The organism is Oryzisolibacter propanilivorax (assembly GCF_900103645.1).
In the GTDB taxonomy this organism is placed as follows: Bacteria; Pseudomonadota; Gammaproteobacteria; order Burkholderiales; family Burkholderiaceae_C; genus Melaminivora; species Melaminivora propanilivorax.
In genome coordinates this window covers 1-227,221 of sequence record NZ_FNHP01000004.1, presented here as the reverse complement: position 1 = coordinate 227,221, position 227,221 = coordinate 1, and the positions used below count along the sequence as shown (strand labels likewise).

Below are 227,221 nucleotides of genomic sequence, written 5' to 3'. Positions count from 1 at the left end.
CGGTCTCCAAGCGCTACGGCAGCGGCGCCGGCGCGCCCTGGGCGGTGCAGGACATCAGCTTCGAGGTGCCGCGCGGCACGCTGACCACCATCCTCGGCCCCTCGGGCTGCGGCAAGACGACCACGCTGCGCCTGATCGCCGGCCTGGAGTCGCCCAGCGCCGGGCGCATCTGGATCGACGGGCAGGACGTGACCACCCTCGGCCCAGCGCAGCGCAACGTCAGCATGATGTTCCAGAGCTACGCGCTGTTTCCGCACCTGACGGTGCTGGAGAACGTGCGCTACGGCCTGCGCATGTCGGGCGTGCCGCGCGCGGCGGGCGTGGAGCGTGCCCGCCAGGCGCTGCACGGCGTGGGCCTGCAGGGTTTTGACGCGCGTCTGCCCAGCGAGCTGTCGGGCGGGCAGCAGCAGCGCGTGGCGCTGGCGCGCGCGCTGGTGCTGGAGCCGGCGGTGCTGCTGTTCGACGAGCCGCTGTCCAACCTGGACGCACGCCTGCGCCGCGAGATGCGCGAGGAGATCCGCGCGCTGCAGCAGCGCCTGGCGCTCACCGTGGCCTACGTGACGCACGACCAGGGCGAGGCGCTGGCGGTGAGCGACCAGATCATCGTCATGGACGTGGGCCACATCGCGCAAAGCGGCACGCCGCAGCAGCTGTACGAGGCGCCGTGCAGCGCCTTCGTCGCCGGCTTCATGGGCGAGGCAATGCTGTTCGCGGCGACGGCGGACGCGCAGGGCCAAGTAGCGCTGGGCCCGCTGGCCATCACACCACGCCAGCCGGTGGCGGAGGGCAGCGTTCAGGTGGCCGTGCGGCCCGAAGCCTGGCAGATCGGCCCGCCCGGCCAGGGCCTGGCGGCCATGGTGGCCAAGCGCACCTACCTGGGCAGTGGCTACGAATACACCTTCGACACCGCGCTGGGCGCCATCTTCGTGGTCTCGGCCGACCCGGCGCACGCGCTGCCGGTGGGCGCGCAGGCCGGGCTGCGGCTGGGCGCGCACGGCGTGTCGGTGGTCGCCGCCGGCTGAGGGACGGCAGGCGAGCGTCTCCCGTGCACGCGAGGCCAGGTGGCCTCGCGCCTGGTGAAGGCGGCCATCGATGCGTTCAAGGCCGGTGGGCAGCGGTACTCACAGCAGCACCAGCCCCGGCGGCAGGCTGTCGCCCAGGCTGCGCTGCCGGTCCTCGGCCTCCAGCTGCACCACTTCGCGCACCTGCTCCTGCCAGCGCGCGGGCGCGCCGCTGGCCTGCAGCCTGTTTAGCACCTGCGTGCGCATGGCGTCGGGCACATCCAGCGTGCGCTCGCCCGTGCGGCGCGCGATCTGCACGGCGGCGAACATGGCGTGCTCGTTCTTGCGCCAGTCCTGCGCCAGCGTGGCGTCCAGAAACTCCTGCGCCGCCGCCGGCGGCATGACGCGGTGGGCGTTGGCCGCCAGCGCCGTGCGCGCGGCCAGGCGGCCGATGGCCCACCAGGTGTGCTGCGGCTCGTCCGGGCGCTTCAGGCGCTGCAGCATCCACTGGCCCATCTCGCGCCGGTATTCCCACGGCACGGCTTCCATGGCGGCGAACAGGCGGAGCATGTCGTCGTAGCTGCCCCAGCGCGCGCGGGCGCTGCGCTCCACCGTTCTCTGCATGCAGCCGGCGACCTGTTCCAGCACCTCCATCTGCTGCGCTTCATGAAGCCCGGCGGCGACGCGGCGCCACAGCACCCACCATTCGGTCCAGTTGGCGGGGTCTTGTGGGTGCGCCAGGCCCTGCGGCCACAGCTGCCACAGCTGGCCGACGCGCCAGCCGTCCAGCTCGGCACCGACGCCGGGGCGCAGGCACCAGCCGGTCAGGTTCAACCAGGCGCGCTCGTGCTCCGGGGTGCGCCGGCGCCGGCGGGCGCGCGCCAGCAGGGCGTCGGCCAGCGCGCGCAGCAGGGGCAGGCTCCACTGCTCGCGCGGGCCCAGCAGCTTTTGCAGCGACTGGCGCAGCTGGCGCACGTCGCGCGGCGCCACCTCCTGCGCCTGGGTGCCGAAGATGCGCTCCAGCAAGCCTTCCGCCTCGAGCAGGCGGGCGGTGGCGGAATCGGGGTCGTTTTCGGCTCCAGCGCTGGTTCCGTCAGCACCGGAAGCTATGGTTTTTGATGAGTCTGCAGCGTCCTGGACCACGCCGCGCACGGTAAACGGCAGGCGCCAGGACTGCGCCGGGTCGTCCACGGACACGCAACGCACCTCCAGCGTTCCGACCTCGGTCATGGTGGTCTGCAGCTGCACCTCGATGCGCGCGCTGGCGCGGCCTTGCGGAGCGGGCAGCACGGTGGAGGCCGGTGGCAGCTCCACCCAGCCTTCGCCCGCCAGGGGCACGATCTGCCCGGCCTGTGCCTGGCCCTGGCTGCGCGCCACCAGGGCAAAGCGCACTGGCTGGCCCAGGCGCAGCGCGAAGCGCCGCCCGGACAGCACCAGCCGCGTGCCTTCCTCGGTGCCGCGCGGCAGCAGGCACAAAGCCTGCGGCGCGCCTGAAGTACCGCTCTTGCCCGGCAGCACCAGCCAGTAGCTGCGCGCCGAGCCGCCGCCGATGCGCGGCACTATCTGTTTGATAGCATTAGACCCTTGTTCCGCGAGGACATCGGGCCGATTTGACTGGTATTGCGTGAGCGCATGCGCCGCCGCGCCGCGTGCCACCGCCCAGTCTGGATGTGGGTTGTGCAGCACCTGCACGGGCGCGCCGCGCCAGCCGGTCAGCAGCTGCGCCAGCCGCTCGGCCAGGGCATGCGCGTGGAACACGCCGCCGTTCAGCAGCAGGGTGTCGGGCAGCGCGCCGTGCAGGCGGTTGAGCGTGGCGCCGGCGCCTGCGTCCGTACGCCGATCGGTTGCAGCATTCGCGCTGCCATCCGCTGCTCCGTTCACCGCCCCATTCGCGGCCCCGCCTGCCGGCCTGCCTACGGCATCGGCATCGGCGCCGCCGCCTTCCTGCGCAGCGTGCAACGCCAGAAACTGCACCAGATGGCGCGAGATCGCCGCGTCCTGCGGATACGGCAGCCCCAGCCCGCGCAGCGCCCCCTGGCGGCGCGTGGGCACATCGTGCAGCGCGGCGGGCGGCAAAAAGCCCTCGACCACCCACTGGCGCACGTCGCCTTGCGCCAGCTGCACCGAGCGCGTTTGCGCCAGCAGCTTCGAGCCGGTGCCCAGCAGCGTGATCGGCAGCGCAGCGGGGGCATTATTGGCCAGCAGCCGCTCCTTGGCGGCGCGGCAGCGCTGCACCAGTTCGGCAAAGCGCGCGGGCGCCAGGCGCTGGCCTTCGCCGCCGGCGAAGTGCGGCTCCAGCCGGTGGGCAAGCGCCAGGTCCATGTTGTCGCCGCCCAGCATCAGGTGCTCGCCGACGGCGGTGCGGGTCAGCACTGGCAGGCCGCCGTCCTGGGACGGCTCGATACGCACCAGCGTCAGGTCGGTGGTGCCGCCGCCCACGTCCACCACCAGCACCAGGCGGCTGCCTGCCAGGCGATCGGCCAGCTGCTCGCCCTGCAGCACCAGCCAGTCATGGAAGGCGGCCTTGGGCTCCTCCAGCAGCTGCAGCGACGCCGGCAAGCCGGCCAGCCCGGCCGCCTGCAGGGTCAGCGCGCGCGCGCCCTCGTCGAACGACGCCGGCACGGTGAGGGCGACGACCTGATCTGCCAGCGGCGCGTCGGGGTGTGCCGCGTCCCACGCCGCGCGCACGTGCGCCAGCGTGCCGGCCGAGGCCTCCAGCGGCGAGATCTTCGCCACGTCCTCGCCCGCGCCCCAGGGCAGGATGGGCGCGGTGCGGTCCACGCCGGGGTGCGACAGCCAGCTCTTGGCGCTCGCCACCAGCCGCTGCGGCGTGGCCGCGCCCAGTTCGCGCGCCCAGCGGCCGATCACTGCCGGCGCCGCGTCGCTGGCGCCGCGAGGCGGCCAGGGCGTGCGCCAGGCGTCGCCCAGCTCGCCCGGCGCCCCCTGGTAGCGCGCCGAGGGCAGCAGCGCATCGGCCTGCACCTCGGCCGGCGAGACGCGCTGGGGCAGGGGCAGCAGGCGGATGTCCTGCGCGCTGCCGGTCAGCTCTGCATAGGCCAGTGCGGTGTGGCTGGTGCCCAGGTCGATGCCGACGGCGTAGCGGGCGGTGGTGGCCATGCGGGCGCGCTCGTCAGGCCAGGGCGGCCATGTCCCGCACCAGGGCGGGCTGCGCCTCCAGCACCACCAGCGGCACGGCGATCCAGTTCTCCGCATGGTCCTTGGCGGGCAGCAGGCGCAGGTAGGCGCAGACCGGCAGGGCGAACTTGTTCAGCAGCGTCATCTGCAGCGGCAGCAGCGCCTGGAAGCCGGGGGCGAAGGCGTCGGGCGTGGTGACCAGGTTGACGTGCCGGCCCAGGCTCTCGCCGTGCAGCTGGAAGTGGCTGGACTGGGCCGTGGCTGCCGTGTCCTGCCCATCGCGCGAACTCCTCAGCCGGACCTGGAACGTGGTGAGCGTAGCCTGCACCCAGCCGTATTCGGTGAGCGAGCGTTCTGCGTACTCCCGCGGGTTGAGGGCCGGCTGCCCGGCCAGGTGCGGCCAGGTGCGGCCCAGCATCTGCAGGGTGGACAGGGGGTGGCTGCGCGCCTCCTGCGCGCCGACCTCGGCGGAGAACGGCAGCAGGCCGCCGCCCGGCTGCGGGCTGCGCGTCCGCACCAGAGTGGCCGCCGCCGGCTCACCGGAAGCGACTTCGTATTGGTCCGCGATGAAGTCCCGGTCCAGGTACACCAGGGCGCGCTGCAGCGTGGCGAGAGATGCAGGCATGGCGGCTTACGCTCCGGCGGCCTGGGGCGACGGCGCCGTGCCGGCGCGCACGTCGAACTCGACCTTCCAGCGCTCCTCGCCGCCCACCGGCACGGCGTTCAGCTCCAGCGTGCCGATGTCGGTCACATGCGCGTGCAGGGTGACCGGCACCACCTCGCCGGCGGCGCGGCCCTCCGCCGGCAGCAGCAGCTCGATCTCCTGCAATTCCGTCAATTCCTCCGGCCCCCAGAACTCCAGCATCGTGCCCACCGCGTCCTGGCGGCGCACGCTGGAGCCGAAAAAGCGCAGCCGCACCGGCTCGCCCACCACCAGGCCGAACGGCTGGGTGTCGAGTTGCACTTCCGTGCCTTCCTCCATGCCGAACGGTGCCAGGCACAGCGCGGAAATGGGCGGCTCCATGCCGGGGATGGCCGGCATGTTGCCCTCCACGCCGACGTAGTAGCTCTGCGCCGTGCCGCCGCGGATGCGCACGCCGCGCCCGGCGCTGGCGATGTGGCCGTAGTAGGCGGCGCCGCGCGCCACCGCCAGGTCCAGCTGTGCGCCCTCGAGCAGCCGCACGGGCGGCGCGCCTTCCGCGGCCAGCCAGGCGTTGAGCACCTGCAGGATGCGCGCCTCGATCTGCGGCGCCTTGAGCACGCCGCCGTTGAACAGCACGGCCGTGGGGTGCAGGAAAGTGGCGCCCTCGGGCGGCGGGGCCAGGCCGTCGATCTGCGCGGTCGCGCCCGTCTGGCGCGCCAGGAAGGCCGCCAGGTGGCGCGTCACCGCCGCGTCCTGCGCGTAGGGCAGGCCCAGTTGCGTGAGCGCGCCGCGCGCCCGCACCTGCGGGCGGTCGCTGGCGGCGGCCTGCGGGAAGAAGCCTTCGACCAGCGTTTGCAGTACCTCGTCCCGCGTGACTTCGGTGCGGATGCTGCCGCCGATGAGTTTCGAGCCCCGGCTGGGTACGACCACTGGCACGCTCGGCAGGGTCTCGTCGGCCAGCAGCTGCTCCTTGGCCGCGCGGCAGCCGTGCGAAAGCGCCCGCGTCTGCCAGGCGTCGAGCTGGCGGCCCTCGGCCGCGAGCTTGCGCGCCACGCCGTAGGCCAGCGCCAGGTCCATGTTGTCGCCGCCGAGCAGGATGTGCTCGCCCACGGCGACGCGCTGCAGCTGCAGATTGCCATCCTGCTCGAGCACGGCGATCAGCGACAGGTCGGTCGTGCCGCCGCCCACGTCCACCACTAGGATCACGTCGCCGTGCGCCACCTGCTTGCGCCAGGCGCCGCCGCTGGCCTGGATCCAGCTGTAGAGGGCCGCCTGGGGCTCTTCCAGCAGCGTCAGGTGCTGGAAACCGGCGGCGCGGCAGGCCTCGGCCGTGAGCTCGCGCGCGGCCGGGTCAAAGGACGCGGGGATGGTCACCGTGACCTGCTGCTCGGCCAGCGGCGCATCCGGGTGCGCCTGCTCCCAGGCCCGGCGCAGGTGCTGCAGGTAAGCGGTGCTGGCCTGCAGGGGCGACAGGTGCGGCACTTCGTCGGGCGCCTCGGGTGGCAGGATGGGCGCGCGCCGGTCCACGCCGGGGTGACACAGCCAGCTCTTGGCGCTGGAGACGAGCCGGATCGGCGTGGCCGCGCCGCGCGCGCGGGCGAACTCGCCGACGATGAAGTCCTGCGGCGCGTCCTGGCCGGGCAGGGCGCGGTCGGCGGGCGAGAGCTCACTTTCGTGCGGCAGGTACAGGAACGACGGCAGCAGCGGCTGCGCCTGCACGCTGGCCGGGCCGACGAGCTGAGGCACCTGCAGCACGCCCTGCGCCACCTGCTCGCCGTCGCTGGCGGCTGCGTCTACCCAGGACAGGGCGCAGTGCGTCGTGCCCAGGTCGATGCCGATGCGGTACTGGGGGTGTTTTTGGCCTCCTGCCCTTTGCTCTTCCAGGCTTCCAGCTATGGAATCAATAGCGCTCACAGCTCCACCTCCGCCTGAGCCAGGATGCGCGCGGCCTGGGGGTCGGTCAGCTGCGGCAGGCGCGCGTCGGTGGCCTGCCAGCCGCGGTGCGCCAGGGTGCCGGTGAACGGCGGCTGGCCGACCACGTTGCCGCTGACGCGCACGGCAGCCGCGTCGAAACCCGCGGGCAGCGTCACGCGGCTGCCTTCGACTTCAGCGCGCACCGGCTCGATCTGGAAGTGCTCGGCCAGCACCTTGCGGCAGCCCTCGTGCACCACGCGCGCGGCGGCGCCGATGTCGGCGTCGCTGTAGCCGGCGGTGTCTTCCTGCACGAAGTCGATGAAGCGCGCCTGGCGCTGCAGCAGGCCCAGCAGCTGCAGGGCCGACGCAGGGCTGTGCGACTCGACCGTCTTCTCCACGATTTTGTCGACCGGCACCTCGACGCGGGTCTCGACGATTTTCTCGACGGGCACCTCGACGCGCACTTCCTTCGGCGGCACGTCGGCGGCCAGCGGCTCGCCGGCGCGCAGGCGGGCCACGTTTTGCGCGAGGCGCGGGTTGCCCAGGATGGCGAAGAAACTGCCGATCGCCAGGGCGATGCGGCTGAGGAACGATGGGGGTTGGGAGTCAGGAGTGCTCATGGGCAGACAAAAGGGCGGGCCGCCCGCGCCGGGCCAGCGATCCGCCAGAAAAAGGCGCGCACGAAGCGCGAAAAGGGGCAACGATGTTACCCAAAGGCCCCCAGGCGACTTGCGCGCAGGCCCTTGGCGCACAATATTCCACTGTATGAGCATACAGACGGACGACTTCGCACCCACCCCCGCGCCGGCCGCGGGGGCCCGCGCCGCGCGCGTGATTTCCGCCGCGCCCGTGTCGCCGCAGGAAGAAGCGCTGGAACGCGCCCTGCGCCCGAAGCTGCTCGACGAGTATGTCGGCCAGGCCAAGGCGCGCGAGCAGCTGGAGATCTTCATCGGCGCGGCCCGCAAGCGCGGCGAGGCGCTGGACCACGTGCTGCTGTTCGGCCCGCCGGGCCTGGGCAAGACGACGCTGTCGCACATCATCGCCACCGAGCTGGGCGTGCAGCTGCGCCAGACCAGCGGCCCGGTGCTGGAAAAACCCAAGGACCTGGCGGCGCTGCTGACCAACCTGGAAGCCAACGACGTCCTGTTCATCGACGAGATCCACCGCCTGTCGCCGGTGGTCGAGGAGATCCTCTACCCGGCGCTGGAGGACTACCAGATCGACATCATGATCGGCGAGGGCCCAGCGGCGCGCTCCATCAAGCTGGACCTGCAGCCCTTCACCCTGGTGGGCGCGACCACGCGCGCTGGCATGCTGACCAACCCGCTGCGCGACCGCTTCGGCATCGTCGCGCGGCTGGAGTTCTACACGCCCGAGGAACTGGCGCGCATCGTGCGCCGCTCGGCGGGCCTTTTGAACGCCCCCATCGACGACGACGGCGCCTTCGAGATCGCCCGGCGCTCGCGCGGCACGCCGCGCATCGCCAACCGCCTGCTGCGCCGCGTGCGCGACTACGCCGACGTCAAGGGCGACGGGCGCATCACGCTCGATATCGCCCAGCGCGCGCTGACCATGCTGGACGTGGACCCGCAGGGCTTCGACGTGATGGACCGCAAGCTGCTGGAGGCGGTGGTACACCGCTTCGACGGCGGCCCCGTGGGGCTGGACAACATCGCCGCCAGCATCGGCGAGGAAAGCGGCACCATCGAGGACGTGATCGAGCCCTACCTGATCCAGCAGGGTTTCTTGCAGCGCACGCCGCGCGGGCGCATCGCCACGCTGGCCGCCTACCGGCACCTGGGCGTGGCCCCCCCGCGCGCGGCGGGCGGGCTGTTCGGCGAATAGTCCTGCGGCTGGGTGGCGGTCAGTTCGCCGGCGCGGTGCCGGCGCTCCAGTAGGCCTGCAGCACGCCGGGCAACTGCTCGATGCGCTGCACCGCAGCCTCCAGCTCCGGCCCGTCAACCGAGGTAGCGTACAGCACCGCCTCGATCTCGGCATCGCGCTGGCCCACGGGGTGTTTGTTCACCGTGCGCACCGGGTAGTGCGCGGCGTCCAGCAGCTGCACCATGCGCTCGCGCACCTCGGCCTGCTCGCCGCGCCGGCACAGGGCGTAGACGTGGTAGGTGGCCTCGGATGCGGCGCTGCTCAAGGGGCTGCGGTTGATGTGGTTCACCACGGGCCGCAGCAGCGTGTTGCTGGCCAGCACGAACAGCGTGGCCAGCGCCGCCTCGACCATGAAGCCGGCGCCCGCGCAGGCACCCACCGCCGCCGAGCCCCACAGCGTCGCCGCGGTGTTCAGTCCGGTGACGTTGGCGCCCTCCTTCATGATCGCCCCGGCGCCCAGGAAGCCCACACCGGTGATGACGTTGGAGACCACGCGCGCCGAACCCTCCACGCCGTTCATGCGCATCGACAGGTCGACGAACACCGCCGCGCCCACGGCGACCAGCGCGTTGGTGCGCAGGCCGGCCGTGCGCTGGCGCACCTGACGCTCGAGGCCGATGAGGCTGCCGAAGACGAAGGCGAACAGCAGGCTGACCAGGGTGTTCAGCGTGGCGGCGGGGTCGAAGTTGTGCAGGGCCTGCATGGGCGGAAGGGGAACGGAAAGGAAAAAGGAGTGAAAGTAGCGCAGCCGCGCGGGGAAGCTTCGGGCGTGAGGACGAAACAAGTCCAAGCGCGCTGTGGCAAGCCGCTGCGGTGCGGCAGCCCATCAGGCCAGGGCTTGAGCCCGACCGTGGCCGATCCGATGGTGGCGAGCAGCGCAGCAGAGGCTTCGGTCGACCAGGCCAAGGTTCGAGGCCCGGGCATGGCCGCGACGACCGGTGCAATTCCAGTTGCCGCTGTGGGCAGGGCAGATCAGGCAGGCGCAGTGCCGGCCCCGGGGCGGGCGCCCCAGCGCCAGTCCCGCACGGCGGCCAGCAGTCCGCCATCACCGTCCGCCACCGCCTTCCTCGGCATGGCCACCGGGCGCAAGGGTGCCCCGAGGGTGGTCGGCGCCGCCATCGCCTGCCAGCGCCGGCGCGCCAGGGCCGGCAGCGCCTGCACCACCGCGCGGCGCTGCGCCGCGGGCAGCAGCGACAGCGCATCGGCCAGCTGCAGCGGGCTCCAGGCGGCCACCGCCCGGACAAAGGCCGGGGCGCCGGCTTCCTCCAGCAGGTGCTGCAGCAGCTGCGGCCGACGCAGGCGCAGGGCGGCCAGCAGCGCGCGTGCCAGCGCATCGCTGCCCGGCGGGGGCGCGATGGCGTGGGCGGACACATCGAACGAGGGACGGCGGCGGGTGCGCGGCGGACGGGAAGAGGACGGCATGGGAGACGGGGACGGGAACTGAAGGGGCAATGGAATAGAAAAAGGAAAAATGTCCGGGCCACCGCGCGTGGGCTGCGCGCCGCACCAATGGCAGCGCGCCGGCGCAGCGGCGTCCGGTACAGGGGGCGACAGAAAAATGCACGCAGGGCCCACTGCCCGCCCTGCCGCGCCCAATGCGCGGAAAACGGACGGTGCGGCGCCTGCGGCGCGGAAACGTCGTGTGGGCGGCCAGCACGGCCGCCCCAGCGGAAATGCCAGGCCATGGGCCCGGCCCGGAGCGCCTCAGCGCTCGCTGCGGCCCTGCTGCGCCGCCTGCATGCTCAGAAAGCTGCGGATGCGGTGCGTGGGCCAGTCGGTGCGCGCGTCCAGGTCGAGCGTTGCCGGGCAGGCACGCACGGGTGCCTGCAGGCCATCAGGCTCCGGCTGCGCCCGGCCAGGCAGGGCGCGGCGCAGGAGGAGGGTGTTCCAGAAAGCGGGCATGGCGATCTCCTGTGCGGACACGGGAGCCGCCACGTGGCAGCCAGGGTTCAACCAAGGGGCGCGCTGGAGCGCGGGGCACAGCGAAACGCCGGCGCGGGCCCTGCACCGCCGCCCGGTCATGGCGGGCCGCAAGGCAGGTGCAAGGGGGAGGGAAGGCGGGCAAGCCACCTCCTGGGGCAACGGGTGGCCGACCGGCCACCCCGCTGCAGGCAGGGAGTCGGTCAGTCGGCCAGCGGCGCTGCCGGTGCGGCGCGCGAAGATTCGCTGGTTGAACTGGCACTGTCCACGTGGGGACTCCAAAACGACGAAGCGCGCATTGTTGCAAAAATACGTCAATCTGTCAAGGCCTGGGACCGGGCGCGCCAGCCGCGCAGCATGCCGTGCACGATCAGTGCCTGCGCCGCGAAATAGCTGCCCAGTACCCACACCTGTGCCCAGGGAAGGGGCTGGACGAAACGGTGGGTCGCCAGCAGCGTGTCGCTCAGCACGAACAGCACGGCGCTCAGCGCCACCGCGCCGCTGCCCTCCGGCGCCCGTGGCTGGCGCCAGCGCGCCAGCGCCCGCGCCGCCATCAGCGCGATGGCCAGCACATAGGCCGCCACCGGCAGGCGCAGCGCCGCCGGCAGCCCGCCCAGCAGCAGGAGGGCATACACCGCCAGCGCCACGCAGCCCACCGCCGCCAGCGCGCCGCGCGCCGTGCGCCAGGGCAGGCCGCTGCCAAACAGGCGCAGATAGCACAGGTGCGCCAGCAGGAACGCCGCAAGCCCCGGCAGGAACAGGTCCGGCAGCATCAGCAGCACGTCGCCGGCCAGCGAGGCCGCCAGTGCGGCCAGCAGCAGGTGTCGGGCTGGAGTTTTCAGGTCAGATCGGCATGCAGCCCTTGTTCCATATGGGCTTGCAGCTACTGTAACGATAGCAAAGACCAAGGCCGCCGGCTTGAACAGCCAGTGCCAGTGCGCCAGCCCCAGCGCGCCGGTGGCGGTGGCCAGGGCGCCGGCCTGCAGCATCAGCGCCAGGCCCATGGCGATGCGCCGCTGCAGCGCCGCCGCCAGCGCCCACTGGCCCACCAGCAGGGTGGCGAACCACAGCGCCGCCGGCCCCGCGGGCAGGCGGTCGGCCTGCCACAGGAACAGCGCCACGCCGCCCAGCAGCAGCGCGAACTGCACGCCGGCGAAGACGCGCAGCGCTGGCGTCAGCGGCGGGGCGAACAGCACCCGGTGCGCGTGCAGGTCGAACGCCGGGCGCGGGTCGTTGCGCGCCACATCCGCCGGGCGCCAGCCGGGGGCTTTCAGCCACACGCGCAGCTTGTCGCCCCAGGCACGTGCGCGCCAGCTGTCGCGCGCCAGCGAGGCATAGACGCCGGCGTTGGCCCACAGCGGGTCCCAGCTGTTGAACAGCCCGCGCGTGCCATAGACGCAGGGCTGGCGCGGGTCTTCCTCGCGGAAGGTGCCGAACAGCCGGTCCCAGACGATCAGGATGCCGCCGTAGTTCCGGTCCAGGTAGTCGTCGTTCACGGCATGGTGCACGCGGTGGTTGCTCGGGCTGCAGAACCAGCGGTCGAACCAGCCCAGGCGGCCGACCTGCTCGGTATGCACCCAGAACTGATACAGCAGGTCCACCAGCCCGACCACCACGAAGACCAGCGGCGGCACCCCGGCCAACGCCATCGGCAGGTAGAACAGCCAGCCCAGCAGCGCGCCCGAGCTGGTCTGGCGCAGCGCGGTGGAGAGGTTGTAGCGCTGGCTCTGGTGGTGCACGGCGTGCGCGGCCCACAGCACGGCCACCTCGTGGCCCATGCGGTGCAACCAGTAGTAGCAGAAGTCGTACAGCAGCAGCGCCAGCAGCCAGCCGTACCAGGTGGTCCAGAAGGCATCATGGCGCCACAGTGCCAGGTGCTGCCAGGCGAGGGTGTACAGACCAACGCGCAGCAGTGCGGTAAAGACCGCGCTGGTCTGGCTGAGCATGCCCAGGTTCAGGCTGTCGATGGCGTCGCCCAGCGCGATGGAGTGGCGCCCGCGCGCGCGGTCCACGGCCCATTCCAGCGCCATCAGCGCCAGAAAGACGGGAGTGACGAGAACGATGGCCTGGCCGGGTGACATGGCGCCGATTGTGTGACGTGGTATCGGCCGGCGGCAGCCGGGCAATCCAGCATCCAGGCCCAAGAAAGTGCCGCTGGGAAGGCGGACGCACGCCTCAAAGCCGCCAGCCTGCAGGGCTGACCAAAGGCGGTCAGCCCTGCAGGCTGGCGGCAGGCAACAGGTGAGCGGTCTGACGGTTGTCGGTGCCAGGCACCGAAGGCAAGACGCCCCCGCGTACGGCTTGCTTACTTGCCGTCGCGATCCGAGTCGCCAGGCACGGCGCGCTCGACGTTGTCGCTCAGGCGATCCCAGGCGTCGCGGGTGGCGTACTTGGCGCGCTCCCACTCCAGGCTGGAGCGGCCGCGGGCATTGTTCCAGTCGCGTGCCAGATCGGTTTCGACGTCATCGAAACGGCGGCCGGGGTACTTGGTGTAGGAGTTCACGCCATAGGTGTAGGCAGGACCGTAGTCGTCATAGGTGCCACCACTGATGTAAGGACGGCTGGCGTAGTTGTCGCGCCAGTACTTGTCCTCGACCACCGGGTCGACCTTGGTGCTCTCGCCGGCGATGGCGCCGATCACGGCGCCGGCTGCGGCGCCGACCACGGCACCCACGGGGCCGGTCATGCCGCCCACGGCGGCACCGGCTGCTGCACCGCCGGCCAGGCCACCGGCCACGCCGCCCAGGGTTGCGCCTACTCCGGTCGCTGTAGATTTTTCACTCATGTTGAACTCCTGCAAGTTGGGGTTGAAGGGAGGCTCGATCCTAGGAATGCCCCCCGCCCGCGGTTGCAGGACACAGCCGGGCAGTTGCGTCGTCGACGCGCCTGGCACAGGTCGGGAAAAAGCACCTGGCTCCTGCAGGAACGTGCGCCAGCCAGGGCGTGGTGGCTCAGGCGTTCACGAGTGCGGCTCGTCGCGCGCTGCGCCTTCTTCCAGATGGCTGGTATCCGCCCAGCCCACCAGCGTCAGGCCCTGCGGCGTCCACAGCAGGCGGTTGATGGCGGCGTTCGTCAGCTGCCAGGTACGCGGCGCCTGTACCTCCAGCCGCGTGGCCAGGCGGTAGAGCGCGTCCATCACGCCGCCATGCGCCACCAGCACGATCTGCTGACCGGGATGGCGGCTGGCCAGGCGCTGCACGGTAGCCTGCACGCGCGTGCGCAGCGCGGTGAGCGATTCACCGCCGCCCTCCGGGGCGAAGTGCGGGTCGCGCTGGCGCCACAGCCGGGCGTGCTCGGGGGATTCCTGCTCGATCTGCGCGAAGGTGCGGCCCTCGAAGCTGCCGAAGCCGCGCTCGCGCAGGCCGGGCTCGGCGTGCAGCGGCGCGCCGGTCGCCTCGGCCACAGCGCGGGCGGTGGCGAAGGCGCGCTGCAGATCGCTGCTGTAGATGGCATCGATGGCCTCGCCAGCCAGGGCCTGGGCGACGCGCTGCGCCTGCCACAGGCCGGTGTCGTTCAGGCCGATGTCCAGGTGGCCCTGGATGCGCGTGTCCACGTTCCACGCGGTCTCGCCGTGGCGGATGGCGATCAGGCGTGTGGCGTGCTGCTGGTCGTGTGGCATCGGTGCATTGTGGCCGAGCCGGCGCCAGCCGCGCCGGGCCGTCAGCGCGGCTGCGGCACCACTTCGCTGCGCACGCGCCGCTCGGTCGAAGGCGGCTGCGGAAAGCCCGACAGCGCCTGGTCGAACAGCACGCCGTAGATCAGCGGGTCCTGCGTCCAAACGTCCTCGTACACCGCCGAGGTCTCATACACCACCTGCTGGCTGGCGGCGTCGCGCAGCACCAGGCTGACCCTGCGGTGGTAGAGCGTCGGCGGGCCGTCGAACAGGCCGTCGGCGCCAAAGCCTAGGCCCCAGCCACGCCCACCCCAGCCCAGGCCCCAGCCAAAACGGCCGTAGAACGGGTCGCTCGACCAGTACGGCCAGTCGCGCGGCACGGCGTAGCCGCCTTCGGCGCCGATCTGCGCCACCAGCCGGGGTTGGGCCTCGTCGCGCCGCAGGCCGACGCGCGCCAGCGCGCGCTCGGCCTCGGCCTCGATGGCGCCGAAGGCCTCGGGGCGCGCCTGCTGCGACGGCAGGCGCTCGATGCGGTAGGTCGGCGGGCTGGGCAGCGTGGCCAGCGTGGAGTAGCTGCGCACGTCGCTCTCCACCAGGCGCGGGCCGGCGCAGCCCGCCAGCAGCGCGGCGCCGGCCAGCAGTGCGGTGCCCGCCAGGCGGCGGGGCAGGTGCCAGGCGGCCCGGCAGGGGATGGAAAGCGTAGGTGAGGGCAGGGCGAAAGTCATGGCAGCGGCTCCTTCGCCGCCATGCTAATCAGCAGTGCGCCACGCCGGCGCCAGACGACAGGCCAGGCGCCTGTGCGCCGGCGCTGCCGGCGGCGGATATCAGCCCAGCTGCACTACCTGCATCCCGGCCGGCAGGCCCGGCGCCACGGGGAATTCCTCGTGGTCGAAGGCCATGTCGCCCGCCGGGTCGGCCACGCCGGTGGCGCGGGCGTTCTTGAAGTCGTGCAGCTTTGGGTCCAGCAGGTGCGTGGTCACCACGTGGCCCATGGCGCGCAACATGCTCTCGACGCGCCCCGGGTACTTTTTGTCCCACTCGCGCAGCATCTCGTTCACGGCGGCGCGCTGCAGCCCGTCCTGGCTGCCGCACAGGTTGCACGGGATGATGGGAAATTCCTGGTACTGCGCCCAGCGCGCCGTGTCCTTTTCCGGCACGTAGCACAGCGGGCGAATGACGACGTGCTTGCCGTCGTCGCTGACCAGCTTGGGCGGCATGCCCTTCATGCGCCCGCCGTAGAACAGGTTCAGCAGCAGCGTGGCGACGATGTCGTCGCGGTGGTGGCCCAGGGCTATTTTGGTGGCGCCCAGCTCGTCGGCCACGCGGTACAGGATGGCGCGGCGCAGGCGCGAGCACAGGCTGCAGGTGGTCTTGCCCTCGGGCACCACGCGCTTGACGACGCTGTAGGTGTCCTGGTTTTCGATGTGGAAGTCCACGCCGATGCTCTTGAAATAGTCCGGCAGCACGTGCTCGGGAAAGCCGGGCTGCTTCTGGTCCAGGTTCACGGCGATGAGGCTGAAGTTCACCGGCGCGCGCTTTTGCAGCTTGCGCAGGATGTCCAGCAGAGTGTAGCTGTCCTTGCCGCCAGACATGCAGACCATGACCCGGTCGCCTTCCTCGATCATGTTGAAGTCGAGGATGGCGCGGCCGACCTCGCGGCACAGGCGCTTTTCCAGCTTGTGCGCCTCGCGCTCGATCTTCGGGCGGGCAGCGGCGGCAGGCGAAGCGGCGGGGGACTCGTCGGCGGTCCAGGGGGATTCGGTCACGGCGTTCATGGCAGGGCAGGGCGCCGCTGGGTGGGCGGCGGGCAGGCAGGTGGTCAAGGAAAGGCGCGATTTTCCCCGCTAACGCCGCGGCCCGTGCGCGCCGTGGGGTTTTGTCGATCGCTCAGGGCTGCGTGCGGTGGCTCACCACTGCCCGGTTTCCACGCGGATCGCCACTTCGCAGTCGTCGAAGATCTCCAGCTTGGCGATCTTCACGCGCACGCCCAGCACGCCGGGCAACTGCATCAGCCGCGCGGCCAGCTTGCCGATCAGGCTCTCCAGCAGGTTCATGTGCTCGGCGGTGCACTCGTCGATGATGATCTGGCGCACCTTGCGGTAGTCCAGCACATGCAGGATGTCGTCGTCGCGCGGGTGCAGCGGCTGGGTGCCCAGGTTCAGCTCGGCGTCCACCTGGATGGGCTGCGGCGCGGTCTTCTCGTGCGCCAGCAGCCCCAGGCTGGCGTCGAAGCGCAGCCCGGTGAGGGTCAGGATCTGGGTGCCGGCGGCGTTGAACATGGTCGGGCAGGGAAAGATGGGAGAAAGGAAGGGAGCGCGCGGGCCGCGTCACTCACATCAGCGAGAAATCGCGCTCGAAGCGCATCAGGTGCTGGCCGCCGTCGACCAGCAGCGTGGTGCCGGTCAGCGCGCGGTTGTCCAGCGCGAAGCGCACCGCGCTGGCGATGTCCTCGGGCGTGGACGAGCGGCCCAATGGGCTCAGGGCGTGCAGCTGGGCGAAGCGTTCCTGGCTCAGCAGGTGGCTGGTCAGCGTCAGGCCCGGAGCCACGCCGACCACCCGGCAGCGCGGCGCCAGCGCCAGGGCCAGCATGGTGCCGGCCGCCTCCAGCGCGGCCTTGGACAGGGTGTAGCTCAGGAAGTCGGGGTTCTGGTTCCAGAGTTTCTGGTCCAGCAGGTTGACCACCACGCCCTGCGCCTCGGCCTCGCCGGCCTCGGCGCGCGCCAGCAGGTGCGCGTGCAGCGCCTGCGCCAGCACGATGGGCGCGCCGGTGTTGCTGGCCAGGTGCCGCGCCAGCGCCGGGTAGCTGAAAGTGTGCACGTCGTCGTGCTCGAACAGCGAGGCGCTGTTGACCACCGCGTCCACGGCGCCGAAGTGCTCCAGCACGCGCGGCAGCAGCGCGCGCGCCGCCGCCTCGTCCTCGAAATCGGCAGCGAAATGTGCGCTGGCCGGCCCCAGGGCTGCGCAGGCAGCTACCGTATCGAGAGCGTCCTGCTGCGAACTGCGGTAGTGCACCGCCACCTGCCAGCCCGCGCCCGCCAGGTGCAGCGCGATGGCGCGCCCCAGGCGCCGGGCGGCGCCGGTCACCAGCACGGTGCGGGGGCGAGGGGCGGGGGCAGCAGGCATTGCAGGGACAATCGGGCGCGATGATGAATGACCACCCAGGCGGCCCGGCAGGGGCCGCGTCCTCGGGCGAGCCCGAAAGTGTAGCGGCCGCCCTCCGCGGCCAGATCGTGCAGGCCATCGCCGACGCCGGCGGCTGGCTGCCGTTCGACCGTTTCATGCAGCTGGCGCTGTATGCGCCGGGGCTGGGCTACTACGCCAACGCCTCGCCCAAGTTCGGCCTGCTGGCGGCCAGCGGCAGCGACTTCGTCACCGCGCCCGAGCTGTCGCCCACGTTTGGCGCGCTGCTGGCTCGCCAGGTGCGCCAGGCGCTGGACGCCACGGGCACGCACGAGGTCTGGGAGTTCGGCGCCGGCAGCGGCGCATTGGCCGCGCAGCTGCTCGCCGCGCTGGGCGACCGGGTGCGGCGCTATGTGATCGTCGACGTCTCGGGCAGCCTGCGCGCGCGCCAGCACGAGCGCCTGGCGCCCTGGGCCGACCGGGTCGAGTGGCTGGACCGCCTGCCCGCGCGCATCGAGGGCGTGGTGGTCGGCAACGAGGTGCTGGACGCCATGCCGGTGCAGCTGCTGCAGCGCACCGGCGGCGTGTGGCACGAGCGCGGCGTGGCGCTGGATGCGCAGGGCCAGTTCGCCTGGGCCGATCGCCCCACCGACCTGCGCCCGCCGGTGCCGATCGACGGCACGCACGACTACCTGACCGAGATCCACCCGCAGGCCGAGGGCTTCCTGCGTACCCTGGCGGCGCACCTGGCGCGCGGCGTGGCGCTGCTGATCGACTACGGCTTTCCCGAGGGCGAGTACTACCACCCGCAGCGGCACATGGGCACGCTGGTGTGCCACCGGGCGCACCAGGTCGACTCCGACCCGCTGGCGGATGTGGGGCTAAAGGACCTGACGGCGCATGTGAACTTCACGGGCGTGGCGCTGGCGGCGCAGGACGCGGGGCTGGAGGTGCTGGGCTATACCAGCCAGGGGCATTTTTTGATCAATTGCGGGTTGCAGTCGGAGTTGGACGCATTGCCGCAGGCGCAGCGGGCGCAGGCGGCGAAGCTGGTGATGGAGCATGAGATGGGGGAGTTGTTCAAGGTGCTGGCGGTGGGGACGGCGGGGGTCGAGGGGGAGTTGATGGGGTTCTCGTCGGGGGATCGGACGCATCGGTTGTGATTTTTTGATAGCTGATCGCCGTTTGTTTTTCTGGGCTTGAGGCTGTTTTTATTGTTGGTTGTTGAGTTGACTGCGGGGGCCGGGACTCGCCCCGGCGGGCGACCTCCTTTCCTTGCTCGCACAAGAAAAGTGAGCAAAAGAAGTGCGCCCCCGCAGGCTGCGTCCCCCACGCGCTGTCGCGCGTGGGGGCAACCTGTCTCGGGACGCTGGCGGGGTGCGCTGCGGAACTCACTTCGCGCCTTCAAGCGCTTCGTTCAAACAACTGCGGCCAGTCAGATGACGAAGCATGGGCGCTGCGACGCCCATGCCACCCCGCCAGCGCCCCGAGACAGGCGCGGCCTTTGAAGGGGGTGGTGGGGAGAAGGAACAGCCAAACAGCCGGGACAGCCGCACCGCGTGGTCTTCACTCCCTCTCCCGCAGGGCGGGAGAGGGCTGGGGTGAGGGTGGGAGGGCTGGTACAGGCGCTGCGCCCGAACCGTCGCCCCCTCACCCCTGCCCTCTCCCCCTGACGGGGGCAAGGGAGCAAGAGGGCCGCCGTCTGTCATCAGGCCGCGCGCAGCGCCGGCCCCTTCGCGCCAGCGAAGGGGCCGCAGCCGTGGGGCCGTGTTCTTTGCTTCCTTTCTTGCATGAGCAAGAAAGGAAGTCGCCCGCCGGGGCGAGTCCCGGCCCCCGCACTCGACTCAACAACCAATAATAAAAACAGCCTCAAGCCCAGAAAAACAAACGGCCACCAGCTATCAAAACCAACACCCCACCAGCAAACCCTAAACTCACCTCCATGCTCCGCTGGCTGCTCGTCGTCTTCCTCGCCCTGGTCCTCATCGAAGGCCTGGCCCCCTGGCTGCGCCGCTTCGGCCTGGGCCGGCTGCCCGGAGACTTCCATTTCCGCCTGGGCGGGCGCGAATGGTCTATACCACTGGCCAGCACGGTGCTGCTGAGCACGCTGCTGACGCTGCTGGTGAAATGGCTCTGAGCTGCAAAAAATCTGGTGTTTCATGCCTCTAGCCCTTGAATCAAAAAGGGCCTCCAGCTACAAACAAGATAGCAAGCTGCCTCCCTGGCCGCGTCAATCGTCCTTGCCTTACACGCCGCGCGCACGGCTGGCAGGAAGATGCGTGCCATGCCCGATAACCGCTCCTCGCCTCCCGCACCCCGCCTGCACGCCGGCATCGACATCGGCGGTACCAAGGTCGCCGTGTGCCTGGCGCGCGCCGGCACTCCGGGCGACGAGGCAGTGGAAAACGCCCCTCCCGCCATCTTCCACCGCATCGCCGAGCCCACGGTCAAGACCGGCGCCGCCGACGCCCTGGCGCAGCAGGTGCTGCAACTGCTGCAGCGCGCCTGCGCCGAGCAGGGGGTGAGCGTCGACGCGCTGGCCGGTGTCGGCGTGTCCTCGTGCGGGCCGTTCGTGCGGCGCGCCGGCTGCATCGAGGTGGCCAACCCCAACATCTGTGGCGCCCTGTCCGGCGCGGATGGCGTGGCGGCGCCCAACGACTGGACGCAGGTGCCGCTGCAGGCCCCCTTGCGCGACGCGCTGGGCGCGGCGCGGCTGCGCATCGCCAACGACGCGGTGGCGGCGCTGGCGGCCGAGCGGCGCTGGGGCGCGCTGCAGGGCGTGACCGACTGCGCCTACGTCACCTGGAGCACCGGCGTGGGCGTGGGCCTGTGCGTCGATGGCCGGGTGCTGGGCGGCAAGAACGGCAACGCCGGTCACGCCGGGCACAGCTTCGTCGGCGACGTGGCGGGTGTGGCGCCGGCGTGTGGCTGCGGCAACCGGGGCGACGTGGAGTCGCTGGCCGGGGGCGGCTCGCTGCGCGACTGGCTGGGCGTGGACGCGCCGACGCTGCTGGCGGCGGCGCAGCGCGGCGAGCCGCAGGCGCTGCGCCAGGCGCAGCTGCTGTGTCGGCTGATGGGGCGGCTGCTCTACAACCTGGTGGCCACGCTGGACCTGGCGCGCATCAGCCTGGGCGGCTCGGTGTTCCTGCACCACCAGGCGCTGCTGCTGCCGCTGCTGCGACGCGAGCTGGCGCAGCATTTCGCGGCGCTGACCCAGGGCGTGGAGGTGGTGCCCGCGGGCCTGGGCGCGCAGGTCGGCGACTACGCGGCGCTGGCGCTGCTGGACGCCGCGGCCTGATCCGCCTGGGCCGGCAGCGGCTCCAGCGGCGGGTTCAGGATGGCCGGGGCGGGCGCCGCCAGGGCCTCCAGGAAACTGCGCCGCCACCAGTGCACGTCGTGCTCGCGGATGCGCTCCATCAGCCGGGCGTGGCGCTGCTGGCGCTCGTGCAGCGGCATGCGCAGCGCCGTCTGGATAGCATCGGCCATGCCTTCGGTGTCGTAGGGGTTGACCAGCAGCGCCTCCTGGAGCTGCTCGGCCGCGCCGGCGAAGCGCGACAGCACCAGCACGCCGGGGTCTTCCGGGTCCTGCGCCACCACGTATTCCTTGGCCACTAGGTTCATGCCATCGCGCAGCGGCGTCACCAGGCCCACGCGCGAGGCGCGGCACAGGCCGGGCACGCGCCGGCGCGCGACCACGCGGTGGATGTAGCGCAGAGGCATCCAGTCCAGGTCGCCATAGTCGCCATTGATGGCGCCGCACAGGCCTTCCAGCTCCTGGCGCAGGTCGGCGTAGGCGTTCACATCGTCGCGCGAGGGCGAGGCGATCATGATCAGGGTCGCGCTGTGCCGGTTCTCGGGATACTTTTCCAGCAGCTGCTGGAAGGCGCGCACACGCTGCGGGATGCCTTTGGAGTAATCCAGCCGGTCGATGCCCAGCAGCAACTGGCGGCGCGAGTATTCCTGATGCAGCGCGGTGCGGGTCTGTACCGCCTCGGGGGCGGCGCCCAGGCGCTCGAACTCCTGCACGTCGATGCCGATGGGAAAGGCCTGCAGGCGCAGTTCGCGCCCGTGCGCGGCGAAGCGCCCATCGCCCAGCTCCTCGGCCTGCATTTCGCTGAGCAGGTAGCGGCGCAGATGCGACACGTCGGCCTGCGACTGCAGGCCCACCAGGTCGTAGGCCAGCAACGAGCGCATCAGCCACGGGTGATGAGGCAGCGCCGCCAGAATCAGCGGCGGCGGCACGGGAATGTGCAGGAAGAACCCGATGCGCTGGCGGCAGCCCAGGGCGCGCAGCTCGGACGCCAGCGGGATCAGGTGGTAGTCGTGGATCCAGATGGTGTCGTCATCGCGCAAGAGCGGCAGCAGCTTCTGCGCGAACATGCGGTTCACGCGGCGATAACCGTCCACGTAGGCCGAGTGGAAGTCAGCCAGGTCCAGCCGGTAGTGGAACACTGGCCACAGCACGCTGTTGGCGTAGCCCTGGTAGTAGGTGGCGAAGTCCTCCTGGTTCAGGTCCACGGTGGCCAGGGTGACGCTGCCGGCCTTGCGCATGTGCACCTGGCCCTCGCCCGGCCCGGCAGCATCGTCCACCGTGCCACTCCAGCCGAACCACAGCCCCCCGGTACGTGCCAGGCTCTCGCCCAGCGCCACGGCCAGACCGCCGGCCGCGGGCTTGCGCGGATCGGCCAGGCGGTTGGAAACGACGACAAGTCGGCTCATGTGCATTCTCCGTTGCATGGTTGAATTGCCCTGTCGCAGGGCAGGGGTCTGTGGCCCCTGGGTCTGTACATTGCCTTGAAACCTCTCTGGCTTGCCGCGCCGGGCCTGTGCCCTCGGCGCCTGCGCACCCCGGGCACCAATCGGCATGCACAACCCATGACCCTGGCGCCCGCGCCACCCCATGCGCGGACCGCCGTGCGAGGGCCGCCCCGCAGCACCGGCGGGGTCCCCCTTCCCAGGCGCACAGCGCCGCCAGAGAAGGGGGAAGCGGCGCAGCTGCTCAGGGGATTGCCTCTAAATGACGCTGTCCCACGGCGCCGACAACCGCATGGCGGCATTGATCACCCCGACCATGGAGTAGGTCTGCGGGAAGTTGCCCCACATCTCGCCCGTGTCCGGGTGCGTGTCCTCGGACAGCAGGCCCAGCGGGTTGCGCACCGCCAGCATGGCCTCGAAGATCTCGCGCGCCTGCTCCTTGCGGCCCACGCGCGCCAGCGCGTCGATGCGCCAGAAGGTGCAGATGTTGAACGAAGTCTCGGGCTTGCCGAAGTCGTCGGCCGCCTCGTAGCGGCGCATGAAGGGGCCGTCGCACAGCACCTGTTCCATCACGTCCAGCGTGCGCACGAAGCGCTCGTCGCGCGCGTCGATCAGACCAACCTCGGCCAGCAGCAGCACGCTGGCGTCCAGCTCGCGCCCGCCGAAGCTCTCGGCGAACACGCCGCGCTCGGCGTTCCACGAGCGCTCCAGGATTTCCTCGCCCATGCGCTTGGCATGTTGGCCCCAGTAATCGGCGCGCTCGGGCAGCTGCAGCGCGTGCGCGATCTTGGCCAGCCGGTCGCACGCCGCCCAGCTCATCAGCGCCGACGATGTGTGGATGCGCGCGCGCGTGCGCAGCTCCCACATGCCGGCGTCCGGCGTGCCGTAGACCTGCACCGCCAGTTCGCCGATGCGCTCCAGCCGCGCGAACTCGGCGGCGCCCGCCGGATGCAGCAGGCGTTTGTCGTGAAAGGCCTGCGCCGCGCCCAGAACGATGTTGCCGTACACGTCGTGCTGGAAGTGCTCGGCCGCCTGGTTGCCCACGCGTACCGGCCCCATCCCGCGGTAGCCGGCCATGCCGGGCACGAAGGATTCGGGCAGCTCGTGCTCCAGCCCGATGCCGTACAGCGGCTGGATGTGCCCCTCGCCGGCCTTGACGACGATGTTGCCCAGCCAGCGCAGGTAGTCCTCCATGGTGCCCACTTCCGACAGGCTGTTGAGCGCGCGCACCACGAAGAACGCGTCGCGCAGCCAGCAGTAGCGGTAGTCCCAGTTGCGTCCGCTGTCCGCGGATTCGGGGATGCTCGTCGTCATGGCCGCGACGATGGCGCCGGTGTCCTCGAACAACGACATCTTCAGCGTGATGGCCGCGCGGATCACCGCCTCCTGCCACTGCAGCGGCACATGCAGGCGCATGGTCCAGTGCTTCCAGTAGCTGACGGTCTCCTGCTCCCAGTAGCGTGCGGTGTCGGCAATGCCCTCGGTCAGCGTCTCGTCGGCACCCAGGATGAAGTTGTGCTCGCGCGCCAGGATGAAGGGCTCGCCCGACAGCACATACGGCACGGGCGCGTCGGTGCTCAGGCGCAGCGTCAGCGCGCCGCCCACGTAGCGGATGTGGTGGCTGCCGCGGGTGATGTGCGGCACCGTCTCGCCCCAGTCGTAGCGCACATTCAGCAGCACGCGGATGCGCGGCGTGCCCTGCACCACGCGCAGGCGCCGCACGATGCTCACGGGTCGGAAAAAACGTGCCCGCGAGTGGAAGCGGGGGCAGAAGTCGGTCACCTCCAGGCAACTGCCCGAGGTGTCTGTCAGGCGCGTGCGCAGCACGGCCGTGTTGGACTCGTACCACTGCTCGCTGGTGGCGAAGTCCTCCAGCTCGATGGCGAAGCGCCCGGCGTCGTCACCGGGGTGCAACAGAGCATTGAACACCGGGTCGCCGTCGAAGCGCGGCAGGCAGCTCCAGACAATGGCCGCGCGCGCATCGACCAGCGCGCTGATGGTGCAGTTGCCGATCATGCCCAGCGCCAGCGAGGGCGGTGCGGTACCGGGTGTGGCCGGGGCCGAGGCCGGGCTGTCGGCCGTGGTCGTGGTCGTGGAGGTCGGTACAGGCGGATTCAGGGTCATGGATGTGGAGCGGCGAGAGAGGATCGGTCTGCCGAAGCGGCGGTGAGCCGTGGCGATTGCAGGCGGCGGGCGTTGTCCCCAAGCCAGGCGCGCACGGCATCCGGCGATGCCAGCCGTGCCTGCGCCTGGCTGTCTCCCGTGCCCACCTTGATGCCAATGCCGCCGGCGGCCTGTACGGCGGCGAATGCCGCCTCGTCAGTCACGTCGTCGCCCACGAACACCGGCACCCGCCCGGCGAACGGCGGTGCCTGCAGAAAGCGCTGCACCGCACGGCCCTTGTCGCTGCCGGCGGGCTTGATCTCGAACACGCACTTGCCGGTCAGCAGCTCGGCGCCCGGCACCTGCTCCAGCAGTTGCTGCAGCGTGCCGTGACACAGCGCCTGCAGATGCGGCGCCTGCCGGTAGTGCAGCGCCACGCCGGCGCGCTTGGGCTCGACCAGCAGGCCGGGGTACTGCGCGGCCCAGTCCTGCAGGGCCTGCACCACGGGTTGCAACGCCAGCGCCGGAGCGCATCGCAGCTCGGCGGCACCGGCCTCGCGCCAGTGCGCGCCATGCTCACAGGCCAGCGCCGGCTGCCAAGGGTGCAGGTGCGGTTCGATGTCGGCCAGTGCCCGCCCGGTCACCAAGGCCAGCGCACCGCCCAGTGCCTGCTGCAGGGCCTGCAGGTCGCGTGCGACCTCGGCCTCCAGCCGTACATGGTCCGGCTGCGCGGCAATGTCCACCAGCGTGCCGTCGAAGTCGAGAAACAGCGCGTGACGCGCTGTGAGTTGTGGAACGGAAAACATCGCCGCGCACCTTATCAGCCGGCCTGCGCCGCGGCTGTAGGCCGGCCGCGCAAAACCGGGATGCCGCTCCGCAGGCCATGGCGGGCGTTGAAAAAGCCCCGGCACAGCCGCAGCTGCTGCCATACCGATCCGCGCCGACCGCGGCGTGCCCGCAACCTTTTTCCAGGCCCTGTCCCATGCCCCAAGACACCTCTCCCGGCGCGGCGCCGCACGTCGTCTGCCCGCACTGCCATACCACCAACCGCGTGCGCGCCGATCAGCTCGGCGCCGCGCCCGACTGCGGCAGCTGCCACCAGCCGCTGTTCACCGGCCAGCCCCTGGCGCTGGACGCGGACAGCTTCGACCGCCACATCGGGCGCAGCCACCTGCCGGTGGTGGTGGATTTCTGGGCGCCCTGGTGCGGGCCGTGCCGGCAGATGGCGCCGGCCTTCGCCCAGGCCGCGCAGCAGCTCGAACCCCGTGCCCGCCTGGCCAAGCTGGACACCGAGGCCGTGCCGCAGGTGGCCGGGCGCTACGGCATCCGCAGCATCCCGACCATGATCGTCTTCAAGAACGGTCAGGAGGCGGCGCGCATCTCCGGCGCGCTGCCGGCGGGCGAGATCGTGCGCTGGGTGCAGTCGCAGCTGTGACGGGCTGAGGCGGCCGGCGCGCATCCGCTGGCGCTACGGGCACCAGCAGCCGTCAATCGGGCGGGGCGCTGGCGCCCCTGTCGTCCTGACCCTGCGCGCGCAGCCATTCGGCCAGGGCCTGCTCGCGCGCGCGGCGGATCCATTCGCCCACCTGCGGCCCGGTGGCGCCGCGCGCGGCGGCCTGCGCCGCGACCTCGGCCGTGGGTACGGCCAGTGCCTGCTCCAGCGCCGCCTGCAGGCGCGCGCGCTGCGGGTAGGGGCGCTCGTGCAGCCCGCCGCGCCCGCGCGCGTCGCACTCGCAGGCCAGCAGCACGTCGGCGAAGCGCCGCGGCTTGCGCAGCGCGTCGCAGCGCTCGAGCAGGCGCAGCAGGGCGGCGGCGCTCAAGCTCTCGCTGCGGTGAATGTTGCCGTGCTCGCGCGCCACCACGTCGGCGGTGTCCCGGCAGTCGGTGGGCACGCGCAGGCGCTCGCATATCCCCTTCAGCAGCCGGGCGCTGCGCTGCTCGTGGCCGATGTGGCGCGGCAGCACATCCTGCGGCGTGGCGCCCTTGCCCAGGTCGTGCATCAGGCAGGCGAAGCGCACGGCCAGGGGCGCCTGCAGCCGCGCGGCCATGTCCAGCACCATCAGCAGGTGCACGCCGGTGTCCACCTCGGGGTGGTGGTCGGCGCGCTGCGGCACGCCCCACAGGCGCTCCACCTCGGGCAGCAGCACGGCCAGCACGCCGCAGTCGCGCAACACCTGCAGCATGCGCGACGGGGTGGCTTCCATGAGGCCGCGCGACAGCTCCTGCCAGACGCGCTCGGGCACCAGGTGGTCGGCCTCGCCGTCCTCGACCATCTCGCGCATCAACTGCAGGGTCTCCGGCGCCACGCTGAAGTCGGCGAAGCGCGCGGCGAAGCGCGCCACGCGCAGGATGCGCACCGGGTCCTCGCGAAAGGCGTCGGTGACATGGCGCAGCACGCGCGCGCGCAGGTCGCGCGCCCCGCCGTAGGGGTCAAATAGCTCCTCTACCCTTGTCCAGTCAGGGGGTGCAGCTATCGCATTGATAGTGAGGTCGCGCCGTGCCAGGTCATCCTCCAGCGTCACGTCGGGCGAGGCCTGCACGGCGAAGCCGCGGTAGCCGCGCCCGCTTTTTCTCTCGGTGCGCGCCAGGGCGTATTCCTCGTGCGTTTCGGGATGCAGGAACACGGGGAAGTCGCGCCCCACGGGCACGTAGCCCTGCGCCGCCATGGCCTCGGGCGTGCTGCCGACGACGACCCAGTCGCGGTCGCCGGCGGGCAGGCCCAGCAGCCGGTCGCGCACGGCGCCGCCGACCAGGTACACCTGCGGCGCGCTCATGCGTGCCCTCCGGCGGGCACGTCAACCGCCAGGCACGGATCGAACTGCGCGTTCTCGATCACGCCGCCCGGGGCGTAGCCGCGCGGGTTGCACAGCACGCGCGTGCCGCCGACGCGGTAGTCGAAGCTGTCGTGCGTGTGGCCGTGGATCCACAGCGGCGCGCCGCAGTCGGCCACCAGCGCCTCGGCGTCGGAGACGAAGCAGGCGTTGAGGGGCGAGCCGGCAAAGCGCGGGTGGATGCTGCGCAGCGACGGCGCGTGGTGCGTGACGACCACCGTCGGCCCGTCGAACGGCTCGGCGCAGGCCTGGCGCAGCCACTGCGCGTTGGCGGCGAACAGCGCGGCCGACGCCTCGGGGGTGAACAGCGCCGGCGTGCCGTCCTCCTGCGCGGGCGCGCCATCGTCCTGGATGCGGCTGAAGTCGCGCATGAAGCGCTGCGCCTGCGCCAGCGCCTCATCGCGCGCCGGCCCCAGGCCAGCGGCGCAGAAGTCCGTCCACAGCGTGCTGCCGACGAAGCGCGCGCCGCCCAGCACCGTGCTGCGGTTGTCCAGCACCTGCACCGGCGTGCCGGCGCTGAGCGCGTGCAGCAGCGCGCGCGTCCGGCCCAGGCTGCTGCCGTAGAACTCGTGGTTGCCGGGCACGTACAACACCGGCTTGCCCAGGCCCCGCGCCCAGTCGATGGCCGCCGCCGGCCGGGCGATGTCGCCGGCCAGCACCACCACGTCGGCGTCGGTGTGCGGGTGCTCCAGGCCCTGCACCGAGAGGTGCAGGTCGGACAGGATGTGCAGGCGCATGGGCGTGAACCCGGAGCGTCAGCCGCGGCCCAGGCGATAGGGTTCCTCGAACGCGCGGAAGTCGGACTCGGCCAGCGCGCCGTCGATCCATGCCGCCACGCCCGGCAGGGCCTGCACGCGCTGCACGTAGGCGGCGACGACGGCCGGCACCGGCAGCGCGTAGGTCGCCAGGCGCATGCACACCGGCGCGAAGAAGGCGTCGGCGATGGTGAATTCGCCATACAGCATGTGCCCACGGTGCCGCGCCAGCAGCTCGCTCCACAGCTGCGACAGGCGCTCGACATCGGCGCGCACGCCCGGCTGGTCGCGCCAGATCAGCGCGCCGATGTCGGGCAGGCGCGCCTCGATGTTCATCGGGCAATGCGTGCGCAGGGCGCTGAAGCCGCTGTGCATCTCCGCCACCACGCTGCGCGCGTGGGCCCGGGTGGCGGCGTCCTGCGGCCACAGCTGCTTCTCGGGAAACTTTTCCGCCAGGTACTCGGCAATCGCCAGCGTGTCCCAGACGGTGGTGCTGCCGTCGACCAGCACCGGCACCTTGCCGGTGGGCGAGACCTCTTTGAGCTGGCGCTTGAACTGCGAGTCGGCATCGAAGCTGTCGAAGCGCACCGGCACCTCTTCAAAAGGAATGCCCGCCTGGCGCAGCAGCACCCACGGCCGCATGGACCAGGACGAATAGTTCTTGTTGCCGATGTAGAGCTGCAGCATGTCAGTCCTTTCGTTGCGATCAAGCGCAAGTCTTGCCCTTCAAGTGGCCGCGGAGCAGGCCACGCCAGCAGACGCCGTGGATCCGGCTTTACCGGTCCACCAGCGTTGTCCCCCTTCCTAGCGAAGCGCCAAGGAAGAGGGAAAGAGCGGCGCCAGTCGCTCAGGGGGTTGTGCCCTGGACGGGCCAGACCACCCCGTTGTCGTTCAGGATCGCATCCAGCGGCATGTCGTGCGCCTGCGGCTCGAAATCCTCCAGCCAGCCGTGGGTATAGCCCAGTCCCACGGTGAACGGGCGCGGCTGCAGCGTGGCCAGGGTGCGGTCGTAGAAGCCGCCACCATAGCCCAGCCGGTAGCCGCCCGGCCCGTAGCCCACGCAGGGCACGAACAGCAGCGTGGGCGCCAGCGCCTCGGTGTCCTTCGGTTTTGGGATGCCGTAGGCGTCCTCCTCCATCGGGCAGCCCGGGTACCAGGCGTGGAAGGTGAGCGTCTTGTGCGCCTTGTTGACCACCGGCAGGGCGATGCGCCGGCGCAGCGGCTCGTCCAGCAGCTCGCCGTCCTCCTTCCAGCGGTGCAGCGCCGGCAGCGGGTCGAACTCGCCCTTGATGGGCCAATAGGCGCCGATGACGACATCGGGCCGGTCCACCAGCCAGATGCGCAGCACGCGCTGCAGCTGTGCGGCGCGCGCCAGCCGGTCGGGCAGGTGCAGACGTTCATTCACCAGGTTGCGGCGCAGGGCTGATCGGTCCATCACATAATTTCCCGGATGATCATCAAGAAGAAGTGGCTCGGGATTCTGACACCGCTGCTGGCCACGGCGGTTTTGTCCACCGCCGTCGCCCTGCCCGCGGGCGCCCAGGTGCCCGCGGCGGGCGACGAGGTGCTGCTGGAGATGCAAAAGGCCTTCCGCCGCGGCGACAAGACGCGCCTGGCGCAGCTGCTGCCGGCCACGCGCGGGCATCCGCTGGAGCCCTGGGCCGGCTACTGGGAGCTGCGCGCGCGCCTGGAAGACGCGCAGGACGGCGAGATCCAGGCCTTCCTGCAGCGCTGGCCCGGCAGCTACCAGGAAGACCGCCTGCGCAACGACTGGCTGCTGCTGCTGGGCCAGCGGCGCGACTGGGAACGCTTCGCCGCCGAGCACCCGCGCTTTCGCATGGGCGACGACCGCGAGGTGCGCTGCTACGCCGTCGCCGTCGAGCAGCTGCGCGCCGGTGTGCCGGATGCCGGGGCGGCCGCCGAGGTGCTGCGCGACTGGTATGCGCTGCGCGACGCCGACGACGGCTGCAGCTACGCCGCCACCGGACTGCTGGCCGCTGGCCGTATCAAGCCGATCGACGTCTGGCGCAAGGCGCGGCTGGCCGCCGAGGCGAATCGTCCGCGCGCCGTGCAGCGCGCCGTGGAGATCGTCGCCCCAGAGGCGCTGCCCGGGCTGCGCCAGGCGTTGGACAGCCCGACCAAGTACCTCACCGGCCGCGCCACCGCCGCTGGCCGCGAGCGCCAGGAGCTGGTGGCGCTGGCGCTGATCCGCATGGCCGTGGCCGACGCTGGCGCCGCCGCGCGGCTGCTGGACAGCAAATGGGGCGTGCACCTGTCGGTGGAGGAGCGCAACTGGCTGTGGGGCGTGATCGGCAAGCAGGCGGCCGTGTCCCTGAGCCCCGACGCACTGCAGTACTTCGCCCATGCCAGCCGCGACAGTGACCTGACCGACGACATGCTGGGCTGGAAGACACGCGCCGCGCTGCGCGCCGGGCAGTGGAAGCAGGTCGCCCGGGCCATCGACGCCATGAGCGAGAGCGCGCAGGACGAGCCCACCTGGACCTACTGGCGCGCCCGCGCCTGGATGAGCGACCGCCCCGGCGACGAGCAGCGCGCCCGCGCGCGCCAGCTGTACGAGCGCATTGCCGGCACCACCGGCTTCTACGAGCAGCTGGCGCTGGAGGAACTGGGCGGCCAGGTCACCGTGCCGCCGCCGCCGCCACCGCTCACCGCCCAGGAAAAGGCCGCCGCGCGCGCCAACCCCAGCCTGAACCGCGGCCTGTACGCCATCGGCATGGGCCTGCGCAGCGAGGGCGTGCGCGAGTGGAACTACGCCACCAACCTGCATACGCCCGGCGGCATGGGCGAGCGCGAGCTGCTGGCCGCCGCCGACTTCGCCTGCCAGCACCAGGTCTGGGACCGCTGCATCAACACCAGCGAGCGCACGCGCGCCAGCATCGACATGGCGCAGCGCTTTCCCACGCCCTACCGCGACGCGGTGCTGGCGCGCACGCGCGGCATCGGGCTGGACCCGGCCTACGTCTACGGCCTGATCCGCCAGGAAAGCCGCTTCATCATGGACGCGCGCTCGGGCGTGGGCGCCTCGGGGCTGATGCAGGTCATGCCGGCTACGGCGCGCTGGACGGCACGCAGGATCGGCCTGACGGACTTCACGCCTGGGCAGATCAACGACCGCGATACCAACATCCAGATCGGCACCGCGTATCTCAAGCTGGCGCTGGACGATTTCGACGGCTCGATGCCGCTGGCGGCGGCCGCCTACAACGCCGGCCCGGGCCGGCCGCGCAACTGGAGGAACGGCCCGGTGCTGGATGCGGCCATCTGGGCCGAGAACGTGCCGTTCGCCGAGACGCGCGATTACGTCAAGAAGGTGCTGGCGAACACGGTGAACTACGCGGCGCTGCTGACCGGGCAGCCGCAGTCGCTCAAGGGGCGGCTGGGGGTGATCGGGCCGCGCGTGGCGGCGGGGGAGGATCCGAGCAAGGAGTTGCCTTGAGGCGGAGTGCTCTCTGTTTTGTAGCTGGTGGCCCTTTGTTTATATGGGCTTGAGGCTGTTTTGTTGTTGTTTTTGATTTGACTGCGGGGGCCGGGACTCGCCCCGGCGGGCGACCTCCTTTTCTTGCTCGCACAAGAAAAGGAGGCAAAAGAAGTGCGCCCCCGCAGGCTGCGTCCCCCACGCGCTGTCGCGCGTGGGGGCAACCTGTCTCGGGGCGCTGGCGGGGTGCGCTGCGGAACTCACTGCGTTGCTGCGCAGCTCCGTTCAGACAACCGCAGCGAGTCAGAGCACGAAGCATGGGCGCTGCGACGCCCATGCCACCCCGCCAGCGCCCCGCCTCAGGTCTGGCCCTTCGCGCCAGCGAAGGGGTCGCAGCCGTGGGGCCGTGTTCTTTGCTTCCTTTCTTGCTCGTGCAAGAAAGGAAGTCGCCCGCCGGGGCGAATCCCGGCCCCCGCAGTCAAAACAAAACCAACACCAAAACCAGCCCCAAGCCCTGACCCATGAACCGCAACCAGCTACAAAACAAGGAGCATCTTCAAGGCTGCGCCCACCGCCGCAGCAGGTTGTGATACACGCCGGTGAGCTGCACCAGCCGCGCATCATCCGCCGCCACCAGCGGCGTGAGTTGCTGAATGCTCTGATCCAGATCGAACAGCAGCGTGCGCTCGCCCTCGTCCTGCACCATGCTCTCAATCCAGAAAAACGACGCCACACGCGCCCCGCGCGTCACCGGCGTCACCTGGTGCAGGCTGCTCGACGGGTACAGCACCATGTCGCCCGCCGCCAGCTTCACGCTCTGCACGCCGAACGGCCCCTCCACCTCTAGCTCCCCCCCGTCGTACTCGTCCGGCTGCGCCAGGAACAGCGTGGCCGACAGGTCGGTGCGCATCTGCTGGCTGCTGCCGGGCAGCGCCATGATGGCGCCGTCCACATGGGCGCCATACGTGCCGCCGCCGGCATAGCGGTTGAACTTCGGCGGGTAGATGGTGCGCGGCAGGGCGGCGCTGATGAACAGCGGCGTGCTGCCCAGGCGCCGCAGGATGTGCTGGCCCAGGCGCACGGCCAGCGGGCTGCCGTCCTCCAGCTGCTGGTTGCGCTTGACGCTCTGCGCCAGCGTGCCGGCGGTGGCGCCGCCGTCGTGCCAGTCGGCGGTGTCGAGCTCGGCGCGGAAGGCGCGCACCTCGTCGGGGGTCAGGACCTGGTCGATGGAAATCAGCATGGCGATGTGGGAAGGGGATCGGGGCAGGGCACCAGGGCGTCGGGCGTGATGTCGGCCAGGGCGGCGCAGCCGGCCTGGGCCATGCAGGCCTGCAGTTCTTCCTGCAGCAGGGTCAGCAGGTGCGCCACGCCCAGGGCGCCGGCCACGGCCAGGGCATAGGTCTGTAGCCGTCCGATCAGCACGGCGTCGGCGCCCAGCGCCAGCGCCTTGAAGGCGTCTTGGCCGCTGCGGATGCCGCCGTCGAGCAGCACGGGAAAGTCGGCGCCCACGGCGGCGCGCACGGCAGGCAACATGGACAGGCTGGCCGGCGCGCCGTCCAGGCTGCGCCCGCCGTGGTTGGAGACGATGACCCCCGCCGCGCCGGCCGCCTGCAGCTGGCGCGCATCCTCGGGGTGCAGCACGCCCTTGGCCCAGACCGGCAGCCGTGTGGCCGACAGCAGCCACTGCAGATCGTCCCAGGTCGGCGCATGGCGCATGGCGCCCTGGAAGATGCGGCTGTCATCCGGGCGCAGCGGCGCGGGGGCGGAAGGCGGGTAGCCGGCCAGGTTGGCGGCCGTGCACTCGGGCGGCAGCACGAAGCCGGCCGCCAGAGCACTCCGGCTGGGCAGCTGGATGCTGGCGTCCAGCGTCAGCACGATGGCGGAGAAGCCCGCACCTTCCGCCCGCGCCAGCAGGTCCCGCGTGTGCGCGCGCTCGGGCTGCAGGTACAGCTGGAACCAGCGCGCGCCGCTGCCCGCCGCCTGGGCGATGGCCTCCAGCGGCTGCGACGACAGGGTGCTGGCGACCAGGCAGGTGCCGGTGGCCTCGGCGGCGCGGGCGGTGGCGACTTCGGCGTCCGGGTGCGCCAGGCGCTGGTGCGCCACCGGGGCGAGCAGGAAAGGGTGGGGCAGCACCTGCCCGGCCAGCCGCAGCCGCGTGTGTCCGCCGCGCACGTCGCGCAGCAGGCGCGGCAGCACCGCCCAGCGGGCGAAGGCGGCACGGTTGGCGGCCACGGTGGTGTCCCAGCCGCCGCCGCCGGCGATGTAGGCCAGCCGGTCCGCCGGCAGGTGCGCGGGCGCCAGGCGCTCGTAGTCCGCGGCGTTGAACAGGCCGGTTGGCAGGCGTTCCGGTTCCATCTAATTTGATAGCAAACTATGGTTTGTCTGTCAGGACATGCGAGCATTTTGAATGCAAAAAGCCCGCGGCAGGGCCGGTGAGGCGCCTGCGGCGGGCCGCTGGACCAGCCGGCCGCCCTCCTGCACGGGCAGGCCGGGCGGAGGCGGGTAGGGTCACAGGTCCAGGTTCAGCGTCAGGCGCACGGCGCGCGCGTCGCCCTTGTACAGGAAGGCGCCCGAGCGGTACACGGCGGTGAAGTAGTCCTTGTCGGTCACGTTCAGCACGTTCAGGCGCAGGTTGGCGCTCTTGTTGATGCGGTACGTGGCGAACAGGTCGTACACGCTGAACGACGGCACGGGCTGCGAGCAGTGGCCGTCGGCGGTGTAGCCGGCGCCGGTGTCGGGCTGGCCGCCGCAGCGGTTGCTCTCGTAGCGCGCCACGGCGCCGATCTCCAGGTTGCGCGTCAGGTGGTACTTGCCCTGCAGGTAAGCCGAACGGTCGGCGAAGTTGGACAGCGGGTTGCCCACGTTGGCCGGCGTGCTGGAGGCCAGCACCTTGGACTTCATGAACGTGGCGCCGCCCTGCACCTCCAGCAGCGGCGTCAAGTTGCCCGCCAGGCCGAACTCGATGCCGCGCACGCGGTTCTTGCCGGTGTTGAAGGTGCCCACGGCGTCATAGTTGGCGCCTTCCATCACGTCGCTCTTGGTGGTCTGGAAGATGGCGGCGGTGGCCAGCAGCTTGTCGTCCAGCACGTTGAACTTGGTGCCCAGCTCGAAGTTCTTCGACGTCTCGGGCTTGGCGCCGGCGGCCTTGCCCTCGAACACCACCAGGCCGCCGTAGCCGCTGCTGGTGCCGGTGTCGGGCTCGCCGCCGTTGATGTCCTGCGCGGTGCCGAAGCTGGCATACACCATGGCCGCCGGGTTGATCTTGAAGCTCACGCCCAGGTGACCGTTGGCCAGCGTGTCGCTGAACGCGTAGTCACCGGTCTGCGCGCCGGTGGTGTTGTTCTGCGTCAGCATGGTCAGCTTGTAGTGGTCGGCGCGCAGGCCGCCGAACAGCGTCCAGCGGTCGGTCAGGTCCACCGTGTCCATGGCCGACAGGGCGAAGGTCTTGACGCGCCAGTCGCGGCTCCAGTCGCGGCGCTCGTAGCTGCGCCCGGCCAGGCTGCCCAGGTTGCCCACGACGTTGCCATTCGGGTCGGTGATGCAGTAGCTGTTCTGCGGGCCGTTGCGGCCCGAGGTGCGGCAGTTGGTCGCAGCGGTGCTGGTCACGCCGTAGTTGCCCGACAGCACCTTGTGGTCGGTGTATTCCAGGCCGAAGACGAATTCATGCTTCAGGCCGCCGATCTGCTTGTCCCAGCGCAGGTTGCTCTGATGGGCAAAGTACTCCACTTCCTGCCAGCCGGTGTGGCCGGCGTCGATCGCGGCGGCGGTGCCGATGGGTTTGTTGGCAGCGTCCAGCACCGTGGCGCTGGAGGCGCCGGTGGTGGCATAGCTGTTCTTGGACTCGCCGTAGCGCGTCAGGCTGGTCAGCTTGACATCCGGCGTGAAGCGGTAGTTGACGCGCGCCGTCACTGTGTCCACGTCCGACTTCAGGAAGTCGCTGTCCTGCGCATACACCGGCACACCGCGCGCCGGATAGCGGTTGGGCGCCGTGCCGGCCAGGTAGTGCCCCAGGTCCGGGTGCTTGTCCTTGGCGCGCAGGCCGTAGTAGTCCAGCGTGACCGACAGGTCTTCGTTCACGTTCCACAGGCCCGACAGGGCCAGGCCGTTGCGCTGGCGCTTGGACGGGTCGCGGTCCGGCACGCCCTCGCTGGACAGCAGGCCGTTGGCGCGCAGCGCGAAGGTCTCGGAGAAGACCTTGTTGGCGTCCAGAGTCAGGCGGCGGTGGCTGTCCGTGCCCACGCCGGCGCTGATGCGGTTGAAGCTGTAGTCGGTGGTCGCCTGCTTGGTGATGGCGTTGATCGCGCCGCCGGCCGAGCCGCGGCCGGCGAAGCTGGAATTCGGGCCCTTGGTGATCTCCAGTTGCTCGATGGCGAAGCTCTCGCGCGTGGTCATGCCGGGGTCGCGCAGGCCGTCGACGAACACGTCCGAGCGCGCCTCCTGGCCGCGGATGATGTAGCGGTCGCCAAAGGCGTTGCCGTTCTCGCCGGTGCCTAGCGTGATGCCGGGCTGCACCGCCAGGATCTGCTTCAGGTCGGTCTGGCCGGCGTCGCGAATGGCCTCGCCAGTGACCACCGAAATCGTCTGCGGCGTCTCGGCCAGCGGGCGCGTGTGGCGGCTGTCGGCCGAGGTCTTGGCCTTGTAGGGCGCGCCAACCTCGGCGTTGGGGTTCGGATCGATCTTCTGCTCCTGCACCGTCACCGTGGGCAGGGTGGTCGCGGACTGGGCTTGCTGGGCCAGGGCGGACAGCGGCAGCAGGGCGGCGGCAGCGGCAACGCCGCCGCTGGCCAAGCGCAGGCTCCTGGGCTTCTTGAGGGAGGAAGTGGACATGGAACGGGTCAACACAAAAGAAAAGAGGTCCGTGGGACCTCGGGACAGATGGCGTGTATCAGCGCGATTATTGTTGAGAATCAATATCGTTCGCTTGCCGGCAGGGAAAAATGGCGTGTTTTCTCGTCGGACCTCCCTGACAGCGCGCCTGCGGCCGCCCGGTTGTCGCTTTTCCGCGACGCCCGAGCCGCGTCCGATGGTTCAGACGTTGATCAACCAGCCGTCCTCACGCCGTGCCGCACCGCCGTCCGTCAGTTCCTGGGCCAGCGCGTGCGCCCAGTCGTCCAGCGTCTGCTGCGCGAAATGCGTGCGGTGCAGCAGCTGCATGTAGGGCGTGGCCCGCAGCCAGGCCCGGGCGTCGGCCTCGGGCAGGCGCTGCCATTCCAGCAGCTTGTATTTCAGCAGCACCTTGGCGGCGTAACGCGCATGCCGGCGCGGCTCGGCCACGAACGCCGCCAGCCGCTGGCGTGCGCGCGCAAGGGCAGCGGGCACGTCATCGAACACGCCGCCGTGGCCGGGGATGACCAGGCGCGGCGCCAGCGTCTCGATCAGGTCCAGCGTGTCCGCCACCTCGGCGAAGCCGCCGTCGCCCGACAGCTCCGGGAAGACCACGCCGAAGCCGTTCTCCCACAGCGCATCGCCGGCGATCAGCACGCCCGACACGGGCTCGAACAGCAGCACCGCGTGTGGGTCGTGCCCCGGCGCGGCGTGCACCTGCCACGGCCGCCCGGCCAGCGGCACGCTGCCGCCCGGCGCCAGCACGCCGTCGGCGCGAAAGCGCGGGCATTCCTGGCCGGTGGGTACGTAGCCCAGCGCCTCGGCGTCCCAAGCGCGCACCTGGGCGATGTGGCCCGGCGGCACCAGCGTGCGCACTTGCGGCCAGCGCGCCTGCAGCGCGGCGTTGCCGCCGCAGTGGTCGCTGTGCAGGTGGGTGTTGAGCAGGCGCGCCAGCGGCGCATCGTCCAGGCTGGATTCGACCAGCGCCACGGTCTGCGCGGCGTGCGCGCAGTAGCCGCTGTCGACCAGCGCGGCGCCTTCGCCCGCGTCTTCGAACAGGATGTTGTTGGCCGACAGCCAGCCGCGCTCGAGCACGCTGACGCCGGGCGGCAGGGCCAGGAGCGGCGCGGCGTCAGGCGCCATCGCGCAGCGCGCGGCGCAGGATCTTGCCGACGTTGGTCTTGGGCAGCTCGTCCCGGAACTCGATGTGGCGCGGGCGCTTGTAGCCGGTCAGCTGCTCGTGGCACCAGCGGTGCACGGTGTCCTCTGTCAGCTGCGGGTCGCTTTTCACGATGAAGACCTTGATGGCCTCGCCCTGGCTGGCGTCGGGCACGCCGACAGCGGCGCACTCCAGCACGCCGGGGCAGCGGGCGATGACCTGCTCGACCTCGTTGGGAAACACGTTGAAGCCGCTGACCAGGATCATGTCCTTCTTGCGGTCCACGATGCGGCTGTAGCCGCGCTCGTCCATCACCGCCACGTCGCCGGTGCGCAGGAAGCCGTCGGCGGTGAAGGCGCGCGCGTTCTCCTCGGGCTGCTGCCAGTAGCCGGGCGTGACGTTGGGCCCGCGGATGCACAGCTCGCCCGGCTGGCCCAGCGGCACGTCGGCGCCGGCGTCGTCCTTGATGGCGATGTCGATGCCCGGCAGCGGCAGGCCGATGGAGCCGGTGAAGTGCGTGTTGTTCACTGGGTTGTTGGTGCCGATGGCGCAGGTCTCGCTCATGCCCCAGCCCTCGATCATGGTACTGCCGGTGACCTGCTGCCACTGCTCGGCCGTGGCCGCGCTGGCGGCCATGCCGCCGGCCTGCGACGCGCACAGGCTGGAGAAATCCAGCTGGCGGAACTGCGGGTTGGCCAGCAGCGCGTTGAACAGCGTGTTCACCGCCGGCAGCAGGTGGAAGGGGCGCTCGGCCAGCGTCTTGACGAACTTCGGGATGTCGCGCGGGTTCGGGATCAGCGTCATGTGCGAGCCCTGGCGGATGGCCAGCAGGCACAGGGTGAGCGCGAAGATGTGGTACAGCGGCAGCGCGGCGATGCTGTTGATGCGCGCCGTGTCGCCGATGCGCGCGAGCGCCGGCGCGAACCAGGCCTCGGCCTGCAGCGTGGCGGCGACGATGTTGCGCTGCGTTAGCACCGCGCCCTTGGCCAGGCCGGTGGTGCCGCCGGTGTACTGCAAAAAGGCCGGGCTGTCGCTGGCAACGGGCACGCGCTGCAGCGTGCGCCCGCTGCCCGCCGCCAGCGCCTGGGGAAAGCGCAGCACCTGGCGCCCGCCGGTCAGCGGGATCTCGTAGGCCGGCACCATCTTGGCCAGGTGGCGCACGGCAAAGCTCAGCCAGCGCCCGCGCACCGGGCCCATCAGGTCGCCGATGGAGGCCAGCGCCACGTGCCGCACAGCGGTCTGGTCGACGATCTGCGCCAGCACGTGGGCGAAGTTCTCCAGGATGACGATGGCCTGCGCGCCCGAGTCCTGGAGCTGGTGCTCCAGCTCGCGCGCGGTATACAGCGGATTGACGTTGACGCAGGTGTAGCCGGCGCGCAGCACCGCCGCCATGGTCACCGCGAACTGCGGCACGTTGGGCAGCATGAGGGCCACGCGCGCGCCCGGCGGCAGGCCCAGGCCCTGCAGCCAGGCGCCCAGCTGCGCCGACAGCCGGTCCAGCTCGCCGTAGGTCATCCAGCGGCCCATGCACACGGAAAACGGCCGCTCGGCGTGGCGCGCGAAGGATTCTTCCAGCAGCTGCGCGACCGAGCCGTACTGGTCGGCGTCCACGTCGTGCGGCACGCCGGGCGGGTAATGCTCAAGCCAGATGCGGGAAGCCATATGCCAGTGTTCCTTCGGAAAGCGCAGGTTGCACAAAATGACCGCCGATTGTGGGAGGCCGCGCCGGCGCGGGCCACCGGGCTTGCCCGATGTGCGCCGGTCGCGCGGGTGACTGCAGCGCGCCGTCATGTTCAAGCAAGGGAGGATGGGGATGAAGCAAATCAGCAACGCCCGCTGGCAGCGCTGGCTGGTGGCGTGGCATTTCGTGCTACTGGCGCTGTGGATGGCCTGGGCCTGGCGCCTTTCGCCCTGGCTGGCGGCGGCCGGTTGGCTGCTGGTGCCGCTGGCCTCGCGGCTGTGCATGCTGCCGCAGTTCCTGGTCATGGCGCGGGTGCGCCGCCAGGCCGGCGAAGCGCCGCCGGGCGCGGCCGCGCTGGCGCGCGCCTGGTGGGCCGAGGCCGCCTGGGCGGCACGCGTGTTCGGCTGGTGGCAGCCGTTTCGCGCGCAGGCCGTGCCCGACTGGCTGCCCGCGCCGGGCACGCCGGGCAGCGGCGCGCGCGGCGTGGTGCTGGTGCACGGCTTCCTGTGCAACCGGGGCTTCTGGCAGCCCTGGCAGCGCCTGCTGCGCGCGCGTGGCCACCCGCACGTGGTCATGACGCTGGAGCCCGCCTTCGGCAGCATCGACGGCTACGCGGCGGCGATCGACGCCGCCGTGCGCTGCATGGCCGAGGCCACCGGCCAGCCGCCGCTGGTGCTGGCGCACAGCATGGGTGGGCTGGCGGTGCGCGCCTGGCTGCGTGCCATGCCGGATGCGCAGGCGCGCGTGCACCGCGTGGTCACCATCGGCACGCCGCACCGCGGCACTTGGGCGGCGCGGCACGCGCAGGGCCCCAGTGGTATGCAGATGCGCCTGGACAGCCCCTGGCTGTGCCAACTGGCGCAGGACGAGCCGCCGGCGCGGCGGCGCCTGTTCGTGTGCTGGCGCTCGGGGTGTGACAACGTGGTCTACCCGGATACGGCCGCGCGGCTGGAGGGGGCTGAGGAGCACCGGCTGGAGGCGCCGGCGCATGTCGAGCTGGCGTTCGACAAGCGGGTGGTGCAGCACACCCTGGGACTGCTGGAGCTATGAAAAACGTAGCTGGAGGCCGTTGTGGAATATGGGCTGGGGGTGGATTTGGCTTGAATTTTCGGGGTGGGGCGGCCTCTCACCCCTCCCTCTCCCCCTGGCGGGGGCGAGGGCGAACGGGCGGCGGGGCGTCAGCCGCAGGTTCCATGGCAGGCGTCAGGCATGGGGAGCCGCCTGACCGACTCGTTCAAGCTGACCAGCTGACCGCCGCCAGGCTGCCGGCCGATCCAGCCTGCCCGCGCCCAGCTTCAATCCCGCCCATCCGCCGCGAACTCCGGCAGCCCCTGCAGCTGCGCGTACAGCGGCGCGAAGTCCTGCGCCGTCAGGTCGAACAGCTGCTGGAAGCTGTCGATGACGAAATAGGTCTGCTGGTAGCTGTCGATCTTGTAACGCGTGCGCATGGTGCGCAGCAGCTCCAGCGGCAGCCGGCGCGGCTCAGGGCTGCGCACGGCGTAGGGCAGCTCGCCGGCCGAACTCAGGATGCCCGCGCCATAGGCCCGCAAGGCCCCGTCCTCGCGGATCAAACCGAACTCGATGGTGTACCAGTACAGGCGCGACAGCATCTCGCACGCGCCCAGGCGCGCAGCTTTGAGCCCGCCCTCGCCGTAGCGCTGCACGTAGTCGGCGAACACCGGGTTGAACAGCAGCGGCACATGGCCGAACAGGTCGTGGAACACGTCCGGCTCGACGATGTAGTCGAACTCCTCGGGCTGCCGGATCCAGTCGGTGACCGGGAACTTGCGCTCGGCCAGCAGCTGGAAGAACGGCACTTCGGGGATCAGCCCCGGCACCGCCACCAGCTGCCAGCCGGTGGCTCGTGTCAGGCGCTCGTTCACGTCGTCGAAGCGCGGAATGCGCTCCTTGGCGCCCAGCGACGGCAGCGCGTCGATGAACGCCTGGCTGGCCAGGCCCGGCAGCTGCGCGCTCTGGCGCTCGTACAGCCGGTGGTAGGTGTCGTGGTCCTGGGCCGTGTAGGCGGACCAGTCCTGCGCGCAGGTGTAGTCGTCGCGGGCGCGACTGTAGTCGCCACGCGGCGGACGCTCGCTGGCGCCATAAACGACAGGTTCGACGGCCATGGCAAGTCTCCTTTTTTGTCTCTTCCCGACCGCTGCTGCACGGTCTGCACCGGCACTGGCATTGATGCCAGCAATGGCAGCGCCACCCGCATCCGCCCCGGCACCGGCACCGGCACCGGCATCGATACTGCCTCAGTCCAGCGCCAGCATCGGCCCGCCACTGGCACTCGCCCCGGCACCGGCGCCACCCCGCCAGGGCACCCGCGGATCTGGCTCCGCCAGGCCGCCAGGTGAGTCCCCCTTCCCAGCGCGCAGCGCGCCAGAGAAGGGGGAAGACGCCGCAGGCGTCTCAGGGGGTTGCGTTCAAGACCCCGCGCCGCACCTGATCGCGCTCCAGCGACTCGAACAGCGCCTTGAAATTGCCCTCGCCGAAGCCGTCGCGAAAATCCCCGCGGCGCTCGATGAACTCGAAGAACACCGGCCCCAGCATCGGCGTGGAGAAAATTTGCAGCAGCAGGCGCGGCGTGCCGTCCTCGGTGGTGCCGTCCAGCAGGATGCCGCGCGACTGCAGTTCGGGCACCGGCTGGCCGTGGCCGGGCAGGCGGGTCTCCAGCATTTCGTAGTAGATGTCGTTCGGCGCGCTGGCCAGCGGCACGCCGGCCAGGCCCAGGCGGTCCACCACCTCGGTCAGGCTGTCGCAGATCAGCGCGATGTGCTGGATGCCCTCGCCGTTGAACTGCATCAGGAATTCCTCGATCTGCCCGCCGCCCTGCTTGGCTTCCTCGTTCAGCGGGATGCGGATGCGCCCGTCCGGCGCGGTCATGGCCTTGCTGGTCAGGCCGGTGTATTCGCCCTGGATGTCGAAGTAGCGGATCTCGCGGAAGTTGAACAGGCGCTCGTAGAAGTTCGCCCAGAAGCCCATGCGCCCGCGATACACGTTGTGCGTCAGGTGGTCGATCTCGTTCAAGCCGTGGCCGGCGGGGCGCTGCGGCACGCCGGGCAGCCACTCGAAGTCGATGTCGTAGATCGAGCGGCCGTCCTCGAAGCGGTCGATCAGATAGAGCGGTGCGCCGCCGATGCCCTTGATCGCCGGCAGGCGCAGCTCCATCGGGCCGGTCGGGATGTCGATGGGCTGCGCGCCCAGCTCCAGCGCGCGGTGGTAGGCACGGTGCGCGTCGCGCACCCGAAACGCCATGCCGCAGGCCGACGGGCCGTGCTCGGCGGCGAAGTACGCGGCGTGGCTTTTGGGCTCACGGTTCAGGATGAAGTTGATCTGGTTCTGGCGGTACAGCACCACGTCCTTGGAGCGGTGGCGCGCCACTTCCGTGAAGCCCAGGCGCTCGAAGACCCGCTCCAGCACGCCGGCCTGGGGCGCGGCGAACTCGATGAACTCGAAGCCGCACAGGCCCATGGGGTTGTCCCAGGCGTCGGCGTCGCGGGTGGCATGGGCGGGAAGGGCGGCGGTCATGGGCAGGTCTCCTGGATTTATCGCGCTTTATTGCGCTGGATCAAGCCACCCACTGTAGGACCAGAAGCGAAAAGGATTCGCGCGAAGCGCAGGGCATTTGCCGCGATCCGCGCAGGAATCTTGTGCCTGTCTGCCATATCGCGCGCGCTTTTGGCGCCAGGGTATGCCCGCACGGCGCTGGCGCGGCGCATGCCTAGAATTTGCCGCCATGCAGCGCAGCGACCCCACCCCCCCGCTTCTGGACAAGCTGGACCGCGCCATCCTGCAGCGGCTGCAGGACAACGGCCGCGACACCTACGACGCCATCGGCGAGCAGATCGGCCTGTCGCCCAGCGCCGTGCTGCGCCGCGTGCGCCGGCTGGAGGACGCCGGAGTGATCGAGCGCTACGTGGCGCTGGTGCTGCCCGAGCGCATCGGCCTGGGCCTGACAGCCTACCTGAACGTGCGCCTGGAGAAAGCCACCGAAAGCCACAAGCGCAACCCCATGGACCAGTTCCGTGCCAGCGTGCAGACCTGGCCCGAGGTGGTCGAGTGCGCGGCGCTGACCGGCGAGATGGACTATCTGCTGCGCGTGGTGGTGGCCGACATGGCGCACTACAGCCGCTTCATCATGGACACGCTGCTCAAGCACCCCAGCGTGCAGGACTGCAAGACCAGCTTCGTGCTGGACCGGGTGAAGGCGACGACGGCGTTGCCGGTTTAGCAGGGACACCCCCCTGAGGCGCTGCGCGCCTTCCCCCCGCTCTCGCATTGCTGCGCAATGCGGGCAGGGGGCGCTAGCGCAGCGCGGCGGGGCGGCCCTTGCGCGGCTGCCCTGGCCTAGGGCGCGCCCGGAGCAGGTGGTAGGGTGAGAGCGAACCCTGGCAGTGAAAGAAAGCTCATTTTTTGATAGCTAGTAGCGTATATTTCTTCAGGGTTTGAGCGGTTTTTCGCTTGAAATCTCGGCCATAAGCCCTGCCGTATTTGTTGCATTGCAGCAAACGGTCGGCACATTCCTAGGGAAAACCCTAGAATGGCCGCCATGCCCGCTCCCCAGTCCCTGCTTCACGCCTTTCTTCCTGCCGGTGCGGAACGTTCGCGCCTGCGCCGGCAGCCGGGCCGAGGTTCTGCCATGAATTCCGTGATGGTGCCGATCCGCGCCCTGGGCCCGCAGCACCGCGCCCGCATCGCCGAGCACCTGCTGGGCCTGTCCGAGCGCGACCGTTATCTGCGCTTCGGCTACCCGGCCAGCGATGCGCAGGTACAGCGCTACGTGGAGCTGCTGAACTTCGAGCGCGACGCGCTGCTGGGCATCTTCAACCGCAAGCTGGAGCTGATCGCCATGGCGCACGTGGCCTTCAGCGCCATGCGCGACCTGGGCGAGTGCGCCGAGTTCGGCGTCTCGGTGGCCGGCAAGGCGCGCGGGCGCGGCTTCGGCGCGCGGCTGTTCGACCGCGCCATCCTGCTGGCGCGGCACCGCGGAGTGAGCATGATGTTCATCCACGCCCTGTCCGAGAACACCGCCATGCTGCGCATCGCGCGCAACGCCGGCGCCAGCGTGCGCCGCGACGGCCCCGAGTCCGAGGCCTGGCTGCAGCTGCCCCCGGCCGGCTTCGACACGCACATGTCCAAGCTGATGGCCGAGCAGTTCGGCGAGGTGGACTACCGCCTGAAAAAGCAGGCGCGCCAGTTCTGGAGCCTGCTGTCCGACGTGCAGGAGATCCGCCGCGGCGTGCAGGACGGCCGCCACCGCGCGGCCGAGTAGCAGCCGCTGCTGCTGGCGCGCGGGGCGGCGCGCGCGCATCCGCTATCCTTGGCGGCTGTCTCAACCCATTGCACGCCCCTGCACCCGCATTCCGTGTCCGACCCGCATCCTGCGCGCGCGCCTGCCTCCGAAGGCAGCGAGGACAAGCGCTCCTTCCTGCAGCGCCTGATCGAATTCATCCGTCCTGGCCCGGACTCCACCGACGAGCTGATCGCCACCCTGGCCGAGGCCGAGGACAACGAGGTCATCAACGCCGACGCGCGCGTGATGCTCGAGCGCGTGCTGCGCATGGCCGAGATGACCGCCGCCGACGTGCTGGTGGCGCCCTCGCGCATGGACATGCTGGACATCGACGCGCCGGTGGACACGCTGATGCACCAGGTCATCCAGACCGCGCACTCGCGCTTTCCGGTCTACCAGGGCTCGCGCGACAACATCATCGGCATCCTGCTGGCCAAGGACCTGCTCAAGCGCTGGCGCTCGCCGGAGCTGAGCCTGCGCGCGCTGGTGCGCCCGGCGCTGTTCGTGCCCGAGAGCAAGGGCCTGCACGAGCTGGTGCGCGAGTTCCGCGGCACGCGCAACCACCTGGCCATCGTCATCGACGAGTTCGGCCGCACCGCCGGCCTGGTCACCTTCGAGGACGTGATCGAGCAGATCGTCGGCGAGATCGAGGACGAGTTCGACATTGCCGAGGACGAGGGCGACATCTTCGCCCTGGCCGACGGCACCTGGCGCGTCAGCGGCCACACGCCCATCGAGCGCGTCGCCGAGGCCTTCGACACCCGGCTGGAAGGCAGCGACCCCGAGGAAGAGTTCGACACCATCGGCGGGCTGATCGCGCACGAGCTGGGCCGCGTGCCGCACAAGGGTGAATGCCTGGTGCTGGGCGGGCTGAAATTCGTCGTGCTGCACACCAAGGGAGGCGCCGTGCGCTGGTTCAAGGTGGCCCCGGCCGACGGCGAGCCGGACGGCAGCGCCGCACCCGCCGCCAGCTGATGCTGCCGCCCCCCTCACTGCACGCGCCGCGCGGCGCGGCGCCCTGGCTGCTGGCCGCAGGTGCCGGGCTGGCGCAGGCCGCGTCGCTGGCGCTGCCCGGCAGCGGCCGGCCGCTGTGGTGGCTGCAGATCGCCTCGCTGGCGCTGCTGGCGCGGCTGCTGCTGGCGCTGCCCGCCGGGCGTGCCGGCGCATGGCGCGCCGGCCTGCTGGGCTGGCTGTTCGCCACCGCCTGGCTGTGCGGCACCTTCTGGTGGCTGTTCATCTCCATGCACACCTACGGCGGGCTGGCCGCGCCGCTGGCGGCGCTGGCGGTGCTGGGGCTGGCCGCCTTCCTGGGCAGCTACTACGCCGTGGCCTGTGCCTGTTTTCGGGCTGTGGCCCCTATGGGGCGCTGGCATGCAGCTATGCTTTTTGCAGCGCTGTGGCTGCTGGCCGAACTGGCGCGTGGGCAGTGGTGGACCGGCTTTCCGTGGGGCGCCGGCGGCTACGCGCATGTGGACGGGCCGCTGGCGGTGCTGGCGCGCAGCGTCGGCGTGTACGGCATCGGCTTTGCCGCTGCGCTCGCCGCGTTGGGCCTGGCGCAGTGGCGCGTGCGCGACCTGCGCAGCCTGCGCTGGTGGGCCGGCGTGGTGGCCATCGCCGTCGCCTGGGGCCTGCTGGCCGTGCAGCGCCAGGCGGCGGTGAAGGACGCAGGGCACGACGCCGGCGCGCCGCTGTCGCTGGCGCTGCTGCAGGGCAACATCCCGCAGGACGAGAAATTCCAGCCCGGCAGCGGCGTGCCGCTGGCGCTGGCCTGGTACGGCGAGCAGCTGCGCGCCGCAGACGCCCAGCTGGTGGTGGCGCCCGAGACCGCCATCCCGCTGCTGCCCAGCCAGCTGACCCCCGGCTACCTGGACAGCGTCACGCGCCGCTACCGCGAGGGTAGTGGTGACTCTGTCCAGGCGCTGCTGCTGGGCATGCCCATGGGCAGCCTGGAGGCGGGCTATACCAATTCGGTGCTGGGTTTCGCGCCCGGGCAGGCGCAGCCCTACCGCTACGACAAGCACCACCTGGTGCCGTTCGGCGAGTTCATCCCGCCGCTGTTCCGCTGGTTCACCGAAATGCTGAACATCCCCCTGGGCGACTTCGCGCGCGGCGGGGTGGGGCAGCCGTCGCTGGCCTTCGCCGGCCAGCGCCTGGCGCCCAACATCTGCTACGAAGACCTGTTCGGCGAGGAGCTGGCCGCGCGCTTCACCGACCCGGCGCAGGCGCCGACGGTGCTGGTCAACGCCAGCAACATCGGCTGGTTCGGCGACAGCATTGCCATCGACCAGCACCTGGCCATCAGCCGGCTGCGCGCGCTGGAGCTGGAGCGCCCCATGCTGCGCGCCACCAACACTGGCGCGACTGCCGTCATCGACCATCGCGGCCGTGTCACCGACCGGCTGGCGCCGCACACGCGCGGCGTGCTGCGCGCCGAGGTGCAGGGCCGCAGCGGCCCGGTCACGCCGTATGCCTGGTGGTCCGGCCGGCTGGGGCTGGCGCCGCTGTGGCTGGGCGGCCTGGCGCTGGCGCTGCTGATGGCCTGGCGCGGCAGGCGGGCGCGCCTGTGATGCGGCCCCGTCCTGCAGCGCGATGCGCCCGTGGCTTGACCTTGAACGGCGGTCAAGCGGCCCCGACCTTGGATAATGGCCCCCTTTCAGGGGGATAAGATTTATTCGGCAGCGCGGCAACGCCTAGCACCTTTGCCCCTTCTTCTTTTGCACGCCGGTCATCACCGGGCAGACCCTTTCCACAAGAATTCCACCCTCACACAATGGCTGAATCCTTCTCGTACGACCAACTGATCGCCTCGGGCGAGGGCCGGTTGTTCACGCCGGACAGCGGGCGCCTGCCCCTGCCCCCCATGCTGATGTTCGACCGCATCACGCACATCGACAGCGACGGCGGCGCGCATGGCCTGGGCAAGATCGTGGCCGAGCTGGACGTGAAGCCGGGGCTGTGGTTCTTTGAATGCCACTTCCAGGGCGACCCGGTCATGCCTGGCTGCCTGGGGCTGGACGCCATGTGGCAGCTGATCGGCTTCTACCTGACCTGGCTGCGCCTGCCGGGCCGGGGCCGCGCTCTGGGAGCCGGCGAGGTCAAGTTCACCGGCGAGGTCGGCCCGGACGTCAAACTGGTGACCTATGAGATCGACATCAAGCGCGTCATCAAGCGCAAGCTGAACATGGCCATCGGCGACGCCCGCCTGCTGGCCGACGGCAAGGAAATCTACGTGGCCAATGACCTGCGCGTGGGCCTGTTCCTGCGCGAGGGCGCCAAGGGCCAGGAGGCGGCAGGCACATGAGCAGCAAGAAGCGTGTGGTGATCACGGGCGCGGGCATCGTCTCGTGCATCGGCAACGACCTGGGCCAGGTGGAGCAATCCCTGCGCGAAGGCCGCTCGGGCATCCGCGCCGTGCCGAAATTCACCGAGCTGGGCATGCGCAGCCAGGTCGGCGGCACGCCCGAGATCGACCTGGAGTCGCGCATCGACCGCAAGCAACTGCGCTTCATGGGCGATGCCGCCGCCTACGCGCAGATCGCCCTGGAAGACGCCATTGCCCAGTCCGGCCTGACGCCAAACCAAGTCAGCCACCCGCGCACCGGCCTGATCATGGGCTCGGGCGGCGGCTCGCCCGAGAACCAGATCCAGGCCGCCGACACCCTGCGCGAGAAGGGCATCCGCCGCGTCGGGCCGTACCAGGTCACGCGCTGCATGAGTTCCACCGTCTCGGCCTGCCTGGCGACCAACTTCAAGGTCAAAGGCATCAACTACTCCATCACCTCGGCCTGCTCCACGTCGGCACACTGCATCGGCGCCGCGGCGCAGCAGATCGCCTGGGGCATGCAGGACGTGATGCTGGCCGGCGGCGGCGAGGAAATGTCCTGGGGCATGGCGCTGCTGTTCGACGGCATGGGCGCCATGTCTGCTAAGTACAACGCCACGCCCGAGAAAGCCTCGCGCGCGTATGACGCTAACCGCGACGGCTTTGTGATTGCCGGCGGCGGCGGCGCGGTGGTGCTGGAGAGCCTGGAGCACGCTGTAGGAAGAGGCGCGACCATCCTGGCCGAGGTGGTGGGCTTTGGCGCCACCAGCGACGGCGAGGACATGGTCGCCCCCTCGGGCGACGGCGCCGTGGCCTGCATGCGCCAGGCCATGGAGGGGCTGGATGGGCCCATCGACTACATCAACACCCACGGCACCTCGACCCCCGTGGGCGACATGCAGGAAGTGCGCGCCATGCGCCAGGTGTTCGGCGATGCCGTGCCGCCGTTTTCCTCGACCAAGTCGCTGACCGGGCATTCGCTGGGCGCCACCGGCGTGCAGGAGGCGATTTACTGCCTGATCATGCTGCAGAAGGGCTTTATCGCCGGGTCCGTGAATGTGGACACGCCCGACCCGGAGTTGGGCGACATGCCGCTGGTGACAAAGACGCGCGATGCCCAATTGACGCAGGTGCTGAGCAACAGTTTCGGCTTTGGCGGCACGAACGCCTCGCTGGTGCTGCGCCGCTGGGATGGGGCCTGAGTCTTCGTTCCTCTCTTGCCTTTGCACCTGAAAAGCCGCTTCCGCAAGAAGCGGCTTTTTTCATGCCCCGCATTCCAGGCATTTTCTATAACGCGTCCAGCGGACTCAGAATGCCGCGCCCGCCCTTGTTCAACACGTGCGTGTAAATCATGGTCGTGCTGACGTCGGCGTGGCCCAGCAATTCCTGCACCGTGCGAATGTCATAGCCTGCCTGAAGCCAATGCGTGGCAAACGAATGGCGCAGCACATGCGGTGACACGGGTTTATCGATCTGCGCCAGTTTCGACGCTTCACGCACTGCGCGCTGCACCGATTCGGGATAAACATGGTGACGCCGCTCTAGCAGCTCGCCTGTGCGTGCATCCGGACGCGGGTCCATGGAGCGCACCGGCGACGGAAACACCCACTGCCAGGCCCAGGCTTTGTCGGCATTCGGATATTTCACGGCCAGTGCATGCGGCAGGTGTACGCGGCCCAACCCGGCGGCCAAGTCTTTCTGATGCAGTGCTTGTGCCTTGCGCAGTTGCGCCTGCATGGGCTCGACTAGATTTTCGGGCAGAACCGTCACCCGGTCCTTGCCGCCCTTTCCTTCGCGAATGATGATCTCGCGCCGCGTGAATTCCACATCTTTCACGCGCAGGCGCAGTGCTTCCATTAATCGCATGCCGGTGCCGTAGAGCAAACGGGCGATCAGGCCCATCGTCCCGTTATCCATGTGCATCAGCATCGCGCGCACCTCGCTGGGCGTCAGCACGACCGGGAGCCGCTGCGGTCGTTTCGCTTGCACCACCTCGTCCAGCCAGGGCAGATCGATCGCCAAAACCTGCTTGTAGAGATACAGGATCGCCGCCTTGGCCTGGTTCTGCGTGGATGCCGATACCTGTCGATCTACCGCAAGGTAGCTCAAAAACGCTTCCACTTCGGACGCACCCATCTCCTGTGGATGGCGCTTGTTGTGATACAAGATGAAACGTCGCGCCCAGTCCAGGTATGCCTGCTCAGTGCGAATGCTGTAGTGACGCGTACGCAGGTGGGTACGCATACGGTCCAGGAGCTTGGGTGCCTGGACGGATGAACCCGAAGTTTCAGACGATGTGGCAGTGTCGGCAACCATCCGCAAATTTTTAGGTTTGCCTAAATGGTTGGCAAGACCGTGTTTACGAGGAGGACTGCGGGTCGAGTCCGTTGTTATCGTTCACCAAAACGAACTTTGAGGTTCGTCTAATTCTAGTTAGGCTTCCATGACACTTGCGTCGCTAATTCAGCTTATTGCGTCCTGCGTCGGCGTAGTTGGCTCCATATTTTTCGCGATTGGAATCATCCGCCAGTCCGTCGAGTCAATGGCGCAGCTTTCCGGTACGTACTGGGACGCAAATCCTCATCTGCCCAAAGCCCTTGCTGCACAAAAAGCCGACTATCTTTTCGGCGGCGGCCTCATCACGTTTGCCTTCGCGGGCCAACTGTCATCCTTCTTCGTAGATTCTTCTTCCATTGTGTTTACCGGCCCGCTTGCTGCATATGCACCTTGGCTGGCAGTTGCCGCAACAATTCTGGCCTTCTTTGTTCTTCGCTTTGCATCCGGTCGGCTTGCGGCTCACTATGAGCGGCAAATCTGGCAAAGGCTCAAGCTACGGTCGCAAGAAGCCTAACCACTCGTCCAAGCGGACGGCGTACCGCCGCCGCTTAACTCCAGCGTTAGATTTTTTCAAAAAGAGGAGTGATAAATGGGTTCTTTTTCGATTTGGCACTGGTTGATAGTTCTTATCATATTTGCGCCAGTTATTCTTGGCTTCGCAATTATGGGTCCACAAAAATCAGTTCTGGTCAAGCACGGCGCCTCCGGACTGGTAAAGAAGGGATGCTTCGGATATTGCTGGACATACCTCCTATTCGGATGGTTAGTACCAATCATTCGCGGCGAAATTGGCGTTGGCGTTCTTCACTTGATTTTAACAGCCTGCACATTTGGAATATTCCAAATAGTCATGCCATACCTTTACAACAAACAGCACATGACTCGTCTATTAACATCAGGCTGGCAACTCAATGACAATCCAGAAGTAAACAGAACTGCTCAGCTAAAACTGGGTATTGCACAGTAAATATCTAACTATTCGTCGCAGCCGACCGCTACGCGGCGGCTGAACTCAGGGCGTTAGACTGTAATAGCACACTGGTCAAATTTTGGACGCGTGTGGTAATACCGGTGTGCTGTACAAAGCTACGGTTCCCCGCCGCACTTACCTAGAATGCGCAAATTAAAATTCTGGTGCGAATTCAAATGAAAGGAAAAAAGATGAATAGTTCGATGCTAATGGCAATCGTGGTGCTAGCAGCTACGTTGGTTGGCTGTGCACCAATGCCACCGACTCAGACGGCGACGCCTTACGTATCAGAGGATTATGATGCTTATCGCGCTGTGGGGCCAAACACCGTTTTGGGGCAAGCTCTTCTACGCCAAAGAGGTGGCGGTGTAGTTACGTGCGCCGGAACAACAGCTGGACTGTTTCCGGACTCTCAGTACTTTCGGGAAGTGATCGATATTTTTGCATCGGGTCGGCAGATGATCCCTGTCCCTCCAGGAGGTGGCCGCGTTCCGGGCCCTGCTGTGCGGTCGGCGGTATGCGATGCAAGTGGAAACTTTGCTTTCGAAGGGGTGCCGCAGGGGCGGTGGATATTGGTGGCCCAAGTTAACTGGACGGTTGGTAAAGCGTCGCAAGGAGGATTGCTTCGCCGGGAAGTGGAAGTGATTGAAGGCGCGAGCAATCGGTTTATTCTCGCTGAGGGCGACAGGAGGTAACGTTTCTTGCCGGTGCGTGGTAGTCAACTCCGACTTTAGCCTGTTCAGAAATACGCAATATTGAAGCCATGCTTCATTCGCCGGCATTTAGCTACTCAAGCGTTTATCCGTTGGGGGGCTGAGTGTGGGGCTTCGCTTTTTTGGGCTGCGCCAGTTTCAAGCCTTTTTGGCCTCCAGCGCTTGCGCAGCCTGCGCTGGTAGCTATCGTTTTGTAAATACTTCGCCGCTTCCGTGGCGCTTTGCTTTTTCGCAGTTTTGGCGCGTCGTCAGGTTTGGGCTGTCCGTTCTGGTACCTGGTTCTAACTCTGCGCTCAAGCAGACTCGCCTTCGGCGAGCTGCTTAGCTTGTTCGTTAGCCCTCTATGGATCTTCTCGACGTCACTGATCTTTCAGCAGCCGAAACCCGCGCGATATGGGCTCTTGCGAATGCGCCGCTTCGGAGTCTCTCCGGCACGGTTGCATGGTCGTTCGAAGGCAACGGCATTCGCACGCGTACGACCTTCATCGAAGCGTTTCGAGAACTCGGTCTCGCCTATGTCGAGTTGCCCAATCTCTTGAAGACAAGTGAGCGGGCATGCGATTTGGCGGGTTACCTTGATCCCTTTTACGCCATGTACGTTGTACGCGAGTCGAACCACGAGCGGCTGCAAGAGTTCGCGGCAGCATCATCTCGACCCGTTATCAACGCTATGTCGCGCGCAGCCCACCCTTGCGAGGTTCTGTCAGATGCCTACTACATCGACTTCAAAATTCGGCCTATTGAGAGCGTAAGGATTGGTCTCTGGGGACCGACCACCAACGTGTTTCGATCCTGGCATGCACTGGCATCGGTCTTCGGCATCGAGATTCAGCACTTCTGCAGCTCAGAGTTTCATTCTGAAAATTGCAATGTCGTCTTCAATACCGGCCCAACCGAGACTGTCGATATCTTGGTCACTGACGGTTGGCCCAACGAATTCAATGATTCGGCTTGGTCGCTCACGCGAGAACATCTGGCACGCCTTGGTAATCCGAAGCTCTTGCCCACGCCGCCGTTTTCCATCGGTAGGGAAGTGGGCTTTGATCCCATTGCTTACGAGGGCTTCGTTGGCTACGAGCAGAAGCGCGTCCTGTTGTCTGTCCAGCGGGCAATTCTTATGCACGCAAAGGGCTAACTCAGCATTCCAGCCGACCGCCTACGGCGGCGGCTGAATTTCGTCGTTAGCCGCTACAAGGAATTCGCAGCCATGGGACTTTTGACTTTCAGCATTAATGTCACCCTCGACGGTTGCGTCGACCACCAAGAGGGAATCGCCGACGACGAGACAACAGCCTTTTTCACTCGCCTCATGAATGAAGGTGGAGCGATGTTGTGGGGCCGCGTTACCTACGAAATGATGGAAAGCTATTGGCCGACAGTCGCCCGAGGCGACGTGGAGGCATCGCCAGCGATCCGCGACTGGGCAGTCAAGCTAGAGAACAAGCCGAAGTACGTGGTTTCATCGACCCGAAAGGACTATCGGTGGAACAACACTCGCCACGTCGTCGGCGACCTTCGCTCGGAGATACAGAAATTAAAGGATGCGACTCCGGCTGGTGTGCTCCTTGGTAGTGGCAAGCTCGCCACAGAATTGGATCGGCTGGATCTAATCGACGAGTACATGTTCCTCGTCCAACCCAGGATCGTCGGCCACGGCCCGACCCTGTACCAGAGTGGGCTGCCGAGCACACGACGGCTAGATTTGGTCTCGGCGAAACCGTTCCGCTGCGGCGCAGTCGCCATGCACTATCGGCGTCAGCGCGGCTAACAATTCGTTCAAGCCGACGCCGCTTCGCGGCGCGGCTTAACTCAAGCGTTAAGTGTCACCAACACCCGAAACCATGCTCGAACCAATAGTCGGTTTCTTTGACAAGCTCATAGATCAATTCACTTGGCGGAGGCTTGTTTTCTTGGCAGTTTTTCTTGTGATTGCCGGTGGCGGCCTGTCGGTATTTGAAATCTATACGCAAAGCTTCAAGTTGGCTCGCATAGAGAAGCAAGTAGTACTTCTGGAAAAACTGGCCAGCTCCAGCTCAAAGCAGGAAATAAAAACAAATCCTGAACTTCACGCATTGGCGTCGTCATTAATAATGCAACTCCGCGCGACCGACGTCAGTGTGCCAGTCAGCTATCAACTCCTGCCCTGGACTAAGAAGGCGTTAGCCGCCGCTGCGGCATGGTTCATATTTGGACTCTTTATTCTTTTGATTCCAAATAACTACACACGAACGAAACCCGAAACCGCATCCGTATTTGCTGGCATGACAGTTGTAGCATCTCCATTCATTGCACTATCAACAGCAATACCCACCTCTCCTTGGTTGAACTATGCCATCTATCCCATTGGGCATATATTCGTGATCATTTTCTTCCTGCTTGTGGTTGGCTTGTACATTGCGAAAAAATCATCCCGGCGCAAGCAAAGTTCAGCCTAACCCGTCAGTCAAGCGGACTGGCCTACGGCCAGCCGCTTACTTTTTTCGTTAGTCCGCAGGGAATCTGATTAATTCAAGCCATGGTTTTGCAAACGGCATTTACCTTCTCAGGCGTTATTCAGCGCCTGTTTTGTCGTTTCGCAGGGCTTCGCCTGTGGGTATGGCGCCAGTTTCAAGTCTTTTTAGCCTCCAGCCCTTGCCCAGCAAGCGCTGGTAGCTATCATTTATCAGGCATTGCGCCGCCTTCGTGGCGCAATGCTTTTTCGCGGTGTGCGCGCGTCGTCAAGCTGGGGGCTCCCGTTTTGGCACCTGCGTCTAACCCGTCAGTCAAGCCGATCCGCCTTCGGCGGCCGGCTTACCTCGTTCGTTAGGCGCTATGAATCCCATTGAGTGGCTCGAGCAGCAAGTGCCAGGCTTTCGTGAGTTACCTGAGGAAGATCGTCAGGCCATCTTTCACTTCGCGCTTCTTTGGAGCCTCTTTGAAGCAAGGGCCTTGCAAACTCGCGCGTCTGCAAACGCCATCCTTTCACTTGTCCACGAACGGCACACACAGGGTCGGCTAAACGTAAACGAGTTTCAGAATAGCCTGGCCTACTTCCGGCAACGGTACTTCGCCGAGGACACCTTCACGGCGCATTTCGAGGGCTTGAATCTTAGAAGCAATGACAGCCCGGAACTGGTGAGGCAGGTCCTGAACGGAGAGAACAACAATCCGGCTGATGTTGTCGGCTGCCTGCTTATCGTGATTTTTCGCCTCAGAAACAATCTCTTTCACGGGGTCAAGTGGGCCTATGGAATTCAGGGCCAGCGCAGCAACTTCGAGCAAGCAAACGCGGCGCTCATTTGCGCCATTACGCAGGTTGCCCAGCATGGCGCCTAACCCGTCGTTCAAGCGGACGCCTGACGGCGCCGCTCAACTCCAACGTTAGGTATTTCAGCGAGCGCATATGGACGAAGATCTTCAGCAATATTTAGAGCAAGTAAGGTTAGAGCATGAAGAACGAATCTTTTTTCTAAAGCACCATTTGGGAGCGGAGGTTCATTGGTTCTTCTCTCAAGGCTCAGAAGCATTAAAGCAGGGCCTAATACTCCCAGCATGCACCAGCTTCATCATTGGAATTGAGTCATCCTTAAGAGTAACAATGGCACAGATTGAAAAACCTGCACCAGTGGAAGAGCTTGACCCAACAAGAATTTTGAGCAATAGACTTTTGGTTGCCGCCCGAGTTGCTGGACTGCCAGTAAATAAGCTTGCTTTCCCAGAAGAAACCGACTTCATTCAAAAACTAGAGTCCGTCAAACCAAACATCAGAAATGTAGAGATTGTGCGTGTTCGACATAATCTATGTCACGGCAACATACTTGAATACATCAACAAGGATCTTGGCGAAGATAACTATTTCTTCACGCCAGAATGTTGTTTAAAACTTGCGATGCAGCTACTCATAGTTAGTAAAGCCTGGGTAGAAGAGCTCGGGAAGTTTCGCCAAGCAATGCAACATACCTAACCTTTCGCTCAAGCCGACCCGCCTTCGGCGGGCGGCTTACTTTTGTTCGTTACACGTGGAGGAAAGATGCCGGCAACCGTGACAGTACCGCTCGTCTGGACTTGTGTTGACTGGCTTCCGGACGAGACTTGGGGCAAGACACTCCTGCCGAGGCTGGTGGAACACGGTGCGATCTCCAAGCATCTAGAGCGCAGGGTCTATGTCATTCGACTCGCCGGAAATTTTGCTATTAGCTATCCAAATGGAGAATCTCCCGCCGTCTATGTGGGCGAGGGTAGCTTCGGCAGCAGAATTGCATCGCACAAGAAGTGGGCTCGAAAGCTTGAAGAGCTAGTGGGTGACTTTAAATTTCAAGTTTGTGTAGCAACGCCACGAGTAAGAAATCAGCCCACTACATACCTAGACTGTGAAGCGGCAGTTCTGCGCAGGTTCGGCGAGCGTTTCGGCTCCGCTCCGCTGTGGAATAAACAGTTTGAGCGGCGGCGATTTCAGCACCACAACTACAGCCAAGACAAGCTCGATTATGTTATCGGCAAACGCAGTGGCGCCAAGTACCATTGGGCGCTAAAGCCGATGAGAGCGTCACCGTTCTATGCGAGTTACCTCAAAACCCACGTATAATAATTCGCTCAAGCCAATGCCGCTTTGCGGCACGGCTTAGGTCAGGCGTTTGCAGGCGCAATCCTGCCTCCAGTGCGTTGCCAGAAGGCGGATAGGCCGAGCCCCTGCAATCTTCATTATTTCCAGACCAATCAACCCTTGGGAAACAAGATGCCAGAGTCAAAGAGCCAAATGCCCATTCAGAAGATTGCACGCCTGGCGGCGAAACCTGGGCGCGAAGCGGAATTGAGAGCCGCGCTACAGGTTCTTGAATCCGCTACGCGCAAAGAGCCAGGTTGCATTGAGTTCACCTTTCTTCAGGCCATTTCCAACGACGCACAATTTGTTCTTCTGGAGCATTTTGCCGATGAGGATGCCTTCAAGGCCCACATGCAACTGCCGCACACCCAGGCATTCTTCAAGGCCCAGCTTCTGGCTTCTGTCAACGCCACAGATGTCCATAGTCTTGGTAGCCCATAGCCATGCGCAAGGTGCTGGCCGAACCTTCCGTCGACAGGGTCAATCCGGCAATCCGACGCGGGCCTGTTGTGTCGAATATCTCCCGTTGCCGCCGTTTGGCCTTTGTCGAGCGATGCCGTGGCGTATCACAGAGCCCAGGGCGCTACCAGGGCTCAGGGTCGTCAATAAAGCGTAGACGCACAGTGCACAGTGCGGCCCCGCTGACGTTTTCGGTGTCACGTCAATTTTTGGAGCCTCTCATGCATTTCAAACCTTAAGGTTACAACGCTGTTTCTCCCTACCTTACCGTGAATGGTGCGCAGTCGGCCATCGATTTGTTGATCAGGGTGTTTGGCGCGACACGTTTGCGCACCATCCACGCCGATGACGGAAAATCGCGCACGGCGAGGTGCGCATCGACGAGTCGGTTTTAATGGTCACCGACGCGACCGAAGGGTGGCCTGAGATGCCGGCCCACGTGCATGTGTATGTCGCAGACGTCGATGCCACCTCTGCCCGTGCCCTCGAAGCAGGGGCAATCGGGATGCAGGAGCCGGTGCAGAAGGACGATGCGGACAAGCGCGGCGGTTTTCAGGATGATGGAGGCACCGCCTGATGGGTGGAACAACAGGTCGGGTAGGTCCGCGCAAACGTACCTGCCAGCGCTGGCTGTACCGTCTGCACTGCCGTCGCCGCATGGCTGCGCAGCCGGGAGCACGCCACGCCCAAGGCCTGGTGCTGCAGTTGCGACGCCGCCCGCCGCCACACGCCGACACGACACCGCATGAACCAGAACGAAATCAAGGCCCTTTTCGACCAGCAGGCCGCCAGCTACGACACGCAGTGGGCCAAGACGCAGCCCATCCGCAGCTGCCTGCATCTGCTGCTGGATGCGGCCTTTGCCGAATTGCCGGCCGATGCGCGCATCCTGTGCGTCGGCGTGGGCACGGGTGCCGAGCTGGCACATCTGGCGCACCAGCATCCCGGCTGGCGTTTCACGGCGGTCGAGCCGTCCGGCGCCATGCTGCAGGTCTGCCGCGATCTGGCGCAGCGCCAGGGCTTCGCGCAGCGCTGCGTGTTGCACGAGGGCTATCTGGACACCCTGGCGCCCGCCACAGCGGCCCCAGGGCAGGGCTACGGGTTCGACGCTGCCACCTGCTTTCTGGTGTCGCAGTTCATGGTCGATCCTGCCGTGCGCTCGGGCTTCTTTCGCCAGATCGGCCAGCGGCTGCGGCCTGGTGGCATTCTGGCCAGCACCGATCTGGCGTGCGACGTGCGCTCCCCCGCATACGAGGTGCTGCTGCGCGCGTGGATGCACATGATGGCGGCGGCGGATGTGTCGCCAGAGGCGATGGAGCGCATGCGTAAGGCCTATGCCACCGACGTGGCGGTGCTGCCGCCCGGCCGGGTGGCGGGCATCATCCAGGCGGGTGGGTTCGACGCGCCGGTGCCGTTTTTCCAGGCGGGGCTGATCCATGGGTGGCTGTCCCGCTGGGGCGGCAGTCTGGCGGATTGATCCGCCATCGCGGCGCCCGGCAGGCACCGTGACGGGCGGGCGGCCCCGCTGCCGGCCCATGCGGATGCACGGCAGGGCGGGTTAGGGTGGCAACGCACCAGGCCTGACCGCAGCGCCTTCGACCCGGCTGGCGGATGGGTAGCTGCTTGCCTGCCCGGCGTCCGCGCGCGGGCAGCACCACAATCAGCGCGTTCCACCTTCCATCCCTAGCAGGAGGCCCCGTCCATGTCTGTCCGTGCCCTGGCGCTGTGGTGCGCCGCTTTTTCCACCGTGCCGGCAGTGGCGCAGGCCGCCGCGTCCCAGCCTGCTGCCGGCGCCAGCCCTACCGCCCAGGCGGCCCCGGCCCACTGCCCGGCCCTGCTGCAGCACACCTTCCCCCGCCTGCAGGACGAAAGCCCGCAATCGCTGTGCCAGTACGCGGGCAAGGTGCTGCTGGTGGTCAACACCGCCAGCTACTGCGGCTTCACCTACCAGTACGAGGGGCTGGAGGCGCTCTACAAGAAGTACAAGGACCGCGGCCTGGTGGTGCTGGGCTTTCCGTCCAACGACTTCTTCCAGGAAAAGAGCGACAACCAGGACATCGCGGACTTTTGCTACAACACCTACGGCGTGGTCTTCCCGATGTTCGCGCGCAGCGCCGTGCGCGGCTCGGATGCCAACCCGCTGTACCGGCAGCTGGCGCAGGCCACCGGCAAGAAGCCGAGCTGGAATTTCAACAAGTACCTGATCGACCGCGCGGGCCGCACCGTCACGCACTACGGCAGCAGGGTGGAGCCGAGTGACAAGGCTTTCGTGCAGCAGCTGGAGGCGCTTTTGGCCCAGCGCTGACGGCGCTGGCTGCCCCAAGCGCCGGAGCAGGGGGATCGCCCGCCGCGTAGGAGCACGCCCCGTCCTCCCCGCCTGGCGCTCCCAAACCTGCACCCCGTTCCTAGAATCCCGCACAGCGCCCCTCTCGGCGCGTGGGGACCGCGCGCCACGATCTGGCGCCGCGTGTCCTTGTCCCAACCCCGGCACACCACCGCCGTGCCCAGGAGACCGTGGATGACCCCTTCGCCTACCGCCCCGCTGCGGCTGCACGTGCCCGAGCCCACCGGCCGGCCGGGCTGCAGCACCGACTTTTCCTATCTCGCCATCTCGCCTGCTGGCGCGGTGCGCCGGCCCCCCACCGACACCCCCGCCGCCGACACGGCCGACCTGGCGACCAGCCTAGTGCGGGTGCTGGACGACGAGGGCCGCGCCGTCGGCCCCTGGGCCCCGAGCATCCACCCCGAACGCCTGCGCCGCGGCCTGCGCGCCATGATGAAGACGCGCATCTTCGACGCGCGCATGCTGATGGCGCAGCGCAAGAAAAAACTGTCGTTCTACATGCAGTGCCTGGGCGAGGAGGCCATCGCCGTGGCGCACGCGCAGGCACTGGCCGAGGGCGACATGTGCTTTCCCACCTACCGCCAGCAGGGCCTGCTGCTGTCGCGCGACGACATTCCGATGTCGGAGCTGATCTGCCAGCTGATGAGCAACGAGGGCGATCCGCTCAAGGGCCGGCAGTTGCCGGTGATGTACTCGTACAAGCGCGCAGGTTTCTTCTCCATCTCGGGCAACCTGGCCACGCAGGTCATCCAGGCCGTGGGATGGGCGATGGCCTCGGCCATCAAGGGCGACACAAAAATCGCCTCCGCCTGGATCGGTGACGGCGCCACGGCCGAGGCCGACTTCCACACCGCGCTGACCTTCGCCCACGTGTACCGCGCGCCGGTCATCATCAACGTGGTCAACAACCAGTGGGCGATTTCCACCTTCCAGTCGATCGCCGGCGGCGAGGGCACGACGTTCGCCCAGCGCGGCGTGGGCGTTGGCGTGGCCTCGCTGCGCGTGGATGGCAACGATTTTCTGGCGGTGTACGCCGCCTCGCGCTGGGCGGCCGAGCGCGCGCGCACCAACCACGGCCCGACGCTGATCGAGTGGGAGACCTACCGCGCCGGCCCGCACTCCACGTCGGACGACCCGAGCAAGTACCGGCCGCAGGACGACTGGCAGCGCTTTCCGCTGGGCGACCCGATCGCCCGCCTGAAACAGCACCTGATCGCCATCGGCGAATGGACCGAGGAGCAGCACGCCGCCGCGCAGAAAAGCCTGGAAGCCGAAGTGCTGGCCGCCGAGAAGGAAGCCGAGCGCCACGGCAGCCTGCTCGACGGCCGCGTGCCCAGCGCCGCGGCCATGTTCGAGGGCGTCTACAAGGACATGCCGGAGCACCTGCGCCGGCAGCGCCAGCAGATGGGAGTGTGACCATGCAGCCCAGCACCGAAGACACCGCCAAGGCGATGCAACAGGCCGAGCCTGTCACGACCCAGGCGCAGCAGCGCGACCAGCAGCGCGCCGAAGCGCAGCACCCCGACGCCAGCCGCGTGCCCATGACCATGATCCAGGCGTTGCGCTCGGCCATGGACGTGATGATGGCGCGCGACGACAACGTCATCGTCTACGGCCAGGACGTGGGCTACTTCGGCGGCGTGTTCCGCGTCACCGAAGGGCTGCAGGCCAAGTACGGCAAGACGCGCTGCTTCGACGCGCCGATCTCCGAGGGCGGCATCGTCGGCACGGCCATCGGCATGGCGGCCTATGGCCTGAAACCCGTGGTCGAGATCCAGTTCGCCGACTACTTCTACCCGGCCACCGACCAGATCGTGTCCGAGGCGGCGCGCATGCGCCACCGCTCCAACGGCGACTTCACCGCGCCCATGACCATCCGCATGCCCTGCGGCGGCGGCATCTACGGCGGGCAGACGCACAGCCAGAGCCCGGAGGCGTTCTTCACCCATGTCTGCGGCCTGCGCACAGTGATGCCGAGCAACCCGTACGACGCCAAGGGGCTGCTGATCGCCTCCATCGAGTGCGAGGACCCGGTCATCTTTCTGGAGCCCAAGCGCCTGTACAACGGTCCGTTCGACGGCCACCACGACCGGCCGGTGGTGCCGTGGTCCAAGCACGCCTTGGGCATGGTGCCCGAGGGCTACTTTCGCGTGCCGCTGGACAGCGCCGTGGTCTTCCGCCCCGGCAAGGAGGTGACGGTGCTGACCTACGGCACCATGGTCTGGGTGGCCGAATGCGCGGCGCGCGAGGCCGGCGTGGACGCCGAGGTCATCGACCTGCGCTCCATCTGGCCGCTGGACCTGGAGACCATCGTGAATTCGGTGAAAAAGACCGGCCGCTGCGTCGTGGTGCACGAGGCCACGCGCACCAGCGGCTTCGGCGCCGAACTGGCGGCGCTGGTGCAGGAGCACTGCTTCTGGCACCTGGAGGCGCCCATCGAGCGCGTGACGGGCTGGGACACGCCCTATCCGCACGCCCAGGAATGGGACTACTTCCCCGGCCCCGCCCGCGTGGGCGCGGCCCTGAAGCGCGCCGTTGGCAAGGAGGCATGACATGGGTATTTACGTGATCCGCATGCCCGACATCGGCGAGGGCATTGCCGAGGTGGAACTAGTCGCCTGGCACGTGCAGCCGGGCGACACGGTGGCCGAGGACCAGCCGATCGCCGACGTGATGACCGACAAGGCGACGGTGGAGATCCCGGCGCACGTGCCCGGCAAGGTGCTGACCTTGGGCGGCGCCGTGGGCCAGGTGCTGGCCGTGGGCGCCGAGCTGGTGCGACTGGAGGTCGAGGGCGCTGGCAATTGGAAGGAAAACCAGGCTCCAGCCGGCGCCAGTCCAGGGCATGCAGCTACTGAAAATGGAGCAAAAGATGCGCCAGGGCCAGCGGGGCAGGGCGAAGGCGCTGCGCCCGCCCAGCCCGCCGGCAAGGCCGGCGGCTCTTCACTCCCTCTCCCTCCGGGAGAGGGCAGGGGTGAGGGCCGGCCGGCGATGGACGGTACGGCCAACCAAGCAACCGTCGCCAGCCCTCACCCCCACCCTCTCCCAGGAGGAGAGGGAGTCAGGCAGGGGGCGCCGACGGGGGAAGCAGGCGGCGGTTTCAAGCCAAATCTGCCCCTGGCCCATACAACACACAGGCATCCAGCTACGGATACGATAGCAAGACAGCCGGCCTCCGCTCGCTCCCAGGCCGCCGCGCGCGCCCCTGGCGAACGCCCGCTGGCCTCGCCCGCTGTGCGCCGCGCCGCGCAGGACCGGGGCATCGACCTGCGCTACGTGCACGGCAGCGGCCCCGCCGGCCGCATCTCGCACGAAGACCTGGATGCTTGGGCTGCCAGCGCCGGCCAGCCCGCCGCCCAGGGCCGCTCGCAGTACGTGGAGCGTCATGGCGAGCAGCCGATCCCCGTCATCGGCCTGCGCCGCCGAATAGCGCAGAAGATGCAGGAGGCCAAGCGCCGCATCCCGCATTTTTCCTACGTCGAAGAGATCGACGTGACCGAGCTGGAGGCGCTGCGCCAGCGGCTGAACCAGCTGCACGGCGCTACGCGCGGCAAGCTCACGCTGCTGCCGTTCCTGGCGCGCGCCATGGTCCTGGCCTTGCGCGACTTCCCGCAGATCAACGCCCGCTACGACGACGACGCGGGCGTGGTCACGCGCTACGAGGCGGTACACCTGGGTGTGGCGACGCAGACCGACGCCGGCCTGATGGTGCCCGTGCTGCACCACGCCGAAAGCCTGGACCTGTGGCAGTGCGCTGCGTCAATAGCCCGCGTGGCCGAGGGGGCGCGTTCTGGCCGCGCAGCGCGCGACGAGCTGTCGGGCTCGACCATCACGCTGACCAGCCTGGGGGCGCTGGGCGGCATCGCCAGCACGCCGGTCATCAACCACCCGGAGGTCGCCATCGTCGGCGTCAACCGCATGGTGGAGCGGCCGATGTTCCAAGGCGGCCACGTGGTTGCGCGCCAGCTCATGAACCTGTCCTCGTCCTTCGACCACCGCGTGGTCGATGGCATGGACGCAGCGCGCTTCATCCAGGCCGTGCGCGCGCTGCTGGAGACGCCGGCGCTGCTGTTCGTCGAGTGAATGGCATGCAACACCCCTACTTAAGTCCCTTCGGGCCTTCCCCCCGCTCTCGCAGCGCTGTGCGCTGCGGGCAGGGAGGCACAGCCAGCGCTGCGGGGCGGCCCTTGCGCGGCTGTCCGCGCATGGGGCGCGCCAGTTTCATGCGATGCGTGCGGCACACAGCGCGATGGAGCAATTGATATGAAAGAACTCTCAACGAAACTGCTAGTGATCGGCGGCGGCCCGGGCGGCTACGTGGCCGCCATCCGCGCCGGGCAACTGGGCATCCCCACCGTGCTGGTCGAGGGAGAGCGCCTGGGCGGCACGTGCCTGACCATCGGCTGCATTCCGTCCAAGGCGCTGATCCACGCGGCCGAGGTGTTCGAGCAGGCGCGGCACAACGCCGCCGGCTCGGCGCTGGGCGTCCGCGCAGGCGAGCCCACGCTGGACTTGGCGCAGACCGTGCGCTGGAAGGACGGTATCGTGCAGCGCCTCACAGGCGGCGTCGGCGGCCTGCTGCGCAAGGCGGGCGTGCAGGTGCTGCAGGGCTGGGCGACGATCGAGGACGGCAAGACCGTGAGCGTGCGCATGGCTGGCGAAGGCGGCGAGGTGCGCCGCGTGCGCTGCGAGCATCTGCTGCTGGCCACCGGATCCGAGCCTGTGGCGCTGCCCAGCATGCCGTTCGGCGGCGCCATCTGGTCGTCGACCGACGCGCTCTCGCCCGACGTGCTGCCGCGCCGCCTGGTGGTGGTGGGTGCCGGCTACATCGGGCTGGAGCTGGGCATCGCCTACCGCAAGCTGGGCGTGGAAGTCACCGTGGTCGAGGCCGCGCAGCGCGTGCTGCCCAGCTACGACGAGGAGCTGACGCAGCCGGTGCTCGAATCGCTGAAGAAAAGCGGCGTGGTGCTGCACCTGGGCTGCAGCGTGCAGGGCTGGGACGCGGGCCAGGGCGTGCACGTGCGCAACGCCCGCGCCGACGAGTTTGCCCTGCCGGCCGACCGCGTGCTGGTGGCCGTCGGCCGGCGCCCGCGCACGAGCGGGTTCGGTTTGGAGTCGCTGCAGCTCGACATGGCCGGCCGCCACGTGGCGATCGACGCGCACTGCCGCACGTCCATGCGTGGCGTCTGGGCCATCGGCGACGTGACCGGCGAGCCCATGCTGGCGCACCGCGCCATGGCGCAGGGCGAGTGCGTGGCCGAGCAGATCGCCGGCCACGCGCGCCGCTTCGAGCCGATGGCCATACCCGCGGTGTGCTTCACCGACCCGGAGGTGGTCGTCGTCGGCAAGACCCCGGCCGAGGCGCGCGCCGCCGGGCTGGAGTGCATCGACGCCGCCTTCCCCTTCGCCGCCAACGGCCGCGCCATGACGCTGGAGGCCACCGGCGGTTTCGTGCGCGTGGTCGCGCGTCGGGACAACCACCTGATCGTCGGCTGGCAGGCCGTGGGCCGTAATGTGTCCGAACTCGCCGCCGCCTTCGGCCAGTCCATCGAGATGGGCGCGCGGCTGGAGGACGTGGGCCACACCATCCACGCGCATCCGACGCTGGGCGAGGCGGTGCAGGAGGCAGCGCTGCGCGCGCTGGGGCAGGCGCTGCATATCTGAACCGCGCTGCGCCATGTTGATGGGCGCGCCCTGCAGGGCGCGCTTCTTTCCTTCAATCTTCAACGCGAAAACTGGCGCTCCGATCGCGATTTCTAAAATTGGGTTCAGACCCTGGTTTCTGCTGATTTCTGAAGGAATCGGCTCTGGCGCAACAATTGGAATCTGACCTCCATTTCTTGTCCAACGTCGATTTGGCCAAGAGTGTTTCCCTCTGGCAAGGCTGTCACCCATCGGCCGCCGCGCCTCATGTCGCCAGCGGCAAAATCCCGGCGCACTACCACAACCCACCACCTCCCGAACGCATGAGCTTCGCGCCTTCCCACCTGCATGTCCATTACGCCCACGACGATCTCGATGCGCTGCTGAATGCGCCTGACCTGCTGGCCGTATTCGGCTTCGGGCCCGATGCGCCGCAGTCCGCCGACCCACGCTACCTGCGCGTACCGCTTGCCCCTTTCGGCGCGCCGGTCCTGGAGGCCTGGCGCGCGGCCGCGCCCGTCACCTGCGGGCGCGAGGGCGCGGTGCAGTGGTCGTCGGACGGCGCCTGGCTGTTCGGCGCCATCGAGGTCGACGAGGCCGCTGCCGGCGGCATCGCCGGCGCCGCGCGCACGGCCTATGCCGAACTGACCCGCTTCGTGCAGGCGCGCGGCTTTCCGCACTTGGTCCGCATCTGGAACTACCTGGACGCCATCACCCACGGCGCGGGCGATGGCGAGCGCTACCGCGAGTTCTGCGTCGGCCGCGCGCAGGGCCTGGGTGCGTTCGACGTCGCCACGCTGCCCGCCGCCACCGCCATCGGTCGGCGCGATGGCGTGCGTGTGCTGCAGGTCTACTGGCTGGCCGCCCAGGTGCCCGGCACGCCGCTGGAGAACCCGCGCCAGGTCAGCGCCTACCGCTACCCGCGCCAGTACGGCCCGCAGTCGCCCAGCTTCGCGCGCGCCATGCTGGCGCCGACGGGCGAGCGCATGCCGCTGCTGCTGTCGGGCACTGCCGCCGTGGTCGGCCATGCCTCGCAGCATGCGGATTCGCTGCCCGCGCAGATCGACGAGACCCTGCGCAACTTCGACGCGCTGGTGCAGGCCGCGCGTGCACGCCAGCCCGCGCTGCCCGCCGCTTTCGGCGCCGACACGCGCCTGAAGGCCTACGTGCGCGACGCCGCCGACCTGCCGGTGGTGGAGCGCCTGCTGCGCGAGCGCCTGCCAGGCGTGCCGTTCATCGTGCTGCATGCGGACATTTGCCGCAGGGAGCTGGCGGTGGAGATCGACGGGGTGCATGGCTGAGCAGGCGAGGCGTTGTTGTCCTCAGGCAGCCCGGGCAGGCAAGAGTAGTCTTCAATCAGGGGCGGATTTCAATTGAGGGGAAATTAAAATCTGATCTTGATTCCTCGGCCTGCTTATGGCGAAACGCCAGTTAGGCTGTCAAAGTAAAAGACTGATTTAAAACAACTAGCTTGTACAATTTCCCGTGTGGTTCACGGCGGCTGGCGGTTTGGCGGCTATAACCCAATCGGGGGCGTTGCACTATGTGGCGGATGAGGGAATTATGGTTATTGCGTCTTGTGCAGTATATGAGCGCATGATTAAAAGCCAAATTTTGGCTATAAAGGAGAGAAAAGTGTTATCTAAGAATTTGACTTTTGCCATAAGTATTATGGCAGCTAGTTTTCCAGTCTTGGCACAACAGGCGAACAAAGCAAAACATATGAAAAAAACTGATAGTCCTATAGTGGCTACACAGAGCCAAACAGCCGAGGCTCCTTTTGCGCCAATATATTTTGATTCCAACACTCCTGTAAGTGCCTACTTGAACAATCGGCCGGGGAAGATATACAGATGGCTTGAGGGGCAAATTTCCAGCGTCCCAAATAAACCTGACCAGTTCTCCACTGCAGAAGAAAAGCGTATTTATGAGGCTGATATAGCAGAGAGGATGGCAGGCGTTGGCCATATACCAATGATATTTAATTGTCAGAAAAAATATAACAGTGATGCGCAAAGCTATGAAATTAATTTCAGATCTTCTTCAATAAGAAACACTTACGACGTTAAAACAATAGACGCCAAAGCCTTGAATGTAAAGAATATAATTCTTGGTTCAGAAAATATGACCCGGGATAGTTATATGGCTCAGAATGCTTATGGGGCGGAAACCCGGGTGCATAAAATGACGGCTGATGTTTATTCAATTTCTTTCCCGTTCAAAGATTCGCCAACATCCATCATTGATGACGGGGGAGTGCCAGTGCGGGAGAAAAATTTACCGTATTTAATTGATAAAAAACTATACAGATTTAATATTCCAATGCAATCATCTGATGCGCGTGCAAAAGATAAGCATATCACTTGCATGGTTGTTTTTTCAATAGCTCCGCCATATATTTTAAAATATACAGAACACAAATTTCCAACCCGCGACGATGCTTCAGAGGATATATTTAAATATCATTCATTCTATGGTGCGATAGAAAAAATCGCTGTTTTTGATGCGTTGGATGAAAAAATAATAGCTGAAGCTGATAGGTAGAATTTAGGTCCTGTGGTTGTGCGAAATTAATAGACAATTCTCAATTGAGATAATTAATAAACTTAGTAAACCTTCATGAAGGCCGCTATATTGCTGATGGGCGGTACGTCCCTGTGACCTGTTGCTCATCATCAGCATGTGTTTTCATCTTCACCACTTCAGCTAAAAGCTAGCCTCGCCAGCTCTTGGTGAGCAATGAAACAGCTCTCAACGAAATCGTTTTTATGCTGCAGACGGGTATCGCAGAGATGAATCTTTCTTGATAGTTACGCTACAGTAGCGGCATGCCCTACTATTGCCGACTAAAAGACTGAAATGCAATTGGACTCTGGCGGGGGTTGCATAAAGACATTTTCACCCGGCTGAGAAATTGGAGTCTGGCCGTGGTTTCGACTCCAATTTTCTAGGCCCTGATTCCTCAATGCAAAGTACAATATTTATACTTTGTATAAAGTACCCCAGGAACCAGCCATGACCCACGCGTAAGCCATCGTCGGCATCAAGAAATGGGGCAACAACCTCGGCGTGCGCCTGCCGGGCAATGTGGCACGGGCCGCGCACCTGCCGGCCGAGCAAATGGTGCGCGTGACGGTGGGCGACGACGGCATCACCATTACCCCCTTGCCCGACGCCGCTCCCACGCTCGCGCAGCGCCTGGCCCGGTTCGACCCTGCGCGCCACGGCGGCGAAGCCATGGCGGCCGATCCCGTGGGCGCGGAAAAATGGTGACCGCCAAGGCGCCCAGGGCCGCTGCCCGTGGCAAGCAGCCCTGGGCGCCGGAGCGACATGACATCATCTGGATCGACTGCACCCCGCAGGCCAGCCGGGAGATGCGCGACCTGCATCCCTTCCTCGTGCTTTCGCCGCGTGCCTTCAACGACCGCACCTCGCTAGTCATCGGCCTGCCCATGACCACCGCCGAATACAACGCCGACAACCCCTTCGCCGTCGCCGTGGGCCAGGCCGGGGGCAGGAAGGCGGGCAAGACCAGCTACGTGCTGTGCCACCAGCCTAAGTCCTTCGACTGGCGTGCGCGCCAGGCGGCGGCGCATCCCCTGAAACGGCTGGCCGATGGCCTGTTCGCCGAGTGCTGCGCACGGCTGAACCAGATTGTCGAGCTGGGGCGCTGATGCAGTCGCCGCGAGGATGAGGGCCCGAGAGGCCCTCACCCGTCGCCAGGCAAGCGGGCAACCCCCAGCGCCTAAAATCCCCGCCTTCGCGCACGCATTGCCGTGCGCCTTTTCTTTTTCCTGCCCCGCCCGCGCCCGCCATGCTGACCTTCCAACAGATCATCCTGAAACTGCAGTCCTACTGGGCCGACCAGGGCTGCGCCCTGCTGCAGCCCTACGACATGGAGGTCGGCGCCGGCACCTCGCACACCGCCACCTTCCTGCGCGCGCTCGGCCCCGAGCCCTGGCGCGCGGCCTATGTGCAACCCAGCCGCCGCCCCAAGGACGGGCGCTACGGCGACAACCCCAACCGCCTGCAGCACTACTACCAGTACCAGCTGGTGCTGAAACCCGCGCCGGCCAACATCCTGGAGCTGTACCTGGGCAGTCTGGAAACCCTCGGGTTCGACCTGAAGAAGAACGACATCCGCTTCGTCGAGGACGACTGGGAGAACCCCACGCTGGGCGCCTGGGGCCTGGGGTGGGAGGTGTGGCTCAACGGCATGGAAGTCACCCAGTTCACCTACTTCCAGCAGGTCGGCGGCATCGACTGCAAGCCCGCCACCGGCGAGATCACCTACGGCCTGGAGCGCCTGGCGATGTACCTGCAGGGCGTGGACAACGTCTACAACCTGACTTGGACCGAAACGCCCGACGGCACCCGCCTGAGCTACGGCGACGTGTACCACCAGAACGAGGTCGAGCAGTCCACGTACAACTTCGAGCACGCCGACGCGGACTTTCTGTTCACCGCGTTCGCCGCGCACGAGAAACAGGCCCAGCACCTGATGGCCGAGCAGCTGGCGCTGCCGGCGTACGAGCAGGTGCTCAAGGCCGCGCACACCTTCAACCTGCTGGACGCGCGTGGCGCGATCAGCGTGACCGAGCGCGCCGCGTACATCGGCCGCATCCGCAACCTGGCGCGCGCCGTGGCCCGCGCCTACCTGGACAGCCGCGCACGGCTGGGATTTCCCATGGCGCCGCGCGCGCATGCCGACGAGGTGCTGGCCGAGCTGGCGCGCGCCGCCGAGCAGCAGCAGAAAAAGGCTGCCTGAGGCGGACTGGTTTTTCTCCCTCTCCCCCTGGGAGAGGGCAGGGGTGAGGGCCAGCGACGGTGGCCTCGCCAGTAGGGGTGACAAATTTCCGCAGAGGCCCTCACCCCCCGCCCTCTCCCGCACGCGGGAGAGGGAGCCAAAAACCGCCTGCCGCACGTTTTATCGATCAAATCTGCCGCAAGTCCTGACAAACAAAGGGCCTGCAGCTATCAAAATTGCACCATGACCACCGCCAACCTGCTCGTTGAACTGTTCGTCGAAGAACTCCCCCCGAAGGCGCTGCAAAAGCTCGGCGATGCCTTCGCCGGCACGCTGCACGCCCAGCTCGTGGCGCAGGGCCTGGCCGATGCGGGCGCGCGCGTCACGCCCTATGCCTCGCCGCGCCGCCTGGCGGTGCATATCGAGGGCGTGCTGAATGCGGCGCCGGACCGCGCGGTGGAACAAAAACTCATGCCCGCCAGCGTGGGCCTGGGTGCCGATGGCCAGCCCACGCCGGCGTTGCTGAAAAAGCTCGCCGCCCTGGGTGCCGATGCGAGTGCCGTCGCCGGCCTCAAGCGCGTGCACGACGGCAAGGCCGAGGTGCTGTACCACCAGAGCACCGCGCGCGGCGCGCGGCTGGCCGAGGGCCTGCAAAAGGCGCTGGACGAGGCCATTGCCAAGCTGCCCATCCCCAAGGTCATGCGCTACCAACTGGCGGACGGCTGGAGCAGCGTGCACTTCGTACGTCCGGCGCACGGCCTGGTGGCGCTGCACGGCGCCGAAGTGGTGGAGGGTGTGCAGGCGCTGGGCCTGACCGCCGGCCGCGCCACGCACGGCCACCGCTTCGAGGCCCGGGCCGAGCCGGTCGTGCTGACCCATGCCGACACCTACGCGCAGCAACTGCAGGATGAAGGCGCCGTGATCGCCGGCTTCGCCGAGCGCCGCGCCGAGATTGCGCGCCAGCTGGCCGCGGCGGCTCAGCAAGTCGGCGGTGGCGCGCGCCCCATCGACGACGACGCGTTGCTGGACGAAGTCACCGCCCTGGTCGAGCGCCCGAACGTGCTGGTCTGCGCCTTCGACGAGGAGTTCCTCGCCGTGCCGCAGGAGTGCCTGATTCTGACCATGAAGGCCAACCAGAAGTATTTCCCGCTGCTGGATGCCGAAGGCCGCCTGACGCACCGCTTCCTGGTGGTGAGCAACATCTCGCCGCAGGACCCCAGCGCCGTCATCCAGGGCAACGAGCGCGTGGTGCGCCCGCGCCTGGCCGACGCGAAATTCTTCTTCGACCAGGACCGCAAGAAGACCCTGGTCAGCCGCGTCGAACAGCTCGGCAAGGTGGTCTATCACAACCAGCTTGGCACCCAGGGCGAGCGCGTCGAGCGCGTGCGCGCCATCGCCCGGGCCATCGGCGAGCAGCTGTTCCCCGCGCTGGCCGAGCGCCACCAGGTGGACGGCACGCAGGACGCCGAGATCGTGCAGGACTATCTGATGACCTGCGTGGACAACGCCGCGCTCTTGGCCAAGACGGATCTGGTCACCGACATGGTGGGCGAGTTTCCCGAGCTGCAGGGCGTCATGGGCGGCTACTACGCGGTGAACGACGGCCTGCCCGACGACGTGGCCTTCGCCATCGAGGACCACTACAGGCCGCGCTTCGCCGGCGACAGCCTGCCGCGCCAGAACGTCGGCCTGGTGGTGGCGCTGGCCGACAAGCTGGAGACGCTGGTCGGCATGTTCGGCATCGGCAACCTGCCCACCGGCGACCGCGACCCGTTCGCGCTGCGCCGCCACGCTTTGGGCGTGATCCGCATGCTGATCGAGCGGGACCTGCCGCTGCAGCTGCCGGCGCTGCTGGACGCGGGCTTCGCCGCCTTTGGCGACAAGGTGGACCCGGCCGCGCAGGTGCTGCTGGCCGATTTTCTGTACGAGCGCCTGGCCGGCAGCCTGCGCGAGCAGGGCTACAGCGCCAGCGAGGTGGATGCCGTCATCGCCCTGCGCCCGGCACGCCTGGCGCCGCTGCCGCGCCAGCTCGAGGCCGTGCGCGCCTTTGCCGCGCTGCCCGAGGCGCCGGCGCTGGCCGCGGCCAACAAGCGCGTGGGCAACATCCTGAAGAAGGCCGAGGCCGAAGGCCCGGTGGACCCGCACGTCAACGAGGAACTGCTGCGCGAGCAGGCCGAGCAAGACCTGTTCGCCGCGCTCCAGCGGTTCGTGCCGGAAGCCGACGCGCAGTTCGCGCAGGGCGACTACACGGCGAGCCTCAAGACCCTGGCCGTGCTGCGTGCGCCGGTGGATGCGTTCTTCGACGACGTGATGGTCAACGCCGAGGAGCTGCCGCTGCGCCTGAACCGCCAGGGCCTGCTCAAGCGCCTGCACCTGGCGATGAACCGCGTCGCCGACCTGTCGCGCCTGGCGGTGTGAAGCACCGCCGCCCACGCCATGGCCGACCGGCCCCCGGGCCGGCTGCGGCGCGGGCCGCAGCCGGGGGTGCCCAGGCCCGCGCGCGCCTGGGCGCGTGGCTGGGCTTCGGCCCGCTGGCGCTGGTGGTCGGCCTGCGCTGGGTGCTGGACTGGCTGCAGGGCCGTGCAGACGCGCCGCCGGCCTGGCCGCTGGCGCCCTTCGTCGGCACGCAGGACCCCTGGGGCTGGCTGCACACCACCGGCTGGGCGCTGATGGCGCTGGCAGCGCTGCTGCTGGCGGGACGGCTCGTGTATCGCCGCTTCGGCGCCCGGGCGCTGTTGCGCCTGCTGGCCGGGCTGTGGATCGCCGCGGCGCTGGCCGCCTGCGCGGCGCAGCTGGCGCATTTCCTGAACCTGCGCGGCCTGGTGCCGCAGCCCGCGCCGCTGGCCGCGCGCGTGCTGGGCAGCCGCGCCGTGGCGCCGTCGCTGCACGGCGCGGGCGGTACGCTGCTGGTGCTGCAGCTGCGGGACGAGCCCGGCACGCAGCAGGCGCTGGTCGATGACCGCCAAGCCGCCGCGCTGCCCGCCGGCCAGGCGCTGGCGCTGCACTGGGCGCGCGGGCGTTGGTGGGGCCGCTACGTCACCGGCTGGCAGGCCGTACCGGCCACCCCATAATCGCCGCCATGAAACTTGCCATCCTGGACCGCGACGGGCTGCTGAACGAGCCGGGCAGCGAGGGCTACATCGCCTCGCCCGCCGACTGGCAGCCGCTGCCCGGCGCGCTGGAGGCGGTGGCGCTGCTGAACCAGGGCGGCTGGCACGTCGTTGTGGCCACCAACCAGCCAGGGCTGGGCGGCGGGCTGTTCGACGGCCGCACGCTGGTCGCCATCCACGCGCGCCTGCACCGCGAGCTGGCGGCGCTGGGCGGGCGCATCGACGCCGTCTTCTACTGTCCGCACGCCGAGGGCGAGGGCTGTGCCTGCCGCAAGCCTGCGCCGGGCCTGCTGCAGCAGATCTGCGAGCGCCACGGCGTCGAGGCCGGCAACGCGGTGGTCATCGGCAGCTGCCGCGCGCACCTGCAGGCCGGCGCCGCGCTGGGCGCGCGCCAGCTGCACCTGGTGTGCAGCGGCGCCTCGGCCGCGCTGGATGCGGGCGCGCCGCTGGACGCCGGCTGGCCCGCCGGCACGCGGGCGCACGCCAGCCTGCTGGATGCGGCGCTCTGGCTGCTGGCCCAGGACGCCGAGCCGCAGGCCGCGGCGGTCTCCGCATAGCGGCAAAAATCATGGCGACAAGCCCTTTATCCTCAAGGGCTGGCGGCCTGAAACACCCTTATTACGCTTCCGACACCCATGGCCTTGATCCGTTCCGTCCTGCACCTGCTGGTGATGATCGTCACCGTCGTGCCCTACACCCTGGGCGTGCTGCTGGCGCGCTGGACCACCGGCAGCAAGAGCGCCGCCTACCGCGTCGCCCGCGCCTGGCTGGCGCTGTGCATTGACGCGGCGCGCTGGCTGCTGGGCATCCGCCCGCAGATCCAGGGCATGGAGCGGCTGCCGCTGCAGGCGGGCAGTGGCGCGGTGCTGCTGGTCAAGCACCAGTCCACCTACGAGACGTTCCTGATGCCGGCGATCATGCCGCGCCCGCTGGCCTACGTGTTCAAGAAGGAGCTGCTGCGCGTGCCGTTCTTCGGCTGGTCCATCGGCAGCCTGGACATGATCCACATCGACCGCGACAAGCCGGCGCGCGCCTTCGCGCGCGTGCTGCAGCAGGGCCGGCGCCTGCTGGCGCAGGGCACCTGGGTGATCATGTTTCCCGAAGGCACGCGCATCCCGCGCGGCCAGCAGGGCGAGTACAAGAGCGGCGGCGCGCGCCTGGCCATCGACGCCGGCGTGCCGGTGGTGCCGGTGGCCGTCACCTCGGCGGCGGTCTGGCCGCCCAAAGCCTTCGTCAAGCGCCCGGGCGTGGTGCACGTGTCCTTCGGCCCGCCGATCGCCAGCACCGGGCGCAAGCCCGATGAGCTGATGCGCGAGGTGCAGGAATGGATCGAGGCCGAGATGCGCCGCCTGGACCCGCAGGCCTACGCCAATGCGCCGGCGGGCACGGACCGCAGGCCGTGAGCGGCCAGCTGCCGCTGTGGCAGGACGAGGTACCGCCACGACCTGATTCAGGGCCAAAACGTGCTCCAGCCCTTGATATGCAAGGGCCCGCAGCTATCAGAACAGAAGTTCCCCCCGAGCCGGAAGGCGTGCTGCGCCACCCCCAGGCCAACCGCCAGATCCGCCTGGAAGGCACACCCGTGGCCTATCTTCTGCAGCGCGCGCGCCGGCGCAGCATCGGCTTTCGGGTGGACGGCGACGGCCTGTCGGTGCGCGCGCCGCTGGCCGCCAGCAGCGGCGCCATCGACGGCGCGCTGCAGGCCAAGTCCGGCTGGATCGTGCGCAAGCTGGCCGAGCAGGGCGACTTCCAACGCCGCCTACAGGCCGCGCGCATCGACTGGCGCGAGGGCGCCGTGCTGCCCTACCTGGGTGGGTCGCTGACCATCGCCCTGGACCCGGCGCGCGAGGTCGCCACGCGCGGCGCGCAGTGCCAGGGCGGCACGCTGTACCTGCCGCTGGCGCACGGCGCCGCGCCCGCGCAGCTGCGCGACGCCGCGCAGGCCTGGCTGATGCGCCAGGCGCGCGCGCACTTCACCGCGCGGCTGGAGCACTTCGCGCCGCGGCTGGGCGTGCGCTGGACGCGCCTGTCCCTGTCCAGCGCCCGCTCGCGCTGGGGCAGCGCGCGCGCCGATGGTTCGATCCGGCTGAACTGGCGGCTGATGCATTTTTCGCCGGCCATCGTCGACTACGTCGTGGCGCACGAGCTGGCGCACCTGCGGGTGATGGACCACAGCCCGCGCTTCTGGGACACGGTGGCCAGCGTCGTGCCCGACCACGCCGCGCTGCGCCGCCAGCTGCGCGATGAGGCCACGCCGGCCTGGGATTGACGGCAGAGGCAACGCCGGCGCGGCTGCCCGTGCTCGCGTCTCAGACCGGCGTGCCGGCACACCCCCTATGCCAGGGCGTTCCTGCGTCCGCGCACCGGCTGGGCACTGTGGAGCGCTCCTGCGGCACGATCTGGCAATGGTTCGCGGCATACTGGCGCGGCCATGAACACGCCCATCTCCACCCCGGTTCCCGCCCTGTTGCCCGACCATCCGCAGACCGCCGACGGCTATGCCGGCGACGTCAGCCCCGAGCTGGCCTGGCGCTGGCTGCAGTCCGGCGAGGCGGTGTTGGTGGACGTGCGCACCGACGCCGAGCGCGAATGGATCGGCCGCGTGCCTGGCGCCACCGCCGTGGCCTGGAAGCAGTGGCCCGGCATGGCGCCCAACCCCGACTTCGACGGCCAGCTGCGCGCCGCCGTGCCGGACGGCGCCCGGGTGCTGCTGCTGTGCCGCAGCGGCGTGCGCTCGGTGGCGGCCGCGCGCCGCGCCACCGAACTGGGCCTGCAGGCGTTCAACATCCTCGAAGGCTTCGAGGGCGAGCGCGATGCGCAGGGCCGGCGCGGCCGGCTGGGCGGCTGGCGGCTGCGCGGGCTACCGTGGCAGCAGGGCTGAAGCCGCAGGCCGTGGCCCTGATGTAACAACTGCTTGCCATTGGTCAAGGCTTGCGACACGATGCACGCCCGCACGGCGCGTGCCCGCGCTTGTTCTGGGGAGACTCCATTTTGACCTTCGCACACCACTGTCCGCCCTCGTGGCGGGCTGCACTGCTGGGCGCCTGCTTGGCCACCGGCGCCGGCGCCCTGCACGCGGCCCCTGGCCTGGACGGCAAGCTGTCACTGCTGGCGGCACGACCCCACGCCCCGGCCACGCGCCCGCAGGCACGCGGGGCGCAGGACGAAGACGCCGACCTAGTGGCCGTCACCATTCGCTTCACTGGCGCGCCCTTTGATGCGCTGCGCGCGCTGGGCGTGCGCCTGGGCACCGTCAGCGGCAACATCGTCACCGCCCAGGTGCCGCGCGCGCGGCTGCGCGAGGTCGCACAGGTGCCAGGCGTCGAGTTCGTCGAGGCCGCGCGGCGCCTACCCGCACGCCTGGCGCTGAGCGTGCCGGCCACCGGCGCCACGGCGCTGCGCTCGGGCCCGCCGCTGCAGTGGAGCGGCGCTACCGGGCAGGGCGTGATCGTCGGCGTGGTCGATGACGGGCTGGATTTTCGGCACTTCGACTTCCGCAAGGCCGATGGCAGCACCCGGCTGCTGGGGCTGTGGGACATGCGCGCGGGCGTCGGCGGCGCGCCGCCGCCCGGTCAGACCTACGGGCGCGAGTGCAGCGTGGCGCAAATCAATATGGCCATTGCCGAAGGCGTGGGCTCGCCCGCCTGCCCACAGCCTTCGCACGGCAACCATGGCACCCACGTCGGCAGCATCGCCGCCGGCAACGGCCAAGCCACGGGCAACGGCGTCGCCGCGTTCCGCCACATCGGCATGGCACCGATGGCCGACCTGCTGGTGGCCAACGCCATTGGCGACGGGGTGGACAACAGCAACGCCGTGATCGACGCCGTGCACTACATCAAGTCGCGTGCCCAGGCGCTGGGCAAGCCGGCGGTGGTCAACCTGTCGCTGGGCAGCTACTACGGCAACCGCGACGGCACGTCCAACTACGAGACCGCGCTGACGCATGCCGTGGGGCCGGGCTTCATCATCACCGCCGCCGCGGGCAACGAGGCCGACGCGCCGATCCGCGCCGAGGCCGCGCTGGCGCAGGGCGAGACGGTGCGCATCGGCTACCGCAACCCGTCCGGCAACGCGCAGATGCTGCAGCTGTGGTATCCAGGCAGCTACCGCTGGTCGGTGCGCGTGCGCAACGGCGCCTGCGAGAGCGCCTGGGTGGCGGCAGGCACCGACGAATACGAGGTGGACACGCCCTGCGGCGCGGTCGGCATCGCCAACACCGCGCCCAACCCCCTCAACGGGGACCGCGAGGTGCTGGTGCTGCTGGACACCAATGGCGCCGGCCAGCGCCCCGCGGGCGACTGGAGCGTCGAGGTGCGGTCGGTGCAGGGCGCAGGCACGGTAAGCATCATCGGCGCCGAGGATGGCAGCGACGCGCACTTCATCGACCACATCAGCCCCGTCACCGGCCAGATCCTGACCGACACCTGCTCGGCCACCGGGCCGATCTGCGTCGGCGCCTACGTCACGCGCCAGCAGTGGCAGGGCCTGAACGGCACGGTGGGCGAGCTCAGCAGCCTGGGCGCCGTGGGCGAGGTGGCGCATTTCTCCAGCCGTGGCCCGCGCCGCGCCTGCAGTGTGCCGCAGCGCTGCCCGATGGTCGCCAAGCCCGAGATCCTGGCGCCGGGCGCGATGATCCTGGCCGCTCTGGGCCATGACGCCGAGGAGGACCATGCCGGCAGGCGCGTCGATGCCGATGGCCAGCACGTCGCCTACCTGGGTACCAGCATGGCCACCCCGCACGTCACGGGCGCGGTGGCGCTGCTGTTGCAGAAGAACCCGGCGTTGACCCCAGACGAGGCGAGGCGCCTGCTACTGGGCCATGTGCAGCGCACGTCCTATACCCCGGCCAGCCTGCCGATGTTCGACCCGGCGGTGGCCAACCCAGCCGGCGCCGACGCGGCCTGGGGCTACGGCATCCTGGACATCGCCAGTGCCTGGAACGCCATGTCCGGCCAGCCGCCGGCGGCGGGCATCGTGCCTTTCGTCAGCGGCGATGCGCGCGGGCTGACGCTGTCGGCCACCATCACCCCCAGCGCCGACGAGCAGGGCAACGCGCTGCAGGCGTATGTGGTGGCGGTCCTGCCCACGGGCGACCTCTGGACGCTGGGCCAGGGCCAGTGGCAGCCGCTGGCCGCCGGGCTGCGCAGCTACGCGCAGTTCAGCGGCGCGCGGTCCTTCGACATACGGGTGTTCGACCACCTGGCCCATGCCGGCTCGGGCCTGGGCGGCACGGCCATCTTCATCGGCTATGGCACCAGCGAGGAGCAGATGCTGCAGCAGCAGAAATTCCGCCTGGTGCACGTGATGGCGCCGTGAGCGCCGCGCGGCGGCATGGAAAAAAGCCGGCGCCCGCAACGGGCGCCGGTTGGCTTTTGCCGGATGCTGCCGCTTACTTGGCCAGCGACGGAATGCGCAGCTTCTGGCCTGGGTAGATCTTGTTCGGGTCGCTCAGCATGGGCTTGTTGGCCTCGAAGATCAGGTTGTACTTGTTGGCATCGCCGTAGAACTTCTTGGCGATGGCCGACAGCGTGTCGCCGCTGACCACGTCGTGGTACTGCGCCTCGGGCTCGGGGTTGGTCACGCTCATCTGGTTGTCCACGCTGGTCACGTGCGCCACGTTGCCGCAGCACAGGGTGACCTTTTCCTTGGCCGCCTGCGTGGGTGCGGTGCCGCTCACGGTGACCTTGCCTTGGTTGCCGTCGAACTGCACCTTGACGTTGGACACGCCCAGGTTCTGCGAGGCGATGTAGGTCTCGATGGCCTTGCCGGCGCGGGCGTTGAGGTCGTCCTGCGAAGGCGCGGCAGCGGCCGCGGGCGCTGCGCCAGGGCTGGCCGGGGCCGGTGCCGGCGCGGCATGTGCTTCCTTGCCGCCGAACAGCTTTTCCCCGGCTTCCTTGACGAAACTGAAAAGACCCATGATGGACTCCTTGTGGTTGAGGCAAAAACATGCGCGTCGCATGTCGCGCGGCCACTGTAGCCACTGCCGTGGCGGCGGCGCTGTCGGACAGGCGCCCGAAGCGGGCCGGCCGGTGGCATCCGGCATGTTTCGCCCCGGGCCGGAGAGGCCGGCGGCGTTGCCATAATCCGCGCCATGACATTCCTGGCCATCGACGTCGGCAACACCCGCCTGAAATGGGCCGTGTTCGATCAGGCGCGCCCGGGCGCCGCGCTGCTGGAGCATGGCGTCGAGTTCCTGGACCATATCGAACGCCTGTCCGAAGGCCCGTGGGCGCGGCTGGCGCCGCCGCGGCACATGCTGGGCTGCGTTGTCGCGGGCGACACCGTGCGCCGGCGCGTGGCCGAACAGATGGAGCTGTGGGACGTGCCGCCGCGCTGGGTCGTGCCCGCCGCCGAGGAGGCCGGGGTGGTCAATGGATACGACCATCCTTCGCGCCTGGGCGCCGACCGCTGGGTGGCCATGATCGGCGCGCGCCACCGCGTGCTGGCGCAGGGGGCGGCGCGGCCGCTGGTGCTGGTGATGGTCGGCACGGCGGTCACGGTGGAGGCGCTGGACGCCTCGGGCCGTTTCCTGGGCGGCTTCATCCTGCCGGGCCACGGCATCATGCTGCGCGCGCTGGAGGCCGGCACCGCCGGCCTGCATGTGCCCACCGGCGAGGTGCGGCCCTTTCCGTCCAACACCAGCGACGCGCTGACCAGCGGCGGCACCTACGCGATCGCCGGCGCGGTGGAGTGCATGGTCCAGCACCTGCTGGCGCACTGCGGCCAGGAGCCGGCGTGCATCATGACCGGCGGCGCCGGCTGGAAGATGGCGCCGAGCATGACGCGTCCCTTCGAGCTGGTGGAAAACCTGATCTTCGACGGCCTGCTGGAAATCACCGCGCACCGCTGGGCCGACGCGCCCGCCTGAGCCTGGGCGGCCCCGTGCGGGGGCAATGGGATAATCACGCGTTTTGCCCGCGCCCCGGCGGGCGCGCTGCGAAAGAGCTCCATCCATGATTCTCGTGACTGGCGGCGCCGGCTTCATCGGCGCCAACTTCGTGCTCGACTGGCTGGCCCAGTGCGACGAGCCCGTGCTCAACCTGGACAAGCTGACCTACGCCGGCAACGTGCACAACCTGGACAGCCTGAGCCAGGACACACGCCACACCTTCGTCCAGGGCGACATCGCCGACCGCACGCTGCTGGACCGCCTGCTGGCCCAGCACCGCCCGCGCGCCGTGGTCAACTTCGCCGCAGAGAGCCACGTCGACCGCTCCATCCACGGCCCCGAGGACTTTATCCAGACCAACGTGGTCGGTACCTTCCGGCTGCTGGAGGCCGTGCGCCAGCACTGGAGCGGGCTGCCTGCGATGGAAAAGGAAGCCTTCCGCTTCCTGCACGTTTCCACCGACGAGGTCTACGGCACGCTCGAGCCCGAGGCCCCGGCCTTCACCGAGACGCACAACTACGAGCCCAACAGCCCGTACTCGGCCAGCAAGGCCGCCAGCGACCACCTGGTGCGGGCCTGGCACCATACCTATGGCCTGCCGGTGCTGACTACCAACTGCAGCAACAACTACGGCCCCTACCACTTCCCGGAAAAACTCATTCCGTTGGTCATCGTCAACGCGCTGGCCGGCAAGCCGCTGCCGATCTACGGCGACGGCCGCCAGATCCGCGACTGGCTGTACGTGCGCGACCACTGCAGCGCCATCCGCCGAGTGCTGGAGGCCGGCCGCCTGGGCGAGACCTACAACGTCGGCGGCTGGAACGAATCGGCCAACATCGACATCGTGCGCCTCATCTGCAGTCTGCTGGACGAGCTGCGCCCGCGCGCCGATGGCCAGAGCTACGCCGCGCAGATCACCCACGTCACCGACCGACCCGGCCACGACCGGCGCTACGCCATCGATGCGCGCAAGCTCGAGCGCGAGCTGGGCTGGAAGCCGGCCGAGACCTTCGAGACCGGCATCCGAAAAACCGTGCAGTGGTACCTGGAACACCCCGAATGGGTGGCGCAGGTGCAGTCCGGCGCCTACCGCGACTGGGTGCAAAAGCAGTACCAGAGCGCCTGAAGGAGCGAGCGCCATGCACATCCTGCTATTAGGCTGCGGCGGCCAGGTCGGCTGGGAGCTGCAGCGCAGCCTGGCCGTGCTGGGCCGCGTCACCGCGCTGGACCATGACAGCACGCAGCACTGCGGCGACTTCGCCAACCCGCAAGGCGTGCGCGAGACGCTGCGGGCGCTGCGCCCCGATGTCATCGTCAACGCCGCCGCGCACACCGCCGTCGACAAGGCCGAGAGCGAACCCGAGCTGGCGCAGCTGCTCAACGCCACCACGCCCGGCGTGCTGGCCGAGGAGGCCGCGCGCACAGGCGCCTGGCTCATCCACTACAGCACCGACTACGTCTTCGACGGCAGTGGCGAGCGGCCGTGGACAGAAGCAGACACGCCCGCGCCGCTGTCCGTCTACGGCGCGACCAAGCTGGAGGGCGAGCGGCTGATCCAGGCCTCGGGCTGCCGCCACCTGATCCTGCGCACCAGCTGGGTCTACGCCGCGCGCGGCGGCAACTTCGCCAGGACGATGCTGCGCTTGGCCAGCGAGCGCGAACGCCTGACGGTGATCGACGACCAGTGGGGCGCGCCCACCGGCGCCGACCTGCTGGCCGACGTGACGGCGCACGCCATCCGGCACCTGCAAACGCGGCCCGAGGATGGCGGCCTTTACCACTGCGTGGCGGGCGGCGCGACCAACTGGCATTCCTATGCGAAATACGTGCTGGCCCAGGCACAGCAAGGGCCTGCAGCTATCGAATTGAAAGCAACCGAGGTGGCGCCGGTGCCCACCAGCGCCTTCCCCACGCCGGCGCGGCGCCCGCACAACTCGCGCCTGGACACGCACAAGCTGCAGTCCACCTTCGGCCTGCAGCTGCCGCCGTGGCAGCAGGGCGTGGCGCGCATGCTGGCCGAGATTCTCTGAAAACGCTTCCTTTCCCCCGCACATGACTTCCACACGCAAAGGCATCATCCTCGCCGGCGGCTCCGGCACGCGGCTGCACCCGGCGACGCTGGCCATCAGCAAGCAGCTGCTGCCGGTCTATGACAAGCCGATGATCTACTACCCGCTGTCCACGCTGATGCTGGCCGGCATCCGCGAGATCCTGATCATCAGCACCCCGCAGGACACGCCGCGCTTCGAGCAGCTGCTGGGCGACGGCAGCCAGTGGGGCCTTGATCTGCAATACGCCGTGCAGCCCAGCCCCGATGGGCTGGCGCAGGCCTTCCTGATCGGCGAGCAATTCCTGGCGGGCAGCTGCAGCGCGCTGGTGCTGGGTGACAACATCTTCTACGGCCACGACTTCCACGAGCTGCTGGACAACGCCCACTGCCGCGAGGGCGGCGCCAGCGTCTTCGCCTACCACGTGCACGACCCCGAGCGCTACGGCGTGGCCGAGTTCGATGGTGCAGGCAAGGTGCTGAGCCTGGAGGAAAAGCCGGCAGTTCCGAAGAGCAGCTACGCCGTCACCGGCCTGTACTTCTACGACGAACAGGTGGTGGAGCTGGCCAAATCGCTCAAGCCCTCGCCGCGCGGCGAACTGGAGATCACCGACCTCAACCGGCTGTACCTGGAGCGCGGCCAGTTGCAGGTGGAAATCATGGGGCGGGGCTATGCCTGGCTCGATACCGGCACGCACGAGAGCTTGCTGGACGCCGGCCAGTTCATCGCCACCCTGGAGCAGCGCCAGGGCCTGAAGATCGCCTGCCCCGAGGAGATCGCCTGGCGCGCCGGCTGGATCGACAACGCGCAATTGCAGCGCCTGGCGCAGCCCCTGGCCAAGAACGGCTATGGGCAGTACCTGCAGCGGCTGCTGAAGGAAAAGGTGTACTGACATGCAAGCCACCCGACTGGCCATCCCCGAGGTGGTGCTGATCCAGCCCAAGGTCTTCGGCGACGCGCGCGGCTTCTTCTTCGAGAGCTTCAACCAGCGCGCCTTCAACGAGGCGACCGGCACCGACCACCAGTTCGTGCAGGACAACCACAGCCGAAGCAGCCGCGGCGTGCTGCGCGGCCTGCACTACCAGCTGCACCAGCCCCAAGGCAAGCTGGTGCGCGTGGCGCGCGGGCGGGTGTGGGACGTGGCGGTGGACATCCGCCGCGGCTCGTCCACCTTCGGCCAGTGGGTCGGCGCCGAACTGTCCGAGGACAACCAGCACCAGCTGTGGGTGCCGCCGGGCTTCGCGCACGGCTTCGTCGTGCTCTCGGACAGCGCCGACTTCCTTTACAAGACCACCGACTACTACGCCCCCGAGCACGAGCGCTGCATCGCCTGGAACGACCCACAGCTGGCCATTGCCTGGCCCGACGCCGGCGTGCCGGTGCAGCTGTCGGCCAAGGACCAGGCCGGCCGATCGCTGGCCGAGGCCGATCTTTGAGCGCAGCCGGCGCGGCGCCGGCGCCACTGCTGCGCGTCGCCATCCTGGGCACGCGCGGCATCCCGGCCGGCTACGGCGGCTTCGAGACCTTTGCCGAGCAGCTGGCCGTGCGTCTGGCCGCGCGCGGGCACCACATCACCGTCTATGCCGAGGCCGACGGGCGCGCGCCCGGCCTGGACCGGCAGTACCACGGCGTGCGCGTGCGCCAGCGCCGCCGCCCGCACTGGGGCCCGGCCTCGACCCTGGCGTACGACTGCGCCTGCCTGTGGGACGCGCGCCGCGGCCATGACCTGGTCTACATGCTGGGTTACGGCGCCGCCTGGGCCTGCTGGCTGCCGCGCGCCTTTGGCGGCACGCCGGTTTGGATCAATGTCGATGGCCTGGAGTGGGCGCGCAGCAAGTGGGGCCCGGGCGCGCGCCTGTATCTACGCGCGATGGAATGGCTGGCCACGCGCAGCGCCACGCGGCTGATCGCCGACGCCCGGGCGATCGCCGAGCGCATGCGCACGCGCTACCCGCGCGGCGCGCCGTGCAGCTTCGCCGCCTACGGCGCCGAGGAAGGCGCGCGGCCACAGCCGGAAGACGCCGCACTGCTGGCGCGCTGGGGCCTGCACAGCGGCGGCTACCTGCTGGCGGTGGCCCGTCCCGAGCCGGAAAACCATGTGCTGGAGATCATCGAGGGCTGCCTGGCGCAGCCCGGCGCGCTGCCGCTGGTGGTGGTCGGCGACGTGCAGGGCCGCACGCCCTACCAGCGCCGGCTGCTGGCGCACGCCAGTGAGCGGGTGCGCTTCGTGGGCGGGGTGTACCAGCCGGCGCAGCTGCGCTGCCTGCGCCTGCATGCCGCCGCGCATCTGCACGGGCATTCGGTGGGTGGCACCAACCCGTCGCTGCTCGAAGCGCTGGCCTGCGGCAATTGGGTCATCGCCCATGACAACCCTTTCAATCGCGAGGTGGCGCGCGACGCGGCCGACTACTTCGGCACGCCGGCGGAGCTAGCCCGGGCGCTGGCGCGCCACGCCGGCGCCCTTGACGCCGAGCGCACGCGCCGCAGCGCCCTGGCGCGCGCCATCGTCGCCCAGCACTACACCTGGGAACACATCACCGACCGCTATGAAGCCTTGATGCAGGCCCAGCGCGCCGGCGATCTGGCCGCGCTGGCGCGCATGGAGGCGCCGGCGTGACGGACACCATCGATGTGCTGCTGGCTACCTACAACGGCGCGCGCCACCTGGACGCGCAGCTGCAGTCGCTGCTGGAGCAGACGCACCAGGATTTCCGCGTGCTGGTCAGCGACGACGGCTCCAGCGACGGCACGCAGGCGCTGCTGCAGGGCTGGCGCGCGCACTTCGGCGGCCGGCTGGTGCTGCTGGACAACCCCGCGCCCGGGCGCGGGGTGGCACGCAATTTCGAGTTCCTGTTGCAGGCCAGCCTGCAGGACGGCATCGCCGGCTGCATGGCCTTCTGCGACCAGGACGACGTCTGGCTGCCGGACAAGCTGGCCGTACTGCTGCAGGCGCTGCGCCGGCTGCAGGCGGACGTGGGTGAGCACCAGCCCTGCCTGGTGCACTGCGACCTGGCGGTGGTGGATGGTCAGTTGGCGCCGCTGCACCCGTCGTTCGCGCGCCACCAGCGCTATGACCCGGCGCACTGCAGCGACACCACGCTGCTGAGCATCAACCAGGTCACCGGCTGCGCCATGCTGGTCAGCCGCACGTTGGCATGCCAGGCGCTGCCGCTGCCGCCCGAGGCGGTGATGCACGACTGGTGGTGCGCCCTGCTGGCCGCCGGCGGCGCGCGGCGCTTCGTCGACCACCCGCTGGTGCTGTACCGCCAGCACGGGGCCAACCAGCTGGGCGCCAAGGGGCGCGGTCTGGGCAGCCGGGTGCTGCGGCTGTTGCGCGATGGGCCGGCGGTGGTGCGCCGCGTGCGCGCCTTGGGGCAGGCCACGACGGCCCAGGCGCTGGCGCTGCAGGCGCGGCTGCGGCGCGAGGGGCGGCCGACGGGGTGGGTGCAGGACTATCTGGATTGGCGCGCGCGGCGGCTGTGGTGGCGGCTGGCGGGGGGGCGGCGGCACTATCCTGGGCCGGTGCTGGATCGGGTGAGTCGTTTGTTGCTGTGGTGATGGGGCTGGAGTTTTGTCGGTTGCTGTATTCCTGATTTGATAGCTGATTGCCCTTTATTTGCGTGGGCTTCCAGCTGTTTTGGTTGGTTTTTTGGCTTTGACTGCGAGGCCGGGACTCGCCCCGGCGGGCGACTCACTTTTCTTGCTCGCACAAGAAAAGTGAGCAAAAGAAGTGCGCCCCCGCAGGCTGCGTCCCCCACGCTGTCGCGTGGGGGCAACCTGTCTCGGGGCACTGGCGGGGTGCGCTGCGGAACTCACTGCGCTGCTGCGCAGCTCCGTTCAAACAACCGCAGCGAGCCAGATGACGAAGCATGGGCGCACCTGCGCCCATGCCACCCCGCCAGCGCCCCGAGACAGGCGCGGCCTTGAAGGGGTGGGAGGAGGAAACGGGAGCGGAAGAAAGAAAGAGGGAAGAACCAGCCGCGCTGACGGGTCTTCACTCCCTCTCCCGCAGGGCGGGAGAGGGCTGGGGTGAGGGCGGGAAGCCTTGCATAGGCGCCGCGCCCGAACTCTCGCCCCCTCACCCCAGCCCTCTCCCCCTGAAGGGGGCGAGGGAGCAAGAGGGGGTGGAAACGTCGCCCGCCCATACCAGGCCGCGCGCAGCGCCGGCCCGAATCGTCTCCCTGACTTCCCCCCTTGTGCCCGTACCGAGCATCGCAGGCTGCCCTGTAGCGCAGCGAAGGGGCTACGGGCACCGGGGGCGCGCACTTCTTTTGCCTCCTTTTCCTGTATGCAAGCAAGAAAAGGAGGTTGCCCGCCGGGGCGGGTCGCGGCCTCGCAGTCAAAGCCGGAAAACCAACCAAAACAGCCTGAAGCCCAAGCAAGTAAAGGGCAATCAGCTATCTAAAATATAGCAAAAAGCTCAAGAAGTCCTCACTGCCCTTCACTGCGGCAGCATGTCTTGGAACGGCTGGGGCTGCGGGCGAGGCACACGCGGCAACGCGGGCGGCGCCGCTGGCGCACGCAGGTCGGGCGTGTTGTTCTTGGCCAGCAGGCCCTGCAGCTGTTGCACGCTGGCTTGAAAGGACTCGGCCAGACGCTCGCCCTCCTCACGCGTGTTCACGACGTAGGGGGTGATGGTGATCAGCAGCTCGGTCTTGGTGCGCCTCTTGGACGTGGTGCCAAAAAGAGCGCCGACGACCGGCACATCCTTGAGGATGGGCACGCCCGACACACCGTCGTTATTGCGGTCCTCAATGAGGCCGGCCAGCATGATGGTCTTGCCGTTCTCCACCGTCGCATCGGTAGTCACCTTGCGCTTTTGGAAGCTCGGATACTCGGAGCCACCGGCGGAGATCCGATTGCCCAGGCTGCTGACCTCCTGGGAGATGCTCAGAGCCACTTGGCCCGTCGCGGTGATGCTCGGCTTGACCTCCAGCAGGATGCCGGTGGGCCGGTACTGCACCGAGTTGGAGGTGGAAAAGGAACTACCCGTCAATAGCCCGCCGCTGGTGGGCGTGGAGACGGTTTGCGTGATGATCGGTACCTCATCGCCCACTTCGACGCGCGCGACCTTGCCGTCGCTGGCCAGCACGTGTGGCGTCGACAGCACGTTCACGTCGGTGTCCTGGCTAAGCACATTCAGCATGCCGATGACCTGTCCGGCGCTGCCGAACACGGCGTAGTTCAGGCCTGACTTGATGTCGTTGGTGGCCGTAGGCGTGGCGCCTGGGCTGGCGACGGCGAGGGTCCTGTCGGCGTTGCTCAGGCCCACATAGCCCGGCCAGCTGTTGCCGCTGTGGCTCAGGACCGACTTCAGCCACCACTCCACGCCGTACTGCAGCGCGTCGGTCAGCACCACCTCGGCCACCATGACCTGCACCATCACCTGGCGCGCGCGGTTGTCCAGACGCTCCAGCACCTTGCGGATCTGCTGGTAGTCCTGCGCCGAGGCGCGTACCACCAAGGTGTTGGTGACTTCGTCTGGAATGACCTGCACCGTGCCCGACAGGCCGCGACCGGAACCCGCCTGCCCGGCCTGGCCCGGCACGCTGCCGCGTTCGATGGTGCGTGTGGCGGCGTTGGTTGTCTGCGCGCCCGCCGCGCCCCCGGTCGCACCCAGCCCGGTGGCGCCCGCTGCCGCACCCAGTCCGCCCGCGCCGCTGCCAGCGCTGCCCGCGAATGCCGTGGAGTTGGCAGACGGCAGACCTGCCGCACCCTGGTTGGCGTTGTTCTGCGCCGGCGGCGTGCCGCCGAAGATCTGCGTCACCAAGTTGGCCAAGTGCACGGCGTTGCTGTTGGCCACCGGGTAGATGTGCACGTAGGCGCCCAGGCCGTCCTGGGGCTCGGCGTCCAGGGTCTTGATCCACTGCTCGGCGGCCTGCATGACGCGCTCGTTGCTGGTGGCCACCAGCAGCGCGTTCATGCGCGCCACGGGCAGGAAGTAAGCTTTGGCGGCGTCGGTGCCGGTCCAGTTGAACAGGCCCGAGGTCTTGAACAGGCCCTCCAGTTCCTTGGCAACCTCGGCGGCCTCGGCGTGGCGCAGCGTCACCAGGCGGATGTTGACCTGCGCCAGGTAGTCGGCGTCCAGGGTGCGCACCATGTCCACGATCTTCTCGACGTTGGCGGCGCGGTCCACCACGATCAGGTGGCGGTTGGTCGGGTCGTTGGTGATGGCCGCCTGCGGGCCGACGAAGTTGCGCAGTGTGTTGACCATCTGGCTGGCCTGCACGAACTGCAGCGGGATGATCTGCATGACCACCGACGCCGGGCCCACGCCGGTCTGGCCCACGGCGTCGCGCGAGGCGTTGGCGTCGCGCACCACCTTGTATACCTTGCCCTGGCGCACGATGGCGATATTGGCCGTGGACAGGGCCGTCTCCAGCGTGCTGAAGATGTCGGCCATGCTGATGGCGCCGGTGCTCTTGAGCGTGATGCGCCCCTGCACCGATGGGTCGATGATGTAGTCCAGCTTCAGGATGTCGCCCAGGATCACCTGGATCACGTCGTACAGGTCGGCGTTGTCGAACTTCAGCGTCACGCCGGGGTTGGGCGTGGTGCTCAGCTGCACGGACGGGTTGGGGGTGGCCGCCACGGTGCGCGGGGGCGCCAGTGTCGGCGCAGGTGCCTGGACGTCGGGCACCGGGCTGGCCGGCTGTGCCAGCCCCATGGGGGCGGCGGGAGCCGGCGTCTGGGCGGGTGCCGGCGTGCCGGTGTTCGCTGGCTGCAGCGGCTGCACCACAGCGGGTGCTGGCGCGGCGGCTGGCGGGCGCGGGGCGGACAGCATGCCGCCGAACGGGTTCACCGGTTGCTGTGCCCAGGCGGCCGGGATGGGGGCGAGCACCAGCGCCGGCGCGAGCAGGCCGGCCACGGTGAGCTTGAGGAGCGACGGAGCGGAAGATGGAGTCATTGTCACGGTCGAAAAATCGGGCTCTACGGCTTGGCGACGGCCTTGCCGGCGGTGTCGGCAGCGGGCTCGGGCGGGACGGGGGCATGCACGCCGGCGAAGCGGGCGGTCACGGCCAGCTGCTGGCTGCCGCGGGCTGGGTCGGGCACCACGCGCAGCTCGATGGCCTGCACCTGCATCAGCCGGGGCGCGGACGCCAGGGCGGCCTGCAGGCGCGGCAGTTGCTGCGGCACGGCGGTGAAGCGGGCGCTGATCTCGATGCGGCCGGCGCCGGCCCTGGTGGGCGCCAGCGGTTCGGAAAACTCGATATTTTCCATATAAAGCGAGCGCAGCAGCGTATCCAAAGCTGACTGCAGCGCCGCCAGGGCCTGCTGCGGGTCTTCTTCGGCGAACAGGCGTGGCGCCAGCGCGGCGTGGGGGGCGGCCAACTCGTCGTGGCTGCGCTGCACCTTGGCATTCAGGCGCAGCACCTCCTGGTCGCGCTCGCGCTGGGCCTGCAGGTCGGCGGCCTGCTCGCGGTGCTCCAGGTAGTCGCCCAGGTACTGGTCAGCCAGCGTGGCCAGCAGCAGCACCACGATGAAGGGCAGGGCGAAGTAGCGGATGCCGTGCTGCCGGTGCAGGCGTTTCAGGTCGCGTTTCATGTTCCGGGCTCCCGGGCCGGCGGAGTGGGGGCGGCGACAGGCTCGGGCGGTAGCCGCGTGGCCTGCAGGTGGATGGCCGGATCGGTGCCGGTGAGGAAGTCGGGTACCGGCAGGTCCTCCAGCGGCCCGTAGCCCGGCAGCCCTTGCTGGCGCAGCTCCTGCACACTGGCGTCGTTGCCGGTCCCGGCAAAGGCCAGACTGCGTGTGTCACTGCGCACATACAGCAGCGTGGCAGGCGGCGGTGGAAAGCGCGAAGTGATCTGCGCCAGGCCGTACATCGCGCCATCGTCCTGCTGCAGCGCGCGCGCGGCCTGGTCGGCGTCGGACATGCGCAGGGTCAGGGTCTTGAGCGCACGCGCCGCCGCCACGCGCGACGCATCGCGGCGCACGGCCGTGCTGTCCTCTTCGATTTGCTGGCGCAGCTGGCCGTCGTGCCAGATCACCGCGCCCAGGGCGAGCATCCCCGCCAGACCCAGGCCCAGGCTGAGCGCCTTCAACGTGCCAGCCAGCTCCTCGTGCGTGGCACGGATGGCGATGCCCTCCGAATCCGAGCCCCACAGCTGCCACAGGCGTTCACCCTCGCCGGTCGCCTGCAGGGCCTGCCAGCGCAGGCCTGCAATGTCCGGCTGCGGCTGCCGGGCCATCAGCAGGGTGGCGGGACTGTCGGCAGGCGGCTGCAGTGCCGCCAGTTCGGCACTGACCACGCCGGGCAGCGCCTCGCCCTGGTCGGCGGACATCAGCACGCGCGAGCGCAGCAGGCCGCCGCTGGCGCTGTACATGTGCAGAAAGGTTTGCGGCTGCGGCGTGGCCAGCTCCTCTATCACCACTTTCAGGCCGCCTGCGGCACGCGCGGCTTCGCGCTGGAACAGCTGCCCGCGGGCGTACAGCTCGACGAGCTCCAGCCGACACTGCTCGCTGATGCGCTCGATCTCGGCCAGCCAGTCCTTGTGGATCCACAGCACGCCACCGGCCGCACCGCGTGCGAACAGGTCTGGCTGGGTGCGTACGTCCGAGGGGGCGAAGGGCAGCAATGCCGTGGCCGGAGTGCCGGGCTGCGCTGGGGCGGCGATGCCCAGGATGTCGCCGGACAACACCCAGTGCACGCGCGTGCCCGAAGGCAGGCGCCACTGCTGCACGCACTGCTGCAAGTGCTCGTGCACGCTGGCCAGGGAGGCATCGCCCGCCGGCAGCGCGCGCTGCGCGTCGTGCCGGCGGCGCCAGCCCAGAGGGCCGCGCTGCAGGTGCAGCAGGTGCAGGCATTCGGGGGTCAGCGACAGCACCAGCTGGTGCTGCCTCAGGCCTGGGAACGTGCGGTTGCGCATGGAAGGAAAAGGAAAGGAAGAAGAAAGGGCGGGGCCGTTCGGGCAGCGACGGCGTCAGCGCCCGGGAATCCCTGGGTCGGGCCATTGGTCCACCACAGCGAACCGGCCATTCTCGCCGGCAATCAGCGCCACCAGCTCGGAGCCGCTGGCGGCAGCGTCCGCCATGCGCAGCCGGGCCTGGACCGCCATGACCGGACCGCCAGGGGGATAGGCGTCCAGACCGGTGCCCTGCAGCCACAGCTGCGCCTGCTGCACGGGGATGGGGCCGGCAGCGCGCAGCGCGGCCAGCTGGCGCAGGTGTTCGGGTGTGACGTTGGCGCCCAGTGCCTGGATCACCGGCAACGGAGTGCGGTCCAGGTTCACACGCTTGCTGCCAGTGCCCACCACCACCAGCGCGCCCAGGCCGGGCAGCTCGCGCGCCGGGTCGCCGTAGGCCAGCGCCGCCGGGATCTCGCGCCACTGCAGCAGCTCCTGCAGGCTGGTGAAGCCGCGCCCGCCGCGCAGCGCGGCCAGCTGCTGGCGCAGGGCATACAGCTGCGTTGCCAGGCGCTGCGCACTGTCCGCGTTGGCGGCGCCGGCGAGCAGCAGCAGGCGTTGCCATTCGGCCTGGGTCAACAGGTTGGCGTCGGGCAGGCCGCTGACATCGTGCAGGCGGACCTGCACGCTCAGGCCGTCCAAGCGCACCCGCTGCTCGCCAGCGTCGGGGCGCCACAGCGGCCAGTCGCGCAGCAGCGCGTCGTCCGGCTTGAGCCGCAGCGCATCCACCGCCTGGGTGATGGCTAGCTGGGCAGCCACCTCTTGGGCGGCGCCCTGCAGGGCGTAGTGCTGGCGCAGGCGGGTTTTTTCATGCGTCAGCAACTGGGTGTCCAGGCGCAGGCCGACGCTGCTGCCCAACACCACCGTCGCCACCACGGCCAGCAGTCCGAGCACGAACAGCAACACATAGCCGCGCGGTCGCAGTGGCCTTGCTGCAGCACGTCGCATGGGCAGACGCTTGCGCATTCCAGTCATCGCGGCTGCTCCGGCTTGGACCGGGCGGTGTAGACCACGGGCGGCATGTCCTCGCGCAGGCCCGACAGTGCCAGTCGCATGAGCTGGGGTGCCGGCTGGTTTTCTTCCCAGCGCGTCTGCCAGCGGGTGTGCTCCTGCCCGTCGGCGCCGCGCAGGCGCGCCAGGAAGGAAAACGCACAGCTGCGCAGGCCGGTGGCCAGCACCTGCCGATCCTGCCAGCGCGGCGGCCCTTGCGTGGACGGCGCCGCGCCGTCGAGGGGCAGGAAACGGATGAAATGCAGCAGTTCGAGCGCGCCCGACGGTGCGATCTCGCAGGCCAGGCGCACATGCGCCAAGGCAGGCTGCGCGGCGCCGCCGCCAGTGCCTATCGGGTGCAGGGTGTCGAATTCCAGCGAGCGGCCGTCCGAACGCACCGCCTTGCCGCGTGCCGCCCATTCGTGGCGCAGCACGCGCTCGGCCGCGCGCACGTCGGCACGCGCATCGGCGCGCTGAGCGCTGCGCTGGCGAAAGTCCAGCATGCCCGACAGCGCCGAAGCGCCGATCAGTGCCACCAGCGACGCGATGGCCAGGGCAATGATCAGCTCCAGCAGGGTGAAGCCCGCCATGGGCGCGGGTGAGGAGCGTCCCATCATTGCGTGACGCCCTGCGCCGCAGCCGCCGGTGAGGGCTGGCCGGGCGCCGGCGCGCCTCCTGACGCAGCCGGCGGCGCGATGGCGCGCAGGGTGGACAGGCGGTAGGACTGCTGCGCGTCCTTGGGGCCCCAGAACACCTCGATCTCGACATGCTCCAGCTGCTGCTGGAATTGGGGCAGGCGGGCGCGCTGCGCGTCGTTCAGCAGCTGCACCGGCGTCTGGCGCAGCCGGTAGCCGAATTCCTGGCCGGCATAGCGCTCTTCCCCAGGATCGGCGGCGATCTGGAAATCTGGCTGTGCCAGCGCTTCGTCCAGCTTGGCGCGTGCCAGCTGCAGGGCAGCGGTGTGCACCGCTAGGCGGTCCTCTGTGCGCGCACTGCCCGAGATGGTGGTGAACGCCAGGGCCAGGCCGACACCCACCAGCGTCATGGCCACCAGCACCTCCAGCAACGTGAAGCCGCGCTGCCGGGGGCGGCACGCGTCACGAACTGGCCGCTGCAATCGGAAGCCTTTCGATGCGTCCACTGATGGACTGCAGGCGGAATTGCGCACGTTCACCCGAGGGCGTCTGCATGACGAAGGCCGCCTGGTACATGGTGCCATCGGGTAAGAACACCAGCCGCAGCGGTTTGTCATCCTGGCCGGGCTCGGGTTGCCAGGCATAGCCCGCGGGCAGCGTCAAGGATGCCGCGGCGGGGCTGCTGAGCGTACCGGAGTCGAAGTCCAGTGTGGCCGTTACGGGGCGCTCGGCCAGCACTGCCTTGTTGCGCAGCCGCTGCAACTGCTGCTGGGTGCGGTCCAACCATTGCCGCTCCTGCATGCGCGAGGACAGCCGGTCCACCGAGGCGATGGCCAGCCCGGTGCCGATGCCCACCAGCACCAGCACCAACAGCAATTCCAGCAGGGAAAAGCCGCCCGCCGCGGCGCGTCGCGTCATGTCAGGGCCCGGGGCCGCGCCAGCCGCGGGTCATTCCCAACTGTGGATGTCGGCGGCGTCGCCGCTGCCGCCTTCCTTGCCGTCCGCGCCCAGCGAGGACAGCTCGTAGTCGGCCTTCTCGCCCGGGGCCTTGTAGACGTAGCTGTTACCCCAGGGGTCCTTGTCCACGCGCTTCTTGAGGTAGGGGCCGCGCCAGCGGGCGGCGGCTTCGGTGTCGGCAGGTTTTTCCGACAGCGCGGCCAGACCCTCTTCGGTCGTGGGGTAGCGCGACATGTCCAGGCGGTAGGTGTCCAACGCCGCGCCGGCCATCTCGATCTGGGTACGCGCGGCCTTGACCTTGGAGGCGTCAAGCTGGCCGAACAGGCGCGGGCCGACCAGCGATGCCAGCAGCCCCAGAATGACCATGACGATCAGCAGCTCGATCAGCGTGAAGCCGCGCGCGCGGCGCGCCAAGGCGGAATGTTTCATAAGGGGTTGGATGCTTTCGTTGCCTTACAAAGGCATGTCGTTGATCGAAAAAATGGCCGTCAGCATGGAAATCACGATGCCGCCTATCAGCCCGCCCATGACCAGGATCATCACCGGCTCGAACAGCGCTACCAGGCTGCGCGTGGCCTTCTGGATGTCCTTCTCGTACTGGTCGGCGACGCGGATCAGCATGGTGTCGAGCGAGCCAGCTTCCTCGCCCACCGTAGCCAGCTGGCCCAGCAGCTTCGGGAACAGCGGGTCGGCGCGCACCGGCGCCGCCACGCCCTGGCCTTCCTGCACGGCGCGCACCAGGCGGTCGAGGGAGCGACGCAGCGGCAGGTGGTCGGTCAGCTCGCGCACGATGCGCATTCCGGTCAGTATCGGAACACCGCTGGCCAGCAGAGTTCCCCAGGTGCGGCAGACATGCGCCAATTGCACCTTGAGCATGAGCGACCCGATGAGTGGCAGGCGCAGCAGGGCCCGCTGCCAGCGCTCGCGCCAGGCCTCGTCGCGCAGCGCGTAGCCCACGCCAAAACCTGCTGCCGCCAGCAGCGCCAGCAGCACCAGGCCATAGCTCTTCAGGAAGTTGCCAATGCCGATCAGCACGGCGGCGGGCAGCGGCAGGGCCTGGTTCATGTCCTGGAAGATCTGACCGAACTTGGGCAGCACGAACACCGTCAGGCCCAGCAGCGCGCAGATGCCGAAGACGAACAACACCAGTGGATAGATAGACGATGTGACCAGGAACGAGCGGAACTCGATGCTGCGCGTATAGAACTCCACCAGCCGGTGCATGACCACCGGCAGCACGCCGCCTTCCTCGCCGGCGCGCACCATGTTCACGTACAGGCGCGGAAAAACGCCCGGGTGGCGCTGGAAGGCATCGGCCAGGGTGTTGCCCTTTTCCACATCCAGCACCACTTCCTGCATCACCGCGCGCAGGTGTGGTTGCTCGATGGTGCCCTGGGTGATGTGCAGGGCCCGGTCCAGCGGCAGCCCCGCGTCCAGCAGGGTTAGCAGCTGCTCGGTCGTGGCCAGCACATGCTTGATGGCCACGCGCCGGCGCCGGCCCGTGCCTGCCAGGCCCCAGGCCGCAGCGCCTGCTGGCGCTTCGGTTGTCGCCGACGGCACGCGCGCCGAGGCGGCGGGCGCCCCGGGGAGGGCGTTCGTGTCCAGCCGGGGCCGTGGCCTCATGCCAGCTCCTGACGCGTCACCCGCGCCAACTCTTCCAGCGTGGTCACGCCTTGCAGCACCTTGCGGATGCCATCGGCGCGCATGCTGCGCACCCCCTCGGCGGCGGCGACGCGGCGCACGCCCTCGGCAGGCAGCTTCTTGATGATGGCTTCCTTCACGGCGGTGCTCATCGGCAGCATTTCGTAGATGCCGGTACGGCCGATGTAGCCCGACTGTCCGCAATGATGGCACCCGCGGCCATGGAACAGTTGGGTCACCGAGCCGGCATCCACGCCTTCCTCGGCCATGAACAGGCGGTCGGCCTCGGTTGGGGGGGCGGCCTCGCGGCAGTGCGGGCAAATGACGCGCACCAGGCGCTGGGCGACGATCAGAACCACCGACGACGCAATCAGGTAACTTTCCACTCCCATGTCCATCAGCCGGTGCGGTGCACCGAAGGAGTCGTTGGTGTGCAAGGTCGATAGCACCAGGTGACCGGTCAGTGCGGACTGGATGGAAATTTCCGCCGTTTCCTGGTCGCGGATTTCGCCGACCATGATGATGTCCGGGTCCTGGCGCACGATGGAGCGCAGCGCGCTGGCGAAGGTCAGCTCGATCTGCGGCTTGACCTGGATTTGGTTGATGCCGTCGATCTGGTACTCGACGGGGTCCTCGACGGTGATGATCTTGTTTTCCGGCCGGTTCACGCGGCTTAAAGCGGCGTACAGCGTGCTGGTCTTGCCGCTGCCCGTCGGGCCGGTCACCAGAATCATCCCGTGTGGCTGGGTGACGGCGGCCTCCAGCACTTCCAGGTGGTCGGGCGCCAGGCCGAGGGACTCCAGCGTCATCAGCCCCGGGCCCTGGTCGAGCAGGCGGATGACCATGCTCTCGCCGTGCGCCGTGGGCACGGTGGACACGCGCATGTCGATCTGCCGCCCGGCCATTTCGGACTGCATGCGCCCGTCCTGGGGCAGTCGCCGCTCGGCGATGTTCATACGCGCGCGCAGCTTCAGGTGCGAGATCGCCGGGGTATACATGCGCCGCGGCGGCGACTCGGCATCGAACAGCACGCCGTCGATGCGGTAGCGCACGCGAAAGCGCTGCTGGGAAACCTCTAGGTGCAGGTCGGAGGCACGGCTTTCCACGGCGCGCAGCAGCAGCGACTGCACCAGGCGCACCACCGGCGCGTCCTCGGCCAGCGCCTTGAGGGTCTCCAGGTCGTCGTCGGTGTCGCCCTCGTCACCATCCGGGCTGTCGAAGGCCATGCCGTCCAGCGCGTCGGCGCGGTAGGCCTGCTCCAGGCCCGAGGCGATCCACTCGCGCGGCGCCAGCGACAGCTGCAGCGGCACCGGAAAGAACTGGCGCAGGGCGTCCAGTGCCGCCATCGGCACCGGCACGGCGGCTGCTACGTGCGCCGCCTCTTCGGTTACCTGCAGCGGCAGCAGGGCATGCGTGCGCAAGAACACCGGCGACAGGCCCGGCACGGTGGCAATGCCGCCCAGCGGATGGCCCATGGTATTGAGCAGCGGGGCGTGCAGGCGCTGCGAGAACTGCGCGAGCAGTTCACTCTCCTGGGTCGGAGCTGGGACGTCGGGGGGCAGGGCGCTCATGGGGTGGATGCAACTTCCGTGGGCCGCACGGGGGGGGCGGGCTGGTGCCGGCGGGGTGCCGAAGGACCCGGCGCTGCGGGCCGTGGGCAGCCGGGCATTGTAGCGATCGCGCCATTTGGAGGCATGCCTGCATGCGTGGGTGCGACAGTAGAATCACGGGTTCACATCATTCATTCAGGCGACGCCCGCCCTGGCAGGCGCTGAGGCGAGTGTCACAGGCAGCGCTGCCTGGGCCTTGCGTGCTTCCGGCTCCGTGTCCGGCAGGGCTGCGGTTGCGGCCTGTTGCTTTCTTTGCCTGCCCGCAGTTCCGGCATTCGTCCGAAATCCACCAGCCATGCACATCAGCGAGGCCGACATCGCCCCTTACCAATCCAGTCCGGTGCCTGCAGCGCACGCCGTGCTGGTGTTTGCCCCCCATCCTGACGACGAGATTTTCGGTTGCGGTGGTGCTCTCGCACTGCACGCTCGCGCCGGTCATCCGGTGCACGTGGTGCTGCTGACCGACGGGGGGCACCCGGGGGGGCGGTCCTCGACGTCCGGCGCCGGCTATGGAGCCTCGCGCCTGCAAGAAAGCCGCGAGGCCGCCCGGCTGTTGGGCCTGCCTGCGCCAGTGTGCTGGGGCTTGGCCGACCGCGCCGTCCAGTATGGCGAAGCGCTGGTACAGCGCATGCTGGACACCATCGCAGAGCTGCAGGCCGACGTCATTTATGCTCCCTCGCCTTGGGAGCTGCATCCCGATCACCGCGCTACCTGTCTGGCTGCGCTGGAGGCGCTGCGCCGTCTGGGAGCGTTGGGGCAGGCGCGTCAGGAACATGCGCCTACCCTGTGCCTGTACGAGGTCAGCGCTGCCCTGCGCCCCAACCGGCTGGTGGACATCTCGCCGGTCTGGGAGGCCAAGCAGGCCGCCATGCAGGTCTTTGTCAGCCAGGAAGCCCAGTTGCCCTATGCCAGCTTCATCGGCGCGCTCAACCGCTTTCGCGCCCTGACACTGCACCCGGCTGCTACCCGGGCCGAAGCTTTCGAATGCGTGACGGCCCAGTCGCTGCAGGCTGGTGGCCGGCTGTTGATCGAGAGTGAGCGCGAGCGGCTGCTGGCGCGCGATGTGGCCGTGCTGCCGCAGGACGCGCCACTGGTGTCGGTCATCGTGCGCAGCATGGGCCGGCCCACGCTGGCTCAGGCGCTGACCTCGGTCGCACTGCAGACCTATAGCCACCTGGAAGTGGTGCTGGTGGACGCTGCCGGCGACGGCCTGCCGGGCGCCGACCTGCAGAACCTGGCCCTGCCGGTGCAGCACGTCTCGGCCGGTCGACGTCTGCCGCGCGCCGAGGCCGCCAATGCGGGGCTGCGGGCGGCCCGGGGCGACTACCTGATCTTCCTGGACGACGACGACTGGTTCTACCCCGACCACATCGCCAAGCTGGTGCTGGCCAGCCGCCGTCAGCCTGCCTTCCGTGCCCTGCACACCGCCATCGAGTGCGTGGACGAAGCCGGCCAGCCCCAGGGCGAGGTGTTCGACTTTCCCTATGCCGAGGGCGAGCTGCGCTACGGCAACTTCCTGCCCATCCACGCCGTGCTGTTCCAGCGCAGCCTGCTGGACGAGGGTTGCGCGTTCGACCCGGCCTTCGACCTGTACGAGGACTGGGACTTCTGGCTGCAGGTCGAACAGCGCACGCCACTCGGCTTCGTGCCCGGGGTGTCGGCAGCCTACCGCATCCAGGCCGGTTCGGGCGAAGGCGTGCAGACCGATCCGCAGCGCTCGCGCGAAGCCACGGCCCGGCTGTATGCCAAGTGGCAGGTATTGCAGTCCGAGGCCACCTTCGCGCAGTTGATTGGCCGCGCCGTCGAGCGCCGCGCGCTGCTGCGTCGCCTGAACCATGAGACCTGCCAGCGGCAGGAGTTGCAAGAGCAAAGCCAGCATTTGGCTGCCAAATTGCAGCAGCAGGCATTACAGGCGCAGCAGCAGGCCGACAGTGCGCGCCAGGATGCACATCGACTGCGCCAGGCCCATGACCAGGCGTGCGCCGGGCGTGATGAGGTGCTCGGGCAATACCGCCAGAGCCTGCAGGAGTTGCAGCGGGCCTGGGCTGAGCATGCCAGTGCCAAGGCGGACTGGGCCGAAGAACATGTCCAGCGCGATCGGGCGCAGAGTCGGGCCGCTGCACTGGAGCTGGAGTTGCAGCTGGCCCGCGATCATGCAACCAATTTGCAGGCTGTAGTGGATACGACGCAAGCCGCGCTGCAGGTGACCCAGCACACACTGCACGCCGTGTGCAACGAACACGCTACTTTGCAGGCCAGCCGTTCTTGGCGCTGGACACGCCCACTGCGCCAGGTCGTGCGTGGCCTGCGGGCCATGCGCTCGGTGCAGGCGGCGGCAGGCGTGGCCCGCAGCCGCGGCATGGGCCCGGCTGCGATGGCTGGCCGCACCGTGGAGGTCTGGCGCCGCGAAGGCTTACAGGGCGTGCGCCAGCGTGTGCGCCGCATGCTGCAGCCCGCGGCTCCCGAACCTGCTGTCGTGCCGGGCGTGCCGGCCGGCAGCGGGCCCTCGGGCGGCAAGCCGGCGCCGCGCGACTACACCGCGTGGGTCGCCGCATACGACACCCTGGGCGCGCCCGAACTGGCGCTGCTGCAGCAGCAATACACGCACCTGGCCGAGCGGCCGGTGATCTCCATCGTCATGCCGGTCTATAGCCCGCAGGACGACGACCTGCTGCGCGCCATCGCCTCGGTGCGCGCGCAGGTTTATCCGCACTGGGAGCTGTGCATCTGCGACGACACCTCGCCCGACGAGCGCACGCGCATCCTGCTGCGCGAGCAGGCGGCACAGGAGCCGCGTATCCGCCTGGCTTTTCATGAGCGCAACCAGCACATCTCGGCAGCCAGCAACACCGCCATCGCCCTGGCGCAGGGCGCGTGGATCGCCTTCCTGGACCAGGACGACGAGCTGCGCCCGCACACCCTGCTGAGTGTGGCGCAGGCGCTGGCCCAGCACCCTCAGGCGCGCGTGCTGTACTCGGACGAGGACAAGATTGACGGCCAGGGCAGGCGCTTCGACCCTTACTTCAAGCCCGACTTCAACCTGGGTCTGCTGCGCTCGCACAACTACATGTGCCATTTCGCTGTCTATCAGCACGCGCTGATCCGCGAGCTGGGCGGCCTGCGCAAGGGTTTCGAGGGCGCGCAGGACTACGACATGGTGCTGCGCGCCATCGACGCCGTGCCGCCTCAGGCCGTCATCCATATCCCGCGCGTGCTGTACCACTGGCGCACGGCGGTGGGCAGCACGGCGTCCGGGCATGGCAACAAGTCCTACGCCTTCAAGGCCGGCCAGCGCGCCCTGCGCGAGCACCTTCAGCGCCGCCAGCTGCGCGGCGACATCGCCGAAGCTCCCGAGGCCCCTGGCATGTACCGCGTGCGCTGGCGGCGTCCTGAGCCTGCGCCACTGGTCAGCATCGTCATTCCTACACGCAACGGGCACGCCATCCTGCGCCAATGCCTGGACAGCCTGCGCCAGACGGCTTATCCGCACTACGAGGTCATTGTCGTGGATAACGGCAGCGACGAGCCTGCGACGCTGGACCTGCTGGCCGAGCGCAGCCGCAGCGGGCAGATCCGCGTGCAGCGCGACGATAGTCCGTTCAATTTCTCCGGACTCAACAACCGCGCCGTGCGCCAAGCCGCGCGCGGCGAGTTCGTGCTGCTGATGAACAACGACATCGAGATCACCCATCCCGAGTGGCTCGACGAGATGGTTGGCCCGGCCATGGAGCCTGGCACGGGGTGCGTCGGTGCGCGCCTGTGGTACCCGGACGGGCGGCTGCAGCACGCCGGTGTCGTCATGGTGTGCGGCGTTGCTGGCCATGCACACAAGTTGCTGGGCCGAGGACAGCACGGCTACATGGGCCGCGCCGTGCTGGCGCAGGACTTCGTCGCCGTCACTGCTGCCTGCCTGCTAGTGCGCCGCAGCATCTACGACGAGGTAGGCGGTCTGGATGAAGGTTTGGCCGTGGCCTTCAACGACGTGGACTTCTGCCTGAAGGTGTACCAGGCCGGCTACCGCAACCATTGGACACCTTATGCCGAACTGGTGCACCACGAATCCGTCACGCGCGGCTACGAGGACACGCCGGAAAAGCAAACGCGTTTCAAGGGCGAGATCGATACGCTGCAGTCTCGTTGGACGGCATTGATTGCCCATGATCCCTGCTACAACCCGAACCTGACAGCGCAGGCGGAGGATTTCTCTCTGGCCTGGCCACCCGGCGCCACGCTCAACGAATTGAAGGCTCAATGACGGTTCCTGCACAATTCAAAGGGGCGAGAGGGCGCTTGGCCAAAATCCTGCCGCTGCTTGCCTGTCCGCTGTGCCGTGAGGCGCTGGCCCTCAATGCATCAGGCGCTTCCATCGAATGTACGGGGTGTGGCGCCAGCTATCCCGTTCGCGATGGTATTCCGGTCCTGCTGCCACAGTCGGTGCAGGAGCCTGGTATTGGCTGGGCAGATGCAGATGATCCTGTCTCGCGCCATCCCTACAGCCCCCAGGCGCTTGACATCATTGCCGAGCATGCTGGTGGCTGGGTGCTCGATTTGGGGGCAGGCGGCAAGCTCCAGCAACTGGAGCATGTGGTGCAGGTGGATATCTTCCGCTATCCCATGACCGACGTGGTCGCGACCGCCGACTGCCTGCCGTTTCGCGACAACGCTTTTCAGGCTGTCATCAGCCAGGCTGTCTTTGAACATCTGCAATACCCTGAAGAGGCGGCAGATGAGATTCGCCGTGTGCTGCAGCCGCAAGGCGTATTGCGGATAGACACGGCATTTCTGCAGCCAGAGCATGGGTACCCATACCACTTCTTCAATGCCACCGAAACCGGACTGCGTCACTGGTTCCGCCAGTTCGACATCGAGTGGAGCGGGGTTGCGCCCTATCAACACCCAAAGTGGGCACTGAGCTGGTTCCTGAGCGTCTACCTCGACCGCCTTGATGGGCCATCTGCTGACGTAGTCCGCCAAGCTGGCATGGGACAGGTGCAGGCGGCATTGGACGCGCTGGCTGCAGGAAAGCCTCGGCCTGGGGATGAAGGATTGCTGCAGGCACTAGACGCGCTGCCTGTGCATGAGTTGCGTACCCTGGCTGCCGGGGTCTCGATTCATGGGCGTAATCCGCCCAAGCCGGCAGAAACTGCGTGCCCGCTAGCCATAGGCGCGCAAAAGCAACATGCAGTTATTGCTAGCCATCACACCGAAGAAGCCTTGCGGCAGCAGGTGGCGCTGTTGCAGCAGCAGACGCTGGCCTTGCGGCAGGAGCAGACACTGGCGCGTGACCGTGGCAACTACTTGGCGCAAATGGCGTACTTCCATGTCGATGTCAGGCTGCTGCAGACGTTGACCGTGCGGGCCCGGTTGTATTTCGCCGCCGCATCGCTGGTTCGCCTGCTCCTGCCGCCAAGCTGGTGGCTAGCATGGCGCGCGCGCGTGCGGCGCCAGCGGTTCTCTGTCCCGCCCCTTGAACACACGCAGGCCGAGCGCCCATTCTTCAGTGTGGTAGTGGCGCCTGAGGAGGTGGAATCTCTCATCCGCTCCTTCTTTTCGCTGACCCATCAGAGCTATACCGGATGGGAGCTGCTCGTGATCGAGCGCCCTGGCCAACCCGTGGCTGTGCGCAATGTGCTGCAGGATTTCATCGCGCTGGACAGCCGGGTGCGTAGCCTGCGAGTCACTGAGGAGCAGGCTGCGCAATGGATGCCCCATGCCCACGTGGCGAGCCAGGGCAACTATGTGTTGGGCCTTCCCTCGGGAGTTGCATTGGCTGAAGAGGCACTGCAGACCATCTACACTCTGCTGCGTGCCCGGCCAGAAACCGATGCGGTGATCGCTGATTTCGAGTACCGCCTGGCGAACGAATCGCGCTTTCTGCAGTGTTGCTGCAGGCCGATCGAAGGGCATGGCTTTGAGGCCGACCCGAAGGTACTGTCTTGTGTGGTGCATGCGCGCCAGCCAGAGAACGGACACCAAGGTTCGATGGCACCTGTCGTTGCGTACATCCCCGAAGTGTTGTTCCGGCAAGTCCGTTTTGACCTGGTTGAATGAGACTTACGAGCTGCTGTGGTGGTCGGTCTCCGAGCCTTTTTGCTGGCACGTAGCACGGGCGCAACACAATTTGGATTTGTGTGTTCCGGGTCACAGGCGGCCGGAACAGACGCTAGCGCGCGTAACGTTCTCTGCTACGATTGTGTCAACCCGGGCACTCTGAAGGTGACCCCCCAGGGTTGTTGGCCTGTGCAAGTAGGCTATCGCCACGTGGTAGTGTGGTTTGTTTCAACTTTCAACTGGAGAAGCGAAGTGTTCAAAAAACGTTATGTCGCCGCCGCCGCCTGCGCCTTGGCCATGGTGGGCACGGCCAGTGCCGTTCAAGTTAGCCGTGATGGCACCGGCGACTTCCTGATCGCCCCCGCCTACTTCATCGGTGGCGGCATGTCCACCGACCTTAAGGTCATCAACACCAGCAATACCGAGTCCGTGGTGGCCAAGGTGGTGTTCCGCGACCAGGTGACGTCTGCTGAAGTGCTGGACTTCCTGATCTATCTGTCGCCTTCCGACGTGTGGACCGGCAAGGTTTCCTGCGAAGCCGCTGATGCCAACGGTCAGTGCACCCGCTCGGTCGTGACCAGCGCCGACGACAGCATCCAACTGGAAGGTAGCGTGCTGTTTGCATCGCCTTCGACCCCGGCTCATATCGTGAGCGATAGCGCCACTGCTGGCAACACCGGCCGTGTTTCTCTGCCTAACCAGGGTTATGTTGAAGTGCTGATGGGGAGCGCCTATTCTGTTGCTCCCTTCCGTCCGGGCGTGGCAAAGACCAATATCCTGGCAGCTCATGAGGCCGCCGCCGCTCTGGTTCCTGTGACTGCAACGCCCAACGTTCTGTCGGGCGATGTGACGGTGAGTGCTCCTGGCGTCGGTTCGGCTACCCTGCCGATGCTGGCTCTGGCTGACTACGACAACAGCGACAACGTTCGCATCGGCCGTCTGTCGGGCCTGGATCTGACGACCCAGCGTACCCCGGTGGCTGACGTGGAAGAGGCCCTGTGGTCCAACAACTTCGCTGTCCCCTACTCAGTGGGCGCTGGTAAGTTGTCGCTGGCTACCTTCACCTTCCCGACGAAGCTGACGTACAACGGTCGTCAGGACGGCCAGTACCCGTTTGCTGCTAAGACGTGCATTACAGCGAATGTGTTTGACAACATGGAAAACACCATTGTTGGCAACATTTTCAACGTGTCGCCGCTGCCGCCGTCGCCCCAGACCTGCCTGGACGAGTTCCAGTGGCTGGTGATGGGTGGCAATATCAACACTGGCAACTTCTCGGAAGGCTGGGCTCGCGTCAGCTTCCAGAATCCCTACCCGGCTGTTGAGCAAACGCGCACCGCAACTGATAGCACCAATGTGGGCCGTGCTGGCGCTCCTGCCATCGCTACCTACATGATCAAGGATACGGCGGCCAACCGTTTCACATGGGCTTACGCCTCCAAAACTCGCTAAGCGTTAAAGCTTAAAAGGTAAGAGCGGGGATAGCAGTGTGCTATCCCCGCTTTGTTGTTTCTTCGATTAGGCAAGGTCATGCAAAAAGTTTTGAGTATGTGCAAGAAGGGTGTGGTGGGACTGATAATGGCGATGGCAGGCATGGCACATGCTCAGTTCGTGTCCCTGCACCAGTTCCCGGTTACTTATACAATCAGTTCGGCACTAGATGCCAACGGAAATATTTATTTCACCAAGACTCCAGAGCTATTCGGTTTCAAGGACCAGTTTGCGCCATTTGGCGTGAGTGGCTGCGTAATGGGGTACGCTGAATATCGTTCCCTGTGTCAGCGGGTCAATGGCGGATTTGATTTTTCCCTGGAGGGTTACACGTCATACACGCAGTACCGTGTTTATATCCCTGCAGGTACCACATTCTTTGGCTTGTCAGGTTTCTTGCCACAAGGCACAGAATACGCGGCAACGGTAAAAATAGGCGCCGAACCTAGCCGAACCACGCCGCTTACTCAAGCAGAGTATGAGGCCGCTAAACGCGATCAGAAGATTGATCTTGACTTCGGTCGTCTTCTTGCTGGCGAAGAGCGGATCATGGTGCACGACGGTGGTGGCAACATTAGCCTGTCCGGCACGGCCCGTCTCAGCTCCAACCCTTTGCCTACAGGACAGTGGCTGTATGTTCGGGTGCTCAACGGCAGCTACATCGACAGCTTGCGCGCTTCTTACGAAGTCGATCAAGGCAAGTATCTGGCTTGGTACAACAATGCCGTGCAGAACGTGTTCGGATCGAATGGAGATCCGGTCGAGTCGGGCACACCGCCGCCACAGCCGGATACGACGGCCACTGGCACCGTGGTTGAGCAGCCTGACGCCCAAGGCAATATGAAGTTGGTATTGCAAGTCCACCATACCGACAAGGAAGTGGCTGCCGCCGAAAAGGTGAGCTATTGGGTGGGCGCGTCGGTCCCGGTCAACCCGCTGTTTTTCTCGGGCATGAAGGAAGTCATGTTCCTTTTGGCAGATGCCGGCGGTCTGCTGGGCCCTCTGTACGAGTGGCGTTTGCTGTTCCAGGGGCAGCCTGTTGAATCCGTGGCTTTCGAGCGTGACCGCATCTTGGTATCAAATGACCAGACAGTCCAGATTCCTCTGAACTTGACCAAGCAAGACATGAGAAACCTGGGCGCCAAGGTGTATTTTGGCTACCAGCTCAAGAACGGAACATTCAAGACGTTGAATGTCATCTGGAATCCGTCCTGAATACGTGACGGCCAATGAAAAATGGGCCCGCAAGGACCCATTTTTTTTGCGGATAACGGACGCAATACCCCGCCCCCATTCACCTGCCCGCTGCAGATGGATTGAACGGGTTGCCAGGTGCAGGGTTGACGGGGGCCGCACTGCCCGGTGCGGCGTTTTGCGCGGCGCGGGCGCGCGCGGCTGCCAGTGCTTCTATCAGGCTGACGGCCGGGGCAGGATTCGCGCCAGCGACGGGCGGCTCGGCCCCGCTAGCCGCTGGCGCCGCCGTTGTTGGAGTGGACGCGCCGGCTGCCAGGCCGACAGCCGCTGAACCAGAGGCTGGCGGCGGAGCTGGTGGCTCGGTGGCGGCTTGCACCGGAGGCGGAGCAGCGCTGGCAACGGCAGTGCCGGTGCGGTCGCTCTTCTTGGTGAAGTACAGGACCTGCTGGCCGCCTGCAGCTTGCAGCACCAAGCGGTCGGGGCTGATCTGGCTGACCGTGAACTCGCCCACAGTTTGCCCCTCGCCCAGGGTAACAAAGGGCCGGGCCGCTGGCGCCATCTGGGCAAAGCGACCACCGATCTTGACGGTTGCCAAGCGCTGAGACCCCACGATGGTCACGCCATACAGCTGCATATCCTGCTCGGTGATGGGCGTGGGCGCAGGTGGGGGGGGGGGGGGGGGGGGGGGCGGCACCCGGTCAGGCCACAGGCGCCGCTGCGGGTCGAAAGGGTTGCTGGTCCGCAACTGGCCGAGCTGCACTGCATAGGCGGGCACGGGTATGGCTGCAGATGCCAGGGGCGCACCCGTGCCCGCCACGGGAACAACGGCGGAGGGCGCGGGCGTGCCGGGCATGGCGCCGGCCTGTGCCGGTGGCGGTACGGGGCTATGTACAGGAGCTGGGGCCGGTGCGACAGGGGGCGCCGGCGGCGCGGTAGCTGGAGCGGCACTGCCCAGGGATTGGGAAAAGACAACGCCCAGATTGCTCAGCTCTCCGGGAGCGGAAGAAAATCCCTGGGCGTTGGCGGCAGTCAGCGCCACGGCCAACAAGGTGGTGATGGCGGGGCGTGGAGGCGGGCGGGTCATCGTCGGCAATTGAAAAAGGGGATGGCGAAGCTGGCATGTGCGGATGGCAGCCGCTCAGTCACTGCCATAGTGTCATCCGCAAGACAGGTCTCAAGGGATTTTGTTCTTTCAAGGACTGAAGCCGGTGGTGACAGGCGGCGGGCAGCGTGCATCTTCCATGCAGCGGTCGGCGCTGGTCTGGTTTCAGGTTCGCAACCGCAGCAGTACGGGTTTCGTGTCCGGGCCAAGCCTGGGTCCAACAGGCGACAGGCGGACGTGCACATCGTTCGGGCCTAAAGCCTGCAGCACCTCGTGCGATATCCATGCTTGCGCCCCAGCGGCGATCAGTCCGGTGCACGGTTGCAGCAGGGGGCTGGGGCTGAGCTCCAGCAGCCAGCCGCCCTGCCACGTGCAAGGCACCGACACGCGCGCTTCGTTGTGGCTGGCACAGAAGGGCCTGGCCGCGGGCGCGTTTTCGGCCAGTTTATCCGCCCGGCGCAACCAGGGGTCCTGTGTTCTTGCAGGCCAGTGCTTGCCAAAGTACACCTGCGCGCCGGCGTGCATCAGCGCGCTTTTGTGCGGCGCATTGCGCCAGGCGTGGATGGCGCGCGCCGCGGGCACCACCGCCATGCGCCAGCCGGCCCGGCGTAGTCGCAGGCACAGGTCCGAGTCTTCGTAGTACATGAAAAAGCGCGCGTCGAACGGTTCTTCGCCTGGCGCCAGCGCAGCGCGGCGCAGCATCAGCGCTCCACCAGAAAGCGCCCGCTGCATGAGCGGAGACTTCGCTGTCCATAAACGCAGGTTCTCGGCCCGCACGGCGCGGGCCATGCGCTGCCAGGCGTGCGCGTCGCGTAGCGCACGCTCCTGCACCCAGGCGCGTACGGCGGTGGGCAGCTCTGCAGGTGGCAGATGCCATTGGCAACGGCTGTCCAGAAACTGCCGGGGGCCGACCGCGGCCAGCGTGGCGTCGGCGCATAACGCCCGCACCAGCGCTGCCGTGCAGTTTCCCCCCGCCAGGCGCACGTCGGGGTTGACGAAGAAGACAAATGGCGCGTCCGTGCTGCCAAAAGCCAGGTTGCAAGCACGGCCGAAACCCAGGTTGGCTCCGGCATCGATGAGTCGTGCCTGGCGCGGAAGCAGGTCGCGCAGCCGTGCGTGTTCGGGACCATCGGCGCTGTTGTCCACGACCAGCACTTGCGTTGCCGGGGCATCGTCCAGTACCGAGCGCACCGCCGCCGCGGTGTCGGCCGCGCAGAAATAGTTGACCAGCACGGCCGCGCAATCAGGCAGCGGTGGGCGGCCTGCCGTGTCGCGGGCGGACGTGCGCCGTTGTGGCGTTCTCATGATGAGGCGGGCTCGCGATGCTGCGCACTGTCGCGTACTTGCGGGCCACCTGCATTTTGCGCCAGGGCCTGGACTTTCCTGGCACGGAAGGTGAATGCATAGGCATCGAGCTGCGCGCTCTGTGTAGCCAGCCCAGGCGTGGCCAGCCAGTGGGAGCGCCACTCGGGGGGGCAAGGTACGACGGCGGTTTCCAGGTGCTCCAGCTCGAAGCCGTGGCGCGTCAGCAGGTCGGTCAGGGTGCGCTGCGTGAAAAAACGCAGATGCGTATTGCAGTGGATTCCCACCGGGCAGTAATCCCAGCGCCCCTCTAGCAGGTCGGCCAGCACCGTCCAGTGTCCTACGTGCGGCACTGAACCTACGATGCTCCCCTGGGGCCGCAGTAGAGAGTGCGCCTGGTTGAGCCACTGGCCGGGTTCCACAGCGTGTTCCAGCGAGTCCAGGAACGTGATGCAGTCAAAGGCACCGCGACCGCCGTCGGGCAGATCGGGCACTTGCAGGCGCAGGAAGTCGCCTGGCCAGGCGTGGTCCACCCGCTGCGCGGCACGCGCGCATGCCGAGGGCGAAAACTCGCTCAAATGTGTCTCGCAGCCGCGCTCGGTGCGCAGCAATGCCAGGAAGTGTCCTTCTCCACCGCCTACGTCCAGCACGCGCTGCGCCTCCTGCGGTACCCAAGCCAGCATGTCGCGCCGGCCGTCGTGTCCCTGGTGGTAGCTGCTGAAGTCATGCGCGAAGCAGCCTGGCCACCAAGCGCCGGCCAGCGCCTGGCCCTGCAGCCAGCGCGCCAGTGCACCCACGGTGGTCGCGCCCACCAGGGCGCCGGCGGGCAGCGCCGGCTGCGGCAGCGGCACATCCTGCGCCGGGATGGCCGCGCGCAAGGCGTGGGCGTAGCGTTCAAGGCCACGCACGGTAGCGTAGTGGGGAGGCAGGTCGGCTGGAGCGTGGGCAGCTGTCCAGCACAGCGACAGTTCACAGGCAGGCGCGCCAGCACTGGAAAAGGCTGTAGCGCCCGCTTCCCCGTCGGCCTGCCCAGCAACTCCCGCGTCCACGTGCGCGCCCGTCAACGCCTCGCGCAGCCAGGGCAGGCAGGTGTCGGCCAACAGCACGTGCGCATGGGCCAGCAGCAGCACGGTCCTGGTATCGGCTGCCTCACTGGCTGCAGTCAGCCAGCCAGACGCCTCCCCAACGGTGGAGGCCGGCTCTGGCGCATCTAGCGCCAAACGCAGCAGTTGTTCCAGGGGCTCAGCACAGGACGCCGTTGATTCCGTCCCACCTGCTGCGTCCGCCCCACTCCACAACCACCGCGCCTTTCCACCCAGCTGCGCGCGCAGCCGTTGCAGCCCTTCGGCAAACTCGGCCGACGGTTGTGCCGGAAAAGGGCGCAGGCAAAGTACGAAATCAAACATCGCGGTCTTTCACTTCTCTTCTTTGCTGGCTTGCAGCCCTAGGCCTGCGGCGCGGATGGCAGGCGGCGTGCCCATTCCAGGAAAGCGGCAGTGTCTCCCGGCGCGGCAATGGCAAAGCATGGCGTCGTCAACGGCAGGCGCTGGCGCCACTTGTGCTCGAAAACGGCGGCGCTGGCGGTGATGCGCTGCACCAGCCGGTCGTGCACGGCCCCCTGCGCAGGCGTGCCCGACCAATGCTCGCAGCAGGCGTCCAGCGCCGCCGCCGCCAGGCCGGCGGCCTGCGCCTGCAGCACCAGGTCGGTGGCGTAGAAATCAAAACCCAAGGCCGGGTCCAGGCGCAGGCCGGCATCGCAGCGCACGGCCAGCAGCAGCTCGTCCAGGCTGTCCACCAGGCAGGGCAGGGCGGCCGGCTCATGCAGCAGCCGTCCCCGGTCGAGCACCCGGCCGGCACGCACGGCATCCGCCCCCGCGCCGCGCACGCCATAAACGCCCGCCACCGCCAGGTGCGGCCAGCGCAGCGTGGCTTCCTGCAGGCGTTGGGCGAACAGCACGTCCCAGCCCGCGGGCAGGTACACATCCTGGTGCAGCCAGACCAGCCAGCGCTCGTGCGGGCGGCCATCGAGCACCGCGTTGACGGCCTCGGCCGCGCTGCAGGCGTTGCCGCGCAGCACCAACGGCCGGGCGCCAGGCTGCAGGCAGGGCGAGGCCAGCAGGCGCTCGCGCGCCACGCTCCAATCGCTCACGCAGCTCACGAACAGCAGGGACGCCGGTGATACAGGGTCTGTCACGGCGCCAGGGACAACAGAAGCGCCAGGAGCGTCAGCCATGGTCAGGACTCCATCGGCGCGCGGGGCGCGCTCGGGTAATGCGGCAGCAGGTGCATGCCCCACCAGCGTTGCGGCGCCTGGCGGATGTGCTGCTCCAGGAAGGCAAAGACGGCAGCGTGCGCGGCTTCGATGCCCTGCTCGGCCGGCAGCGGCGCGGGGTCGAAAGCATCGTGCAGCGTCGAGAGTGCCAGCGCGTGGCGCCGCCCGCCCAAATGGTGGCAGGCGAAGCCACCCAGCAGGCTGCGGGTAGCCGTGGCCAGGCGCAATGCTCCCTGCGCCACGGCGCGCTCGCATCCCATCCAGGGCAGCCACACGCCGGCCTCGGGCGACGGCGCCGGAGCATCCGCCAGGATGACCACTACGTCGCCCGCCTGTAGCGCGCGGTAGTAGTGGCGCTGGTGCTGTTCTATGGGCAGAAGCCGTCCACCGTTGAGCAGCCGCTCCAGTCCGGAATACTTGTGGCGGAAGTGCCGCCGCACGGCCGGATGCAGCCGCTCGTCCTCGGTGATGGCCGACATCACCGCGTGCACGCGCTGACCGCGCGACGCCAGCGCCGCGATTCCCAGCACGAAGCTCTCGAAATGCGCCGTCAGCAGCACCAGCCCGCGGCCAGCCGGGCGCGCGTCCAGCGCATCCAGCGCCTGCCGCGCCTGCACCTCGAAAGCGGCCAGGCCGCGCCGTGCCAGCAGCCGCGTCTCGAACTCCTCGCGCGCCAAGGTGGCATAGCGCTCGCGCAGCGCCGCCCGCGCCTGGCTTTCCGGCAGCAATTCACCCAGCGCCTGCAGCGTGAGCGCACGGACATGCCGGTGGCCCAGCGCCAGAGATACCCAGTCGCGATCATGGTGCGCATTGACGTGCCCACGTCCACGCGCCAGCGCCAGCGCCCAGGACCGGGGCAACCAGCCAAGCGCCGGCAGCAACCCGTCATATTCAGGGCCTTGCAGCCAACGGCTGCAGGCGTGCGAGGGTTCGAGCCAGGCCAGCGTCATCGAAAATCCGTGTCCCCGCCTGTCAGCCACCAGGGCAGGGCGTCGTGCCCCAGTGCGGCGTTGTCCTGGTGAAGGGTCACGCATGCCATGCAGGCCACATGGCTGCGTGGCGCCTCGCCCGAGGGCTCACAGGCCTGCAGCGCCTCGGCCACGGGACGCGAAAGCCAGGCCATCAGCCCGCAGCCCGCGCGCGCGGCCAGCGTGCGCGCCGCCTGCGCCACCACGGGTGCGTACTGCGGGGGGGCGATCCAGTCGAGCAGCTCCCAGGGCTGGCCCGGCGCGTCCGCCGGCTTGAGGGCGAACGCCGCCAGCGGTGCACCGCCGTGGCGTCGGCCTAGCCACCAGCACTGGTAGCGCACTTCGGGATGGTTGGCGAAGCGATGGCGCCACCAGTGCGCATCCCGTTCGCCGATGACGTAGCCCTGCGTTTGCGCGCGCATGGCCTGCCACAGCCCATCGAGCGCCTCTCCGGTGGCCCCTGCCGCCCAGTCGATGGGCGGCGCACGCCAGCGCAGCCGCCAGCCCAGGGCCGGCGGCCGGGCCACGGGCCAGTGCAGGTGCAGTACCTCCTGCGTCGCCTCGTACAGGCCCAGCTTGCGTCCCAACCGCACATGGCGCTCTCCGGGAAAGCCAAAGCCCAGTGCGAAGGCCCGTCCCGGCCCCACGTGCTGCTGCAGGAAGTGGCGCGTCGCCACTGAAAACGGGCCGTTGCGCGACAGAAAGCCCCGCGCCTCGGGTGCCACCATCACATCGCCCAGTTGCACCGCCGTCACCGCCCGTCCGCCCATCCACAGCGTGCGCGCCGTGCCGCCGTAATGCGCCAGCAAGCGCCCCTGGCGGTCGCGCGTACCCGTGGCCAGGCCGCGCCCGTCGGCGTACTTCCAGTGCCACAGCTCCGGCGTCAAAGGCCCACCGAAAACCTCGGCGAACAATGCGCGCACCTGCGCACTGTGACGCGTATCCAGATCCACCGCCTGCCAAGGCACGTTGCGCACCGTTCTCAGCTCCATTGCCTGGGCAGGGCCACCAGGCCCTGTTCCAGGCCGTCCTGCAATACGCGCAGCGTGAGAGCGCGTTCAACCACCTCGTAGGGATGCAGGCCACGCTCGCAGGCCAGAAATACCGTAACCGTGTAGTCGCCCTTGAGCAGCGGCACCTGCGGCAGCACCAGCAGCGCCGCGCCCACGCCATCGGCGCCGCGCTGCAGCACCACGCCGTCGCCCACGCTGCTGGCGCTGGCCACTGTCATGCCGTTGGCGTGCGCGATGCCGATGGCCGCCGAGGGGCAGGGCAGCTGCGGGTCGCTGGCGAAGGCGATGCGGATGCGCACGTCCGTGCGGCCGCTGTGCACGGCCAGCTCGCGCCCCTGCACGCCGTCGGCCCAGGCCTCGATGGCGGTGATGACGGCCCGGCCCTCGGGCGCGTGCACGGGCGCCGCGTCCGACAGCGTTTCCGGCGTGCGACGGGTTTTGGGGTCAAAACCGGCGCCTGCCCTTGTTGAATCAGGGCCTGTAGCTACTGAATCAATAGCATTCTGGCTCTCCACCACCAGCGCCGTCTCGTACGCCGAGGTCACGCGCACCGCCTCGTCCCACATGCGCACGCGCCCGCCCTCCAGCCACAGCGCGCGCGAGCACAGGGCCTGCACGTGGTACATGGCGTGCGAGCAAAACAGGATCGTCGCGCCACCCTCGCGCAGCTGCATGATGCGGTCGAACGACTTGCGCGCGAACGCCCCGTCGCCCACCGACAGCGCCTCGTCGATCACCAGGATGTCCGGCTCCACGCTGGTCGCCACAGCGAACGCTAGGCGCACGAACATGCCGCTGGAGTACGTCTTGACCGGCTGGTGCACGAAGCGGCCGATGTCGGCGAACGCCAGGATGGCATCCAGTCGCGCGTCCACCTGCTCACGCGTCAGGCCCAGGATGGCGGCATTCATGTAGACATTCTCGATGCCACTGAACTCCGGGTTGAAGCCCGCGCCCAGCTCCAGCAGCGCCGCCACGCGCCCGCGCACCGCCAGCTGGCCGCAGGTAGGCGTCAGGGTGCCGCACACCATCTGCAACAGCGTGGACTTGCCCGCGCCGTTGCGCCCCACCAGTCCCACCACGGCGCCGCGTGGGATCTCGAAGCTCACATCCTGCAGTGCCCAGAATTCGCGCCCATAGCTGCGCCAGCGGCCCCACAGCAGTTGCTTCAAACGATCGGCCGGGCGCTCGAACAGGGCAAATCGCTTGCCCAGGCCACGCGCCTTGATGGCCAGCTGCTGCGAATCAGACGACATCGGCGAACCCTACCCGCACGCGGCGGAAAAACAGCGCCCCGGCCAGCGCCAGCAGCGAGTGCGCGGCCAGCGTCAGCGCCAGGCGTCCCCAGGCAGGCCATTGCCCGGCCAGCACCGCGCGCGTGTCGGTGATGACGCCCGCGATCGGATTCAGCACCATCCAGCCGCGCACTGCTTCGGGCAGCGCCTCCACGGGGTAGAAGATGGGGCTCAGGAACATCAGCGCGCTCATCGCCATGCCCAGCACCTGGCCCACGTCGCGCACGTACGTGCCCACGCCCGCCAACAGCCAACCCAGGCCCAGCACCAGCGGCACCAGCGGCAGCCACGCCAGCGGCAGCGCCAGCGCCGTCACGGGCAACGACCCCTGCACTAGCGCCGTGAGCACCAGCAGCAGCACGCCCGATACCGCAAGCCCCACGCCTGCGCTGGCCGCCGACACCCAAGCCAGCAGTTCAGTAGGAAAAACCACCTTCTTGACCAGGCTGGGTTGCTCCAGCACCAGCCCCGGCGCGCGGTTGACGCACTCGGCGAAGAAGCTGAACACCGCCAGCCCGGCGTAGATGCGCAGCGCGAAGGCCAGGTTGCTCTCGTCCATGCCCTGCCAGCGCACACGCATGACGTGGCGAAACACCAGCGTGTACACGCCCAGCATCAGCAGCGGCGTGATGACCACCCAGGCCAGGCCCAGGGCCGACTGCCGGTAGCGTGCGTGTACCTCGCGCCGCGCCAGTTGTGCCACCAGCGCGCGCTGGCGCCAGGGACATAGGAATTCGATGAGAAAAGAGAAGGACACGCGCGTAACGAAAGAAAGGAAGAAACGAAGCAGGCTCTAGGTCGTGGGGGCGGCGCAACCGGACAGGGCGGCCCGCCCGCCGCCTCGCCCTGCACCGAGGCGGTTGTCCGCGCGGCAGCGGCCCGGGCCACCTTTCATGCCCGGGGCGGGTCGGCGCGGCCTTCGGCAATGTCGCGCAGGCGGTCGGGTTGCAGCAGCCGCAGGGCATTGCCCTCGCGCACCAGCACCTTGTGCGTGAACAGCACCTGGAAGGCCCGCGTCACCGTCTCGCGGCTGGCGTTGATCATGATGGCCATCTCCTGGTGCGTCGGCGCCTGGTCCACCTCCAGGTGGCCCTGCACGTTGCGCTGGGGCAATTGTAAAAGCAGCACGCACAGACGCTGGAAGGGGTTGGGCAGGCTCAGGAGCGTGCGCTGGGCCGCGCCCGCGCGTACCCGTGCCGCCAAGCGGGTCATCACCTCCTGCGCCAGCGGCGGGTGGGTGAGGATCAGCTCGCGCGCCGCCGCTCCGTCCAGGAACGCCACCGTGGACTTGGCCGCCGCCACCACATGTTCTGACGGCGGCTTGCCATCGACCAGCGACAGCTCGCCGAAATAGTCCCCTGGCTCCACGAAGTACAGCCCCACGCTGCGCCCGTCCACCGTGAAATCCACCCCCTGCAGCCGTCCCTCCACCAAGAAGCCCAGCTCCTGCGCCGCGCTGTCCTTGCTCACCACCACCGCGCGGCGCGCGAATTCACGCAGCCCCATGCGCGCCGACAGCGGCGCCAGCAGTTCCTGCGGCAGCGGCCGCAGCAACGTGAACTGATGGAGCAACTGGACCGAGACGGGCATGCGGGCTGTGCACGGGCACGGGTGAGGGGCCCGGGACAACGGGCGGTGGCGAGGCGCGAAACGGCCGGCCCGGGCCGCGCGGGAGCAAGCAAGGCAGGTGGTGCGCCATTATCCGGGCAGACGAATCGTGCCACGCCGCCCCCACCGCGCCCTGTGACCGCACGCACAGCCCCGCCAAGGCAAATGCAGGACAATTCCGCCCCTGCCATCCCGGTTTTGCCTCATTGTCGCTTTTTTGCATCACCCGCCGCCCATCCACCGTTTCCTCACCGTTGGCCCGCCATGCACACCACACCTTCCCTGACCACCCTGGCACTGGCGCTTTCGCTGGCGGCTGCGGGATTCGGCGCGCGGGCGGCGACGGGCGGCGCCGCCTCCCCCATCGTGGGCGAGGCCACGCTGGTCATCGGCAGCGCCCGCCTGTGGAGCGAGGACGGCTCCAGCCGCAGCGTCGCGCGCGGCATGCCCGTGCGCGTGGGTGACCGCCTGCAGACCGAGGACGGCGGGCACGTGCATCTGCGCTTCGTCGATGGCGGACGCCTGAGCATCCGCCCCGCCAGCCGTCTGCAGATCGAAAGCTACAGCCACACGCCCGGCCAGCCGCAGCTGGGCGCCATCAAACTCCGGCTGGACGAGGGCGTGGCGCGCTCCATCACCGGCGCCTGGGGCGAGGCCGCGCGCGAGCGCTTTCGCCTGAACACCCCCGTGGCCGCCATCGGCGTCAAGGGCACGGACTTCGTCGTGCGCGCCGACGCCGAACTCACCGCCGCCACCGTCTACAGCGGCGCCATCGCGCTCACGCCCCTGGCCAGCGGCTGCGGCGCCAGCGTCGGCCCCTGCCTGAACGGCCACGAGCGCCTGCTCAGCGCCGACATGAAGGGCCAGATGATCGAGCTGGCGCGCAGCCAGGCCACCCCGGTGCTCGTGGCCCTGGCCGAGCCGCGCGCCGCCGCGCCCAGCCGCCCCGACGCGGCGCCCGGCGCGCCCGCGCCCGCGCCCGCCCCGGGGGGTGCCGCCCCCGCCGCCGACGCCACGCCGGCCCCGGTGCAGGTCGCCGCCGCCCCGCGCCCGGCCGAGCCCTCCGTCTCCGAGACGCCCAACGTCAAGGTGCTCAGCGTCGAGACCGCCGGTGCCCAGACGGTGAACGCGCTGCCGTCCGCGCCCCCACCGCCTCCGCCTCCGCCGCCGCCGCCGCCTCCTCCGCCGCCGCCGCCGCCTCCGCCTCCGCCGCCGCCGCCGCCGCCGCCTCCAGCGCCCCTGCCGCCCGCTGTCGTCGAACCCTCCACGCCGCCTCCGCCCGTGCAGCTGGGCTGGGTGCGCTACGCCTGGACGGTGGGCAGCCCCCAGGGCGACTTCGCCCACAGCGTCAAGGATGCCCTGCAGGCGGGCGCTGAAAAAGCCGCTTCCAGCGGCAGCTACGCGCTGTACCGCGTGCCAGTGGATGCCGCCGCCATGCAAAGCGCCTGGGCCGCTCAGGTCGCCTCCGCGCCCGTGGTCAGCTTCCGCCTGACGCAGTCTTCCGCTGCCTACCTGCCCGGCAACAACCGCCCGGTGCAGGGCGTGGACGTGCTGGGCGGCAACCTGCTGGTCGATTTCGGGCGCAGCCAGTTCGCCACCCGGCTGGAGCTGCAAAACCCCAGCATCGGCAGCCAGCAGATCAGCGCCAGCGGCAACATCACCCCGAACGGCCTCTTCAAGGGCACCAACGGCGACGCCATCGCCGGCGGCTTGAGCGGCAGCCTGTTCGATGCCGGCTACACCTTCGACAAGGAACTGGCCACCGGGCACCTGCGCGGCATCACCCTCTGGAGGCAGTGACCTTGCCGCCTCGCGCCCTCGGCGCGGATGGCAGCGTTCGCTCCGAGCCCGCCGCCCCCACGCCCCAGCCCGGCCGCGCCCAGCGGCTGATGGCCCTGGCCGCCCTGGCCACGGCGCTGCTGGTCACGCTGCTGGTGCTGCGCCTGGCCCAGCCCTGGCTGCTGGCCCTGGAAGAGCGCAGCGGCGACTGGGTCTGGGCGCAGACGGCCAGCCACGCCGACGAGCGCCGCCTGATCGTCATCGACATCGACGAGCGCAGCCTCACCGAGGTCGGCCCCTGGCCTTGGCCACGCTCCACGCAGGCGCGCCTGCTCGAGCAGCTGGCGCGCGCTGGCGCCAGCGAGCAGATCCTCGACATCGTCTTCGCCGAGCAGCGCCCGGACGACGCCCTGCTGGCGCAGGCCGTGCGCCAGCACAACCCGGTGCTGGCCCAGGTATTCGCGCTGGAGCAGGGCGGCCAGCCCCAGGTCGGCCAGCTCGCCGGCGCCCTGGACTGGGCGGGCTGCCCGGCCCCTTTCGGCGAGGCGAACGGCTACGTGGCCAACAGCGCCAGCCTGCTGCCCAAGGAGGAGGCGGACGGCCCCGGCGCCAGCGCTCCCGCCGCCGGCCACATCACCCCGCGCATCGCCGCCGACGGCGTCATGCGCCACCAGCCGGCCGTCATCTGTCACGCCGGGCGCTCGTATCCGGCGCTGGCCATCGCCGCGCTGCTGCATGGCACGCAGGAGCCGCGTCTGCGCTTGCAGCGCGGCGGCTGGCTGCAGGCGCCCTGGCTGCTGACCCACGGCGCCGACCTCACCCCCCCCATCCCCCTGGACGAGCGCGGCGACCTGCGCATTCCCTGGCGCCAGCACCCGGACGCCTTCATCAGCCTGGCCGCCAGCGACGTGCTGGCCGGGCGCATCCCCGCCGGGCTGCTGGACGGCGCATGGGTGCTGATCGGCAGTAGCGCCTTCGGCCTGAACGACACCATCGCCACGCCCTTCGGCGGCGCCGCCTCGGGCCTCCAGGCGCATGCCCAGCTCGTCACCGCGCTCATCGACGGGCAACTGCCGCGCACCCCGCGCGTGGCCGCGCCGCTGCAGGCCCTGGCTGTCCTGGCGTCGGCCGCGCTCCTGGTGCTGCTGCTGCCCCCCACCCGGCGCCGCGCCGCCGGCCCCAACGCGGGCGCCAGCGCCCCCGGTGCGCGCGGGCGGCCCGTCTATCTGCTGCCCCTGGCTGGCGCCACGCTGGCCGCGCTGCTGTGGCTGGGCCATGGGGCGCTGCAGGTGCTGGCCGGCTGGTGGCTGGGCTGGGCCGCGCCCGTGCTGTTCGCCCTGCTGTTCGGCATCTGCCTGGGCATCTTCGAGCACGCGCGCAGCCGCATCGACCGCGACCGCCTCTACACCCACCTGTCCAGCTACCTGCCCGCCCCGGTGGCCGCCGCGCTGGCGCTGCAGCCCCCCAGCAGCGCCATCGCCGCCCAGGTGCGCCAGGTCAGCGTGCTGTTCGCCGACATCCGCAACTTCAGCGCCTACTGCGAAGCGCGCCCGCCCGAGGAATCGGCCGCCGTGCTGCACGCCTTTTTCTCCACCGCCACGCGCATCGTGCAGCAGCACGGCGGCGTCATCGAGGCCTTCCAGGGCGACGCCATCATCGCCGTCTGGAACGGCGAGCTGCAGGCCAGCCCCGGCGCCGACCAGCACGCCAGCCACGCCCTGCAGGCCGCCATCGCCCTGCAGGCCGCCGTGCGGGGCGTGCTGCCCGACCCGGCCCCGGCCGGGCTCGAGCCCCTGAGCCTGGGCATCGGCGTGGAAACCGGCCCCGCCACCGTGGGCAGCTTCGGCCTGGCCAGCCGGCGTGCGCACATGGTCATGGGGCGCACCGTCACCATCGCCAGCCGCCTGGTGGCCATGACGGCCGACCTGTCGCACCCCATCCTGGTGGGCGAGGGCCTGGCCGCCCAGGTCGGCGGCGCCGGGCTGCAGTCGATGGGCACCTTCCTGCTGGACGGCATGCGCGTGCCCCACCACATCTACGCCCACCCGCTCGATGCCGACGAGCCCCCAGGCTGAGCCGCCACGCCCACGCCACCCCCAGGCCGCCACGCGCCAGGGCACGCTGCCGCCTGGTCCGCCCCCGGCGCGCCAGGGCGCCGCCGCCAGCGCGCGCGCCTTGGCGCCCCTGGCGGGCCTTGTGCTGGCCGCCTGCCTGACGCCCCCCGCCCAAGCCCAGGCCCCGGCCATCGACGCCGCCCAACTGCCCTGCGACGCCCCCGCGCTGCTGGCCCAGCCCCCGGAGCAGCTCAGCGAACAGCTGCCGCGCTGCGAGAAAACCCCGGCCTTCCTGCTGCACCTGGGCGCGCAGCGCAACCGCCAGGGCCGCTACGAACAGGCGGCCGACCACCTCGAACGCGCCCTGCTGCTGGCCCCCGACACCCCCGAAGCCCTGCTGCAGTACGCCATCGCCCTGGCCGGCAGCGGCGACACCCTGTCGGCCCTGCACCTGCTGGCCGACCTGCGCCAGCGCCCCGACCTGCCCGCCCCGCTGCGCGCCGACATCACCGCCGTGCTGGCCAGCGCGCAGGCGCGCGCCCTGGCGCCCATCTGGGCGCGCGCGCCTGGCGCCGAGGCAGCCCCGCCCGTGCGCCTGTCGGCCGGCCTGCGCTTGGGCTACGACAACAACCTGCAGGGCGCCAGCCGCCTGTCCGGCCTGACCCTGACCCTGCCCGGCCAAAGCGTCACCCTGCCCATCGAGCCCGCCCAGCAGCCCCGCGCCGGCGCCGTGCGCCAGGCCGACCTGCGCGCCAGCCTCCAGCGCCAACAGGCCGGCGGCGCGCGCTGGGGCATGCAGGCCGCCGTGCAGCAGCGCGACACCCCGGCCCTGCCCAGCGCCGGCAGCACCCAGGCCGAATGGCAGTTCGATTACACCGCAGCCCCCGTCTGGACTGGGGGCGATGCTAGAAAAAAAGAAGCGCCTGGCGCGCATGCCCCCGCCACCCTGGCCCCCTGGCTGGGCGCCGGCGTGGCGGCGCTGCGCACCCCCGGTGGCACGCGCTACCAGGGCCGCAGCCTGTCGCTGGGCCTGGAGCACGCCCAAGGCGCCTGCGCCACCCGCTGGGCCGCCGACGCCCAGATGCGCACCCTGCACAGCAGCCCCGTGCTGTCCAGCCGCTACTTGGGCGCCAGCCTGCAGTGGCAGTGCACGCGCCCCCCCGAAGGCCGCCAGTGGCTGACCGTGCTGCGCGCCGGGCACGACCACGCGCTGGACGCCACCCGCCCCGGCGGCGACCAGGCCCAGGCCGGTCTGCGCCTGCACCTGAGCACCCCCGCGCCGGCGCTGGTGCGCCCTGGCGCCCTGTGGCTGCTGGACGCCGAATATGCCTACAGCCGCGACGGGCGTGGCTACAGCCCGCTGCTGCAGGACGGCCGCCTGCGCAGCACCCACCGCCTGAGCACCCGCGTGGAATGGCTGCAGCCCCTGACGCCCGGCGTGCAGGCCGTCGTCGGTGCCGAGGCCATCGCCCAGCATTCCACCCTGGCGCTATTCAAGATGCGTAGCCAGGGCCTGTGGCTGGGGTTGCGCGCGCAGTGGTAGTGCAAACCTGTGAGCACTGATGCTGGTACCGCGCCTTGCAAGGGGGCTGCAGTTCTGCGCTTGTAATGGACCGCAAGCCGGGTTGCCTGTTTGCAACACTTCTTTCCGCGCCGTTGATGGCATGTGTCGTGTGACGGCCATCACCTCAAAACGTCTGCGCCCGCGACTAGACTACGCCCCGAGTTGGCTGCCAAAGTCTGTCTGGCCATGGTGCTTCTGCTTCTGGGCGGTGGCTGCAGGGCGCGGGCGGCGCGGTGCAACTTGTGTATAAAGCTGGTTGGCTCCGTTCGTGCCATGGCCCGCAAAGGCCATGGCATTGCCAGGCCACCATCTTTGGTAGCTTGAACTTATCTTTTTTTGCAAAGGAAGAATCTCATGGCTCAGACCATTTTTGGCACCGACTACTCAGTCGCCGCCCTGAACCGCGCGTTCAACAATACCAGCCCCGCCTATGCCGTGTTCCAGAGCCAGAAGGGCTCCGCCGGCACCACCCAAGAGCAGAACCTGGCTTTCGCCGAGCAGTTCGGCGCCCAGTACGCCAATGTTTCCGATGCGGACCTGGCTACCCAAGTGCTGACCAACCTGGGTGTGCTGCCCAGTACCAACGAAGACGTGTTGGCACTGCAAGAAGAGCTGACCGACTACTTCGGCATCGTGTCGCAAGGCCTGGGTGCCGATGCACGCGGCGTCGTTGTCCTGCAACTGGCCACCATCCTGTCGGGCCTGGAGAACGCCACGGGCGATCAGGCCGTGTACGCCGAGGCCGCCAAGCTGTGGAACAAGGAAGTCGAGAACGCTTTCGTGTACTCGTCCAACCCTGCCAACACCACGCCCCAGCAAGGCGACGACGGTTCCGGCACCACCACGCTGACCCGCTTCACCGACGTGCTGACCGGCGAGACCTTCACCGGCTACCTGGACTACAACCAGTACACCGGCGTTGACGAGCAGACTTTGACCACCGGTGACCGCCTGACGGGCACCGACGGCGAAAACGATACCCTGTTCGCTCAACTGCTGAGCGGCACCACACGCCCGACGCTGAACGGCGTGGAAATCGTTTCCATCGACGCCAAGGGCGCCACCCCCACGCTTGACCTGAGCGATGCCAACGGCGTCAAGACCGTGGCCAACGTGAACTCCAGCGAGACTTCGACGCTGGCGTTCCAGGGCCTGAAGAACCTGGTGGACGTGCAGATCCGCAACACCAACTCCAACACCACGGTGGCGTTCAATGCTTCCGTGACGGCTGGCGTGGCTGACGCGCTGAACCTGCTGGTCAACGGCGCTGGCGTGAAGGCCAAGGCCGCCAACTTCACGGTGGCTGGCGTTGAAGAGCTGAACATCACCACCGAAGGCGCCGCCAGCGTGCTGGGCAACGTTGCCACGGGCAACAACCTGACCAGCGTCACCATCACTGGCGACCAGAACCTGGCTGTCGGCACCAAGGCCGCTGGCACGGGCTTCCTGAGCAACGCCATTGCTACCGTGGACGCGAGCGAAGCCACTGGCGACCTGTTCCTGAACGTGGCCGCATCGGCAGCGCGCACGCAGACCGTGACCACCGGCACGGGCGACGACGTCGTGGTGACGGGCGACCTGAATGCCGTGGACAAGTTCGACCTGGGCGAGGGCAACGACCGCCTGGTGCTGACCACGGTCAGCACCAACGAGGCTGCCAAGCTGTTGGGCGTGGAAGAAGTGGAAGCCCGCGTGGCTGGCACCAACCTGAACCTGACCAACGCTGCTGACGTGACGCTGCTGGCCGTGGCCGAAACCGCTGGCTTCGGCAACGTCACCGCCGTGAAGTCTGGCACGACCGTTGCTTTTGAGGGCAAGGGCCAAGACAACGCCGTGTCGAACAGCGCAGTCACCTTCGGTGGTGTGAAGTTCAACCTGGCCAACGCCACCGGTTCTTCCGACGTCATCGACTTCACCTTCAACAACGGCGGCATCGCCCTGGGCGCGGACAGCACCGTGACCATCGGCGCACTGACCAACACCGGCAACAACGTCGAGACCATCAACCTGGACTTCAGCGACGTGGTCGCATCCAACCTGGTGACCGTGCAAGACATCAATGTGGGCTCTTCGCTGAAGACGCTGACGGTGTCCTCGGACAGCAAGGTCACGCTGCAGAACGTGAATGACCTGACCAAGCTGACCAGCGTGGACGCCACCGAGGTGAAGGGTGCTTTCACCGCCACGTTCGGCGCGCTGGCCGATGCGGCTAACGCCACGGTCAAGCTGGGTGGCTCCGGTGCCAACCAGCTGACTGTGGACAAGGCTCAGAACCTCGGCGGTGCTGCTGCTACATCCAACACGCTGCTGACGGTGGACGCTTCCGCCGGTACCGGCGTGCAGACCGTCAACGTGACGAACAACGACACCAACACCACTGCTCCTGCTACCAACGCAGCCCTGGTGGCCAAGGCTGGCGTGGCCGTGACGGGTGGCGCAGGTGCCGACGTGATCAACGTCAACACCGTGGCGGATGCGGTCAGCACGATCCGTGGCGGCGCTGGCGCCGACAAGATCAACCTGACAGGTGTTGGCACTGATGTGCTGGTGTATGCCCTGGGCGACACTGGCTCGACGGCAGCTGGCGCTGACGTGGTGACAGGCTTTACCACGGCTCAGGACAAGATCGACCTGCGCAGCTTCGGCTTCGACAGCAATCTGTTCACCAACATTGCGACGACCGGCACGACGACGGGCGCAACGACCGACTTCACGGTTGGTGGTGTCCAGTACGCTGTGAACGCCGTCAGCGCAGCTGGCAGCACCACGGTGTACATCGACACCAACGGCGACAGCCGCCTGGGCGATGGCGACCTGGTGATCTTCCTGTCGGGTACTGCAGCCGTGGCTGCTGGCGACTTCATGTTCGTCTAAGTCTGTTGGCTTGACGCGGCAGCCTGCCGGGCCGTCGCGTCAGTCATCGAAAAAGCCGCTGGCCCTTAGGCTGGCGGCTTTTTTTATGGAGGCTGGTCGGCGCTACTTGAAAGCACCAGCCACTCCGATGCCCAGAAGGTGCATCGAGAAGCGCATGAACCGCCGGGGAGCGATTCGGGAAACTCCGGCTGGGAAATACAGTTTTGCTATTAAAAATGTAGCTTATGGCCCATGATTCATCAGGGCTAAGGCCTCAAAACATTGAAAACCCGGCACCGGCGCATAAAAAAGGGGACCAGCATCGCTGCTGTCCCCTTTTTTGCTGACCAGGCGCTGGTGCGGGCCTGACGGCCCGGCAACGGCTGCCGGTCCTTGTGGGTCAGGCGAACGCCAGTCCGGTATCGGCCAGGCCGACCAGATCCACGTTGTCCAGGTTCTGCTGGTAGTCGGCGGCCAACAGCACCAGGTCGCGCGCCGTGCCGCCGGCGGCGACGTAGGCGTTCAGCTCGTGCAGCATCTCCGGCGTGATGGGGGTGCCGATGACGTTGTGCCACACCAGCAGGCCGGTGGCGTGGGCGTCCGGGTTGCCCAGGGCCAGCAGTGCCAGGTTGGCCAGTTGGGCCGGCGTGAAGGGCTGGTCCACCACGCCCAGCACCGCGCCCACCAGCGCCGTATCGGCCAGGCCCTGGGTGCCCACCAGGGCACCGATCAGCTTGGCGGTGGTGCCGGCGGCGCCGTCCAAGTCCAGGGCGAGGCGGGTGCCGTCCTGGAACTGCAGGCGCTCAATGTTGCGCAGGCCCAGCACGGCGCCATCGGACAGGCGCGTCAGCTGGTACTCGCCGCTGGCGCTGTGGTGCAGCTCGAAGTCGCCACGGTCCTGCGCGACGCGCAGTGTGTCGGTGCCGTCCAGCCCGTCCACGACGCGGCCGGCACCCGGCGGCGGGGCGTCGAGCATGTTGTCGCTGTCATCGGCCTGGGTGTACCAGCCCAGGTTGCCGGCGCTGACGATCACGCCGTTGGCCTGGCCGTCCAAATCGAAGGCGCCGCCGTCGGTGATCTGGAAGTCCAGCCGCTGCTTGCCGCCCTCTTGCACGATCTGGCCACCCAGCTCGGCACTGGCCAGGTTGGTCCAGGCGCCCTCCTGGTCCTGCAGCCAATAGCCGTTGATGGCCTGGCCGCCTTCCACGTACAGGCTGAAGGTTTCGCTGCCGCCCCAGGTGCTGATGCGCACGCTGGAGTGCAGCAGGCCCAGGGCCGATTCAAACCCGGCCGGCAGGTCGGCGGGCGCGTCGCCCTGTTGCAGCTGGGTGATGCGGGCAGAGCCGTCGTCCGGATCGATCTTGCCGGCACGCGAATCCGCCACCAGCGTGACGAACGTAGCCGGCGCCTGGCCTGGCTGGCTGACGGCGGTGTGCGTCTTGAGGAAACGTGCCGAAGTGACATCCGGCTGCTGGCTGTCCATCAGCCCGTCGCCATTGCCGTCGCCGCGGTTGCCCAGAGAGCCGTTGGTCGGCAGGCCAGGCGCCTGGTTCTCCACGGTCTGGCTGATGCCGTCACGGTCGGTGTCGTGCGACTGCCCGTTGTCGGTGCCGCCGGTGCCGGTAGGCGCGAACTGGTAGGCGCTGCTGATCGGCGCGAACAGATGGCCGTCGGTGATGCTGATGTTGACCCAGGAATCCTCGGTGGCGCTGGGGGTGAAGAGCGCGCCGGCCAGTGCGGCGTTGATCTGCGTTGCTGTGCCGATGAGCTGGATGCCGGGCGTGCTGGAATCGGCGTCCACGAGTCCGCTGAGCGTGCCTTTCTCGGGCGACAGGGTGACAGTGAGGATTTCGCCTGGGTCGGCGTCGTACACCGTCAGATCCAGGTTGGTGGGTGTTCCGGGTGCGGGCAATGCGGGCAGCGGGCTGGGCATCACGATCACCGGGGCATCGTTGGTGCTGGCAAACACGAAAGGCAGATCCACGTAGGACTGATGACCAGCGCCGTCATCGGCCGTGACGCGCACCGTCAGGGGCGAAGGCACACCCGCTGGCGGGTTGCCGCTGAAGGTCTGCGTGACCGGGTTGAACACCAGCCACGAGGGCAGGGGTGTGCCAGCGCCCGGGCCGCCGCTGCCGCCGGCGGGCGCCAGGGTGGCACTGAAGGTCAGGCCGCCCGGGCCGCCACTGCCGGCAAAGGTCTGGCTGGGCACGGTGTATTCGAAGTCGCCCGGGCCGCTCTTGGGCTGCAGCGGGTCGCGGCGGAATTCACCGCCGGTGGCGTCGAACGAGACGTTGCCGGCGGTGTCGGTCACCTTGGCGGCCACGTCATATGCCTGGCCGGCCACCAGGCTGCCCAGGCTGCCGCTGGTGGGCGTGGCGCTGGCGGTGTCGATGCTCCAGCTGCCGTCGGCTACCACCGGCACGTTGGTGTAGGTGGCGCCGTTGAAGGCAACAGTAAGGGTCTCGCCTGCCGGTAGCGGGGTGCTGCCGACATGGCCCTGCAGGACCGGACGGCCGGTGCCGAGGATCAGCGAATCCACCGTGGGGGCAGTGGGCGGGGTGGTATCCAGCGTGACGTTCTGGCTTTGCACCGGGCCCAGGTCGGTGGCGTTCTTCACGCGTGTCTGGATGACCCAGCTGTCGGTGTGGACGGTGCTGTCCACGGCGCTCCAGCTGGTGCCGGTGACGGTGGCGGGCTGCCAGGTGGTGCCGTTGTCGAACGACACCATCAGCTGCTCGCCCGCCACCAGGGGCGCGCTGAGCGTGCCGCCCAGGGTGCGCCCGGCGCTGCCGTCGTTGGTGATGAAGTCAGTGGCCGAGGCGCCGGTGTCCTTGGTCATCGACGCGATGCTGGCGGTGGTCGTCACCGGCGCCGGCGGCGGCGTGACCTGGATGGTCACCGCGCTGGATTCGTCGATCGAGAATCCGGTCTGGCCGCCTCGGGCGGAAGCATCGATATAACCGCCCGAAGTGCCGGAGCCGGGCTTGCCATCCCACAGCACATACTGGAAGGTGCCGGTGTCGCCCGCGGCGTCGCTGGCGTCCGGCAGGTAGCGCAGCAGTGCGTCGGGGGCAAGCAGCAAGGCGTTGTTGGCGGTCACGGTACTCGGGGTGGCGACACTGGTCCAGCTGGCGCCGCCGTTGGTCGAGTACTGGAAGGTGCCGCCGCCCACTGTCTCCAGATGGGTGAGGGCGATGCCCTTGGCCCAGCCTTCGGCGCTGGTGTCGCGCGTCAGGCTGTCCGGCGTGTCGGTGCCGCCAACCTGGTCATACAGCTGCGCGGCCGTCCACTGCGGCGCGAGCGCTGGGCTGACCGGGATCGGGCCGCTGACCAGGCCAGCCGATGCCGTAGCGTCCGCCATGACCGGAGCGCCGTTGAAGCTGGTGACATACGCCAGCATGGCCGACGCGTCCTTGGACACGGGCGAGTGCAAGTCGGAGTCGGTGGTGGTGTCGTAGTACTGGGGCGACGCTGCATCGCCGGTGAACGACACGGCGGGCGTGTTGGCATCGGTATAGCCCGAATTGTCCACGGCATGCACCTGCAGGGTGCCGGTGCCGGCGGTGTGCGTGCCAGGCGAGCTTTCCGGGGTGTAGCGCAGGTAGGCGTTGGTGTCGAGCGCCAAGCCGTTGGCAGACGAAAGTCCGGCGGGCAGATCCTGCCAAGTGCCATCCGTGCCATCGGTGCTGTCCAGCGAGTATTCCCACTTGCCGCTGGTGGCAGGCGTCGGGTTGCCAGTGATGACCACGCCGGCCAGCGTGTCGGTCGTGGTGCCAGTGACGTTGTCGGGGTCGCTGAAAACGCTGGTGAACCAGGCGCTCACTGTCTGGCTGACGGCTTGCGGGTTTTCTTCGTCACCGGCGCTGTGCTTGGCCGGGGTGTTGAAGTAGGGGGCGCTGTTTTGGTCGCCCAGGTTGATGGTGTTGCTGCTGGTGTGGTGACCAGGAACAGCGGCGCCGTCCACCGCATCGACGTTGAACGTGCGGTTGATCGCGGCCGGGGTATTGACGTCGAAGTCTGTACTGGTGTTTTCGTAGGTCACCTGCTCCGTCAGGTGTTCGATCACGCTGGCGCCCAGGGCGGGGGCAGGGTGCTGCTGGGTGACAACGACGTTGTCGATATGCAGCGCACCGCCAACGTATTGACCCCCTGTGAGATCGTACGAGCCGGCCACGAAAACGAAGCGATAGGTGCCTTCCTCGCCTGCGCCGAGGGTGACGCTTTTGTTTGCCCAGTTGGTGCCACCGCCACTGGACGTTCCAGTTTCGTCCAAGATTGTGATGGTGGCGCCGGTTTTGGTATTGACGATGTAGCCGTAGGCATCGTAGGCATCGCCGCCAGCGATGGCTTTCCAGTCGAATTTGATCTGGTCACCTGCCTGAAGTGCCACCGTGCCATTGCTGTACACATAGGGGCCTCGCACCACGCCGAAGCCCTTGTTGATGCTCATGTTCCCGGTGTCAAGTTTCAGTGCCTTGCCACCGTTGTCTGAGACGATGCTGGCCGCACCAGGTTTGCTGGTGGCCGTGACGTTGTCAAAGATATTTTGGTTGGCGTTCTGGGTCGGCCAGGTGGTGTCCTTCGGGGTGGCTTGCCCGGCAATCTGGGATACGCCGTCCAGATGCACAAATTGGTTCAGAGGCCCAAGGGTCCAGCCGGTCACGGCGGTTGCGCCAACGCTGTCGTCCTCGAAGTTGCCATTGACAAAGGCGTTGGAGAAATTGACGCGCAGCGTGCCAGCAGGGTTGCCGGCCGACACCACGCCGTTCTTCACGAGGTCAACGATACCGATCACGGTGGCTGTACCGCCGTTGCCCAGGTAAACCGCACCGTCGTACACGGACACCGCACCGCTGGCTGTGGCTACGGAGGCAAGGCTACCGACCGTCTTGATCGCCAGCTTCTCCGTGCCCGTTGCACTGGTGATGGAGTAGTCCACGTAACCACCGCTGAAGTCTTCAGAGCCGCTGGTGGAGATGGTGATATCGCTGTCGATGACAACCGGGCCGGAGCCTTCCTGGTAGGAAAGCGGATTCTGGTCAGCAAAGGTCAATGCCATGGAACACTTTCAGAGAAGAGGAGATGCCCCGAGAAATTGATGGGCGGAAGGGGTGCAAGTGCAGCCAGCGGTGCAAGCTGCATTCGGTATGGAAGAGGAGGAGTTGCAGGCGGCAGGAAGACTTTTGTAAACAAAAGTGCTGCAAATTATCAAATTTCTGGTGTAGTTCGCCAAGAAATTTTTTCTGGATGTAACCGGATCGGCAGGGCGGCGGTGGCGGAATGGGGTGCGGAGGGGGGCAGCCCAAGTAAGGCCCCTTATGTCATGCGTGAGGGCGATACGCGCCGCTTTTCACCGATTGACGTGGCTCTATCAAGATGCCGCAGGGCAGCTTCTGCATGCAGCGCTTATATTTCCCTGAGTGCGCGAGGAATTTTGTTTGGCCAACGATCGCCCAGGAGGCGTCTTGCCAAGGTCTTCTGGCCGCAGCTTCCGCCCAAGCCTATGCGGCCTGCATACATATCCCGCAACTTTCGTGAAAAGCCCGCATACCGCCATGCCCACCATCAAGATCGACGACCGCGAATTCGACACCGACAGCCTCAGCCCCGAGGCGCGCCAGCAGCTGGACATGCTGATCGCCGCCGAGAACCGCCTGCGCGAGCTGCAGCGCGACACGGCGCTGGTGCAGACTGCGCGCAACGCTTATCTGTCGGCCCTGCGCGCGCACCTGCCCACGCCATTGCAGCAGATGCAGGCCGCGCACGGCGACACGCTCAAGCTCTGATTCCTGCGTACCAAGGGCCAGAACGCCATCGGCCCGTTGTTGTGCAAGGGTCTGCAGCTATGTTTCTTGTAGCAAGAGGTGAATCTTCGCCTGCGTCATGCGTCCGTTGCCAGCGGCGGCAGCGGCGCGATGGTCAGGCGCACGGTGCCGTTCTCGTCGCGACCCAGCGGTATCCAGGCGCTCTGGCTGTATGCGCCGGTGTGTACGGTCAGCAGCAGGCATTGCGCGCGCCCGTCGGCGTGCAGCACCGGCTGCAGGCCCGGGGCACACGCCGGCGCGCTGCCCGCCGGGGCCAGCACATGGCAGGCGTGTACGGCCACCAGCGGCGCGCCCAGTTGCTGGGCCAGGGCCTGTCCCTGGGGCTGGCGCGCATCCAGCAACTGGCCAATCCAGGACTGCAACTGGCGGGCGCCGGCCTCGTCGGCGTGGAAGGCCGCCAGGGCCTGCTCGCCGGCGCTGGCCACCTTGCTGGTGGCCGCGTCGTTCCCGCGCGCGGGCGCGCCCACCAGGAACAGCTGCGGCGCCATCTCGCCGCGCGAGGTCAGCAAGCCGATGCAGATGCGTGCGCAATGTTCGTAGGCGCTGTGGACGAAGGCGTTGCTGGGAAACAGGGGACGGGAGGGAGAGGGCGGCGTCACGGAAGATCTTCTGGGTCAGGGCTGGGCAAAAAGGCAGCGGTGGATTGTCGCCGATGGTGGCCATCGGCCCTTTCGCGGACGCGGCCGCCTGCGCGGCGGGGCCGTGCCGGGCCCGGCGGTAAGGGATGGAAACAGCACCGGTCAGGCGCGGGGTGGCGGGCGGCAGGTACAGTAAGCTGCAGCTTCTTGGGCGGCGCGGCGCCAGGCGTTCGCGGCCCGTCCGGATTTCAACCGGCCTTGTTCCCGCCTTTCCAGAGCGGGCAGGGCACCACCAAGGTGTATGCCATGAACGCTCCTGCCACCCCATCCAGCCCCGCCGCTCCCGCCACCCCGGCCACCAGCGAGGAAATGCAGCGCAAGATCCAGGCCGACCTGACCGCCATGCTCGACCCGGCCCGCAAGAAGCAGGCTGCCGCCGACGCGCAGGCCGGCCAGGCCACCGGCGACAAGGCCGCCAAGGGCCAGGGCTGACACGCAGCCATGCCCTGGTGGCGCGCGCGGCCGTCGTGCACGGCCTGACGCCGCGCCAGCCCAGGGCGCTCTTATGAGGGCCGGCGCCGCTACCGAGGCGGTGCCGGCCCCTTTCGTTGGGCCTTGCGGATCAGGGGCCGCAGGCGGACTGGCCTGGCCGGTGACTCCCGTCACACCACCGTCTGATTTCATATAGGAGTTCATATAGGGGCCGCTATACTGCGCCCCTTCCCATGAATTCCATCCTGCGTATTTCCCTGGACACCACGCCCGAGCAGGCCGAGCGCCTGCGCGCCCTGCAGCAGGGCTTCGCCCAGGTCTGCAACGCCCTGGCGCCGCTGGTGCAGCAGACGCGCGTGTGGAACCGCGTGGCGCTGCACCACCTGGCCTACCGCCAGTTGCGCGAGCAGTTCCCCGAGATGGGCTCGCAGATGGTGTGCAACGCGATCTACTCGGTCTCGCGCACCTGCCGGGTGGTGTTCCAGCACCCGGCCAGCCCGTTCCACCTGTCGCGCCTGGAGGGCAAGGCGCTGCCGCTGCTGCGCTTTTCCGACACCTGCCCGGTGTATTTCGACCGGCACACGCTCAGCGTCAAGGGCGGGCAGCTGTCGATGTTCACGCTGGACGGGCGCATGCGCTTCCAGCTGGGCCTGAAGGCTGAGGACGAGGCGCTGTTTGCCACCCACAAGCTGCGCGAGATCGTGCTGTCGCGCGGCGCCTCGGGCGGCTACGGCCTGGCCTTCGCCTTTGTCGATCTGCAGGCGCCGCCCGAGCCCGGCGCGGCGCAGCCGCTGCCCGAGCCGGACGCGGAAATCCCCGAATACGTGATGGTCGAAGAAACCGTATGACCCCCGCCAAACCTGCCAACCAACCGCCCTCCGAGCTGCGCGCCGCGCTGGCCACGCTCAAGCCCTATTTCCGGCGCGCCGGCATCTTCAGCCTGCTGTCGGGCCTGCTGGTGCTGGCGCCCTCGGGCTACATGCTGGAGGTCTATGGCCGGGTGGTGAACAGCCGCAGCCACACCACGCTGTGGATGCTCACCCTGCTGATCCTGGGCGTGTACATCGTCATGGAGCTGCTGGAGTGGGCGCGCAGCGAGATGATGCGCGCCGCCAGCGTCGAGCTGGACGAGCGCCTGCGCGGGCGCATCTTCCACGCCATCTTCGACGCCAACCTGCGCCGCATCCCGGGCGGCACGCAGCAGCCCTTGAACGACTTCAAGCAGGTCCGCGAATTCCTGTACTCGCCGGTGCTGCTGGGGGTGATGGAGTCGCCGGTGTCCATCGTGATGCTGGTGCTGCTGTTCCTGATCAACCCGGCGCTGGGCTGGGCGGCGATTGCTTTTGCCTGCGTCATCACGCTGGTGGCGTGGCTGAACGAGCGCTCGACCAAGCCGCCGCTGATGCAGGCCAACCGCGCTGCGATTGCCGCGCAGCAGTACGCCGACGGCTCGCTGCGCAACGCCGAGGTGATCGAGTCGATGGGCATGCTGCGCGACGTGCACGCGCGCTGGATGGACAAGCAGCGCGAATTCTTGAACCTGCAGGCCACGGCGTCCGAGGCGGCGGGGGGCTTTCAGGCGCTGTCGAAGTTTCTGCAGACCACGCTCAGCTCGGGGCTGCTGGGGCTGGGCTGCTGGCTGCTGCTGCACGGCGAGCTGCACGGCGGCGACGTCATGATGATCATGGCCTCTGTGTTCGGCGGGCGCGTGGTGGCGCCGCTGGTGCAGGCGGTGACGCAGTGGCAGTCGGTGGTGAACGTGCGCGACGCCTGGGGCCGGCTGGACCAGCTGCTGGCCGCCGTGCCGGCGCGCCCCGAGAACATGGCGCTGCCGGCGCCGCGCGGCGCGCTGCAGGTCGAGCCGGTGGTGGCCGGTGCGCCGGGCGGCGGCGCGCAGATCCTGCGCGGCGTGGGCTTCGCGCTCAACCCCGGCGAGGTACTGGCGGTGGTCGGCCCCTCGGCGTCGGGCAAGACCACGCTGGCGCGGCTGCTGGTGGGCATCTGGCCGTCGATGGCCGGCAAGGTGCGCTTGGACGGCGCCGACGTGTTCGCCTGGGACAAGGCCGAGCTGGGCCCGCACGTGGGCTACCTGCCGCAGGGCGTGGAGCTGTTCGACGGCAGCGTGGCCGAGAACATCGCGCGCTTCGGCGAAGTGGACATGGCGCGGGTGGAAGAGGCCGCGCGCGCCGTGGGCCTGCACGACTTCATCCTGGGCCTGCCGCAGGGCTACGAGACGGCGGTGGGCGCCGGCGGCGCGCGCTTGTCGGGCGGCCAGCGCCAGCGCGTGGGCCTGGCGCGGGCGCTGTACGGCAACCCGGTGTTCGTGGTGCTGGACGAGCCCAACTCCAGCCTGGACGAGGAGGGTGACGCCGCGCTGGCGCGCGCCATCCAGTTCATGAAGTCGCGCGGCACGACCTTCGTCATCATGACCCACCGCACCAGCGTGCTGGCCGTGGCCGACAAGATGCTGGTGCTGCGCGATGGCCAGACCCAGGCCTTCGGTCCGCGCGACGAGGTGCTGGCGGCGCTGCAGCAGGCGGCGCAGCAGGCCCAGCAGCCCCCGGCCGCCCCCGCGCGGCAACTGGCCACGGCCGCCTGACCCGGCGCGGCCCCGTTCCTTTCTTCCAACGCTCCTCTTTCCATCATGTCCCAACCAGGCTTTTTCGCGCGCAGCGAACTCACGCGCGTGCTGTGGAGCTTCCGCCGCGAATTTTTCATGGTCGGCATCTTCAGCATGGTGGCCAACGTGCTGATGCTCAGCCCCACGCTGTACATGCTGCAGGTCTATGACCGGGTGCTGATGAGCCGTAGCGAGCTGACGCTGCTGGCGATGTCGCTGATCACGCTGTTCCTGTTCGCGGTGATGGCGTTTTCCGAGTGGATGCGCTCGCGCGTGCTGGTGCGCTCGGGTCTGCGGCTGGATGCGCTCTTGGGCACGCGGGTGTTCAACGCCAGCTTCGATTCCTACCTGGGCCAGCAGGGCAGCGGCCCGGCGCGGGCCTTTGGCGACCTGATCCAGATCCGCCAGTTCCTGACCGGGCAGGGCATCTTCGCCTTCTTCGACGCGCCCTGGGCGCCGATCTACGTGGCGGTGCTGTTCTTCCTGCACCCGCTGCTGGGCTGGATGGCGATCTTCTTCTCGCTGGTGCAGGTGGCGCTGGCTTGGTTCGGCCACCGCCACACGGTGGCCCCGGCCGAGGCCGCCAGCCGCGCCGCCAGCGACACCGGCGCCTACCTGCAGGCCAAGCTGCGCAACGCCGAGGTGCTCGAATCCATGGGCATGGTGCACAACCTGCGCGCGCACTGGCTGCGCCGGCACACCGGCACGCTGGGGCTGCAGTCGCAGTCGCAGTCGCTGGCGCACCGCATCACCGCCTGGAGCAAGTTCATCCGCTACTCGCAGCAGTCGCTGGCGCTGGGCGCGGGCGCGCTGCTGGTGATCGAGGGGCAGCTCTCGCCCGGCGGCATGATCGCCTCGAACGTGCTGATGAGCCGCGCGCTGGCGCCGATCGACATGCTGGTCAACACCTGGCGGATGTTCATCAACGCGCGCTCGGCCTTCGGCCGGCTCGAAGCCCTGCTGGGCCAGTATCCGGAGGACGACCCGAGCCTCAAGCGCGTGGCGCCCACGGGCGGCCTGGTGCTGCGGGATGTGGTGGCCAGCGCCCCGGGGCGCGCCACGCCGATCCTGAAAGGCGTCAGCACCGCCATCGCGCAGGCCCAGGTGACGGTGGTGCTGGGGCCCTCGGGCTCGGGCAAGTCGACGCTGGCGCGCGCCATGATCGGTATCTGGCCGGGCGTGGCCGGCGAGGTGCTGCTGGACGGCCTGCCCATCGAGAGCTGGGACCGCGCCGAGCTGGGCCCGCACCTCGGCTACCTGCCGCAGGACGTGGAGCTGTTCGAGGGCTCGATCGCCGAGAACATCGCCCGGCTGGGCGAGGTGGATTCGGCCCAGGTCATCGCCGCGGCCAAGAGCGCCGGGCTGCACGAGATGATCCTGCGCTTCCCCAAGGGCTACGACACGCCCATGGGCGAGGCCGGCGGCATGCTGTCGGGCGGGCAGCGCCAGCGCATCGGCCTGGCCCGTGCGCTGTATGGCGAGCCGGTGCTGGTGGTGCTGGACGAGCCCAACGCCAACCTGGACGACGTGGGCGAGCAGGCGCTGGTGCGCGCTGTGCACCAGCTGAAGGAGGCCGGCCGCACGGTGGTGCTGATCACCCACCGCCCCGGCATTCTGGCGGTGGCCGACCGGCTGCTGATCCTGCAGGACGGCCGCGTGCAGGCCGACGGCCCGCGCGATGAGGTGCTGGCGGCGCTGCGCGCGCAGCAGCAGGCCCAAGCCCAGGCCCAGGCCCAGGCGCAGCAGCACGCGGCACGCGAGGCCCAGGCCGGGCAGGGCGGCGGCGCGGTCGCGCCACAGGCGGCCTGATGACTGGCGCAACCCCCATGAAGACTATGCTTTTGATAGCTGGAGGCCCTTTGTTGTACAGGGCTGAAGGCGGTTTTGACTCCAATGTTGCCGGGTGCCGCCCGCGCGCCGGCACGCTCTTCCCTTTTTTCTCTCTTGGCGCTCCTGGCAGGAACTGACATGGCCAACTCCCTGATTTCTTCTTCCCCTGCCGGCTCCGGCGCGCTGGTCGAAGGCGGCGGCGCCGCGCCGCTGCCGGCGGCGCACGAGGCGCGCCGCGCCGGGCGCATCGGCCTGCTGGCGCTGGCCATCGGCTTCGGCGGCTTTTTGCTGTGGGCCAGCCTGGCGCCGCTGGACGAGGGCGTGCCCGGGCAGGGCATGGTCGCGCTGGACACTAAGCGCAAGGCGGTGCAGCACCTGACGGGCGGCATCGTCAAGGAGGTGCTGGTGCGCGAGGGCCAGCAGGTGCGCGAGGGCCAGCCGCTGGTGCGCCTGGACGAGGCGGTGGTGCGCGCCAACTATGAATCGGTGCGCCAGCGCTACCTGGGCCTGCGCGCCATGCAGGCGCGGCTGATGGCCGAGCAGGCCGGCGGTGGCCAGATCCATTTCCACCCCGACCTGGAGAAAGCCGCCTCCGACCCGCTGATCCGCCAGCAGATGATGAACCAGGAGCAGCTGTTCCAGACGCGGCGCAACCTGCTGCGCTCGGACCTGCAGTCCATCGAGGAAAGCATCGAGGGCCAGCGCGGCCTGCTGACCTCCTACGCCAGCATGCTCGACAGCCGCAAGAGCCAGATGGCGCTGGTGCGCGAGGAGCTGAACAACCTGCGCGGCCTGGTGGCCGAGGGCTACGCCCCGCGCAACCGCCAGCTGGAGCTGGAGCGCACCGTGGCCGAGATCAACAGCGCCATCGCCGACCTGCAGGGCAACACCATCCGCGCCCAGCGCAGCATCGGCGAGCTGCGCCAGCGCGCCAGCTCGCGCCAGGCTGAGTACCGCCGCGAGGTGGAGACCCAGCTGGCCGACGTGGACCGCGAGGTGCTGGCCGAGGAGCAGAAGTTCAAGGCCGTCTCCGACGACTACCGCCGCGTCGAGATCAAGGCGCCGGTGGACGGCCAGGTGGTCGGCCTGGCGGTGCAGACCGTGGGCGGCGTGGTGCAGCCCGGCCAGAAGCTGATGGACATCGTGCCCGGGGGCAGCGAGGAGCTGCTGCTGGAGGCGCACGTGGCGCCGCACCTGATCGACCGCGTGCATGCCGGGCTGCCGGTGGACGTGCGCTTCAACTCCTTCGCCCACTCGCCGCAGCTGGTGGTGCAGGGCAAGGTGGTGTCGGTCTCGGGCGACCTACTGACCGAGCCGCAGACCAACCTGCAGTACTACCTGGCGCGCGTGCAGATCACGCCCGAGGGCATGAAGAGCCTGGGCCAGCGCCAGCTGCAGCCGGGCATGCCGGTGGAAGTGGTGTTCAAGACCGGCGAGCGCTCGATGCTGACCTACCTGCTGCACCCGCTGATCAAGCGCGTGTCCGCGTCCATGAAGGAAGAGTGAGGCCTGTATCGGCTCCCTCTCCCGCGTGCGGGAGAGGGCGTAAAAGCCCGCAAGCCGTTGCTAGTCAAACACCAGCAGCTATCGAAATATGAGCAATAAATCCATCTCTGCCTGGGTGCCCGCCGCGCGCCCCGTCGCCCTGGTCCTGCTGGCCCTGTGCGCCGGCGCCGCCCACGCGCTCGACCTGCAGCAGGCCTACGACGCGGCGGTGGCCAACGATGCCACGGTGCGCGCCTCGCGCGCGGGCGCCGAGGCGCTGCGCGAGCGGCTGCCCCAGGCGCGCTCGCAGTTGTTCCCGAACGTCGCTTTCAGCGCTGGGCGCAACTACAACGACCTGACCAGCAAGGGCCACAACATGCTGGGCCAACCGGTCACCAGCCAGATCCACTACTACTCCGGCAACCAGACGCTGCAGGTGCGCCAGCCGCTGTACCGACCCTACCTGACGGCGCAGGTGCGCCAGGCGCGCGCGCAGGTGGAAAGCGCCGAGGCCGACCTGGAACGTGACGAGCAGGCGCTGGTGGTGCGCGTGGGCGAGGCCTATTTCGAGGCGCTGCTGACGCGCGAGCAGCTGGCGCTGGTGCTGGCGCAGAAGGAGACCTACACCACCCAGGTGGACGCGGCGCGCAAGTCGCTGGCCGCCGGCGCCGGCACGCGCACCGATATCGACGACGCGCAGGCGCGCCTGGACATGACGGTGGCGCAGGAGCTGGAGGCGCGCCAGAACGAGGACTACACGCGCCGGCGCCTGGAGACGCTCACCGCCAGCAACGTCGAGAGCCTGGCGGCGCTGGACGCCGAGCGCTTCGCGCCCACCGCGCCGGTGCCGGCGTCGGTGGACGACTGGATCGCCCGTGCCGAGGCCGCCAGCCCCGAGCTGCAGTCGCTGCGCGCGCAGGTCGAGGTGGCGCGCCAGGAGGTCGCCAAGGCGCGCGCCGGCCACCTGCCCACGCTGGACGCCGTGGCCCAGTGGTCGCGCACCAGCAGCGACAGCGTGACCAGCGTGAACCAGCGCTACGACAACAAGGTGGTCGGCGTGCAGCTGCAGGTGCCGCTGTTCTCCGGCGGCTACGTCAACTCCACCGTGCGCCAGGCGGTGGCCGCGCAGACGCGCGCCGAGGAGCTGCTGGAGGCGGCGCGGCGCGACTTGGGCGTGCGCGTGCACCACGAGTTTCGCGGCATGACGGAGGGCGTGGCGCGCATTGCCGCGCTGCAGCAGGCGGTGCGCTCGTCCGAGCAGGCGGTGCAGTCCAGCCGCAAGTCGCAGGCCGCCGGCGTGCGCACGCTGCTGGACGTGCTGAACGCCGAGCAGCAGCGCATCCAGGCGCTGCGCGACCTGGCGCAGGCGCGTTACCTGTACTTGGTCAGCCAGATGCGGCTGCGCGCGCTGGCCGGCGACGACGCCCAGGCCAGCGTGGCCCAGGCCAACGCCGCGCTGGCGCCCTGATGCCGACGCACGCGGGCTGTGCGCGCTGTCACGCCCGCTTGCAATGCTTGCCGCTGGCATGCGGGCGAAACCTTTAACATCAGCGCCCCATGATCTGGCTGGCGGTGGTGGCATTCATAGTGGCGGCGCTGGTCTGCGGCTTGATCGTGCGCAGCGCCCGGGCGCAGGCGCACAGCGCCTGCTACGGTGAGGAAAAGCCGCAGCGCTTCCACCTCGGGCATGTGCCGCGCCTGGGTGGCGCCGGGCTGCTGGTGGGCATCGTTGCCAGCTGGCTGCTGGGCCTGGGGCTGGTGCAGCTGGGTGACCCGGGCTCGGTGCGGCTCGGTCCCTGGGTGCTGTTGTGGCTGCTGGCGCTGGGACCGGCCGTGCTGGGCGGCATCGCCGAGGATCTGACGCAGCGCCTGGACGCGCGCCACCGGCTGTTGCTGAGCATCGCCACCGGGGCGCTGGCGGCCTGGCTGCTGGGCCTGTCGGTGCCGCGCCTGGACCTGCCCGGTGTGGACATGGTGCTGGAGCATGCCCCCTGGCTGGGCGTGGCGCTGGCGGTGCTGGCGGTGGCCGGCCTGCCGCACGCCTTCAACCTGATCGACGGCTACAACGGCCTGGCCGGCATGGTGGCGATCATCGTCTGCCTGGCGCTGGCGCACGTGGCGCTGCAGATGGGCGACCGGGCCCTGGCCACGCTGCTGGTGTGCACGGCGGCGGCCTCGGCCGGCTTTCTGCTGTGGAACTACCCGCGCGGGCTGCTGTTCGCCGGCGACGGCGGCGCCTACCTGTGGGGCGGGGTGATCGCCCTGGCCAGCATCAGCCTGGTGCAGCGCAACCCGGCCGTCTCGCCGTGGTTTCCGATGCTGCTGCTGATCTACCCGGTGTGGGAGACGGTGTTTTCCATCTACCGCAAGCTGGCGCGCGGCGACTCGCCGGGCATGGCCGACGCGCTGCATTTCCATCAGCTGATCTACCGGCGCATCGTGCGCGGCGTGTTCCACGACGACGAGGCGCGCGACATGCTGATGCGCAACAACCGCACCTCGCCCTATCTGTGGGCCTACACGCTGCTGACGGTGGTGCCGGCGGTGCTGTTCCGGCACAACACGCCGGTGCTGATCGGTTTTTGCGTGCTGTTCATGGTGTTCTACGTGGCCGCCTACCTGGCCATCGTGCGCTTCAAGGTGCCGGGCTGGCTGCAGCCCTGAAGGGCTTGGCGGCACGCGCATGCGCCACAATGCGGCACTCGGCGCGCGCGCCGATTTTTCTTGTCCACCCGTTTTCCGTCCATTTCCCTGCCGCTTCGTGGCACACCTTCCATGACCGACCTGCAATCCATCGCCCCCCGCGACAAGGCCGAAATCCTGGCCCAGGCGCTGCCCTACATCCGCCAGTTCCACGGCAAGACCATGGTCATCAAGTACGGCGGCAACGCCATGACCGACCCGGCGCTGCAGCAGGACTTCGCCGAGGACGTGGTGCTGCTCAAGCTGGTCGGCATGAACCCGGTGGTGGTGCACGGCGGCGGGCCGCAGATCGAGCAGGCCCTGAAGAAGCTGGGCAAGAAGGGCGAGTTCGTGCAGGGCATGCGCGTGACCGACGCCGAAACCATGGAGGTGGTCGAGTGGGTGCTGGCCGGTGAGGTGCAGCAGGACATCGTCGGCCTGATCAACCAGGCCGGCGGCAAGGCGGTGGGTCTGACGGGCCGCGACGGCGGGTTGATCCGCGCGCGGAAACTGAAGATGCTCGACCACCACGACCCGGCCGTGGAGCACGATGTCGGCCAGGTCGGCGACATCGTCGAGATCGACCCCAGCGTGGTCAAGGCGCTGCAGGACGATGCCTTCATCCCGGTGGTCAGCCCGATCGGCTTCGGCGAGGACAACGAGAGCTACAACATCAACGCCGACGTGGTCGCCAGCCGGCTGGCGACCGTGCTCCAGGCGGAAAAGCTGGTCATGCTCACCAACATCCCCGGCGTGCTGGACAAGGCCGGCCAGCTGCTGCCCGAGCTGACCCCGCAGCAGATCGACAGCCTGATCGCCGACGGCACCATCTCCGGCGGCATGCTGCCCAAGCTGGCCGGCGCCATCGACGCAGCCAAGGCCGGGGTGCACGCGGTGCACATCGTCGATGGCCGCGTGCCGCACTCGATGCTGCTGGAAATCCTCACCGACCAGGCCTACGGCACCATGATCCGCAGCCAGGACTGAATCGGCACGCCGCGGCCGTGTGCCGCGGTTTTTGTGTCAAAACAGCCTCCAGCCCTTGTTCCATAAGGGCTTATAGCTATTGTTTGAATAGCATTCGGCGCGCTTGGCGCGTCCCTTCGCCATGTCCGCAGCACCGCCGTCCACCGCCTCCGCCCCACGCGCCCAGCCGGCGCGCCGCCGTGCCAGCGCCGCCGAGCGGCGCGAGCAGGCATTGCAGGCCCTGGTGCAGCTGCTGCAGGAGCCGGACGGCATCCGTGTCACCAGCGCCGCGCTGGCGCGCCAGCTGGGCTGCGGCGAAGCGGCGCTGCTGCGCCCCTTTGGCGGCCGCGCCGGGATGTTCGAGGCGCTGCTGGACTTCATCGAGACCAGCGTCTTCACCCTGGTGCGCCAGATCACCGGCGATGACGGCCAGCCCGGGCCGGACAGCGCCGCGCGCATCGTTGCCATGGTGCTGCAATTCGCCGAGCGCAACCCGGGCCTGGCGCGGCTGATGGCTGGCGACACCCTGGCGCACGAAAGCGCGGCGCTGGACCAGCGCATGCAGCGCTTCTTCGACAAGCTGGAGGCGCAGCTGCGCCAGTGCCTGCGGCCCGCGCTGCCGGAAGACGCGGCGCCGCAGGACGCGGCCGACCTCCAGCCTGCGGCCGGTGCCGGCACGCAGCATGCATTGCGCGCGGCGCTGCTCGTCGATGTGCTGCGCGGCCGGCTGCAGCGCCAGGTGCGCAGCGGCTTCCAGCGCCTGCCGACCGAGCGGCTGCAGGCCACGCTGGCGCTGCTGGGCTGACTGCCCGCCTGGGCAGCGGCGTGCTCGCCTTGGCAGCACCGGCTGCAAGCCAGCCACCCATGCGCCGGTCGCGGCGCACCCGCATTGCACCGCCTGTCCCCGCCATCCCACAGGGGCAGCTCGATTGCCTCTACGTGCTGGCGCCGATGCCGATGCCTTGTCTCCGTTGAAAAAATAGATAGCTGAAAGCCTTGGCGGAATCAGGGCTGGCGGCGGTTTTGGCTGCCAACCGGGATGGCAGGGCAGGGTCACAGCCTGTCCAGGGTTTTCCCTGAAACCCGGGGCATCAGCCACTGCGCACTGGTCAGAACGAAGCCTTTTGTGCAAAATAGCACGATCGTTCGTTTTATTCCCGCCATGTCCGCCGCTCCCTCCCCCGCCTCTGCTTCTGCAACCCCGCGCACCGCGCGCCGCGAAGGCCGCGCGCTGAAGGGCCAGCAGACCAAGGCCGCCATCACCGAGGCCGCCCTGGGCCTGGCCACGCACATCGGGCTGGAGGGTCTGTCCATCGGCGCGCTGGCCGACGTGACGGGCATGAGCAAGTCGGGCGTGTTCGCCCACTTCGGCTCGCGCGAGGAGCTGCAGATCTCCGTCATCCGCGAATACCACCAGCGCTTCGAGCAGGAGGTGTTCTACCCGGCGATGGAGTACGAGCGCGGCCTGCCGCGCCTGCGCGCGCTGTTTTCCCACTGGATGCAGCGCACCTCGGTCGAGATCGACTCGGGCTGCATCTACATCAGCGGCGCCGTCGAGTTCGACGACCGCGACGGCCCGGTGCGCGACGCGCTGGCCAGCTCGGTGCTGACCTGGATGGCCGCCATGTGCCGCGCCATCGAGCAGTGCCAGGAGCTGGGCCAGCTGCGCGCCGATGCCGACCCGCGCCAGGTGCTGTTCGAGATCCACGGCCTGATCCTGGCGCTGCACTACGAGGCGCGTTTTCTGAAGACGCCCGGCTCGCTGGAGCGCGCGCACGCCGGGTTCGACAGCATCCTGGCGCGCTACGCCGCCTGAGCCAGCCGCCCGTTTTTTCCCACACCCGTTTCCACCCGCTTTTTCCAGGAGCCACCCGCATGCCCATCTACACGCCCCCGCTGCGCGACATGCAGTTCGTGATGCACGAAGTGTTCAAGGTCACCGACGAGTTCAAGGCCATGCCGGCGCACGCCGAGGTCGATGCCGACACCCTCAACGCCGTGCTGGAGGAAGCCGGCAAGTTCGCCGCCGGCGTCACCTTCCCGCTGAACATCAGCGGCGACACCGAGGGCTGCAAGCTCGACACCGCGACGCACGAGGTCACGCCGCCGAAGGGCTTCAAGGAGGCCTACCAGCAGTTCGTCGAGGGCGGCTGGCCGGCGCTGTCGTGCCTACCGGAGTTCGGCGGCCAGGGCCTGCCGCACACGGTGAACCAGTGCCTGTACGAGATGCTCAACAGCGCCAACCAGGCCTGGACCATGTACCCCGGCCTGTCGCACGGCGCCTACGAGGCTTTGGTGGCGCACGGCACCGACGAGCAAAAGAAGCTGTACCTGCCGAAACTCGTCAGCGGCGAGTGGACCGGCACCATGTGCCTGACCGAGCCGCACTGCGGCACCGATCTGGGCCTGCTGCGCACCAAGGCCGAGCCGCAGGCGGACGGCAGCTACAAGCTCACGGGCAACAAGATCTTCATCAGCGCCGGCGAGCACGATTTCACCGAGAACATCGTGCACTTGGTGCTGGCGCGCCTGCCCGACGCCCCGAAGGGCAGCAAGGGCATCAGCCTGTTCGTTGTCCCGAAGTTCAAGGTCAACGCCGACGGCAGCCTGGGCGAGCGCAACCCGATCTTCTGCACGGGCCTGGAGCACAAGATGGGCATCCACGGCAACGCCACGGCGCAGATCGCCATCGACGGCGCCACCGGCACGCTGGTGGGCGAGCCGAACAAGGGCCTGGCGGCGATGTTCGTGATGATGAACGCCGCGCGCCTGGGGGTCGGCAATCAGTCGCTGGGCCTGACGGAAGTGGCCTTCCAGAACGCCTTGGCCTATGCCAAGGACCGCCTGCAGATGCGCAGCCTGTCGGGCAAGAAGGCACCGGACAAGGAAGCCGACCCGATCATCGTGCACCCCGACGTGCGCAAGATGCTGCTCACCGCCAAGGCCTACGCCGAGGGCGCGCGCGCGCTGCAGATCTTCTGCACGCTGCTGCTGGACAAGGCGCAGCACCACACGGACGAAAAAGTGCGCAAGGATTCGGATGAGCTGGTCGCGCTGCTGACCCCCATCGTCAAGGCCTTCATCACCGACAACGGCCATGTGGCGACGAATGCCTGCATGCAGGTCTTCGGCGGCCACGGCTACATCAAGGAATGGGGCATGGAGCAGTTCGTGCGGGACAACCGCATCAACATGATCTACGAGGGCACCAACACCATCCAGTCGCTGGACCTGCTGGGCCGCAAGGTGCTGGGCAACAACGGCGCGACGCTGAAGAAATTCGGCAAGCTGGTGGGACAGCTGGTGGCCGAGGAAGGCGTGAACGAGAAGATGGCCGAGTTCATCAACCCGATCGCCTACCTGGGCGACCAGATGACCAAGTTCACCACCGAGATCGGCTTCCGCGGTTTCCAGAACCCGGACGAGGTGGGCGCCGCCGCGGTGGACTACCTGCGCGTGGCGGGCCACCTGGTGTTCGGCTACCTGTTCGCCCGCATGGCCCAGGTGGCGCTGCGCGAGATCGCAGCCGGCAACACCGACCCGTTCTACCAGGGCAAGTTGCAGACGGCGCGGTTCTACTTCGCCAAGCTGTTCCCTGAAACCGCGACGCTGATGCGCACCGCACGCGCGGGCAGCAAGGTGCTGATGGACACGGACGCGGCGCTGGCCTGATAGTGGGGCATCCCACCCTCACCCCAGCCCTCTCCCGCCTGAGCCGGAGAGGGAGCAAGTCCCGAGGCGCGCCGCCGGTCTTGCTCCCTCTCCCCCTTGGGGGAGAGGGCAGGGGTGAGGGGGTTCTTTTCTCCCTCCGTCTTCAAGCCTTTTTGCCCTGGAGCCCATATGAACAAAGCGCTAGCAGCTATTTTTTGTGTAGCAATCGCCGCCCCCGCATGGGCCCAGATGTCGCCCGTGGGCACCTGGCGCAGCGTGGACGACAAGACCGGCGAGGCCAAGTCCGAGATCCGCATCACCGAGCAGCAGGGCGGCGTGCTGGAAGGCCGCATCGAGAAGCTGCTGCGCAAGGGCGCCGATCCGGAAGCCAAGTGCGTGGAGTGCAAGGACGCGCTCAAGGACCAGCCCATGGTTGGCCTGCCGATCATCACCGGCGCCCGCAAGGCCGAAGGCAAGGACGTGTGGGAGGGCGGCAAGATCCTCGATCCCGAAAGCGGCAAGACCTACACCCTGCGCCTGACGCCCATCGACAGCGGCCAGAAGCTGGAAGTGCGCGGCTCCATCGGCCCCTTCGGCCGCACGCAGACCTGGCAACGCGTGAACTGATTACCCCCCGAAGCGCCTGCGGCGCCTCCTCCCCAGGGGGCGCACCCAGCGGACCGGCGAAGCCGGATCCGCGGGTGCACTGGCGTGTCGGCGCTGTGTGGTGAACACATGAGGAATTTTTGAATGTCCCGATTTAACGTGAAGAAAGTCGCCGTGCTCGGCGCGGGCGTGATGGGCGCGCAGATCGCCGCCCACCTCGTCAATGTCAAGGTGCCGGTGGTGCTGTTCGACCTGCCCGCCAAGGAAGGCCCGAAGAACGGCATCGTCACCAAGGCCATCGCCAACCTGAAGAAGCTCAAGCCCGCGCCGCTGGGCGTGCCCGAGGACGCCGACCTGATCCAGGCGGCGAACTACGAGGAGCACCTGGCGTTGCTGGGCGGCTGCGACCTGGTGATCGAGGCCATCGCCGAGCGCATGGACTGGAAGCAGGATCTGTACGAAAAAATAGCGCCGCACGTCGCGCCGCACGCCATTCTGGCCAGCAACACCTCGGGCCTGTCGATCACGAAGCTGTCCGAGGCGCTGCCCGAGCAGCTGCGCCCGCGTTTTTGCGGCATCCACTTCTTCAACCCACCGCGCTACATGGTGCTGGTGGAACTCATCGACACGCCCACCACCAGTCCTGAGGTGCTGGACCAGCTCGAGGCCTTCGTCACCACGGGCCTCGGCAAGGGTGTGGTGCGCGCGCACGATACGCCGAACTTCATCGCCAACCGCGTCGGCATCGCCGGCATGCTGTCCACCATGAAGGAGGCCGAGCACTACGGCCTGAGCTTCGACGTGGTGGACGACCTGACGGGCAAGAAGCTCGGCCGCGCCAGCAGCGGCACGTTTCGCACCGCCGACGTGGTGGGCCTGGACACCATGGCCCACGTCATCAGGACGCTGCAGGACAACCTGAGCGAGGACACCGACCCGTTCTACGCCAGCTACGGCACGCCCGCCGTCTTGAGCAAGCTGATCGAGGCCGGCCAGCTGGGCCAGAAGTCCAAGGCCGGTTTCTTCAAGAAGGTCGGGCGCGACATCCTGCGCTTTGAGCTGGAAAGCGGCGACTACGTGCCCGCCGGCCAGAAGGCCGACGAGGTCTATGGCCGCATGCTGAAAAGGCCCGCCGCCGAGCGCCTGAAGCTCCTGCGCAACGCCGAGGGGCCGCAGGGCCAGTTCCTGTGGGCCATCCTGCGCAACGGTTTTCACTACGCGGCCGTGCACCTGGGGACAATAGCCGACACCGCGCGTGACGTGGACCAGGCCATGCGCTGGGGCTTCGGCATGAGCCAGGGGCCGTTCGAGCTGTGGCAGGAGGCCGGCTGGCTGGAGGTGGCGAAGATGGTCCAGGAGGACATCGACGCCGGCAAGGCGCTGTCGAAGGCGCCGCTGCCCGACTGGGTGTTCCACGGACCGGTGGCCGACGCCGGCGGCGTGCACACCGCCCAGGGCTCGTGGAGCCCGCGCCAGGGCAAGTTCGTGCCGCGCCGCCAGCTGCCCGTGTACCAGCGCCAGTACTTCCCGGAAAAGCTGCTGGGTGAGGCCAATCTGCCCGATTGGCGCACGGCGGGCACCACCATCAGCAACACCGATGCGCTGCGCGTGTGGACGCTGGACCGTGAGGTCTGCCCTGCCGGCGGCCGGGTGCTGATCGCCAGCATCCAGAGCAAGATGCACGCCATCAGCCCGGACGTGATGGAGGGCCTGCTGGAGGCGCTGGAGCTGGCCGAGCGCGAGTACGAGGGCCTGGTCATCTGGTCGGGCGACGCGCCGTTTTCCGTGGGCGCCGACCTGCAGGCGACCATGCCAGCCTACGTGGTGGCGGGCATCTCCGCCATCGAGGGCATCGAGCACGAGCTGCAGAACCTGATGCTGCGCCTGCGCTATGCCCAGGTGCCGGTCATCTCGGCCATCCACGGCATGGCGCTGGGCGGCGGCTGCGAGCTGGCGGTGCACAGCGCGCGCCGCGTGGCGCACATGGAAAGCTATCTGGGCCTGGTCGAGGTCGGTGTGGGCCTGGTGCCCGGTGCCGGCGGGCTAACCTACATCGCCCGCCGCGCGGCCGAGAACGCCGCGAAATCCACCGGCAAGGACCTGCTGCCGTTCCTGACCGAGGGCTTCACGGCGGCTGCCATGGCCAAGGTCGGCATGAGCGCGCCCGAGTCGCGCAAGCTCGGCTACCTGCTGGAGGACGACATCATCGTGCCGCACAAGGACGAACTGCTGTTCGTCGCCGTGAACGAGGCCCGCGCCATGGCCATGGCCGGCTGGCGCGCGCCGATGAAGCGGCTGTTCCCGGTCGCGGGCAGGAGCGGCGTGGCCACTATCCGCGGCTCGCTGGTGAACATGCGCGATGGTGGCTTCATCAGCGAGCACGACCAGCGCATCGCCACCATGATCGCCGAGGTGGTCTGCGGCGGCGACGTGGACCCCGGCACGCTGGTCAGCGAGGAATACCTGATGGCGCTGGAGCGCAAGGCGTTCTGCACGCTGATCGAGCACCCGAAGACGCAGGAGCGGATCCTGGGGATGCTCAATACCGGCAAGCCGGTACGCAACTGACGCGGGGCAGGCAGATGGCAGGCCGGGCAGACCCTCCCCCTAGCCCTCTCCCGCAGGCTGGAGAGGGAGCGAAGAGCGCAGGCCCTCACCCCGGCCCTCTCCCGCGAGCGGGAGAGGGAGCAGGGGGCGGTTCTGGCCGTGGGGGTGATGCAGGGCGCGCTTCTGGCTCCCTCTCCCGCGTGCGGGAGAGGGTGGGGGTGAGGGTGCAAAACGCCCGCGCCCTGCGCCAGCAGCCCACCGACGCCGAGCGTCTGCTCTGGCGCCACCTGCGCGCCCAGCAGTTGGGCCAGCACAAATCCCGCCGCCAGCATCCCATCGGCCCCTACTTCGCGGACTTCGCCTGCGTGGCAGCCCGCCTGATCGTCGAGCTCGACGGTGGCCAGCACGCGCATGGCGACGGACTGGCGCATGACCAGCAGCGTACGCAGTTCCTGCAATCGCAAAGTTGGCGCGTGCTGCGTTTCTGGAACCACCAGATGTTGGGCGAGACCGATGCCGTGTTGCAGGTCATCGCCCAGGCTTTGACAGACCCTCACCCCAGCCCTCTCCCGCACGCGGGAGAGGGAGTAGAAATCCAAGGACACACGTCATGAAACAAGTGCAAGACGCCTACATCGTCGCCGCCACGCGCACGCCCATCGGCAAGTCGCACAAGGGCTATTTCCGCAACTACCGCCCCGACGACCTGCTGGCGACCATCCTCAAGGCCGCGCTGGCGCAGGCGCCGGGGCTGGACCCGCAGGCCATCGAGGACATCATCTGCGGCTGCGCCATCCCCGAGGCCCAGCAGGGCTTGAACGTGGCGCGCATCGGCGCGGTGCTGGCCGGGCTGCCGACCAGCGTCGGCGGCATCACCGTCAACCGCTTCTGCGCCTCGGGCCTGTCGGCGGTGGCGATGGCGGCCGACCGCATCCGCGTGGGCGAGGCCGACGTGATGGTCGCCGCCGGCGTGGAGAGCATGAGCATGGTGCCGATGATGGGCAACGCCCCCAGCCTGTCGCCGTCGATCTTCGAGCGCGATGGCGATGTGGGCATCGCCTACGGCATGGGCCTGACGGCCGAGAAGGTGGCGCAGCAGTGGCACGTCTCGCGCGAGGCGCAGGACGCCTTCGCGCTGGAGTCGCACCGCCGCGCCATCGCCGCGCAGCAGGCGGGCGAGTTCGCCGACGAGATCACGCCGGTGGAGGTGACCGACCGCAGCGCCGACCTGGACAGCGGCGAGGTCGTCGCCACGACCCGCACCGTGGACCTGGACGAGGGCCCGCGCCCCGACACCACGCTGGAGGGCCTGGCCAAGCTGCGCACGGTGTTCGCCGCGCGCGGCACGGTGACGGCCGGCAACAGCAGCCAGACCAGCGACGGCGCCGGCGCGCTGATCCTGGCCAGCGGCGCGGCCGTGCAGCGCTTCGGCCTGACGCCGCTGGCGCGCTTCGTCAGCTTCGCCAGCAAGGGCGTGCCGCCGGCCATCATGGGCATCGGCCCGATCGAGGCGATTCCCGCCGCGCTGCGCTACGCCGGGCTGCAGCTGTCCGACATTGACTGGTTCGAGCTGAACGAGGCCTTCGCCGCGCAGTCGCTGGCCGTCATCGACACGCTGGGCCTGGACACCGCCAAGGTCAACCCCATGGGCGGCGCCATCGCGCTGGGCCACCCGCTGGGCGCCACCGGCGCCATCCGCTCGGCCACGGTGGTGCACGCGCTGCGCCGCAAGAACCTGAAGTACGGCATGGTCACCATGTGCGTCGGCATGGGCCAGGGCGCGGCGGGTATCTTCGAGCGCGTCTGACAGCGCGCCGATGCGGGCGAGACCAGGGCGGTGCACAGAAGAATATCGGCCAAAACAGCCGCATGTCGTGACGAAACATGGGCTTGCAGCTATGAAAAAAGTAGCGATCAGCTGCGATCTTTCGCCCGCCCGGCGCGCCCCACCCGCGTCGCCGGCATGACGCGCGTCGGTCCCGTCCCCCGGCACACTCGCCAGCCATGACCGACGAGCAACCGCACCCACTCGACCAGGCCCTGGCCCTCACCGCCCAGGCGCCTGGCCACTACACCGGCCACACCAGCGCCGCCTACTGGAACATGGTCGGGCCCTATGGCGGCATCAGCGCCGCCACGGTGCTGGCGGCCGTGCTGCGCCACCCCGAGGCGCTGGGCGAGCCGGTGGCCCTCACCGTGAACTACGCCGCCGCCCTGGCCGAGGGCGCGTTCACCCTGCAGGCCGTGCCCGAGCGCACCAACCGCTCCACCCAGCACTGGACGGTGCGCGTGCTGCAGCCGCCCGGCCCGGGCCAACCGGAAACAGTGGTGACTACTGCCACCGTCCTCACGGCTGCGCGGCGCGAGACCTGGAGCGCCAGCGACAGCCCCATGCCCGAGGTGCCGTCGCCCGCCGAGTGTCCGGCCATCGCGCCGATGTTCCCGGTGCAGTGGCTGCAGCGCTACGAGATGCGGCCGGTGAGCGGCCTGCTGCCGCAGGTTTGGGACGGCCGCGAGGCCGACAGCGCCTCGTGCCTGTGGGTGCGCGACGCGCCGCCGCGGCCGCTGGACTTCCCCGCGCTGGCCGCGCTGGCCGACGTGTTCTACCCGCGCGTGTGGCGCCGGCGCGCGCTGCAGGTGCCGGCCGGCACCGTCTCGCTCACGGTGTACTTCCACGCCGATGCCGCGCTGCTGGCGCGCACCGGCAGCGGCCACCTGCTGGCCCAGGCGCGCGCGCAGGAGTTCCGCGCCGGCTTCTTCGACCAGAGCGCCCAGCTGTGGAACCAGGCCGGCACGCTGCTGGCCACCAGCCACCAGATCGTCTACTACAAGGAATGAACCGCACCATGACCGCTTCCACCCCCGCCACGCAGGACATCCTGGTGCACGCCGAGGCCGGCGTCACCACCATCACCTTCAACCGCGCCGACAAGAAAAATTCCATCACCGAGGCCATGTACGCCGCCATGGCCGACGCGCTGGCCGCGGCGCGCGACGACGCGGCGGTGCGCGTGGTCGTCTTCCAGGGCGACATGGCGATCTTCAGCGCCGGCAACGACATCGCCGACTTCCTGCGCCAGGGCGCGCAGGGCGGCGGCGCGGCAGCGCCCGACGCGCAGGCGCCGGTGTGGCGCTTCCTGCAGGCGCTGGCCGAGTTTCCGAAGCCGCTGGTCGCCGCCGTGTGCGGCCCGGCCGTGGGCATTGGCACCACGCTGCTGCTGCACTGCGACCTGGTCTATGCCGGCGACAACGCCGCGTTCTCGCTGCCCTTCGTCAACCTGGGGCTGTGCCCCGAGGCGGCGTCCAGCCTGCTGCTGCCGCAGCTGATGGGCTACCACCGCGCGGCCGAGGCGCTGCTGCTGGGCGAGCCCTTCCTGGCCGAGGCGGCGCTGGAGGTCGGCTTGGTCAACCGCGTGGTGCCGCCGTCCGAATGCAACCTGCTGGCCCAGGCGCAGGCCAGGAAGCTGGCGGCCAAGCCGCTGTCGGCGCTGGTCGAGACCAAGCGCCTGATGAAGGCCGGGCAGGCCACGCAGATCCGCGAGCGCATGCGCGAGGAAGGCGCCAGCTTCGCCCGCCTGATGGCCGGCCCGGCGGCGCGCGAGGCGTTCACCGCCTTCATGGACAAGCGGCACCCGGACTTCAGCCGCTGCTGAGCGCCTGTGGGCGACCCCGGCGCGCGGGGTGCTGGCGGCGGATCGGGAAGAGGGCTGCGACACACGCGCTGGCCGCAGCTGTCCAGGGATTTGCAGCGACCCAGACCGCCTGGGGCGGCGGCTGCGCACCCCGCGCAGGAGTCGTCGACCAGCGCAGGGTTCCGGCAACGGCAGCGCGCAGCCGTGTGGCGGGGCCTGGGCGCTCTGCCGGGAATGCCCGGGCAGGGGCGGCGGTGTGGCCACGGCCGGCGGGCGGCGCGGGCGCACCCGGAATGCGAGATTGACGGTGTTTTCTGGATCTGGCCCTTATTTTGCAAGGGCCTTAAGCTATTTTTTCAATAGCAATCGGCGTTCATGTCCTCTACCTTGCCATCCCCGCCCGTCGTGTTCGAGCCTGAATTCATCTCCGGCCTGCGCGAGGTGTTCGAGCGGAGCATCCCCTTCAACCAGCTGCTGGGCCTGCGCATCGACGACATCACGCCCGAGCAGGTCAGCGCGCACCTGGAGATGCGCCCCGAGCTGGTCGGCCATTTCACCTACCAGCGGCTGCACGGCGGCGTGATCAGCACCGGGCTGGACGCCACCGGTGGCTTGGCGGTGATGGCCGCGCTGGGCGCGCGGCACATGGCCGATGCGCCGCTGGCGCGGCTGCAGCGCTTCGCCCGCTTGGGGACCATCGACCTGCGCGTGGACTACCTGCGCGCCGCACTCAAGGGCCCGTTCCAGCTGCGCGCGCAGGTGCTGCGCCTGGGTTCGCGTGTGGCCAACACGCGCATGGAATTCCTGGGGCCGCAGGGCGAATTGTTGGCCAGCGGCGCGGCCGCCTACATTGTTTCGTGATGCGGGACGACGGCCGGTTGCGCTGCAAGCCGCTGCAAAGCCTGCAAGCGCATGCAACCAATGAGGGTTTTGGTTACTTTTATTGCCTGATGCCAGCACTTGCCGCGTGAAGCGACCCCTAGGATGCAGCGGTCTTTTTCAGGAGTTCCGATGGCCGTGCAAAATCCCTTCTTTGGCAAGCGAGATAGCGTTCCCAGCAACCCCGGCGCCAGCGACAGCAACTTCGCCGCCCGCCAGCCGGCCGGCCTGGGCGGCATTGCCAACCGCGCCGCCATGCCGGCCACCGGCACCACCAGCATGAACACCAGTACACCCGCCACCCCCGCCACCAGCACCGCTGCCAGCGGCAGCGAAGCCCCCGCCACCGGCGGCAGCAAGCTCACCGTCGGCCCGAACATCAAGCTCAAGGGCGTGGAGATCACCGACTGCGACACGCTGGTGGTCGAGGGCACGGTGGAGGCGACCATGGATTCTCGCGTCATCCACATCGCCGAGCAGGGCGCGTTCAAGGGCTGCGCGGAAATCGACATCGCCGAGATCCACGGCCAGTTCGACGGCCAGCTCACCGTGCGCGAGAAGCTGGTGATCTTCGGCTCGGGCCGCGTCAGCGGCAAGATCCGCTACGGCAAGGTGGTGATCGAGGAGGGCGGCCAGCTGACGGGCGAGATCTCGGTCGGCAGCGGCCCGGCCCCGGCCGCCGCGCGCGCGCCGTCCACGGTGGCCGCCACCGGTACCCCGGCGCGCTCCGAGGTGGAGGCACTGCAGGCCTGAGCCGGCGCCGGCTTTTCTTTTTCCTTTCTTTGCAACGACCAAGCCGCCCGGCGCCTGCCCGGCGGCTTTGTCGTTTCCGGCGCGCTCAGGCCGGCTGCGCCGGATGCACCGGCCGTGGCCGGCCCTGCTCGTCGATGGCCACATAGGTCAGGCGCGCCTCGGTCACCTTCAGGTAGCGACCCTGGGTGCGGATGCCCTCCGCGTACACCTCGACCTGCACCGTCATCGAGGTGCGGCCCACGCGCGTGATCTCGGCGTAGAACGACAGCAGGTCGCCCACGCGCACCGGCTGCTTGAAGATGAATTCGTTCACCGCCACGGTGGCCATGCGGCCCTGCGTCAGGCGGCCGGGCAGCACCGAGCCGGCCAGGTCCACCTGCGCCATGACCCAGCCGCCGAAGATGTCGCCGTTGCTGTTGGTGTCGGCCGGCATGGGGATGACGCGCAGCACCAGCTCCTTGTCGCGCGGCAGTTCGGGGTGGACTTCGGGATGATCGGTCATGGGGACGCAAGGCGGGCGCGTTGGCCGGGCAGGCACGCGCGGTGGGCAACGAAACCGTGCATTGTCCGGCATGCGCACCCTGGTCAGCAGGCTTTGGCGGACGCAGTGACAATCGACCGACCCCGCTCTTCTCCGCGGCATGCCCACGCTGCCGCCGCTGCCCATGCGCCGTTTCGGCCCTGCCTCCGCTGCCCCTCCCGTCCCTTCCGATCCCGCCGCCCGGCGCACCGACTGGGCCACGCTGTCGCGCCTGCTGCCCTACCTGTGGCAATACCGGCTGCGCGTGCTGGTGGCCATCGTGCTGCTGGTCGGCGCCAAGCTGGCCAACGTCGGCGTGCCGCTGCTGCTCAAGCAGCTGATCGACGCCATGACTGTGCCGCCTGGCAGCCCCGCCGCGCTGCTGGTGGTGCCGGTGGGGCTGCTGCTGGCCTACGGCGCGCTGCGGCTGGGCAATTCGCTGCTGAACGAGCTGCGCGAGCTGGTCTTCGCCAAGGCGACGCACGGTGCGGCGCGTTCCATCGCCCTGAAGACGTTCGAGCACCTGCACGCCTTGAGCCTGCGCTTTCACCTGGAGCGCCAGACCGGCGGCATGACGCGCGACATCGAGCGCGGCGTGCGCGGCATAGAGTCGCTGGTGTCGTTCGCGCTGTTCAACATCGCCGCCACGCTGATCGAGGTGCTGTTGGTGCTCACCGTGCTGGCCACGCGCTTCGACGCCTGGTTCGCCGGCATCACGCTGGCGGCGCTGTTTTGCTACATCGCCTGGACGGTGTGGGTGACCGAGTGGCGCATCCAGTTCCGCGTGCAGGCCAACCAGTTCGACTCGGCCGCGCACGGCAAGGCCATCGACTCGCTGCTGAACTACGAGACCGTCAAGTACTTCAACAACGAGCAGTTCGAGGCGCGCCGCTACGACGAGAGCCTGGCGGCGCTGCGCCGCGCGCAACTGAAAAGCCGCAGCACCTTGAGCCTGCTGAACGCCGGCCAGCAGCTGATCATCGCCACCGGCCTGGTGGCCATGCTGTGGCGCGCGACCGAGGGTGTGGCCGCCGGGCGCATGACGCTGGGCGACCTGGTCATGGTCAACGCCTTCATGATCCAGATCTACATCCCGCTGAACTTCCTGGGCGTGGTGTACCGCGAGATCAAGCAGAACCTGACCGACCTGGACAAGATGTTCACGCTGATGGACCGCCCGCAGGAGGTGGCCGACGCGCCCGGCGCCCCGGCGCTGCAGCTGTCCGGCCCGCCCGCCGTGCGCTTCGAGGACGTGCGCTTCGCCTACGAACCGGCGCGGCCCATCCTGCAGGGCGTGAGCTTCGAGATCCCGCCCGGGTGCACGGTGGCGGTGGTCGGCCCGTCGGGCGCGGGCAAGAGCACGCTCAGCCGGCTGCTGTACCGCTTCTACGACGTGCAGGGTGGCCGCGTGTCCATCGCCGGGCAGGACGTGCGCGGCGTGACGCAGCAGTCGCTGCGCCGCGCCATCGGCATCGTGCCGCAGGACACGGTGCTGTTCAACGACAGCATCGCCTACAACATCGCCTACGGCCGGCCCGGCGCCAGCCGCGCCGAGGTCGAGCAGGCCGCGCGCGCGGCGCGCATCCACGACTTCATCGCCGCGCTGCCGCAGGGCTACGACACGCAGGTCGGCGAGCGCGGGCTGAAGCTGTCGGGCGGCGAAAAGCAGCGCGTGGCCATCGCCCGCACGCTGCTCAAGGACCCGCCGGTGCTGATCTTCGACGAGGCCACCAGCGCGCTGGACTCGGCCAACGAGCGCGCCATCCAGGCCGAGCTGCGCGCCGTCGCCGCCGGCAAGACCACGCTGGTCATCGCCCACCGCCTGTCCACGGTGGTGGACGCGCACGAGATCCTGGTCATGGACGCCGGGCGCATCGTCGAGCGCGGCACGCACACCGCGCTGCTGGCCGCCGGCGGGCGCTACGCCGGTATGTGGGCGCTGCAGCAAAATAATGGTGAAAACGGGCTCTAGCCCATATAAAAAAAGGGCATCCAGCTACATTTTCAGGAGCGTTCTTGCGGGGCGTGCAGGCAGGGCTTCAGTTCCGCATGCCCCATGCGGACAGCCCCCGGCGCCTGGTGTCCAGGCGCCGGGGGTTGAGGCTTCAAGGCTACTGCTTGCGTGCCGCGATGGCCTTCTCGGCGGCGTTCACCAGGTCGGCGCCGATCGGGCCCTTCCACTTGTCGAACACCGGGCGCGTGGCCTTGGCGAAGGCCTCGCGCTCGGCGGCGCTCAGCTCGGTGACCTGCACGCCATTGGCGGCCAGTTCCTTGAGCAGCGGCTTGCCGGGCTCGACCATGCCCTTGCGGGCGATGGCGATCTCTTCCTGGCCGGCCTCGATGGCAGCCTGGCGCACGGCCTCGCGGTCCTGGGGCGTCCAGCTGTTCCACACGTCCTTGTTCACGACGAAGACCAGCGGGTCGTTCATGTAGCCCCACATGGTCACGTACTTCTGCGCCACGTTGTGCAGCTTGGCGGCCATGAACACGGAAATGGGATTTTCCTGGCCGTCCACGGCGCCACTGGCCATGGCCGGCTGGGCGTCGGCCCAGCTCATCTGCGTGGGGTTGGCGCCCAGGGCGGTGAAGGTGTCCAGGAACAGTGGCGAGCCGACCACGCGGATCTTCAGGCCCTTCAGATCGGCCGGACTCTTGATCGGGTGCTTGGAGTTGCTGATCTCACGGTAGCCGTTCTCGCCCCAGGCCAGGGGCACCACGCCGGCCTTTTCCAGCGTCTTGAAGATCTGCTTGCCCACGTCACCCTGCGTCACCGCGTCCACCGCGGCGTAGTCGGGACACAGGAAGGGCAGCGAGAACAGGTTGAGCTGCTTGACCTGGGGCGACCAGTTGATGGTCGAGCCAATCGCCATGTCGATCACGCCCTGGCGCAGCGCCGAGAACTCGCGCGTCTGGTCGCCCTGGATCAGCGACACGCCGGGGTAGAGCTTGATGTTGATGCGGCCGTTGGTCTTTTCCTTGACCTTGTTGGCCCAGATCTCGCCGCCCTTGCCCCAGGGGAAGGCGGTGCCCAGCACCAGCGACATGCGGTACTCGCTCTTGTAGCCGGCGGGCTGCTGCGCGTGCGCGGCGGGCAGGCCCAGGGTGAGCAGCGTGGCCGCGGCAGCGGTGGCGGTGAGGAAAGCGCGAAGCTTCATGGTTTCAGTCTCCTTGGGTTGGATGGGGAAAATCCCGGCTTCCTCTCCCACGAGGCGGGAGAGTGAAGCAGCTCTCGACTCCTTCTCCCGCAGGGCGGGAGAGGGAGAAACACATCAGTCAATAACCCAGCCGCGCCGGCAGCCACAGCGCGATCTGCGGCCAGACCACCACGGCCAGCATGGCCAGGCACATCGCCAGCACCAGCCACAGCACCCAGCGGGTGGTGGACTCCATGCGCACCTGGGCGATCTTCGCCGACACCATCAGGTTGACGGCCATGGGCGGCGTGAACTGGCCGACGGCAATGGTCAGCACCAGCACCACGCCGAACCACACCACGTCCCACTGGTAGTGCTGCATGATGGGCTGCATCAGCGGCACGAAGATCAGCATGATGGAGATGCCGTCCAGGAACATGCCCAGGAACAGCAGCAGCACGATGATCAACGCCAGCACGCCGCGCTCGCCCAGGCCGGACTCGACGATGCCGCGCGTGACCGGGTCGATCACGCCCAGCGTGGACAGCGAGAAGGCGAAGATGCCGGCCAGCGACACCACCAGCAGGATCACCGCCGACAGCTCGCCGGCCTCGCGCAGGATCGGGAACAGGTCGCGCAGCCGAATGGTGCGGTGCACCACCATGCCGACGAACAGGCCATAGAACACCGCCACCACCGCGGCCTCGGTCGGCGTGAACCAGCCCATGCGCATGCCGCCCAGGATGACCACCGGCGCCGCCAGACCCCAGGCGGCGTCCTTCAGGCTGCGCCAGAGCGGCGGGCGTGGCAGCGACGCCTCCAGCTGTCCCATCTTGTGGCGCCGCGCCAGCCAGACGGCCGGAATGATCAGCGCCAGCCCCGCCAGCACGCCCGGGAACATGCCTGCAGCGAACAGCGCCGGCACCGACGCGCCCGGCACCAGCACCGAATAGATGATGAACGCGACCGACGGGGGGATCAGGATGTCGGTGGCGGCAGCCCCCGCGACCACGCTGGCCGAGTAGCCCGCCGGGTAGCCGGCGCGCGCCATGGCGGCGATCATCACCCCGCCCACGGCGGCGGCCGTGGCCGGGCCCGAGCCCGAGATGCCGCCCATGAACATGGCCACGCAGATGGCCACCAGCGGCAGCATGCCGGGGCCGCGCCCGACGATGGCGACGGCGAAGTTCACCAGCCGCAGCGCCACGCCCGAGCGGTCGAAGATCGAGCCAACCAGCACGAACATCGGAATCGCCAGCAGCGGGTACTTGCCCAGGCCGGCGTAGAAGTTCTGCGGCACGGCCAGCAGACCGAACCACTGCGTCTCGGCGTTGGCCAGAGCGATGGCGGTGGCGCCGGCCAGGCCCAGGGCCGCGCCGATGGGCACGCCCAGGAACATCAGCGCCAGGAAGGCGACGAACAGCAGCGTGGCGATCATGGCCGCGGCTCCCCGGGCAGTTCGTCGCCCGCCAGGTAGGCGGCGTCGCCCTGGCGCGTGCGGCGCACTAGCAGGCCGACGGCGCGCGCGGCGATCAGCGTCGACAAAATCGGCAGCCAGATCGAATACCACCACTGCGGCACGCCGATGCCGGGGGATGTCTCCTCGTACCGGTAGTCGTCCCAGACCACGCGCACGCTCAGGGCGGCGATCAGCGTGAACAGCAGCGCCACCAGCGCCGCGCCCAGCTGCGCCAGGCGCCGGCGGCGCGCGGCGGAGCCGGCGGCGCAGAAGAACTCGATGCGGATGTGCTGGTCGCGCGCCACCGCCGAGGCGCCGCCCACCAGGGCCAGCACGATCATCAGGAAGATGGAGAACTCCTCCGTCCAGGCGAAGGAGGAGTCGGTGAAGTAGCGCACGATCACGTTGGCGAAGGTGATCAGCGCCAGCAGCGCCATGGACAGGACGGTGAGCCAGTCCTCCAGGCGCAGGAAGCGGGGCTCGGCGTCAGCGCCGGGCGCGGCTGCGCGGGCGGCATCGGCCGGCCCGGGAGAAGGTTGGGGGGGCATGGAAACGCGGGAGCGGGAAGTCGGTCATGGGGCAGGGTGAGGTCGCTTCAGCCCGTCGGCTTCGTGTGCCGGGGGCCCTGGACGGCTGGCGCTGGGGATGGCGCGCGCAAGGGAGGTATTTTGCAATCAAATGCAAAGCGGGCCGCGCCAGGGTGTTCCCGATGCGCGCCGGCGGCCTTGCGCGCGGGCGACGCAAGCGCCTGTGGCCAGGCCTGGCCTGGCCTGGCCGGGGCGGATAATGCGCGCCACTATGGAAACCAAATGGCTTGAAGACTTCGTCAGCCTGGCCGAGACGCGCAGCTTCAGCCGCTCGGCGCAACTGCGCCACGTGACGCAGCCGGCGTTCTCGCGCCGCATCCAGGCGCTGGAGGCCTGGGCCGGCACCGATCTGGTGGACCGCAGCTCCTACCCCACGCGCCTGACGGCTGCCGGCACCACGCTGTACGAACAGGCGCTGGAGGTGCTGCAGGCGCTGCACAACACCCGCGCGGTGATGCGCGCGCACTCCAGCAGCGCCGGCGACATGGTCGAGTTCGCCGTGCCACACACGCTGGCCTTCACGTTCTTTCCGGCCTGGGTGTCGGCGCTGCGCACGCAGTTCGGTCCGTTCAAGAGCCGGTTGATCGCGCTGAACGTGCACGATGCGGTGCTGCGCCTGGTCGAGGGCGGCTGCGACCTGCTGATTGCCTACCACCACGAGTCGCAACCCATCCAGCTCGATCCCCAGCGCTACGAGATGGTGCTGCTGGGCGAAGAGCCGCTGGCGCCCTATGCCAAGGCCGGCCCGGACGGCGCGCCGCTGTTCACTCTGCCCGGCGCCAGCGCTGAGCCGCTGCCCTTCCTGGGTTACGCGCCTGGCGCCTATCTGGGGCGCGTGACGGACCTGATCCTGAAGCAGGCGGCGTCGCCCATCCACCTGGACCGGGTCTATGAGACCGACATGGCAGAGGGCCTGAAGGCCATGGCGCTGGAGGGCCACGGCGTGGCCTTCCTGCCCTACAGCGCCGTGGAAAAAGAACTGCGCGCACAGCGGCTGGTGAGCGCCGTGCCGCCTGGCATGGCACCGCTGCAGATGACCATGGAGGTGCGCGCTTACCGCGAGAAGCCCTCGCGCAAGGAGTCGGCCAAGGGCCTGGTGCAGCTGCTGTGGGACCACTTGGCGGCGCAGGCCAGCCGGCAGGAGCCCTGACGCGATCCGCGCGTGCGGCAGTGCCGCGTGCACGACAGGCAGAGGGGGCGCAGTTGACCGATACTCGCGCGCCATGGTCATGACTGTCTTTCCTTTTGTGGCTGCAATGCTGCGCCGGCGTGTCACCCGTCTTGCTTGCCTGGCTCTGCTGGGCTGCGCGCCGCTGGCGCAGGCGGAGGGCGTGCTGGAGCGCGTGCGCGCGGGCGGTCCACTGGTGATCGCGCACCGTGAATCGTCGGTGCCGTTTTCCTATGTGGTTGAGGGCAAGCCCATGGGCTATGCGCTGGACCTGTGCCTGCGCCTGGCCGATGTCGTGCGCCAGCGCACCGGCAGGAAGGACATGCCGGTCAAGCTGCTGCAGGTCACGCCCGCCGACCGGCTGGAGGCGGTGCGCAGCGGCCGGGCCGATCTGGAGTGCGGCTCGACCACCAACAACGCCGAGCGCCGCCGCGACGTGGCCTTCACCATCCCGCATTTCATCACCGGCGCGCGCATGCTGGTGCCGGCCGCCAGTTCGGCCACGCGCATCGAGGACCTGGCGGGCAAGCGGCTGGTCTCCACGCGCAACACCACGCCGCTGAAGGCTGTGCAGCAGGCCAATCGCGAGCGGCTGCTGAACGTGGAGATCCTGGAGGCGCCGGACCACGAGGCGGGCGTGGTGATGGTGGAAAAGGGCCAGGCCGACGCCTTCGTCATGGACGACGTGCTGCTGTTCGGCCTGCTGGCCAACCGGCCCGACCCGGGCCGGCTGAAGGTGGTGGGCCGCTTTCTGACCACCGAGCCGCTGGCCATCATGTTGCCCAGGGACGACCCGGCCTTCAAGCAGCTGGTGGACGACGAGATGCGCCGGCTGATCCAGAGCGGCGAGATCGGCGCCATCTATGACCGCTGGTTCATGCAGCCGATACCGCCTACCGGGCGTGCGCTGAACCTGCCGGTGAGCTACCTGCTGCGCGACTTCTGGAAATACCCTAGCGATCAAGTGCCATTCTGAGCCCATCAGCAAGCACAATACCGCTGCAGGAACCGCGGCGCACATCCACGCGCCGCAGCGGGGCCAGGCCCACGGGCCATCGCCTTCCATCCTTCCCTTTCCCGACCCTCAAGGAGACCCTATGAAGAAGCATTTGCTGGCTGCCGCCATCACTCTGCTGGCCGCAGGCACCACGTTCGCGCAGGCCAACGACACGCTGGCCAAGATCAAGTCCTCGGGCGCCATCACCCTGGGCGTGCGCGAGTCGTCCGGCCTGGGCTACACCCTGGGCAACGGCAAGTACGTGGGCTTCCATACCGAGATGAGCGAGCGCATCGCCGACGACATCCAGAAGCACCTGGGCCTGCCCAAGCTGGAGATCAAGTACCAGCCGCTCACGTCGCAAAACCGCATTCCGCTGGTCACCAACGGCACGGTGGACCTGGAGTGCGGCTCGACCACCAACAACCAGGCGCGCCAGAAGGAAGTGGCATTCGCCGTGACCACCTACGTGGAAGAGGTGCGCATGGCGGTGAACGCCAAGTCGGGCATCAACAGCATCAAGGACCTGAACGGCAAGACCCTGGTGACCACCACCGGCACCACGTCGGTGCAGACGCTGCGCAAAAACAAGCGCGCCGAGGGCCTGAACTTCCGCGAGATCATGGGCAAGGACCACGCCGACAGTTTCCTGATGCTGGAATCCGGCCGCGCCGATGCCTTCATCATGGACGGCTCGATCCTCGCGGCCAACATCTCCAAGTCCAAGAACCCGCAGGACTTCAAGATCGTCGGCGAGGTGCTGTCGGTGGAGCCCATCGCCTGCATGTTGCGCAAGGACGACCCGGCCTTCAAGAAGGTGGTGGACGATTCCATCAAGCGCCAGATCGCCGACGGTTCGCTGGCCAAGCTGTATGACCGCTGGTTCATGCAGCCCATTCCGCCGAACAACGTGAAGGTGGGCCTGCCGCTGTCGGAAGCCACCAAGGACGCCTGGGCCCATCCCAATGACAAGCCGATGGAAGCCTACGACATCAAGTAACCGGGCCTGAGCACGGCGTCACAGCGCCCCTTTTCCGCCAGGACGGCAGGAAAGGGGCGTTTTGCGTTGTCCCTGGCTTGTGCCCGCGCCTGGCGCGCGGGCCACGCCTCGGGGCAGCAGGTCAACAAGGAGACATGGTCATGAATTGGGAATGGCAGGTGTTCTGCCAGGACAACATCACGCAGGAGGTCACGCAGGGCTGCTTCGGCAAGGGCGGCGACGTGACCTACCTGGACTGGATGCTTTCGGCCTGGGGCTGGACGATCTCGGTATCGCTGCTGTCGCTGGCCATCGCGCTGGTGGTCGGCTCTCTCATCGGCACGCTGCGCACGCTGGAGGGCCGGCCGTGGGTGGTGCGACTGGGCAATGCCTGGGTCGAGTTTTTCCGCAACATCCCGCTGCTGGTGCACATCTTCCTGTGGTACCACGTGATCCCGGCGATCTTTCCGGCGATGAAGTCCACGCCCGGCTTCGTGCTGGTGGTCTTCGCGCTGGGCTTCTTCACCTCGGCGCGCATCGCCGAGCAGGTGCGCTCGGGCATCCAGGCGCTGCCGCGCGGGCAGCGCTACGCCGGCATGGCGATGGGCTTCACCACCTTCCAGTACTACCGCTACGTGCTGCTGCCAATGGCGTTTCGCATCATCATCCCGCCGCTGACCAGTGAGTCGATGAACGTCTTCAAGAACTCGTCGGTGGCGTTCGCGGTGTCGATCTCGGAGCTGACCATGTTCGCCATGCAGGCGCAGGAAGAGACCTCGCGCGGCATCGAGATCTACCTGGCGGTGACCGGGCTGTACATCGTCTCGGCGCTGACCATCAACCGCATCATGGCCTTCATCGAGCGACGCTCGCGCGTGCCTGGGCTGATCGGCGCTGGCGGGGGAGGGCACTGAAGATGAATCTGAACATCGACTGGTCGTTCTTCACCTGGGACCTGTTCGCCAACTTCGTCCTGAAGGGCCTGTACTTCAGCCTCACGCTGACGGTGATCGCCACGCTGGGCGGCATCGCCCTGGGCACGGTGCTGGCGCTGATGCGCCTGTCGGGCAGTAGGCTACTGGGCGTGCCGGCGACCCTCTACGTCAACGGCATGCGCTCCATTCCGCTGGTGATGGTGATCCTGTGGTTCTTTCTGCTGGTGCCCATGATCATCGGCCGGCCCATCGGCGCCGAGGTCTCGGCCATCATCACCTTCGTGGCGTTCGAGGCGGCGTATTTCAGCGAAATCATGCGCGCCGGCATCCAGTCCATCCCGCGCGGCCAGGTTTTCGCCGGCCAGGCCATGGGCATGACCTACGCGCAGAACATGAAGCTGGTGGTGCTGCCCCAGGCGTTCCGCAACATGCTGCCGGTGCTGCTGACGCAGACCATCATCCTGTTCCAGGACACGTCGCTGGTGTATGCGATCGGCGCCTACGACATGCTCAAGGGCTTCGAGATCGCCGGCAAGAACTACGGCCGCCCGATCGAGGCCTACCTGGCCGCGGCGGTGGTCTATTTCGTGATCTGCTTCGCGCTGTCGTGGGCTGTCAAGCGCCTGCATCGCAGGATCGCCATCATTCGCTGACGGTGCGGCAAGGAGAAACAACAATGAGCCAAATGATCGAACTGAAGAACGTCTCCAAGTGGTACGGCAGCTTTCAGGTGCTGAACGACTGCTCCACGGCGATTTCCAAGGGCGAGGTGGTGGTGGTCTGCGGGCCCTCGGGTTCCGGCAAGTCCACCCTGATCAAGACCATCAACGCGCTGGAGCCGGTGCAAAAGGGCGAGATCTGGGTCGACGGCACGGCGGTGCACGACCCCAAGACCAACTTGCCCAAGCTGCGCTCGCGCGTGGGCATGGTGTTCCAGCACTTCGAGCTGTTCCCGCACCTGTCGGTGACCGAGAACCTGACCATCGCCCAGGTCAAGGTGCTGGGGCGCAACCCTTCGGACGCGCAGGCGCGCGGCCTGAAGATGCTCGACCGCGTGGGCCTGATGGCGCACAAGGACAAGTTCCCGGGTCAGCTTTCGGGCGGCCAGCAGCAGCGCGTGGCGATCGCCCGGGCGCTGTCGATGGACCCGATCGTCATGCTGTTCGACGAGCCGACCTCGGCGCTGGACCCGGAAATGGTCGGCGAGGTGCTGGAGGTGATGATGGGCCTGGCCCACGAGGGCATGACCATGATGTGCGTGACGCACGAGATGGGCTTTGCGCGCAAGGTCAGCGACCGCGTGATCTTCATGGACGTGGGCGGCAAGATCCTGGAGGACTGCACGCGCGACGACTTCTTCGGCAACCCGGAGGCGCGCCAGCCGCGCACCAAGGATTTTTTGAACAAGATCCTGCAGCATTGAGGCCGGCCCGGACCAGTGGTTCGGGAACGCGGCTATATCGCTACGGGCGCCATGCGGCGCCCGTTTTTGCTTTCGTTTTAATAGCTGTCAACCCTTGTCTGGCAAGGGCTGGGGCCGGATTTCATTCAAATACCGTTGCGACTGTCCGTGCGTGCGGCCAGCACGGCGCGCGCCACCTCGGCGAAGCCGGCGCCGCGTTCGCCCTGCGTCACATAGCGCGGCAGGTGCGACAGGTGCGGCACAAAGCGCGCCACGTTGGCCACGCCGACGCTGCTGCCGAAGGCGTTGAACATCAGCGCATCGTTGGTCGAGTCGCCGACGTAGGCCCAGTGGTCCATTTCTGCATCCAGCTCGCGGCCCCAGAGCTGGCGCACGATCCAGCGCGCGCCTTCGAGCTTGTTGTGCTCGCCGTACCAGCCGTTGATGTGGATGCTGCTCACGGTGGCATGCATGCCCTCATGGCGCATGGCCAAGACCACCTTGTCGATCTGCGCCTCCGACAGCTGCGTGAACTCGCTGTGGTCGATGGCGATGTCGGTCTCGCGCCCGGCGGAGTCGGTGGCGCGCCGGGCGCCCGGAATGCTCGCCTCGATGTGCGCCAGCACCTGCTGCATGCGCGCGAAGTTGGCCGCGCGCGTGGCGGCGTCCTGCTGGTAGAGCTTGTCCAGCCCGCCTGAAGCGTTGCGTTTGAGCGCCACGGCGCCGTTCTCGGCGACGATGGCGTCCAGTGGCCAGGCCAGGGCAAAGGGCTCGCTCCAGCCCACTGGCCGGCCGGTGATGGCGACCACTGCCAGGCCCGCGGTCTTCAGGTCGGTAAGGGCCTGCAGCGCGTCGGCGGTGATGGCGCCATCGGTGGTCAGGGTGTCGTCGATGTCGGTGAGGATGCCGGTGATGCGCTGGCGTCGATGCGCATCCCAGTCGTGCAGTTGCAGCAAGTCGGAAAGCTCCCTGTGTGCCGGTTCAGCCACTGGAGGCGGCTTGTACCGGGTTTTCAATGCCGTGGGCCTGTCGTGCGCGCTTGCGCGGCAGCCGGTCGCGCAGCGCCAACCCTGGTTTTTCTATCCACTGGTAGCTCAGATGGGCCACTCCATAGCAGACCAGAATGAAGAACGACATCATCATCAGTGCACCCCTGCCGTCCAGCGGAGCGGCCGGGTTGATGTGCCGGACCATGTAGCCCAGCACCAGCAGGTTGCACAGGTACAGCGAGTAGGAAAGCCGGGCCGTCAGGTAGTGGAACTTCACCGCCGGCTGGAAGAACTCGCGCAGATAAAAGAAGAAAGGAATGAGGGCTGCACCGGCCAGGGGCGCGCCAGCCAAAAAGCCGGTATTGAACAGCCGGCTGCGGGTGATGTCGATATGGCCGGAGAATTGCTGGTCGAACATGCCGAAGAGGATCAACGCGGCCAGCGCCAGCAGCGCGAAGCGAAGCTTCTTGAACAACGCTGGCAAATAGTGAAAGAGCATGGCGGCCAGCACACCGTACATGATGCCGTCCAGTCGCAGAATCACTGTCTTGCGGTGCACGTCCAGGCTGATTTCCGGATGCCATGTGGAGATCATCCACCGCAGGCTCACCGGCGCCAGGATGAAAACCACCGATACCACGACAAACGCCGTGCGCACGCTGGCGCCCAGGCGCAGCAGCAGTGCCAGGGCGAGCGGCGTGAGCAGGTAGAACCACTCCTCGATCGCCAGGCTCCAGGCCTCGGCGAAGAAGCCGGGATGCATCCAGGCAAAGCCTTGCAAGAAGAAGAAGTAGCGCCATTGCTCGGCCAGGGCGCCACCAAAATCCGCCAGTGCGTAGAGGAAAACGATGTGCAGCAGCAGATAGACGTAGTAGTTGGGCAGCGTCCGGTACCAACGCTTGCGCCAGAAACCATAGATCCCCGGAAGGTGTTTGAGCTCGGCACCGGTGCGCAGCAGGATGCCGCCGATCAGGAACCCCGACAGCGCAAAGAACAGTTCCACGCCGATGAAGCCCAGCCAGCCCAGCACGTCGAGCAGGCGGCGATGCTGCGGCAGATGGGCAAAGAAAAACGCGCTGCCGTGGGCCATCAGGACCATCAGCACGGCCCAGGTGCGCAGCACATCCAGCCCGTAGTTGCGACGACCAGAAGAGTGCGAGGAAGAAGACATGGCTGCGCTCATGACACAACCCTGGGGCTGGTGTGCTGGTGCTGCTCCACATCCTGCAATTCGTCGCTCAGTGGCTGAGTCGGGACGCTGCTCACATCGTGGTGCAGGAATGCGATCAGGAACTGGATGCCGATGATCAACGGCAACGCGGCCATCATCACCGTGCCGCTGGTCGCTGGCTGGCCGGTGCGGATGCTGTGCAGCCAGTGCGCGCCTCCGAACAGCAATCCCGTGAAGCACAGCAACAAGCCCAGGATGCTGTAGAGGCTGCCGATGTTGAAGTCACGCAGCAGATACAGGTAGGCGTAGCGGCGGCCCAGGCGGCTGGCGTGCTTGCGCAGGAACTCGGGCAGCACCTTGGAGACCTTGAGGTTGGATTCTTCATCGGCATAGACCGCGTCCATGGGCACGTCGCGCACCACGGCGCGGATGGTGCTCAGGTGGTACAGCATGTCGGTCTCGAAGAAGTAGCGCTTTTCCAGCTTGGCCAGAGGCAGCTGCTTCAACACCGCGGTGCGGATCGCGGTATAGCCGTTGGTCGGGTCCATGCAGTTCCAGTAGCCGCAGCTGAACTTGGTCATGAAGGACAGCGCGGCGTTGCCGAACAGCCTGACCGGCGGCATGCCCTGAAGCGACTCCGGGCGATAGAAGCGGTTGCCCTTGGTGTAGTCGGCCTGGCCGCGGACCAGGGCGTGCGTGAACAGCGGCAGCAGTGCTGGATCCATCTGCCCGTCGCCATCGATCTTCACGACGATGTCCATGTCATCGTCCAGCGCTGCCTGGTAGGCGGTGGCGACAGCCCCGCCCACGCCGAGGTTCTGCGGGTTGTACAGCACCTGCACGCGCGGATCGCGGTTGTGCTCCTCGATGAAGGCTCCGCTGCCTTCGGGGCAGGCGTCATCCACGGCGTAGATGGTATGCACCTCTGGGCCTATGGCCTCGATGACACCCAGCACATGCTGGGTGACCTTGTAGCAGGGTATGGCGACGGCGATTTTCATCGGGGCAACAATCGTTCTTCAATACTTGGCGGCCAGGGTCATGCCGGTGATGGCCGCAGAGCCGCCAAGCAGCAGCAGCCATAGTGCTGCGGACCGGTAGGGTTGCTTCTGGCTGCCGGTGACAGGAGAGGGCACTGCGGCATTGCGCGGCCCCTGCCACAGTGCACAAGCCGCGATGAACAGCGGCAGGATGAAATAGCGCCCCTGCAGGCCGGTGATGATCGGCGCAGGATAGTCGTTCCAGGTGGCGGCAAGTGCAGCGAAGGTGATCAGCAGCGAGCTCAGGGCAATGGCCAGCAGCAGCAGGCGCACTCCCGGGGCGGGGTATTTCGCTGCGACGAACTGGCGGCAGGACAACAGCAGTAGCAATCCAAGGGCTGCATACACCAGCACCAGTTGCGTATCGCTGATGGGCGCGTCCAGCCAGCCCAGCGTCCCGACCAGTGAGCGCACATAGAACAGCTGCAACGTGGAATGCGTGACGGTGCGCCAGATGGTACGCGCGAACTCATCGGGATGCTGCAGGTACAGCACGATGATCTCGCTCGTGCTATGACTGCGCGGGATGCGGGTGTCGATGGTGCTGTGCAGGGCGAAGGCGTTCCACAGCAACCCTGCGGCCAAGGCGCAACCGAACACCACCCACCCGGAAAGCGCGCGCTTCTTCCATGCCAGGTACAGCGGCAGGCCCAGCAGGGGTGCCAAATGGACGCGGGTGGTGATGATCAGTACCACGCAGACGCCCAGCAGTGCCATCCGGCCAAGGCTGCGGCCTTCGCGAGAAAATTCGGCAAAGAACAACGCCAGGGCATATAGCGTCAGCCCCATGGTCAGGCCATCGATGGTGGGCGAAAACCATTGAAACAGTGCCATGGGCGTGGCCAACAGGCCCAGCGCCACCGGCGGGAAGGTCGCAAGGCGCAGTGCCAGCACGACCAGCATCAGGCAGCCCAGGCTGGTCAGCGCCCGCGCCAGGTCATGGCTGCGGATCACTGAAAGCCCGGTGTGCTTGCCGATCCAGAGAGCGGTTGCCTGGGGCAGGTAAATGAGTGGGTTGTAGTAGCCGGTGCCGGATGCGGGCGCGAAGGCCAGTTCATGCTTCCATCCCAGCTTTTCACCCAGCTGTCGCACCTCGTGCAGCGACGCCGGCGTGCGCTGGTCGATTGTCTGCTGCGGGGCGATCCAGCCCGTCAGGGCGTTGCCGGCCAGCAGCCAGTACTCATCGACCCAGCCGCCAGAGCCTGCCGTAGGCACTGCATCGGACGGCGGCTGCGGTTCGAGCAGCCACTGGCCCTCGGCGATCATGGCGGCGCGGTACAGGTGAGAGGTTTCGTCAGGGGAAGCAAAAGGGGGACTGATCTGGGTGGACAGGTACAACACTGCCCAGAACAGGCCGATCCAGGTCAGCAGACCGCGGCGCGTATGCAAAAGCTGTGGCATGTTCAAAACCACTCAGCCAGAGCGCGCGGCCAGGGCAATGCCCAGTAGGATCAGCAGGCCGCCGGCCAGCGTAGGCCAGCGCAGCGTCTCGCCCAGGAACAGCCAGCCCAGGCAGGGCACGATCAGAAATGCCAGTGCCATGAAAGGGTAGGCAAGATGCAGCGGCGCGTGCCGCAGCACCCAGATCCAGACCAAAGTGGTGATGCCGTACAGCACCAGGGCCGCCATCAGCCAGCCGTTGAACACCCAGTGCTGCCACTGCGTGGCATCGGTGATGGCGCCGGCAGCCTTCTTGAACAGGATCTGTCCCAGCGAGATACCCAGGACGCACAGAATGGTGATGGAGGTGACGAAGGCTGTCATGTTCGAACGGTTCAGGGTTGAGGGCGCCAAATCGTCAAGAACTCTGCAACGCCAGCCCCGCATGCTCGCGCAGCGGATGAAAGTGAATCTTCGGAAACCGCTCCTGCGCCAGCCGCACGTCATAGGGGGACGTGCACAGGAACGCCAGCGTGTCAGCCGCGTCGTGCGCCAGGCGCAGCGGGTAGGCGTTCTCGAACTCGCGCAGCTCGGCTGGCGTGTCAGCGGTGATCCAGCGCGCTCCCGTGTACTGGCAGCTTTCCAGCCGGATGTCGCAGTCGTATTCGGTCTTCAGGCGGTGCTGCACCACCTCGAATTGCAGCTGGCCGACGGCGCCCAGCAGCATGTTGCCGCCGGCATCAGGCTTGAAGACCTGAATGGCGCCTTCCTCGCCCAGCTCCATCAGGCCCTGTTGCAGCTGCTTGGAGCGCAGCGGGTTCTTCAGCACCACCGTCATGAACAGCTCGGGCGCGAAGAATGGCAGGCCGGTGAATTGCAGTGCTGGGCCGTCGCTGATGCTGTCGCCCAGCTGCACGCCGCCGTGGATGGTGAAGCCGATGATGTCGCCGGCATAGGCTTCTTCCACCGCCTCGCGGCGCTGGCTCATGAAGGTCACGACGCTGGTCGGGCGCAGCTCCTTGGCCGTGCGCTGCACGCGCATCTTCATGCCCGGCGTGTACTTGCCCGAGGCCACGCGCACGAAGGCGATGCGGTCGCGGTGGTTGGCGTCCATGTTGGCCTGCACCTTGAAGACCACGCCGGCGAAGCCCGGGTCTTCGGGGCGCACCAGGCGCTCCTCGCGCTGGCGGTTGACTTCCACGTAGGCTACGCGTGGGCCGGGCGGAGGCGACATGTCCACCACCGCGTTGAGCACTTCCATCACACCGAAGTTGTTCACGCCCGAGCCGAAGAACACCGGCGTGAGCTTGGCGGCCAGAAATTGCGCGTGGCTCCACTCGGCCGACGCACCGACGGCCAGTTCCATGCTCTCCAGCGCGTCGTCGAAGGTCTTGCCGAAGCGCGCGCGCAGCCGGTCGGCTTGGCTCAAGGGAATGACCTCGAAATCCTCCGGCCGCTTGTCGCTGCCGGCCTGGAACACGGTCATGCTCTGCGTGCGCAGGTCGATGATGCCGCCGAACTGCTTGCCCTGGCCCACCGGCCAGGTCATCGGGCAGCAGGGCATGCCGAGTTCGCGCTCGACCTCGTCCAGGATGTCCAGCGGGTCGCGTACCTCGCGGTCCATCTTGTTGACGAAGGTGATGATGGGCGTGTCGCGCTGGCGGCAGACCTCGATCAGGCGGCGCGTCTGGGTTTCCACGCCGTTGGCGGCGTCGATGACCATCAGCGCCGAATCGACGGCGGTGAGCACGCGGTAGGTGTCCTCGGAGAAATCCTTGTGGCCCGGCGTGTCCAGCAGGTTCACCACATGGTCGCGGTAGCTCATCTGCATCACCGACGAGGCCACCGAGATGCCGCGCTGCTTCTCGATCTCCATCCAGTCGGACGTGGCATGCCGGCTGGCCTTGCGGCCCTTGACGGCGCCGGCGATCTGGATGGCGCCGGAGAACAGCAGCAGCTTTTCCGTCAGCGTGGTCTTGCCCGCGTCGGGGTGGGAGATGATGGCAAAGGTGCGGCGGCGCCGCGTTTCGGAAGCGTAGGACACGAGGGACGAAAAAACGGTGGGAGGGTGAGCGCCGTGGCGATCAGGCGGCCGCGCGGCCAGCGCAGGCCTGGAATAGGCTGCGCACCGCGCGCACGCGGCACGGTCCGGCGGCCAAAGGCGTAATTCTACGGACGACGGCAAGGACGAACCCTGGGGCCGGCCATGCCGCCAGCCAAAGTGCCCGCCGTGGATGCAGGCCAGCGCCTCGGCCTGCCGCCGCGGCAATCAGTCCGGTGCGGCATGGGCGCTGGCCGGCGTTCGCGCTGGCGCTGCTGGGCGTGGCCCTCGCGCTGGGGCTGCGCCTGCGCCGGGTGGGCGGTTTATAATTCGCCTCTTTCCCGAGGAGCGTTGCAGCGTCCCCGCCCACAAGACCGGCGGGCGTGAGGCTCGGGAGACCGGGCCAGCGGCAGCCGCTTGCAGCGCCCGCCCGTGCAACGACGCTCATCCACCTGGCGTGCGATGGGCGAGCACTCGAACCCTTGCTTCTTCCGTTTCGCGGCCGGTGGTGTTTCCACACCCCCTTGGAGCTTTCCATGAACGTCCGCAACCCCTCCCTCTCCCCGGCCGACAGCGCCATCGCCGATATTTCCCTGTCTGACTGGGGCCGCAAGGAAATCGCCATCGCCGAGACCGAGATGCCCGGTCTGATGGCGATCCGCGAAGAGTTCGCCGCGGCCCAGCCCCTGAAGGGCGCGCGCATCACCGGCTCGCTGCACATGACCATCCAGACGGCCGTGCTGATCGAGACGCTCAAGGCCCTGGGCGCCGACGTGCGCTGGGCCTCGTGCAACATCTTCTCCACCCAGGACCACGCCGCCGCGGCGATTGCCGCCGGCGGCACGCCGGTGTTCGCCATCAAGGGCGAGTCGCTCGCGGACTACTGGGACTACACGCACCGCATCTTCGACTTCGGCCCTCAGGGCAGCGACGGCGAAGGCCCGAACATGATCCTGGATGATGGCGGCGATGCCACGCTGCTGATGCACCTGGGCCAGCGCGCCGAGAAGGATGCTTCGATCGTCGCCGGCAACGGCGCCAGCGAGGAGGAGCGCATTCTGTTCGCCGCCATCCGCAGGAAGCTGGCCGAGGATCCGACCTGGTACAGCCGCAAGTCGGCCCAGATCATCGGCGTGACCGAGGAGACGACGACCGGCGTGCTGCGCCTGAACGAGATGTCGGCCAAGGGCACGCTGCTGTTCCGCGCCATCAACGTGAACGACTCGGTCACCAAGTCCAAGTTCGACAACCTGTACGGCTGCCGCGAGTCGCTGGTGGACGGCATCAAGCGTGCCACCGACGTGATGATCGCCGGCAAGGTGGCGGTGGTCGCCGGCTACGGCGACGTGGGCAAGGGCTGTGCCCAGGCGCTGGCCGCGCTGCGCGCGCAGGTGTGGGTGACCGAGATCGACCCGATCAACGCCTTGCAGGCCGCGATGGAAGGTTACAAGGTCGTGACCATGGAGTACGCCGCCGACAAGGCGGACATCTTCGTGACCACCACTGGCAACAAGGACGTCATCCGCCACGAGCACATGGTGGCGATGAAGAACGAGGCCATCGTCTGCAACATCGGGCACTTCGACAACGAGATTGACGTGGCATCGATCGAGAAGTACCAGTGGGAAGAAGTCAAGCCCCAGGTCGATCACGTGATCTTCCCGGATGGCAAGCGCATCACCCTGTTGGCCAAGGGCCGGCTGGTGAACCTGGGCTGCGCCACCGGCCACCCCAGCTTCGTCATGAGTGCCTCCTTCGCCAACCAGACCATCGCGCAGATCGAGCTGTTCACCCGGCCCGACGCCTACGAGGTCGGCAAGGTCTACGTGCTGCCCAAGCTGCTGGACGAGAAGGTGGCGCGCCTGCACCTGAAGAAGGTCGGCGCCATGCTGACCGAGCTGACGGACACCCAGGCCGCCTACATCGGCGTGTCCAAGACCGGCCCGTACAAGGCCGAGACCTACCGCTACTGATCGCCGTCTGCGGGCACGGCGCCCCGGCTCCCTCTCCCTTGGAGGGAGGGCGGGGTGGGGAGTCCCGTGCAAGCGCAATGCGGTATGTCTGGGCCCTCAGGCCCCACCTTCCCGGGCGGGGCGCGCAACAGACAGCAGTCGGCATCCGCTGCGATGCTACTAAAAATATAGCTAAAGGCCCTTTATTTATATGGGCTGAAGGCCGATTTCATTCAAAAAGGACCCGCGCCATGCGCGCAGACATCTTTCTCGTCGAAGGCGGCCACGCCAGCACGCGCTCGCAGGCCCAGCGCCTGATAGCGGCCGGCGTGCAGTGGCGCCTGGCGCCGACCATGCCCTGGACGCGTGTGGCCAAGAACGGCGACGACATCCCGGCCGGCGCTGAAGCGCAGCTGCTGGACGCAGCCGAGGCGCGCTACGTCTCCCGCGGCGGGCTGAAGCTGGAAGGGGCGCTGGCCGCCACCGCCATCGACCCGGCCGGCCTGCGCTGCCTGGACGTGGGCCAGAGCACCGGCGGCTTCACCGACTGCCTGCTGGCGCGCGGCGCGGCGCAGGTGGTCGGCGTGGACGTGGGCCAGGGGCAGCTGCACGAGCGGCTGAAGACGGACGTGCGCGTGATCGCCGTGGAAGGGCTGAACGCCCGCCACCTGACGCCCGCCGCGCTGGCCGAGGCCTGCGAGGAGGCATTGAGCGAGCGCGTGCAGGCGGAGGTCGAGGACAACGACACCCAGCCCCAGGCGCCCTACGCCTGGATGCGCAACGGCGGCATGGTGGACGATGACTACGACGACAGCAGCGACGCCAAGGAGCACGAGATCGAGGCCTTCAAGGCCGAGCGCTCGGCCAAGGCCCAGGCGCGCGCCGCCGGCAGCCTGCCGACGCTGCGCCAGCGCCGCGCCGGGCGCGAGCAGGTCACGGTTCCCGAGGCCTTCGACCTGGTCGTGGGCGACCTGTCCTTCATCTCGCTGACCCTGGTGCTGCCGGCGCTGGTGCCGCTGCTGGCGCCGCGCGGCCAGCTGTTGCTGCTGGTCAAGCCGCAGTTCGAGCTGCAGCCCGGCCAGGTCGGCAAGGGCGGCATCGTGCGCGACCCGGCGCTGCATGCCGAGGTCGAGCAGCGCATCCGCGCCGCCTGCGCCGCGGCCGACCTGGCCGTGCAGGCATGGCTGGCCAGCCCCATCGAGGGCGGCGACGGCAACCGCGAATTCTTTATTTATGCTTCCAGGAGTGCCGCATGAGCGCCGTGGCGACCCCGCTGCCCGTCAGCTTCGAGTTCTTCCCGCCGAAAACGCCCGAGGGCGCCGAGAAGCTGCGCGCCGTGCGCCAGCAGCTGTATGCGCGCGCGCCGCAGTTCTGCTCGGTCACCTACGGCGCCGGCGGCTCGACGCAGGAAGGCACCTTCACCGCCGTGCGCGAGATTCTGGCCGAGGGCGTTCAGGCAGCCTCGCATTTTTCCTGCATCGGCGCAACCAGGGAAAGCGTGCGCGCGCAACTGGCCGAACTGAAAGGCATGGGCGTGAAGCGCCTGGTAGCGCTGCGCGGCGACCTGCCCAGCGGCTATGGCGCGGGTGGCGAGTTCCACTACGCCAGCGACCTGGTGGCCTTCATCCGCGCCGAAACCGGGCGCGACTTCCACATCGAGGTGGCGGCCTACCCGGAGGTGCACCCGCAGGCGCGCAGTGCCGACGCGGACCTGCAGGCCTTCGCCACCAAGGTGCGCGCGGGCGCCGATTCGGCCATCACGCAGTATTTCTTCAACGCCGACGCCTACGCGCGCTTCGTCGAGGACACGCGCCGCCTGGGCCTGGACGTGCCGGTGGTGCCGGGCATCATGCCGATCCTGGGCGCCACGCAGCTGATGCGCTTTTCCGACGCCTGCGGCGCCGAGATTCCGCGCTGGATCCGGCTGCGCCTGCAGGGCTATGGCGACGACGTGGCCAGCATCCGCGCCTTCGGCCTGGACGTGGTGGCGCGCCTGTGCCAGCAGCTGGTCGCCGCCGGTGCGCCGGGGCTGCACTTCTACACCATGAACCAGAGCGCACCCACGCTGGCGCTGTGCGACCGGCTGGGGCTGTGACGGCGGGCGCAAAAGTCGGGCGTTTACAGTGCGGCCCATGCACATCGCCTGGCCAGCCCTGTTGAACCACCCTGGCGCGCACGCCGCACGGCGCGGCACTGCCCTGCTCTTGACGGCGCTGCTGGTGGGCTGCGTTGCGCCGGTGACCACGCAGGCGCCGCCTGCCCCCGACGAGGCCGGCGCGGTGCAGGGCATGCCCGAGGCGCCGGTGGCCACCGGCCCGGCGGCGCGGCCCTGGCTGCCGCCGCCAGTCGTGCCGCGCGCGGCGCCCGCCGTGCCGCCGGCCGAGCCGGCGCTGCGCATCCGCCCCGAGCGCTCGCCGCTGGAGGCCTCCGGCCCGCCCGCGCTGCGCCTGCCGCGTCCCGAGGCGGAGACCGAGCCGCCGGTGCTGCTGGCCAGTGGCGTGGCTTCGTACTATGCCGACAGCCTGCATGGCCGGCGCACGGCCAACGGCGAGCGCTACGACCGCGAGGTGTTCACCGCCGCGCACCGCAGCCTGCCGTTCGGCTCGCGACTGTGCGTGCGCAGCCTGGTCAACGGCCGCATGGTCATCGTGCGCGTGAACGACCGCGGCCCGTTCACCCCGGGGCGCATCATCGACCTGAGCCGCGCCGCCGCCGAGGAGCTGGGCATGACCGGCCTGGGGATCAAGTCGGTGGAGCTGTGGCAGCTGGGCGCGGACGAGGAGACCTGCCCCGACAGCCTGGAGTCGCCGGCCGAGGGGTCGAGCCTGGGTCTCGATGCGGGCGTCGCGTCCAAGGCGCTGCAGGAGCGCCCGAAGAAGGCCAGCAAGCCACGGCGTCGCGCGGCGCCCAAACGCGGCCAGCGCCGGCGCTGACCGTGCGCCAGCCGCGCACGCCGATCGTCAGGCGCCGCCGCTCTCCAGCGTCCAGGCTGCGTGCCGGTCCTGCGCCAGCAGCTCGGCCAGCCGCGGTAGGGCCTCGCGCAGTGTCGGCTCCAGCGTGTAGGGCGGGTTGACCAGGAACATGCCGCTGGCGGGCAGGCCAGGGCGCTGCTGGCTGTCGCCGGTGGCGCTCTTGCCGCCCTTGACGGTGAGCGCGGCGTGCAACCAAGGCTTGCCGGCCTTCTGCGCCAGCGCCTTCAGGCGGCGCGGCAGGTCGTGCGCCTCGGGCCGGGCGATCAGCGGGTACCAGAAAGCATAGGCGCCGGTGGGAAAGCGCTTGAGCCCTTCTTGCAGCAGCGCCGGCACGCGTGCGTAATCGGTCTTGACCTCGTAGCTCGGGTCGCACAGCACCAGCGCGCGGCGCGACGGTGGCGGCAGGAACTTGCGCACGGCCTCGAAGCCGTCCTCGCGCAGCACGGCGATCTGCCGGCCGGCCTCCAGCTGCGCGACGTTGCCCTCCAATGCACGCGCGTCGCTGGGATGCAGTTCGCACAGCTTCAGGCGGTCGTGCGCGCGCAGCAGGTGCTGCACGATGAAGGGCGAGCCGGGATAGACCCGCGCCGTGGTGCCGCGGTTGAAGGCGCGCACCACCTCGGCATAGGCCTGCAGCGCGGGCGGCAGCGGCCCTTCGGCGGCCAGCACGCGCGCCACGCCGTCGGCGCTCTCGGCGCTGGTGCTGGCGTAGTCGCCGTCGAGCCGGTAGATGCCGGCACCGGCATGGGTGTCGAGCACCAGCAGCGCGGCTTCCTTGAGCAGCAGGTGCTGCAGGGTGTTGATGAGCACCGTGTGCTTGAGCACATCGGCATGGTTGCCTGCATGGAAGGCGTGGCGGTAACTGAACATGGTGCGCGATGGTAAACACAGCGGCGCCGCGGGCAGCGCCGAAGCCCCTGCCGTGCCGGCGTGCTGCAGGGGGCGAGGCCGGCTCCGGATGGGCAGGCAGCGCTGGACGCAATGGGCCATTGAAAGAGCAGGTGCGAAAAATGGGCGGCGCGCTATAATGGCGGGCTTCGCAGCGCTTCATGGTCCCGCGGCGAAGCCCAGCCCCCACCTAAGAGGCTCCCACCACATGAGGAGCACCGACCGTGGAAAAGGACCGCCATTGCAGGCCCTGCATCCCGGGGCCTGTTTCCTCCTCGAAAGAGAAAAACCCATGTCCACATTCAGCGCCAAGCCCGCTGAGGTCGTGCATGAGTGGTTTGTGATTGACGCCACCGACAAGGTGCTCGGCCGGGTCGCCAGCGAAGTGGCCCTGCGTCTGCGCGGCAAGCACAAAGCCATCTACACACCTCACGTTGATACCGGTGACTTCATCGTCATCGTCAACGCCTCCAAGCTCAAGGTCACCGGTACCAAGTCCACGGACAAGATGTACTACCGCCACTCGGGCTTCCCCGGCGGCATCACGGCCACGAACTTCCGCGACCTGCAGGCCAAGCACCCCGGCCGCGCCCTGGAAAAGGCCGTCAAGGGCATGCTGCCCAAGGGTCCCCTGGGCTACGCCATGATCAAGAAGCTCAAGGTCTACGGCGGCGCGGAGCATCCGCACAGCGCCCAGCAGCCCAAGGCACTGGAAATCTAAGGAGCCGAGATGATTGGTGAATGGAACAATGGCACCGGCCGTCGCAAGTCCAGCGTCGCCCGCGTGTTTCTGAAGAAGGGCTCCGGCAAGATCACGGTGAATGGCAAGGACATTCAGCAGTATTTCGGCCGCGAGACGTCGATCATGATCACCAAGCAGCCGCTGGTGCTCACCGAGAACGTCGAGACCTTCGACATCCAGATCAACGTGCACGGCGGCGGCGAGTCCGGCCAGGCCGGTGCGGCGCGCCACGGCATCACGCGTGCGCTGATCGACTACGACGCAGCGCTCAAGCCCCAGCTCAGCGCCGCCGGCTTTGTGACCCGCGATGCCCGCGAGGTCGAGCGCAAGAAAGTCGGCCTGCACTCCGCACGCCGCGCCAAGCAGTTCTCCAAGCGCTGATCGTTCGATTCAGCGCTGCATGGCAGCAGCTGCAGCCAGTCTGGGCCTTCCGGTCCGGCTGGCACCAGAAACCGCCTCTCGGGCGGTTTTTTTGCGCCTGCGGGTTGCCCGCCACGCTTTCGCCCGCACCTGTATGGGCAAAGGCCTTGCGTCCTCTGACGGCAAACGTGGCATTGCCGGCGTTGCTGCAGGGTTTGCCTTAACATCTTCCGCCATCCAGCCCCAAGGAGCCCCGCATGAGCGCCGTTGCAGAAAACACCACGACATCCACCGAAATGCCCACGCCCATCCTCTTCACGGAAAGCGCCGCCAACAAGGTTGCCGAGCTGATCGCCGAGGAGGGCAACCCGGACCTGAAGCTGCGCGTCTTCGTGCAGGGCGGCGGCTGCTCGGGCTTCCAGTACGGCTTCACCTTCGACGAGATCACCAACGACGACGACACGACCATGACCAAGAATGGCGTGTCGCTGCTGATTGACGCCATGAGTTTCCAGTACCTGGTCGGCGCCGAGATCGACTACAAGGAAGACCTGCAGGGCGCGCAGTTCGTCATCAAGAACCCGAACGCCGAGACCACCTGCGGCTGCGGCTCGAGCTTCTCGCCGACCGAGCACTGAGCACCGGCCGCCAGGCCGTTCAGTGCCAACCACCTGCGGGCGGTTTTTTCTTGGCCGTGTGGATCTCAGGCGGGATAAATCGCGCCCAGGATGCGCGGCCCGCGCGCGCCGGTGACCGCTGGCAGGTTGCCGGGCAGCCCGGCCAGGCACTGGTGCGCCAGCCAGGCGAAGGCGGCCGCCTCGACCTGCAACGCCGGTAGGCCATGCCGGTCGGACGGCTGCACCGACACCCTGGGCAGCAGCGCCTGCAACCGGGCCATCAGGTGGCCGTTCAGCGCGCCGCCGCCGCAGACGATGAGCAGTTCGCACTGCGGCGCGTGGCGCTGCAGGTGTCGGGCGCAGGCTTGGGCGGTGAATTCGGCCAGAGTTGCCTGCACGTCCTGCGCCGAGGCATCGGCGGCACTGGCGGCTTGCAGGCAGCGTGCCAGCCAGGCGGCATGGAACAGGTCGCGGCCGGTGCTCTTGGGCGGCGGCAGCGCCAGGAAGGGCTCGGCCAGCATGCACCGCAGCAGTGCCGGCAGCGCCTGGCCGCCGCGCGCCCAGGCACCATCCGTGTCGTAGGGCTGGCCGAGGTGCTGCTGGCACCACAGGTCCAGCAGCACGTTGGCCGGGCCGCAATCGAAGCCCCGCACGGCGCCATCGGCCGGCAGCAGGCTCAGGTTGGCGATGCCGCCCAGGTTCAGCACTGCCACGTCGCGCCCCGGTTGGCTAAACACCTGCTGGTGAAACGCCGGCACCAGCGGCGCGCCCTGGCCGCCGGCCGCCACGTCGCGGCTGCGGAAGTCCGCCACCACAGCGATGCCGGTGCGTTCCGCCAAAAGGGCGGGCTGGTTCAGCTGCAGGGTATAGCCAATGCCGTCGTGCGTGCCGGGCTGGTGGCGCACGGTCTGGCCGTGGGCGCCGATGGCGCGGATGTCGCCCGCCTGCAGGCCGGCGCGCGCCAGCAGCTCGTGCACCACCTCGGCGTAGCACAGCGCCAGGGCGTTGGCGGCCAGCGCCGCGCGGTGCAGTTCGTCCTGGCCTGCAGTGTTCAAGTCCAGCAGCTGTGCTCTTGATTCAGGAGCTAGAGGCCGGCTGGAATGCTGGGCTACGGTGCAATGCGATGGCCCAACCCGGGCCAGCACGCCGTCCACCCCGTCGAGCGATGTGCCGGACATCAGGCCGATGTACCAGCCCGCTGCCGGGGGCGGCGCGGACCCGGCCAGCAGGCTCACTCGGCGCTGGCCTGCTGGATCAGCGCCACCGACGACAGCTGCACGCGCATGTTGGACGCCAGACGCTCGAAGGCCTTGCGCGCCGCGCCGGCCAGGGGCTGGCCGGCATCGCTCTGGCTGGCGATGGTCATCGGATCCTGGTGCACGCCGTTCACGCGGAACTCGAAGTGCAGGTGCGGGCCGGTGGCCCAGCCGGTGGAGCCGACGGCGCCCAGGGTGTCCCCCTGGTCCACCGACTGGCCCTTGCGCACGTCGATGCGGCTCAGGTGGGCATACACCGTGGTGTGCTGGTTGGCGTGCTTGACGTAGACCACGTTGCCGTAGCCGTTCTGCACGCCGGCGAAATCCACCGTGCCGTCGCCCACCGTACGCACCGGCGTGCCGGTAGGGGCGGCGAAGTCGGTGCCCAGATGCGCGCGCCAGGTCTGGTGGATCGGGTGCATGCGCATGGAAAAGCCGCTGGAGATGCGCGTGAAGGCCACCGGCGAAGTCAGGTAGGCGCGGCGCATGCTGTTGCCGTCCAGCGTGTAGTAGGCGCCCTTGGACCTGTCCGACTCCTGGAACCACACGGCATCGTGCGTCTTGCCGTTGTTGTGGAATTCGGCGCTCAGCACCCGGCCGCTGCGCAGCGGCTCGCCATCGGCTTCCAGCGTCTCATAGACCACCGAGAAGTGGTCGTTCTTGCGCAGCGAACGACGAAAGTCGATGCGGTCCGCGAAGATGTCCGCCAGCTGCACGGCCACCGAGTCAGGGATGGAGGCGGCGTCGGTGGCGGCGAACAGCGAGCTCTTGACGACACCGCCGGCCAGGCGGCTGCCCACCGTGAGCGGCGCGGACTCGATGCGCGCGCTGAACGCGCCCTGGGGGTCGCGCTCGACCACCAGGCGCTGGAAGTTAGGCGACTCGTCCGACGCCCAGCGCGCCACCAGGCGCAGCAGGCGGTGGTCGTCGGTCGCTTCGGCCGACAGCGAGCGGCCGGCGCGGCCCAGCAGGTTCTGGCGCACCAGGTCGTTGCCGCGCAGGAAGGCCGATGCGGCCGGATCGGCCACGCCCAGGCGCTCCAGGATGGCTTCGGCGTTGTCGGCGCTGCGCGTCACGTCCGAGCGGTACAGCGAGTAGCCCGGCATGCTGTCCAGCAGGCTGGCCAGCGACTGCTCGCCCGCCAGTGACTCGACGCTTTCCTGCACGGTGCTGACCGGCAGCTCGGCGGCGTCGGGGCCAAGAGAGGCCACGGCGAACGCGCCGCCGCCACCGGTCAGCAGGACGGCGGCCAGGGCGGCGGTGATGCGTTTCGGGTGCTGCTGCACGACGCGCGCGGCTTGGTTGAGAAAGGCCACGCAGGCGCCGGTCAGGTTGTTTTTCAACAAGAGTCTTACCCCAGGCTGGTGGTGCTTCAGGCCCTGCGAAAAACACGGCGCCGCAAGGAGTAGCGGCGCGGGGCGGGAGGCACGAAGAAAACGGATGCGGTGGACAGCGCCAGGCCCCTGCAGGGGCGGGCCACTAGAATCGACCGCTACAAAACGACGGCAAGTATAGTCGGCGCCGTCCTGCAGACACCCTTGAAAACCCTTATGAATCAAGCAACTGTTACAACGTTTCCCTTGACCGATGACGTAAGACAAGCGCTCGAGGTCACGCTGCGAGGTGTCGACGAGTTGCTCCCGCAGGACGACTGGACGAAGAAACTGGCGCGCTCGGCCGCCACCGGCCAGCCGCTGCGCATCAAGCTGGGGCTGGACCCGACGGCGCCCGACATTCACCTGGGCCACACGGTGGTGCTGAACAAAATGCGCCAGCTGCAGGACCTGGGCCACCAGGTGATCTTCCTGATCGGCGACTTCACCACGCTGATCGGCGACCCCTCGGGGCGCAACAGCACGCGCCCGCCGCTGACCCCCGAGCAGATCAAGGCCAACGCCGAGACCTATTACACCCAGGCGGCCAAGGTGCTCGACCCGGCGCGCACCGAGATCCGCTACAACAGCGAATGGTGCGACCCCCTGGGCACGCGCGGCATGATCGAGCTGGCCGCCAAGTACACCGTGGCGCGGATGATGGAGCGCAACGACTTCCACCAGCGCTTCACGCAGGGCAATTCCATCAGCCTGCATGAATTCCTATACCCGCTGCTGCAGGGCTACGACTCGGTGGCCCTCAAGGCCGACCTGGAGCTGGGCGGCACCGACCAGAAGTTCAATTTGCTGATGGGCCGGCATCTGCAGCAGGAATGGGGCCAGGAGCCGCAGTGCGTGCTGACCATGCCGCTGCTGGTCGGCCTGGACGGCGTGGACAAGATGTCCAAGTCCAAGCACAACTACATCGGCATCACCGAGGACGCCAACAGCATGTTCGCCAAGGTGCTGAGCATCTCGGACACGCTGATGTGGGACTGGTACACGCTGCTGTCCTTCAAGAGCCTCGCCGAGATTGCCGCGCTGAAAAGGGAAGTCGAGGGCGGGCGCAACCCCAAGGACGCCAAGGTGCTGCTGGCCAAGGAAATCACCACGCGCTTTCACAGCGCCGCCGCGGCCGACGCGGCCGAGGCGGACTTCCACAACCGCAGCCGCGGCGGCATCCCCGACGAGATCCCAGAAGTGCAGCTGTCCGGCGCGCCACTGGGCATCGGCGCGCTACTCAAGCAGGCCAACCTGGCACCCTCGACCAGCGAGGCCAACCGGCTGATCGACGGCGGCGGCGTGCGCGTGGATGGCAGCGTCGTCAGCGACCGCGGCCTGAAGCTGGACGCCGGCAGCTACGTGCTGCAGGTGGGCAAGCGCAAGTTCGCACGCGTGCAGCTGGACTGATTTTTTCAGGCAAAAAGTGCCTGTAGCCCAAATGGATAAACGGCCTGGAGCTACAAAAAATATAGCTTAAACCATGCCCGGCGCCGGCTCGCCGATCGCCCGGCGCGTGGCCTCGGCCTGCAGCAATAGCCAGGCGCAAAAAGCCTGCACCTCCGCGCGCTGCGCGCTGCGCGGCCCCGGCACCAGCCAGTACACCAGCGGCGTGTCCAGCCGGTGGCCGGGCAGCACCTCGACCAGCTCGCCGCGCGCCAGGCTCTCGGCTACCAGCGGCATGCGCGCCAGTGCCAGGCCGTGGCCGGCCAGGGCCGACTGCACGATCTGCTGGGCGTAGTTGAAGTACAGCCAGCGCTGCGGCTGCAGGCGGCCGACGCCGTGCTCGTGCAGCCAGCGCCGCCAGGTGATGGACTCGAAGTACGGCGTGCGGTGCGCGTCGCCGACCTCGATCAGCGTGAAGCGCGCCAGGTCCGCCGGGCCGGTGACCGGCGGCTGGCTGGCCAGCAGCCAGGGGCTGGCGACCACCGCCAGCTGCTCGCCGAACAGGCGCTGTGCGTGGGGACCGACCTGCGCCGGCACGCTGGAGCGCAGTGCCAAGTCCACGTCGGCAGTTTCCAGGTCGACGATGGCATCGCCCGCGTCGATGCGGATGTCGATGTCCGGGTTGTCGCGCTGGAACTGCTCCATGCGCGGGATCAGCCACATTGAGGCAAAGCTGGCCCAGGTGGTGATGGCCACGCTGCGCCGCCCGGCCGCCAGCCGCACCTGGCGCACGGCGGCGTCCAGCCGCTCCAGCGCCGGCGCCAGAGCGCGCTGCAGCTGGCCGCCGGCGCCCGTCAGCTCCACCGCACGGGTGTGACGCAGGAACAGCGGCACGCCGACCTCGTCCTCCAGCGCCTGGATCTGCCGGCTGACGGCGGACTGGGTCAGCGCCAGCTCCTCGGCCGCGGCGCGGAAGTTCAGGTGCCGCGCCACCGCCAGGAAGGCGCGCCAGTGCCCGACGGCGACCGGCCGGGTGCGCAGGTGCGGGATGGGCGGAGCGGCGGGTGCGGGCATGGCAAGAAGGGGCGGCGGGGTGACGCCGGCCATGATGCCGCAATTGATGCGCCGCGCGAATCGATGACGGGCTTGGGTTTCATTGGACGCGGGCCACGGGCAGGCAGACACTGCCCTGTGTCCCCCGTGTCCTGGAGCTTGCCATGTTTGCCCCATCCGTTCTCGAAACGCAACAATCCGGCGCCTGCGGTGCCGCTGAGCAGCCCCTGGCGCCCGGCAGCGCACGCAGCCTGCGCGCGCGCACCGCCCTGCAGCTGCAGGTGCTGCGCGGCAGCGCCTGGGTCACGCTGGGCAGCGGCCCGGGCGGCTGGTGCGAGGCGTCGGGCGACGTCGTGCTGCTGCCCGGTCAGGTGCTGTGCGTGCCGCCCGGCCGGCATGTGGTGCTCGAAGCGCTGGGTGCGACGCCCCTGGAATACCGCTGGCAGGCGGTGCCCGCGGTGCGCCGGCCGCCGCGCCGCGCCGTCCTCCAGCCCTTGCCGGCTCAGCCCTGCGCGGCCTGAGCAGCGCGCGCCCCGACGCGGCGGAAGGTGGGCGGGATAATGGCCGCCTCGCACGCGGCCCGCGCCGGCGCGGCCGGCCGCCTTCTTCCCATTCGCCTTCTTTCCCGCATGACCGCCTCTCCTCTGGACATCATCGTCATGGCCGCCGGCCGTGGCACGCGCATGAAAAGCCGCATCCCGAAAGTGCTGCAGCGCCTGGCAGGGCGCCCGCTGCTGCTGCATGTGCTGGACCAGGCCGCGCCGCTGGCGCCGCGCCAGGTGGTGGTGGTGACCGGCCATGGTGCTATGGAAGTGGAAGCAGCATGTCAGGGTGAGACAAGGGCTGGAGGCAGTTTTGACCTGCAATGCGTGCGCCAGGAGCCGCAGCTGGGCACCGGCCATGCGGTGCAGCAGGCGCTGCCCCGGCTGGCGGGCGACGGCACGGTGCTGGTGCTGTCGGGCGACGTGCCGCTGACGCAGGCCGGCACGCTGGCCGCGCTGGTCGCGGCCTCGGGCGGCGCGGCGCTGGCGCTGTTGACCGTGCGCCTGCCCGACCCCTCCGGCTACGGCCGTATCGTGCGCGGTGCGGGCGACGCGGTGCAGCGCATCGTCGAGCACAAGGACGCCTCCGAGGCCGAGCGTGCCATCGACGAGGTCTACAGCGGCATCATGGCCGTGCCGGCACAGCGCCTGGCCGGCTGGCTGGAGCGCCTGCGCAGCGACAACGCCCAGGGCGAGTACTACCTCACCGACATCATCGCCATGGCCGTGGCCGACGGCGTGCCGGTGCTGGCGCACCGCATCCAGGATGCGCTGCAGGTGGCCGGCGTGAACAGCCCCGTGCAGCTGGGCGAGCTGGAGCGCGCGCACCAGCGGCGCCAGGCGCTGAACCTGATGGAGCAGGGTGTGCGCCTGGCCGACCCGGCCCGCCTGGACGTGCGCGACGACGTGCGCAGCGGTGTGCGCGCCGCGCTGAGCTGCGGCGCCGACGTGGAGATCGACGCCGGCTGCATCTTCGCCGGCCAAGTGGAGATCGGCGAAGGCGCGCGCATCGGCGCCTACTGCCACATCGCCAACGCGCGCATCGGCGCCGGCGCCGTCATCCACCCCTACACCCACATCGACGGCGAGGCCGCGGGCGTACAGGTGGGCGAGGGCGCTCTGGTCGGCCCGTTCGCGCGCCTGCGCCCGGGCGCGCAGCTGGGGCGCGAGGTGCACATCGGCAATTTTGTCGAGGTCAAGAACTCGCAGCTGGCCGATGGCGCCAAGGCCAACCACCTGGCCTACCTGGGCGACGCCACGGTGGGCGAGCGGGTGAACTACGGCGCCGGCAGCATCACCGCCAACTACGACGGCGCCAACAAGCACCGCACCGTGATCGAGGCCGACGTGCATGTCGGCAGCAACTGCGTGCTGGTGGCGCCGGTGACGATTGGCGCCGGCGGCACGGTGGGCGGTGGCTCCACGGTCACCAAGAACGCGCCGCCCGGCGCGCTGACGGTGGCGCGCGGGCGCCAGACCAGCATTCCCGACTGGCGGCGCCCGGCCAAAGCGCCCAAGGCGTGAAGATGGCACCACTGGGCGGTGCACCTTCCGCCGATGCGTTGCACGCCGAGCTGGAGCAGGCACGGCGCCAACTGGCCGAAATGGCCGCTGCCCAAGAGGCCTTCATGCGCCGCGTGGTGCACGACCTGCGCGCGCCGCTGCGCCATGTCACGTCCTACGGCGCGCTGGTGCGTGAACTGCTGGGCGAACTGGCCCAGCCGCCCGAGCAGGTGCTGGAGGCGCTGGATTGCGTCGCCACCATGGAGCAGTCGGCGCGGCGCATGGCGGCCATGCTGGAGGCGCTGCGCACCCTGTCCGAGGCCGAGCGCGCCCCGCTACGACCCACGCGGGTCGCGCTGGACACAGCGGTTCGGGGCGCGCTGGACACGCTGGCACCACGCCTGGCAGGGCGGGCCGTGCAGTGCACGGTGGATGAAGGCCTGCCGGCGCTGCAGGCCGACGCGGCCCAGCTCCATGTGCTGCTGGTGCAGCTGCTGGACAACGCGCTCAAGTTCACCCGAAACCGTACGCCAGCCTGCATTCGTGTGCTTGCCGAGTGCCATGGCCCCCGGGTGTTACTGCGCATCGAGGACAACGGTGTCGGGTTCGACCCGGCCCGCGCGGGTCTGCTGTTCGGTCTGTTCGAGCGCCTGCACCGCGAGGCGGAGTTCGAGGGCCTGGGCTGCGGCCTGGCACTGGCGCGCGTCATTGCGCGCCGGCACGGTGCAACACTGGAAATCCAGGCGCAGCCTGGTCAGGGTTGCACGGTGCAACTGGACTGGCCGGCGGCCGCCAGCCCCACCGTCTCCGCTGCGCCGCAGGCCTAACGCCGGCGCAGCGGCATCAGTCCCCGTGGGGCGGCTGCCCCGGTTCAGCGCGCCTGCAACTGGCGCAGCCGCTGGCGCAGCTGCGCCACCTCCTCTATCAGGTCGGCGGTCATGCCGGCCAGTTGCGGATCGGCGTCGAACGTCGTCTCCAGCCGTGCCAGGCGGCGCGCCCGCACCACGGTGGTGCTGCTGAAACGCCACTGACCGCCTGACTGCTCACCCTGCAGCAGCCCGGCCTGCACGCGCTCGACCACCCAGCCCGGGCCCATGGCGCACGAGCGCGCCAACTCGTCCAACGTCAGCTGCACCTGTTCGTCCAGCAGTTCGGCCAGGGCGTTGTTCAGGAATTCATGCGTCGCCATGGCATCAGCCTCCTTGCGTGCGGCGGGGGTTGAACGACGGGTAGGCGCGCGCCAGTTCGCGCCAGGCCTGCTGCTGCGCCTCGGTGGCGGCCTGCGGCAGTACCACCTGCAGCTCCAGGTACAGGTCGCCCGGCGTGGCCGCGGGGATGCCGCGCTCCTTCAGGCGCAGCTTGCGGCCCGGCTTCCAGCGCGCCGGCACGGTGACCTCGACGGTCTGGCCGCCGGGCGTGGTGACCTCGATGGGACCGCCCAGCTCGGCCTCCCACGGCGCCAATGGCACGCTCTGGTACACGTCGCGGTCCTCGGCGCGCCAGCGCACGTCGGGCTTGAACTGCACTTCCAGGAACAGGTCGCCGGCCGGCGCGCCGCCCATGCCCGGCGCACCCTGGCCGGCCAGGCGGATCAGCTGTCCCTCGCGCACGCCTTTGGGGATGGTGACCTGCAGCTGGCGCTCCTCGTTGACGAGGCGACCGGCGTCGTCCAGCCGTGCGCCGCGCAACGACAGGGTGCGTTCGGCGCCGTGGTAGGCGTCCTGCAGTTCCAGCTCGATGCGCGCGTGGTGGTCGCTGCCGCGCTGTTCGCGCGCGCGGCCGCCATGGCTATGGCCGCCACCGCCACCATGCTGGGCACGCGCGGCGCGGCCGAACAGCTCCTCGAAGAAGTCGCTGAACTGCGCACTGTCCATGCCTTCGGCGCCTTGCGGGCCGCCGGTGAACTCGAAGCCCGCGTCCCAGTTCGGCGGCGGGCGGAAGCCCTGGCCGGCGCCGTGCGGCGCGGCGCGGCCCAGCTGGTCGTAGGCAGCGCGCTTTTCCGGGTCGGACAGCACCGTGTTGGCCTCGTTCACTTCGGCCATGCGCGCGGCGGCGTCCGGCTCCTTGCTCACGTCGGGGTGGTACTTGCGCGCCAGCTTGCGGTAGGCCTTCTTGATGTCCTCGGCGGTGGCGTCCTTGGCCACGCCCAGGATCTTGTAGTAATCCTTGAACTCCATGCGTCCTCCATGCACAGCGGCGCCGACGGCAGACATGCTGCGCCGGCACGAACGGTCACTGTAATGATCTTGCGGCGTGCCGCGTGTAGGTCAAGAGGGGGCCTGAGCAGGAGGGCCTCTTGCTATGCAAAAAGTAGCTGGAAGCCCTTGTCAATCAAGGGCTAGAGGCAGATTTGTCTCGAACTTTGCGCGTTTCGTGGCAAAGAAAGTGCGCACGTTGCGCACGTTGGCATCCTGGGTGAACAGGCGCTGCGTTAGTGCCAGCCAGGTGGGCATGTCGGGCACGCGGGCGATGAGCACGAAGTCCGGCCCGGGCGAGACGCGCCAGCACTGCTGCACCGCCGCATCGGCCACCGCGCGCGCCTCGAACGCCTGCAGCTGCGCGGCATCCTGGTGATCCAGCGACACCTCGGCGATGGCCGTCAGGCCGTGACCCAGCGCCTGGGCCAGGCGCTCGGGCTGGACGATGGCCACCTGGCGCTCGATCAACCCGCTGTCGTGCAGCCGGCGCACCCGGCGCAGGCAGGTCGCGGACGACACGCCCAGCTGCCGCGCCAGAGCCTGGTTGCTGATCGAGGCGTCACGCTGCAACTGGTCGAGCAGGCGCAGATCAACGCCGTCCAGGTCGATTGAAAATTCCATGAAACGTATGTTATTGAACATTTATTTCACGATGCACCGCAGGTGAAATTCGATTTCTTTTAAGGAGAAAGATTGGCTGCAAATTTCACCCAGCATTCCCTAGCATCCGCGCATCCATTCATCCATCCACTTCCCGGCAAGGACGTTTCCTCATGTGTGGCATCGTCGGCGCGGTCTCCGCGCGCAACATCGTTCCCCTTCTGGTGCAGGGCCTGCAGCGGCTCGAATACCGTGGCTATGACTCCTGCGGTATCGCCGTGCACGCGCAGAGCCTGGCCGGGCAGCCTGGCACCGGCTTGGTGCGCGCGCGCAGCACGGCGCGCGTGGCCGAGCTGCTGGCGCAGGTGGCGCACGACGACCTGCAGGGCGCCACCGGCATCGCCCACACCCGCTGGGCGACGCACGGCGCGCCGCAGGTGCACAACGCGCACCCGCATTTCAGCCACGGCCCCGGCGCCGCCTCGGACGACGCCACGCGGCCCGGCCGCGTGGCGCTGGTGCACAACGGCATCATCGAGAACCATGAGGCACTGCGTGCGCAGCTGCAGGCACGCGGCTATGTGTTCGCCAGCCAGACCGACACCGAAGTCATCGCACACCTGGTCGACAGTCTGTACGACGGCGACCTGTTCGCTGCCGTGCGCGCGGCCACGCAGCAGCTGCGCGGGGCGTTCGCCATCGCCGTCATGCACCGCGACGAGCCGCACCGCGTGGTTGGCGCGCGGGCCGGCTCGCCGCTGGTGTTGGGCGTCGGCGCTGAGGGCGCCGAGCACTTCCTGGCCAGCGACGCCATGGCGCTGGCCGGCGTGACCGACCAGATCGTGTATCTGGAGGAGGGCGACCTGGTGGACCTGCAGTTGGGCCGCTACTGGATCACCAGCGCGGATGGCCAGCCGCTGGCGCCGCAGCAGCGCCCGGTGCGCACCGTGCAGGCGCACAGCGGCGCGGCCGAGCTGGGCCCGTACCGGCACTACATGCAAAAGGAGATCTTCGAGCAGCCGCGCGCCATCGCCGACACGCTGGAGGGCGTGCAGGGCATCGTGCCCGAACTGTTCGACGGCGCGGACACGGCCGCCTGGCGGGTGTTCCAGGAGATCGACAGCGTGCTGATCCTGGCTTGCGGCACCAGCTATTACAGCGGCCTGACGGCCAAGTATTGGCTCGAGGGCATCGCCGGCATTCCGACGCAGGTGGAGGTGGCCAGCGAATACCGCTACCGCACCAGTGTGCCGAACCCGCGCACGCTGGTGGTCACCATCAGCCAGTCCGGCGAAACCGCCGACACCCTGGCGGCGCTGCGCCATGCGAAGTCGCTGGGCATGCGGCACACGCTCACGGTGTGCAACGTCGCCACCAGCGCCATGGTGCGCGAATGCGCGCTGGCCTATGTCACGCGCGCCGGGGTGGAGATCGGCGTGGCCTCGACCAAGGCCTTCACCACCCAGCTGGCCGGGCTGTTCCTGCTGACGCTGGCGCTGGCGCAGGCCAAGGGCCGGCTGCCCGAGGAGGACGAGGCGCGCCACCTGCAGGCGCTGCGCCACCTGCCGGTGGCGCTGCAGGCGGTGCTGGCGCTGGAGCCGCAGGTCATCAGCTGGGCCGAGGACTTCGCGCGCAAGGAAAACGCGCTGTTCCTGGGCCGCGGCCTGCACTACCCGATCGCGCTGGAGGGCGCGCTGAAGCTCAAGGAAATCAGCTACATCCACGCCGAGGCCTACCCGGCCGGCGAGCTGAAGCACGGCCCGCTGGCGCTGGTGACCGAGCAGATGCCGGTGGTGACGGTGGCGCCCAACGACGCGCTGCTGGAAAAGCTCAAGAGCAACCTGCAGGAAGTGCGCGCGCGCGGCGGCGTGCTGTACGTGCTGGCCGATGCCGACACGCACATCGACGGCGGCGAAGGCCTGCACGTCATCCGCATGCCCGAGCACTACGGCGTGCTGTCGCCGCTGCTGCACGTCGTGCCGCTGCAGCTGCTGGCCTACCACACGGCGTGCGCGCGCGGCACGGATGTGGACAAGCCGCGCAATCTCGCCAAGAGCGTGACCGTCGAATGACCGTCACGCTCTTGGACCAGCGCGCAGCGCGGGCCGCCGTAGGCGCGAGATGGCGGCGCAGCCGCTGCGCGCAACGCCCAGGTTGCGGGGTGTGGACGTTGTCCGCGAGAGCAGGCGACGGCACAACCCTTGTGCATGCCGCCAAGGGCGTGACGGTCGAATGACCGCTTTTTGCACGCGCGCAGCGACCGCCCTGCGTGGTATGTTGCCCGGGTGAAGCATCCCGTCACCGCCCGCCTGCGCGCCCTGCGCCGGCATGCCTTTCGCCGCCGGCGCAACGTGCCCGGCAGTTCTCCCGGCTCGCTGCAGCCCGTGCCCGGCACCGGCGACGCCGGCTTGGCGCCGGCGCGCCTGCTGCTGCTGCGCTACACCGCCGAAGGCCTGTTGCAGGAGCAGGCCGACGTGGCCATCGAGGCCGCCGGCAGCGCGGCGCGCGCTGCCGGGGCGGCGGAGGTGGTCTGGCTGCACCTGCAGGGCCTGCCCAGCCCGCAGCAGCTGCAGGCGCTGGCCGATGCCTTCGGCCTGCATCCGCTGGCGCTGGAGGACGTGCTGCACCGGGGCCAGCGCGCCAAGGCCGAGAGCTATGACGCACACCAGTTCGTCATCCTGAACCTGGTGCAGCGCGAGCCCGATGCCGGGGCCTGCCAGGTGGACCAAGTCAGCCTGTTCCTCGGGCGCAATTTCGTGGTCAGCATCCACGATGGCCGCCAGGATGTGTTCGGGCCGGTGCGCCAGCGCATCCGCGGCACGGCACGCATCCGGCGCCAGGGCGCCGACTACCTGCTGTACGCGCTGCTCGACACCATCGTTGATTCCGGCTTTCCGCTGCTGGACGAGATGGGCGACGAGCTGGAGGCTCTGGAGGACGAGATCCTGCAGGAGCCCGACCGCGATGCGCGCAACAAGCTGCACTATGCCAAGCGCGAGCTGGTGGTGATGCGCCGTGCCTGGTGGCCGCAGCGCGAGGTGGTGGCGTCGCTGATGCGCGACGACGCACCCTTCGTGCAGGACGGCACGCGCGTGTACCTGCGCGACTGCCATGACCACTGCGTGGCCGTCATCGACCTGGTGGAGAACTACCGCGAGATGACCTCCAGCCTGCTGGACGTGTACCTGTCGTCCGTCAGCCAGCGCATGAACAACGTGATGAAGGCGCTGACGGTGGTGGCCACCATCTTCCTGCCGCTGACGTTCATCACCGGGCTGTACGGCATGAACTTCGATACTGACAGCCGCTGGAACATGCCCGAGCTGCACTGGCGCTTCGGCTATCTGTACGTGCTGGCGCTGATGCTGGGCATCGTCCTCGGCATGCTCTGGTATTTCCGGCGCAAGCGCTGGCTGTAGCCCTGGCTGCCCACTGTTGTCTGGGCGTGAGGCGGATGCGGGGAGCAATGCTTGTCCTACAGGACGGCGCCAGGCGGCTTCCTAGCATGGCGGCGCCGACCCACTCCGCCAGCCACCCGCCATGTCCCACACGCATTCCACCATCCGCCCGCTGCGCGGCAGCAGGCCATGATTGCCGTGATCGTCCCGGCGCACGACGAGGAGCAGCGCCTGGGCGCCTGCCTGCATTCGCTGGCGCGGGCGGCATGCCATCCGGCGCTGCAGGGCGAGGCGGTGCGCATCATCGTCGCCCTGGATGCCTGCCGCGATGCCTCGGCGCGCATCGCCGCCGCGCATGGCGCCCAGACGGTTCGGCTGCGCGCGCGCAATGTCGGCCTGGCGCGCCAGCGCGGCGCCGAGGTAGCGCTGCGCCAGGGTGCGCGCTGGCTGGCCTTCACCGACGCCGACAGCCAGGTGGCGCCCGACTGGATCAGCGCGCAGCTGGCCGAGCGCGCGCATTGCGTGTGCGGCACCGTACAGGTGGAGGAATGGGAGGGGCATGAAGCCGGACTGCGCCAGCTCTACGACGCCGGCTATGTGGACGCGCGCCATCACCGCCATGTGCATGGCGCCAACCTCGGAGTCTGCGCCCAGGCCTATGTGCGCGCGGGAGGCTTCGCGCCGCTGCGCGCGCATGAGGACGTGGCGCTGGTGCGCGCCCTGCAGGCCAGCGGCGCACTCATCGCCTGGTCCGACCGTCCGCGCGTGCACACCAGCGCGCGGGCCGACTTCCGTGCGCCTCAGGGCTTTGGCGCGCACCTGTTGCGCCTGCGGCAGCAGCTGCCGGCGATGCCGGGCGGGGCGCTGGCATGAATACGCTGTCGTGTCGCCGGGAGGCAAGGTTGCAACAGGCACTGGGCCGTTGCGCCGAGCGGGCACCGGCCGAGGCGCTGCGCCAGCTGGTTGCCCTATCCCTGGACGAACTGCCACTGCCCGGCGGCGGCGCCACGCTGGCGCGCTGGCGCGCCCTGGCGTTGGTCGGCGCGCATGACCTGTCGCTGGCCAAGCTCTACGAGGGCCACACCGATGCCTTGGCCATCCTGCAGGAGTTGTGTGCGGGCAACGCCCTGGCTACGTCGGCGCAACCGGGCAGCCTGTGGGCCGTCTGGGCCGCCGAGGCGCCCAACGCGCGCGTGCAGCTTGAGCGCGACGCCCGGGGCGAGCCTTGCCTGAACGGTACCAAGGCCTGGTGCTCGGGTGCCGCCGACGTGGAACACGCGCTGCTGACGGCCTGGTGGCCCGACCAGCCCACGCAGCCGCAGCTGATCGCGGTAGCGCTGCGCCAGCCAGGCGTGGTAGTGGATGCGCAGTCCTGGCAGGCAGTAGGCATGGCGGCCAGCGCCAGCGCCAGCGTGCGGTTCGAGCAGGTGCCAGCGGTGCTGGTCGGCCAGCCGGGTGACTACCTGCGACGGCCCGGCTTCTGGCAGGGTGGCGCCGGCGTTGCCGCGTGCTGGCACGGCGCCGCCGTGGCGCTGGCGCAGGCGCTGCACCATGCCGCGCGCCCCGACGCACCGCTGCGCCTGGCGGCGCTGGGCCAGGTCGACGTGGCCCTGTCCGGCACTGCCGCGTTGATGCGCGAGGCAGCCGCCTGGATCGACGCGCATCCGCAGGCCGATACGCAAGCCGTGGCGCTGCGCGTGCGCCAGGCGGTGGAACACACGGCGCGCCGGGTGCTGGACGAGGTGCCGCGCGCCCTGGGTGCCGTGCCGCTGTGCCTGGATGCGGGCTTCGCGCGCCGCGCCGCCGACCTGCCGGTGTTCATCCGCCAGAGCCACGGCGCGCGCGACGATGCGGCCCTGGGTGGCCTGCTGTGCGCCGATGCGGAGCCGCCATGGATGCCATGAGCGGCCCTGCCACGCGCCGCATCGAGGCCCCGCGCGTGGCGCCTGCCGTTTGGCAGCAGTGGTTGCAGCGGCAGATACCGCTCGCACCGTGGCCGTTGCTGGACCCGGGCCGCCGACTGGTGGTGGTGGCGCCGCACCCGGACGACGAAATCCTGGCCTGCGCGCTGCTGATGCAGCAGCACGCGCGCCAGGGCGGAGCGCTGCAGCTGGTCGCCGTCACCGATGGCGAAGCCAGCCACGCCGATGCCGGCTGGCCGGCCGACTGGCTGCCGCCCATCCGGCGCAGCGAACGGCACGAAGGTCTGGCCTGCCTGGGCCTGGGGCAGATGCCGGTGACCCAGCTGCACCTGCCCGACGGCGGCGTGGCCGAGGCCGGCTCGCGCCTGCATGCCGCGCTGATGGCACTGCTGGCGCCGGGCGACGTGCTGCTCACCACCTGGCACCTGGACGGGCATCCCGACCACGAAGCCTGCGGCCGCGTGGCGCGCGACGTGGCCTGGCGGTTGGGCTTGCCGCTGCTGCTGGCCCCGGTATGGATGTGGCACTGGGCCGAGCTGGACGGGCCTGGCATTGCCTGGACGTCGCTGCGCGCGCTGTGCGGCGACGAGCAGGCCTGCGCCGCCAAGGCGCAGGCGCTGCGCGCGCATCGCTCGCAACTGCTGCCGCGCGCACCGGGCCTGGGACCGGTGCTGGACGATGCCATCGTCGAGCGGGCGCAGTGGCCGTGCGAATACTTTTTTGCCTGACGCCATGCAGCAGCACGCCTGGGACCCTGCACGCTTCGATGCACTGTATGGCCGCAGCGACGACCCCTGGGCGCTGGAGGGCAGCTGGTACGAGCAGCGCAAGCGCGCCCTGCTGCTGGCCAGCCTGCCGCAGCGGCACTATGCCTCGGCCTTCGAGCCGGGCTGCGCGCAGGGCCTGTTGACCGAGCAGCTGGCGCAGCGCTGCGACCTCCTGCTGGCAGGCGACTGCGCGCCGCGCGCGCTGGCTTCGGCCGCGCGGCGGCTGCAAGGCCGGACGGGGGTGCGGCTGGAGCACATTGCGCTGCCGCAGGACTGGCCGGAGCAAGGCTTCGACCTGGTGGTGCTCAGCGAGCTGCTGTACTACCTCAGCCCGGTGCAGCTCGACCTGGTGGTGGCCCGGCTGCTGGCCACGCCCGGCGCCGCGTTGACGCTGGTGGCCTGCCACTGGTGTCCACGCATCGAAGGCTGTGCACTGTCGGGCGCCGAGGTGCATGCGCGCCTGCGCACTGCGCTGCCTTGGCCATTGGCCTGCAGCGTGGACGATGCCGACTTCGCCCTCGATGTGTGGGTGAGAGGCGGCAATGCCAGCCTGGCGCAGGAAGAAGGCCGCATCTGATCGTGCCCAAGTCGCCTGTGCGGGCTTGTCCGACATCGGTTGTGGCTTTGCGGTGGCCAGTTGCCGTGGGTGATTGTGCGAAGGTGGCTGGCCATTGCCTGTACAGCCGCACAGCGGCTTTTCACTTGGAGGTCTTGTCCATGCATCCGAACCAGGAGCCTTCCAGGCTCGATCAGCAGCTGGCCGACGCCGAGCGTGACCGCGCGCGCGACCATGGCCACTTCAACCAGTACGGCATGCGCGCCGATCCGCGCCGCGATCCGGTGGACCATGCCAACCCTGGCACCGGCGATCATGCCCGCCGTTTTGGCGCCGGTGGCGACCCTGCCAGCTATGCCAACCGGGCCGGCGATGAGCAGCCCGTACCGCCGCTTCGCAGCGATGCATCGGATGCGCCCGCGCATCCGTCCGCGCCATGAGTGTTGAACCCGGTTTGGTGTGTGAGACGATACCGGCGCCGCAGCCGATTCCATCGCCTGGCAGCATGCCGGTGCCGCCGGTGCCTTGGCCCGGCAACGTGCCGGTGGAGGACCCGCCGGCCGCGCCGGTGGAGCCGCCGGTGATCGATCCGCCAGCGCATCACTGAGCCTTGCGAGCGCGGGGCGCCACGGCGCCTTGCCCTACAGGGTGACAAGGTGGCGCCCCCTATCATCGCGCGGCATTCCTTACGTTGAGTCACAAATGCCCGCTTCCTCGCTTCCAGCCCGGCCCGTTGCACGGCCGGGTTCAGGCCTGCCTTTGCGCCTGCTCACCGGTTTCGCCCTGGCCGCCGTGGCCGCGCTGCTGATCGCCGTGCTCACTTGGCGCTCCAGCCAGGATCGTGCCGAGGTGGTGGCCGAGATGAACACCACCGTCGATGCCATCGCCCAGGTGCAGTTGGTCTGGGCGCACCTGAAGAACGCCGAGTCGGCACAGCGCGGCTTCCTGCTGACCGGTGACCGTGAACATCTGACCACCTACACCGTGGCCCAGGCAGCGCTGCCGGTGGAGCTGGAAAAGCTGCATGCCTATACCCGTGGCTCGCTGCTGCGCAAGCAGCGCTTCGATCAGCTGCAGGGCCTGGCCAACAAGAAGATGCTGGAGCTGGCGCGCGTGCTCGAGCTTCAGCGCCTGGGCGAGCATGACGCGGCGCTGGACATCGTGCGCAACGAAGGCCGGGTGACCATGGAGAGCCTGCGCAACGTGGTGCGCGACCTGCTGGCCAGCGAGCGCGAGGACCTGCAGTCGCGCCGCGCCGACTGGGAGGGCGCATTCGACAGCGCCACTTATCTGATCTGGGGCAGCGCCGCCATCCTGCTGATACTGATCTGCAGCTGGGGACTGCTGGCGACCAACGAACACCGTGGGCGCGAGCGCGAAAGCTGGATCAAGAGCGGCCTGGTCGGCCTGGGCGCACGCGTGCAGGGCGAGCAGCGCATGCACGAACTGGCCCCGGCAATCCTGGAGTACCTTGCCTATTGGCTGGACGCCAAGGTGGGTGCGATGTACGTCACCCAGGGCCATGGCAAATTCGAGCGGGTGGGCAGCTTCGCGCTGATGCCCGACGCGCCGCAGGCGGTCATCCATCCGGGCGAGGGGCTGACGGGCCAGGCGCTGCAGTCGCGCCGGCTGGTGCAGGTGCGTGATGTCCCCGATGGCTACCTGCCGGTGAATTCCGCCACCGGACAGGCCACGCCGGTGGAGCTGGTCATCGTGCCGGTGGTGCTGGGCGGCGTGGCGCTGGCGGTGATCGAGCTCGGCCTGTTCACGCCCCTGGGCACCGAAGGGGTCGAGTTTTTGCGCCGCGCCGAGGAGCAGTTGGCGCACGCCGTGCGCGCCGGGCTGGACCGCCTGCGCCTGCAGGGGCTGCTGGACGAGACCCAGCGCCAGTCCGAGGAACTGCAGGCCCAGCAGGAAGAGCTGCGCGTGAACAACGAGGAGTTGGAGCAGCAAAGCCGCGCGCTGCAGGAGTCGCAGACACAGCTGCTGGCGCAGCAGACCTCGCTGGAGGAATCCAACGCCCAACTGGAGGAGCAGGCGCAGGAACTGGAATACCAGAAGGAGCAACTGCTGCGCACCCAGGACACGCTGCAGGGCCAGGCGCAGGAGCTGGCGCAGGCCAGCCAGTACAAGAGCGAGTTCCTGGCCAACATGAGCCACGAGCTGCGCACGCCGCTGAACTCCAGCCTGATCCTGTCCAAGCTCTTGGCCGACAACAAGGGCGGCAATCTCACGCCCGACCAGGTGCGCTATGCACAGACCATCCACAGCGCCGGCAACGACCTGCTGGCGCTGATCAACGACATCCTGGACCTGGCCAAGATCGAGGCCGGTCAGACGCGCATGGAGATCGACGACCTGTCGCTGGCCCGACTGGTGCACCAGGTGGTCGAGCCGCTGCGGCCCATGGCGCAGGAAAAGGGCCTGGCGCTGCAGGTGCAGATCGAGCCCGGCGTGCCCGAGCGCATTCAGTCCGACGAACAGCGCATCGCACAGATCCTGAAGAACCTGCTGTTCAACGCGCTGAAGTTCACCGAGCGCGGCGAGGTGCGCCTGCATGTGTACGCCGGAGCGCCGGGCAGCGTCTGCCTGGCAGTGCGCGACACCGGCATCGGCATCGCCGAGCACCAGCAGGAGCAGATGTTCGAGGCCTTCCGCCAGGCCGACGGCAGCATGCACCGCAAGTACGGCGGCACCGGCCTGGGCCTGTCCATCTCGCGCAACCTGGCGCAGCTGCTGGGCGGCACCATCACGGTGCAGAGCACCCTGGGCGAGGGCAGCGTGTTCACCCTGACGCTGCCGCTGAAGGCGCCGGACGAGCAGCTGCCGACCATCGCCGCGCCGCCGGCGCCGGCGCCGCTGGGCGAGCGCCGTCAGGCACTGGCCGCGCTGCGGCCGCCCATGCCGGCGCAGGAGCGGCACGAAGCGCCCGAACCCGATGCGGCGCATGCGATGCCCGAGGACGACCGCACGCACATCGAGCCCGGCCGGCGGCTGATACTGGTGATCGAGGATGATCCGCACTTCGCACGCATCCTCTATGACCTGGTGCACGAACTGGACTTCCAGTGCATCACCACCGACAGCGGGCGCGAGGGCCTGGCGCTGGCGCAGCAATACCTGCCCAGCGGCGTGCTGCTGGACATGAACCTGCCGGACTATTCCGGCCTGGGCGTGCTCGACCAGCTCAAGCACGACCCGAAGACGCGCCACATCCCGGTGCACGTCATCTCGGTGGCGGACTATTCGCAGAAGGCGCTGGAGCAGGGTGCCGTGGGCTACGCACTGAAGCCGGTGCAGCGCGACGAGCTGGTGCTGGCGCTGGAGCGCATGCAGGCCAAGTTCACCGACGGCATGCGCCGCCTGCTGGTGGTCGAGGACGACGAGCGTCAGCGCGAGAGCGTGTGCACGCTGCTGGCCGCCGACGGTGTGCAGATCGACGGCGCCGCCACCGCGCGCGAGGCGCTGGCGCTGCTGCGCGCCGGCACCTTCGACTGCATGGTCATGGACCTGAACCTGCCCGACCTGTCGGGCTACGAGTTGCTCAAGCAGATGGCCGAGGACGAGGCCATGGCGTTTCCGCCAGTCATCGTCTATACCGGCCGCTCGCTGTCGCGCCAGGAGGAGCAGGAGCTGCGCCGCTACTCCAAGTCCATCATCATCAAGGACGTGCGCTCGCCCGAGCGGCTGCTGGACGAGGTGACGCTGTTCCTGCACCAGGTGGAGTCGTCGCTGCCGGCCGATCGCCAGCGCTTGCTGCAGCGCGCACGCGACCGCGAGGAGGCCTTCGACGGCCGCACCATCCTGGTGGTGGAGGACGATGTGCGCAACATCTTCGCCCTGTCCAGTGTGCTGGAGCCCACCGGCGCGCGCGTGCAGATCGCGCGCAACGGCCGCGAGGCGCTGGAGCAGCTCGGCCAGGCCGGCCAGGATGGCCGCCCGCCGGTGGACCTGGTGCTGATGGACATCATGATGCCGGAGATGGACGGCCTCACCGCCATGCGCGAGATCCGGAAGCGCCCTGAATGGCGCCGCCTGCCGATCGTCGCCCTCACGGCCAAAGCCATGAAGGACGACCAGGAAAAATGCCTGGCCGCCGGCGCCAGCGACTACATCGCCAAGCCGCTGGACGTGGAGAAACTCCTGTCGCTGGTGCGCGTGTGGATGCCCAAGTAAGGACCGGAGCGATCGTGCCGCATACCCGCAGAACGCAGGAGATCGAGCAGCAGTTGCTGATCGAGGCTATCTACCGGCGCTACCACTACGACTTCCGCGGCTACGCCCAGGCGTCGCTGCGCCGGCGGCTGCAGACGGCGCTGACGCGCTTCAACTGCGCTTCGCTGTCGCAGCTGCAGCATCTGGTGCTGCACGACGCGGCGGTGTTCCCGGCGCTGCTGCAATACCTCACGGTGCAGGTCAGCGAGATGTTCCGCGACCCAGAGTACTTCCGTGCGCTGCGCGAGAAGGTGGTGCCGATCCTGCGCACCTACCCGTCGCTGAAGATCTGGATCGCCGGCTGCAGCACCGGCGAGGAGGTTTGGTCGATGGCCATCCTGCTGCGCGAGGAAGGGTTGCTGGAGCGCTCGCTGATCTACGCCACCGACATCAATTCCAGCGCCCTGCAGAAGGCCGAGTGCGGCGTGTACGACATCGAGCGCGTGCCCGGCTTCACCGAAAACCACGCGCGCTCGGGTGGCGCGGGATCGCTGTCCGAGCACTACAACGCTGCCTATGGCCGGGTGGTCTTCGACAAGAGCCTGCGCCGGCACATCGTGTTCTCCGACCACAGCCTGGCCACCGACAGCGTGTTCGCCGAGATGCAGCTGATCTCCTGCCGCAACGTGCTGATCTACTTCGACCGGCCGCTGCAGGACCGCGCCGTGGGCCTGTTCGCCGATTCGCTGTGCCGCCGCGGCTTCCTGGGCCTGGGATCGAAGGAGTCGCTGCGCTTCAATGCCCACACCGCGCAGTTCGACGAATTCATGCCGCGCGAGCGCATCTACCAGAAGAAGGCCGAGGCATGAGCGACGCCTGCACTGCAGCCATCGTCATCGGCGGCTCGGCCGGCAGCATCGACGTGCTGGGACAGCTGCTGCCGCAGCTGGAGCCGCGCTTGGCCACGCCGGTGATCGTGGTGCTGCACCTGCCGCGCGAGCAGCCCAGCCTGCTGTGCGAGATCTTCGCGCCGCGCTGCGCGCTGCAGGTGCGCGAGGCCCAGGACAAGGAACCTCTGGCCGCCGGCTGTATCTACTTCGCTCCGCCCGACTACCATCTCCTGGTGGACGCCGGGCCGGTGCTGGCACTGTCGGTGGACCCGCCGGTACATTTCTCGCGGCCCTCCATCGACGTGCTGTTCGAATCCGCCGCCGACGCCTTCGGCGCGCAGCTGACGGCGCTGCTGCTGTCCGGTGCCAATGCCGACGGCGCGCAGGGCCTGGTGGAGGTGCAGCGCGCCGGCGGCACGACTATCGTGCAGTCGCCCGACAGCAGCTACGCACGTGCCATGCCCGATGCCGCACTGGCAGTGCTGACCCCCGACCATGTGCTGGCGCCTGGCGCCATGGCCGGGCTGCTCAACCAATTGCATTCCGGGAGGATCTCGTGATCTTTGCCGTTCCCGCTCCCCAGCCCGCGTGCGCGCAGGACTGCCCGACCACCGGCGAACGCATCAAGTGCCTGCTGGTGGACGACGTGCCGGAAAACCTGGTGGCGCTGGAAGCGCTGCTCAACGCCGAACAGGTGGACATCCTCAAGGCCGCCTCGGGCCCCGAAGCGCTGGAGCTGCTGCTGACGCATACCGACGTGGCGCTGGCGCTGCTGGACGTGCAGATGCCCGAGATGAACGGCTTCGAGCTGGCCGAACTGATCCGCGGCTCGGAGCGCACGCGCCACATCCCGCTGATCTTCATGACCGCCGGCGCGCACGATCAGCGCCGCCAGTTCCGCGGCTACGAAAGCGGCGCGGTGGACTTCCTGTACAAGCCCATCGACCCGCACATGCTGCTGACCAAGGCGCGGGTGTTCTTCGACCTGCAGCGGCAAAAGCGCGCGCTGGCCTGCCAGCTGCGCCAGCGCACCGAGGAGCTGTACATCAACGAGATGTTCATGGCGGTGCTGGGCCATGACCTGCGCTCGCCGCTGTCGGCCATCCTGGCGGCCAGCACCCTGCTGCAGCGCACGACCGACCCGGAAAAGGTGCGCGCGCTGGCTGCCACCACGCAGCAGGCCGGCCGGCGCATGCAATCCATGATCGAGGACCTGCTGGACGTGACGCGCGCGCGCCAGAACGGCGGCCTGGTGATGCTGGCTGCACCGGGCGACCTGGCGGTGCAGGCCGAGCGCGTGCTGCAGGAGGTGCGCGCGGCGCACCCGCAGCGCCTGCTGGAGCTGCACCAAGCGGGCGACCTGCGCGGCTCCTGGGACGCGGCGCGTCTCGGCCAGGTGCTGGCAAACCTGCTGTCCAACGCCATGCACCATGGCCGGCACGACCAGCCGGTGGAGCTGGAACTGGACGGCAATGCACCGGATGCGGTGGTGCTGCGCGTGACCAATGGCGGCGAGATCCCGCCGGCGCTGCTGCCGCGGCTGTTCGAGCCGTTCCGCGGGCGCCAGGACCACACCGGCGAGCACAAGGGTCTGGGGCTGGGCCTGTTCATCGTGCACCAGATCGTGCACGCGCACGGCGGGCGCATCGAGGCGCGTTCGCAGGACGGGCGCACCTGCTTCACCGTCTGGCTACCGCGGGCGCCGACACCGCTGGAGCAACAAGGCGCTGCCTGATGCGCGCCTGCGGCGCCGGATGCCCAGGCGCCGCGCTCAGAGTGGGTTCACCGCAGCCTGCGGCTGCACCGCGAGCGCCAGGGGTCAGGCCACGCCGGCGGCGTTGGCCGCCTGCACCTCGGCCTGGATCGTGTCCAGCAGCGTCTCCAGTTCGTCGATGTCGAACGGCTTGTGCAGCAGGCGCACGCGCGCGCCGTGCGCCGCGGCGCTGCCCTCCAGCGCATAGCCCGAGCACAGCACCACGCGGCGCTCGGCGTCGTCCTGTAGCAGGCTGCGGCACAGTTCGGTGCCGCTCATGCCGGGCAGGCTGACATCGGTCACCACCAGGTCGAAGGGCTCGCCCCGGGCGTCGTGCTCCAGCGCCTGCTCGGCGCTGGCGCAGGCCACCACGCTGCGGCCGGGCCCCTCCATCAGCATGGCGATGGTGTCGCGCAGCTCGGGGTTGTCTTCGACGTACAAAATGCGCAAGGCAGCTCTCCTGGGTGGGGTTGTAAGGGGTGCCGGAGATTGTGGGCAGGCCCTGTCAGACATACCTGTAGGACGGGGTGCCATGCCAGCTTGTGAAATATGATCCAAAACGACCTCCAGCCCTTTGAAATCAAGGGCGGTTCGCTATGTTTTAAGTAGCAAACGCGCCGCTGGCCGAGGGCTGGGGCCAGTTGGGCCTTGCCGACACCCAAGGCGGGGCTGCGGCTGGCTGCGGCAGCGGTTCCGCACCGCATCGATCTGGCAGACACTGCTGGCACTCCTCTGCCGCCACTGCCGACGGACGCTTTTTTCCAAGGTTGACCTGCGATGAACATTTCCTGCCTGCTCGAGCGCAGCGCCCGCGTGCACGGCGCGCGCCCTGCCGTATTGCTCGGCGACCGCGTGCTGCACGACTACCGCCAGCTGGGCGCGCGCGTTGCCGCTCTGGCCCATCATCTGCGCGCGCACTGCGCCGTGGCGCCGGGTGACCGGGTGGCGCTGTTCGCCGCCAACTGCCCGCAGTACCTGGAGGCGCTGCAGGCCGTGCAGTGGGCCGGGGCGGTGGTGGTGCCGGTGAACTACAAGCTGCACGCGCGCGAGCTGGGCTACGTGCTCGCGCACAGTGGCGCGCGCGTGGTCTGCGCCAGCGCCGCGCTGGAGGGTGCCGCGCGCAGCGCCGCCCAGGACAGCGGCGCGCAGGTACTGCGCCTGGACGATGCGGGCTGGGAGCGCGCCGCGCAGGGCCCGGCCCTGCCGCTGCAGCCGCGCGCGCCGCAGGACGTGGCCTGGCTGTTCTACACCTCGGGCACCACCGGCCGGCCCAAGGGCGTGATGCAGACGCACCGCAATCTGCTGGCCATGACCCTGGCCTATTTCGCCGACGTGGACGAGGTCGATGCGCGCGACGCCATGGTCTACGCCGCGCCGCTGTCGCACGGCGCCGGGCTGTACCAGTACGTGCACCTGCTGCGCGGCGCCCGCCACGTGCTGCCCGAATCGGGCGGTTTCGATCCGGCCGAACTGGCACAGCTGGCGGCCCGCGTCGGCCGGCTGTCGCTGTTCGCCGCGCCCACCATGGTGCAGCGGCTGGTGGCGCACCTGCAGGCCAGCGGCGCCAGCGCCGAGGGCTTCAAGACCATCGTCTATGGCGGCGGTCCGATGTATGTCGAGGACCTGCGCCGTGCGCTGTCGGTGATGGGCCAGAAATTCGTGCAGATCTACGGCCAGGGCGAGTGCCCGATGACCATCACCGCACTGGCGCGCGAGCACATCGCCGACACCCTGCACCCACGCTGGGCCGAGCGCATCGCCTCGGTCGGCGTGGCGCAGTCCTGCGTGCAGGTGCGCGTGGCCGACACTCATGGCCAGGCGCTGGCGCCGGGCGAGCTGGGCGAGGTGCTGGTGCGCGGCGAGCCCGTCATGGCCGGCTACTGGGCCGACGAGGAAGCCACCCGCCGCACGCTGCAGGACGGCTGGCTGCACACCGGTGACGTCGGGCAACTGGACGAGGATGGTTTCCTCACGCTGCGCGACCGGGCCAAGGACGTGATCATCTCCGGCGGCTCCAACATCTACCCGCGCGAGGTCGAAGAGGTGCTGCTGCTGCACTCTGCCGTGCACGAGGCCTGCGTCATCGGCCAGCCCGATGCCGAATGGGGCGAGGCGGTACTGGCCTTCGTGGTGCTGCGCGCCGGCGCCGATGCAGCGACGCTGCCGGCCGAGCTGGACGCGCTGTGCCTGGAGCACATCGCGCGCTTCAAGCGTCCCAAGGCCTACCGCGTGGTGCCCGCGCTGCCCAAGAACAGCTATGGCAAGGTGCTGAAGACGGCGCTGCGCGAGACCCTGGCGGGCCAGGACGCGCCGCCGCGCTGACGCCTGCCGTTCACAGCGGCACCAGCACGTTCAGCGCCAGCCCACCCAGCACCAGCCAGACGAACAGCACGCTGGCCAGCAACAGCGGCCGTACGCCAGCGGCGCGGATGGCGCCCACGTGCGTCGTCAGCCCCAGCCCGGCCATGGCGATGGCCAGCAGCGCGTTGTCCAGGTGGATGCCGGCATGCACCGCAGGCTCGGGCAGCACGCCCAGCGAATTCACGCCGGCCATGGCGATGAACAGCACGGCGAACCACGGGATGGTGATGCCGCCGCGCGGGTTGGCGTTCCCGGCAGCGCTGCCACGCCCGCGGCGCGTCAGCCACAGCGACAGCACCAGCAGAAAGGGCGCCAGCATCATCACCCGCACCATCTTGGCGATCACCGCTACGTCGGCCGCCTGCGGGCCCACCGCGGCGCCGGCGGCCACCACCTGCGCCACCTCGTGGACGGTGGAGCCGACATAGCGGCCGTACTGCTGCACGTCCAGCGCCAGCCAGCCGTGCGCCGCGTTCCAGTGGAACAGCGCCGGGTACAGGAACATGCCCAGGGTGCCGAAGACCACCACCGTGGCCACGGCCACCGCCGCGTCGGACGGGCGGCCCTGTGCCACCGGTTCGGTGGCCAGCACGGCGGCCGCGCCGCAGATCGAGCTGCCTGCGCCCACCAGGATGCTGGTGCGCTGGTCCAGCCCCAGCCGCGCGCCCAGCCATTGGGCCAGCAGGAAGGTGCTGGTCAACATGGCGGCGTCGATCAGCACGCCGGCGACGCCGACCTGGCCGATGTCCTGGAACGTCAGGCGCAGGCCGTACAGCACGATGCCCGCGCGCAGCAGCCGGCCCTTGGCCAGGCCGACGCCGTCGGCGCAGCGCGGCGCCAGCGCCGGGTACAGGGTGTTGCCCACCAGCAGCCCGAGCACGATGGACAGGGTGAGCGCCGAGAAGCCGTGCGACGCCATCACCGGCAACTGCGCCAGCCAGGTGCCCAGCGCGGCCAGTGCGCCGGCCAGCAGCAGGCCGGGGAGCAGGCGCAGGGGCGACGAAGCGCGTGGGGCGGGTGTGGCAGCGGCCGGGGCCGCGGCAGGCAGGGTGGAAGAGGGAGAGGAAGAGGAAGAGAGACTGTGTTGCATGGTGCTGTCGATTGCCACCGCCACGGCTGCCTTGCGCATCACCGGCGGTGCTTGACTGGCACTTTAGAAAATCTGGCTATATTTGTATAACGAATACTTCTGTTAGCACCCATCGACGCAATCGATAGATGGGCGGCTTGCGCCTCCATGCTGCACCTCACGCTGCGCCAGATCGAGATCTTCAGCGCCGTCGCCCAAAGCGGCTCCACCGTCGCCGCGGCCGAGGTGCTGGGCCTGTCGCAATCGGCCACCAGCGCCGCGCTCAAGCAGCTGGAGCAGGGCCTGGGCGCGCCGCTGTTCGGCCGCGTCGGCCGTGCGCTGGTGCTCAACGATGCCGGGCGCGCAGTGCTGCCGCAGGCGCTGGCGCTGCTGGAGCAGGCGCAGGCCATCGAGCAGGCCTTCGCCGCACGCGCCGCGCCGGGCCGCGCGCGCTTGCCGGTGCGCCTGCGCGTGGCCGCCAGCACCACCATCGGCACCTATGTCCTGCCGCAGCTGCTGGCGCGCCTGGCGCGCAGCCACCCCGAAATCCACGTGGACCTGCAGGTGGCCAACACGCGCGAGGTGGCCGACGCGGTGCAGGCACTGCATGCCGACCTGGGGCTGATCGAGGGCGCCAGCCATGGCGATGGCCTGCAGGTGCAGTCCTGGCTGCGCGACGAGCTGGTGCTGGTGGCCGCGCCGGACCATGCGCTGGCGCTGCAGGCGCGCGCCCGGCCGCTGGATGCGCCCGCGCTGCGCGCCGCCAGCTGGCTGCTGCGCGAGCCCGGCTCGGGCACGCGCGAGATGGTCGAGCATGCGCTGCTGCCGCATCTGGGCCAGCTGCAGGTCAGCGCCACGCTGGGCAGTTCGGAGGCCATCGCGCGCTGCGTGGCGCGGGGGCTGGGGGTCAGCTGCCTGTCGCGGCTGCTGGTGCAGGCGCTGGTGGATGGCGGCGAGCTGGTGCTGTTGCCGACCACGCTGCCGCGGCTGTGGCGCGACTTCTCGCTGGTGCAGCGCACCGGCCGGCCGCTGTCGCCGGCGCGCCAGGCCTTCGTGCAGGCCTGCCTGGAACTGGCGCACGGGCCGTCCTAACCTGCGCGCGGCGCGCGGGCCGCCAGCAGGTCACTTCACCGGGATCGGCGTCTCGCGCGGCACCGGCACCGCCGAGATGCTGTTCTGCGGCGAGCCATCGACCAGCTTGTCCGAGTACGACAGGTAGACCAGCGCGTTGCGCTGCGCGTCCACCATGCGCACCACGCGCAGGCGCTTGAACAGGATCGACATGCGCTCGCTGAACACCTGCTGCTGGCGCGGCAGCGGCTTGCCGAAGGCCAGCGGGCCAACCTGGCGGCAGGCGATCGAGGCCTCGGCGCGGTCCTCGGCCAGGCCCAGCGTGCCCTTGATGCCACCGGTGCGCGCGCGCGAGACATAGCAGGTCACGCCCGCCACCAGCGGGTCGTCGTAAGCCTCGACGACGATGTCATGGTCGCGCCCGAGCCACTGGAAGGCCGTGTCCACGCTGCCGATGCGCTCGGCCTGCGCGCACGCGGCGCTGGCGGCCAGCGCCAGGCAGGCTCCCGCCACGGCGCGTCTCACGCCGCGCCCTTCTGCGCGGCCTCGGCGCAGCGCTGCGCCAGGTGCGCCAGCGCCTCCTCGACCTGGTCGACCAGCACCAGGCACAGGTCGCCCGGCGCCAGGCGCGCCAGCGCGTGGTCGATGGCGGTGAACTCGCCGTTGATCTCCACCACCTCGCGTGTGCGCGCCGCGCCCGCCAGGCCCTGGCGCAGCAGCGCCAGTACCTCGCCATCGGCGCGCCCGCGTTGGCAGGCATCCTGGTACAGCACCACCGCGTCGAAGGCCGCGCCCAGGATCTGCGTCTGCTCGCTGATGTCCTGGTCGCGCCGGTCGCCGGCACCGCTGATGACCACGCTGCGCCGCGCCGCCGGCATGCTCTGCACCGCCTGCACCAGCGCGCGCATGGCGTCCGGGTTGTGGCCGTAGTCGGCGATCACCGTGGCGCCGGCGTGGTCCATGACGTTGAAGCGCCCGGGGGCGTTGTCGCTGTCGTTCAGGAAGCCTGCCAGGCCGCGGCGGATGGTGTCCCATGGCAGGCTGCAGGCCCAGGCGGCGGCGATGGCGGCCATGGCGTTTTCCACTTGGAAGCCGATGCTGCCGGCACGCGTCAGCGGGATGTCGCGCAGCGGCACGCTCTCGCGCCACGAGCCCTCGGCGGCGACGATGTGCTCGCCGTCCACGTAGACCACGCGCGCACCCTGCGCGCGGTGCGTGGCCATGACCGGATGGTGCCGGTCGGCGGCGAAAAAGATGACCTTGCCCGGGCAGACCGGCGCCATGGCGGCGACCAGCGGGTCGGCTGCATTCAGCACGGCGAAGCCGTTGGGCGCCACGTTCTGCACGATGACACGCTTGAGCACCGCCACGTCTTCCACGGTGTCGATGAAGTTCATCCCCAGGTGGTCGCCCGCGCCGACGTTGGTCACCACCGCCACCTGGCAGCGGTCGAAGCCCAGGCCCTCGCGCAGGATGCCGCCGCGCGCGCATTCCAGCACCGCGGCGTCGGTCTCGGGGTGGAACAGCACATTGCGCGCGCTCTTCGGGCCCGAGCAGTCGCCGCTGTCGATCTGCCGGCCGTTCACATACACGCCATCGGTGTTGGTCATGCCCACGCGCAGGCCGTGCGCGCCCAGCAGGTGCGCGACGAGCCGGGTGGCGGTGGTCTTGCCGTTGGTGCCGGTGACGGCCACCACCGGGATGCGCCCGTCCTCGCCCGGCGGGAACAGCGCGTCGACCATCGGCACGCCGACATTGCGCGGACGACCAAACGAGGGCGACAGGTGCATGCGCAGGCCCGGTGCGGCGTTCACCTCGACGATGCCGCCGCTTTGCTCCTCCAGCGGGCGCAGCATGGTCTCGCAGACCACGTCCACGCCGCAGATGTGCAGGCCGATGGTCTGCGCCGCCTCCACGGCGCGCGCGGCGATGTCCGGGTGCACGTCGTCGGTCACGTCGGTGGCGCTGCCGCCGGTGGACAGGTTGGCGTTGTTGCGCAGCACCACGCGCTGGCCCTGCACGGGCACCGAGTCCGGCGTCAAGCCCTCGGCGGCCAGCCGTGCCAGGGCGATGTCGTCCAGGCGGATGCGCGTCAGCGCCGTGCCGTGGCCGGTGCCGCGGCGCGGGTCCTGGTTGACGATGTCCACCAGCTCGCGCACCGTGTGTCGGCCGTCGCCCAGCACCTGCGGCGGGTCGCGCCGCGCGGCAGCGACCAGCTGCTGGCCGACCACCAGCAGGCGGAAGTCGTGGCCGGGCAGGAAGCGCTCGACCATGACCTCGTCGCCATATTCGCGTGCCACGGCGTAGGCCGCCTCCAGCTGCGCGCGCGTGCCGATGTTGACCGTGACGCCCTTGCCCTGGTTGCCGTCCTGGGGCTTGACCACCACCGGCAGGCCGACCTCCTCGGCCACGCGCCAGGCGTCGTCCACATCCTGCACCGGGCGGCCCAGCGGCACCGGCACGCCGGCGGCGTGCAGCAGGCGTTTGGTCAGGTCCTTGTCCTGGGCGATGGACTCGGCCACGGCACTGGTCACGTCCAGCTCGGCGGCCTGGATGCGCCGCGCCTTCGAGCCCCAGCCCATCTGCACCAGCGAGCCGCTGGTCAGGCGCCGGATGGGAATGCCGCGCGCCAGCGCCGCGTCGGCCAGCGAACCGGTGGACGGGCCGATGCGCTCGTCCTCATCCAGCTCGCGCAGGCGGGCGATCAGCGCCGCCGCGTCGAACGGCGTGTCCTGCAACGCCGCCTGCAGCAGCGCCGCGGCCTGCTCCATGGCCAGCCGGCCGACGGCTTCTTCGGTGTATTCGACCACCACCTGCCAGGTGCCGTCTTCGGAGGTACGCCGGGTGCGGCTGAAGGTGACCGGGCAGCCAGCCTGCGCCTGCAGCTGCAGCGCGGCGACTTCCAGCACATGCGCCAGGCTCAGCGTCTGTCCGGCGCCATGCGGCTGCAGCGCACCGATGGCCGGGAAGCGCGCGCGCAACCGGTCCTCGAAGCCGGGCAGCGCGGCGTGGTCGCACTCGTCGGCGGCGCAGTGCACCACGGCCTCGATGGCGGTGCTGCGGGTCCACAGGTTGGGGCCGCGCAGGGCGCGGATGCGGGAGATCTGCATGGGGTAGGGTTCCAGCCGGTTTTAAGTCAAAAGTGCCTCTGGCCCTTACAAAACAAGGGCATCAAGCTATTTTTTTGATAGTGAACGCGTGCTCACGCGGTGTACTCGAAGGTCTTGATGCCGGCGGCGATCAGCTCGGGCGTGATGTCCAGCGCCCAGGCCGCGGCCACCGCCGCCAGCAGCGCGCCGGTGTCCGGGCGCTGGCCGCCGGCCAGCCGCAGGCCGTCCAGCGTGCCCAGCACGCGCTCGGCCGCGCCGCTGGCCAGCACCACCTGCGTGCCGCGCACGAACACGGCCCGTCCGGCCTCGCCACCGCCCTCCGAGCCGGCGCGGTGCGCGGCCACGTGCGCGTTGTCTTCATGCAGCGAATACAGCAGCACCTCGCCGTCGCACAGCCGCGCCAGGTCGGCGACGGGGTCAATGTCGGCGTTCAGCACGCCGGCGCCATCGGCCAGCACCACATCGATCTGCGTGCGCAGCACGCGCGTCATCTGGCCGGGCTCGGAGATGTCGTGGTCGCCCAGCTGCTGCCAGCCGTCCATGTCGGTGACCACGCCGACCAGGCAGCGGTCATACGCCAGGCCCTCGTCCAGGATGGAGCGGGCGGTGGTCTGGATGACGGCGGCCTCGGCCAGGCGGTTGGTCAGCAGGCGGTGCGCGCCGGCCCAGTGCGCGGCGCTGCCACCCTGGGTACGCCGGTTGGCGACGAACATGCCCTCGCTGCTGGCCACGCCGGTCAGCCGGCCCGACAGCTGCAGCAGCCAGCCGGTCAGGCGCGCGCTGAACGCGTTGCCCTGCGTGCCGACAATGCCCACCAGCGGGATGCGCCCGGGATGCACGCCGCCGCCGCTGCCCTCGGCCACGCGCGGGAACAGGTGGTCGGCGATGGCCATGCCCACCGGGCGCGGCGTGCCGGCGGTGGGCTTCAGGTGCATCAACAGGCCCGGGCCGGCGTTGACCTCCAGGATGGCGCCGCCCTGCGCCTGCATGGGCTGCGACACGTCTTTCAGGATCATGTCCATGCCGGCGATGTCCAGGCCGACAATTCTGGCCGCCAGCTGCGCGTAGTAGGCGACGTCCGGATGCACCTCGTCGGTGCAGTCGATGGCCATGTTGCCATTCCTTTGCAGCAGGATGCTGCGGCCCGCCTCGATCACGCTGTCGGCGGTCACGTCCTGGCGTTTCAGCTCCAGCTGCACCGCCGGGGCGTTGGCGTCGATCAGGCACAGCGGGTACTCCTGCTCGAAGCCGCGGCGCGGGTCCTGGTTTTCCACCTCCACCAGCCGGCGCAGTGTGTCGCGCCCGTTGCCGGTGACGCTCACCGTCTCGCCCTTGCAGGCCGCCACCACCTTGCCGCCCACCACCAGCAGGCGGTGCTCGATGCCCTCGATGAAGCGCTCGACGATGACCTCCGAGCCCTCGGGCTCGGCCAGCGCGAAGGCAGCCTTGATGTCAGCCTCGCGGGTCAGCTCCAGCGTCACCCCGCGCGCGTGGTTGCCGTCCGAGGGCTTGACGGTGACCGGCAGGCCGATGTCCTGGGCCACGGCCCAGGCCTCTTCGGCGCTGGCCACCACCTGGCCTTCGGGCACCGGCACGCCGCAGGACGCCAGCAGGCGCTTGGTGAAGTCCTTGTCCTGGGCGATGCCCTCGGCGATGGCGCTGGTCTGGTCGCTCTCGGCAGTCCAGATGCGCCGCTGCGCCGCGCCGTAGCCCAGCTGCACCAGGTTGCCGTCGTTCAGCCGGATGTGCGGGATGCGCCGCTCGGCGGCGGCGGCGACGATGCAGCCGGTGCTGGGGCCCAGGTAGCGGTCGTCGATGGCGGTCTTGATGGCCTGGATGGCAGCCGGCAGGTCGAAGGGCTGGTCGTTGATGGCGCACATCAGCAGCCGGTGGCCCTGCGCCAGCGCCACGCGCGCCACCGCCTCCTCGGGGCAGCGGAACACCATGCGGTAGATGCCGCGCCTGGAAGTTTCGCGCGTCTGGCCGAACTCCGCCGGCATGCCCGAGAGGTTGAGCAGCTCGATGACCACGTGCTCCAGCACATGGCCCATCCAGGTGCCGCCCTCCAGGCGCTGCAGGAAGCCGCCGCGCTCGCCCACGCCACAGTGGTGCTCAACCAGGTCGGGCAGCCAGGCCGTCAGGCGCTGGTTCAGGCCCGGAAGCTGGTGCGAGGGGTGGTCCTCCAGCGCGCCCAGGTCCAGCCAGACTTCGAGGATGGGGCGGTAGGTCCAGACGCTGGGGCCGCGCAGGTAGGTGGTGCGCAGCAGTTGGATGTCGGGGAAATGGGCCATGGAAAAAAGCAGCAGCAGGGTGAAGTTCGGTGCCGGATGGGCGAGCGGTGCGCGCCGACAGTGGGGCAGGGCGGGGCAGTGCTGAAATGGTACGTCGCGCGAGTATCGCGCCGATCGGCCGCGCCGCCTGTCAGCCGCGTCGGCCGCGCGGCCGTTAACCCGCTGGCGGGCGTGCGCCGCTGCCGGACAATCAGCCACGGGGCACCTTGGCCTCCAGGAATCACCACCAGTTCATGCAACCACTTTCCTTCCCGCACGACGCCAGCCTGCTGGCCACACCCCTGGCGCAGCCGGCGCTGGCAGCGCTCGCGCCTGGCGAGAACGCCGTGGCCGTGTTCGAGGTTGACCTCAGTGCCGCGCTGCAGTTCGCCCCCGGCCTGCTGGTGTTGACCGGGCGGCGCCTGCTGGCATGCAGCGCCGGCGATGCCCAGGCCGCGCCGGCGCTGCAGGAATGGCCGCTGCACCCCGGCCTGGAGCTGCGCCTGCACGAGCACGCCGGCGTGGGCACGCTGCAGCTGCACGACGCCGCGCAGCGCCTGGCGCTGTGGCGCTTCACGCTGACGCGCCAGCCGCAGGCAGTGGCCTTCCAGCAGGCCTTCGAGCGCAGGCTGCAGCAGCTGGACGCGCCACCCTCCCTGCCCGCGGCGGACGAAGACGTGCCGCGCTGCGCCGCTTGCCAGTCGCCCCTGCCGCCCGGCACCGACGAATGCCCGACCTGCGCGCGCCAGCAGCCGCCGCAGACCTCCACCTGGGTGCTGCTGCGCCTGTGGCGCTTCGCCCGGCCGTACAAGCGCCAGCTGGGCCTGGGCTTTGGCCTGACGCTGGCCTCCACGGCCGCATCGCTGGTGCCGCCGTACATGACCATCCCGCTCATGGACGAGATATTGATCCCCTACCAGAGCGGCCAGCAGATCCCGGTGGAGCGCGTGGCGCTGTACCTGGGCGGACTGTTGCTGGCGGCGCTGCTGGCCTGGGGCCTCGGGTGGGCGCGCACCTACGTGCTGGCGCTGGTGTCCGAGCGCATCGGCGCCGACCTGCGCACCACCACCTACCAGCATCTGATGCGTTTGTCGCTGGACTACTTCGGCAGCAAGCGCACCGGGGACCTGATGGCGCGCATCGGCTCGGAGACCGACCGCATCAACGTCTTCCTGTCGCTCAACGCGCTGGACTTCATCACCGACGTGCTGATGATTGCCATGACGGCGGCGATCCTGTTTTCCATCAACCCCTGGCTGGCGCTGGTGACGCTGGTGCCGCTGCCCTTCATCGCTTGGCTGATCCACACCGTGCGCGACAAGCTGCGCACCGGCTTCGAGCGCATCGACCGCGTCTGGAGCGAGGTGACCAACGTGCTGGCCGACACCATCCCCGGCATCCGCGTGGTCAAGGCCTTCGCGCAGGAGCGGCGCGAGGCCGAGCGATTTCGCGCCGCCAACCAGCACAACCTGGAAGTCAATGACCGCCTGAACAAGACCTGGAGCCTGTTCTCGCCCACGGTGTCGCTGATGACCGAGATCGGCCTGCTGGTGGTGTGGGGCTTCGGCATCTGGCTGGTGGCGCACAACCAGATCACGGTGGGCGTGCTGGCGGCGTTCATCGCCTACATCGGGCGCTTCTACACTCGGCTGGATTCGATGAGCCGCATCGTCTCGGTCACGCAAAAGGCCGCGGCCGGCGCCAAGCGCATCTTCGACATCCTGGACCACGTCAGCAACGTGCCCGACCCCGCGCAGCCGGTGCGTGTGGAGCGGGTGCAGGGCGCCATCGAGCTGCGCGGCGTGGGCCTGCGCGCCAGCAGCCGCATGATCCTGAAGGACGTGCGCCTGTCCATTCGCCCGGGCGAGATGATCGGCCTGGTGGGACACAGCGGTTCAGGCAAGAGCACGCTAGTGAACCTGATCTGCCGCTTCTACGACGTGACGCATGGCGCCATCCTGGTGGACGGGGTGGACGTGCGCCGCATGGCGGTGGCCGACTACCGCAGCCACATCGGCCTGGTGCTGCAGGAGCCGTTCCTGTTCTTCGGCACCGTGGCCGAGAACATCGCCTATGGCAAGCCGGACGCCACGCGCGAGGAAATCGTCGCCGCCGCGCGCGCCGCGCACGCGCACGACTTCATCCTGCGCCTGCCGCACGGCTACGACAGCCTGGTGGGCGAGCGCGGCCAGAGCCTGTCGGGCGGCGAGCGCCAGCGCATCTCGATCGCCCGGGCGCTGCTGATCGACCCGCGCATCCTGATCCTGGACGAGGCCACCTCGGCGGTGGACACCGAGACCGAGCAGGAAATCCAGAAGGCCCTGGACAACCTGGTCAAGGGCCGCACCACCATCGCCATCGCCCACCGCCTGTCCACGCTGCGCAAGGCCGACCGGCTGGTGGTGCTGGACCGCGGCGAGATCGTCGAGGTCGGCCCGCACGACGAATTGATGGAAAAACAGGGTGCCTACTGGCGCCTGTACGAAGCGCAGGCGCGCCGCGACGAGGGTGACGTGGGCAGCAGCCCCCCGGTGCTGGACAGCACCCTGCGCCATCCTTCCCACCCCGCCGGTCAGGTGGTGACGTGAGCCGCCTGCCCACTCCTTCAGCCCCATCCCCCGCCATGTCCATGCCGCCACCCGCCGATGACCTGTCCCTGACCCGCGATCCGCACGGTCGGTTGGTGCTGCACCTGCCCGGCGGCGTCGAGCACCAGGGCGTCACCCCGGTGCGCGCCTTTCCCGTGGCCGCGCCGCTGGAGGGCGTGTCACTGGTCGGCCAGGAGGGCTACGAGGTCGCCTGGATTCCGCGCCTGGACCAGGTGCCGCCTGCGCTGCGCGCGCTAATCGAGGACGAGCTGGCGGCGCGCGAATTCGTGCCCACCATCACCCGGCTGGTGGCGGTGTCGAGTTTTTCCACACCCAGCACCTGGCAGGTCGAGACCGACCGCGGCCCGTTCGAGCTGGTGCTCAAGGGCGAGGAGGACATCCGCCGCCTGGCCGGGCGCACGCACCTGCTCATCACCGCCAGCGGCGGGCTGCAGTTTCGCGTGCCCGACAGCGGCGCGCTAGACCGCGCCTCGCGCAAGCTGCTGGAGCGCTTTTTGTAGCAGCCGGGCGGCGCTGGGTGTGGGCGGGCGCCCGGAATGGGCTGGATCAGGCTGCGCCATTTTCTAAGGGTAAACCCTGATTTTGGCCCAGTCGCTCAAAAAGGCCTCAATTCACCCTTCTTTTTGCCGTAATGGATGTACGACGATGCGCTGGCTGCGGCCGGCGTGTCCGCATTGCTGCACCGGAGGGCCCTGACCATGCAATTGCCACCTGTTGACCGATCGACCCCTGCCTGGCGTCCCGCCCCGGCGGCCGATCTGTACTCCACGGGCGCGGGCGGCGCGGTGCCGGTGCGGCCGGTGCAGGCAGCCAACCCGGTGGAATCCACCGACCGCCTGGGCGAGGGCCTGAGCCTGCGCGAGTCGGCCGTGCCCGACCTGGGGCGCGTGCGCGACCCCGACAACGAGCACCGCGACTGGACCCTGGCCGAGCCGCAGAAGGAGCAGCCCCAGGAGCCCGAGCCGCCACCGCGCGACCCGCCGCTGTACAAGGAACTGCTGGAGTTTATCCAGTCCATGTGGCGCGCCAGCGGCAGCGCCGTGGAGCTGGCGCAGGAGATCAACAAGACCACCCTGACCGAGCGCCTGGCGCAGCAGGTGAAGAACGACGAGCCGCTGACCTACGCCGACCCCAAGATCAAACGCAGCGGAGGGGGCTGACCCCGCCTCGCCTGCGCTATACAAAAAATAGCTGCGTTCCCTTGTTCCATAAGGACAAGGGCGCTTTTTCATGCCGAACTGGCGGCCCGGGTCAGCCGCCCGGCGCCAGCGCGTTCGCCACGCCCGCGCTGACATGCCCGGCAGGCACGTGCCGCGCGGCCGAGCTGACGTGGCCGCTCTGGTCGTCGAAGAAGAAATCCGGCTCGAACTCGCGCAGGAACGGGCCTTTGTCCAGCCCGCCCAGGAACATCGCCTCGTCCACGGTGATGCCCCAGTCCAGCAGCGTGCGGATGGCGCGCTCGTGCGCCGGCGCGCTGCGCGCCGTCACCAGCGCGGTGCGGATGCGCATTTGGGAAGCGTCGGCCTGCTGCTGCAGCCGGTGCAGCGCGGCCAGCAGCGGCTTGAACGGCCCGTCCGCCAGCGGCGTGGCGGCGTGCGAGACCTCGTGCTGCACGAACGCCGGCAGGCCACTGGCCTGGTAGACCCGCTCGGCCTCGTCGGAAAACAGCACCGCGTCGCCGTCGAAGGCGATGCGCACCTCGCCAGGGTAGCGGTCGCCCGCCGGGGTGGCGTCCACCATCACCCGCGCGGCGGGAAAACCGATGGACAGGGCCTCGCGCACGTCCGCCTCGTTGGCCGACAGGAACAGGTGCGCGCCCAGCGGGCGCAGGTAGGAAAACGGGTTGCGCCCGCGCGTGAACACGCCGCGCTCGATGCGCATGCCCGCGGCCTGCGCCGAGGCGAACACGCGCATGCCGCTGGCCGGGTCGTTGCGCGAGAGCATGACCACCTCCACGCGCTGCGCCTGCACCGTGTTGAACGCCAGCAGCTTGCGCACCAGCGCGAACGCAATGCCCGGCCGCGCGGGCTGGTGCACCAGCTCCAGCTGCCGGCGCATGTAGGCCTGCTCGTCCCCGGCCTCGAACAGCCGGTTCTCCTCCTCCAGGTCGAACAGCGCGCGCGAGGAGATGGCGACGACCAGCTTGTCGGTCAGGGTGGTGGCCATGGTGTCTTTCGTGAAAGGGATGGTGCGCGGCAGCGTGCCGTTAAACAACGGCTCAAAATGGGCGCCACTCCAGTTCTCTCGCGCCCCAGACCAGCGGCAGCCGCGCAAGGGCCGCCCCGCCGTGCTGCGCTAGCGCCCCCTGCCCACAGCGCTGTGAGAGCGGGGGCTGAGGGCCGCGGCTCCGGGCCTGCCTGCGCAGGCCTGGACGGGCCCGAAGAGCTGCCGCCTCTGGCGGCTGCACCGAGGGCCGCATCTCAGGGGGGCGTTCTCTCACCTGACGAACTGATTCAGCTGAATGATCGGCATCAGCACCGCCAGCACGATCAGCATCACCACCAGCCCCATGGCGACGATCAGCAGCGGCTCCAGGATGGTCGCCAGCTGCAGCGCGCGGCGCTGCACCTCGGTGCCCAGCTGGCCGGCGGCGCGCTCGAGCATCTGCGGCAGCCGGCCGGTCTGCTCGCCCAGGCGCGCGAACATCGACAGCAGGCCGGGAAAGCGTTTCTTCTGCGCCAGCGCCGAGGCCAGCGGCGCGCCCTCGCGCACCAGCGCCAGGGCATGCAGCGCGTCGGCGCGCAGCGCGCGGTTGTTCAGCGTCTCGGCCGCGGCCTGCAGTGCGCGCAGGATGGGCACGCCGGCACCCGCCAGCATCGCCAGGGTGCTGGCGAAGCGCGCCGCGTTGTAGCCGCGCGCCAGCCGCCCGACCAGCGGCAGGCGCAGCCACCAGCCGTCGAACTTCTCACGAAAAGCCGGCCGGGCCAGGGCCATGCGCAGGCCTGCAGCGATCAAAACCAGAGCGCCCAGCAGCGCCCAGCCGTAGCTGCGCACAAAGTCGCTGATGGCCAGCATGGCCACCGTGAGAAACGGCAGGGCGCGCTTGCTGCCCGCGAATACGCCCGCCACCTGCGGCACCACGTAGCCCACCAGGAACAGCACGATGACGATCGCCACCAGCGTGACGATGGCCGGGTACAGCGCCGCGCCGACCAGCTTGGCGCGCAGCTGCTGGCGCGCCTCCAGGTCATCGGCCAGGCGCTCCAGCACCTCGCCCAGGGCGCCGCTGGCCTCGCCCGCGCCGATCACCGCGCAGTAGATCGGCGAGAACTCGCGCGGGTGCAGCGCCAGCGCCCGGGCAAACGGCGCGCCGGCGTTGACCTCGGCGCGCAGCGCGGCGACCAGGTGGCGCTGCGGCTCGGATTCGGCCTCCTCGGCCAGCGCGGTCAGCGCGCGCTCCAGCGGCAGGCCGGCGGCCACCAGGCCGGCCAGTTGGCGCGTCCACACCGCCAGCGCGGTGGCGTTGAACACCGGGCGCGTGAACAGGCGCTGCCCCAGGCCGGGCGCGCTGCCGTCCGCCGCATCGCCGGCCAGGGCCTGCACGTCCAGCGGCACCAGCGCCTGGGCGCGCAGCAGCCCGCGCGCCGCCTTGGGGCTGTCGGCGTCCAGCGTGCCGCGGCGCACGCGGCCTTCGGCGTCCAGGGCCTCAAAGGAAAAGGCGGGCATGCGTTAGACGGGGCTGTGGGTCGGCATGGAGGGGCAAGCCTGCGATGGTAGTTGCTAAGCGCCTCAAACTGTATAGCTTGCAAGCACTATCCTGCATGCCGAAATTTTCATGGCACGAGTTGAGCCATCGGTTGTACTCAAGACCGACTACCATCCCCCTCGTGAGCAGCAGAACATATTGGACTGACTCAGATAGGCGGCCTTGCTGATATTCGGGGCAGTTCATCCATGGCCCGGAAAATTCCCCCACTCAACCCATTGCGCTCCTTCGAAGCCGCGGCGCGCCACAACAGTTTCGCACGTGCCGCGCAGGAGCTGTCTGTCACGCCTGCGGCCATCAGCCGGCAGGTCAAGCTGCTCGAGGACTATTTCGGGGTGGAGTTCTTCCGGCGCGAGCCCAGTGGCATCAGCCTCACGCCAGAGGCCATGGACTACGCGAAGGGCCTGGGCAAGGCGTTCCGGCAAATCGCTTCGCTGACCGATGAATTCCGCACGCGGCACACCTCCAGCATCCTGACCATCCGCGGCTACACCACGTTCCTGGTGAAGTGGCTTGTGCCCAGGCTGCCGGACTTCCAAGCGGCGCACCCCCACATCAAGGTGCGGCTCTCCGGCGGTTCCTTCGCGCCTGCCGCGGGCAGCGGCGGGCAGGCCGACATCGTGATCCGCTACGGCGGCCCGCATTGGCCCGGCCACCGGGCGCTGCTGCTGTTCCGCGACGAACTGGTGCCCGTCTGCAGCCCGGACCTGCGCGCGCGCCAGTGTGCGGGCACCGCGGCCGCCGACCCCGCGGCCATCGCCGGATGGCCCCTGCTGTCGCTGGAGGCGCGCCGACAGGACTGGCACGACTGGTTCGCGCAGGCCGGCGTTCCCATGCCGCAGCAGCGCCTGCAGTCGTTCGAGGACATGGCCGTGGTGCTGGAGTTCGCGCGCCGGGGGCTGGGCGTCGCGCTGGTGCAGCGCCGCTACGTCGAGGAAGAACTGGCCGCGAGCAGCCTGGTCGCCGTGTCGGACGTGGTGCTCGGCCGGGAGCTCGGCTACTACGCCCTGGCACGCGACGAGGGCGCGGAAAAGTCGAAGGTGGATGCCTTCTTCGCATGGCTGGAGATGGTTGTTCCAGACCCTGAGCAGGCTTACCAAAAGTAAGCCTTCAAGGTACATATTCTCGTTTGAAAGTCCGCGCCGCGCGGCGCAGACTGCGGTTCCAACGGCATCGCCATCCCTGCGGCGGATGCGCTCCACAAGAAGCAAAGGAACCTACGTGGACTTTCACCTGAACGAACAACGCAAGCTCATGATCGCCTCGGTGCGAGACCTGGCCCAGGGCAAATTCAAGACCCGGGGCCTGCAGTACCTGGACGGCAGCTTTCCCTGGGACAACATCCGCGAACTGGCGCACATCGGTGTGCTGGGCATGGCGGTTCCGGAAGAGTACGGGGGGCTGGGCCTGCCGGTGTTCGACACGGCCCTGATTCTGGAGGAGATCGCCAAGACCTGCTATGTCACCGCGATGGCGGTGCTGGGCGAGGCGGGCGTGCAGACGCGCGTGATCTCCACCTATGCGCCCAAGGAGATGCGCGAGCGCATCCTGCCCAAGGTGTGCACCGGCGAATGCATTCTGGCCGTGTGCATGACGGAGCCGCATGCGGGCACCGATGTCGCCAACTACCGGACCAACACGGTTGTGAAGGGCGACCGCCTGGCACTCAACGGCACCAAGACGCTGATCAGCCGCGCACCCGAGGCCGGCGTGTTCGTGGTTTTCACGCGCATCAACGGCCAACCGGGGCGCGAGGGCATCGGCTGCGTGCTGGTCGAGGCCGGAACGCCGGGGCTGGCCGTCACTGGCACCTACCACACGCTGGGCGGGGAGAACCTCCACGAGGTGCAGTTCAACGACTGCGAGCTGCCGCTGGAGAACCTCGTCATTCGCGAGGACGGCTTCAAGAAGCTGCTGACCGCGTTCAACACGCAGCGCTGCCTGAACCCGAGCATCTCTCTTGGACTGGCCGAGGGGGCGTTCGACGAATCCATCAAGTACGTCAAGGAGCGCTCCATCTTCGGCGGCCCCATCTCCGATTCGCAGGGCATCCGCTGGAAGCTCGCGGACATGTACCGCGACATCGAAGGCGCGCGCGGCCTGCTGTACAAGGCCTGCGCCTCGGCCAACCCCTTCCCCGACCCGTTCCAGAGCGCCGTGGCCAAGATCACCTGCAACGAGGTGGCGATCCGCGTTACCAGCGAAGCCATCCAGGTGCACGGCGGGTACGGCTTCACGGACGAATACCTGGTCTCGCGCCTGTTCCGGGGCGCGCGCTACGGCACCCTGGGCGGCGGGGCCACCGAAACGCTCAAGGACCTGATCGGGCGCCGCCTGGTCAAGGACGGCGACTCGCCCGACGGCATCCTGGCGCTGGCGGCCTGAGCCGCGCCATGTTCGAGGACTCCATGCACACAGACACCCTGCCGCAGCATGTCCCGCTGCTGATCGACGGCCAGTGGATCGAGACGCCCGAACGGGTGCCCGCCTGCAACCCCTTCACCGGGCGCAGCGATTTCTCGGTCTGCGAATGCAGCGACGAACTGCTGGACCGTGCGCTTGCCGCTGCCAACGCAGCCAAGGCCGCCATCGCCGCCATGCCCGCGCGCGACAGGGCCGTGCTGCTGCGCCAGGCGGCGCAAGGCATCCGGCGGCACAGCGCGTCGATCGCGCGGACCATGGCGATCGAAACCGGCAAGCCCGTGGCCGACGGGCTGACCGAAGTCCTGCGCAGCGCCGAGACCTTCGAGCTGTCCGCACAGGAGGCGGTGCGCATCGAGGGTGCGCAGATTCCCATGGATTCCAGCGCCATCGGGGCGGGCAAGCTGGGCGTGAGCCTGCGCTTTCCCGTGGGCGTGGTGGCAGCCATCACCCCCTTCAACGCGCCGGTCAACCTGACGGCCCACAAGCTGGGACCGGCATGGGCCGCGGGCAACGCGGTCGTGCTCAAGCCCTCGCCGCAGTCCGCGCTGACCATTTGCCGGCTGGCCGAGGTGCTGCTGGAGGCCGGCATTCCCGCAGGCTGGCTGCAGGTGGTGCAGGGCGACCGGGCCGCCGCACGGCTGGTGGCTGCGCCGCAGGTGGACTTCGTCTCGTTCACGGGATCGAGCCGCATCGGGGAACGGGTGAAGGCCACGAGCGGCCTCAAGCGCGTGGCGCTGGAGCTGGGCGGCAACGGCTTCACGGTGGTCGCCGCCGATGCACCGCTGGAGGAGGCCGCGCAGGCCTGCGCGCGCAACAGCATGCGGCTGGCGGGCCAGAGCTGCATCTCCGTGCAGAACGTGCTGGTCCACCGTTCGCTCTACGAGGCGTTCACGGCCCGCGTCGCCGAGATCGTGCAGGCGCTGCGCGTAGGCGATCCGCTGGACGAGCGCACCGAAGTGGGCCCGGTGATCTCGGCGCACGCCGCGCGGCGGATACAGGGGCTGATCGACGGTGCCGTGGCCGCCGGCGCCAAGCGGGTGTGCGGAGGAAGCCACGCGGGCGCCCTGGTGCATCCCACCGTGCTGGCCGACGTGCCGTGGCACTGCGAGGCCATGCAGGGCGAGGTGTTCGGCCCGGTCGTGCTGCTGGCGCCCTTCGACGATGTGCGGCAGGTGTTCGACCTCGTCAACGCCGGGCCGTTCGGCCTGCAGGCGGGCATCTACACCCAGTCGCTGCCGCTGGCCATGCAGGCGGTGCGCACGCTGCGCATGGGTGCGGTGATCGTCAACGGAACCTCCACCTGGCGCTCGGACCAGGCGCCCTACGGCGGCGTCAAGGCCAGCGGGATCGGCAGGGAAGGGCCGCGCTTCGCCATCCAGGACATGACCGAAGAGCGGTTCGTCGTCTTCAACGTTTGAGAGGCAAGGGAACGACATGTTGTTGCTTGAAGCGGATGGAAAGCGGTTGTTCCGCGAGGCCGGCATCGCCGTGCCGCGCGGGGTTCGCGTCCGTGAATCGCAGGCAGTGCCCGCGCTGCCCGGCCATGGGCCCTGGATTGCCAAGGCCCAGGTGCCCGTCGGTGGCCGCGGCAAGGCCGGCGGCGTCCAGCGCGTGGAAGACGGCGCCGCGCTGCCCGCCGTGCTGGACGCATTGTTCGGCCTGCGCATCAAGGGATGCCAGACCAGGGACGTACTGGTCGAGGAGCCGTGCGCCGGCTCGGAGCACTACCTGGCGCTCATGGTGGATGCGAGCGCGGGTGGCATCCGCCTGATCCACAGCCCGCAGGGCGGCGTAGACATCGAGGCCCATGCGGCGCAGGGCCAGGGCTTCAACGAACTCCTGCCGCTGGACGAGGCGACCCTGCGCGGCGCCGTGCAGCGCATGAGCGCGCAGGCCGCTCCCGCGCTGCGCGCCGGGCTGCAGGAGGTGGGGGAGCGCCTGGTCGCGATGTTCCTCGCCCACCGGCTCATGCTGGCCGAAATCAATCCACTGTTCGCGCAGGAGGATGGGCGCTTCGTCGCGGGCGACGCGAAGGTGGTGGTCGACATGAATGCCGTCGATGCGGCTTCTCCGGTGCGGGCGATCCTGGCCGAGCAGCGGGACCTGTACCCCGATGCCTGGCGCAAGCTCTCCGAGGATTTCGATTTCGTCGAAATCGATCCGGCCGGCCGCGTGGGCTTGGTCACCACGGGCGCGGGCCTGTCCATGATGCTCATCGACGAACTGGTGGGCCAGGGCATCGCGCCGTTCAACTTCTGCGACATGCGCACCGGCCAGATGCGCGGCAGCCCCGAACGCCTGCTGCGGATCTTCGACTGGCTGGCCGCGGCGCCGGACGTGCAGGTGGTGCTGGTCAACATCTTCGCCGGCATCACGGACCTGTCGGAGTTCACGCAGCTGCTGGTGGATGCGCTGCAGGCCCGGCCGGAGTGCCGCTGGCCGATCGTGGCTCGCCTGGTGGGCAACGGGGAGGCGCAGGCCAGGGCGATCATCGCGCGCCATCCGGAACTGCCCATCGTCTTCGAGCCCGACCTGCAGCAAGCCATCGCGCGCGTGGGCCGCCTGCTGGGCAAGGCCTCGTGTACCAAGGAACAGGGGGCCTTCCATGCTGTTTGAACTGGACCGCGCCACACCCGTGCTGGTGCAGGGCATCACCGGGCGCATGGGGCAGAAGCACGCGGCGCTGATGCAGCGCTACGGCACCCGCATCGTCGGGGGCACCGGGCGCATGCGCGCCGGGGAGCCCCAGGCGTTTCCCGTCTTCGAGGACTGTGCCGAGGCCGCGCGCGCTACGGGCGCGCGGGTCAGCATCGCCCTGGTGCCGCCGCAGTCCACCTTGCAGGCCGTGGCGCAGGCCGTCCATGCCGGCATGAAGGTGGTGGTGACGGTGGCGGAAGGCATCGAGGTGCACGATGCGCTGCGCATCCGCGCGCTCACCCGCGAGGCCGGCGTGGAATGGGTCGGCGCCTCCACGCCGGGGCTGTGCATTCCGGGCCAAGTGAAACTGGGCTTCCTGCCCGATATCTCGCTGGCGCCCGGCGCGGTAGGGGTGATGTCCAAGAGCGGGACGTTGTCGTACGAAGTCGGACGGCGCATGGTGCAGCGCGGGCTGGGCCAGAGCGCCTGGATCGGCGTGGGCGGCGACCCGGTCAAAGGGCTGCGGTTCGCGGATCTCGCGCAAGGCTTCGCGCGCCATGCGCCCACGCAGGCCCTGCTGCTGGTCGGCGAGATCGGCGGGGACGAGGAAGAGGAATTCGCCGAGGCCTGGGCCGCGCTGCGCTGCCCCAAGCCCGTGTTCGCCCTGATCGCCGGCGCGCAGGCCAAGGAGGGCGTGACGATGGGCCACGCCGGCGCGCTGGTGCTGGGCGAGCGGGGCACGCTGGCCTCCAAGCAGCGGGCACTGCGCGCCGCGGGCGCCCAGGTCTTCGACACCATCGAGGCGCTGGTGGAGGCCCTGCCGGCCGCGCCAGGCCCCGGTTCTCACCACTGAAGCACAAGAAGGACTCCCATGACCCAATCCCTGCGAGGCGCGGAAATCATCGTCGACCACCTGATCGCCGAGAAAGTCCCCTACCTCTTCGGCCTGTGCGGCCACGGCATCGTGGGCCTGATGGATGCGGCGCTGGATCGCCGCGACCGCATCCGGACGGTGTCGGTGCATAACGAGCAGATCGCCGGGTTCGCGGCGGATGCTTATTACCGGGTGGCGCGCCAGCCCGCCGCCACGTTCACGTCCTGCGGCCCGGGCTCGATCAACATCCAGATGGCCATCGCCAACGCGATGTTCGATTCCTCCGCGCTGCTCGCGATCACGGGCAACGTGCCCACCCAGCAGTTCAACAAAGGGCCGTTTCAGGAGCTGGGGCACCACCACCAAGCGGACTTCGTCACCGCCATGCGTCCCTATGTGAAGCGCAGCTTCCAGGCGCCCCGAGCGGACATGCTGCCCGGCCTCATGCGCCAGGCCTGCACCGCCATGGTGGCCGGCCGGCCAGGGCCGGTGCACTTGGACGTTCCCTTCAACGTGTTCGAGGAGCGCGTGGAGGCGGGCATCGAGTCCCCCGAGGTGTGGCGCAAGGGCGTGGACTGGCGCAGTGCCGCGCCGGCGCAGGCCGTGGAGCGGGCGCTGTCGATGCTGCTGGAAGCCGAGCGCCCGCTGATCCTGGCCGGCCACGGCTGCCTCGTCGGCGATGCCGCCCAGGCGCTGGCCCGCGCCAGCCGGGTGCTGGGCATTCCCGTGGCCACCACGCCGCAGGGCAAGAGCGTGCTGGACGACCAGGATCCGCTGTACCTCGGGCCCACGGGGCGCGACGGCGGCTATCCCGGCAACCGCGCCACCCGCGGCTGCGACGTACTGCTGGCTCTGGGCACACGGTTTGGCGACCGGGGCACGAGCAGTTGGGCCGATGGTGTCACGCACAGCGTGGGTACGCGCATCATCCACGTGGACATTGATCCGTCCGCGCTGGCGCGCAACTACGCCACCGAACTGGGCGTGCTGGCCGATGCCGGCACCTTCCTGGAGCAGTTGGCGCAGGAAGCGCAGCGCCATGCGGATCTGCACCCGCAGCGGCGTGCCGGCTGGGTCACCACGACTGCGCACTGGCGATCGCTCTGGCGGGACGCGCTGGCTCCCGGCCAGCGCAGCGACGAGGCGCCGCTGCACCCGGGCCGGGTGGTGGCGGACATCGCCGCCGTGACGCCGCGCGAGGCGGTCGTGCTCTCCGATATCGGCCAGCACCACAGCTGGATGGTGCAGCAGTGGCCCGTGCGCGAGGGCGGGCTGTTCCTGCAGTCGGGCGGTTCGGCCACGATGGGCTTCGGGGTCGGCGGCGCCATAGGGGCCCAGTTGGCCGCGCAGGACAGGCCCATCGTCGCGGTGGTGGGGGACGGGGGCATGCTCATGCACGCCAGCGCCGTGGCCACCGCCGTCGAATACCGCCTGCCCATCGTCTGGGTGGTGTGGAACAACAGCGGCTACGTCTCCATCCGCGATCTGCAGAAGGGCTTCTACGGGCAGGACCGCGAATTCGCCACACGCTTTCGCGACAACGGCGTGGAGGGCGCGCTGCACAGTACCGACTACGCGCTGCTGGCCCAGGCCATGGGCGCGCAAGGCCTGCGCGTGGAGCGTGCCGCCGACCTCGCCGGACAGCTGGAGCGCGCGATCCGGTCGAACCGGCCCACAGTGCTGGACGTGCGCGTCAACGCTGACGCGCCGCGGCTCACGGCGGGCGCCTGGGACATGCCGCCCATCGCGGGGCCGCGCCCGAGCTTCGACCCCAATCCGCTGCACCGGGGCTGATTTCCACGTTTCTTCGCTACACAACCATGGAGACAAACATGAGCACATTTAACAGGAGACAGTTTATCGGTTGCGGCATCGCGATGGCAGGGGGCGTGCCCGCCCTGTCGCTCGCGCAAGGCAGCTACCCTTCGCGCGCCGTCACCATCGTCGTGCCGCTGAGCGCGGGAGGCGTGACCGACGTGGTGGCGCGCTACGTGGCCCAGAAGCTCTCGGAGGCGTGGAAGGCGCCCGTGGTGGTGGAGAACAAGCTGGGCGCGGGCGGCGGCGTTGGCGCGGAATACGTGGCCAAGGCGGCGCCCGACGGGTACACCCTCATCATGGGGACGGTGAGCTCGCACGCCATCAACGCCTCGGTCTACCCGAACCTGCGCTACGACAACCTGCGCGACTTCGAGCCCATCTCGCTGGTAGCTGCGGGGCCGAACATGCTGGTGGTGCACCCCAGCGTTCCGGTCAAGACCGTGGCGGAGCTGGTGCAGTACCTCAAGAGCCATCCCGACAAGCTGAGCTACGGCTCCACGGGCGTGGGCACGTCGACGCACGTCCTGGCGGAGCTGTTCAAGATGACCACGGGCACGTCCATGCTCCACGTGCCCTACAAGGGCAGCAGCCAGATGATGGCCGACCTGATCGCCGGGCAGGTGCAGCTCGCGTTCGACAACATGCCCACGGCGCTGGCGCAGGCCCGCGCCGGGAAGGTGCGCGCGCTGGGCATCAGCTCCGCGGAGCGCTGGCCGGACACGCCGGACATCCCGACCATCGCCGAAACCCTGCCGGGCTTCGTCGCCACCTCGTGGCAGGGCCTCTTCGCGCCCAAGGGCACGCCGGGCGACGTGCTTCGGCAGCTGTCCGCCCAGGTTCAGCGCATCCTGCAGGAGCCCGACACCGTGCGGCGGTTCCAAGAGCTGGGCACTCGCGCCTCCGGCATGCCCATGGGGCAGTTCCGCCAGTTCGTGCGCGACGAGACCGAGCGCTGGGCGGCCGTGGTCAAGAAGGCCGGCGCGCGCGCGGAAGGATGAAAGCCCTCGTGATCGGCGGCTCCGGGCTGGTGGGCGGGCACTTGGTCCGGGCGCTCGCGGCCGCGGGGTGGGAGACCGCCGCGACCCAGCGCACGCCGCCCCGGGCCTCGCCCGCGACCCACCGCGCCATCGCCCTGGACCTGCTCGACCCGGCGTCCGTGCAGGCGCTGCCGGGCCAGGTGGCGGGCGTGTCGCATGTGTTCTTCCTGGCCAGGACCTTGCAGAAGGGCTACCGGATCGAGCGGGAGTCGAACGTCCGCGTGCTGGAGGCGGTGCTCGACGTGCTGCAGGACCTGCCCTCGCTGCGGCACGTGCAGCTCGTGCATGGCCTGAAATGGTACGGATCGACGGCCGGTCCCTTTCCGGTGCCGGCGCGCGAGAGCGACCCGGTCCCCGGCGCTGCGCATTTCTACTACGACCAGCACGCCCTTGTGCGCGAGCGCGCCCAGGGACGGCCCTGGCACTGGTCGACGCTGCGGCCGCACTGCGTGAGCGGGGTGGCCACGCACAGTCCCAGCAACGTCATGCTGGGCATGGCGGTCTATGCCCAGCTCATGAAGGAGCAGGGCCTGCCGCTGGCCTTTCCCGGCTCGCAGGCGGCCTTCGATGCGCGGCTGACCTACACCTCGGCCGACCTGCTCGCCCGCGCCATGCTGTGGGCCGCCGCCGATCCGGCGGCGCGCGACGAGGACTTCAACGTCGCCAACGGCGACGTGTTCTCGTGGAGCCAGGTGTGGCCGGCGGTTGCCGCGGCCTTCGGCATGGAAGCCGCTCCGCCCCGGCCGCAGGCGCTGCGCGACACCATGCCGCCCCTGGCCGTTCTCTGGAGCCGGGTCGTCCAGCGCGATGCGCTGGTGCCCAATGCCTTGCCGGCGCTGGTGGACTGGAACTTCATGGACGCCACGCTGGCGCTGGCGTGGGAACAGACCATGTCGCTCGAAAAACTGCGGCGGCACGGCTTCGGCGAGACGGTGGATACGCCGGCCATGATCCTGGAGATCATCCAGGCCTACCGGCGCCTGCGTATCCTTCCCGCCCCATGAATCGCATCGCTTTTTCCACCGCCGCGCTGGGCGGAAATTTCGACGCCAAGGTGCAGGCCATGCGCCGGGCGGGCTTCCAGGCCACGGAGCTGTGGGCGCGCGACCTGTTCGAGCACTTCGAAGGCCCCGAGATCGCCCTGCGCAGGCTGCAAGACGAAGGCATGGCAGTCACCGCGCTGCAGGCCATCCGCCATTTTGAGGGCTGCCCGCCCGGCGAAAGGGCGTGGAAGCTGGACATCGCGCGCCGCATGATGGACCTGGCGAATCTCGCCGGCGCTCCGCTGGTCACGCTGGCCGCGAACTCGCAAGACTCGGCGCGGGGCGATGCGTCCTGCCTCATCGACGACCTGGGCGAGCTGGCCCGGGAGGCCGCAGCGCGCGGGCTGCGCATCGCCTACGAGCCCATCGCCTGGGCGCCCCATGTGAACCACTGGTGGCGTGCGCTGGAGCTTGTGGAGGCGGTGGACAGCCCCGCGCTCGGGCTGCAGCTGGACGTGTTCCACGCCTTCGTGCGTGGCGACACCCGCGTCGCGGCCGGCGAGATTGCGCCAGAGCGCCTGTTCCTCGTGGAGGTGTGCGACCTAGTTCCGCTGCGCATGCCGGCCGTCGAGGTCAGTCGCAGCTACCGCTTGCTGCCCGGCGAGGGCGCGATGCCGCTAGAAGCGTTCTTCGCCGACCTGCGGCGCACGGGCTACGCGGGCGACGTGGTGGTGGAGGTGTTCAACGCCGCCAGCCTGGCGCAGCCTGCCGAGGCCGTCGCGCGCAGGGCGTGGGACAGCATACGGCCGTGGTTCGACGACAAAGGAAGTTCAAGATGACCCAAGATTTCGATCCCGCCGGCGCGGCGAGCCGCCGCGCCGTCCTGGGCGATGCGCACGTGGACAAGCTGCAGGGGCAGGGCAGCCCCATGGATCGCGCGTGGAACATGTACGTCACCAACGTGAGCTGGGCAGGCACCTGGACCCGCCAGGTCATCGACCGCCCGACCCTGAGCCTGGTCACGCTGGCCATGCTGGCGGGGGCGGGGCAGATGGAGGAGTTCGAGCGCCACGTGCGCAATGCGCTGCTGCGCACCGGCGTGCCCCAGCTCCAGCTGCGGGAGGTGCTGCTGCACATCGGCCACTACTGCGGCATCCCCACGGGCGCGGCCTGCTTTGCCATCGTGCGCAAGGTGATGCGTGAGGAGGGTATCGCGCCCGATGCGGCGCTGCAGGAGGAGGTGGGCGGTGTCTACCGTACGATAGGGGCGGTGGAGCCCTCATTTTGAAGAGGTTTAGTACGGCCGCATCCGCAGCGTGTAAGCCCCGGGTGAGGGCTGACCTTGCCCCCGGAATCCGTACCCCATAGCGGGATCACGAATTGGCTTGCTTGGCCTGAGCCGCTTGCCAGTCTTGCTCGAAACGCACCGGGCTGACGTATGCCAGCGTCGAGTGCAGCCGGGTCCGGTTGTACCAGAGTACCCAGTCGATGACCTCGTC

Annotated in this window: 199 protein-coding genes and 1 riboswitch (1 of these 200 cut by a window edge); of the genes, 124 read left to right on the top strand and 75 right to left on the bottom strand. The window is 68.8% G+C overall.

Annotated elements, in window-relative coordinates; translation table 11 throughout:
- A protein-coding gene (locus BLQ61_RS08665) for an ABC transporter ATP-binding protein (RefSeq protein WP_091568930.1) crosses the window boundary here: on the top strand, positions 1-1,022 show its 3' portion. 22 nt of this gene lie to the left of the window's left edge; the window shows 1,022 of its 1,044 coding nt (coding positions 23-1,044); the start codon falls outside the window, past its left edge; it ends in the stop codon at positions 1,020-1,022.
- 99 nt (positions 1,023-1,121) lie between these two features.
- On the opposite strand, the gene BLQ61_RS08660 is transcribed toward BLQ61_RS08665, so the two are convergent.
- From BLQ61_RS08660 to BLQ61_RS08645, 4 genes are read right to left on the bottom strand one after another with little or no spacing between them, the layout of a single operon-like run.
- Positions 1,122-4,118, bottom strand: a complete 2,997-nt coding sequence (locus tag BLQ61_RS08660) for an Hsp70 family protein (RefSeq protein WP_091568928.1) — start codon at positions 4,116-4,118, stop codon at positions 1,122-1,124.
- A gap of 13 nt (positions 4,119-4,131) precedes the next feature.
- Complete coding sequence (locus BLQ61_RS08655; protein ID WP_091568927.1) at positions 4,132-4,761, bottom strand: hypothetical protein; 630 nt, start codon at positions 4,759-4,761, stop codon at positions 4,132-4,134.
- A gap of 6 nt (positions 4,762-4,767) precedes the next feature.
- Positions 4,768-6,663 carry an Hsp70 family protein gene (locus BLQ61_RS08650; RefSeq protein WP_175488262.1) on the bottom strand — a complete coding sequence of 632 codons (1,896 nt, stop codon included), beginning with the start codon at positions 6,661-6,663 and terminating at the stop codon, positions 4,768-4,770.
- Positions 6,664-6,689: 26 nt separating this feature from the next.
- A complete protein-coding gene (locus BLQ61_RS08645) occupies positions 6,690-7,313 on the bottom strand; it encodes a DUF2760 domain-containing protein (protein ID WP_091568925.1) in 624 nt (207 codons plus the stop codon).
- 145 nt (positions 7,314-7,458) lie between these two features.
- On the opposite strand from BLQ61_RS08645, the gene ruvB reads away from it, so the two are divergent.
- The gene (gene ruvB, locus BLQ61_RS08640; RefSeq protein WP_091568924.1) at positions 7,459-8,538 is read left to right on the top strand and encodes a Holliday junction branch migration DNA helicase RuvB; all 1,080 of its coding nucleotides are present in this window, start codon (positions 7,459-7,461) and stop codon (positions 8,536-8,538) included.
- A 19-nt stretch (positions 8,539-8,557) separates the two neighbouring features.
- Here ruvB and BLQ61_RS08635 read toward each other — a convergent pair whose 3' ends face one another.
- The 10 genes from BLQ61_RS08635 to BLQ61_RS08590 form a co-directional block, all read right to left on the bottom strand.
- Positions 8,558-9,280, bottom strand: a complete 723-nt coding sequence (locus BLQ61_RS08635; protein WP_091568922.1) for an MgtC/SapB family protein — start codon at positions 9,278-9,280, stop codon at positions 8,558-8,560.
- 269 nt (positions 9,281-9,549) lie between these two features.
- Positions 9,550-9,999, bottom strand: coding sequence for a hypothetical protein (locus BLQ61_RS08630; RefSeq protein WP_175488258.1), 450 nt, complete (start codon positions 9,997-9,999; stop codon positions 9,550-9,552).
- A gap of 282 nt (positions 10,000-10,281) precedes the next feature.
- Positions 10,282-10,479: a hypothetical protein gene (locus BLQ61_RS08625; protein WP_139182737.1), complete on the bottom strand. Its 198-nt coding sequence runs from the start codon at positions 10,477-10,479 to the stop codon at positions 10,282-10,284.
- Between the two features lie 332 nt (positions 10,480-10,811).
- Positions 10,812-12,578, bottom strand: a complete 1,767-nt coding sequence (locus tag BLQ61_RS08620; protein WP_091568919.1) for a lysoplasmalogenase family protein — start codon at positions 12,576-12,578, stop codon at positions 10,812-10,814.
- A gap of 224 nt (positions 12,579-12,802) precedes the next feature.
- Positions 12,803-13,282, bottom strand: coding sequence for a hypothetical protein (locus tag BLQ61_RS08615; RefSeq protein ID WP_091569134.1), 480 nt, complete (start codon positions 13,280-13,282; stop codon positions 12,803-12,805).
- Positions 13,283-13,456: 174 nt separating this feature from the next.
- On the bottom strand, positions 13,457-14,116 hold the full coding sequence (locus BLQ61_RS08610) for a histidine phosphatase family protein (protein WP_091568917.1): 660 nt from the start codon (positions 14,114-14,116) through the stop codon (positions 13,457-13,459).
- Positions 14,117-14,157: 41 nt separating this feature from the next.
- A complete protein-coding gene (locus BLQ61_RS08605; RefSeq protein WP_139182736.1) occupies positions 14,158-14,835 on the bottom strand; it encodes a DUF4136 domain-containing protein in 678 nt (225 codons plus the stop codon).
- Positions 14,836-14,934: 99 nt separating this feature from the next.
- Positions 14,935-15,885, bottom strand: coding sequence for a tRNA 2-thiocytidine(32) synthetase TtcA (ttcA, locus tag BLQ61_RS08600; protein WP_091568916.1), 951 nt, complete (start codon positions 15,883-15,885; stop codon positions 14,935-14,937).
- Between the two features lie 132 nt (positions 15,886-16,017).
- Complete coding sequence (locus BLQ61_RS08595; RefSeq protein WP_091568914.1) at positions 16,018-16,389, bottom strand: dihydroneopterin aldolase; 372 nt, start codon at positions 16,387-16,389, stop codon at positions 16,018-16,020.
- Between the two features lie 52 nt (positions 16,390-16,441).
- Positions 16,442-17,233, bottom strand: a complete 792-nt coding sequence (locus tag BLQ61_RS08590; protein WP_091568912.1) for an SDR family oxidoreductase — start codon at positions 17,231-17,233, stop codon at positions 16,442-16,444.
- 155 nt (positions 17,234-17,388) lie between these two features.
- Here BLQ61_RS08590 and BLQ61_RS08585 point away from each other — a divergent pair, with 155 nt between their 5' ends.
- The 3 genes from BLQ61_RS08585 to BLQ61_RS08575 all read left to right on the top strand — a co-directional run bounded on the left by BLQ61_RS08585 (position 17,389) and on the right by BLQ61_RS08575 (position 20,528).
- On the top strand, positions 17,389-18,393 hold the full coding sequence (locus BLQ61_RS08585; protein ID WP_425415615.1) for a class I SAM-dependent methyltransferase: 1,005 nt from the start codon (positions 17,389-17,391) through the stop codon (positions 18,391-18,393).
- A gap of 779 nt (positions 18,394-19,172) precedes the next feature.
- A complete protein-coding gene (locus BLQ61_RS08580) occupies positions 19,173-19,367 on the top strand; it encodes a DUF2905 family protein (protein WP_091568910.1) in 195 nt (64 codons plus the stop codon).
- A gap of 183 nt (positions 19,368-19,550) precedes the next feature.
- Positions 19,551-20,528, top strand: coding sequence for an ROK family protein (locus BLQ61_RS08575; protein ID WP_091569128.1), 978 nt, complete (start codon positions 19,551-19,553; stop codon positions 20,526-20,528).
- Here the strand turns inward: BLQ61_RS08575 and otsA are convergent.
- The 3 genes from otsA to otsB all read right to left on the bottom strand — a co-directional run bounded on the left by otsA (position 20,492) and on the right by otsB (position 24,894).
- Complete coding sequence (gene otsA / locus BLQ61_RS08570) at positions 20,492-21,949, bottom strand: alpha,alpha-trehalose-phosphate synthase (UDP-forming) (protein WP_091568909.1); 1,458 nt, start codon at positions 21,947-21,949, stop codon at positions 20,492-20,494. The genes BLQ61_RS08575 and otsA overlap by 37 nt on opposite strands.
- Positions 21,950-22,243: 294 nt before the next feature.
- Positions 22,244-24,001, bottom strand: a complete 1,758-nt coding sequence (locus tag BLQ61_RS08565) for a glycoside hydrolase family 15 protein (protein WP_245703938.1) — start codon at positions 23,999-24,001, stop codon at positions 22,244-22,246.
- A 104-nt stretch (positions 24,002-24,105) separates the two neighbouring features.
- Positions 24,106-24,894 carry a trehalose-phosphatase gene (otsB, locus tag BLQ61_RS08560; protein WP_091568905.1) on the bottom strand — a complete coding sequence of 263 codons (789 nt, stop codon included), beginning with the start codon at positions 24,892-24,894 and terminating at the stop codon, positions 24,106-24,108.
- 176 nt (positions 24,895-25,070) lie between these two features.
- Between otsB and trxC the strand changes: the two genes are divergently transcribed.
- Complete coding sequence (gene trxC, locus BLQ61_RS08555; RefSeq protein ID WP_091568903.1) at positions 25,071-25,523, top strand: thioredoxin TrxC; 453 nt, start codon at positions 25,071-25,073, stop codon at positions 25,521-25,523.
- 52 nt (positions 25,524-25,575) lie between these two features.
- On the opposite strand, the gene BLQ61_RS08550 is transcribed toward trxC, so the two are convergent.
- The 4 genes from BLQ61_RS08550 to BLQ61_RS08535 form a co-directional block, all read right to left on the bottom strand.
- Positions 25,576-26,862 (bottom strand): multifunctional CCA addition/repair protein, encoded by a 1,287-nt coding sequence (locus BLQ61_RS08550; RefSeq protein WP_091568902.1) that lies wholly within the window; start codon positions 26,860-26,862, stop codon positions 25,576-25,578.
- The gene (locus BLQ61_RS08545; RefSeq protein WP_091568900.1) at positions 26,859-27,656 is read right to left on the bottom strand and encodes a metallophosphoesterase; all 798 of its coding nucleotides are present in this window, start codon (positions 27,654-27,656) and stop codon (positions 26,859-26,861) included. The genes BLQ61_RS08550 and BLQ61_RS08545 overlap by 4 nt, the downstream gene beginning before the upstream one ends.
- Positions 27,657-27,674: 18 nt before the next feature.
- A complete protein-coding gene (locus BLQ61_RS08540) occupies positions 27,675-28,361 on the bottom strand; it encodes a glutathione S-transferase family protein (protein WP_091568899.1) in 687 nt (228 codons plus the stop codon).
- A gap of 160 nt (positions 28,362-28,521) precedes the next feature.
- Positions 28,522-29,109 carry a 5-formyltetrahydrofolate cyclo-ligase gene (locus BLQ61_RS08535; protein WP_091568897.1) on the bottom strand — a complete coding sequence of 196 codons (588 nt, stop codon included), beginning with the start codon at positions 29,107-29,109 and terminating at the stop codon, positions 28,522-28,524.
- A 15-nt stretch (positions 29,110-29,124) separates the two neighbouring features.
- On the opposite strand from BLQ61_RS08535, the gene BLQ61_RS08530 reads away from it, so the two are divergent.
- Positions 29,125-31,131: a lytic transglycosylase domain-containing protein gene (locus tag BLQ61_RS08530; protein ID WP_091568896.1), complete on the top strand. Its 2,007-nt coding sequence runs from the start codon at positions 29,125-29,127 to the stop codon at positions 31,129-31,131.
- 535 nt (positions 31,132-31,666) lie between these two features.
- Here the strand turns inward: BLQ61_RS08530 and BLQ61_RS08525 are convergent.
- The 5 genes from BLQ61_RS08525 to BLQ61_RS08505 form a co-directional block, all read right to left on the bottom strand.
- On the bottom strand, positions 31,667-32,350 hold the full coding sequence (locus BLQ61_RS08525; protein WP_091568894.1) for a Fe2+-dependent dioxygenase: 684 nt from the start codon (positions 32,348-32,350) through the stop codon (positions 31,667-31,669).
- The gene (locus BLQ61_RS08520) at positions 32,344-33,465 is read right to left on the bottom strand and encodes an alpha-hydroxy acid oxidase (RefSeq protein WP_091568893.1); all 1,122 of its coding nucleotides are present in this window, start codon (positions 33,463-33,465) and stop codon (positions 32,344-32,346) included. The genes BLQ61_RS08525 and BLQ61_RS08520 overlap by 7 nt, the downstream gene beginning before the upstream one ends.
- 153 nt (positions 33,466-33,618) lie before the next feature.
- Complete coding sequence (locus BLQ61_RS08515; RefSeq protein ID WP_091568891.1) at positions 33,619-35,937, bottom strand: TonB-dependent receptor; 2,319 nt, start codon at positions 35,935-35,937, stop codon at positions 33,619-33,621.
- 201 nt (positions 35,938-36,138) lie between these two features.
- Positions 36,139-37,077: an MBL fold metallo-hydrolase gene (locus tag BLQ61_RS08510; protein WP_091568890.1), complete on the bottom strand. Its 939-nt coding sequence runs from the start codon at positions 37,075-37,077 to the stop codon at positions 36,139-36,141.
- Complete coding sequence (locus BLQ61_RS08505) at positions 37,067-38,755, bottom strand: AMP-binding protein (protein WP_091568888.1); 1,689 nt, start codon at positions 38,753-38,755, stop codon at positions 37,067-37,069. The genes BLQ61_RS08510 and BLQ61_RS08505 overlap by 11 nt, the downstream gene beginning before the upstream one ends.
- A 151-nt stretch (positions 38,756-38,906) precedes the next feature.
- Between BLQ61_RS08505 and BLQ61_RS08500 the strand changes: the two genes are divergently transcribed.
- Positions 38,907-39,824, top strand: coding sequence for an esterase/lipase family protein (locus BLQ61_RS08500; RefSeq protein ID WP_342672235.1), 918 nt, complete (start codon positions 38,907-38,909; stop codon positions 39,822-39,824).
- A 245-nt stretch (positions 39,825-40,069) separates the two neighbouring features.
- Here the strand turns inward: BLQ61_RS08500 and phhA are convergent, their stop codons facing one another.
- Positions 40,070-40,897, bottom strand: a complete 828-nt coding sequence (phhA, locus tag BLQ61_RS08495; protein WP_091568887.1) for a phenylalanine 4-monooxygenase — start codon at positions 40,895-40,897, stop codon at positions 40,070-40,072.
- 289 nt (positions 40,898-41,186) lie between these two features.
- Positions 41,187-42,305: a 4-hydroxyphenylpyruvate dioxygenase gene (gene hppD / locus BLQ61_RS08490; RefSeq protein ID WP_091568885.1), complete on the bottom strand. Its 1,119-nt coding sequence runs from the start codon at positions 42,303-42,305 to the stop codon at positions 41,187-41,189.
- Positions 42,306-42,513: 208 nt separating this feature from the next.
- On the opposite strand from hppD, the gene BLQ61_RS08485 reads away from it, so the two are divergent.
- From BLQ61_RS08485 to fabB, 6 genes are all read left to right on the top strand, one after another.
- Positions 42,514-43,008 (top strand): Lrp/AsnC family transcriptional regulator, encoded by a 495-nt coding sequence (locus BLQ61_RS08485; protein WP_091569125.1) that lies wholly within the window; start codon positions 42,514-42,516, stop codon positions 43,006-43,008.
- Positions 43,009-43,326: 318 nt separating this feature from the next.
- Positions 43,327-44,049, top strand: coding sequence for a GNAT family N-acetyltransferase (locus BLQ61_RS08480; RefSeq protein ID WP_175488257.1), 723 nt, complete (start codon positions 43,327-43,329; stop codon positions 44,047-44,049).
- Positions 44,050-44,142: 93 nt separating this feature from the next.
- A complete protein-coding gene (locus tag BLQ61_RS08475) occupies positions 44,143-45,045 on the top strand; it encodes a CorC family transporter (RefSeq protein ID WP_091568883.1) in 903 nt (300 codons plus the stop codon).
- A complete protein-coding gene (gene lnt / locus BLQ61_RS08470; protein WP_091568882.1) occupies positions 45,045-46,637 on the top strand; it encodes an apolipoprotein N-acyltransferase in 1,593 nt (530 codons plus the stop codon). Before BLQ61_RS08475 ends, lnt begins: the two co-directional genes overlap by 1 nt.
- Positions 46,638-46,840: 203 nt before the next feature.
- On the top strand, positions 46,841-47,371 hold the full coding sequence (gene fabA, locus BLQ61_RS08465; RefSeq protein WP_091568880.1) for a bifunctional 3-hydroxydecanoyl-ACP dehydratase/trans-2-decenoyl-ACP isomerase: 531 nt from the start codon (positions 46,841-46,843) through the stop codon (positions 47,369-47,371).
- The gene (gene fabB / locus BLQ61_RS08460; RefSeq protein ID WP_091568879.1) at positions 47,368-48,594 is read left to right on the top strand and encodes a beta-ketoacyl-ACP synthase I; all 1,227 of its coding nucleotides are present in this window, start codon (positions 47,368-47,370) and stop codon (positions 48,592-48,594) included. Before fabA ends, fabB begins: the two co-directional genes overlap by 4 nt.
- Before the next feature lie 85 nt (positions 48,595-48,679).
- Here fabB and BLQ61_RS08455 read toward each other — a convergent pair whose 3' ends face one another.
- Positions 48,680-49,636: an integron integrase gene (locus BLQ61_RS08455; RefSeq protein WP_217629393.1), complete on the bottom strand. Its 957-nt coding sequence runs from the start codon at positions 49,634-49,636 to the stop codon at positions 48,680-48,682.
- A gap of 199 nt (positions 49,637-49,835) precedes the next feature.
- Here BLQ61_RS08455 and BLQ61_RS17220 point away from each other — a divergent pair, with 199 nt between their 5' ends.
- From BLQ61_RS17220 to BLQ61_RS08325, 30 genes are all read left to right on the top strand, one after another.
- Positions 49,836-50,243 (top strand): hypothetical protein, encoded by a 408-nt coding sequence (locus tag BLQ61_RS17220; RefSeq protein ID WP_139182735.1) that lies wholly within the window; start codon positions 49,836-49,838, stop codon positions 50,241-50,243.
- Between the two features lie 75 nt (positions 50,244-50,318).
- The gene (locus BLQ61_RS08450) at positions 50,319-50,696 is read left to right on the top strand and encodes a Sec-independent protein translocase family protein (RefSeq protein ID WP_091568876.1); all 378 of its coding nucleotides are present in this window, start codon (positions 50,319-50,321) and stop codon (positions 50,694-50,696) included.
- A gap of 822 nt (positions 50,697-51,518) precedes the next feature.
- On the top strand, positions 51,519-51,737 hold the full coding sequence (locus tag BLQ61_RS08445) for a DUF1010 domain-containing protein (protein WP_245703924.1): 219 nt from the start codon (positions 51,519-51,521) through the stop codon (positions 51,735-51,737).
- Between the two features lie 18 nt (positions 51,738-51,755).
- Positions 51,756-52,547, top strand: coding sequence for an ornithine carbamoyltransferase (locus tag BLQ61_RS08440; protein ID WP_091568872.1), 792 nt, complete (start codon positions 51,756-51,758; stop codon positions 52,545-52,547).
- Positions 52,548-52,619: 72 nt separating this feature from the next.
- The gene (locus BLQ61_RS08435) at positions 52,620-53,180 is read left to right on the top strand and encodes a dihydrofolate reductase family protein (RefSeq protein ID WP_091568871.1); all 561 of its coding nucleotides are present in this window, start codon (positions 52,620-52,622) and stop codon (positions 53,178-53,180) included.
- Between the two features lie 73 nt (positions 53,181-53,253).
- Positions 53,254-53,847 (top strand): hypothetical protein, encoded by a 594-nt coding sequence (locus BLQ61_RS17215; RefSeq protein ID WP_139182734.1) that lies wholly within the window; start codon positions 53,254-53,256, stop codon positions 53,845-53,847.
- Between the two features lie 80 nt (positions 53,848-53,927).
- Positions 53,928-54,218, top strand: a complete 291-nt coding sequence (locus tag BLQ61_RS08430) for a DUF1010 domain-containing protein (protein ID WP_139182733.1) — start codon at positions 53,928-53,930, stop codon at positions 54,216-54,218.
- Positions 54,219-54,223: 5 nt separating this feature from the next.
- On the top strand, positions 54,224-54,727 hold the full coding sequence (locus tag BLQ61_RS08425; protein WP_175488243.1) for a hypothetical protein: 504 nt from the start codon (positions 54,224-54,226) through the stop codon (positions 54,725-54,727).
- Positions 54,728-54,794: 67 nt separating this feature from the next.
- A complete protein-coding gene (locus tag BLQ61_RS08420; protein WP_091568869.1) occupies positions 54,795-55,355 on the top strand; it encodes a hypothetical protein in 561 nt (186 codons plus the stop codon).
- Positions 55,356-55,421: 66 nt separating this feature from the next.
- Positions 55,422-55,976, top strand: a complete 555-nt coding sequence (locus BLQ61_RS17210) for a hypothetical protein (protein WP_139182732.1) — start codon at positions 55,422-55,424, stop codon at positions 55,974-55,976.
- A 171-nt stretch (positions 55,977-56,147) separates the two neighbouring features.
- Positions 56,148-56,435 (top strand): putative quinol monooxygenase, encoded by a 288-nt coding sequence (locus BLQ61_RS08415; RefSeq protein ID WP_091569119.1) that lies wholly within the window; start codon positions 56,148-56,150, stop codon positions 56,433-56,435.
- Between the two features lie 388 nt (positions 56,436-56,823).
- Positions 56,824-57,030, top strand: coding sequence for a VOC family protein (locus BLQ61_RS17460; protein WP_217629392.1), 207 nt, complete (start codon positions 56,824-56,826; stop codon positions 57,028-57,030).
- A 168-nt stretch (positions 57,031-57,198) separates the two neighbouring features.
- Positions 57,199-57,930, top strand: coding sequence for a class I SAM-dependent methyltransferase (locus BLQ61_RS08405; RefSeq protein WP_091568867.1), 732 nt, complete (start codon positions 57,199-57,201; stop codon positions 57,928-57,930).
- 225 nt (positions 57,931-58,155) lie between these two features.
- Positions 58,156-58,758, top strand: coding sequence for a glutathione peroxidase (locus BLQ61_RS08400; RefSeq protein ID WP_091568865.1), 603 nt, complete (start codon positions 58,156-58,158; stop codon positions 58,756-58,758).
- Between the two features lie 213 nt (positions 58,759-58,971).
- Entirely contained in the window at positions 58,972-60,213 is a 1,242-nt protein-coding gene (locus BLQ61_RS08395) for a 3-methyl-2-oxobutanoate dehydrogenase (2-methylpropanoyl-transferring) subunit alpha (RefSeq protein ID WP_091568864.1), read from the top strand.
- Positions 60,214-60,338: 125 nt separating this feature from the next.
- The gene (locus BLQ61_RS08390; RefSeq protein WP_091569118.1) at positions 60,339-61,349 is read left to right on the top strand and encodes an alpha-ketoacid dehydrogenase subunit beta; all 1,011 of its coding nucleotides are present in this window, start codon (positions 60,339-60,341) and stop codon (positions 61,347-61,349) included.
- Position 61,350: 1 nt separating this feature from the next.
- Complete coding sequence (locus tag BLQ61_RS08385; protein ID WP_091568862.1) at positions 61,351-62,880, top strand: dihydrolipoamide acetyltransferase family protein; 1,530 nt, start codon at positions 61,351-61,353, stop codon at positions 62,878-62,880.
- Between the two features lie 180 nt (positions 62,881-63,060).
- On the top strand, positions 63,061-64,461 hold the full coding sequence (lpdA, locus tag BLQ61_RS08380) for a dihydrolipoyl dehydrogenase (protein WP_091568860.1): 1,401 nt from the start codon (positions 63,061-63,063) through the stop codon (positions 64,459-64,461).
- A 302-nt stretch (positions 64,462-64,763) separates the two neighbouring features.
- Complete coding sequence (locus BLQ61_RS08375) at positions 64,764-65,741, top strand: chorismate transformation FkbO/Hyg5 family protein (protein WP_217629391.1); 978 nt, start codon at positions 64,764-64,766, stop codon at positions 65,739-65,741.
- Positions 65,742-65,925: 184 nt separating this feature from the next.
- Positions 65,926-66,984: a hypothetical protein gene (locus BLQ61_RS17205; RefSeq protein ID WP_139182731.1), complete on the top strand. Its 1,059-nt coding sequence runs from the start codon at positions 65,926-65,928 to the stop codon at positions 66,982-66,984.
- 489 nt (positions 66,985-67,473) lie between these two features.
- Entirely contained in the window at positions 67,474-67,713 is a 240-nt protein-coding gene (locus BLQ61_RS08370; protein ID WP_217629394.1) for an AbrB/MazE/SpoVT family DNA-binding domain-containing protein, read from the top strand.
- Positions 67,707-68,114 carry a type II toxin-antitoxin system PemK/MazF family toxin gene (locus tag BLQ61_RS08365; protein ID WP_091568859.1) on the top strand — a complete coding sequence of 136 codons (408 nt, stop codon included), beginning with the start codon at positions 67,707-67,709 and terminating at the stop codon, positions 68,112-68,114. The genes BLQ61_RS08370 and BLQ61_RS08365 overlap by 7 nt, the downstream gene beginning before the upstream one ends.
- Positions 68,115-68,254: 140 nt before the next feature.
- Positions 68,255-69,208, top strand: a complete 954-nt coding sequence (gene glyQ / locus BLQ61_RS08360; RefSeq protein WP_091568857.1) for a glycine--tRNA ligase subunit alpha — start codon at positions 68,255-68,257, stop codon at positions 69,206-69,208.
- Between the two features lie 222 nt (positions 69,209-69,430).
- Positions 69,431-71,605 (top strand): glycine--tRNA ligase subunit beta, encoded by a 2,175-nt coding sequence (gene glyS, locus BLQ61_RS08355; RefSeq protein ID WP_091568855.1) that lies wholly within the window; start codon positions 69,431-69,433, stop codon positions 71,603-71,605.
- Positions 71,602-72,258 carry a hypothetical protein gene (locus BLQ61_RS08350; RefSeq protein WP_091568853.1) on the top strand — a complete coding sequence of 219 codons (657 nt, stop codon included), beginning with the start codon at positions 71,602-71,604 and terminating at the stop codon, positions 72,256-72,258. Before glyS ends, BLQ61_RS08350 begins: the two co-directional genes overlap by 4 nt.
- Positions 72,259-72,266: 8 nt before the next feature.
- Positions 72,267-72,854 (top strand): D-glycero-alpha-D-manno-heptose-1,7-bisphosphate 7-phosphatase, encoded by a 588-nt coding sequence (locus tag BLQ61_RS08345; protein WP_091568852.1) that lies wholly within the window; start codon positions 72,267-72,269, stop codon positions 72,852-72,854.
- Between the two features lie 78 nt (positions 72,855-72,932).
- Complete coding sequence (locus BLQ61_RS08340; protein WP_091568850.1) at positions 72,933-73,700, top strand: lysophospholipid acyltransferase family protein; 768 nt, start codon at positions 72,933-72,935, stop codon at positions 73,698-73,700.
- Between the two features lie 77 nt (positions 73,701-73,777).
- Positions 73,778-74,566, top strand: a complete 789-nt coding sequence (locus tag BLQ61_RS08335; protein ID WP_091568848.1) for a M48 family metallopeptidase — start codon at positions 73,778-73,780, stop codon at positions 74,564-74,566.
- 162 nt (positions 74,567-74,728) lie between these two features.
- Positions 74,729-75,178 (top strand): rhodanese-like domain-containing protein, encoded by a 450-nt coding sequence (locus BLQ61_RS08330; RefSeq protein WP_091568846.1) that lies wholly within the window; start codon positions 74,729-74,731, stop codon positions 75,176-75,178.
- Positions 75,179-75,288: 110 nt separating this feature from the next.
- On the top strand, positions 75,289-77,616 hold the full coding sequence (locus BLQ61_RS08325) for a S8 family serine peptidase (RefSeq protein ID WP_175488256.1): 2,328 nt from the start codon (positions 75,289-75,291) through the stop codon (positions 77,614-77,616).
- A 73-nt stretch (positions 77,617-77,689) separates the two neighbouring features.
- Here BLQ61_RS08325 and lysM read toward each other — a convergent pair whose 3' ends face one another.
- Entirely contained in the window at positions 77,690-78,217 is a 528-nt protein-coding gene (gene lysM / locus BLQ61_RS08320; protein ID WP_091568844.1) for a peptidoglycan-binding protein LysM, read from the bottom strand.
- A gap of 174 nt (positions 78,218-78,391) precedes the next feature.
- Between lysM and BLQ61_RS08315 the strand changes: the two genes are divergently transcribed.
- The 7 genes from BLQ61_RS08315 (at position 78,392) to BLQ61_RS08285 (ending at position 84,795) form a co-directional block, all read left to right on the top strand.
- Positions 78,392-79,168, top strand: a complete 777-nt coding sequence (locus BLQ61_RS08315; RefSeq protein ID WP_091568843.1) for a type III pantothenate kinase — start codon at positions 78,392-78,394, stop codon at positions 79,166-79,168.
- 85 nt (positions 79,169-79,253) lie between these two features.
- Entirely contained in the window at positions 79,254-80,315 is a 1,062-nt protein-coding gene (gene rfbB, locus BLQ61_RS08310; protein WP_091568841.1) for a dTDP-glucose 4,6-dehydratase, read from the top strand.
- Between the two features lie 13 nt (positions 80,316-80,328).
- Positions 80,329-81,219 carry a dTDP-4-dehydrorhamnose reductase gene (gene rfbD, locus BLQ61_RS08305; protein ID WP_091568840.1) on the top strand — a complete coding sequence of 297 codons (891 nt, stop codon included), beginning with the start codon at positions 80,329-80,331 and terminating at the stop codon, positions 81,217-81,219.
- A gap of 22 nt (positions 81,220-81,241) precedes the next feature.
- Positions 81,242-82,129, top strand: coding sequence for a glucose-1-phosphate thymidylyltransferase RfbA (gene rfbA, locus BLQ61_RS08300; RefSeq protein ID WP_091568838.1), 888 nt, complete (start codon positions 81,242-81,244; stop codon positions 82,127-82,129).
- 1 nt (position 82,130) lies between these two features.
- Positions 82,131-82,673 (top strand): dTDP-4-dehydrorhamnose 3,5-epimerase, encoded by a 543-nt coding sequence (gene rfbC / locus BLQ61_RS08295; RefSeq protein ID WP_091568837.1) that lies wholly within the window; start codon positions 82,131-82,133, stop codon positions 82,671-82,673.
- Positions 82,670-83,854 (top strand): DUF1972 domain-containing protein, encoded by a 1,185-nt coding sequence (locus BLQ61_RS08290; protein WP_091568836.1) that lies wholly within the window; start codon positions 82,670-82,672, stop codon positions 83,852-83,854. Before rfbC ends, BLQ61_RS08290 begins: the two co-directional genes overlap by 4 nt.
- Positions 83,851-84,795, top strand: coding sequence for a glycosyltransferase family 2 protein (locus BLQ61_RS08285; protein WP_245703919.1), 945 nt, complete (start codon positions 83,851-83,853; stop codon positions 84,793-84,795). Before BLQ61_RS08290 ends, BLQ61_RS08285 begins: the two co-directional genes overlap by 4 nt.
- 883 nt (positions 84,796-85,678) lie before the next feature.
- On the opposite strand, the gene gspD is transcribed toward BLQ61_RS08285, so the two are convergent.
- The 10 genes from gspD to BLQ61_RS08240 are packed head-to-tail and all read right to left on the bottom strand — an operon-like array spanning position 85,679 to position 95,934.
- A complete protein-coding gene (gspD, locus tag BLQ61_RS08280; RefSeq protein ID WP_091568834.1) occupies positions 85,679-88,144 on the bottom strand; it encodes a type II secretion system secretin GspD in 2,466 nt (821 codons plus the stop codon).
- Between the two features lie 23 nt (positions 88,145-88,167).
- A complete protein-coding gene (locus BLQ61_RS08275; protein ID WP_091568832.1) occupies positions 88,168-88,782 on the bottom strand; it encodes a hypothetical protein in 615 nt (204 codons plus the stop codon).
- Positions 88,779-90,104: a hypothetical protein gene (locus BLQ61_RS08270; protein WP_091568831.1), complete on the bottom strand. Its 1,326-nt coding sequence runs from the start codon at positions 90,102-90,104 to the stop codon at positions 88,779-88,781. The genes BLQ61_RS08275 and BLQ61_RS08270 overlap by 4 nt, the downstream gene beginning before the upstream one ends.
- A 54-nt stretch (positions 90,105-90,158) precedes the next feature.
- On the bottom strand, positions 90,159-91,115 hold the full coding sequence (locus BLQ61_RS08265) for a hypothetical protein (protein WP_139182730.1): 957 nt from the start codon (positions 91,113-91,115) through the stop codon (positions 90,159-90,161).
- Positions 91,112-91,720 carry a PulJ/GspJ family protein gene (locus tag BLQ61_RS08260; protein WP_175488255.1) on the bottom strand — a complete coding sequence of 203 codons (609 nt, stop codon included), beginning with the start codon at positions 91,718-91,720 and terminating at the stop codon, positions 91,112-91,114. The genes BLQ61_RS08265 and BLQ61_RS08260 overlap by 4 nt, the downstream gene beginning before the upstream one ends.
- A gap of 23 nt (positions 91,721-91,743) precedes the next feature.
- The gene (locus tag BLQ61_RS08255) at positions 91,744-92,271 is read right to left on the bottom strand and encodes a type IV pilus modification PilV family protein (RefSeq protein ID WP_281218498.1); all 528 of its coding nucleotides are present in this window, start codon (positions 92,269-92,271) and stop codon (positions 91,744-91,746) included.
- On the bottom strand, positions 92,228-92,683 hold the full coding sequence (locus BLQ61_RS17580) for a prepilin-type N-terminal cleavage/methylation domain-containing protein (RefSeq protein WP_139182729.1): 456 nt from the start codon (positions 92,681-92,683) through the stop codon (positions 92,228-92,230). Before BLQ61_RS17580 ends, BLQ61_RS08255 begins: the two co-directional genes overlap by 44 nt.
- 30 nt (positions 92,684-92,713) lie before the next feature.
- Positions 92,714-93,151, bottom strand: a complete 438-nt coding sequence (gspG, locus tag BLQ61_RS08250; RefSeq protein ID WP_091568824.1) for a type II secretion system major pseudopilin GspG — start codon at positions 93,149-93,151, stop codon at positions 92,714-92,716.
- Positions 93,152-93,175: 24 nt separating this feature from the next.
- Complete coding sequence (locus BLQ61_RS08245; protein WP_091568823.1) at positions 93,176-94,345, bottom strand: type II secretion system F family protein; 1,170 nt, start codon at positions 94,343-94,345, stop codon at positions 93,176-93,178.
- A complete protein-coding gene (locus BLQ61_RS08240) occupies positions 94,342-95,934 on the bottom strand; it encodes a GspE/PulE family protein (RefSeq protein WP_091568821.1) in 1,593 nt (530 codons plus the stop codon). The genes BLQ61_RS08245 and BLQ61_RS08240 overlap by 4 nt, the downstream gene beginning before the upstream one ends.
- Before the next feature lie 334 nt (positions 95,935-96,268).
- Here BLQ61_RS08240 and BLQ61_RS08235 point away from each other — a divergent pair, with 334 nt between their 5' ends.
- The 4 genes from BLQ61_RS08235 to BLQ61_RS17195 all read left to right on the top strand — a co-directional run bounded on the left by BLQ61_RS08235 (position 96,269) and on the right by BLQ61_RS17195 (position 104,730).
- Positions 96,269-100,228 (top strand): glycosyltransferase, encoded by a 3,960-nt coding sequence (locus BLQ61_RS08235; protein WP_091568819.1) that lies wholly within the window; start codon positions 96,269-96,271, stop codon positions 100,226-100,228.
- A 35-nt stretch (positions 100,229-100,263) separates the two neighbouring features.
- The gene (locus BLQ61_RS08230; protein WP_175488253.1) at positions 100,264-102,024 is read left to right on the top strand and encodes a methyltransferase domain-containing protein; all 1,761 of its coding nucleotides are present in this window, start codon (positions 100,264-100,266) and stop codon (positions 102,022-102,024) included.
- Positions 102,025-102,276: 252 nt separating this feature from the next.
- On the top strand, positions 102,277-103,476 hold the full coding sequence (locus tag BLQ61_RS08225) for a hypothetical protein (RefSeq protein ID WP_091568816.1): 1,200 nt from the start codon (positions 102,277-102,279) through the stop codon (positions 103,474-103,476).
- Between the two features lie 78 nt (positions 103,477-103,554).
- Positions 103,555-104,730, top strand: a complete 1,176-nt coding sequence (locus BLQ61_RS17195; RefSeq protein ID WP_139182728.1) for a hypothetical protein — start codon at positions 103,555-103,557, stop codon at positions 104,728-104,730.
- A 1,246-nt stretch (positions 104,731-105,976) separates the two neighbouring features.
- Here the strand turns inward: BLQ61_RS17195 and BLQ61_RS08215 are convergent.
- The 8 genes from BLQ61_RS08215 to BLQ61_RS08180 form a co-directional block, all read right to left on the bottom strand.
- The gene (locus BLQ61_RS08215) at positions 105,977-107,116 is read right to left on the bottom strand and encodes a glycosyltransferase family 2 protein (RefSeq protein ID WP_091568813.1); all 1,140 of its coding nucleotides are present in this window, start codon (positions 107,114-107,116) and stop codon (positions 105,977-105,979) included.
- Entirely contained in the window at positions 107,113-108,243 is a 1,131-nt protein-coding gene (locus BLQ61_RS08210; RefSeq protein WP_175488252.1) for a class I SAM-dependent methyltransferase, read from the bottom strand. Before BLQ61_RS08210 ends, BLQ61_RS08215 begins: the two co-directional genes overlap by 4 nt.
- Positions 108,244-108,557: 314 nt before the next feature.
- Positions 108,558-109,346: a hypothetical protein gene (locus BLQ61_RS08205; RefSeq protein ID WP_139182727.1), complete on the bottom strand. Its 789-nt coding sequence runs from the start codon at positions 109,344-109,346 to the stop codon at positions 108,558-108,560.
- A 2-nt stretch (positions 109,347-109,348) separates the two neighbouring features.
- Positions 109,349-110,335 (bottom strand): lysophospholipid acyltransferase family protein, encoded by a 987-nt coding sequence (locus tag BLQ61_RS08200; RefSeq protein ID WP_091568808.1) that lies wholly within the window; start codon positions 110,333-110,335, stop codon positions 109,349-109,351.
- Positions 110,332-111,345, bottom strand: coding sequence for a GNAT family N-acetyltransferase (locus BLQ61_RS08195; RefSeq protein WP_091568806.1), 1,014 nt, complete (start codon positions 111,343-111,345; stop codon positions 110,332-110,334). The genes BLQ61_RS08200 and BLQ61_RS08195 overlap by 4 nt, the downstream gene beginning before the upstream one ends.
- The gene (locus BLQ61_RS08190) at positions 111,336-112,622 is read right to left on the bottom strand and encodes an ABC transporter ATP-binding protein (protein WP_091568805.1); all 1,287 of its coding nucleotides are present in this window, start codon (positions 112,620-112,622) and stop codon (positions 111,336-111,338) included. The genes BLQ61_RS08195 and BLQ61_RS08190 overlap by 10 nt, the downstream gene beginning before the upstream one ends.
- Positions 112,612-113,418, bottom strand: coding sequence for an ABC transporter permease (locus tag BLQ61_RS08185; protein ID WP_217629389.1), 807 nt, complete (start codon positions 113,416-113,418; stop codon positions 112,612-112,614). Before BLQ61_RS08185 ends, BLQ61_RS08190 begins: the two co-directional genes overlap by 11 nt.
- A 134-nt stretch (positions 113,419-113,552) precedes the next feature.
- On the bottom strand, positions 113,553-114,251 hold the full coding sequence (locus tag BLQ61_RS08180) for a Crp/Fnr family transcriptional regulator (RefSeq protein ID WP_091568803.1): 699 nt from the start codon (positions 114,249-114,251) through the stop codon (positions 113,553-113,555).
- A gap of 282 nt (positions 114,252-114,533) precedes the next feature.
- Between BLQ61_RS08180 and BLQ61_RS17710 the strand changes: the two genes are divergently transcribed.
- The 4 genes from BLQ61_RS17710 (at position 114,534) to BLQ61_RS08160 (ending at position 122,540) form a co-directional block, all read left to right on the top strand.
- Complete coding sequence (locus tag BLQ61_RS17710) at positions 114,534-116,069, top strand: FecR family protein (protein ID WP_175488251.1); 1,536 nt, start codon at positions 114,534-114,536, stop codon at positions 116,067-116,069.
- A gap of 2 nt (positions 116,070-116,071) precedes the next feature.
- Positions 116,072-118,123: a CHASE2 domain-containing protein gene (locus tag BLQ61_RS08170; RefSeq protein ID WP_139182725.1), complete on the top strand. Its 2,052-nt coding sequence runs from the start codon at positions 116,072-116,074 to the stop codon at positions 118,121-118,123.
- The gene (locus BLQ61_RS08165; protein ID WP_091568799.1) at positions 118,101-119,645 is read left to right on the top strand and encodes a tetratricopeptide repeat protein; all 1,545 of its coding nucleotides are present in this window, start codon (positions 118,101-118,103) and stop codon (positions 119,643-119,645) included. The genes BLQ61_RS08170 and BLQ61_RS08165 overlap by 23 nt, the downstream gene beginning before the upstream one ends.
- A gap of 375 nt (positions 119,646-120,020) precedes the next feature.
- The gene (locus BLQ61_RS08160; RefSeq protein ID WP_091568797.1) at positions 120,021-122,540 is read left to right on the top strand and encodes a beta strand repeat-containing protein; all 2,520 of its coding nucleotides are present in this window, start codon (positions 120,021-120,023) and stop codon (positions 122,538-122,540) included.
- 379 nt (positions 122,541-122,919) lie between these two features.
- Here BLQ61_RS08160 and BLQ61_RS08155 read toward each other — a convergent pair whose 3' ends face one another.
- Positions 122,920-127,581, bottom strand: coding sequence for a beta strand repeat-containing protein (locus BLQ61_RS08155; RefSeq protein WP_091568795.1), 4,662 nt, complete (start codon positions 127,579-127,581; stop codon positions 122,920-122,922).
- Positions 127,582-128,077: 496 nt separating this feature from the next.
- Between BLQ61_RS08155 and BLQ61_RS08150 the strand changes: the two genes are divergently transcribed.
- Complete coding sequence (locus tag BLQ61_RS08150) at positions 128,078-128,308, top strand: DUF6447 family protein (RefSeq protein ID WP_091568794.1); 231 nt, start codon at positions 128,078-128,080, stop codon at positions 128,306-128,308.
- Between the two features lie 95 nt (positions 128,309-128,403).
- On the opposite strand, the gene BLQ61_RS08145 is transcribed toward BLQ61_RS08150, so the two are convergent.
- Positions 128,404-128,946 carry a hypothetical protein gene (locus tag BLQ61_RS08145; protein WP_091568793.1) on the bottom strand — a complete coding sequence of 181 codons (543 nt, stop codon included), beginning with the start codon at positions 128,944-128,946 and terminating at the stop codon, positions 128,404-128,406.
- Positions 128,947-129,231: 285 nt separating this feature from the next.
- On the opposite strand from BLQ61_RS08145, the gene BLQ61_RS08140 reads away from it, so the two are divergent.
- The 19 genes from BLQ61_RS08140 to BLQ61_RS08050 all read left to right on the top strand — a co-directional run bounded on the left by BLQ61_RS08140 (position 129,232) and on the right by BLQ61_RS08050 (position 151,068).
- Positions 129,232-129,417: a hypothetical protein gene (locus BLQ61_RS08140; RefSeq protein ID WP_139182724.1), complete on the top strand. Its 186-nt coding sequence runs from the start codon at positions 129,232-129,234 to the stop codon at positions 129,415-129,417.
- Positions 129,418-129,650: 233 nt separating this feature from the next.
- Positions 129,651-130,265 (top strand): hypothetical protein, encoded by a 615-nt coding sequence (locus BLQ61_RS08135; protein WP_091568790.1) that lies wholly within the window; start codon positions 129,651-129,653, stop codon positions 130,263-130,265.
- Complete coding sequence (locus BLQ61_RS08130; RefSeq protein WP_091568789.1) at positions 130,262-132,016, top strand: type I secretion system permease/ATPase; 1,755 nt, start codon at positions 130,262-130,264, stop codon at positions 132,014-132,016. Before BLQ61_RS08135 ends, BLQ61_RS08130 begins: the two co-directional genes overlap by 4 nt.
- A gap of 45 nt (positions 132,017-132,061) precedes the next feature.
- Positions 132,062-133,846, top strand: a complete 1,785-nt coding sequence (locus tag BLQ61_RS08125; protein ID WP_091568788.1) for a type I secretion system permease/ATPase — start codon at positions 132,062-132,064, stop codon at positions 133,844-133,846.
- Between the two features lie 159 nt (positions 133,847-134,005).
- Positions 134,006-135,373: an HlyD family type I secretion periplasmic adaptor subunit gene (locus BLQ61_RS08120; protein ID WP_091568786.1), complete on the top strand. Its 1,368-nt coding sequence runs from the start codon at positions 134,006-134,008 to the stop codon at positions 135,371-135,373.
- An 88-nt stretch (positions 135,374-135,461) separates the two neighbouring features.
- Complete coding sequence (locus BLQ61_RS08115; protein ID WP_091568785.1) at positions 135,462-136,820, top strand: TolC family outer membrane protein; 1,359 nt, start codon at positions 135,462-135,464, stop codon at positions 136,818-136,820.
- An 89-nt stretch (positions 136,821-136,909) separates the two neighbouring features.
- Entirely contained in the window at positions 136,910-138,016 is a 1,107-nt protein-coding gene (locus BLQ61_RS08110) for a glycosyltransferase family 4 protein (protein ID WP_091568783.1), read from the top strand.
- 111 nt (positions 138,017-138,127) lie between these two features.
- A complete protein-coding gene (gene argB, locus BLQ61_RS08105) occupies positions 138,128-139,021 on the top strand; it encodes an acetylglutamate kinase (protein ID WP_091568781.1) in 894 nt (297 codons plus the stop codon).
- 121 nt (positions 139,022-139,142) lie between these two features.
- Positions 139,143-139,805: a nucleoid occlusion factor SlmA gene (gene slmA, locus BLQ61_RS08100; RefSeq protein WP_091568779.1), complete on the top strand. Its 663-nt coding sequence runs from the start codon at positions 139,143-139,145 to the stop codon at positions 139,803-139,805.
- Positions 139,806-140,162: 357 nt separating this feature from the next.
- On the top strand, positions 140,163-140,816 hold the full coding sequence (locus BLQ61_RS08095) for a TetR/AcrR family transcriptional regulator (RefSeq protein WP_091568778.1): 654 nt from the start codon (positions 140,163-140,165) through the stop codon (positions 140,814-140,816).
- A 59-nt stretch (positions 140,817-140,875) separates the two neighbouring features.
- Positions 140,876-142,672, top strand: a complete 1,797-nt coding sequence (locus tag BLQ61_RS08090; protein WP_091568776.1) for an acyl-CoA dehydrogenase C-terminal domain-containing protein — start codon at positions 140,876-140,878, stop codon at positions 142,670-142,672.
- 168 nt (positions 142,673-142,840) lie between these two features.
- Positions 142,841-143,278 (top strand): DUF2147 domain-containing protein, encoded by a 438-nt coding sequence (locus tag BLQ61_RS08085; protein ID WP_091568774.1) that lies wholly within the window; start codon positions 142,841-142,843, stop codon positions 143,276-143,278.
- A 123-nt stretch (positions 143,279-143,401) separates the two neighbouring features.
- Complete coding sequence (locus BLQ61_RS08080) at positions 143,402-145,825, top strand: 3-hydroxyacyl-CoA dehydrogenase/enoyl-CoA hydratase family protein (RefSeq protein ID WP_091568773.1); 2,424 nt, start codon at positions 143,402-143,404, stop codon at positions 145,823-145,825.
- Positions 145,826-146,028: 203 nt separating this feature from the next.
- Complete coding sequence (locus BLQ61_RS08075; RefSeq protein WP_245703918.1) at positions 146,029-146,418, top strand: endonuclease domain-containing protein; 390 nt, start codon at positions 146,029-146,031, stop codon at positions 146,416-146,418.
- Entirely contained in the window at positions 146,415-147,611 is a 1,197-nt protein-coding gene (locus tag BLQ61_RS08070) for an acetyl-CoA C-acyltransferase (RefSeq protein WP_091568769.1), read from the top strand. The genes BLQ61_RS08075 and BLQ61_RS08070 overlap by 4 nt, the downstream gene beginning before the upstream one ends.
- Positions 147,612-147,808: 197 nt before the next feature.
- Complete coding sequence (locus BLQ61_RS08065; RefSeq protein WP_091568768.1) at positions 147,809-148,642, top strand: acyl-CoA thioesterase; 834 nt, start codon at positions 147,809-147,811, stop codon at positions 148,640-148,642.
- A gap of 8 nt (positions 148,643-148,650) precedes the next feature.
- Entirely contained in the window at positions 148,651-149,457 is an 807-nt protein-coding gene (locus tag BLQ61_RS08060) for an enoyl-CoA hydratase (protein ID WP_091569112.1), read from the top strand.
- A gap of 354 nt (positions 149,458-149,811) precedes the next feature.
- Positions 149,812-150,297 carry a thioesterase family protein gene (locus tag BLQ61_RS08055; protein WP_091568766.1) on the top strand — a complete coding sequence of 162 codons (486 nt, stop codon included), beginning with the start codon at positions 149,812-149,814 and terminating at the stop codon, positions 150,295-150,297.
- Positions 150,298-150,447: 150 nt separating this feature from the next.
- Positions 150,448-151,068 carry a bactofilin family protein gene (locus BLQ61_RS08050; RefSeq protein WP_091568765.1) on the top strand — a complete coding sequence of 207 codons (621 nt, stop codon included), beginning with the start codon at positions 150,448-150,450 and terminating at the stop codon, positions 151,066-151,068.
- 85 nt (positions 151,069-151,153) lie between these two features.
- Here the strand turns inward: BLQ61_RS08050 and BLQ61_RS08045 are convergent, their stop codons facing one another.
- On the bottom strand, positions 151,154-151,570 hold the full coding sequence (locus BLQ61_RS08045; RefSeq protein ID WP_091568763.1) for an acyl-CoA thioesterase: 417 nt from the start codon (positions 151,568-151,570) through the stop codon (positions 151,154-151,156).
- Positions 151,571-151,733: 163 nt separating this feature from the next.
- On the opposite strand from BLQ61_RS08045, the gene BLQ61_RS08040 reads away from it, so the two are divergent.
- Complete coding sequence (locus tag BLQ61_RS08040) at positions 151,734-153,560, top strand: ABCB family ABC transporter ATP-binding protein/permease (protein ID WP_091569110.1); 1,827 nt, start codon at positions 151,734-151,736, stop codon at positions 153,558-153,560.
- Between the two features lie 139 nt (positions 153,561-153,699).
- On the opposite strand, the gene BLQ61_RS08035 is transcribed toward BLQ61_RS08040, so the two are convergent.
- The 3 genes from BLQ61_RS08035 to BLQ61_RS08025 all read right to left on the bottom strand — a co-directional run bounded on the left by BLQ61_RS08035 (position 153,700) and on the right by BLQ61_RS08025 (position 156,729).
- Positions 153,700-154,743, bottom strand: a complete 1,044-nt coding sequence (locus BLQ61_RS08035; RefSeq protein WP_091568762.1) for a DctP family TRAP transporter solute-binding subunit — start codon at positions 154,741-154,743, stop codon at positions 153,700-153,702.
- A 118-nt stretch (positions 154,744-154,861) separates the two neighbouring features.
- On the bottom strand, positions 154,862-156,160 hold the full coding sequence (locus tag BLQ61_RS08030; protein WP_091568760.1) for a TRAP transporter large permease: 1,299 nt from the start codon (positions 156,158-156,160) through the stop codon (positions 154,862-154,864).
- Positions 156,157-156,729: a TRAP transporter small permease gene (locus tag BLQ61_RS08025; protein WP_091568759.1), complete on the bottom strand. Its 573-nt coding sequence runs from the start codon at positions 156,727-156,729 to the stop codon at positions 156,157-156,159. The genes BLQ61_RS08030 and BLQ61_RS08025 overlap by 4 nt, the downstream gene beginning before the upstream one ends.
- 250 nt (positions 156,730-156,979) lie before the next feature.
- Here BLQ61_RS08025 and BLQ61_RS08020 point away from each other — a divergent pair, with 250 nt between their 5' ends.
- The 6 genes from BLQ61_RS08020 (at position 156,980) to BLQ61_RS07995 (ending at position 162,270) form a co-directional block, all read left to right on the top strand.
- The gene (locus tag BLQ61_RS08020; protein ID WP_175488250.1) at positions 156,980-157,918 is read left to right on the top strand and encodes a LysR substrate-binding domain-containing protein; all 939 of its coding nucleotides are present in this window, start codon (positions 156,980-156,982) and stop codon (positions 157,916-157,918) included.
- 106 nt (positions 157,919-158,024) lie between these two features.
- The gene (locus BLQ61_RS08015) at positions 158,025-158,912 is read left to right on the top strand and encodes an amino acid ABC transporter substrate-binding protein (protein WP_091568755.1); all 888 of its coding nucleotides are present in this window, start codon (positions 158,025-158,027) and stop codon (positions 158,910-158,912) included.
- 121 nt (positions 158,913-159,033) lie between these two features.
- Entirely contained in the window at positions 159,034-159,933 is a 900-nt protein-coding gene (locus BLQ61_RS08010) for an amino acid ABC transporter substrate-binding protein (protein ID WP_091568754.1), read from the top strand.
- Positions 159,934-160,073: 140 nt separating this feature from the next.
- Positions 160,074-160,826 (top strand): amino acid ABC transporter permease, encoded by a 753-nt coding sequence (locus BLQ61_RS08005; protein ID WP_091569109.1) that lies wholly within the window; start codon positions 160,074-160,076, stop codon positions 160,824-160,826.
- 2 nt (positions 160,827-160,828) lie between these two features.
- Positions 160,829-161,500, top strand: coding sequence for an amino acid ABC transporter permease (locus BLQ61_RS08000; protein ID WP_091568752.1), 672 nt, complete (start codon positions 160,829-160,831; stop codon positions 161,498-161,500).
- 32 nt (positions 161,501-161,532) lie between these two features.
- Positions 161,533-162,270 carry an amino acid ABC transporter ATP-binding protein gene (locus tag BLQ61_RS07995; RefSeq protein WP_091569107.1) on the top strand — a complete coding sequence of 246 codons (738 nt, stop codon included), beginning with the start codon at positions 161,533-161,535 and terminating at the stop codon, positions 162,268-162,270.
- 125 nt (positions 162,271-162,395) lie between these two features.
- On the opposite strand, the gene BLQ61_RS07990 is transcribed toward BLQ61_RS07995, so the two are convergent.
- The 6 genes from BLQ61_RS07990 to BLQ61_RS07965 are packed head-to-tail and all read right to left on the bottom strand — an operon-like array spanning position 162,396 to position 168,873.
- A complete protein-coding gene (locus BLQ61_RS07990) occupies positions 162,396-163,205 on the bottom strand; it encodes an HAD-IIB family hydrolase (protein ID WP_091568750.1) in 810 nt (269 codons plus the stop codon).
- 25 nt (positions 163,206-163,230) lie between these two features.
- Positions 163,231-164,409: an acyltransferase family protein gene (locus BLQ61_RS07985; protein WP_175488249.1), complete on the bottom strand. Its 1,179-nt coding sequence runs from the start codon at positions 164,407-164,409 to the stop codon at positions 163,231-163,233.
- An 8-nt stretch (positions 164,410-164,417) separates the two neighbouring features.
- Positions 164,418-165,410: a glycosyltransferase family 2 protein gene (locus BLQ61_RS07980; protein ID WP_091568747.1), complete on the bottom strand. Its 993-nt coding sequence runs from the start codon at positions 165,408-165,410 to the stop codon at positions 164,418-164,420.
- 18 nt (positions 165,411-165,428) lie between these two features.
- Positions 165,429-166,850 carry a DUF2142 domain-containing protein gene (locus BLQ61_RS07975; protein WP_091568745.1) on the bottom strand — a complete coding sequence of 474 codons (1,422 nt, stop codon included), beginning with the start codon at positions 166,848-166,850 and terminating at the stop codon, positions 165,429-165,431.
- A 12-nt stretch (positions 166,851-166,862) separates the two neighbouring features.
- Positions 166,863-167,213: an EamA family transporter gene (locus BLQ61_RS07970; protein ID WP_091568744.1), complete on the bottom strand. Its 351-nt coding sequence runs from the start codon at positions 167,211-167,213 to the stop codon at positions 166,863-166,865.
- 34 nt (positions 167,214-167,247) lie between these two features.
- Positions 167,248-168,873, bottom strand: a complete 1,626-nt coding sequence (locus BLQ61_RS07965) for a peptide chain release factor 3 (protein ID WP_091568742.1) — start codon at positions 168,871-168,873, stop codon at positions 167,248-167,250.
- A gap of 334 nt (positions 168,874-169,207) precedes the next feature.
- Positions 169,208-169,323, top strand: a riboswitch (S-adenosyl-L-homocysteine riboswitch).
- 83 nt (positions 169,324-169,406) lie between these two features.
- Here BLQ61_RS07965 and ahcY point away from each other — a divergent pair.
- The 4 genes from ahcY (at position 169,407) to BLQ61_RS17740 (ending at position 173,755) form a co-directional block, all read left to right on the top strand.
- Complete coding sequence (gene ahcY, locus BLQ61_RS07960) at positions 169,407-170,843, top strand: adenosylhomocysteinase (protein ID WP_091568741.1); 1,437 nt, start codon at positions 169,407-169,409, stop codon at positions 170,841-170,843.
- Positions 170,844-171,073: 230 nt separating this feature from the next.
- Positions 171,074-172,078, top strand: a complete 1,005-nt coding sequence (locus tag BLQ61_RS07955; RefSeq protein ID WP_091568739.1) for a TlyA family RNA methyltransferase — start codon at positions 171,074-171,076, stop codon at positions 172,076-172,078.
- On the top strand, positions 172,075-172,917 hold the full coding sequence (gene metF / locus BLQ61_RS07950) for a methylenetetrahydrofolate reductase [NAD(P)H] (protein WP_091568737.1): 843 nt from the start codon (positions 172,075-172,077) through the stop codon (positions 172,915-172,917). Before BLQ61_RS07955 ends, metF begins: the two co-directional genes overlap by 4 nt.
- A gap of 37 nt (positions 172,918-172,954) precedes the next feature.
- Positions 172,955-173,755, top strand: coding sequence for a septal ring lytic transglycosylase RlpA family protein (locus tag BLQ61_RS17740; protein WP_342672233.1), 801 nt, complete (start codon positions 172,955-172,957; stop codon positions 173,753-173,755).
- Between the two features lie 27 nt (positions 173,756-173,782).
- Here BLQ61_RS17740 and BLQ61_RS07940 read toward each other — a convergent pair whose 3' ends face one another.
- Positions 173,783-174,664: a 23S rRNA (adenine(2030)-N(6))-methyltransferase RlmJ gene (locus BLQ61_RS07940; RefSeq protein WP_091568736.1), complete on the bottom strand. Its 882-nt coding sequence runs from the start codon at positions 174,662-174,664 to the stop codon at positions 173,783-173,785.
- Positions 174,665-174,974: 310 nt separating this feature from the next.
- Here BLQ61_RS07940 and rplM point away from each other — a divergent pair, with 310 nt between their 5' ends.
- The 3 genes from rplM (at position 174,975) to erpA (ending at position 176,422) form a co-directional block, all read left to right on the top strand.
- On the top strand, positions 174,975-175,403 hold the full coding sequence (gene rplM / locus BLQ61_RS07935) for a 50S ribosomal protein L13 (protein ID WP_091568734.1): 429 nt from the start codon (positions 174,975-174,977) through the stop codon (positions 175,401-175,403).
- Positions 175,404-175,412: 9 nt separating this feature from the next.
- The gene (gene rpsI / locus BLQ61_RS07930) at positions 175,413-175,805 is read left to right on the top strand and encodes a 30S ribosomal protein S9 (RefSeq protein ID WP_091568733.1); all 393 of its coding nucleotides are present in this window, start codon (positions 175,413-175,415) and stop codon (positions 175,803-175,805) included.
- A 236-nt stretch (positions 175,806-176,041) separates the two neighbouring features.
- A complete protein-coding gene (gene erpA / locus BLQ61_RS07925; RefSeq protein WP_091568731.1) occupies positions 176,042-176,422 on the top strand; it encodes an iron-sulfur cluster insertion protein ErpA in 381 nt (126 codons plus the stop codon).
- 65 nt (positions 176,423-176,487) lie between these two features.
- Here erpA and BLQ61_RS07920 read toward each other — a convergent pair whose 3' ends face one another.
- The gene (locus BLQ61_RS07920; protein WP_281218501.1) at positions 176,488-177,627 is read right to left on the bottom strand and encodes an anhydro-N-acetylmuramic acid kinase; all 1,140 of its coding nucleotides are present in this window, start codon (positions 177,625-177,627) and stop codon (positions 176,488-176,490) included.
- Between the two features lie 5 nt (positions 177,628-177,632).
- Positions 177,633-179,000, bottom strand: a complete 1,368-nt coding sequence (locus BLQ61_RS07915; protein ID WP_091568730.1) for a M23 family metallopeptidase — start codon at positions 178,998-179,000, stop codon at positions 177,633-177,635.
- 207 nt (positions 179,001-179,207) lie between these two features.
- Between BLQ61_RS07915 and tyrS the strand changes: the two genes are divergently transcribed.
- Positions 179,208-180,440, top strand: a complete 1,233-nt coding sequence (gene tyrS, locus BLQ61_RS07910; RefSeq protein WP_091568728.1) for a tyrosine--tRNA ligase — start codon at positions 179,208-179,210, stop codon at positions 180,438-180,440.
- Between the two features lie 66 nt (positions 180,441-180,506).
- Here tyrS and BLQ61_RS07905 read toward each other — a convergent pair whose 3' ends face one another.
- Positions 180,507-181,490 (bottom strand): LysR substrate-binding domain-containing protein, encoded by a 984-nt coding sequence (locus BLQ61_RS07905; protein ID WP_091568726.1) that lies wholly within the window; start codon positions 181,488-181,490, stop codon positions 180,507-180,509.
- 143 nt (positions 181,491-181,633) lie between these two features.
- On the opposite strand from BLQ61_RS07905, the gene BLQ61_RS07900 reads away from it, so the two are divergent.
- The 3 genes from BLQ61_RS07900 to BLQ61_RS07890 all read left to right on the top strand — a co-directional run bounded on the left by BLQ61_RS07900 (position 181,634) and on the right by BLQ61_RS07890 (position 184,341).
- Positions 181,634-181,990, top strand: a complete 357-nt coding sequence (locus BLQ61_RS07900) for a DUF2917 domain-containing protein (RefSeq protein ID WP_091568725.1) — start codon at positions 181,634-181,636, stop codon at positions 181,988-181,990.
- 108 nt (positions 181,991-182,098) lie between these two features.
- Positions 182,099-183,535, top strand: coding sequence for a bifunctional UDP-N-acetylglucosamine diphosphorylase/glucosamine-1-phosphate N-acetyltransferase GlmU (glmU, locus tag BLQ61_RS07895; RefSeq protein WP_091568724.1), 1,437 nt, complete (start codon positions 182,099-182,101; stop codon positions 183,533-183,535).
- A gap of 2 nt (positions 183,536-183,537) precedes the next feature.
- Complete coding sequence (locus tag BLQ61_RS07890; RefSeq protein WP_245703916.1) at positions 183,538-184,341, top strand: sensor histidine kinase; 804 nt, start codon at positions 183,538-183,540, stop codon at positions 184,339-184,341.
- A 44-nt stretch (positions 184,342-184,385) separates the two neighbouring features.
- On the opposite strand, the gene BLQ61_RS07885 is transcribed toward BLQ61_RS07890, so the two are convergent.
- From BLQ61_RS07885 to BLQ61_RS07875, 3 genes are all read right to left on the bottom strand, one after another.
- Positions 184,386-184,703: a chaperone modulator CbpM gene (locus BLQ61_RS07885; RefSeq protein ID WP_091568722.1), complete on the bottom strand. Its 318-nt coding sequence runs from the start codon at positions 184,701-184,703 to the stop codon at positions 184,386-184,388.
- A gap of 4 nt (positions 184,704-184,707) precedes the next feature.
- Positions 184,708-185,691, bottom strand: a complete 984-nt coding sequence (locus BLQ61_RS07880) for a DnaJ C-terminal domain-containing protein (RefSeq protein WP_091568721.1) — start codon at positions 185,689-185,691, stop codon at positions 184,708-184,710.
- Positions 185,692-185,841: 150 nt separating this feature from the next.
- Complete coding sequence (locus BLQ61_RS07875) at positions 185,842-186,333, bottom strand: Lrp/AsnC family transcriptional regulator (protein ID WP_091569100.1); 492 nt, start codon at positions 186,331-186,333, stop codon at positions 185,842-185,844.
- Positions 186,334-186,485: 152 nt separating this feature from the next.
- Between BLQ61_RS07875 and glmS the strand changes: the two genes are divergently transcribed.
- From glmS to BLQ61_RS07820, 12 genes are all read left to right on the top strand, one after another.
- A complete protein-coding gene (gene glmS / locus BLQ61_RS07870) occupies positions 186,486-188,384 on the top strand; it encodes a glutamine--fructose-6-phosphate transaminase (isomerizing) (protein ID WP_091568719.1) in 1,899 nt (632 codons plus the stop codon).
- Positions 188,385-188,597: 213 nt separating this feature from the next.
- Complete coding sequence (corA, locus tag BLQ61_RS07865) at positions 188,598-189,731, top strand: magnesium/cobalt transporter CorA (protein WP_175488248.1); 1,134 nt, start codon at positions 188,598-188,600, stop codon at positions 189,729-189,731.
- Positions 189,732-189,899: 168 nt separating this feature from the next.
- Positions 189,900-190,583 (top strand): glycosyltransferase family 2 protein, encoded by a 684-nt coding sequence (locus tag BLQ61_RS07860; RefSeq protein ID WP_091568716.1) that lies wholly within the window; start codon positions 189,900-189,902, stop codon positions 190,581-190,583.
- Complete coding sequence (locus BLQ61_RS07855) at positions 190,580-191,614, top strand: acyl-CoA dehydrogenase family protein (protein WP_217629387.1); 1,035 nt, start codon at positions 190,580-190,582, stop codon at positions 191,612-191,614. The genes BLQ61_RS07860 and BLQ61_RS07855 overlap by 4 nt, the downstream gene beginning before the upstream one ends.
- Positions 191,611-192,360, top strand: a complete 750-nt coding sequence (locus tag BLQ61_RS07850; RefSeq protein ID WP_175488247.1) for a PIG-L deacetylase family protein — start codon at positions 191,611-191,613, stop codon at positions 192,358-192,360. The genes BLQ61_RS07855 and BLQ61_RS07850 overlap by 4 nt, the downstream gene beginning before the upstream one ends.
- A 4-nt stretch (positions 192,361-192,364) precedes the next feature.
- The gene (locus tag BLQ61_RS07845; protein ID WP_091568711.1) at positions 192,365-192,976 is read left to right on the top strand and encodes an SAM-dependent methyltransferase; all 612 of its coding nucleotides are present in this window, start codon (positions 192,365-192,367) and stop codon (positions 192,974-192,976) included.
- Between the two features lie 140 nt (positions 192,977-193,116).
- On the top strand, positions 193,117-193,395 hold the full coding sequence (locus tag BLQ61_RS07840; RefSeq protein WP_091568709.1) for a hypothetical protein: 279 nt from the start codon (positions 193,117-193,119) through the stop codon (positions 193,393-193,395).
- On the top strand, positions 193,392-193,562 hold the full coding sequence (locus tag BLQ61_RS17355) for a hypothetical protein (RefSeq protein WP_175488246.1): 171 nt from the start codon (positions 193,392-193,394) through the stop codon (positions 193,560-193,562). Before BLQ61_RS07840 ends, BLQ61_RS17355 begins: the two co-directional genes overlap by 4 nt.
- Positions 193,563-193,657: 95 nt before the next feature.
- Positions 193,658-197,131 (top strand): response regulator, encoded by a 3,474-nt coding sequence (locus tag BLQ61_RS07835; RefSeq protein WP_175488245.1) that lies wholly within the window; start codon positions 193,658-193,660, stop codon positions 197,129-197,131.
- 14 nt (positions 197,132-197,145) lie between these two features.
- Positions 197,146-197,979 (top strand): CheR family methyltransferase, encoded by an 834-nt coding sequence (locus BLQ61_RS07830; RefSeq protein ID WP_245703914.1) that lies wholly within the window; start codon positions 197,146-197,148, stop codon positions 197,977-197,979.
- On the top strand, positions 197,976-198,560 hold the full coding sequence (locus BLQ61_RS07825) for a chemotaxis protein CheB (protein WP_091568706.1): 585 nt from the start codon (positions 197,976-197,978) through the stop codon (positions 198,558-198,560). The genes BLQ61_RS07830 and BLQ61_RS07825 overlap by 4 nt, the downstream gene beginning before the upstream one ends.
- A complete protein-coding gene (locus BLQ61_RS07820; protein WP_091568704.1) occupies positions 198,557-199,735 on the top strand; it encodes a hybrid sensor histidine kinase/response regulator in 1,179 nt (392 codons plus the stop codon). The genes BLQ61_RS07825 and BLQ61_RS07820 overlap by 4 nt, the downstream gene beginning before the upstream one ends.
- Positions 199,736-199,819: 84 nt before the next feature.
- Here BLQ61_RS07820 and BLQ61_RS07815 read toward each other — a convergent pair whose 3' ends face one another.
- A complete protein-coding gene (locus tag BLQ61_RS07815; RefSeq protein ID WP_091568703.1) occupies positions 199,820-200,203 on the bottom strand; it encodes a response regulator in 384 nt (127 codons plus the stop codon).
- 327 nt (positions 200,204-200,530) lie between these two features.
- Here BLQ61_RS07815 and BLQ61_RS07810 point away from each other — a divergent pair, with 327 nt between their 5' ends.
- On the top strand, positions 200,531-202,075 hold the full coding sequence (locus tag BLQ61_RS07810) for an AMP-binding protein (RefSeq protein ID WP_091568701.1): 1,545 nt from the start codon (positions 200,531-200,533) through the stop codon (positions 202,073-202,075).
- Between the two features lie 10 nt (positions 202,076-202,085).
- Here the strand turns inward: BLQ61_RS07810 and BLQ61_RS07805 are convergent, their stop codons facing one another.
- Positions 202,086-203,204 (bottom strand): YeiH family protein, encoded by a 1,119-nt coding sequence (locus BLQ61_RS07805; protein WP_091569096.1) that lies wholly within the window; start codon positions 203,202-203,204, stop codon positions 202,086-202,088.
- A gap of 147 nt (positions 203,205-203,351) precedes the next feature.
- On the opposite strand from BLQ61_RS07805, the gene BLQ61_RS07800 reads away from it, so the two are divergent.
- Positions 203,352-204,275: a LysR family transcriptional regulator gene (locus BLQ61_RS07800; RefSeq protein WP_091568700.1), complete on the top strand. Its 924-nt coding sequence runs from the start codon at positions 203,352-203,354 to the stop codon at positions 204,273-204,275.
- Between the two features lie 30 nt (positions 204,276-204,305).
- On the opposite strand, the gene BLQ61_RS07795 is transcribed toward BLQ61_RS07800, so the two are convergent.
- From BLQ61_RS07795 to BLQ61_RS07785, 3 genes are all read right to left on the bottom strand, one after another.
- Positions 204,306-204,779 (bottom strand): CreA family protein, encoded by a 474-nt coding sequence (locus BLQ61_RS07795; protein WP_091568698.1) that lies wholly within the window; start codon positions 204,777-204,779, stop codon positions 204,306-204,308.
- Complete coding sequence (gene cphA, locus BLQ61_RS07790) at positions 204,776-207,364, bottom strand: cyanophycin synthetase (protein WP_091568697.1); 2,589 nt, start codon at positions 207,362-207,364, stop codon at positions 204,776-204,778. Before cphA ends, BLQ61_RS07795 begins: the two co-directional genes overlap by 4 nt.
- 92 nt (positions 207,365-207,456) lie before the next feature.
- Positions 207,457-209,655 (bottom strand): cyanophycin synthetase, encoded by a 2,199-nt coding sequence (locus BLQ61_RS07785; RefSeq protein ID WP_091568695.1) that lies wholly within the window; start codon positions 209,653-209,655, stop codon positions 207,457-207,459.
- A gap of 233 nt (positions 209,656-209,888) precedes the next feature.
- On the opposite strand from BLQ61_RS07785, the gene BLQ61_RS07780 reads away from it, so the two are divergent.
- From BLQ61_RS07780 to BLQ61_RS07770, 3 genes are all read left to right on the top strand, one after another.
- Positions 209,889-212,222, top strand: coding sequence for a cyanophycin metabolism-associated ABC transporter (locus tag BLQ61_RS07780; RefSeq protein ID WP_091568694.1), 2,334 nt, complete (start codon positions 209,889-209,891; stop codon positions 212,220-212,222).
- Between the two features lie 35 nt (positions 212,223-212,257).
- Positions 212,258-212,743: a cyanophycin metabolism-associated DUF1854 family protein gene (locus tag BLQ61_RS07775; RefSeq protein WP_091568692.1), complete on the top strand. Its 486-nt coding sequence runs from the start codon at positions 212,258-212,260 to the stop codon at positions 212,741-212,743.
- A 198-nt stretch (positions 212,744-212,941) separates the two neighbouring features.
- Positions 212,942-213,403: a hypothetical protein gene (locus BLQ61_RS07770; protein WP_091569095.1), complete on the top strand. Its 462-nt coding sequence runs from the start codon at positions 212,942-212,944 to the stop codon at positions 213,401-213,403.
- 91 nt (positions 213,404-213,494) lie between these two features.
- Here the strand turns inward: BLQ61_RS07770 and BLQ61_RS07765 are convergent, their stop codons facing one another.
- Complete coding sequence (locus BLQ61_RS07765) at positions 213,495-214,409, bottom strand: 5'-nucleotidase (protein ID WP_091569093.1); 915 nt, start codon at positions 214,407-214,409, stop codon at positions 213,495-213,497.
- Positions 214,410-214,679: 270 nt separating this feature from the next.
- Positions 214,680-215,909 carry a type II secretion system inner membrane protein GspF gene (gene gspF / locus BLQ61_RS07760; protein ID WP_091568690.1) on the bottom strand — a complete coding sequence of 410 codons (1,230 nt, stop codon included), beginning with the start codon at positions 215,907-215,909 and terminating at the stop codon, positions 214,680-214,682.
- Between the two features lie 228 nt (positions 215,910-216,137).
- On the opposite strand from gspF, the gene BLQ61_RS07755 reads away from it, so the two are divergent.
- The 10 genes from BLQ61_RS07755 (at position 216,138) to BLQ61_RS07710 (ending at position 227,010) form a co-directional block, all read left to right on the top strand.
- The gene (locus BLQ61_RS07755) at positions 216,138-217,055 is read left to right on the top strand and encodes a LysR substrate-binding domain-containing protein (protein WP_091568689.1); all 918 of its coding nucleotides are present in this window, start codon (positions 216,138-216,140) and stop codon (positions 217,053-217,055) included.
- Between the two features lie 115 nt (positions 217,056-217,170).
- Complete coding sequence (locus tag BLQ61_RS07750; protein WP_091568687.1) at positions 217,171-218,334, top strand: acyl-CoA dehydrogenase family protein; 1,164 nt, start codon at positions 217,171-217,173, stop codon at positions 218,332-218,334.
- Positions 218,335-218,357: 23 nt separating this feature from the next.
- Positions 218,358-219,791 carry an aldehyde dehydrogenase family protein gene (locus BLQ61_RS07745; RefSeq protein ID WP_245703912.1) on the top strand — a complete coding sequence of 478 codons (1,434 nt, stop codon included), beginning with the start codon at positions 218,358-218,360 and terminating at the stop codon, positions 219,789-219,791.
- Positions 219,792-219,807: 16 nt separating this feature from the next.
- Positions 219,808-220,989: an ATP-grasp domain-containing protein gene (locus BLQ61_RS07740; RefSeq protein ID WP_091568684.1), complete on the top strand. Its 1,182-nt coding sequence runs from the start codon at positions 219,808-219,810 to the stop codon at positions 220,987-220,989.
- Entirely contained in the window at positions 220,979-221,863 is an 885-nt protein-coding gene (locus tag BLQ61_RS07735; RefSeq protein WP_175488244.1) for a succinate--CoA ligase subunit alpha, read from the top strand. Before BLQ61_RS07740 ends, BLQ61_RS07735 begins: the two co-directional genes overlap by 11 nt.
- Positions 221,864-221,881: 18 nt before the next feature.
- Positions 221,882-223,678 carry a thiamine pyrophosphate-binding protein gene (locus tag BLQ61_RS07730; RefSeq protein ID WP_091568680.1) on the top strand — a complete coding sequence of 599 codons (1,797 nt, stop codon included), beginning with the start codon at positions 221,882-221,884 and terminating at the stop codon, positions 223,676-223,678.
- Between the two features lie 38 nt (positions 223,679-223,716).
- Positions 223,717-224,700 carry a Bug family tripartite tricarboxylate transporter substrate binding protein gene (locus BLQ61_RS07725; protein WP_245703911.1) on the top strand — a complete coding sequence of 328 codons (984 nt, stop codon included), beginning with the start codon at positions 223,717-223,719 and terminating at the stop codon, positions 224,698-224,700.
- Positions 224,697-225,743: an NAD-dependent epimerase/dehydratase family protein gene (locus BLQ61_RS07720; RefSeq protein WP_091568677.1), complete on the top strand. Its 1,047-nt coding sequence runs from the start codon at positions 224,697-224,699 to the stop codon at positions 225,741-225,743. Before BLQ61_RS07725 ends, BLQ61_RS07720 begins: the two co-directional genes overlap by 4 nt.
- On the top strand, positions 225,740-226,561 hold the full coding sequence (locus BLQ61_RS07715) for a sugar phosphate isomerase/epimerase family protein (protein ID WP_091568675.1): 822 nt from the start codon (positions 225,740-225,742) through the stop codon (positions 226,559-226,561). Before BLQ61_RS07720 ends, BLQ61_RS07715 begins: the two co-directional genes overlap by 4 nt.
- On the top strand, positions 226,558-227,010 hold the full coding sequence (locus BLQ61_RS07710) for a carboxymuconolactone decarboxylase family protein (protein WP_091568674.1): 453 nt from the start codon (positions 226,558-226,560) through the stop codon (positions 227,008-227,010). Before BLQ61_RS07715 ends, BLQ61_RS07710 begins: the two co-directional genes overlap by 4 nt.
- 85 nt (positions 227,011-227,095) lie before the next feature.
- On the opposite strand, the gene BLQ61_RS17735 is transcribed toward BLQ61_RS07710, so the two are convergent.
- On the bottom strand, positions 227,096-227,221 hold a 126-nt coding region (locus BLQ61_RS17735; protein ID WP_139182723.1), incomplete at its 5' end, for an IS3 family transposase.

What these genes read in the sequence shown, in the direction of transcription:
- gspG (WP_091568824.1), bottom strand. Translation starts at nt 93,151, where the DNA reads ATGAAACATTCCGCCTTGGCGCGCCGCGCGCGCGGCTTCACGCTGATC.
- BLQ61_RS08610 (WP_091568917.1), bottom strand. Translation starts at nt 14,116, where the DNA reads ATGCCACACGACCAGCAGCACGCCACACGCCTGATCGCCATCCGCCAC.
- BLQ61_RS08365 (WP_091568859.1), top strand. Translation starts at nt 67,707, where the DNA reads ATGGTGACCGCCAAGGCGCCCAGGGCCGCTGCCCGTGGCAAGCAGCCC.
- otsA (WP_091568909.1), bottom strand. Translation starts at nt 21,949, where the DNA reads ATGAGCCGACTTGTCGTCGTTTCCAACCGCCTGGCCGATCCGCGCAAG.
- BLQ61_RS08585 (WP_425415615.1), top strand. Translation starts at nt 17,389, where the DNA reads ATGCAGCTGGCGCTGTATGCGCCGGGGCTGGGCTACTACGCCAACGCC.
- BLQ61_RS08520 (WP_091568893.1), bottom strand. Translation starts at nt 33,465, where the DNA reads ATGGAACCGGAACGCCTGCCAACCGGCCTGTTCAACGCCGCGGACTAC.
- BLQ61_RS08260 (WP_175488255.1), bottom strand. Translation starts at nt 91,720, where the DNA reads ATGGCGGGCTTCACCCTGCTGGAGCTGATCATTGCCCTGGCCATCGCG.
- glmS (WP_091568719.1), top strand. Translation starts at nt 186,486, where the DNA reads ATGTGTGGCATCGTCGGCGCGGTCTCCGCGCGCAACATCGTTCCCCTT.
- BLQ61_RS08095 (WP_091568778.1), top strand. Translation starts at nt 140,163, where the DNA reads ATGTCCGCCGCTCCCTCCCCCGCCTCTGCTTCTGCAACCCCGCGCACC.
- BLQ61_RS08580 (WP_091568910.1), top strand. Translation starts at nt 19,173, where the DNA reads ATGCTCCGCTGGCTGCTCGTCGTCTTCCTCGCCCTGGTCCTCATCGAA.
- BLQ61_RS07770 (WP_091569095.1), top strand. Translation starts at nt 212,942, where the DNA reads ATGCAATTGCCACCTGTTGACCGATCGACCCCTGCCTGGCGTCCCGCC.
- BLQ61_RS08275 (WP_091568832.1), bottom strand. Translation starts at nt 88,782, where the DNA reads ATGAAACGCGACCTGAAACGCCTGCACCGGCAGCACGGCATCCGCTAC.
- BLQ61_RS08065 (WP_091568768.1), top strand. Translation starts at nt 147,809, where the DNA reads ATGACCGACGAGCAACCGCACCCACTCGACCAGGCCCTGGCCCTCACC.
- BLQ61_RS07850 (WP_175488247.1), top strand. Translation starts at nt 191,611, where the DNA reads ATGAGCGGCCCTGCCACGCGCCGCATCGAGGCCCCGCGCGTGGCGCCT.
- BLQ61_RS17195 (WP_139182728.1), top strand. Translation starts at nt 103,555, where the DNA reads ATGCAAAAAGTTTTGAGTATGTGCAAGAAGGGTGTGGTGGGACTGATA.
- rfbD (WP_091568840.1), top strand. Translation starts at nt 80,329, where the DNA reads ATGCACATCCTGCTATTAGGCTGCGGCGGCCAGGTCGGCTGGGAGCTG.
- BLQ61_RS07860 (WP_091568716.1), top strand. Translation starts at nt 189,900, where the DNA reads ATGATTGCCGTGATCGTCCCGGCGCACGACGAGGAGCAGCGCCTGGGC.
- BLQ61_RS07810 (WP_091568701.1), top strand. Translation starts at nt 200,531, where the DNA reads ATGAACATTTCCTGCCTGCTCGAGCGCAGCGCCCGCGTGCACGGCGCG.
- BLQ61_RS08395 (WP_091568864.1), top strand. Translation starts at nt 58,972, where the DNA reads ATGACCCCTTCGCCTACCGCCCCGCTGCGGCTGCACGTGCCCGAGCCC.
- BLQ61_RS07970 (WP_091568744.1), bottom strand. Translation starts at nt 167,213, where the DNA reads ATGACAGCCTTCGTCACCTCCATCACCATTCTGTGCGTCCTGGGTATC.
- lpdA (WP_091568860.1), top strand. Translation starts at nt 63,061, where the DNA reads ATGAAAGAACTCTCAACGAAACTGCTAGTGATCGGCGGCGGCCCGGGC.
- BLQ61_RS07720 (WP_091568677.1), top strand. Translation starts at nt 224,697, where the DNA reads ATGAAAGCCCTCGTGATCGGCGGCTCCGGGCTGGTGGGCGGGCACTTG.
- BLQ61_RS07740 (WP_091568684.1), top strand. Translation starts at nt 219,808, where the DNA reads ATGTTGTTGCTTGAAGCGGATGGAAAGCGGTTGTTCCGCGAGGCCGGC.
- BLQ61_RS08015 (WP_091568755.1), top strand. Translation starts at nt 158,025, where the DNA reads ATGCTGCGCCGGCGTGTCACCCGTCTTGCTTGCCTGGCTCTGCTGGGC.
- BLQ61_RS08115 (WP_091568785.1), top strand. Translation starts at nt 135,462, where the DNA reads ATGAGCAATAAATCCATCTCTGCCTGGGTGCCCGCCGCGCGCCCCGTC.
- BLQ61_RS07855 (WP_217629387.1), top strand. Translation starts at nt 190,580, where the DNA reads ATGAATACGCTGTCGTGTCGCCGGGAGGCAAGGTTGCAACAGGCACTG.
- BLQ61_RS08125 (WP_091568788.1), top strand. Translation starts at nt 132,062, where the DNA reads ATGTCCCAACCAGGCTTTTTCGCGCGCAGCGAACTCACGCGCGTGCTG.
- BLQ61_RS07725 (WP_245703911.1), top strand. Translation starts at nt 223,717, where the DNA reads ATGAGCACATTTAACAGGAGACAGTTTATCGGTTGCGGCATCGCGATG.
- BLQ61_RS08375 (WP_217629391.1), top strand. Translation starts at nt 64,764, where the DNA reads ATGAGCTTCGCGCCTTCCCACCTGCATGTCCATTACGCCCACGACGAT.
- BLQ61_RS08440 (WP_091568872.1), top strand. Translation starts at nt 51,756, where the DNA reads ATGGATCTTCTCGACGTCACTGATCTTTCAGCAGCCGAAACCCGCGCG.
- BLQ61_RS08265 (WP_139182730.1), bottom strand. Translation starts at nt 91,115, where the DNA reads ATGACTGGAATGCGCAAGCGTCTGCCCATGCGACGTGCTGCAGCAAGG.
- BLQ61_RS07745 (WP_245703912.1), top strand. Translation starts at nt 218,358, where the DNA reads ATGCACACAGACACCCTGCCGCAGCATGTCCCGCTGCTGATCGACGGC.
- BLQ61_RS08110 (WP_091568783.1), top strand. Translation starts at nt 136,910, where the DNA reads ATGATCTGGCTGGCGGTGGTGGCATTCATAGTGGCGGCGCTGGTCTGC.
- BLQ61_RS08035 (WP_091568762.1), bottom strand. Translation starts at nt 154,743, where the DNA reads ATGAAGCTTCGCGCTTTCCTCACCGCCACCGCTGCCGCGGCCACGCTG.
- BLQ61_RS08020 (WP_175488250.1), top strand. Translation starts at nt 156,980, where the DNA reads ATGGAAACCAAATGGCTTGAAGACTTCGTCAGCCTGGCCGAGACGCGC.
- BLQ61_RS08330 (WP_091568846.1), top strand. Translation starts at nt 74,729, where the DNA reads ATGAACACGCCCATCTCCACCCCGGTTCCCGCCCTGTTGCCCGACCAT.
- BLQ61_RS08025 (WP_091568759.1), bottom strand. Translation starts at nt 156,729, where the DNA reads ATGCCCCCCCAACCTTCTCCCGGGCCGGCCGATGCCGCCCGCGCAGCC.
- BLQ61_RS08345 (WP_091568852.1), top strand. Translation starts at nt 72,267, where the DNA reads ATGAAACTTGCCATCCTGGACCGCGACGGGCTGCTGAACGAGCCGGGC.
- BLQ61_RS07995 (WP_091569107.1), top strand. Translation starts at nt 161,533, where the DNA reads ATGATCGAACTGAAGAACGTCTCCAAGTGGTACGGCAGCTTTCAGGTG.
- BLQ61_RS08590 (WP_091568912.1), bottom strand. Translation starts at nt 17,233, where the DNA reads ATGCCTGCTGCCCCCGCCCCTCGCCCCCGCACCGTGCTGGTGACCGGC.
- BLQ61_RS07835 (WP_175488245.1), top strand. Translation starts at nt 193,658, where the DNA reads ATGCCCGCTTCCTCGCTTCCAGCCCGGCCCGTTGCACGGCCGGGTTCA.
- fabA (WP_091568880.1), top strand. Translation starts at nt 46,841, where the DNA reads ATGGCTGAATCCTTCTCGTACGACCAACTGATCGCCTCGGGCGAGGGC.
- BLQ61_RS08450 (WP_091568876.1), top strand. Translation starts at nt 50,319, where the DNA reads ATGGGTTCTTTTTCGATTTGGCACTGGTTGATAGTTCTTATCATATTT.
- BLQ61_RS08235 (WP_091568819.1), top strand. Translation starts at nt 96,269, where the DNA reads ATGCACATCAGCGAGGCCGACATCGCCCCTTACCAATCCAGTCCGGTG.
- fabB (WP_091568879.1), top strand. Translation starts at nt 47,368, where the DNA reads ATGAGCAGCAAGAAGCGTGTGGTGATCACGGGCGCGGGCATCGTCTCG.
- lysM (WP_091568844.1), bottom strand. Translation starts at nt 78,217, where the DNA reads ATGGGTCTTTTCAGTTTCGTCAAGGAAGCCGGGGAAAAGCTGTTCGGC.
- BLQ61_RS08540 (WP_091568899.1), bottom strand. Translation starts at nt 28,361, where the DNA reads ATGCTGCAGCTCTACATCGGCAACAAGAACTATTCGTCCTGGTCCATG.
- BLQ61_RS08385 (WP_091568862.1), top strand. Translation starts at nt 61,351, where the DNA reads ATGGGTATTTACGTGATCCGCATGCCCGACATCGGCGAGGGCATTGCC.
- BLQ61_RS07735 (WP_175488244.1), top strand. Translation starts at nt 220,979, where the DNA reads ATGCTGTTTGAACTGGACCGCGCCACACCCGTGCTGGTGCAGGGCATC.
- gspD (WP_091568834.1), bottom strand. Translation starts at nt 88,144, where the DNA reads ATGACTCCATCTTCCGCTCCGTCGCTCCTCAAGCTCACCGTGGCCGGC.
- slmA (WP_091568779.1), top strand. Translation starts at nt 139,143, where the DNA reads ATGTCCGCAGCACCGCCGTCCACCGCCTCCGCCCCACGCGCCCAGCCG.
- BLQ61_RS08550 (WP_091568902.1), bottom strand. Translation starts at nt 26,862, where the DNA reads ATGAGCGCGCCGCAGGTGTACCTGGTCGGCGGCGCCGTGCGCGACCGG.
- erpA (WP_091568731.1), top strand. Translation starts at nt 176,042, where the DNA reads ATGAGCGCCGTTGCAGAAAACACCACGACATCCACCGAAATGCCCACG.
- BLQ61_RS08150 (WP_091568794.1), top strand. Translation starts at nt 128,078, where the DNA reads ATGCCCACCATCAAGATCGACGACCGCGAATTCGACACCGACAGCCTC.
- BLQ61_RS07900 (WP_091568725.1), top strand. Translation starts at nt 181,634, where the DNA reads ATGTTTGCCCCATCCGTTCTCGAAACGCAACAATCCGGCGCCTGCGGT.
- BLQ61_RS08040 (WP_091569110.1), top strand. Translation starts at nt 151,734, where the DNA reads ATGCGCCGTTTCGGCCCTGCCTCCGCTGCCCCTCCCGTCCCTTCCGAT.
- BLQ61_RS07825 (WP_091568706.1), top strand. Translation starts at nt 197,976, where the DNA reads ATGAGCGACGCCTGCACTGCAGCCATCGTCATCGGCGGCTCGGCCGGC.
- BLQ61_RS08645 (WP_091568925.1), bottom strand. Translation starts at nt 7,313, where the DNA reads ATGAGCACTCCTGACTCCCAACCCCCATCGTTCCTCAGCCGCATCGCC.
- BLQ61_RS07875 (WP_091569100.1), bottom strand. Translation starts at nt 186,333, where the DNA reads ATGGAATTTTCAATCGACCTGGACGGCGTTGATCTGCGCCTGCTCGAC.
- BLQ61_RS17220 (WP_139182735.1), top strand. Translation starts at nt 49,836, where the DNA reads ATGACACTTGCGTCGCTAATTCAGCTTATTGCGTCCTGCGTCGGCGTA.
- metF (WP_091568737.1), top strand. Translation starts at nt 172,075, where the DNA reads ATGAGCGCCGTGGCGACCCCGCTGCCCGTCAGCTTCGAGTTCTTCCCG.
- BLQ61_RS07890 (WP_245703916.1), top strand. Translation starts at nt 183,538, where the DNA reads ATGGCACCACTGGGCGGTGCACCTTCCGCCGATGCGTTGCACGCCGAG.
- BLQ61_RS07755 (WP_091568689.1), top strand. Translation starts at nt 216,138, where the DNA reads ATGGCCCGGAAAATTCCCCCACTCAACCCATTGCGCTCCTTCGAAGCC.
- BLQ61_RS08535 (WP_091568897.1), bottom strand. Translation starts at nt 29,109, where the DNA reads ATGGACCGATCAGCCCTGCGCCGCAACCTGGTGAATGAACGTCTGCAC.
- BLQ61_RS08165 (WP_091568799.1), top strand. Translation starts at nt 118,101, where the DNA reads ATGCCGACGAGCCCCCAGGCTGAGCCGCCACGCCCACGCCACCCCCAG.
- BLQ61_RS08595 (WP_091568914.1), bottom strand. Translation starts at nt 16,389, where the DNA reads ATGTTCAACGCCGCCGGCACCCAGATCCTGACCCTCACCGGGCTGCGC.
- rfbC (WP_091568837.1), top strand. Translation starts at nt 82,131, where the DNA reads ATGCAAGCCACCCGACTGGCCATCCCCGAGGTGGTGCTGATCCAGCCC.
- BLQ61_RS07780 (WP_091568694.1), top strand. Translation starts at nt 209,889, where the DNA reads ATGCAACCACTTTCCTTCCCGCACGACGCCAGCCTGCTGGCCACACCC.
- BLQ61_RS08060 (WP_091569112.1), top strand. Translation starts at nt 148,651, where the DNA reads ATGACCGCTTCCACCCCCGCCACGCAGGACATCCTGGTGCACGCCGAG.
- BLQ61_RS08050 (WP_091568765.1), top strand. Translation starts at nt 150,448, where the DNA reads ATGGCCGTGCAAAATCCCTTCTTTGGCAAGCGAGATAGCGTTCCCAGC.
- tyrS (WP_091568728.1), top strand. Translation starts at nt 179,208, where the DNA reads ATGAATCAAGCAACTGTTACAACGTTTCCCTTGACCGATGACGTAAGA.
- BLQ61_RS08140 (WP_139182724.1), top strand. Translation starts at nt 129,232, where the DNA reads ATGAACGCTCCTGCCACCCCATCCAGCCCCGCCGCTCCCGCCACCCCG.
- BLQ61_RS08215 (WP_091568813.1), bottom strand. Translation starts at nt 107,116, where the DNA reads ATGAGAACGCCACAACGGCGCACGTCCGCCCGCGACACGGCAGGCCGC.
- rpsI (WP_091568733.1), top strand. Translation starts at nt 175,413, where the DNA reads ATGATTGGTGAATGGAACAATGGCACCGGCCGTCGCAAGTCCAGCGTC.
- BLQ61_RS08315 (WP_091568843.1), top strand. Translation starts at nt 78,392, where the DNA reads ATGACATTCCTGGCCATCGACGTCGGCAACACCCGCCTGAAATGGGCC.
- BLQ61_RS08195 (WP_091568806.1), bottom strand. Translation starts at nt 111,345, where the DNA reads ATGGAGCTGAGAACGGTGCGCAACGTGCCTTGGCAGGCGGTGGATCTG.
- hppD (WP_091568885.1), bottom strand. Translation starts at nt 42,305, where the DNA reads ATGACCGCCGCCCTTCCCGCCCATGCCACCCGCGACGCCGACGCCTGG.
- BLQ61_RS07785 (WP_091568695.1), bottom strand. Translation starts at nt 209,655, where the DNA reads ATGGCCCATTTCCCCGACATCCAACTGCTGCGCACCACCTACCTGCGC.
- BLQ61_RS08080 (WP_091568773.1), top strand. Translation starts at nt 143,402, where the DNA reads ATGTCCCGATTTAACGTGAAGAAAGTCGCCGTGCTCGGCGCGGGCGTG.
- BLQ61_RS08530 (WP_091568896.1), top strand. Translation starts at nt 29,125, where the DNA reads ATGATCATCAAGAAGAAGTGGCTCGGGATTCTGACACCGCTGCTGGCC.
- BLQ61_RS07940 (WP_091568736.1), bottom strand. Translation starts at nt 174,664, where the DNA reads ATGTTCAGTTACCGCCACGCCTTCCATGCAGGCAACCATGCCGATGTG.
- BLQ61_RS17740 (WP_342672233.1), top strand. Translation starts at nt 172,955, where the DNA reads ATGCACATCGCCTGGCCAGCCCTGTTGAACCACCCTGGCGCGCACGCC.
- BLQ61_RS08160 (WP_091568797.1), top strand. Translation starts at nt 120,021, where the DNA reads ATGGCTCAGACCATTTTTGGCACCGACTACTCAGTCGCCGCCCTGAAC.
- BLQ61_RS08625 (WP_139182737.1), bottom strand. Translation starts at nt 10,479, where the DNA reads ATGCCCGCTTTCTGGAACACCCTCCTCCTGCGCCGCGCCCTGCCTGGC.
- BLQ61_RS17215 (WP_139182734.1), top strand. Translation starts at nt 53,254, where the DNA reads ATGCTCGAACCAATAGTCGGTTTCTTTGACAAGCTCATAGATCAATTC.
- BLQ61_RS08340 (WP_091568850.1), top strand. Translation starts at nt 72,933, where the DNA reads ATGGCCTTGATCCGTTCCGTCCTGCACCTGCTGGTGATGATCGTCACC.
- BLQ61_RS07880 (WP_091568721.1), bottom strand. Translation starts at nt 185,691, where the DNA reads ATGGAGTTCAAGGATTACTACAAGATCCTGGGCGTGGCCAAGGACGCC.
- BLQ61_RS08435 (WP_091568871.1), top strand. Translation starts at nt 52,620, where the DNA reads ATGGGACTTTTGACTTTCAGCATTAATGTCACCCTCGACGGTTGCGTC.
- glyQ (WP_091568857.1), top strand. Translation starts at nt 68,255, where the DNA reads ATGCTGACCTTCCAACAGATCATCCTGAAACTGCAGTCCTACTGGGCC.
- BLQ61_RS07775 (WP_091568692.1), top strand. Translation starts at nt 212,258, where the DNA reads ATGTCCATGCCGCCACCCGCCGATGACCTGTCCCTGACCCGCGATCCG.
- BLQ61_RS08270 (WP_091568831.1), bottom strand. Translation starts at nt 90,104, where the DNA reads ATGCGCAACCGCACGTTCCCAGGCCTGAGGCAGCACCAGCTGGTGCTG.
- BLQ61_RS08090 (WP_091568776.1), top strand. Translation starts at nt 140,876, where the DNA reads ATGCCCATCTACACGCCCCCGCTGCGCGACATGCAGTTCGTGATGCAC.
- BLQ61_RS08130 (WP_091568789.1), top strand. Translation starts at nt 130,262, where the DNA reads ATGACCCCCGCCAAACCTGCCAACCAACCGCCCTCCGAGCTGCGCGCC.
- BLQ61_RS17355 (WP_175488246.1), top strand. Translation starts at nt 193,392, where the DNA reads ATGAGTGTTGAACCCGGTTTGGTGTGTGAGACGATACCGGCGCCGCAG.
- BLQ61_RS08180 (WP_091568803.1), bottom strand. Translation starts at nt 114,251, where the DNA reads ATGCCCGTCTCGGTCCAGTTGCTCCATCAGTTCACGTTGCTGCGGCCG.
- cphA (WP_091568697.1), bottom strand. Translation starts at nt 207,364, where the DNA reads ATGCAGATCTCCCGCATCCGCGCCCTGCGCGGCCCCAACCTGTGGACC.
- BLQ61_RS07840 (WP_091568709.1), top strand. Translation starts at nt 193,117, where the DNA reads ATGCATCCGAACCAGGAGCCTTCCAGGCTCGATCAGCAGCTGGCCGAC.
- BLQ61_RS08240 (WP_091568821.1), bottom strand. Translation starts at nt 95,934, where the DNA reads ATGAGCGCCCTGCCCCCCGACGTCCCAGCTCCGACCCAGGAGAGTGAA.
- BLQ61_RS08200 (WP_091568808.1), bottom strand. Translation starts at nt 110,335, where the DNA reads ATGACGCTGGCCTGGCTCGAACCCTCGCACGCCTGCAGCCGTTGGCTG.
- BLQ61_RS08000 (WP_091568752.1), top strand. Translation starts at nt 160,829, where the DNA reads ATGAATCTGAACATCGACTGGTCGTTCTTCACCTGGGACCTGTTCGCC.
- BLQ61_RS08500 (WP_342672235.1), top strand. Translation starts at nt 38,907, where the DNA reads ATGAAGCAAATCAGCAACGCCCGCTGGCAGCGCTGGCTGGTGGCGTGG.
- BLQ61_RS07980 (WP_091568747.1), bottom strand. Translation starts at nt 165,410, where the DNA reads ATGAAAATCGCCGTCGCCATACCCTGCTACAAGGTCACCCAGCATGTG.
- BLQ61_RS08505 (WP_091568888.1), bottom strand. Translation starts at nt 38,755, where the DNA reads ATGGCTTCCCGCATCTGGCTTGAGCATTACCCGCCCGGCGTGCCGCAC.
- lnt (WP_091568882.1), top strand. Translation starts at nt 45,045, where the DNA reads ATGCTGCCGCCCCCCTCACTGCACGCGCCGCGCGGCGCGGCGCCCTGG.
- BLQ61_RS07955 (WP_091568739.1), top strand. Translation starts at nt 171,074, where the DNA reads ATGCGCGCAGACATCTTTCTCGTCGAAGGCGGCCACGCCAGCACGCGC.
- BLQ61_RS08045 (WP_091568763.1), bottom strand. Translation starts at nt 151,570, where the DNA reads ATGACCGATCATCCCGAAGTCCACCCCGAACTGCCGCGCGACAAGGAG.
- phhA (WP_091568887.1), bottom strand. Translation starts at nt 40,897, where the DNA reads ATGGCCGTCGAACCTGTCGTTTATGGCGCCAGCGAGCGTCCGCCGCGT.
- BLQ61_RS17210 (WP_139182732.1), top strand. Translation starts at nt 55,422, where the DNA reads ATGCCGGCAACCGTGACAGTACCGCTCGTCTGGACTTGTGTTGACTGG.
- BLQ61_RS08480 (WP_175488257.1), top strand. Translation starts at nt 43,327, where the DNA reads ATGCCCGCTCCCCAGTCCCTGCTTCACGCCTTTCTTCCTGCCGGTGCG.
- glmU (WP_091568724.1), top strand. Translation starts at nt 182,099, where the DNA reads ATGACCGCCTCTCCTCTGGACATCATCGTCATGGCCGCCGGCCGTGGC.
- BLQ61_RS07730 (WP_091568680.1), top strand. Translation starts at nt 221,882, where the DNA reads ATGACCCAATCCCTGCGAGGCGCGGAAATCATCGTCGACCACCTGATC.
- BLQ61_RS08155 (WP_091568795.1), bottom strand. Translation starts at nt 127,581, where the DNA reads ATGGCATTGACCTTTGCTGACCAGAATCCGCTTTCCTACCAGGAAGGC.
- gspF (WP_091568690.1), bottom strand. Translation starts at nt 215,909, where the DNA reads ATGCCCGCCTTTTCCTTTGAGGCCCTGGACGCCGAAGGCCGCGTGCGC.
- BLQ61_RS17710 (WP_175488251.1), top strand. Translation starts at nt 114,534, where the DNA reads ATGCACACCACACCTTCCCTGACCACCCTGGCACTGGCGCTTTCGCTG.
- BLQ61_RS08085 (WP_091568774.1), top strand. Translation starts at nt 142,841, where the DNA reads ATGAACAAAGCGCTAGCAGCTATTTTTTGTGTAGCAATCGCCGCCCCC.
- BLQ61_RS08005 (WP_091569109.1), top strand. Translation starts at nt 160,074, where the DNA reads ATGAATTGGGAATGGCAGGTGTTCTGCCAGGACAACATCACGCAGGAG.
- BLQ61_RS07845 (WP_091568711.1), top strand. Translation starts at nt 192,365, where the DNA reads ATGCAGCAGCACGCCTGGGACCCTGCACGCTTCGATGCACTGTATGGC.
- ttcA (WP_091568916.1), bottom strand. Translation starts at nt 15,885, where the DNA reads ATGAACGCCGTGACCGAATCCCCCTGGACCGCCGACGAGTCCCCCGCC.
- BLQ61_RS08010 (WP_091568754.1), top strand. Translation starts at nt 159,034, where the DNA reads ATGAAGAAGCATTTGCTGGCTGCCGCCATCACTCTGCTGGCCGCAGGC.
- BLQ61_RS08565 (WP_245703938.1), bottom strand. Translation starts at nt 24,001, where the DNA reads ATGATCGGCAACTGCACCATCAGCGCGCTGGTCGATGCGCGCGCGGCC.
- BLQ61_RS08205 (WP_139182727.1), bottom strand. Translation starts at nt 109,346, where the DNA reads ATGGCTGACGCTCCTGGCGCTTCTGTTGTCCCTGGCGCCGTGACAGAC.
- BLQ61_RS07975 (WP_091568745.1), bottom strand. Translation starts at nt 166,850, where the DNA reads ATGCCACAGCTTTTGCATACGCGCCGCGGTCTGCTGACCTGGATCGGC.
- BLQ61_RS07800 (WP_091568700.1), top strand. Translation starts at nt 203,352, where the DNA reads ATGCTGCACCTCACGCTGCGCCAGATCGAGATCTTCAGCGCCGTCGCC.
- BLQ61_RS08485 (WP_091569125.1), top strand. Translation starts at nt 42,514, where the DNA reads ATGCAGCGCAGCGACCCCACCCCCCCGCTTCTGGACAAGCTGGACCGC.
- BLQ61_RS08245 (WP_091568823.1), bottom strand. Translation starts at nt 94,345, where the DNA reads ATGAGGCCACGGCCCCGGCTGGACACGAACGCCCTCCCCGGGGCGCCC.
- BLQ61_RS08605 (WP_139182736.1), bottom strand. Translation starts at nt 14,835, where the DNA reads ATGACTTTCGCCCTGCCCTCACCTACGCTTTCCATCCCCTGCCGGGCC.
- BLQ61_RS08390 (WP_091569118.1), top strand. Translation starts at nt 60,339, where the DNA reads ATGACCATGATCCAGGCGTTGCGCTCGGCCATGGACGTGATGATGGCG.
- BLQ61_RS08420 (WP_091568869.1), top strand. Translation starts at nt 54,795, where the DNA reads ATGGACGAAGATCTTCAGCAATATTTAGAGCAAGTAAGGTTAGAGCAT.
- BLQ61_RS08415 (WP_091569119.1), top strand. Translation starts at nt 56,148, where the DNA reads ATGCCCATTCAGAAGATTGCACGCCTGGCGGCGAAACCTGGGCGCGAA.
- BLQ61_RS08515 (WP_091568891.1), bottom strand. Translation starts at nt 35,937, where the DNA reads ATGTCCACTTCCTCCCTCAAGAAGCCCAGGAGCCTGCGCTTGGCCAGC.
- BLQ61_RS07985 (WP_175488249.1), bottom strand. Translation starts at nt 164,409, where the DNA reads ATGTCTTCTTCCTCGCACTCTTCTGGTCGTCGCAACTACGGGCTGGAT.
- rplM (WP_091568734.1), top strand. Translation starts at nt 174,975, where the DNA reads ATGTCCACATTCAGCGCCAAGCCCGCTGAGGTCGTGCATGAGTGGTTT.
- argB (WP_091568781.1), top strand. Translation starts at nt 138,128, where the DNA reads ATGACCGACCTGCAATCCATCGCCCCCCGCGACAAGGCCGAAATCCTG.
- BLQ61_RS08660 (WP_091568928.1), bottom strand. Translation starts at nt 4,118, where the DNA reads ATGGCCACCACCGCCCGCTACGCCGTCGGCATCGACCTGGGCACCAGC.
- BLQ61_RS07715 (WP_091568675.1), top strand. Translation starts at nt 225,740, where the DNA reads ATGAATCGCATCGCTTTTTCCACCGCCGCGCTGGGCGGAAATTTCGAC.
- BLQ61_RS08525 (WP_091568894.1), bottom strand. Translation starts at nt 32,350, where the DNA reads ATGCTGATTTCCATCGACCAGGTCCTGACCCCCGACGAGGTGCGCGCC.
- ahcY (WP_091568741.1), top strand. Translation starts at nt 169,407, where the DNA reads ATGAACGTCCGCAACCCCTCCCTCTCCCCGGCCGACAGCGCCATCGCC.
- BLQ61_RS08545 (WP_091568900.1), bottom strand. Translation starts at nt 27,656, where the DNA reads ATGCGCCTGCACATCCTGTCCGACCTGCACCTCTCGGTGCAGGGCCTG.
- BLQ61_RS08400 (WP_091568865.1), top strand. Translation starts at nt 58,156, where the DNA reads ATGTCTGTCCGTGCCCTGGCGCTGTGGTGCGCCGCTTTTTCCACCGTG.
- BLQ61_RS08510 (WP_091568890.1), bottom strand. Translation starts at nt 37,077, where the DNA reads ATGGCGCCTGACGCCGCGCCGCTCCTGGCCCTGCCGCCCGGCGTCAGC.
- rfbB (WP_091568841.1), top strand. Translation starts at nt 79,254, where the DNA reads ATGATTCTCGTGACTGGCGGCGCCGGCTTCATCGGCGCCAACTTCGTG.
- BLQ61_RS08030 (WP_091568760.1), bottom strand. Translation starts at nt 156,160, where the DNA reads ATGATCGCCACGCTGCTGTTCGTCGCCTTCCTGGCGCTGATGTTCCTG.
- BLQ61_RS08430 (WP_139182733.1), top strand. Translation starts at nt 53,928, where the DNA reads ATGGTTTTGCAAACGGCATTTACCTTCTCAGGCGTTATTCAGCGCCTG.
- BLQ61_RS08615 (WP_091569134.1), bottom strand. Translation starts at nt 13,282, where the DNA reads ATGAGTGAAAAATCTACAGCGACCGGAGTAGGCGCAACCCTGGGCGGC.
- BLQ61_RS08455 (WP_217629393.1), bottom strand. Translation starts at nt 49,636, where the DNA reads ATGCGTACCCACCTGCGTACGCGTCACTACAGCATTCGCACTGAGCAG.
- rfbA (WP_091568838.1), top strand. Translation starts at nt 81,242, where the DNA reads ATGACTTCCACACGCAAAGGCATCATCCTCGCCGGCGGCTCCGGCACG.
- BLQ61_RS07765 (WP_091569093.1), bottom strand. Translation starts at nt 214,409, where the DNA reads ATGGCCACCACCCTGACCGACAAGCTGGTCGTCGCCATCTCCTCGCGC.
- trxC (WP_091568903.1), top strand. Translation starts at nt 25,071, where the DNA reads ATGCCCCAAGACACCTCTCCCGGCGCGGCGCCGCACGTCGTCTGCCCG.
- BLQ61_RS17580 (WP_139182729.1), bottom strand. Translation starts at nt 92,683, where the DNA reads ATGACGCGACGCGCCGCGGCGGGCGGCTTTTCCCTGCTGGAATTGCTG.
- BLQ61_RS08055 (WP_091568766.1), top strand. Translation starts at nt 149,812, where the DNA reads ATGTCCTCTACCTTGCCATCCCCGCCCGTCGTGTTCGAGCCTGAATTC.
- BLQ61_RS08620 (WP_091568919.1), bottom strand. Translation starts at nt 12,578, where the DNA reads ATGTCACCCGGCCAGGCCATCGTTCTCGTCACTCCCGTCTTTCTGGCG.
- ruvB (WP_091568924.1), top strand. Translation starts at nt 7,459, where the DNA reads ATGAGCATACAGACGGACGACTTCGCACCCACCCCCGCGCCGGCCGCG.
- BLQ61_RS08425 (WP_175488243.1), top strand. Translation starts at nt 54,224, where the DNA reads ATGAATCCCATTGAGTGGCTCGAGCAGCAAGTGCCAGGCTTTCGTGAG.
- BLQ61_RS08120 (WP_091568786.1), top strand. Translation starts at nt 134,006, where the DNA reads ATGGCCAACTCCCTGATTTCTTCTTCCCCTGCCGGCTCCGGCGCGCTG.
- BLQ61_RS07710 (WP_091568674.1), top strand. Translation starts at nt 226,558, where the DNA reads ATGACCCAAGATTTCGATCCCGCCGGCGCGGCGAGCCGCCGCGCCGTC.
- BLQ61_RS08405 (WP_091568867.1), top strand. Translation starts at nt 57,199, where the DNA reads ATGAACCAGAACGAAATCAAGGCCCTTTTCGACCAGCAGGCCGCCAGC.
- BLQ61_RS08190 (WP_091568805.1), bottom strand. Translation starts at nt 112,622, where the DNA reads ATGTCGTCTGATTCGCAGCAGCTGGCCATCAAGGCGCGTGGCCTGGGC.
- BLQ61_RS07905 (WP_091568726.1), bottom strand. Translation starts at nt 181,490, where the DNA reads ATGCCCGCACCCGCCGCTCCGCCCATCCCGCACCTGCGCACCCGGCCG.
- BLQ61_RS07805 (WP_091569096.1), bottom strand. Translation starts at nt 203,204, where the DNA reads ATGCAACACAGTCTCTCTTCCTCTTCCTCTCCCTCTTCCACCCTGCCT.
- otsB (WP_091568905.1), bottom strand. Translation starts at nt 24,894, where the DNA reads ATGTTTTCCGTTCCACAACTCACAGCGCGTCACGCGCTGTTTCTCGAC.
- BLQ61_RS08070 (WP_091568769.1), top strand. Translation starts at nt 146,415, where the DNA reads ATGAAACAAGTGCAAGACGCCTACATCGTCGCCGCCACGCGCACGCCC.
- BLQ61_RS08335 (WP_091568848.1), top strand. Translation starts at nt 73,778, where the DNA reads ATGCAAGGGCCCGCAGCTATCAGAACAGAAGTTCCCCCCGAGCCGGAA.
- BLQ61_RS08135 (WP_091568790.1), top strand. Translation starts at nt 129,651, where the DNA reads ATGAATTCCATCCTGCGTATTTCCCTGGACACCACGCCCGAGCAGGCC.
- glyS (WP_091568855.1), top strand. Translation starts at nt 69,431, where the DNA reads ATGACCACCGCCAACCTGCTCGTTGAACTGTTCGTCGAAGAACTCCCC.
- BLQ61_RS08630 (WP_175488258.1), bottom strand. Translation starts at nt 9,999, where the DNA reads ATGCCGTCCTCTTCCCGTCCGCCGCGCACCCGCCGCCGTCCCTCGTTC.
- BLQ61_RS08655 (WP_091568927.1), bottom strand. Translation starts at nt 4,761, where the DNA reads ATGCCTGCATCTCTCGCCACGCTGCAGCGCGCCCTGGTGTACCTGGAC.
- BLQ61_RS08635 (WP_091568922.1), bottom strand. Translation starts at nt 9,280, where the DNA reads ATGCAGGCCCTGCACAACTTCGACCCCGCCGCCACGCTGAACACCCTG.
- BLQ61_RS07885 (WP_091568722.1), bottom strand. Translation starts at nt 184,703, where the DNA reads ATGGCGACGCATGAATTCCTGAACAACGCCCTGGCCGAACTGCTGGAC.